Here is a 230,686-nt window from a genome sequence, read left to right as displayed (position 1 = left end):
TAAAACTCCGTTAGCAGGGATGTTTGTCCCAATACTTGTCCCCGAAATTTTTCCGTTCGCGCCAATTTTAACTTTAGCAGGCGAAGCTGTAGAAAAAAGAACTCCTCAAACTTAAGTCGATACCTGGCTCTACGCAGCACCTGAATATCGGATGGGAAGTGGATATGCCGGATGGCTTCCCTCTTTGCCATGAGTCTATGGGCATGCATCAGCGTGGGGGGAAACGTCTCTGATACGTGGTTCAGCCCCTGCTTTAATAGTTCCTCGATCAGCTTTGAAATACCTTTGCTATCTAAAAATTTATTCTTTAGCTTTTCAGTGGAGGAATAGACCGGTTGCAAAAAGGATTTGTCTGCCTGCCGTTCGGTGAGTAGTTCCAGTTCGGGATGGGCCATGGAATACTTGCGGCCGTACTGATTGGGTTTGCCAAAGGCCACATAGGATGCGCCTGTTACCAAGCGTTTGCTGACCCACTGAATTCCTTTAAACCAAGTGAGCTCCATGGTAGCGGTTTCATCACTAAATTGGGCGATCAGGCGTTTCTTTCTCCCCTCGCCTACCAATTCCACGTTTCCCAATTTCCCCACTACCTGTACGTGTTCTAGTTCTGGAGTCAGCTCGTTAATCTTAACAAAGGAGGTTCTGTCTTCGTATCGAAACGGAAAATGCTCCAACAAATCTCCAAAGGTAAAGATCTGAAGCTCTTTTTTGAGTAGTTCAGCCTTCAGTGGCCCTACGCCCCTGAGAAACTCAATATTCGTATCGAAGAATCCCGACAATGCCTTAGCTTTAGGTGTTCATTCGCTTGGGTGTAGGCATGATGTCTCCCACGAGCTGCTGTATCTGCGGCCGGTGATCCCTGAGCGATTGCAACAAAATACGTTGATTTTTGGAACGGTGGAGGTTTTGGTTTTCGTACGAGATGTGATAATAGACGTTGCCGTTCAGGTAATCGGTCAAAAACCGTAACCCCATGATGCAGGTCATCATCTCGCCGCCATAGGTCAAGGAGCCCATTTCATCCCTATCCAGCACATCCTTTAAGGGTTGGAAAAAGCCCGCTATCAAGGCACCGTATTTACCTAAATCCACTTGTATCGAATCCCAATTTAGGGAAGACTCATCCTCCGAACAAGCCACCGTACGGACCAAGTCTCCAAAATCGTAAAAAACATATCCTGCCATGATGGTATCCAAGTCAATCAGCGCATTGACCCTCGAAAGGTCTTCCTGATAGATGAGGTTGTTGATTTTGGTGTCATTGTGGGTGACGCGCAAAGGCAGGGACGACTTGTATTGCCTGTAGGTATCTACTAGGTCACGCTGGCTTTGGTAAAACCCTATTAAATCTTCCACCTCCTGCGTAATACGAACCTGAGGGTTGCGAATGCTGTTTTCGAACTGCTCGTAGCGAAGGGCGAGGTTGTGAAAGTCAGGAATGGTATCTCGCATGGAGTCCGAGTCTACCGCTAGAAAAGCCACCACGAAATCCGCGAAGGCCGCTGCCGCAGCCCGACATGCCGAAAGGTCATCCACTTTATCTTTGGTAACCCCTTCCACAAACGGGAAGATGCGAAATAAGCGCTCACCTATCGCAGTGAACATTTTTCCATCCTTGTTTTGCAGGGGCAAGGGTAGCTCAAAGTCCAGCATACCCGGTTTTAGGTGACTGTATAAAACGGTCAAATTGGCAGATATCCGTTCCGGATACTTGAATACCCTGTCGTTAAATTCCTGAAGGATGTATGCGGAGGAACCCGCCTGCAACCGGTAGGTGCTGTGAATATGACCTGACCCGAACCTGGAAAAAGAAACGCCCGATTTGATGACGGGATAGGCTGTCAGTACCTGATCGATTAGCTGTTTATCCATTGTTTCATATTTTCCCCACCGCTAGGTGAAAGTGCCAAATGGTACATTTTGGAATACCTGAAGTATTTAACACGTAAAATTACAAGAGTTTTGCTTAATCTTGTTCGAAACCGTTTATATTTACCCGCTTGGTTTCCCCATCCGCTTGGCAAGCAGGAAGCTAACTAGCCCGATTAAATTAATTAATAAAAATATCGATAAAGGAACCCTTATTTGGTAAAAATATTAATAATTTAGAGGCTGTTTTGAATTCAAAAAAAGAAAAGCTGTAGTCACATATCTTCCAATTTTAATTTTAGCATACACCATGAACATCTCGGTACTAGACTGGGCAATCATCATCGCCTTTTTTGTGATTTCCATGCTCATAGGCATCTTGACCTCTAAGACCGCCGGGAAGAGCGCAAAGGAATTTTTTCTCTCCGGTAGAAATATGCCCTGGTGGCTTTTGGGAATATCGATGGTAGCAACCACTTTCTCTGCCGATACGCCCAACTTGGTCACGGACATTGTCCGAAAGGACGGGGTGTCAGGTAACTGGGTTTGGTGGGCATTTTTGCTAACGGGTATGTTGACCGTATTTGTCTATGCAAAGCTTTGGCGCCGTTCTGAGGTAACCACTGACTTGGAGTTTTACGAGATTCGTTATGGAGGTAAGCCTGCTGCCTTTTTAAGGGCTTTTCGGGCGTTGTACCTGGGAGTATTTTTTAACGTAGTGATCATGGCCACCGTATTGTTGGCGGCCATCAAGATTTTTGGTACCATGATGGGGCTCACGCCGCTTACTACCCTGCTTTTGGTTTCCGTGGTTACCGTGATTTACAGTTCGCTTGGTGGCCTAAAAGGGGTGTTGCTTACAGATTTTTTTCAGTTTTTTATCGCAATGGCCGGATCGTTTGGGGCTGCCATTTACATCGTTGGGTTGCCTGAAATAGGCAGTTTGGGGAGTCTGTTGGCACACCCTAACGTATCCGATAAACTGGACCTGATCCCCGACTTTACAGATTGGAACCTACTTATCCCACTGTTTATCATGCCGATAGCCATTCAGTGGTGGGCTACCTGGTATCCCGGTGCAGAACCAGGAGGTGGAGGGTACATAGCCCAGCGGATGCTTTCTGCCAAGGACGAGAAAAATGCCATCGGCGCTACGCTTCTCTTCAATGTGGCCCATTATGCATTAAGACCATGGCCGTGGATCATCATTGCCCTGTCGTCATTGATCATTTTTCCCCAGGTTAGCGACCTACAGGAAGCCTTCCCTCACATCCCGGCAGACAAACTGGGCAATGATTTAGCCTACTCGGCGATGCTGACCTTCCTTCCTGCGGGGCTTATTGGAGTGGTGATGGCATCGTTGATTGCCGCGGTGATGTCTACCATTTCTACGCACTTGAACTGGGGTTCTTCTTACGTGGTAAACGACTTCTACCTGCGCTTTATGAAAAAGGATGCCAGCGATAAGGAGTTGGTGATGGTGGGTCGACTGTCTACCGTTGGGTTAATGATTCTTGCTGCATTTTTGGCCCTGGCACTGTCCAATGCCTTGGAAGCTTTCAATATCCTGCTTCAAATCGGCGCCGGAACTGGGTTGATCTTCATTTTGAGGTGGTTTTGGTGGAGGATCAATTCCTATACTGAGATTTCGGCTATGATCATTTCATTCGTTGTTGCGGTTTACTTTGAATCCATACACGATAAGCTTGGCTTCCTTCCCATTCCAGCAGATATGAGCTACCTAAAGCTGCTTCTAGGAGTTTCCATTACCACAATCACGTGGATTTTAGTAACTTTGTTGACCAAACCAGAGAAGGACGAGGTCTTATTGGCTTTTTATCAGAAAGTAAGGCCGGCGGCATATGGTTGGAAAAAATTGCTCGATCGGTACCCCGATCAGCAAGCAGAACCCGGTCAGCTTCCGATGGAAATCGGACTGATGCTGGTAGGATCTATTATGGTTTATGCGGCGTTATTTTCTGCCGGGTTCTGGATATATGGCAACACCGTAGGTGGCGTTATAGCCGGAGTTATCGCACTGATAGGAGCGGTTACGGTCATTAAAGGATGGAAAAAAATGAAATAAGCCCATGGCAGACACAACGTCCGATATTCTGAAGGATAACAACCTTCGGGTGACGAGTTGCAGACGAGATGTATTGGCTACCTTTATGGGAAAAAAGGTAGCCCTATCCCATGCTGATTTGGAGGAAGCGCTTAAGGAAAACTTTGACCGGGTAACCATCTATCGGACCCTAAAAACGTTTTTGGAAAGCGATTTGATTCATAAGGTGCTGGATGACAGTGGGATCACCAAGTACGCCCTTTGCGTTCATGACAGCAGCGAGCACCACCACGACCACGAGCATGTCCATTTCAAATGTGAGGAATGTGGTAATACAAGCTGTATTCAAGAAATCAACTTACCAAAAATATCGCTTCCTGAAGGGTACATTGCAAAGGAGAAAAGTCTCTTGGTGATGGGTATCTGCAAAAATTGCAGTCAATAGTCTACGACAGTTGGCTTAACAGGCTCCTGCGTATCGTCTGTAGGCCAAACAATACCCGGTGGAAGGTCTATTTTTGGTGGTGTCAGGTCTTCTATTCCACCATCACCATCATCGTCGTTATTGTTCCTGTTTCTGTTTATCCGTGCTTTGGTCATTGTAGCTACAAAGTATATCAACACCACGTAGGCTACACCGACTAAGAAAAGGTCTATCACTAAGCTACTCATATCCAAGCTCTTTAAAGCATTAAATTACATCAATAAAACCATTAAGTCAATAAATTAACCCAAGTACTTTTCTCAGTGTTCTAAAAAAAGATAAAATATCTGACAGTAAAGCGGTATCGGCTTGCGATATAGGCTGTATCCTTCGATATTTGCGGACTGAAAATTTGCACCCCATGATCGTAAAAACAAAGAAATACCAACTCCCCACCGGAACATATATCAAATTAGGATTAATGAATATATTGAAAGAACAGTGGTGGGTTGTACTCATCGCTATTCTTATCGGCTGTGGATATTTTTGGATTGCTTCTTGGTGGTGGATAAGTATGGCCATTCTCGCCTATGCGCTTTACTGGCTTTTTTGGGTGATTCAGTTTGCTGGGGTCACGCAACTAGAACAGAACAAGGTGATGTTTGAAAAGATGGCGTACGAGATTGATAGCCGGCAAATCCTGATGAAACTCAATGCCAAACAAGGCATGCCCATCAAGTGGGATATGATCAAACGAACCGAGATGAAAAAGGATGCGTTCGTCTTCACGATGGGCAAGGCGCAGTTTATTTACCTGCCCTTCAAGATTTTCAATTCGGAAAACGACGTAAAATTTATTGAGACTATCTTAAAACGAAAAGGATATGACCTAAAAAAAGGTTGAGATCTTCGGATCTCAACCTTTTTACTTTTTGGCCAACTTGTCTACTAGATAAAACTGTCTGCCTTTCGGTAGGCTTCTATCAGTGCGGTCTCGCCCTCCTTTCCGGGATAGGCATTGCCGTGTTCCATGCCCACGATACCTTTGAATCCTTTTTCATGGAGGTGTTTGAATACATTCAGGTAGTTGATCTCCCCAGTACCTGGCTCCTTTCGTCCGGGATTATCGCCAACTTGGATGTAAGCGATTTCATCCCAACAGTGGTTCATCATGGTGATCAAATGCCCCTCGTTTTTCTGCATGTGGTAAGCATCGTATAGGATCTTGCACGATGGACTATTTACCGCCCTACATATCAGGTAGGTCTGTGCTGAGTTCCGCAAATACAAATTTGGCGTGTCACTCAGGGGTTCCAGTACCATGACCAATCCGTGTGGCTCGAGAATCTCCGCCCCTTTACGAAGTGTGTCAATTACATTGGCCGTTTGGATGTCCATGGGTAAGCGGCGATCAAAGTCGCCGGGTACCACGGTTATCCATTTGGCATTTACCCTTTTGGCTACCTCCACCGCTCTTCTACAGCCGTTTAGGAAGATGTCTGTGTGTTCTTTGGATCCGGATGCAAAGGTGTTTGCGCCGTTGCCTCCCTTATCGAGGACAAAAACGCCCATATCCATTCCCAGCTTGGCCAGGTGGTTACCGATCTTTTCCTGTACATCCACGGGCCTGCCCATCATGCCGTTGTCTTCCAAGCTTCGGAAGCCACGCTCGTACATGAAGTCCAGCTGGGCAATCAGGTCTTCACCGGCATGGTTTCGGAACATCCCAAAGTGGGGTGCATAATTTAGGTTAAAGGTTTTATCGGCGTGCGTGTTTGCAGTCATCTCCTTCGCATTTATGGCACCGGTACCGGTCAGCCCCACAGCCGCTCCTAGGGAAACGTTCTTAATGAAATTTCTTCTCTTCATCTATTTATCATATAAATTTTAGCAGTCAGAACATGTCCCGATTTATCGGGATGCCAATCCCGATCAGTATTGGGAGAATTGCTGCCTGTCTGTTAGGTTGGCACGATGTCGCGCGACTTGCTGGATTTAAGTTAGACTACCTTGCTTTGACCTGGCACCGCATATGCGTAATAGCCATCGGTATCCGGTACATTCTTAGGCATCGCATCCCACGCCAGCACATCCGGCTTTAGATTAATTTCTGAATTGATGGCTTCGTCCCAAGAAACCACTTTACCGGAATAGGTGGCAAAGCGTCCCAAGATAGATGTCATGGTACTCTTTGCCGCATTTTCGGCATCGGCAAACTTATATTCGCCTTTTACGATGGCCGCAAACAGCTCATTGTGTTCCTTTTGGTACGGATTGATGTTGTTTTCCCCGTTATGCTCGTACAGGCTGCCGCCCTTGTAGTCGGAAATCCTTCCTACGTGACCGGCATTCATATATACCTTTCCTTTTGTGCCCTGAAACGATTCATCTACGCGGTTTGCCGCTCCTGGGAAATGGCGGCATTCACTGTGTATTACCGTTCCGTCTTCATAAGTAAACAATACCACGTGGTGATCAAAAATCTCACCGTGATCCTTGCCTCTCCGTACGGTTCTTCCACCGGTACCCTCCGCTTTCACGGGGTAGCCGTTCTTAACCCAGTTGGCAACATCCAGGTTGTGTACGTGCTGCTCTACGATGTGGTCCCCACATAGCCAGTTGAAGTAATACCAGTTCCTCATTTGATATTCCATCTCCGTTTGACCGGGTTGTCGCTCACGCACCCATACGCCGCCATCGTTCCAGAATACCTGACCACCGATGATGTCTCCAATCTGACCGTCTTGCACCCGCTTGATGGTCTCTACATAGCTGTCCTGATAGTGCCGCTGAAGACCAACGACCACATTCAGCTTCTTAGCCTTGGCCTCCTCCGCAGCTGCCAACACCCGGCGAATGCCCACCGCGTCCGTTGCAACCGGCTTCTCCATAAAAATCTGTTTGTTCAAACGTACCGCCTCTTCGAAGTGGTCAGGACGGAAGCCTGGAGGTGCCGCTAAGATTACCACATCGGCATCCTTCATCACTTCCTTGTAGCCGTCAAAGCCCGCTATGCGTTTTTCCTTAGGCACGACCACTTTCTCCTCGCCGAATCGCTTGAGGATGCGCTCATAGGATTGCTCCATTCGATCTTCAAAAGCATCGGCCATTCCTACTAACTTAATATTGTATCCGGTTTCAAAAGCCTGAAACACCGCACCGGTGCCGCGTCCTCCGCAGCCTACTACGGCGATTTTGATCTCATCGGTTCCGGCTGCATACGCACCCGGTAAGCTAAAGGGACTCAGTAAAGCACCTCCGGTAATCAGTGCGGAGGTTTTAAGGAAATCCCTTCGGTGGTTATTCTTATTTGGTTCCATAGTTATGTTAGTTTATGTTAATAGTCTTCTTCTGGCAGGGTGCCATAATATTTCTCGATTTCTTCCAAACTGGGGGGATTTACCGGTCTCACTACCCGCATTCCCACAAAGGGGGCTTCGGGGAACCACCATTGACTCTTGGGTATTTGCGGATCGATTCGCTTCCACTGCGCGGTGCTGGCGACACGGTGGGCCGAACGAAGCTCCGCTGCGGTGCTTTTGTAACTTCCTCCCCGCAACACTTTTGGATAAAGGTCTTCGCTCATCCATAACGGATTTTTGGCCACAGAACCAGTTCGCTTTTGGTACATGTCGGAAACATAATGATCAATAGTCCACTCATTTACGTTGCCGTAGATATCGTACAAGCCCCAGGGATTAGGCATTTTTTTACCGATTTCTTGGGTGCTTTCTCCCGCATTGATGCCAAACCAAGCGTATTTGTCCAGTTCCTTGGGATCATCTCCAAAAAAATACTCCGTGGTAGCGCCGGCCCGGCTGGCATACTCCCATTCCGCCTCGGTAGGTAGGCGGTAAAAGATGCCGGTTTTTAAGTACAGCCACCTGCAAAACTGAATCGCACCGTATTGGGTCATGCCGATGGCAGGCTTGCCATGCTTACCCATACCAAAGGTCATATCCAAATACGGAATGGAAGGACGGGTAAGCCCATCCACTTCAGAGGTTAGTGGCTGATCACTGACGGATGACTCAAAATTTTTGTCCAGAAACATTTCGTACAAATCCCACGTCACCTCATGGGTTCCCATCCAGAAAGGGTCAAGCTCCACCTCGTGAACGGGTGCCTCGTCAGACTTTCCTTTTGTACTGCCCATTTTAAAGGTACCGCCGGGTATCGGAACCATTCCAAAACTCAGGGACGTATGGGGGATGGTTTGCTCGTAGGGTTCAAAGTCATTTGCCCATTTCGGAGCGATTATCCAAGCGGATAAAACTAAAAGCACGACAGAAGCCGTCAAGATGCGGTATTTATGCATGATTGTTTGTTGAATGAAGACACCCTTGGCCTCTTCAGGGAGAAGACACTCCCCGCTGAATAGGTGTAGGCGTGTAAATTACGCTTATTTTTGAATAATTGAAAGCAAGATTCCAGCAGAGATCCGAATGGAAGGTAAAAAAAGTAAATATGACGCTGCCTCCGGGAACCTTTTATGTATGCGGTTGACCTTAAGGTGCGAATGACATGGGGTTATCATTAACTGCCGAAGGGCTTACAAGCGATCGGTATCCAAATAGTAGCCGGTGTAGCTCGACGAGGTGTTTCGCAGGCCTTCGGGAACCCCTTCATAAAGTATATTACCGCCCTTTTCTCCCCCTTCGGGACCCAAATCAATCACCCAATCGGCTGCAAGAATAACCTCGGTATTGTGTTCGATGACCAGCACGGAATGTCCTTGGTCTATCAACGCATTGATGGAGTGGAGCAGCTTTTTGATATCGTGGAAATGCAGACCGGTGGTGGGTTCGTCAAAGATGAAAAGAATATGTTCCTGGGTGCGGCTTTCTCCCTTTCCCAAAAACGACGCCAACTTTACCCTTTGGGCTTCCCCTCCACTCAAGGTGTTGGATGACTGGCCCATCCCAATATATCCCAAACCGACTTCCTGAAGTGGTTGAAGGCGGTTTATGATGGGGTTTTTATCGGCAAAAAACTGCATTGCTTCGTCGATCGTCATGTCGAGTACATCGGAAATGGTTTTGTCCTTGTACGTGATTTCCAGAATCTCGTTTTTAAACCGCTTCCCTTTGCATGACTCACAGGTAAGGAATATATCGGCCATAAACTGCATCTCGATCTTCTGAGTGCCCTCGCCCTGACAGGCTTCGCAGCGGCCTCCGTCTACGTTGAAACTGAAGAATGCTGGCTTGTAGTTTCGTTGCTTGGCAAGGGGCTGTTCTGAATACAACGCCCGGATGGCATCATAGGCTTTTACATAGGTCACTGGGTTGGAACGGGAAGACTTGCCAATGGGATTTTGATCCACAAATTCCAACCGGTTTACCAGCCTGTAGTCTCCATCTAATCGGTCAAACTTCCCGGTTTCATCGGATACCGTTCCCAGCACCTTTCCAAGCGCCGGATACAGTACTTTTTTAACCAAGGTGGATTTACCCGATCCGCTTACACCGGTTACTACCGTCAGCACCCCCAAAGGGATACGGACGGTGAGGTTTTTAAGGTTGTTTTCGCGAGCGCCGTGAATCACCAGGCTGTTTCTCCATTTGCGCGGGGAGATGGCCTCTGCGATGGTTTCCTCCCGCCGTAAGTACCTGCCGGTATGGGTGGACCTGTCCGCCAATAGGTCCGCCAAATTTCCTTGAAACATCAGTTCGCCACCATGCACTCCGGCATCTGGGCCAATGTCTATGATCTGATCGGCTGCACGAATGATCTTTTCCTCGTGTTCCACCACGATGACCGTATTGCCTAAGTCCCTGAGGGACTTGAGCACCTCGATCAATCGCTCGGTATCCCGGGGATGCAGGCCTATGCTCGGCTCATCTAAAATGTACATAGATCCCACCAAGGCGCTTCCCAGAGAGGTTGCCAAGCGGATTCGTTGAAACTCGCCTCCTGAAAGGGAGGATGTCAGCCTGTTCAGCGTTAGGTAGCCAAGACCTACCTTATCCAAGTATTCCAGTCGGTTTATGATCTCCTTGAGTAGGCGTCCGGCTATCTTTTGTTCTGCCGCAGTAAGCATCAGATCTTTAAAAAAGGCCAAAGACTTACCCACCGGCATGAGCACCACATCGGTAATCGACATACTCCCTACCTTCACATAAGATGCATCCTTTCGGATGCGCGTACCCTTGCAATCCGGACAGGTGGTTCTTCCCCGAAACCGGGACAGCATCACCCGATACTGTATCTTATGGAGCTTGGATTCCAAAAAATCAAAAAATGCCTGGATCCCTTTGAAATAGCTGTTCCCTGTCCACAAGAGCGCTTTCTCCTGTTCACTAAGGTCTTCGTAGGCACGGTGTACGGGAAAATCAAATCGGATTCCATTTTTGAGTAGAGGGGTCAGCCATTTACGGGTGGTCTCACCACGCCAAGGGGCGATGGCTCCATCGTAGACCGAGAGGCTCTTGTCAGGTATGACCAAATCAGGGTCTATGCCCAGCACGGTGCCAAACCCTTCGCAGGTCCTGCAGGCTCCGTAGGGATTGTTAAAGCTGAAAAGATTTACCGTAGGGAGCTCAAAGCTCATGCCGTCTAGCTCGAACTTATCGCTGAAATCTGTCCTCGAGCTGCCGGGCACGGTCACCGTACAGTACCCATGGCCTTCGAAGAAGGCAGTTTGGACACTATCCGCAATGCGGTATTGGTTGTCCTCGTCTTCGCGCTTTACCACGACACGGTCTATCAGGATTTCGAGCTCTCCGGCGGGATGCTTCGAGTCTTTTACCAAGTCTTCGACGTAATAGGCTTCGCCTTGGACAAGAATCCGTGTGAATCCTTTTTGCAGCAGCACTTCCAACTCCTTTTCCCAGGTACGGTCGGCGGCCCGCTGAAGGGGACAGCTGATCATTACTTTGGTGCCCTCTTCCAGTCCATGGATATGGTCCACCACGTCTGTCACGGTGTGGTGCTTCACTTCTTCTCCGCTGATGGGCGAGAGGGTCCTGCCAATACGGCTGTATAATAATTTAAGGTAGTCGTAGATTTCAGTGGTAGTCCCTACGGTGGAGCGGGGATTTTTGGTGGTTACCTGCTGCTGTATGGCGATGGCAGGAGAAATTCCGCGGATGTATTCCACATCCGGCTTTTCCATTCTTCCCAAAAACTGCCTGGCGTAGGAACTGAGGCTTTCTACGTACATGCGCTGTCCCTCGGCAAAAAGCGTATCAAATGCGAGTGAGGACTTGCCCGATCCGGAAAGGCCGGTTACGACCACCAAGGAGTTTCGAGGTATCGCCAGACTGACCCCCTTCAGGTTATTTACCCGGGCATTCTTAATGACGATAAACTTTTTGGCATCCAGCTGATCCAGCTCTTCCAAATCCGCTTGCTTCCTATTTCCCATAACGCGCAAAGATACCAACTCAACCTAGGAAAAGTAAAATTGTTGAAAAAAAAGAAAGACACGCCAATGATCGGCGTGTCTTTCGGTGCCTGAAAAACACTCTCCTGATCAGACAGGAGAGTGGGTAATCAAGCAACAACTGAAAGTTAAAAGTTTATCGTTTTATCACTTTGTGATGATGGCTGTTCTGTTCACCGACTACGGTTACGACGTATTGATTGTTTTGAAGCATGGAAATATCCACCTCGTAGATGTTTTGGCCAAGGGACTCAAAGAAAAGCGGCAGCTGTACCTTGGCATCATGGCTGGAGATGCGGACCATTTTGACCGGTTCGGGGGAGTAGAACCGCAGGCGATCGGTGGTCGGGTTCGGGTAAGGAGCCATTTTTCGGGCAAAGTTCGCATTATCAATCCGTACGATCTCCGAGTAGTCTACCGAACCGTCCAGGTCTACCTGACGGATGCGGTAAAAGGTACGTTCGGCGAGGAAGGAACCGTCTGTAAAGGTGTAGAAGGTCCGCTGCGTGGTATTTCCTTGCCCGGCGATGGACTCACCAGTGGCGTTCCATTCCCGGCCATCGTAGGAGCGCTCCACGACAAAGTGGCTGCTGTTTTTTTCCTGAATGGTTTCCCAAGTCAGGCAGTTTTGAGCCCCACAGGCCTCTCCGGATACCTGTCCCCATTCTACGGGGAGGATGATGCTGGCGAAGGAAAAGTCTAGAACTTGATTGTTTGTATTTTCAAAATACTCGATCACGATTTCCAAAACCTTTTCCTCTTCTACCTCTAAGGGAGGGGCTGTAATCGTTCTAGCCCCATCTACAAACGAATTTATTACCCAAGTATTCCCTCCATCAAAGCTTAGCCTAAAGCCATCATCTCCTCTAATCTGAGCAGTGTAAACACCGGGCTGGGCGGTATACCTCATTTTGTACCTTACAGAAAACCTGGTTGTGTAAAATGAGCAGCCATAATCAGGGAAAAATTCCGCGTTGAGAGAGGGGCTACCACCAAAATCTTGTTCAAAATTAACCTCGGGTTCATAGATTCTTCCGAGGTAATGATCAGAATCAAAGTTTCCAATTTCTCTGTAAATATGGCCTATCCACATATTGTTTCCATATTCCTCCTGGTCTAAGTCTGCGATGGGTTCTACTTCCGTTATTTCCAAAACGTTGCTGGGGAATCGGTCTCCATTGGCATCAATCGCAACTCTTCTGAAATAGAGTGTACCTATCATGTCATCTTTGTACTCCTCGGTAGTCAAATCGTTATAGGCCGGGACTTGGTAAGTTGCGTCAGTTGCGCCTGTGATCACCGTCCAATTTTCGGGATCTGGATCATTTACCAAAGAGTATTCCCATTCGTAGTTCGGAATAGTGCCATCTGCAAATACAGCAGGGCTAAATTGCTCGAAAGCTTGGGGCTGTGGATTGATTCCGCAATATCGTTCAGATTTCAACGATGTAGGTTCTCCGATATTTATTTCTCCAGGACCAACGTAAAGTCTAAAATCAAATCCCAGTCGACTTCTTCCTGTTTTTTCATAATAGTTAAGGTTCATCCAAACTTCTTGGCCTTCGCTTAGGTAAACATAATAGTTGCGAATATTATCTTCATAAACATAATTAAATACACCATCGCTACCGTCCTTAAACCAATTATCATGCTGAATCGGACGCCCATTTATATCAGTCAAAACACTGTTATAAGAGCCGGGAACAAACATTCTAAAAAACGAGCCATCGTCACTACCCACAGAAACGAGATAAATTCCCTCGCCACCTGGCGGAACAATGAATCGACTTCTAGCCAATACTCCAAAGTGCTGTTTTTCGACATTGCATCCCCCGCTTGAGTTAACTCCTGCGGTGGTTCCCGTGGGAAAGAAAAGACCAGCATCTTCTCCAAGGGGACTGGTGTCTTCAAATTGTGAGTTAAATGGTAACCCTGATATAGGTAGATATAGCCCAGAATTATTCCTTAACATCCAACCTTTAAAATCACGTCGTGAGTCGTTCCAACCAGACCCATCCCAATAAACGAAATTTCTGTTATTTGGGTGGTCATTAGCGGGGTTGTATTCTGGAGCTAATTGAAATACAACAGCTTGCCAAAGGTTGTTACCGCGGTATCTATCACTTCTGGTGAAATAATCCGTTGGGAATGGAGCCGTCGGCTCGCAATCTAACTGCCCCATCACCTCATTGATACCGCTGAAAAACAGCAGCAGCCCCACTATCCCGCCGATACTCCACCTTTTTTGTTTCATCATTGCCATCCTCAAACGTCAAAAAATAATTTGAAATACATTTTAGCTGTTATGAAAAACAAATTTATGGCACAGAAATGCAAATTCCAAAAAATCAGGGAATTATTTCGAGGCAGCTACGCAATTTAATGTGTTTCGTATAATATTTTTTGAACTTCACGGCGATTTCCGCCGATGCCGTTCCAGCAGCCAGTCCTTTACATCCAAAAATTGACGCCACTTTGGGTACACCGTAAAATCCTCCACTTGCTGCGCTTCCCGAAAAATGCGCTCCGCCTGCTGATAGTACCCTTCCATAAAGAGGCGAAAGGCATGACGCAACGCTACCCGGGCGCGGGTCCACTCGAGTTCCTGCTCCAGCTCTTCGGCGTGGGTACGCGCTGCACTAAAACCAAGGCTATCGGCGCTGACCTTGATACTGTGGATCCCAATCGGTGCCTTTAACACCAGGCCCTCCAGGGAGGTACACCGACTCAAGGCCACGTACACCTGACCTGCCTCAAAAGACTTTCCGATATCCAAGATGCACTTTTCAAATGTCAGCCCCTGACTCTTGTGTACCGTGATGGCCCAGGCCAGCTTTAGCGGAAACTGCACAAAACTTCCCACCACCTCGGCTTCTATCCGCTCAGAGGCCTCGTTGTAGGTATACTCCACATTTTCCCACACCTCCCGGGAAACTTCAAAGAGCTTGCCCCGCTCATTTTCCACCTGAATGGTGTCCGCCTCCAGCCGGATTACCTTGCCAATCATTCCATTGAAAAAGCCCTTTTCGGGATTGTTTCGCAGAAAAATAACCTGTGCTCCTACCTTTAGCGTGAGGTCAATCGGCTCAAACGGTGCCATATTCACCGGAAAATCATCCTTGAACTCCGCCTTGTAGATCCTTTCTTTCTCGTTTAACTCGGCTAGTTTGCGCGCATTGATGTCCTGAATGACGTGGTTATGGGTGCCCAACAAAATATAGCCTTGATCCAACAGCCCAAAATCGTAGCGGGATGCCGTCTGATTTAGCAATTGGATATCGGCGGTGGTGTGGTTACTCTCCCTGACGCGGTTCAGGACTTCCTTAAAAACAACGTCTTTTTGCCGGTAAATTTTGTCCAGTTCAATGTATAGTGGCCTCAACTGCCTAAATACGAGGGAGCTGAAAAAGAATCGGCTCTGATAGTAGGGCTCCAACAGTTCCCAATCCTGGCTTCGAACCACCGGCGGCAGCTGAAAAGGATCCCCTATCATAATCAGCTGAACCCCTCCAAATGGTAGGTGCTGCTTCCGTCTATACACCCGCAAAATTTGGTCAATAACATCCAATAGCTCCACCCGAACCATGGATATCTCGTCTATCACCAAGGTGTCCAATTTACGGATAACCGAAAGCCGGGATTCGGTTAATCGGAAGGTGGTGAAGATAGACTCCTTTTTTCCCTTGGCGTGCGGCTGCAGTCGAGGATCACCCGGAAGAAATAGCTGCTTTGGATCAATGCGGAAAAAAGAATGCAAGGTACGCCCTTTTGCATTGATGGCGGCCACGCCGGTGGGTGCCACTACCGCAAAATTCTTGTTCAGGTTCAGGCGGCGGAAGGTATGTAAAAAGGTGGTCTTGCCGGTTCCCGCCCTACCGGTCAGAAACAGCGACTTGTCTGAATACAGGGCCAATTCCAACGCCTGTATAAAGGCACTGTTTTCCGTGTCGAGTCCCTGTTGTTTGAATTCGTTGAAAAAAAAATCTTTTAAAAACGACATGTCTTTCTAGGCGCCAATCAATCGCATGTTTTCGAATTTGCTGAGACAATATGCAGGATTATTCCTGTAGATGACACAAAATAACAATAAATTTACGGTTATTCGGTATGAAATTCCCCATCAATCACACTGCCATTGACTCTCATGCTGGTTTTTAGACTAATTTGCTTCAGTTTGTATGGGCTTTCTGTACTACCTACCCTCGCATCGATGGTGAAATGGGACCATTGGTCGGTGAGGATGTTTGATTTTCCACGGATACAAATCGTGGTAATCCATGTGATATCCCTTGTGTTAGTAAGCTTAATCGAAGATCCTGAGGGGCCTTGGTACATGTTCTTCTTTGTTTCACTCCTAGTCAGTCTGGCTTACCAGTTTTCAAAGATCTATCCCTACACCCCTTTTTCCAGAAAGGAAGTACGGCGTTGCCGGGAAACTGCCGATCAAAACGAGATCGCCCTGATGGTTAGTAATGTGCTCACACCGAATCGTCAAGTCGAAAGGCTCCTCCAACTCGTGCAACGCTATCAACCGGATATTTTGCTCACCCTGGAGTCTGACCAATGGTGGCAAGAGCAGCTTTCCGTGTTGGAAATTGACTATCCCTACACCGTGAAGGTACCCTTGGATAACCTATATGGAATGCACTTGTATTCGAAGTTACCTCTTTTAGAACCAAAGGTACGTTACTTGGTAGAGGAAGGGATCCCTTCCATCCATACCAGTGTGCGGTTGCGATCAGGTGAAAGAATAGCTATCCACTGCCTTCATCCCGAACCTCCCAGTCCTACCGAGTCAGAGACCAGCACCAGCCGCGACGCAGAACTGCTGATCGTAGGCAAAAACGTACAGAAGTCCTCCATTCCGGTCATAGTCTTAGGGGACCTTAATGACGTAGCCTGGTCCCGAACCACCAAGCTCTTTCAAAAAATCAGCGGGTTACTGGATCCCCGGATAGGAAGGGGCTTTTTCAACACGTTTCACGCAGACTATTGGTTTTTGCGATGGCCGCTGGACCATGTTTTTATTTCAAAAGAGTTTCAGTTGCGTACCATCAAGGTGTTGCCGGCTATCGGTTCCGATCACTTCCCGGTATTTATGCACCTGCACCTGAATCCGCCCAAGGCGCACCTAAATAACCCCCAACAGGATCCTCCTGACCGTGACGAAAGGGACTGGGCAGACGAAAAGATCGAAAGGGCTGATCCGAAGATTCGGATACTTTGAAGTTGGTGGCTTGGAGATGCGGGACGTTATGTATGAGATGTAAGACATAAGATATAAGACGTAAGACTCGCGAATCTTTCGATCCTACATCGTCGCCAAAACCAAAAAACCGAAGCGATCGCCCCTGCCGCCGTCATTGCGAGGCTTGAGGAGATGCGGTAATCGAGATACAAAGTAGGATAAAATCGGATTCATCCAATAGGTCGATAAGCAGTCGCAAGCCGAAGCAATCTCCTTGAGGAGACGGTTAGACCTGAGATTTTTAGAAGACTTAAGACGAAAGACATAAGATGTAAGAAAGGTGTCGATTTAACGATCCGGCAAATAGAGGAGATTGCCGCTCCTTCGTCACTCGCAATGACAGGCCCAACCCTGAAGGGGTTGCATGTCTATAGGGCGATTGGTCACAAAATCTCTCCGGTTTTGGCCGCCAACCCTATTCATGATGCGATCCCCCTTCCGCCAAAACCCGGGCAAGGTTGAGGTGGTGGTAGACGGTTAGATGTGAGATTTTTAGAAGACTTAAGACGAAAGACATAAGATGTAAGAAAAGGTTTCGATTTAACGATCCGGCAAATAGAGGAGATTGCCACGCTCCTTCGTCTCTTGCAATGACAGTCCCAACCCTGAAGGGGTTGCATGTTTATAGCAGAAGCTACCGTATCTTAGTGGATAGTTGACTCCCAATCCGTGTATTGGGGGCATTCAATTGCGTAGGCCTCTTCTTTGTGGTTGTTGGGTAAAAGGTGGCAGTTACCGGTGTTTTTTTACCTTTTTTAGGTCGCAATTTTGAAATGTCTAAAATGTTGTGAAATATGTATAATAGTAAAAAATAGGGTCTAATGGAAACTATAAAATCAGTAAAATAAATAAAAAAATGGAAAGTACGTGTAAAAATGAATGTAAAAAAAAACAGTATATCATTTATCAAAAAAGATTATTAAGTGCGTAAAAATTAGAAAACAAGCTTAATGGTTAGAAAAAATATATTTAATATGCCAAAAAGTTAAAAATTTGGCAAAAAGGTAAATAGGTAAAATATGATGCTAATTTAATTGCGCTCGAAATTTGGGTAATTTTAGGGGTGTTTTCGCAAAATTGGTGCAATTTCGAAGAACAAGATGCAAAAATGTTACATCTTGTTTATTTTTTAATAAACAGAAAATCAAGTAGTTAAGATTGATATTTTTTTGAATTTTCATTTTTTTTTGGATGGCTGGTAAAATTTTTATCGACCAGGTTAACTTCCAGAGTCACCAACCCCCTTTTATATGAAAAAATATTTATTAGTTATTTGGTTAATTGCTTTATGTGCAGAATATGCTTTCTCTCAGGCAGTGAGTGTCTCGGGAACGGTCGTTTCTTCTGACGGAGACGAACCTATTCCTGGGGTAAGTATTCTGGTAAAAGGTACCAGTGTCGGTACGGTTTCAGATTTGGATGGGGCCTATTCCATAGATGTTCCGACTGGGAGCAATGTCTTGGTGTTCTCATTTATAGGGATGGCCAAGCGCGAGGAGGAAGTAAACGGCCGCTCGGTGGTAAATGTAACCATGCAGTCGGATATCAGCAGCTTGAATGAGGTAGTGGTAACGGCCATCGGCATTGAACGCGAGAAGAAGGGCCTGGGATACGCTGTTTCTGAACTTGGAGACCGGGACATCGCTCAGCGGTCAGAGCCAGATTTGATCCGCTCTTTAAATGGTAAGGTAGCGGGCGTTTTGATTCAGGGAAGCGGTGGGGTAACGGGAGGGAATACAAATATCACCATCCGGGGAAGCTCTTCTCTTACTGGTAATAATCAGCCGTTGTTTGTGGTAGATGGGATTCCTTTTGACAATTCCATTCAAGGTCATTCGGACAGTCGGGGCAATACCTCTACTAACCGGGCTTTTGACATAGACCCCAATATTGTAGAATCGGTAACGGTGCTAAAAGGTGCCGCAGCCGCCGCCTTGTACGGTTCCCGAGCCCAAAATGGGGTGATCATTATCACCACTAAAAATGGCAACAAGCCTTCAAACAAAGGAATGGAGGTAAATTACCGTGCCAGTTATGGGACCGAAGAGATTGCGAAGCTTCCGGACTATCAGACCGAATACGGTCAGGGAGGAAACGGAAATGTGTATATCGAAAACTATTTTGGTTCCTTCGGAGCGCCATATACGGCATATGAGACTGTTCCACATCCATACACTAACCCTGCATTGGGGCCTTTCCTTAATTCGCCATCGTTTCAAGCGGTAGCTACGCGTGGGGACAATGTACCTTATGAACCACATATCGGTAAGTACCGTAATTTTTACGAAACCGGCAGGCTGCAGGAGCATGCGGTTTCGGTACAGGCCGGTTCGGAAGCGGCATCGCTCTCAGCGGGATTATCTTGGATGGATAATACGGGCATTATTCCAAATTCCTCTGTCAATCGAATTAGCGGGAATATCGGTGGAAATGCGAAGTTGAAAAAGGGGTTGAAAATCAGTGCGGGTCTAAATTACGTAAACACGGTACAAAAGAACCCTTCTTTGGGCAGTGGTAACTTCGGGGGTCAGTCAGCCTCTCAGTTGGTTCAATGGATGCCTACCAGCTTCAATGCAGATGCTTATCCCTTCCAAAGGGAGGAGGACGGTGGGGCCATGTACTATCGAACGGTCAACCATCCGCGCTGGGTGGCCAATAACACCTATAACGACAGCCACGTGGATCGCTATTTTGGTAACCTGAAGCTGGCCTATGACATTACCGACTGGCTCAACGTTTCCTATCAATTTGGATTTAATTCCTATACCGACAGGCGATTTTCCATGCTCGAACCCAATGGATTTGGAGCAGCTATACAGCAATCCGGAACCATGGAAACGTCTACCTTTGCAAACAGCGAATTGGATGGAAACTTGCTGATCGGTGTCAATAAGGAACTTTCCAGTAAGTGGTACCTCAGCTCACTCGCCGGATGGAATATCAACCAAAGAAGCAACTCTGTATCGCAGTTTGGTGGAAATGGCATTATCGAGCGAGGTATTAGAAGCCTTTCAAACACCTCTGCGCAATTTGTGCTCCAGGATAGGTTTGCCAGGAGACGATTTGCAGGTGTCTTTGCCGATGTGTCGCTGGCCTACGATGAGTGGGCGTTTATCAATTTCACCGCGCGAAACGACTGGTCCTCTACATTGCCGGCAGAAAACCGCTCTTATTTTTATCCCGGTGTTTCCACGTCATTTATCCTGACCGATGCCCTAAGCATAGGGGGAGGATTCCTGGACTACGCCAAAGTAAGGGCGGGTGTCGGACAGGTAGGAAACGATGCGGATCCTTACCTTACGGCCAATAATTTCTTACTTAATCAGCGGGTAAATCAAAGCGGTGGTTCTACGCAGTTTCCATTCGCAAATCAGTTTGGAACGGTTAATGGTTCGGCAGTCAATACCAACCGTGGAAACCCTCAACTACGGCCGGAGCTTACTACGGAGGTGGAATTCGGTACAGAGTTGATGATGTTGAATCAGCGGATTGGGTTGGACATTACCTATTATAACCGGGAGACCCGAAACGGGATTACAGCGATTAATGTGCCACCCTCAAGTGGCTCGGCGACTCAGGTGGTAAATATTGGAAGGGTACGAAACCGCGGTATCGAGCTCGGGTTGGATCTCAAACTGCTCAACTCGCCAAATGGATTCAATTGGAATGTGTACACGGTTTTTACCCGGAACAGAAACGAAGTACTTGAACTTCAGGAGGGGGTAGACCAAATAGTTCTCACCAGTTTGGCAGGATCCAGTGAGATCGTGCAAATTGTACACCGTACAGGTCAGCCTTTTGGTGTACTCGTAGGCCGAAAGGCCATTCGGGATGCGGAGGGCAATCTGCTCATAGACGGGCTTCCTGGCACCACCTTTGGCAAGTACATCGACAATCCCGAACCCCAAGTCATCGGTGATCCAAACCCGGATTTTGTGATGGGATTCACCAACAACTTTAGCTACAGGGGAATTCAACTTTCTATGGTTCTTGATTGGGTTCAGGGTGGAGACCTGTATTCTAAATCCAACAGAGAGATTGTGGGTAGAGGGCTTACCAATGACCCCGGAGATAGAATGGTATCTCGTGTCATGCCGGGATACATTGCTGCGAGAAACGCTGACGGAAGTTTAGTCCGGGATGAAAGCGGCAATTACCTAGCCGCGACCGATGCCAATGGAAATAAAATCCCCAACACGATTAATATTACGAATTTCAACTGGTGGTATGACCGCGGTAGTTTTGGCTGGAATGGTGCAGAGGAATTTCACACCTTTGATGCCACGGTATTCCGATTGCGTGAACTGGCGGTGACCTACAGCTTGCCGTCCAAGCTATTGCAGAAAACGCCATTTGGCAGCGTAAATTTTGGTATTTCCGGGAGAAATTTGTGGTTTATAACCCCCAATTTCCATCCAGGCTTAAATCTGGATCCTGAAACCAGCACCTTCCCAGGTCTCAGAGGGATCGATTTTATTGGGGTTCCGTCTACCCGTAGGTTTAGTGCAAATCTTTCAGTTACCTTTTAACGAGACTTAAACCAGCAATATTTATGAACACGCAGCTAAGAAGAATAAAAATATATGCGCTCGGATGCATGGTGGGTTTGATGGGCTTGTTTGCTTGTGGAGATGATCTACTTAATATTAATGATGATCCAAATGTCTCCACGCAGTTGGTATTGCCCAGCACGCTTTCCTATGCGCAGGTTTCCTTGGTGTCCAACTTACTGGATGATCCAAATACCAACGCCGGGTCTTTTACAAGGATGTGGTACATAACGGCACTCCGAAATTACGAGCAGAACCAAGGTACCTATAGCAACTCATGGGTGAATATGTATTCCATTCCATTGTCTAATTTACAGACAATTATCGATGGGGCCTCTGAACAGGCGATTGGCTACCGCGGAATCGCTCGGCTACTTAAGGCCTATACCTTCAGTGTCATGGTGGATTTGTATGGAGATATTCCCTATTTCGATGCGTTGAATCCGGAAGTAACCTTTCCGGAGTTGGATCAAGGGGCCGAAATCTATGCGGATATCCTCAACGAGATTGACCTCGCTTTGCAGGAAATATCCACTCATACTGGTGCAATTCAAGGCGATGTCATCTACAACGGTAATTTGGCAAACTGGCGAAAAATGGGAAATACATTGAAATTGAAAATGTATGCTCAGACACGCAAAGAAACAAGCATCAATTCGGTGCAGGGTTTTTCGCAGTTGATTCAAGGAGATCTCATAGCGTCTATCAGCGAAGACTTCCAACTCAAATACGGCTCCCAGCAAAGCCCTAATCAGAATCGGCACCCACTGCATGTAAACCACTACAACCAAGCTACCTCCTACTGGATGGATAACTGGACCATGGCAAATTTACTAAACGATGGTCGTATCAGTGCGACCACCGGCAGAAGGGTATCTTATCGAAGTACCGAAGATCCCAGGTTGAGATATTATATTTTCCGCCAAGTGCCGGGTGATGGCAGTGGAGCGGTGGTCACCTGTGCGGGAGGTGGCTGCCCTATTGGCCTGATTGGCAGTGGCTATCTCGGAAGAGATGCTGGTGATCCCTCTGCTTTTTCCAATGAGGGGGCGTTGATCGCCACCTTCGGGGTGTATCCGGTTGGTGGATTGGTAGATACCGATGCGCCTAAGACTGTAACCGCAGCGGATGGCACCGGAAGGGGCATATTTCCCATGCTGACCTCTTACATGGTGAAGTTCCTACACGCAGAGATGGCGCTGACTACGGATGTAAGTGGTGAACCGTTAGCGCTTTTGCAAGAGGGCATACGCCTTTCTATGCAAAAGGTAAAATCCTTTGGAGCGGATGAGATGCCTTCTGTCGTTGGTAGTCCATTTGAAATGAGTGATGCGGCAGTTGAAAGCTACATCGCAGACATTACCAATGCCTACGCCAACGCACAGACGGACAACGAGCGACTGAACATTATCATGACCGAGTATCAGTTGGCATTATGGGGCAATGGCATAGAGGCATATAATAATTTCCGACGAACGGGCTTTCCGGATTTTGCAGAGACGGCGCCAGTTATGGGGAGTCCAGCCTTTCCCCAACGGTTTATCATACCCGTCTCTGAACTTGAAACCAACCCTTCACTATCCGGATATCAGCCAGATCCGTTTGAACCGGTGTTTTGGGCCCGACCTTGATGCGGTTATTCAAAGCGGATCTGCGGCAACGGAACGCATTTCACACGTTGGGAATTGCATTCTCAACCTACACGAAGGAGGAATTTATGACCATGCAAAAAACTAAGAAAATGAAACCTACCGTATATCTCTATACAATGATGATACTCAGTGCCCTGCTTTCAACCGCTTGTGTGGTGGATGATAGTATCAAAATGCCCGATTACGAAGTTGGCATCATAGCCAAAGCCGACATTGAGCCCGGAAAGTATTGGTTTAATATCAATCAATTGGAAGCTTCCGAGGTTGCTTTTAACTTGGACTACGAGGGGTTTGATGTGCATACAGCGGAGCGGATTGATATCTTTATCAGCAGGGGTACGTCTACCGTTTCCCTAGGCAGCTTTACGGAATTTCCCAGCAGGATCGCCATGACAGGTGCGGAGGCCTATGCGCTGTTTGGGTTGACGCCTCAGGCCGTCGCCCAAGCGGGGATCGTTCGGGATGAGTTTCGAATCACCTATGCCATCACGACTTCCGAAGGGGTTGTATTCTCTCAGTACGGGCAATATTACAACTATAACCCCTCGTTGGACGGGCGTTTTACGGGCAGGTATGCGCAATTTTACACGAATCTGCCCGGATTTGGGACTTTAGTGCTGGAAGCTCGGGTACCAAATCCTCAAAATCCCAACGAGCTATAGGCACTCAGCACTAATCTACAGCCGAACAGCTGGAAAAAGCTTTGATCATTTGAACCTTTACAAGCCAGTGGATGATGTTTGATACGTCATCTGCTGGCTTTTTGATGTATTGCTAGTTGAGCTGATTTTTCTTTTGGTTTGAGCGTGAGGCAGCCACCGGCCCAAACCCTTCGTTATTCCAGCCTTACCTGGTATTGAAGAACAAACGTGTTTTTTCGAATGACTTGCCTAAAATTCTCCGGTTGTATCTCGTCAAAGACCGGTCGATTTTGCCATGCCAAGGTAAGTTTTGACCGTTGTCCATCGAGCAATAGATTAATCCCACCCTCAAAAAATAAGACGGCTTCGCTTAACCGATCGTAGTCGGCATACTGACCCGAAATAAAGGGCTGCCATTTCTCTTTCTTTTTTTGGGAACCGAATAGATAGCCAAATTGAAAATAGCCGATATGTCCGGTGCCTATAGCAGGCCATGCATTTCCTGTTCCGCTAAAGGTTCCTGCGGCACTATTTCCTCCACCTACGTTGTTTAATCCGATTATACGGATATAATCGGGCCCAAAATCATAGTAAAAATACCCTGCATAAAAGGTAACGGCTCTTTTATGACTTAGTGGGATTTCTCCAAATACGTCTACCGCCCGCATATTCATCGGTGTCAACACCGTGTCTGCGGCGTCATTCAAATGCCACATGGCCTTTGGTTGGGTTTCGAAGCCGGCGCCGATAGCCAATACTTTTCGATTCCCATCGTAGGTTCCTACGTGAAAGGGGGAGACGAGGCTTTCGTGTTCAAAGAATTGGTATTTCACGTAGGCAGCGGACTGCACACCACTTTTGACATAAGAAAAACTGGATACTTGCCCAATGCGGGTGTTGGCTATGGGGGCATAGGGTCTGCTGAAAATAAATCGGTAATCCCATTTTGCCCATTGGCCATTCAGGTAGGCACTGAGTTTGCGGAGTATGTTGTCCGTTTGGTTTACGGTGGGCATTGCTACCGCAGGAACATCTAAGGTAAGCATGCGGCCGGTGTGCGGAGCGGCAAAGCGGGACACGCCATTCCAGCCAGATTGCCCACCGCCTACTGTAAGGTGTTTGTGGATTTGATGGTCTATGTAAAAGTCCAGTAGACGGATTTCGCCAGAGCGTGCGGTTAGGTAATTGATATTATTTTGGCCCAGCGTTAGCGTGACGTTTGTGCGGTTGTTGATTCTGGCATAGGTCTGAAAGCGGATTCGTCGCACCGAAATATCGAAAAAGCGGGATGCCTCTTCTCCGTTTATAAGTGTGCCAGGGTTATTGTAATTGTAACGCGCCCAAAGTTGGCCATTGATCCGAACGCCTGCATAGGAGGTACTATCGTCATTCAGAAAAACCCGCAAAGGACGGTTTTGTGCCGCCAATTCGAGGGTAAGGCAACAAATAAGTAGGGCAGTATAGAAGAATGCGTTAACTTGTCCCATTGAGAGGCGAAATTACGAAATTTGAGATTTCCAGCGTGGTTTTTGTGATATTAGCGTTAAATTAGTAACTAGTACTCCACGCCAAAAGAATACATGATGAATCTTTCCGAAATAGTCGAAACAGTCAAGAAGCTCGTCGAGGTACGCATAAAAATTGCGGTCAACAAGCTGGCAGACGATTTTGCTTCCATTGTCACGCGCGTAGTTGTCTTGATCCTTATGGTAATGACCGGAGTGATGGTACTGTTATTCGGAAGCATTGCGTTGGCCTTTTTTCTCGCTGAAAAGATGGCCAGTGTTTACATGGGCTTTTTGACCGTAGCAGCAAGCTACCTTGTATTGCTTCTGTTATTATACTTGGTTCGAAACTCGGCGTCGCTTCAGACCTCGTTGAAAAGCGGCCTCACGAAGTTTATATTCTTATTTAAGCAAAAAAGTACCGGTAGATGAGTCTATTTGACCTTGAAAGAGAATCAGAGGAGCTGGAACAAACGCTTCAAAAGCAATTGGAGCTGGTAAAGAAGGATTCCGGTGTATACCTACAGGTAGCAGGGATTGCGCTGATTTCAGGATTAGTAACCGCCGCAGCCTATCGCCTTATACGCACCGAACCTACCTCAAAATCCAAGAAGCCAAAAAAGGCGAAGAAGAATCGAAACACTTTCTGGAGCAATCTACGGAATAGGGTATTTTGGCTGGCTTTAGATATAGGTAAGCAAGCACTTATCCGCAGGGTGCAGGAAAAAATGGAGGCCGAACAAGCCCATGAGCAGTAGACAAATAGGAGATACGCTGCGTGCGTTGCATCGAACAGGGAAAAAGGGTGTGGCGTTTTTGATAGACCCAGATGATTCTTGGCAAGAAGATCACTTAGCGAAGATACTGTTGGATGCCGGGCCTTACGCTCCTTTGTACATTCTTGTGGGAGGAAGTTTGGTTCAAAAGGACAATGTTTTAGACGTGATAGCCCGTATCCGCACTATTACCGCCTCTTTGCCTGTGTTGCTTTTTCCGGGGAGTGTAGTGCAGCTTGCCGATAGTGCCGACGCAATACTTTTTATTTCCTTGATTTCCGGTAGGAATCCGGAATTGCTTATCGGGCAGCACGTGGCGGCTGCACCTTTGCTGGCGGATTCCGGTTTGGAAATATTGCCAACCGGTTATATGTTAATAGATGGAGGTCGGATCAGTAGTGTGCATTACATGAGTCAGAGTGTACCGATTCCTAACGATAAACCTGAGCTAGCCGTAGCAACGGCGCTGGCGGGGTACTTTTTGGGTCTTCAGTTTTTATACCTAGAGGCCGGTAGTGGGGCGGTATATCCTGTATCCTATGAGCTGATAAGGGCTGTTCGCGGCCGGGTACCCTGTCCCCTCATTGTAGGAGGGGGAATCAATACCGCTGAAAAGGCAAAGGAAGCCTGGCAAGCTGGTGCGGATTTGGTAGTGATCGGAAATGCGGCACAAAAAAACCCCGACTTTTTGGCCGAGGTTTTGCGTGTCGCAGAAATCCATAACTTATCCCTGAACGTTAATTAGGGATTCTCTTCGCCTCATTTTGCCTGCTGGAAGACCATACATCATTTTAAATCTTCTACAGAAATAAGCGGTGTCCTTGTATCCAACTTCTTTGCCAATGTCCCGGATACTCTTTTTGGTGGTACGCAGCAGGTCTACCGCCGCTTCCATACGCTGATATTCAATGTAGTCTTGTGGGTTTATTCCTGTGAGCATTTTAAAATACTGCCCCACATAATCCTCTGATACGTTGGCTACCTTCGCCAATACTTTGTTTGATAGGTCTCCACCGATGTTCTTCTTGATGTAGTTGAACATGTCGATCAACCTCGGATCTTTGAAATACGTACTGTTGGTCGATAGTTCTTCTACAAACAGTCTATTTTTCAGGATATGGCGTACAATTTCTACTACAAGTAATTCCGTGTAAAGCTTCGTAACCCGTTCTTTTCCGGGAGTGGTTTGTTCAGACTCTTTTACGATGTCCTCTGCGATAGAAGCAATTCGATCGTTGAATCGGATTACAAAAGGGGGTATACCCAACGAGTTGAAAAAATTTACGACATCAAATACCTTCGCTTCAAAGTTTACCGTAGTCACACAGTCGTCTTCCAGATTTTTGATTTCCTTGAAGCTGATGGTTTGCAGGTATTTTTTTTTACTCTCAATGAAACTCTCATTGGAGGTTTCATTTCGTTTAGTCACTGTTCCAAAAGAAACCTTAGTGGATCTTCCGGCAGGGATAAACAACAGTTCGCCCTCGTTAACAGTCTCTTGATCATCGCCAAAGTGCAGGTTTCCCCTGTGAAGAAGGATGATTGTGTTTTCGTTGTCTAGGTAGTCTACGACAGTCACAGGGCGCTCAATTTTGTAGTTATTGCCCCTCAAATATCGCACTCCGACAGATTCTATTACCTTATTGTAATATTCCATGACAGGTGTCTTTAGGTTGTGTTTGTTAAAAGTATCGGTTTTTTCTGTGTTACGATGACAATATTAAATAAAAAATTAAAATAAACTAAACAATGATATAAAAATTTATATTTATTTTTTCGTGGCCTATCAAAAGATAATTATCTTAATAGGTTTCGAGATATCACTATTTTTTGAATTTCAGAAGTACCTTCGTAAATCTGTGTGATTTTCGCATCTCTCAGCAGCCTCTCGACATGATATTCTTTGACGTATCCATATCCTCCATGGATTTGTACCGCTTCTATCGTGACTTCCATTGCAATTTCAGAGGCGTATAATTTTGCCATTGCGCTGGCATGGGCATAGTCGCCTCCCTGATCTTTTTGACAGGCGGCTTTGTATACCAAAAGCCTAGCTGCTTCAATTTTGGTAGCCATATCAGCCAATTTGAACTGTATGGCCTGGTGTTCACAGATAGGTTTCCCGAAGGCCCGGCGTTCTTTGGAATACGCTAGCGCAAGTTCGTAGGCCCCGCATGCAATGCCCAATGCTTGGGCGGCTATCCCGATTCGTCCTCCATTCAGCGTTTCCATGGCAAACTTAAACCCAAAACCTTCTTCCCCGATGCGGTTTTCTACCGGCACGCTTACTTCGGAAAACATCAGTGAATGGGTGTCAGATGAGCGTATACCCAGCTTATCCTCTTTCTTGCCCACCGTAAAGCCTTCCATTCCCTTTTCTAGGATGAAAGCGGATATGCCATGGTGGCCTTTTTCGGGATCTGTCTGCGCAATGACCAGGTAGGTATTTGCTGTACCTCCATTGGTTATCCAATTTTTGGTGCCGTTGACCACATAGTGGTCTCCGTTGCGTACTGCCGTGGTTTTTTGTGAAGTAGCATCCGAACCCGCTTCCGGTTCAGAGAGGCAAAAGGCACCAAGCGTTGCACCGGAAGCTAAAGGCTTCAGGAATTTTTCTTTCTGATCTGCATTTCCGTACTTTTCCAATCCCCAGCACACCAGCGAATTGTTTACGGACATGATAACCCCTGCCGAAGCATCAATTTTGGAAATTTCCTCCATTGCAATCACGTAAGAAAGGGTATCCATACCGCCGCCTAGGTACTCAGGAGAAGTCATCATTCCCATGAATCCAAGCTCACCCATCTGTTTTACTTGCTTTTCGGGAAATCGACTCTCAGTATCCCTTGCTATTGCATCGTGCAGTAAATGGTTCCGTGCAAATTCTCTGGCCGCCTCTCTTACAGTTAACTGTTCCTCTGTGAAGTCGAATGTCATAAAAGTGGTTATTTTTCACGGAATCTAAACAAAAAAAAATAAAGGGACAATTTCTTGTCCCTTTATATACAGATAGTTGGTTTAATTATTGGTTTCTACTATTCTCTATTACCAAAGAATATAAAGGCATAATACGCCAAGGTGGCTAAGGAAGCCATAGCCGCTACCACATAGGTCATCGCAGCCCATTTGAGTGCGTCTTTCGACATTCCGTATTCTTGCGGGGTTACAATGTTTCTCGTTTGCACCCAAGCCAGGGCCCTTCTACTGGCATCAAACTCCACGGGCAGTGTGACCAATGAGAAGAGCGTAAGCACTCCATAGGATCCGACTACTATAGCCCCGACTACCTCATAGGGAAGACCGAACAATGCAATGCCTCCAAACAAAGCACCGATTAGCACAATGTTTAAGATTTTTCCACTTACATTCTGAATGGGTACCAAGGTGGAACGTAACTGCAGCCAGCTGTAGCTTGTCGCATGCTGTACGGCGTGGCCGCATTCGTGGGCAGCAACCGCGGTAGCTGCGGCGTTTCGTCCATAGTACACATCGGGGCTAAGGTTTACAGACCTGTCCATCGGGTTGTAATGGTCGGTAAGTTGTCCTTCTACACAGTTTACCGCCACATTGTGAATATTGTGATCAGCGAGCATCAGTTCGGCTATTTCCTTTCCGGAAAGATTTGCCCGTAACGCAATCTGCGAATACTCCCTAAATTTATTTTTTAACTTGCTGCTGACGGCATAACCCAAGATGCCAAACACAACTACAATTACTATTAGAATCATCTTTCTTTTAAATTTAAACTACACATCCTTACGTAATGACCCCATTTGGGGTTTGATTTTCCAGGTTAATTTTCCTAACATGGCCAAACTAAGCAGCCCTACAATCAGAACGGTCGCAACCTGAGACCCGTGGACGATTAACGCAAATATCTTGCCTTGCGACTCCGGAACTCCATAGAAGAACAGAATAAAGGCAACCAATGCATGAAAGGTGCCTATACCGCCTTGTACCGGTGCCACCATGCCTATACTCCCCATCACCAAGACCATCAATACGGAAGAAGCTGATAATGAAGAAGTACTGTACATCGACCAAGAGATAAAATACATCATGGCATAGTAAATTATCCAAATACCTATCGATGATACCCAAAATCCTTTGGGATTGCGTAAGTTGGAGATGCTTTTAACGCCTCTGACAAATTGACGGAAGAAGCCCTGCAACTTTGACAAAATAGCACTTCCCTGCAAGCGTTGATACATCTTCCATAGTAAAACTCCCATAATAGCCACTACACCGAGCAGTAAAACCAGCTGCATTCCGGATATATTAACGAGTTGTTCGCTGGAGAAGAGCTGTTGGGATATTTCGAGAAAGATACCTGCCTCAAAAATGAACGCCAAAAGCACCAGTGCCAGCATAAATCCAACGTCTACCGTGCGTTCGAGTACCACCGTGCCCAGCAAGGATCCCATCTTAAGTTGGTTTGTTTTTTTCAGTGCTGCGCAGCGAGCCAATTCTCCTGCCCGTGGCAGGATCAGATTTACCAAATAACCGAACATCAAGGCCCAAAAGGACGTGGAGGTTTTCAGGCTACCATCTTCTGTGGCATCGATCAGCAACTTCCACCGCCATGCCCTCAGCCAGTAGCCAATTAGGGAAAGAAAAATGGAGACAGCAACCCAAAAAAAGGAAGTTTCCTCCAGGGAGCTTCTCAGTTGTGCAGCGTCTAAGTCGCGGTATACAAATGCAAAGATACCCAACGCTGCCGCTAAGGATAAAAAAAGTTGAATAAGTTGCTTTGCTGTTAATCGCACCTAATTATAATCGGTTGTACTCATCTGGAAAGATCACCACCGGTTGGTAAGTCTTTGCTTCGGCGACGTCCATCGAACAGTAAGTGATAATGATGACGATGTCCCCCACTTGGGCTTTTCTCGCTGCAGGGCCGTTCAGGCAAACTTCCCCACTTCCGCGTTTGCCTTTGATCACGTAGGTTTCCAGGCGTTCCCCATTGTTGATGTTCACCACTTGGACTTTTTCATGTTCAATAATATGGGCTGCATCCATCAGGTCTTCATCTATGGTAATACTCCCCACGTAATGGAGTTCAGCCTGCGTGATTTTAACCCGGTGGATTTTTGATTTTAAGAGTTGTATGTGCATTTTTTTAGTCCAGTATGATATTATCGATAAGTCGGACCTCTCCTACGTAAGCAGCGATACATATGCCTTGCTTGAGTTCCGGTTTACGTTTTTCCGCGGGCCGAAAATCATCCAAGTCTACGAGTTCCAAGTACTCTAGCCGGAGCTCCTTCGAATGGTCAAACCCACCTTCCAGCTGCTTTTTGGTATCAAACCACGCATTGCCCTTCAAAAGTTCAGATTTCGCAGATTCCAGGCACTTGTACAGTGACAGTGCTTGTAAACGCTGTTCCGGCGATAAGCGTAAATTTCTAGACGATAGTGCCAGGCCATCTGTTTCTCTGACGGTAGGCACTACCCGAACCTGTAAATCAAATTGGAGATCTTTCACCAATCTACGGATCACACTTACCTGCTGTAGGTCTTTTTGTCCAAAATAGGCTAGGTCAGGCTGTATGATGTGAAATAATTTGGAAACCACGATGGCGACTCCATTAAAGTGTCCCGGGCGGAAGGCACCTTCTAAGACCTCCTCCAAAGCTCCAAACCGAAACGCTACCTGAACTTCGGAAGGGTACATTTCGCTGTTTTCGGGCACAAAAACCAAATCGACTCCAGCATCTTCCAAAAGTTTCAGGTCGGCCGAAAGCGTCCGGGGATATTGTGCGAGATCGGAGGGATTATTGAACTGAATGGGATTGACAAATATGCTGACTACGACGAGGTCGCTTTCGTGTCGTGCCTGCTTTACCAGATGAATGTGACCTTGGTGGAGTGCCCCCATTGTGGGAACCAGTGAAACTGACTTAGAATGCCCTCGGAGGGGTTTTAGCACCTTTTTCAGCTCCGAAATCTGCTTTACAACTTCCAACGTTTGGTGGGTTCAGTTTAGGAAAATAGCTGCAAAAGTATGCGATTAAAAATAAAAACCATGGATTTCAGTAATTTTTTTTGTAAATTTGTAGTCCCGTTATATCCCTAAACAAAACACACAAGATATGTCTAAACTTCGTATCCTCTACGTAGCCAGTGAAATCAACCCTTTTCTTCAAACCTCGGAAGTAGCCAACTTCGTTAGGGCATTACCACAGGCGATGCAGGAAAAAGGTATGGAAATCCGTATTCTTGTTCCAAGATTTGGTCTGATCAATGAGCGAAAGAACCGTTTGCACGAAGTCGTGCGACTTTCAGGTATCAATATTTCCGTTGGTGAAGAAGAAAAGCCGCTGATTATCAAGGTAGCCTCTATACCCAATGCCAAATTGCAGGTTTATTTTATCGACAACGAAGACTATTTTCAACGCAAAAGCGTTTTCTTTGACAAGCACGATAAGTTCTACGAGGATAACGACGAAAGAGCCATTTTCTTTTGTAAGGGCGTGATAGAGACCGTCAAGAAACTGGGATGGGCTCCGGATGTGGTGCATTGCAATGACTGGATGACCAGTTTGATTCCGCTTTATCTGAAGACTACCTATCGAAATGAGCCCTTGTTCAAAGAGACAAAATCGGTGTTCGCCATGTATAATAACGGATTTAGTCATAAATTTGGCGACGACTTGTTTGAAAAGATCAAAATGGTCGATATCGATGATCAGTTGCTCGCCCCGCTAAAATCCAAAGACTACGAAGGATTCTTGAAGCTGGGAATGGCCTATGCAGATGTGGTCATACGAGGCGAGGATGCGTCAGGCACCTTTACTCACTTAATCGAAGAAAATGCCAATAATGATAAGAAGTTTGAAATCAATAGTGAGGAAGAAGAACAGCTTTTTGAAAGCTATTACAATATTTACACAGAACTTGCCGGCTAAGCTGGCCGGCAGTCTATTTATCCTATTGCATCTAGCAGGTTCCTGTACCGATCCATCAGAGATAGGGTTGGTGTTGGATCCAGGTACCAATCAGATAGGGGTTTTCTATGCGGAAATACCCCTTTCTGCTTCTATGGTGCTATACGATTCATTCAACACAACCAGTCAGGGCAGACTCGTTATCGGTGGGGATGTGGATGAATTCTTTGGCAGAACCGAAGCCGTCGGATACAGCCGATTGTCCTATAATCCCAACGCAGCGAAGCCCAACGAGGAAGCTATTTTCGACTCAGCGGTGTTTATGATCAACGTTCAGTCTGTTTTTGGAGAGGACTTCGATCAACCTAAGGGCTTTCAGGTACATCGACTTGAAGAGCCTATTCTGGATACTTCGTATTATAATTTCAATAGTTTAAGGTTTTCGGACGAAACGATTGCAGGTGGATCGTTTTTGTTACGTCCGGATACCCTAAATACACTTCGTATGCCGTTAAATCCGCAAGTCGCTGGAGAGCTTTTTGAGAAATTGACCAGTAACGACCCGGCTTTTTCCAATATATTTAATTTTCGGGAATATTTTCCCGGTATAGCGATTACAGGAAATCCAGAAGAAAATACCAGCATATCCGTTGCGGTGGGTAATGGGACCGGGATGATGTTGTATTACCATTACGATGAAGATACGGTATCGCGTACCTTTCCCATTTCGACGTTACAGTCTAGGCATTTTGTGGGTGTCAGTAGTGACCGGACTGGTACGCCCACGGAGGTGATAACCGAGCGGGGTGTAGCCTATGATGTCCCGGGAGATAGGGTAGGAGGTAAATCCACGCTGGGATTATTCGTGAAATTGAATACACAAGCGCTCGACAATTTCCTTGATACGTTGGAAAGCACCACATTCAACCAAATTCTGCTTGAGGTAGGTCCCATAGAGGAGTATCCTGAGTATAAGTGGCCTAGCAGAAATATGGTGATGTTTTACTTGGGGGAAGATAACCGGCTTTACAGGAGGTTTGACGGTGCCGTGATAGCTGTTCAGGCTGAGGGGGCCAGCCAAGTAAGTCGCGATCAACAAGGAAACGTGGTTCCTTCAGCAGGAAGTGAAAACTCGTTAAATTTAGATGAAGAAACCAGATTATTCAGAAATCAGGTAACTTCCTATGTGAATGCACTGTATAGAGACGGGCTTATCCGGACGGATTTGTTGCTGTATCCAAATTTTCCAAGCACCCAAAACAATCCGATTAATTCGGACGAGTCAAAGCGTTCCCTGCGTCAGTACAAGGTCAACAAAGACCGAATCATGTTAAAGGTCTATTACACAAGAGTCCGGTAAGTCTGGACTCTTGTGTTTTCCGTTTTATTTAAATCTGTAGTTAGAGATTAGTAGGATAATACCAGTGCAGCCCAATCGTTTCGGGTATGCTGCTTTTGAAGTTTTAGATTGAATTGTTCCGCGAGCATTACCAGATCGGTGATATCGGCTTCATAGAAGCCACTGAGCAACAATTTCCCGCCTGGACGCAGCAATCGTGCGTATTCTTCCATCTCGTCCATCAGGACGTTTTTGTTAATATTGGCCAAGATGACGTCAAACAGGCCCCTTGGGGCTACTTGTCGGATTGTTCCCAATCCCATTTGAACGTTTTCGATCTTATTTATCTGAAAATTTTCGTTTCCATTTTCCATACACCAATCGTCGATGTCAAATGCCTCCACTTGGGAGGCGCCTAAGCGGTGGGCCATGATCGCTAAAATACCCGTGCCAGATCCCGCATCCAATACCCGTTTGCCCCCTACAGGAGTTTCCAAGAGAAGCTTTAGCATCAGGTAGGTAGTCGCATGGTGTCCCGTACCAAAGGACATTTTTGGATTGATTATGATTTCGTGCTCAACATCTTCCCGTTTGGGATGAAAGGATGCCCTGACGTAAATAATTTCATCTACCAGTATGGGGTCGTAGTTTTTTTCCCATTCCTCGTTCCAGTTTACTCTTGGCATTTTCTCGGTAGTGTACGTAAGCGGTTCCTGTTTCTGGTACTTTGTCAGTACCTCCTCAAATGCGGCGGCATCAAAAAGCGACTCATTGACATAGGCTTCTATGCCTGCATCGCTTTCAATGAAAGATTCAAAACCGATTTCTGCCAACTCGGCCATTAGGATTTCCCCAAAGGCGGCGGTACATGAGATGGTGTATTTTAAGTAATCCATTGTGTCGGAAATTAAAAAAGCTTGGATAACTCAAAGCACCGCAGGGTGCTTTCCTATCCAAGCTCAAAGAAACGGATAAAGTGGGATCAAAATGAGGTAACGATGTCCGTAAAGTCTCTTGACTTGAGAGAAGCACCACCTATAAGGCCTCCGTCCACATCGGGTTTGGAGAAGATATCTTTTGCATTGTCCGGTTTGCAACTGCCGCCGTATAGAATGGACATGTTTTCGGCGATTTCCTTCCCGTATTTTGATGCCAAGTGTTCCCGTATTGTTGCGTGCATCTCTTGCGCTTGGTCGGAGGAAGCGGTTTTTCCTGTGCCAATTGCCCAAATAGGTTCGTAGGCGATGACGAGCCTTTTAATATCCTGTTCCTCAAGTCCGAAAAGGCTCTCACTTAGCTGATTGGTGACGTAAGCTGCATGGGTTCCATTCTCGCGTATGTCAAGCGGTTCACCGCAGCAGAAGATCGGTGTTAATCCATTTTCCAATGCTAGCTTCACTTTGTCCGTGAGCATGGAGTTGGTTTCGCCGAAATACTCACGCCTTTCGCTGTGTCCGATTATCACATAGGATACGCCGAAAGATGCCAGCATGGAAGCGGAGATCTCGCCGGTATAGGCACCGGAAGCCTTGTCCGAGCAATTTTGAGCACCAAGGTAAATATTGTTTACCCCTTCAATCAATTTTTTGACTGCTTGTAAATGTACAAATGGAGGATTCAAAACCACGGTTACATCTTGTGTTGATTCATCTTTTATCATATTTACAATTTCAGATGTAAGTTTTTGACCCTCTGTTTGGGTTAAATTCATCTTCCAGTTACCGGCTACTATTTTTTTTCGCATGATAATTTCTCTTACGTTTTATATATTTGAGTTTCGGTATCCTTGGTTACCGTTCTCAAAAGTACGTAAAATGTCCCTTCCAGAAAAAGAAAACCTTGGCCAAATGGCCAGTTTGGAGTCGCTGCCTTCCGAGGTGTGGAATCGAGCGGCTTCTTTTTGTGCATATCAGGAACGTTGTGAACTAGAGGTGCGGGCCAAATTGCAGGAATTAGAGGTTCCAGATGCGCTAATCGGCTCCGTGCTGGAGCGGCTTGCTGAAGAAGGATTCTTGGACGAAAGGCGCTTTGTAGAATCCTTTGTACGAGGTCGTTTTTCTATTAAGAAGTGGGGAAGGGTGCGAATAAGGCAGGAACTCAAACTTCGGGGCATTTCCGACGAGTTGATACTTTTTGGCATGGAGTTGATAGAGGATGAAGTGTACCAAGAGGTACTGAACGGCTTGGCAGATCGAAAATGGGCGGCAACCCGAGAAGCCAACCCTTTTATTAAAAAGGCAAAATTGCAGCGATTTTTGCTTTTTAGAGGGTTTGAAACTGACCTAATCAGAGAGACAATGGAAAGGCTCAGCCGGCAGCCTTCATGACAAATAAGTCTTCGTTTTCCATGGGGATTACCTGAAGCACATTAGCCAAAACTAGCTTTATGAGTGTTTTGGAGGCGATAAAGATAGGTATTTTCGCAATTCGCATAAATTCCCTTACCGTAATGCTGGAGTTTTCTTCCAACGCCTGCATGAGGATCCGTTCTTTTTTGCCGTAGTGGAAGATGATGTTCTCGTCTCGCTTTTGACGTTTCAGGATTTCCCACATTTCCTTACTGGCTTGTATGCTTCTGTCTGCTACTCTGACATAGGCTTTTTTTCGGTTATTTTCGAAAAGGAAATGGGGGCGATGTGGGCTTTTTTCGATCCGATAGACAGCGATGCCTTTTTTATGGTTGAGGTGCAGAATTTCTTTTTGGACCTGCAGGGGTGGATGTACGAGTTCCGCTATCGCCTTATCCATTACATAGATCTCTTCCTCGATAAATCGCTGACCGCTGACCGTCCCATCATCGTCTACTCCAATGAGTAGGTAACCTCCTTCGGTATTGGCAAAGGCTATAAGTTCCCGGACGATTTTCTCTGGGTGGGCTGCTTTTTTCTTAAACTCCAGCTTTAGCCCCTCGCCTTCTGAAGCCAGCTTGATAATTTCCGGGAGGCCCATGGGATCAATTAATCAAAATGCCTATACCTGTTCTGAGACCTACTACATTTGTGGCAAAATAATAGTCCACCATTCCTTCAAGTCTGACCCGATAGCTGATGTTATACGTGTAGCCTGCACCTGCTGCAAAATCGGATTGGGATCCCAACAAGCCCCTGCCACGGATAAAGAGGGGCTCTAATGGATAAAACCTAGCGCCAAGCGCCACCTGGTTAGCAGCTGAATGATTAAACTCATAACCGCCTGAAAAGGAGAGGTTATGTCGGTAGAAATAATTTCCCTCAAATCCGATTTGGTATCGGCGTATTACTCCGGGAGCGTCTGTTTTTGCCAGGTCCAAGGCTCCAGATAGGAGAATGCTTCCCTCCGCTTGCTGCGCCTTGGTGTCGAATGCAGTACATCCGATGAGGCTGAGTGTCAAAAGTGCGATCCAATAATTCATGTTAAATTCCCCGGTTTAGTTCTTCCAATCGGTTTTTCAATCCCTGCCATTCATCCCGAAGCCTGGCAGCCTCCATAAAGTTCAGCTCCTTCGCTGCGGTCTCCATGCGCTTTTGGGTCTGCTGAACCAGCTTTTCCAGTTTTTCTTTGCTAAGGTATTGAACGACTGGATCTGCAGCTACGCCATTTTCTGAATGCAAATCCTCTGCATATACCTTTGCATTTCGTTTGCTGTCCGCCACTTTCGTTTGGCCCATGATCTTTTCTCTCGACTTGATGACGGTTTTGGGTGTGATGCCGTGTTCTTCGTTGTAGGCCTGTTGCTTGGCGCGCCTTCGGTTCGTTTCTTCGATGGCTACCTCCATGGAATCGGTTACCTTGTCTGCGTACATGATCACCCTCCCTTTTTCGTTTCGCGCCGCTCGTCCTATGGTTTGTACGAGGCTTCGCTCATTTCGTAGAAAGCCTTCCTTGTCCGCATCTAGGATGGCTACTAACGCCACCTCCGGTAAGTCCAGCCCCTCCCGCAATAGGTTCACCCCGACTAAGACGTCAAATATCCCAAGACGTAGCTCCCGGAGGATTTCTACCCGGTCGAGTGGTTTCACTTCCGAATGGATATAACGGGACTTAACCCCTGCACGCTCCAAGAACTTCTGCAATTCCTCGGCCATGCGCTTGGTAAGCGTGGTCACCAGTACCCGGGCCTCTTCGGATATGGTCTGGTCTATTTCTTCCAACAGGTCATCAATTTGGTTGGCGCTGGGCCTTACCTCAATGATGGGGTCCAAGAGACCCGTAGGGCGTATGATTTGCTCCACTACTACCCCACCTGATCTAGTCAGTTCGTAGTCTGCAGGGGTGGCACTTACGTAGATGACCTGGTTGGATAGCGCTTCAAACTCTTCAAACTTCAAGGGGCGGTTGTCCATTGCAGATGGTAAACGGAACCCATATTCGACCAGATTGGCTTTTCTGGATCGATCTCCTCCCCACATTGCACGAACCTGTGGCACCGTGACATGGCTTTCGTCGATCACCAATAGGTAATCTTCGGGGAAATAATCCAACAGGCAAAAAGGCCTGCTTCCCGGGAGTCTTCGGTCAAAGTATCTGGAGTAATTTTCCACTCCGGAGCAGTACCCAAGTTCCCGGATCATCTCCAGATCAAACTCTGTTCGCTCTTTCAGGCGCTTGGCTTCCATCAGCTTCATATCCCGCTCGAAAAAGGACACTTGCGCCACCAAGTCATCCTGAATCTCGTGAATTGCCTGGTCAAGTACATCCCTCCCGGTGACAAATAGGTTTGCGGGATAGATGGTGATGATTTTTTCATCTGCCAGTTTTTTACCGGATTCAGGGTCTATCCGCTGAATGGCCTCAATTTCATCTCCCCAAAAGTAGATGCGGTAAGCAAAATCGGCATAGGCAACAAAAATATCCACAGTGTCGCCCTTCACTCGAAAAGTACCCCGGGTAAATTCCGCATTGGAGCGACTGTACAAAACCTCTACAAGCTTATATAGCAATTGGTTTCTGGGTACCCTGTCTCCCTCCTGTAGGTGAATGACATTTTTGCCAAACTCCTCCGGGTTTCCGATGCCATAGATGCAGGATACCGAAGCTACCACTAGTACGTCTCGTCTACCGGAAAGTAAGGCGGATGTGGCCGAAAGCCTAAGTTTTTCAATTTCATCATTGATCGAAAGATCTTTTTCGATGTAGGTGCCGCTCGTAGGAATGTAGGCCTCCGGTTGGTAGTAGTCGTAGTAGGAAATGAAATACTCAACGGCGTTTTCCGGGAAAAACTGCTTGAATTCTCCGTATAGCTGCGCGGCAAGGGTCTTATTGTGACTGAGTACCAAGGTGGGTTTCTGAACCTGCTGTATCACGTTGGCCACCGTGAAGGTCTTGCCAGATCCGGTAACCCCCAGAAGTACCTGTGCAGGCTCGTTGTTTTGAATACCTTCCACAAGGGACTGAATGGCAGTAGGTTGGTCTCCTGTAGGCTGGTAGTCTGAGATAATCTTAAATCCCATGGTGAGGCAATGTTAAGTAACTATAACGCTTCTTGCCGGCATAATAGTTTGATTCGATGGTCAGTTCTTTGTCAACATCCACTTATCCACGTGGTAATAGAGAAAATTACTCCTCAGAATGGTTGCCAGTAGAAGTGGCAAGATGGCCGGATGGAAAGACTGAATGCCTGTTAACCAAAAGATCAATCCCAGGTCAGCGGCTATCAGGGCGAAAAGCAGGTATCTTTTCATCCAAATGGGGTTAAGTCTTCTTGCCGACATAAATGCAACAGACAGGTGCAGCGGAAATGCCCACAGTAGGTTCCAATTCATTTTTGTTTGGGAATGTTCGGTAAAGAACCAAAGGTATACGATCACGATACCCAGAATGCCCAAGGCCCCGAACAATACGATGTCCACGGATGTGTAAAGCTTTTTTCTTTTGAAACCCAAGAAGGTAACTATTCCTACAACAATAGAAACCAACCAAAGAATGAGGTAGGGATTCAAAATGCTAAAGGCAACTTCTCGGTCGGGGAAATCATAGATCACATGGGTTTCTTTCACCAATGGCCTTCGGGGACCGTCACCAACCACCTCGGCCCGAGCGAACGCGGCTTCAAGATAATCCGGCAAGAAAAGTTTTTCGTGTTCCCTCGCTTCCCGATCGATCACCGCGCCCAGTGCCAGGTCTATGCCCAAGTCTGACCAAGGTAGCGGATAGACGTATTCGTCAATGAGCTGACGAAATGATTTTTGATCCGCGTCCGCCGGTTCTTTCCATTCTAAGGAATTGTCCAGCACAGACTGCATCATGTCCCGGATCCGGGTGGCGCAGTTGTCAAAGAAGAAATCGTACCGGTACTTTCGATTTTCGGGTTGATAGTTGATCCGCAGGAACTGTAGAATTTCCCTGGTCTGCTTCGGTGATAGGTCTAGCACCTGTTCCCGAACGCTGCGCTTAAAATAGTTGTACTCGTATAAAAACTGCTCGAAGGTTGTTAGAGCCAATTGGTAGTCGAGTGTTCGACGGCTGAACTTCACGTAGAAAAAAGGTGTGTTAAAATCAAAGGTTCCGTAATTATACACCAAGTCCGTTCCCGATGTTTTATCCAGCACGCGGATGGCACTATGTCCAAAGGTCGAGTAGAGTTCATCACCCGGATCGCAGGTAATCAGGCTGATTTGGTAATCCTGTGCGGTGGCTTCAAAACCTGACGGTGACAGGAGGAGAAAAATTAACGTAAGGAATAAAAGAGCTCGAGAAATCATGGGGCCAACGAAAATTTACGGATCATAGGTCCACTTAGTATGTTTTGCCAAAGAAGGATCTATGGAGACAAATTTAACGAAATAAATGGTTTTTTAGGCTCCAAGTTTTGCCATCAGATGATTCACGGAGCTGGTCTTGGATACCCGAGTCGAAATACCCTGCCAATTCATTTTCTAAGGTGAAAATTTTTCATAAAAAAAGGCACTTAGGTATTGACAAGAAATATTTAAAGGTGTAAATTTATTGCCTTTCCAATCTTAATATGGATGTATTAATGTGTATATCGTTATTAAGGTGTTTTTTGAGTTCTAGGCTATTTTATTTAGTCTTTGCATCTCTATTGTTATGGCTTTACCCTTCTTATTCTCAGCAAATTTTTCCTGTTTCCGGGACATATAGAAGTGCCTTGGCAGTAGGAGCAGTTGGAGACTGGGGAGACCCGCTGACGTGGGAAGTTTTTCAGGAGGGCACGTGGAGTCCCGCCCTTGTTCCTCCTTCCCGGGTAAACGACGTATTTATACTAAGGGGTCAGGAGGTAAGGCTTAGTGAATCGGCAGAGGTAAATAGCCTTCACCTATTCGGACAGGGAGAATCCCCCGGGCGGAAACTCAATCTGCAGCAGTTTGATTTGAATATTTATGGGGCGCTGCGTAGTATTGGTGAAGATTTAGACGGAAATTGGGTAATTCATCCCAACGCCCATCCTTCCACAGATTGGATCTATCCCGAGCAAGGCTCGTTGGTGTTTCGTGGCGAATCCCGCGTCGTGGTAGATAGGAGTTCGTGGAGTGGCCTGACCAACTATAGTAGGTTCATGGTTCGTTTTAATCCCGAACCAGGAGCAGTACTTACTGTGAATGCCGCGTTTAAGGCAAACGCATTTATCATCGAAAGCGGCACCGTGTATCAGACGGTGAATACAGAGGGTACAGCGGCTACTTCCACGTTTTCTTTTAATATACACGATAGTTTTGGTGTGGGGGCCTATGGCAGCCTGATTGTCCGTTCAGGGGCTCGGCTCATTTCCGAGGCATCCGCGCCTGATGGACAGATACTGCGGAGGACAGGAGCCCGCCCTGCTGCTGAGTTTATCGTGGAGGAAGACGCAGAGTTGGTGCTCTTGGGGCTGAGGCCACAGCTAGAAGCTGCATCGGTTCAGTTGGATGGACGTGTGACCTATCTAAATGAGGGTGTTCAGAATCAGCAATTTTTAGCCAAAACCTTTGCCGAAAGTCAGCAAATCACTACCTACCATACCTTGACCTTCGCGGGAGTTGGCCCAAAAATCCTTCCTTCGGAGTTAATTTTACACGGGGATTTTTTGGTAGAAGGAGGGTCTGTTCTCGACGGGGGGACCGCATTAACCCTCCTAGGTGTCGAGGATCAGCTTATCGATTGGGATGGCTTTCGGCTAACGGATTTATCTGTATCCAAATCTGGAGGATTGGTGCGCATGGCGCATGATGCGGAGGTAATGAGGGATCTCTCCATGGAAGCCGGGTACGTTGATTTTGAGGGAAATCGGTTATTGCTGAATACCTTGGCTGTCGGTACTTACCGATACCAGCAGGGCTATTGGAGAAATTTATCCGGGCTGGATTTGCACCATCTTGCCAATACGCTAGATGATCTAAATGCTGTTTTTCCGTTTTTTGATGATATCCTGGGTAGTCCGAGGAAACTGAGGCTATTGGCCCATTCCATCACAAGCAATCAAGGCCTTTCCATCGAATATTTGCAGCAGCCCGGGGTTGGTTACGGGGCTGGGCTGATAGATCACGACGGGAAGGAAATCGTTTACTATCTCCATAGTCATTTTGTGATGAATCGCACAGGCGATCACGAGGGGGAACTGGAAGTCTGGATTCAGGGCGATGATATGGTATTAAATGATCTTTCGGATCTACGTATTTCAGGTGATGGGGAGGTAGCTCATGGCCTGCACCGAGAGTCTGTGGTTCAACATACTACCTTGTGGGCAGGAAGACTATTGGAGTTCGAGGATTTGTCAGCGGCTACCTTTACGTTGGCGAGTACCGAGCCTTTGAGTATTCTGCCGTTGGAATGGGCACACCTTTCTGCTACGGAGGTGGATGGTGGTGTTCAGATCACCTGGCAATCGGAGGCAAAGGAGGGTACCCGATTCAAGCTCGTTCGTGCCCTTGGTGCAGGTGTACCATTTGATCCTGTCATGGACGCAGCTAGCGACTCGCTCGGGAGGGAGGGAGCGTCGTTTTATTTTCTAGACTCTTTGCAAGGCTTTTCCGAAATTCGGGTCTTTTATCAGCTCATCGCCTTGTATGAAGGCGGAACGGTCAGTGAAAGTCCGGTTTTTGCAGTAACCGTTAAGGATAGCGGCGGTGAAACCACAGCGGCAATTTTTCCAAACCCGTATTTTTCCGGACCGGTGAATCTGATTATTCCACCTCGGTTTTTGCGAGGTGACACCCGCTTGATAATTCACGATAGCCGGGGGAAATTGTGGCAGGATAGGGTATTGGAAAGTCAGAAGCAGGTCATGGATTTGGCCGCACATTTGGCTGAGTTAGGGCAGGGTGTTTATTTTTTTCATCTTCTAAACAAGCAAAATTCACAGACGATAAAGTGGCTTAAGAAATATTGATCATATTTTGTATTTCACATATAAAAAACTACTTTATAAAATAATATACTGAAATTGTCGGCATAAATATATTTAAATTCTTTAAAATTCCGTATTTTTACATAGTAATCAATAGGTCGTACTCGACGAGCTGACCTGTAAATTTGGGGTTGTCACCCTTCTTGCCATGAAAACGGGATGGATAATCATATGGATATTCGTCATCATATGCACCCTAACAGGTATGCCGTTGGATGCTCATGGGCAGGTGGTGGTTAACCAAACCGAAAACCAAATACCCATCCAAGAATTAAGGCTGTTGGTAGCGGGGGAGTTGATCACACAGACAACAGACCTCGCTTCCCGTAGTAATCCTCTCCCGGATCGGTCACCTGTAGTGATTGAGACCATTTTGCTAGCCGACGGGACCGAGATTTTTGCCACCACGAGGACTCCCATAGTCACGAATTTGCATCCCCGTATTGGTACTACAGTAATTCCTGCCAGCGGCGTGGGCGTGGCGAAGTATGACGGGACATATATCAGCCACATGAATAGTGAGTTTGCCCATGCCATCGAAGAGGTGGTCTCTACACCCGATTTTCGATCTTATTGGGATATTGGAGGTAGTAATATCCCTGCCAATGAGGTGTTTATGGATGTCATTTACCCCGTTGAAGTACCCAAGTCCGGTTATTTGGTGGTTTCTGAGCGGGATGGAAACAGCAGTATGGACTTTCAGGCGCTGGATGTGAACGGACAGCCAATAGCTTCCGCTCAGACGATTCAGCTGCGAGGCTATCCTTGGAACACCCAAATAGTAAATCAGGGCAACTATCCAACCCAGCCACAACACTTGGTAGTATTTTCTCCGCAGCTATTTGGAACCAATGAAGCGATCCATGGATTTCGGGTCATCAATGTAAACGGCGCAGATGGAAAGATCGTATTTTTCCGGAACTCCATTTATGTGCGAGATGATTTTGCTATGGAGACACCTCCTGGAGTAAAGAACGTGGTCAATGTGTTGCTCAATGATGAACTCAAAGAGCAACCTGCCACACCCGAAACGGTAATCCTTTTAGTGGAGAACCAAGAGCCGAACGGATGGGTGCGACTCAATGAAGATGGTACGGTGGATGTGTCTCCTGATGCTGAAGCGGGCACCTATGTGATTTTCTATCAGATAACCGAACGAGGCAACCTCTCCAATTCGGCTTATGGGTCAGTCACCATTGAGGTGATCACGAGCCTGCCGGTAAAATGGCTGGGTATGGACGCCGAAGAAACCTATCAGGGGGCGAATGTCAGTTGGTCTGTGGCCCAAGAAAAAAACAACGATAAATTTCAGGTATTTCGGTCTGTTGATGGAGGGAATTCGTTTGACCTTGCGGGAGAGATTCCAGGTTCGCAGGCTTTCACCGGCCCTGCCACGTATACGTTTTTTGATTCCAATCTTCCCGACCATGTCCAAGTTTACTACTTCATCAATCAGATTGATTTTGATGGGCAGGCGTCTATGAGTGAGGTGTTTAAGATGAGCAGATCGGAGGTGAGTCCGAAGGGAATAAAAGTGTTCCCCAATCCCTATCTTGGGGGAAACATCGGTATGAGCCTTTCTAGGGTGCAGGAAAAACAGGTGGGTGCCATCTGGGTTAAGGCCGGCAATGGAAATTTATTGTTTCAAGCTGAGGGAATCCTTGGGGAGCTAAAGCCCTTATTTTTGGAAAAGGCCAAAGAGTTTGATGCGGGTCTTTATCTTATTCAGGTGTTGGTTGTAGAGAAGATGGAAACCATCAAATGGGTAAAGAAATAGGGATTTTATGATGACTGGATAGGGTTTTCGTTTAGAATAGCGTATTTTTTCCGAAAATTCATTTTCGAAAACAGGTCTTTCCATGGGTTTTCTCGCTATTGCCATCAGTATTATTTTATTGGTTTTGTTCATTGTTTGGTTCAAAGTTGAGCCCTTTATCTCTTTTCTAATAGTCTCGGTGTTTGCGGGTGTATTGTTGGGGATCCCCTTGGATGGTATTATGGGGGCCGTTCAAAAGGGAATCGGAGATTTGTTGGGTGGCCTGGTAATTATCATCACACTGGGTGCAATGCTTGGAAAAATAGTTGCAGATAGCGGCGCTGCCCAACGCATTGCAGCGTTTTTGATGCAGCTTTTTGGCCAGCACCGTATTCATTGGGCGATTACTTTGACCGCATTTGTGGTTGGAATCCCGCTCTTTTTTAATGTTGGGTTTGTGTTGTTGATACCGTTGGTTTTTGCCGTTTCTTATCAATATAAAATCCCTACCATGTTTGTGGGGGTTCCCATGCTTGCCGCGCTGTCGGTTACCCATGGACTGCTTCCTCCTCACCCCGCTCCGGTTGCGTTGGTCTCACAGTTTGGCGCCAATATGGGACTCACGTTAATTTATGGGCTACTGATCGCGGTTCCTGTGATCTTGGTGGCCGGGCCTGGATTGGCTCGGCTGCCTTGGATTCGCAGTATGGAGGTGGTTCTGTTGGAGGCCTTCAAAGCGGAAGACAAGCCATCGGAGGCGCTTCCTTCCTTAGCCAATAGTATGGTTTCCGCATTGTTGCCGGTTTTTCTGTTGATTGCCACTTCGTTGATTTTATTGAGAGTAGACACAGATTCTGATAGCTACGCTTTGTTGTCCTTCATCGGTGATCCCGGTATTGTCATGTTATTCTCCTTGTTATGGGCTACCGTAAGTTTGGGGTTACGGAAGGGACGAACGGTTGTTTCTGTGATGGATGGCTACGGCAAGGCAGTGAAGGATATTGCCCTGGTTATATTGATCATAGCTGGGGCGGGGGCATTCAAGGAGGTATTGGTGTCAAGTGGCATCAGCGCCGACATTGCCACAGCTATGGAAGATTGGGATATTCCACCGTTGTTTTTGGGATGGCTGATAGCAGCGATAATCCGCCTATCAGTGGGGTCAGCCACGGTGGCCGCACTTACGGCGGCTGGGATTATCGGACCCCTTGTAGGTACCGGTGACATTAACCCCAACCTGATGGTATTGGCTATAGGATCCGGCAGCCTGATCTTTTCCCATTTCAACGATGGAGGCTTTTGGTTGGTGAAAGAATACTTCAACCTCACTGTCAAGCAGACCTTGCTTTCCTGGTCCTTGGTTGAAACCGTTGCAGCAATAGGGGGCCTTGTGGGAGTTTTGGCTCTGGATTTTATTCTTTAACTTCGTGATAAAATAAACAATGAATAGGATATGGAAATCGCATCAGCAGAATCTAGATTTAAAGAACTTGGATTAACCTTGCCACCGGCGCCGGCGCCTATGGGCGTTTACAAGCCCTTTGTAATCGATGGGAAGCACCTCTATTTATCCGGTCATGGCCCCGTAAAGGTAGACGGGACGTTGATTGCCGGAAAGGTAGGTCGGGATATGGATAAGGAAGAAGCTAAACTGGCAGCACAGCAGGTAGGCCTGACTATGCTTGCTACCATTCAGACACACTTAGGAAGCCTCAATAAGGTTAAGCGGGTGATCAAGGTACTGGGGATGGTTAATAGCACAGTAGATTTTGGAGAGCATCCTTTTGTGATCAATGGATGCAGCGAGCTATTCGCAAAGGTGTGGGGCGAGGAAAACGGCATCGGTACCCGTAGCGCTGTAGGGTTTGGGTCTTTGCCCGGCAATATCCCTGTGGAGATCGAAGCACTGTTTGAACTGGAATAGTATGTTTGATCAAAGCAAGTACGGGCTTTCAGAACCGGATCTGATCGATTCTCCCGCATTGTTGATTTTCACGGATATCGTCAAGGAAAATATCCAAAAGGCAGTTCAGGCAATTGGAGATGTTCAAAGGTTGCGTCCGCATGTGAAGACGAATAAATCGATCGAGGCATGCCGCTTAATGATGGATGCGGGCATCTCGAGGTTTAAGTGTGCGACAATCCCAGAGGCGGAAATGTTGGTGAAAGCCGGAGCGAAGGATATCTTACTTTCCTATCAGCCGGTAGGGCCGAAGCAGGTACGGTGGGAAATGTTGATACAGGATTTTCCCGCGATTAGGTTTGCCTGTTTGGTCGATACTGTTCACATAGCGAACCAACTGTCGGAAAAAGGGGTGGCATGTGGAAAACCTTTTGAGGTATACCTGGACATCAATGCACAGACCAACCGCACCGGTATTGTGCCCGATGAATCAGCAGAAGAATTGTACCGCACTTGTCTGGCCTTGCCAGGCTTGAAGGTAGCAGGCATGCATGTCTATGACGGCCATCTTCGGCAGCTTGACTGGAACGAGCGAAAAATAGCCTGTGATGCCGGGTTTTCTCCTGTAGCGGATTTGGCTGCAAAAATGCGGTCAGAGGGAGTGGAGGTAGAGATTGTTGCGGGAGGTTCTACTACTTTTACCATACATGCAAAGCGTTCGGGTGTAGTGTGTTCTCCCGGTACCTTTATTTATTGGGATAAGGGGTATAGCGATGGATTGCCCGAGCAGCCCTATACACCCGCAGCATTGGTATTTACCCGAATTATTTCACTTCCTGCCCCTGATCTGATTTGTTTGGACTTGGGCCACAAGTCTATTGCAGCAGAGAATCCCCTAGCCAATCGGGTGACGCTTCTGGGTGTTAGTGGATGGGAGCCTGTTAGCCAAAGTGAAGAGCATTTGGTCTACCGAGTATCTCCCGATCATACCCATCAGGTCGGGGATGGCTTTTTCGGCATTCCTTATCACATTTGTCCTACGGTAGCGCTGTACGAGCAAGCCTATACGGTAAAGGATGGCAGGCCGACAGGCGTTTGGCGTACCATTTCCCGCGATAAAAAAATCACTTACTGATCAACGTTTTTATCCCAACCATTTTCAACACATGTTTACAATAGATGCGCACCTGGATCTCAGCATGAATGCGCTGGAGTGGAACCGAGATCTGACAAGACCACTCCGCGAAATCAACGAACGTGAAAGCGGGCTCACTGATAAGGCAGACAGGGGGAATGCTACTGTCTCGTTGCCTACGCTTCGAGAGGCAGAGATTGGCTTGGTGGTTGCCACCCAGATAGCACGGTTCGTCGCTCCGAATAATCCCCTTCCCGGATGGCATTCGCCTGCACAAGCTTGGGCCCAAAGTCAGGGACAGCTTGCTTGGTATAAAGCCATGGAAGACCTAGGGGAGATGGTTCAAATCACCGACCTAGCTTCTTTGGAGAAGCATTTGGCACTTTGGGGTGACGGCAAGTCTACCGAAGGGAAACCCGTAGGCTACATTCTCTCTTTAGAAGGAGCAGATTCAATAATCGATATCCGCTATTTGGAAAAATCCTACGCCTCTGGTCTACGGGCACTCGGCCCGGCTCATTATGGCCCGGGTAGATATGCCCAGGGGACAGATGCCTCGGGGTTTATGGGACCTAAGGGGCATGAGTTGCTTAAGCGAATGGAAGAGTTGAACATTATACTTGATGCTACACACTTGTGTGATGAGAGTTTCTGGGAAGCGCTAGCTCATTACAACGGTCCTGTGTGGGCCAGTCACAACAATTGCAGAGCATTGGTGAACCACAACAGGCAGTTTAGCGATGAACAGATCAAAGCACTGATAGAAAGGGGCGCTGTAATCGGTGGAGCGCTCGATGCCTGGATGATGGTTCCTGGCTGGATTAAAGGAAAGTCTCTTCCCAAGGAAATGGATTGCAACTTAGAAAAAATCATAGATCACCTGGATCATATTTGTCAGCTTGCCGGTAACGCGGATCATATAGGAATCGGAAGCGACCTGGACGGGGCTTACGGTCGTGAACAGAGTCCTTATGATCTGGAATCCATTGCAGATCTGCGGCGTATACCTGGTATGCTCTCCAGCAGAGGCTACTCCGAATCCGATATCGAAAAAGTGATGCACGGAAATTGGCTTCGTTTTTTACGTAAGGCCTGGGTCTGACATGTACCCTTTGAGCATATTGGAAAAGACTAACAGTAATGTTAGTCTTTTTTTGTTTTTGTTAAACAATATTATTTTTCTCTAGATGAAATGTGTTCTCATTTACCTTCCAGAGGGCTTCTTTGGCTCTATCGGGGGCTATATTTCCCGCTTTTTCTTGATCACTAAACTTTAACGTTTAAACTTTTTTGAAAAAAGTTACACATTTTTCTTGTTTATATGTTTAATGATCTCTACTTTTGATTAAACAAAAACCGAAAACCATGACAACACTAGAATTTAGCTACTCATTAAACAAGCTTACCAAATCACTTAAGCCATTTGCCTTGAAGTTGACTAGAGATGTTGACGATGCGAACGATCTGTTACAGGACACCATGGTTAAGGCTTTTACGAATAAAGATAAATTTACAGATGGCACCAACTTAAAGGCTTGGCTGTACACCATCATGAAAAATACGTTTATTACGAATTATCAACGAATGGTCCGTCGTGGCACCTTTGTAGATACTTCCGATAACCTCCATTTTATCAACTCCGGCGCGGCGATCATAGAAAATGATGCGTATGGAGACTTTGCGATGAAAGACATTACCACAGCGATTGCTCGGCTGGATGCTGTGTATAAGGATCCTTTCCTGATGCATTTTCGCGGATTCAAGTACCATGAGATCGCAGATAAATTGCAAATTCCGATTGGAACTGTAAAAAATAGAATTCATATTGCACGCAAGCTCCTTAAAGATCAGTTGAGCATCTATCAAACAAGGAATTAATATGACTGGAAAACATGTGGTGGTTATAGGCAGCGGATTTGCGGGAATATCGGCTGCTACCCACCTAGCGGCAAGCGGTTACCAAGTAACTGTAGTCGAAAAAAATAGTACCCCCGGGGGTAGGGCTAGAAAGTTCGAAACCGGGGGTTTTGTTTTTGATATGGGACCAAGCTGGTATTGGATGCCGGATGTGTTCGATCAGTATTTTGAAAGTTTTGGAAAAAAGGTAAGTGATTATTACGACCTGATTCGGTTGGATCCGTCCTATGCCGTTATTTATGGGAAGGACGATACACTAGCTATTCCGGCTGACCTTGGGGCATTCAGGGAGATGATAGAGGGCTTGGAAAGTGGGGCGGGCAAGCGTTTAGATGCGTTTCTTTTTCAGGCTGCCTACAAATACCAAGTCGGCATTCACGATCTGGTCCATAAGCCCAGCCGGTCTCTGATGGAATTTGCACGGATCAGCTTGCTGCGAGATTTGTTCCGAATGGATATTTTTCAATCCATGTCCAAGCATGTACGGAAGTTTTTCAAGGAAGACAAGATTATCCGCTTGATGGAGTTTCCCGTGCTTTTTTTGGGGGAGACGGCTGAAAATATCCCTGCTCTTTACAGCTTGATGAACTATGCCGACATAGCATTGGGTACTTGGTATCCCATGGGCGGCATGCACAAGATTATTGAAGGGATGGTCGCCCTTGCGACGGAAAAGGGAGTTACCTTCCGATTTAGCAGCCCTGTAACGCAGATTAATGTCGTAAACGGCAAGGCGCAGTCCGTGACATTTGGAAATGGCGAAACGCTGCATGCGGACGTGGTAGTAGCGGGTGCGGATTACCATCATGTGGATACACAACTCTTAGCCCCTTCGTATAGGAATTACTCGGATAACTATTGGAATACCCGGGTGATGGCGCCCTCCTCGTTACTCTTCTACCTGGGGGTGGATAAAAAGTTAAAAAACTTATTGCATCATAACCTGTTTTTCGATGAACCCCTAGGGCCTCATGCCGATGCTATTTATACCCGGCCGCGTTGGCCTGAGAAGCCTCTATTCTATGTCTCCGCTCCGTCGGTGACGGATCCAAGTGTGGCTCCCGAAGGAAAGGAAAACCTCTTTATCTTAGTGCCTTTGGCACCGGGTCTGACCGATACAGAAGCGTTGCGGGAGCAATACTACCATATAATAATGGATCGCCTGGAGAAGTTGAGTGGGCAGGAAATTCGCAGTCATGTAGTGTACAAGCGTTCATATGCCCACAAAGACTTTATGTCAGACTACCATGCGTTCAAAGGGAATGCGTATGGATTGGCAAATACCTTGACACAGACTGCGATCTTGAAGCCTTCCCTGAAAAGTAAAAAGGTCTCAAACCTGTACTACACGGGCCAATTGACCGTTCCCGGTCCGGGCGTTCCCCCTTCTCTCATTTCGGGAGGCGTCGTGGCCAAGGAGATTCAAAAGGAGCACCAATAACCAAAAAAAATCAGTAACTTCATCCCATGACTACCCCCAAACAGCTCTTTGAGGACACCACTTTTGAATGCAGCAAACTGATTACACAACGGTACAGTACTTCTTTCACGTTGGGAATTAAAACGTTGGACAAGAAGTTTCACAAGTCCATTTACGCCATTTATGGGTTTGTTCGTTATGCAGACGAAATTGTGGATACCTTTCACGAATACGATAAGAAGACCCTGTTGGACCGCTTCAGGGCGGATACCTATTTGGCTTTGGAGGAGGGTATAAGTCTCAATCCCGTGTTGCATGCTTTCCAGGTCGTTGTAAACCAATTTGAGATCGACAGGGAGTTGATAGACGCCTTCTTGCATAGTATGGAAATGGACCTGGATTTCACCAAATACAACGACGAGAAGTACCACGAATACATCTTTGGATCGGCAGAGGTTGTAGGGCTGATGTGCTTGAAAGTATTTTGCGAGGGAGATAAAGCCACTTATGAAAAATTAAAAGGATATGCCTGCAGCCTAGGTGCGGCATTTCAGAAGGTGAATTTTCTCCGAGATATTAAAAGTGACTTTGAGGAACGGGGCAGGGTTTATTTTCCGGGTGTTGATTTTAAGCGATTCGACAGATCCGTCAAGGCGGAAATAGAAGCAGATATTCAAAAGGACTTTGACGATGCCTTGATAGGTATCAGGCAGTTGCCAAAAGGAGCTATGTTAGGGGTAAAGATTGCGTATTTATATTACCTTAAACTCTTTTACAAGATAAAAGAAACCTCTCCCGAGGTCATCACCCGCCAACGCATACGTATTCCCAACGCAAGGAAGGCATCCCTGTTGCTTGCTACCTATTTTGGATCCAAGTTAGGCTTTAACTAAGGTAGGAATGGAGAATTATTATTATTTGGGGTTGATGCTGTTTTCCCTCTCCTACCCTTTGGCCCAATCCTTTGAACACCGTATACAGTATGCGAAAAAGGCCTATGCGCTGTTTCCGGCGATTTTGGCAATGGCGTTCGTATTTATTCTTTGGGATCATTGGTTTACTGTACAGGGTGTTTGGGGGTTTAATCCACGGTATATTTTAGGGATATATCTATTGGAACTTCCTTTGGAAGAATGGGCGTTTTTTTTAGTCGTACCCTATGCCTGTGTGTTCATTTACGAGGTGCTCATTTATTTTGTCAAAAAGGACCTGTTTCGCCCTGTTTCGCGCTACTTGATGTATGTGCTGATCGCTTCTTTTGTTGTATTGGGCTTGGTGCACTTTGATAAAATGTACACGGGGATAAACTTTCTGTTCACTTCGGCGGTAATAACCGCTCATTTGCTTATATTTAAAGATGTCCATTTTGGCAGGTTTCTCATGGCCTATTTGGTTTCATTGATTCCATTTTTCTTGATAAATGGGGTGTTGACTGGATCTTGGATAGACGAGCCCATCGTCTGGTATAACAACGGGGAAAATTTAGGTATCCGCTTGGGAACAATTCCCATAGAAGATTCCGTATATAATCTGGGAATGCTCCTGATGGTAGTTACGATATACGAAAAAATCAAAGAACGGAAAACATTTCAAAAAGGTCAAAGTTAATACGGTATGTTAAACCTGCAAGTACATATTGATCAGCATTCGGGCTTCTGTTTTGGTGTAGTCTACGCGATAGAAATGGCAGAGGAAATTCTTGACAACGAGGGCTACCTGTACTGTTTGGGGGATATTGTACACAACGACGAAGAAGTCAAGCGATTAGCAGGTAAAGGCCTTGTGATCATCGATCACGAGGAGCTGAAGAAATTGACCAATGAAAAGGTATTGATACGGGCGCACGGGGAACCACCGTCTACTTACCAACTCGCCATACAAAACAACCTTACGCTGATAGACGCAAGTTGTCCTGTGGTACTGAAGCTTCAGAATCGCATCAAGAATTCCTATGATAAGGATGAAGCCATTTACATCTATGGAAAGCACGGCCATGCCGAGGTGATAGGGCTGTTGGGCCAAACGGGTAATAAGGCGGTGGTCTTTCAGGATATCAATGAGTTGGACATTCCCAGCTTGCCAAAAAATATCACCCTATATAGTCAGACTACCAAAAGTACCGACAAATTCTACGAGATTAATCAAATATTAAAAGACAACGGAATCTCCATCAATACAAACGACACCATCTGCCGCCAAGTGTCGAATAGGGACAAGGAACTTAGGGATTTTGCGTCTAAATTTGACCACATCGTCTTTGTAAGTGGCACCAAATCCTCGAACGGAAAAGTGCTTTATAATGTGTGTAAGGAATGTAATCCAAACACTTACTTTGTATCAAACCCGGAGGAGGTAGACCCGGCATGGTTTTCAGAAAATCAAACGGTGGGCGTATGTGGGGCTACTTCTACTCCCATGTGGTTAATGGAGCAGGTAAAAGAAAAGATCGTCAGGTTTTGAATGAATCGACCCCCTAAATTGTTTTTCCTAGATGAATCCATCTACACGTGCCAACGGACTTGATATAGATCCCAAGGGAGTATTCATTGCCATTTCCATCATTTCTTTGTGGTTTGCTTCGTTGATCTTATTGCTTTCCTGGGAGCTTGATTACTTGAATCCGTTTACCTATTTGGCTATTTTGGTTCAGATGCATTTATACACCGGATTATTTATCACCGCGCACGATGCCATGCATGGGGTAGTGTCGCGAAATCGAAAGCTAAACCATGCCATCGGGTGGGTAAGTGCACTGTTATTTTCTTATAATTTTTACCACCGCTTATATCCCAAGCATCATCTGCACCACCGATTCGTAGCCACGGAGGGAGACCCTGATTATCATCCCTCACACCGCTTTCTGCCTTGGTATTTTAGCTTTATCACGGCCTATGTTACGGTCTGGCAGATTCTACTGATGGCCGTCACGTTCAACCTGCTGAAACTATTTATTCCCACAGAAAATCTGATTTTATTTTGGATGTTACCCGCCATTTTGTCTACCCTCCAATTGTTTTATTTCGGTACGTTTCTTCCACACAGAGGGGATCAATCCAATAAACATCATTCCGGTTCACAGGTAAAAAACCACGTTTGGGCTTTTTTGAGTTGTTATTTTTTTGGTTATCACTACGAGCACCACGATTCTCCGGGGACTCCGTGGTGGAGGTTGTGGCAGGTAAAGGAAGCAGGTTTACGCTAAACTCCCCAAAATATGGGAAAAAATTCCATTCATCTACAAACTTTTTGACCTGATATGGATTTATTAGAATGTAATTTCAAAAACCCTTTTTGTAATGTTCAAAAGGCAGTCACATAGTTTTAACCAACCAATAGCGGCTGGAAGTTATTTTCTAGCTTTGTCAGAAAATAGTATTCACGTTAGCTTTTAAAAATAAAACAAACAACCGATGCGATATTATTTAATTTCAGCCTTTATTTTTCTATTCACGTTGACGGGGATGTCCCAACAGGTCAGCCTGCAGGGGCGGGTGTTTAATCCAATAAACAACGAGCCCATTCCTTTCGCTAACGTAGTCGTTCAGGGAGTCGATTTGGGTACCGTTTCGGACGAGAACGGTAATTACCAGCTTTCAGATATTCCACCAGGTCTCTATAATGTGCGTGCATCCTTTGTCGGATTCAAGCCAAATACGGTGTTTGAAGTACAGATCACCCGCGCCCGTGCGGTGCAGCTGGATTTTCCATTGGAAGAGGATGCTTCGGACTTGGCGGAAGTAGTGGTTTCCTCTGAATTTTCCCGGTCTGAGGACACCCCCATTTCTGCTAGAAAATTGAATACCAATGAGATAGAGCGATATCCGGGGGGGAACCGTGATATCAGTCGGGTAATTCAATCCTTGCCCGGTGTGGCAAGTACAGCCAGCTTTAGAAATGACATCATCATTCGCGGCGGAGCACCTAATGAAAATAAGTTTTTTATCGACGAAATTGAGGTTCCGGTGATAAACCACTTTGCCACCCAAGGTTCTTCAGGGGGGCCGTTGGGGATTTTGAATGTGAACCTCATCAAAAATGTTGATGTGATCAGCGGGGCATTTCCGGCAAACAGGATGAACTCCTTGAGTTCCTTTTTTGAGTTTGAGTTGAAAGATGGGCGAAGAGACAAGATGTTTACCCAGTTGACAGTGGGGGCATCTGAACTGACCGTATCCAACGAGGGCCCATTGAGCGAAAAGACTACCTATATTCTCTCGGCAAGGCGCTCGTATCTGCAAGGACTTTTCAGGTTATTGGGTTTGCCATTTCTTCCCACTTTCCATGATTTTACGCTCAAGACCAAGACACGTATCAATGACAAAACGGAACTTACCTTCCTTGGCGTGGGTGCAATCGACCAATTTGCGTTGAATTTTGACCTGCCGGGCGAGGAAGAGGAAGAGGAGCGCGACGATCGACTGTTCTTGTTGAATTCATTGCCCATCCAATCCCAGTGGAACTACGCTACCGGTGTCAAGTTAAAGCGGTTTCGGTCTAATGGGTTTTGGACTTATGTGCTTAGCAGGAATATGCTAAACAACCGAGCCTTTAAATATCAGAATAACGATGAGAGTAGTCCGCAAAACCTGATATTTGATTACCGATCTCAGGAAAGTGAAAATAAGTTCCGTGCGGAGAATAGCATATTCGGAACGGGCTACACGCTAAAATATGGATTCAATTACGAATTTAGCAGGTATTTGATCGAAGATTTCGACAGGAGGGTTGAAATAACGGATGGTGTGCCCTTGGACGTAGGCGCCACCGCGCTGTTCCACTCCTACGGTGCATTTGTACAAGGGAGTAAAAAGTTCGTGAATGATCGCCTTTTGGTATCGGGAGGGCTTCGGATGGACGGGAGTGATTTTGGTCCCACAGCTAGTAATCCGCTAAATCAGCTTAGCCCCAGGGCTTCCATCAGCTACCAACTAGGAGAGCGTTTATTCTGGACCGCAAATGCAGGGATTTATTACCAACGTCCGCCGTATACCGTACTGGGTTTTCGAAATAACGAGGGGATCTTGGTGAATCAGGAAAATGATGTTCAATTCATTCGATCGACTCATTTTATTTCGGGTATAGAAATCCAACGCCCTGAAAAGAACCGCAGATTCACGGTTGAGGGATTCTATAAGCTGTATGGTAATTACCCCACCTCTATCCGAAATGGGGTGGTTTTGGCAAATCTCGGCGCAGATTTTGGAGTAATTGGTAATGAACCGGTATTGTCAGATGGTAGAGGAAGGGCTTATGGACTGGAGTTTCTGGCCCAGCAGCGGCTCTTTAACGATTTTTATGGCATAGCAGCGGTGACGCTGGTTCGCAGCGAATTTACCAATCCAAATACCGAGGGCTTTGTTCCTTCCGCTTGGGACAACCGATTCATTGTGAGTCTGACCGCGGGAAAGCGACTTAAGCGTGACTGGGAAATCGGAGCACGTTGGCGGTTTTTGGGCGGCACCCCCTTTATTCCTTTTGATTTAAATGCGTCTTCACTCCGGGCTAATTGGGATTTGTTTAATCAAGGCTTATTTGATTATAACCGGATTAATGCCGAAAGATTAAAGAGTTTTCACCAGCTGGATCTACGGGTAGACAAGAAGTATTTCTTCGAGAGATGGAATTTAAACTGGTACTTTGATATCCAAAATGCCTACAACTTCCAAGCGGAGCAGCAGGAGCGTTTGGTAGCGATAAGGGACGCAGAAGATAGGCCCGTTGTTGATCCCAATGACCCTAGTCGGTATTTGTTGAGGAGCATACGTAATACAGCAGGTTCTATCCTTCCTACCGTTGGGCTTATTATTGAGTTTTAATTGCAATAATATGGTATATTGGCGCCCAAATGAACAGACTGATACTTTTGACGTTTGCGGCGTGGATGCTGGTGTCGGGTGGTTTTGCGCAAATTCTTCGAGAGGACTCCAATCAAGGTACCTTGATAGAGCAGATGTTCGATACGGCGGATAAGTTGATCAATGCGGTTAGCAGCGACCATTGGACCGTCATTCCAGCGTTGACCTATTCTCCTGAGACAAGTATCGGTATTGGAGCCAGAGCTATCAAGCTGTTTAGACCAATAGGTGAGGGTGCCGCATCCACGAGGCCTTCTACCGTACCGATTACCTTGTTGTACACGCTCAATCAACAACTGTTATTTACCACCGAGTTAAATCTATGGCAAGCTGACAATGTGGGTTATTTAAACTCCCGATTGGAATTGGCCGATTTTCCGTTCAAGTTTTACGGTTTTGGCAATTCCCCAACCAAGGGAGAATTTTATGCCAGCCGCTATGCCCATTTTCATTTGTTGTATGAGCGCAAGGTTGCAAAGGGTGTGTATATAGGCCCGGTTTATGAATTCCGCCAAGAAGATATCTATCGCACTGAGCCTACAGGCATGCTGGAAAGCGGAAATGTGAGGGGAAGTTCCGGGCAAGTCCTTTCCGGAGTGGGCGGCGTGCTGAATTACGATACGCGAGAAAATATTTTTCAACCTACCTCCGGGGCTTATCATCAGGCCCGCCTCATGTTGTTTTCGCCGGTAATTGGCAGCTCATACTCCTTTGCGCAGTTGAAGGTTGATTTCCGAAAATACTTTTCCATCAATCCGAATCAGGTCTTGGCCGTGCAGGCTTGGATGAGCTTAACCGCCGGAGCCGCTCCTTTTCAACAAGTTTCCCTTATTGGTGGAAGTGATCGGATGAGGGGGTATTTTGAGGGCAAATACCGGGATCGCCATGCAATGGTATTTCAGAGTGAATACCGCCTGCGAATTTATCGAAATCTGGGCTTGGTGTTTTTTGGAAGTACCGGTCAGGTGACCTCGGCCCCGGATCAATTTCGATTTTCGAAATTCAAGGTTTCCGGCGGAATGGGTTTCCGGTATAAGATAAATGAGGAAGGCTTAAGTATTCGCCTGGATTTTGGTGTGGGGGATCAATTCGCCTACTACTTTGGATTAAACGAAGTCATCTAAGGGTAAATGGTATGACGATGGATATGCATGCGTTAAATCAGGCTTTGGGAAACATCGACATCTATCTATTGGATCAGCTTCTAAAGGGGCGGTTTTCAAAGGAGATGAAAATGTTGGATGCTGGTTGTGGAGAGGGTAGAAATGCCCATCCCTTTGTGAAGGGAGGATACCAGATTTTCGGGATTGACAGGGACTTGCTATCTATAAAGATGGCTAGAATGCACGCCCAGACCTTGAATCCAGGTTTCGACATCCTACGGTTTCAGGTGTGTGGCTTAGAGGAGATCCTTTTTCATAAAGGAGCCTTTGATGCGGTCATCTGTAGTGCCGTGTTGCACTTTGCGACGAGTAGTCAGCATTTTAAAACTATGTGGGCGGAATTGATGCGGGTTTTGAAGGACGGAGGCATTTTTTGGCTGCGTACCTGCACCGATGCAGGGGATATTCGGTCGATTTCTACAGACTTAGGCGATGGGAGATACCTTCTCCCTGATGGCAGTGAGCGTTTTTTGCTTACTGAATCGATGCTTCAGGGCCTAATGGAGGAGTGGGGGCTTACTTACTTGGAAGCACCAAAGTCGGTGGTCGTTCATGGTCAGCGGGCCATGGGGGTATTTATTTTTCAAAAGAATGGATCTTAGTGACGAAAAGGGAAACCGAAGTTCCGTCGATGAGGAACAATTGGATCATTGACGTATCTTTGCGCAGATATAATTTTCATCTCATGGATCTTCAATATGCACTTGAACTGTTAGGTGTTTTTGTCTTTGCAATTTCGGGTGCTTTGGCGATTCAAGATAAGGGGCATGACTGGTTTGGCGCAGGATTTACCGCATTCATCACCGCTATTGGCGGCGGCAGTTTGCGGGATATTCTATTGGGGGCCTATCCCTTGGTTTGGATTGGGGATGTCGCATTTCTCTACGCCATCTTTGCGGGTATCATCGTGACCTTTATGTTCTTTCGATTTGTGTCCAGGTTACGAAAAACCCTCTTTCTATTCGATACGTTGGGGATCGGTTTCTTTACCATTCTGGGAGTGGAAAAGACGCTCAGCCTTGGATTCTCGTTGGAGGTGGCGGCCATTATGGGGATGTTTTCGGCGGTAATGGGGGGTGTAATCAGAGACACCCTTACCAACGAAATTCCGATTTTGTTCAGAAGGGAGATTTACGCTTCTGCTTGTTTGGCCGGAGCAATAGGCTATTTGATTTGCGATAACTATGGGCTGGACAGGGACATAAACCTATTGGTATCGATATCGGCCATTATATCCATACGTTTGGTTGCAGTCAAATACGAACTCAGTCTGCCAACTTGGGGAAATTAATGATGGCGTATTGAGGTACGCATTCGCTGTATTGGCCTGAATTGGAAGATCGGCGTATTTAATCCAAAGAGTTAATCATAAATGACGAAATGTTTATTATGGACGTAAAAAAGTTTGATACAGTAGAAGCACTGAACCGAGCTGCCGCGGCGGAGATCATCGATGCGGTAAAGGGGAATCCCGAATTGGTGTTGGGATTATCTACCGGCAATTCTCCGATAGGAGTTTACCAAAATCTAATTGCGGATCATCGGAACAATGGGACATCCTATAAGGATGTGAAGACTTTTAACTTGGACGAGTACGAAGGACTTGATGGAAATAGCCCGCAGAGCTACCGGTATTTCATGAATGAGCAGTTGTTCGATCACCTCGATATTGTGCTTGAAAATACGTACGTACCTTCAGGGATAGGAGATTTAGCCAGAAATTGTGCCGATTATGAGCGGCAAATTCAAGAGGCAGGAGGTATTGCCATTCAGCTTATTGGGATAGGCACCAATGGCCATATTGCGTTTAACGAACCAGGCACCTCTTTTGACACCCTGACCCACGTTGCCGAGTTGAGCCAAGCCACAATAGCGGCCAATGCGAAATATTTTCCATCTCCAAGTGATATCCCAAACCGGGCAATCTCCATGGGAATTCAATCCATCATGAATGCACGCAAGGTAATCATGGTGGCGTTTGGTCAAAGTAAGGCTCAAGCAATAAAGGAAATGATCGAAGGGCCCATCACTACGGAGCTGCCAGCTTCGGTATTACAGAATCACCCCCATGCGGTCATTTTTCTGGACAGCGAGGCAGCTTCCTTACTGTCTGAATAACAGGTGAATAGGAGAGGGCTTGGCTATCCAATCAGATTTCGGAGATATAGGGTAAACGCCAAGCCTTCTCCTACCTTACTGGATATTTCTATCTTACCATCGTTGGACCGGATTTGTTCCCTTACCAAGTAGAGGCCCATTCCTTTTCCTTCTACGTGGTTGTGAAACCGCTGGTACAATCCAAAAAGCCTATCTCCATACCGTTCCAAGTCGAGACCGATGCCGTTGTCACGGAATTCTATTACGCAGTACTCCTTACTTTTGTAGGTCTTTATCCATACCTCGGGCGTCCTGTCAGGATGTTTGTATTTGACGGAGTTGGTCAGAAAATTCATAAAGAAATTTTCCAAATGGGCATATACGTAGTTCATTTCGCTTAACGCGGACAGATCCTTATGTATTTTTATCCCGGACTCTTTTAGTTGATTAAAGAGACTCTTTTCGATGTTATTTAATAGGAGGTGGAAGTTGATCAGTTCAACTTTTGGGATTTTTTGCTTTTTGATCGATACCACTTCGATCAGATCCTGTAGGGTGGCATTCAGCAGATTGGTGGAGACCTTTAGGTTTTCGATCACTTCCTGGTTTTCAGCGTCGGCAGGATTCTTTTCATTGTAGAGATCAAGTAAGAGAGAAATATTTACAATGGGTGCCCGCAGGTTATGCGACACAATGTAGGCAAAACGAAGCAGTTCCTCGTTATGAGATTCCAGGTCCTTGATCAATACCTCCCGTTCTGCTTCCAGTTTTTTGGCGTTTGTAATGTTTTGATGCACCAACAGAATGTGATCGATTTCTTTGTTTTCATTCCTCAGTGGCACGGCGTTGCTTTGGTAAGTATTGTTCCAAATCGTCGTCTCGTAGGTGACCATCTCACCTTTGAGTACTTGGGTCAAATGAGCCTGTGCCGCTTCAAGTGAGTCTCCATGTATCAAGTCCAAATGGCAGGTTCCGATTAGCGTGGCGGGATCAATTTTAAGTTTGTTGTATTCGGTGCCTTCTGTATAGATGTAGTGAAAGGTACTATCGAGCACGTCGATGGTACCACGCGGAAAATTCTCTGCGATGCGTTGGTAAAGTTGCCGATCCTCTAATAGATTCCGCTGAAAGCTTCCTTTGGGGGGATTTGGAGTGCTGTCTCTTTTTGAAAAGTGGAAATTCAGGTAACAGGCTTTGTTTGCTCCAGGTAGTACGTTTCCTTCTACCGCCACAAATAGCAGCGAACTTTCCTGACGGTAAGGAACAACCAAGGTATCTCCTGATTTAATTGCCTGAGCAAACCGTTCAAACACGGGTTTTGGAGCCAGTGGAAAAAGCTGTTCAAAGGCTTGTTCTGGAGTGGAAAAATCAATGGATGTACATGCCTCGCGTAACCTTTCTGAAACAAAAAGACACTCAGCGGGACTGTTTGCCGGCTTATAAACGGATATTAACGAATTTATAAAATCAATCGTACCAGATCCTTCCATGGACTATGTCGCCTAAATACCTTGCAAAAAGCTATTTACCTCAAACGTAGAATTTTACAAATATAACTGAAAAGAATTTTAATCTACTGCCGTTCGTAGCTTCAAAAGCGTAGTTTATATTTTTTCGTGATTGAAGAACCAGCAAAAAATATGCCGCGGATTTATATGCCCATTTTTAGAGCTGCTTTTTTAGCACAAAGGAGATTCGAAGCTTTTCAGGGGCCTCTTCTTCTGTGCCGGTTCCCCGGAGGATTTCCAGGGTTATTACCCGCCCTTCTTCGGAGCGGAACAGGTTTGTGATATCCGCAAGTTCCCAAAAGTAGGCGGGAACTTTGTTGATCGCGACAATCTCGTCATAGAGTTGAACGCCTTGCAAGCTTGCCGGTGAGTTTTCCCGTACTTGGCTGACATAAAAGCGCTTGTTTTCCGCCGACAAAACCCGGATCATCAACCCACTCATATCGTAATCGAATTGTTCGCTGAATTTCGCCCCCTTTTTTAACAGCACACGTTCTCTAGGGTAGTCGAATATAATTTTTATTCGGTTTAGCAATTCCGCTCCGATGCTTCCCTGCCTACCGGTTTCGATGATCACGTCCGAAAATTCGGTTTGATCGGGATACGAGGTAATTACCCCTCTGAATTTCAAGCCCTGCATCTCTACCCGTCGTACTCGCCCAACCAGTCCAAACAGATCGCCTCCGAGTGATCGCCCCAGATCGGTTTCCAAGGTCAGGGGAGGCAAAACGATTTCGTCTGTCGTTTCCCGATTGAGCAGGAGGCCATGGTTGGCACCGGTGTCTATAAGTAGTTTTGCAGGTATCTCGGGACCTTCAATCTGCCGTATGGTCGTGTTCACATAGGGCTTGTTCCCGATCAACTCCATGGGCATGGATCGGAAGCCAAAGGGTTTCCATTTCAGCGCACTACTTCGGTATATGGTGACCTCGGCATTGTCATAGTCGATCTTGACGGGGTTGCTTTTGAAAAACTCGTGTCCCACTACTCCGTATATTGGGATTCCGATTACTTTTTCCAGTTCAAGAAAATCCTCATCCAGCACCAATGCCGCCTGATAGATCCCCTCAATTTCCCCTAGGTCAAAATGATTGTTTGGAGATACGGAGGCGCTCAGCACGGTTTGACCGTCGGCCCCCACGAGGTTGAGTTTCCGCGTATACTGCATGCCCAGTTCGTCGGCAATGGTTTTACTAAAAAAGATATTTGATTTGACACCGGTGTCAAACAAAAAATTGATCGGTTCACTTCCGTTTACCGAAACGGGTATAATCACCAAGCTATTGGAGTCAATAAATGGGATTTTCACCCTTCGGGATTCATTTTTCATATAAAAGCCCGGCACCTGTGCGGCCATCATTGAATATATAAAGCAAAAAAATAGGGTGATGGAAATATTCCGGGTGACGAGCATAGAATATTGGACAGTCTTATTTGATAGGTTAAGATAAAAAATAATTCTGAGTTGCAGCAGTTTGTTGTAGAATCTTTAAATAAATGTTGTTTCAATAACTGGAATGCCTCAAAATTGTTGCGGTTTTTGGGTTACTGGCATGCGGCAAACTCAGTAGACCAGTTGATTTGCGCTTCGGATTTAATTTAGAATGAAAGCAAATAAGATTTAATGAGAGGTCAGGAATCACCGCCCGTTTGATAAAATCTAAAAAAAGCCGCATATTTAATTTTCATAACCAACAGCTATGGCAGAAAAGTCACTTATAGAAAAAGCAAAAAAAATATTTGAAAACTATTTACTACGTCAGGGCAGTAGAAAGACCCCTGAGCGTTTTTCGGTTATAGATGAATTATATGCCCTTCCGCAGGACGAGCACATTGATGTGGAAGGACTTTTTTTGCTGATGCGAAATAAGGGGTATTCGATTAGTCGGGCAACGATCTACAATACACTGGATCTTTTGGTGGAATGCGGACTGGCCGTTAAGCATCAATTTAAAGATAAAGTGGCCCTTTACGAACAAGCGCTTACCTACAAGCACCACGACCACTATGTGTGTAATCAGTGTAGAAAAATAAAGGAGTTTTCCGATGAACGTATCAACTTGATCAAAGACGCCATCGGGAAAGAATTCGAATCTTCCATCACTAGCCATTCCCTTGTCTTGTATGGAGATTGTAGAATCACCGATTGTGAAAATCTACACCTGACTATGTAATGTTTTTACGGGTTTTCTTTTGCGAAAACCTTGCGGTAAATGGGCTTTCTATAAAGAAATTGAAAATATAGTACCGGGTACAAGATCGGGGTTAGTAGGCTAAACCTGCCGCTAAAGGAGATTTCGTCGCGGATCACCGTCTGTTCATCCCCTTGGCGGATTATCCGGTGTTTATGTTTCCATTTACGTAAGAAGAAGGGAAGCGATACCCCTTCGTCCACAAAATAATATTCTTCGGCAGTAATGGCGGAATTGGTGATCTTGCTAGTCCAGTTTACTTTGGCAATCAGCATGTTGATTTCCAAAGATACGAGGTCTCCGACTTCTGATCCATCAAAACGTGTGAGCCTTACGGTGGGAAAGGGAGGATTCAGCTTGAGCAAAAGTTCGCTGCTGAATCCTTCCTTTACCTTTAGATAATGTTGGTCCACCTGGGTGGATAGGGTGATATGCATCATATCCTAGTTAAACCAACGGTGATCGGATTAGTTTAACCTTTTGAAATAACGGAACAATTCCGAGTCAGAGGAGATAATCAAGCTGGTGTTTTCGTCTAGGGATTTTTCGAAGGCTTCCATGCTTCTCAAAAAGCGGTACAGATCGACTGCCTGTCTGTTTCGGTTATAAACCGCTGAGTAGATCTCAGATGCCTCAGCATCCGCTCGTCCACGGATTTCTTCGGCTTTTTGGTAAGCTTCTGATTGAATTTGAGCCAAATCACGTTCTTTGTTCCCTTCAATCACACGAGCTTCACCTTGACCCTCAGATCGAAACTGGTCTGCAATACGGTTTCGTTCGGAAATCATTCGGTCGTATACCCGATCCCTGACTTCATCTACGTAGTTCATACGCTTGAACCGAAAGTCCAGAATGCGGACACCCAGGTCTAGGCAGCGTTGGTTGGCTTTTTCCAAGACGATCTTTTCGATGGCAGCCCTGCCCACTTCAATATCCTCAAGCACTTCAATTTCCTCCATAAAATCTTCGGTCACTTCCGGGTCTCTGTTAGAAGACCGAACCAAGTCCAACAGGTCGTTGCTGGCTATCGCATTTCTGGTTTCTCCATCTAGGATATCATCGAGTCGTGACTGTGCAGATCGTTCATCCCGAAGCCGTATAAAGAATTGCAAGGGGTCTGTAATCTGCCACCTGGCATAGGTGTCTACAAAAATAAATTTCTTGTCCTTCGTGGGGACTTGGTTTTTGTCCCCATCCCACTCCAAGTATCTTTTGTCGAAAAATTGGGTTTTTTGAATAAAAGGAATCTTAAAGTTCATTCCCGGGCTGGTCCGCTGTTCGCCTACCGGCTTGCCGAATTGCGTCACGATGGCCTGCTGGGTTTCATCTAGGATAAATACGGAATCGTTCAGTGTAAACAGGAGTATTGCCCCTACTACCAGATAGATGATTAGTTGATTGTTCATGGGTTCAGTTTTTTAGGTTCTCCGTTAAGGTTCAGAAGAGGCAATACGCTGCTTCCTTTTTCGTCGGTGATGATTTTATTCCGTAGTTTGGGCAACACCCGTTCGATGGTTTCCAAATAGATTCGTTGTTTGGTTACTTCGGGCGCTTTGATGTAAGCCTCATACACTGAATTGAATCGGTTGGCTTCCCCCCGTGCGCGATTTACCCGGTTTAAGGCATAGGCTTCAGCTAGTTGGATGGTTTCGGTAGCCTCACCCCTTGCGCGCGGAATCACCCGGTTATACTCTGCTTCGGCCTGATTGATCAGAGTCTCTCTTTCCTGCTGCGCTTCGTTTACCGCGTTAAAAGAAGGCTTGACCGGTTCCGGTGGATTGACGTCTTGAAGTACCACCTGGTCTATGCGAATGCCATTTTCGTACTCGTCGCACATTTCCTGCAGCAGCACCTCCACGCTGGAGGCGATTTCTTGCCGCCCTACGGTGAGCACTTCGTTTACGGTCCGGTCGCCCACAATCTTTCGCATGGCCGCCTCTGACATATCCCTAAGGGTCTTCTCCGCATTCCTTACCCTAAAAAGAAACTTGTAGGAGTCGATGATCCTATACTGAATGACCCACTCTACATCTGTAAGGTTTAAGTCGCCGGTCAGCATCATGCTCTCGTCCAAAAACCCCGTTTTTGAATATTCAGATCGTTCCGCGGCATTGGACGTTCGGAACCCAAATTCCTGTTTTAGTTGGCGCTGTACAGGGATTTTGTAGATCGATTCCATGAAGGGGATGATAAATGCCAAACCCGGCTGAAGTGTCCGGTTGTATTCCCCAAGCTGAATAACAACCCCTTCCTCTTCCGGCCCTACGGTTTTGATGGAAGTTCCCAGTATTATCAATAGGACAATACCCAAAATAATCTTAACCAGGTATTTTTTAATCCAGTCGGGATTGATATTTATCTCGTATTGTTCTTGTGACATAGTTTTTTATTTATTTATCTGAGACGTGACTACAACAGGTAAAGTTACGAAGCACCGGCCCGAATTCAATCAAAAAGGGTCTTATTGCTCAGAAATAACCCTAAAAGTACCAAAACCCTATCTCAGGCGCCTCAAATAACCATGATTAGGGTAAAGAAGAGAACGATCCAGACGATGTCCATAAATTTCCAATAGGTGGAAAAAAGCATGAATTTCATCCTCTCGTAAGGGTTTGAGAAAAGAAACAGGTGTTTTACGGCATCGTTTTCGCATGTGCGCAGATGCATCACTAGGACTACTGCGTAGATCATGGCCCCCACCAAATGAATCAGGTGAATCCCGCTAAGTACGTATAAAAAACTGCCGGAGGGCAAACCTACAAAAGTGATCCCCATGGCATTCAGTTCACGCCAGCCCAGCAACTGTAACCCCGTGAAAAGCAGCCCTAGGAGAAGCGTTTCCACCACAGCGGATTTTAACTTCCTGCTATCTGAGGCATTAAATTGGGGTACGATCTTGGTAACGGTATACCCGCTTAGAATCAGTGCAAAGGTGCTTACCACGAAGGATTTAGGGATATTGGATAGCCCGGAAAAAGAAAAAGTCGCTTGAGAGCCTAAAAATGCGATCAGCAAAAAGAGAAAGATCAGGCCCGATCCAAACATGCCTAAATAAACCAATGTCTGATAGGGATGCATGTTTTCTATTCGGCTAAACCAGTGTACTTTTTCTTTCGTAGCCATGTGTTTTCTTTCTTTTTAAAGGTAAACAAATTGAGGAGATGATGGTTCAGCAGATTATTCTTAAATAGGTACCAAAAAATGAAAGCATGAAAGCGAGGGGGTGAGCATCTTGCACAGGCTTTTACAGGGTATTCGTAAGTTATTTTCTAACTTGCAGCCGATTTACATACCCCTAAAATTCAAGCTAGTTTTGGAAAAAGTTGATTTCTTGAGGCTTTACGAGCAGGATGCGGTTATCCGCAGTATAGCCGATAAGCTCGCAAAAAGTGGTAGTGATTTCGTTCAGCTTAAAGGGCTTTCCGGCAGCTCGGACATGGTGGTCATTCATTCGCTTGCGAAAATACTAGGGGGATTTCACATCGTAGTGGCCCATGACCAGGAAGAGGCTAGCTACCTGCATGGCGATCTGGAAGTGATCAAGGAAGGTCAAAGTCCGCTATATTTCCCCGCTACCACCAAAAAGCCCTACCAATATGAAGAAGTAGACAATGCCAATGTGTTAATGCGCTCAGAAGTAATGAGTACCTTGCTTTCTAATACGTTAACCGGTGGCATGCTCGTAACCTACCCGGAGGCACTCTACGAAAAGGTAGTCAATAAGAAAAGTTTAAAAGAAAGCACCTTTGGTGTCAAGGTTGGGGAAGCGGTAGATGTGCCATTTTTAGAGGAACTGCTGCATACCTATGGATTTGAAAAGGCAGATTTCGTCTACGAACCAGGGCAGTTTGCGATTCGAGGGGGTATTATCGATGTTTTTTCCTATGCGTTTGATTTGCCTTATCGCTTGGAGCTTTTTGGCAAAGAAATCGAGAGCATCAGAACCTTTGATCCGGAGAGTCAGCTTTCGCAAAGTACCTTGGGCGAAATCACGATTGTTCCCAATGTGCAGACACTTTTCAAAGAGGAAATGAGGCAGTCACTGGTATCCTTTTTTCCGGAGGATACTTGGCTTTGGTTCAAGGATAAGGCCCATGCGTTGGATCAGATGGACCGCCTATTTCAGGAGGCAGAAGAGCGTTATCAGCGAGACAAGGGGCAAAGCGACGCGGGGAAATCCGTACTGATGGATCCCGAAAAGCTGTTTGACACGGGAAGTTCGTTTATTAGCAAAGTGCCGACTTTCCGAAAGGTGGAGTTCGGACATGTTTCCTCCCCGCAAGCAGCTGAAGTGTTCCAATTCGAGACCAAACCCCAGCCATCTTTCAACAAAAATTTTGATCTCCTGGTCGCCAATCTGCAAGAAAACGAGCGCAGGGGCTTTGTAAATATCATCAGCTCGGATAGCGAAAAACAGATTGACCGCCTGAAAAATATCTTTGAGGAACTGGATCCTACCTTACGTATTCAACCATTGATGCTTAGTTTACGGGGAGGCTATATCGACGAGTCCCTGCAGCTAGCCTGCTACACGGATCACGAGATTTTTGAGCGGTTTCACCGGCACAAGGGTAAAAGGCGCGTGAGCAAATCAAAGGCGCTGACATTAAAGGAGTTGAGAAGCCTGCAGCCTGGTGATTTCATTGTACATGTGGACTATGGGGTCGGTAGGTTTGCCGGCTTGGAAAAAGTAGACGTAAACGGTAAATTCCAGGAAGCCATCCGGCTGGTGTTTCGGGATGATGATCTATTGTACGTCAATATTCATGCCTTACATAAGATCTCCAAGTATTCGGGACAGGAGGGGACTCAGCCGGTAATGTCCAAGCTGGGCTCGCCTGAATGGGAAAACAAAAAGAAGCGGGTAAAAAGTAAAGTAAAGGACATTGCCAAGGACCTGATTGCGCTCTATGCCAAACGAACGAGTGCTCGTGGACATGCCTTCAGCAGTGACAGCGTGCTGCAGGTGGAGCTGGAGAGCTCTTTTATCTACGAAGACACCCCTGACCAAGCTACGGCAACCGCCGATGTCAAAAGAGACATGGAAAAGCATTATCCGATGGACCGGCTGGTATGTGGGGATGTGGGGTTTGGCAAAACCGAGGTGGCGATACGTGCCGCGTTCAAAGCGGTCAATGACCGTAAGCAGGTGGCAGTGCTGGTACCGACTACGATTTTGGCCATGCAACATTACCACACATTTAAGGAGCGGCTGGGACAATTTCCGGTCGAAATCGATTACATAAACCGGTTTCGTACGGCAAAAGACATCAAAGAAATCATTCGCAAGGTAAATACAGGGGAGATTGACATACTCATAGGTACCCACCGGATTGTGAACAAGGATATCCAATTCAAGGATCTGGGGCTGTTGGTCATCGATGAGGAGCAGAAGTTTGGGGTTAAGGTAAAGGATCAACTCAAGCAGCTAAGAGTAAATGTGGATGTGCTAACCCTTACGGCTACGCCTATTCCCCGTACCTTGCACTTTTCCTTAATGGGGGCTAGAGACCTCTCTGTTATCGCCACCCCGCCTCCCAATCGGCAGCCAGTTACGACAGAGATTTACACCTTTCAGGAAGAGATCATCCGTGATGCGATCGTAAATGAATTGAGACGGGGCGGACAAGTGTTTTTCGTTCATAATCGCGTGGGGGAGATCGATTCTATCGCAAACCTCATTCTTCGTTTGGTGCCTGATGCCAAGGTGATCGGCGCTCATGGACAAATGGATGGAAAGCTGCTGGAGAAAATCATGGTGAGCTTTATCGAGGGTGAATACGACGTGTTGATTTCGACGAATATCATCGAGTCTGGCCTGGACATCCCGAATGCAAACACCATCATTATCAACCGAGCACACATGTTCGGTGTAAGCGATCTACACCAAATGAGAGGAAGGGTTGGCAGAAGCAATAAGAAGGCCTTCTGTTACCTACTCACCCCCCCCACGGCCGTACTTACTCCGGAGTCAAGACGAAGGCTTGCCGCCTTGGAGGAGTTTTCCGATTTGGGCGATGGATTTAAAGTGGCTATGAGGGACTTGGATATTCGGGGTGCCGGTAATCTGTTGGGCGCTGAACAAAGTGGCTTTATAAGTGACCTTGGCTTTGAGATGTACCATAAAATCCTTGATGAAGCCGTGCAGGAATTGAAGGAAAATGAATTTGCCGCCTTGTTCGAGGCAGATTTAAAGGAAAAGGTACAGGTACTGGTGCGTGACTGCGTAATTGAAACAGATCTCGAACTGCTGATACCAGAGACCTATGTGAGCAACATTTCCGAGCGATTAAGTCTGTATGCCAAGTTGGACAATGTGAAAACCGAAGAAGAGCTCGCAAAACTTGCGGCAGAAATGGCAGATCGGTTCGGACCTATCCCAAACAATGTGGTTACCTTGTTGGAAACTGTCCGTTTGCGCTGGCTTGCCGAGCAGCTTGGTTTTGAAAAACTGGTACTGAAAAGCAAACAAATGAAGTGTCACTTTGTTTCATCAGAACGCACGGAGTACTACCAGTCGCCGTTATTTGGCAATATCTTGAAAAAAGTGCAGCATTTGGGAAAAAATGCCAAAATAAAAGAACACAAAAACCGTTTGATTCTTGTAGTCAGTCACGTGCAAACGGTCGAAGATGCCAAGAAAGCGTTGGAAGATCTCAATAACTAGGGGGTTTATATAGTACAATTAGTGCGACTTGCCGATAAAAATATGGAACATATGGGCAAAAAGCGCTCCTATGAGCTTGTAGCAGAAAGTTCCGACATAAAAGTTTATTGCTAAAGTATATTATTGATCTTATATTAGCGTTTTAATTAGAGGAAAAACCAAGCTATTCTCGCATGGAAACGAGCCCAGATTCTGATCGGGTCAGACATCCTGATACATCGGGACAAGTTGCGGTAACTGAAAAACAATTATAGACACATGAATTCAGGGAACAAATTTTATTCGTTGGCGACTGCCTTCCTCATGGTCGGTTCAATGTTATTTTTTTATGGCTGCGGCAGTCAGAGTGATCGAAGGACTGCAAGCAATCCGGGTCGGGTTAGTGCCTCCACAGGTGCTGTCTATAATTTCAATGACGATGACACGACGAAATTTCAGGTGTTCACGCTGCCTAAGGAGGTGGTTGGACCGAGGCTGAAATTTATCCAAGGTGGAAGAGCCGTTTTAGGATCCCAAGAGCAGGACATTATGGGCTTTCGGGACAACATTGAGAGAACGGTAACTGTCGCCTCGTTTTTTTTGGATGAAACAGAGGTAACCAATGTGGACTACAAGGAGTTCCTCTTTAACATGAAGACCCGGGTAAGTACGGATTCCATCCTCAAATTACAGCCAAATGACCGCGTTTGGGACGGTCTACTGTCCTATAATGACGTTTACGCAACCTATTACTTCAATTATCCTGGTTTTAATTTTTACCCCGTAGCTGGTGTAAGCTGGACCCAAGCAAATGTGTATGCCAAGTGGCGTACCATTTATGTAAACGAACTCAATAGAGAAAGAAATGAATTGGACTCCACCTTATCCCAAAGCCAGCTTATTGAGCGTGGGGCAGTTTTTCCAGACTACAGGTTACCCAATGAGGCCGAGTGGGAATACGCTGCAAAGGCGATGATCGGAACCCAATACATGGACGAAAACCAAGAAAATGGCCGTATCTACCCTTGGGACGGAAGGGGCCCTAGGAATCCCTACAATATAAAGCGAAAGGCTCGGCAGGGAGACTTCTTGGCGAACTTCAAGCGCGGCAGAGGGGACTATGCGGGTATAGCGGGTTCTGTTTCTAACGATGGAGACATTATCCCAACGAACGTATATAACTACCCCGCGAATGATTTTGGGCTTTATAACATGGCCGGGAACATGAATGAGTGGGTGCAAGATGTGTATAGACCACTTTCGTTTCAGGATTTTGACGATCTAAACCCCCTTCGTAAAGACGGTGTTTTTGACGAGGAAAGTACCTACAATACATCCATGATCAGCGACGAATTCCGGGTGTACAAAGGTGGATCTTGGAGAGATGTGGCGTATTGGCTTGCACCCGGTGCAAGGCGATTTTTACACCAAGATTCGGCCACCAACCACATTGGCTTTCGCTGTGCGATGATAGCCGTGGGAGGTAGGGACAGATAAGACCCCTAGTAATTGGCATATCCAAACCGCTTTGATGAGTTCAAAGCGGTTTTTTTATGGCTTTTAAGTTCGGATCGCTTAAAAAAGACCTGCGCTTAATTTTGGATTACATTATAATTTGTGAATAATAGTTTTATTTTTGTGAGGTAAAGAACTTGTTTCAAGGGGTTTGTATGAAGAGGATAGTATTTTTAGGGTTGCTGCTGCTGACCACGCAGGCTTTTTCACAGAGTTGGAGAAGGGTAGGAAGTTGGGGAAATGACTATTCCGATATCAAGTGGATAAATAACGAGGTAGGGTACATCTGCGGGGAGAATATTTTCCTAAAATCAATTGACGCGGGTCTGAGTTGGGCCGAATTTCCGGCTCCGTCTTCTGAAATGGTCACCGCAATGGATTTCTTTGATGAAGAAAGGGGCTTGGTATTAGCTGCCAGGGGAGAGGTGTATATTACGGGAAATGGAGGCCGCTCGTGGCAATCTAAGGCGTTGCCAAGCCAAGAGTTGCTTAAGAAGGTCCTGTATATGAGTGCTACACAAGCGTGGATCATTGGGGAAAACGGAACGTTGATGCAATCCTCTGACGGTGGACAGACCTGGGCGCTCCGGCCTACAAATGCTAGCAGTGATTTCAATGATATTTTTTTCGTTGATTCGCTTACAGGTTACATTGCTACTTCCGGATCGTCGGTGTTGAAGACCACCGACGGAGGAGCTACTTGGCAGGAGCTCGGTACCGAGTTTGAAGTATCCCTGCATGGAATTCACTTTGTGAGTCACGAAGAGGGGTATGCGGTGGGAAGTTTGGGCACCATTATCAAGACAATTGACGGAGCGGTAACCTGGCAGTTCATCAACAGCGGGATTGATACCGATTTTACCGGTGTGACGTTCAATCGAAATAATCCGCTGATAGGTGTGATCATAGGAAAGAGTGGAACCATGCTTCGAACCTTCAATGGGGGCCTTTCTTTTGTGCAAGTGATCAGTAGAACGGTACAAGATCTCAACGCTATTGACTTTCGACAGGAAACCAACAACGTCTTTGCGGTAGCCAATAGTGGCTTCTTGGTTTCTTCTACCAATTCTGGTGCATCATGGTCCATCAGGCTTTCAGGTCGTTCCAGTGACTTTTCGGCAGTGCAATTTACCTCTGACCTCCGGGGGTACATTGTTGGAGCGGAAGGGTTGGTACTGCTCACCGGTAACGGTGGGAATAGTTTTACAGACCGGTCGCGTAACCTGTCGTTGGGATTCAAGGCATTGCACTTTGTTTCTGCCGGTGCGGGATATGTATCGGGGGAAAATGGGAATCTAATCAGTACCACCAACTCCGGTGCCAACTGGACTACGCTCAACCCAGGAACCAACCGAAGCATCAATGGGATTCACTTTTTTAATTTGGATAGGGGGTTCGTGGTAGGTGAACGGGGATACATCGCCAGTACGGAAAACCGCGGCATCAATTGGGTTACGATAAACTCTGGAGAATCTGTATTGAATTTCAATGCCATTACCTTTTTTGAGGAAAGCGAGGGAATCATCATCGGAGATGCCGGGTTTCTGGCGAGATCGGCGAACGGGACTACCTGGACTAGGGTAACTGGTTCTACGAATGCAAACCTTCGGGCCATCTCGGTGCTTGATGAGCAGACGGCTTTGGTAGTCGGGGATCAGGGAGTTATTCTCAAAACTGTAAACAGGGGTAGTACTTGGGCCAGAATTTCAAGTGGCTATAGTGCTGATTTTACCGATGTGGCGTTTTTGGATGAGTCAGTTGGATTTATCACCGGGCGGTCAGGCTTGATGATTCGGACTTTTGACGGAGGTGAAACTTGGGAAAGGCTGGAAACCGGAACTTTTCAGGATTTGACGGGGCTTAGCTTTGGGGATTTGAATGTGGGCTACGCTGTGGGACAAAACGGTCTTTTATTTCAATATACCTGCCAAGTCCCGGTGCAGCCTACGGCCATTTTTGGCGAGAACAACATTTGCGTGAGCAGGCAAATCTACACTATCCAACAGGGAGAGGAGCCAGGTACTACCTACGAATGGCGGGTAGATGGAGGAAGCATCGTGGAAGGGCAAGGAACCAACCGGATTGTGGTGAATTGGGACATCGCTGGCAGGAATGCCGTAATGGTAAGAGGGCAAAATTCCTGCGGCAACGGCCCCACTTCCGCGTTGGAGGTAGTGGTTTCGAGGCAGCCGGATTCAGCCCCTCCCATACAGGGGGATGGAGTGGTTTGTTTGGGAACGATCAGTGAGTTTTTTGTAGATTCTATTCCAGGCACGGAATATGTTTGGCAGGTTACCGGGGGGATTGTTCGGGGAGGTCAAGGGACATCGAATATAGAGGTAGAGTGGACCACACTAGGAAACCATACAGTGAGGGTATCCACTACAAACCCTTGCGGGCAAGGACCCACGTCTCAGAAGCCTTTGCGAGTGATTACCGTTCCCAATCAGCCTGGGCAGATCACCGGATCTACCCAAGTTGGGTTTCAGGAGGTTGACTATGAAGTGCCTTCGGTGCAGGACATTAATTATCAATGGGCGCTTACGGGAGGAGGCACGATTCTTAGCGGCCAAGGAACAAGCCGGGTTCGCGTGAAGTGGGAGCAGGATGGCGATTACAGCCTCACGGTAACCCCGTTCAATGCCTGCGAAGACGGAGCGTCCCGGACCATTGAAGTGAATGTAAATTTTATTACAGCTATAGAGGAAACGCCCCATCCAGCTGGTTTTCAGATTTATCCCAATCCATCTACGGGCGACGTACGGGTACGATTGGGAGGTATCTCCGATGTAAGGGAACTACGGATCTACAATCACCTGGGTCAGGAGATTTTGAACAGACCGCTTGAAGGCATTCGTGGCGAACTGGAAGTCAAAGATCTTCCAAAGGGATTGCTCCAAGTAGTCCTAAGGGGCAGAACCAAGGAATATACCAAGACACTCTGGATACGGTAGGTGTTTTGGGATGTGGAAGCCGCCACGAAGCGCGGATGGATTGGGCCGGCGATCAGACCTTACCAGCCTCCGCCTCCGCCACCTCCGCCACCTCCGCCGGAACGGCCACCTCCGCCACTGCCAGACTTTGAGCCCGGAGGTGCAGAGGAATTGTTTAATGCACTTCCAAAAGATTTTCCGAGTCCCTTGGATAGACCGGTAACCGCCCCGGCAGTAAACGCGCCTCCTGAGTACCAGCCGGGCCGGTATGACGAGCGGGTTTTGGAAGTCTGCTCGTAGGTTTTTAGACTGTTCTCGAAGCTTTTGCCCCAAGCATCCCCTACCCCTAATGCCATGGCATAGGGCAGGTATTTTTCAAAAACCTCGGGTGTGAGACCGGGAGGATTTAGCTGCTGTATCGCAGGCTTTTCTGCCGCGTTAAGGTACATTCGAAAACCTTCTATTTCATCGAGCACTTTACGGCCTTCCGGTGTGGGTGCTTTCATTAGGTAAAAAAAGATGTAGTTTACCAACGATAAAGCCAAAAACAGGATCAATATGCCGTACTCAAACCTAGCCCCAAACTGGTAAATCAATACTCCGGGAAGCACGAGGACGAAGAGGATGGAAAAGACGTTACCGATAATCTTTCCGATAGTCACAGATTCTCCAAAAAAGGCGTTGTATACATTGATGATCAAGTTAGAAACAACCCCGGATAGAAACACCGTCACGAGGGTGCCCATGATGAGAAACACCTTTTCCTCTTCGAAACGCATGGGAAATACCGCCACAAAGGTGAGGAAGACGGTAGCCAGGGACAGTAAAAAGCCGGGAATCAGCCAAGTTTGGTTTAGCTTAAAGTATTTTCCTTTGTAGTTGGTTTTCAGATGCTCTTGTACCGCCTTTAATGCACCGCCTATTTTTTTATGTTCTTTTTGGGTGAGATGGACTACCGTGGTTCCTGCCGGGAAGAGCGCCCGTATTACGGCCTTTTCGAAGGGTTCCAATTCGGCCTCTTCTTCTGTTTTTTGCAGGTGCAGGTAAAACTTACGTTTTTCCTCTACAATTTTGAGGATTCCCTTTGTGGCCAGTTGGACCATGGCGACGGTAAAGGAGGTCTGATCAAATCCCATTTTATGAATGTATCGGATCGCAGGGGCATCCAGCCCTCGGGGAGCCTCGAACAGGGGGTAGATGCCTCCCCTTTTTGGATCGACCCCCACCTTTTTCCATGCAAAGAAGTAATAGCCCACCACGATCAGCAGACCAATCAACGCAATTAGAATACCCGCATTATCTCCCAAAAATGCGAGATTTCGCTCCAGGCTGTCGGGTTCTTCCACGATGCCTTTGGGCCAGGCAACCGCAACGGTTAATGCTTCCCTTGGATTCAGCGGTTCGGAGAGGGAGATGCTCAGTACGTTATCGGCTGCCTTCTCGATGTTACAGTTGCATGAACTGCTGCCCACAGGCCCAGAATACCCCGCATATTGTAAGATAGATGCTTCCGTGGGTAGTGTTATTCGTGCTTCGGCTTGTAGTATCGGAAACGCCCAACTGTCTCCAATCACATTCCAGTAAAGCTCGTCAAACTCCTCAAAATACCCAATCTGACGGTTGGTAGTGTAGGAGATGGTGTATGTGTAGTTTCCATTATTCAGAAAGACGTCCGGATTTCCGATTCGGATGATTTGGAAATCGCCCTCTGTGAGTACTTCATAGGGTTCAGGTTGTCCATCCTTTAGCACATTTGTTACTTCAAAGCCTACTTTTACCCGGTTGCCGTATTTATCTCGGTAGATGGTCGGGAAGCTTCGGAAAATCCCCCGTTGAATTTCCTGTTGCAGGCTTTTGACGGTGATCGTTTCGGTGACCTGCAGGGTGCCGTCCACTTTTATGGCGATATCGCTCTGATAGTCCAGGATCTCCTCCCGTTCTTGCGACAGCAGCGGGTAGGATAGCAGCAGTAATAGACTAATGAGTAGTAGTTGCTTCATGGGCTTGGGTGGTTTTTTTGGTTCGTGGGGTTTTACGGTATTACTGCATATCATGTTAGAAGGAAGAATCCTATTGGCACTTTGCATCGGCGGGTGGTGCTGCCGCCTGTATTCGGTGAAGCAATTCCGATTTCTTCCTGGTCTTCATGTTGAATTATAGGTCTATCTCCGGCGTGGATCGCTCAGTCTCACTACTTAAGCTGAAGAAAGATTCCTTTTGAAAGGAAAACAGCTTGGCGATTAGGTTTTGGGGGAATGTTTCGATTTTGGTATTCAGTTCCCTAACGGTTCCATTGTAGTATCTTCTGGCTTTTTGTAGTGTATTTTCTATAGAGGAGAGTTCGTTTTGCAGCGCCAGGAAATTGCTGTTCGCCTTGAGTTCCGGGTAAGCCTCTGCCACAACGAGCAACTTTTTTAATGATTGTGTCAGGGCCGCCTCTGTTTCTCCTTGTTCTTCGACAGTGTGGGGCCGGAGCGCCTCGCTGCGTATGCGTGTGACTTCTTCGAAGAGGGATTTCTCGTGAGAGGCATAGGCTTTTACGGTCGAAACCAGATTGGGCACGAGGTCTGCCCGTCTTTTTAACTGTACATCGATGCCGCTCCACCCTTCTTTTGCAAGGTTTCGTAGGCGCACGAGTTGATTATAAATCAAAATCACCGCCAAGGCAAGTCCGGCAGCAAGGATCAAAGCTAGGTTCATATAGCGGTCATAACGGAGGTATAAATCTAAAATGCCGATGAATGTACCGAAAATATGGATAAAAAAAAAGAGGCCAAGTGGCCTCTTTTCAAATTTAGCTTTTTCTGACTCTGATTTTCTCCTTAATCTTAGCAGATTTTCCTTGTCTACCTCTCAGGTAGAATAGTCTGGCCCTTCTTACTTTACCTTCTCTCAATAGCTCGATTTTCTCGATTGCCGGAGAAATGATGGGGAAAATACGTTCCACACCCACGCCGTTTGATACTTTTCTCACGGTAAAGGTCTCGCCGTTTGAATTGGGATTTTTACGCTGGATCACCGTACCCTGAAACTGCTGAATACGTTCTTTGTTTCCTTCCGTGATCTTCACGTGAACGTTGATTGTATCTCCTGCCTTAAAAGACGGAAACTTGGACCTTGCGTCTTTGTATTCCTCTTCTACGATTTTAAGTAGTTCGCTCATTGCTTTGCTATTTTTGCGTATCGCGTTTAAATTGCTGATCGGGCAATAAGACATTGCCCTTTTTTTGTTCTATGGTTTATCGCCTTGTTTTTCCCCTTTTTCGAAGCCCAATAAATCGGGTCTTCGCTCACGGGTTCGGCGAACCGACTCTTCGAATCTCCAGTTTTCGATCTTTGCTGCATGGCCTGAGAGCAACACCTCCGGAACCTTCATCCCCTGGTAATCCGCTGGGCGGGTATATACCGGCGGGGCGAGGAGTCCATCCTGAAACGAATCCGTGAGTGCAGAAGTCTCATCGTTTAACACTCCCGGAATCAGGCGTATCACTGCATCGGCCACAATGGCCGCAGCCAGCTCCCCTCCTGATAGCACGTAGTCTCCTACGCTGATTTCCCGGGTGATAAAATGCTGCCGTACCCGTTCATCCACTCCTTTGTAATGTCCACAAAGGATGATCAGGTTTTCCTTCAGGGAAAGCTCGTTTGCCATGGACTGGCAAAAGGTTTTTCCATCCGGACTCATGTAGATCACTTCGTCGTAGGAGCGTTCACGTTGGAGTGCTTGGATGCAGGCTGCAATGGGTTCGATCATCATCACCATCCCGGCACCTCCTCCAAAGGCGTAATCGTCTACGCTTTTTTGTTTTCCGATACCGTAGGGTCTTAGGTCATGTATCCGCACCTCGGCGAGCCCCTTTTCTTCTGCCCTTTTCAGGATAGAATGATCAAAGGGTCCCTTCAGCAGGTTGGGTACCACCGTGATGATGTCTATTCGCATGTCACTCGTTCAGGTATATGTCAAGCAAGCCCTCGGGCAGGCGGCAGAAAACTTTTTTCCCTGCCTTGTCTACTTTTTGGATGATCCCTTCTTGGATGGGTATCAGTACTTCTTTTTCCTGATATTCCATGCCGATCAAATCCTGTGTTTCTAAATCATAGATGACTTTCACCACTCCCAACTCCCCTCGCTCTTCGTCGATTACCTGACAGCCTACCAGTTCGTGAAAATAGTACTGATCGTCTTCCAGTTCGGGTAAGTCCTTTAGGGGCAGGTAAAGCGCTGATCCTACCAGGTCTTTCACCTTGTCTACGTGATCGTATTCCTCAAACTTCGCCAGAAACCGATTGTTCGGTTGGGGCACGAGGTGCTCCACGAAAAAGGGAATCAGGCGGTTGTTTTTTTCGACGAAGAGGTGTTTGATTTCTTCGTAATCTTCAGGATAATCCACGTCCAAGACCAGCATTAGTTCCCCTTGGAGTCCATGAACTTTGGCAATATGGCCCAGTAGAAAGCAATTGTCTTTGTTCATGGTAGAAAATCAATTATGCCTGAGCCTCTCCTTCGTCAGCTGCAGGCGCTTCGTCGGCTGCTGCGGCTTCCTCTGCGGGAGCTTCGGCTGCGCGGGCTTCGGCTTCAGCAGCTGCCACTGCGGCTGCGGCTTCGTCCTCCCTTTTCTTGATGGCGTCCAGTCTAGCTTGGTTTTTGGCTGCTTCTGCGGCCAAGGCTGCCTGCTTGGCACTGCTCTTGGCTTGGGAAATGCTGTCCACTTTAGCGGCTATTGCCTGTTCTTTGGTAGCCAACCAAGCTTGGAATTTTTCATCCGCTTGTTCTTGGGTGATGGCTCCTTTCTGTACACCTATCTGTAAGTGCTTTTTCAACATCACACCTCGGTAAGAAAGCATCGCTTTTACGGTATCGGTGGGCTGTGCCCCGTTCAATAACCATTTCAACGCACGGTCGTTGTTGATTTGGATTGTTGCGGGGTCTGTGTTTGGGTTGTAAGACCCGATTTTTTCGATAAAGCGTCCATCTCGTGGAGCCCTTGCATCAGCTACTACTACGTCATAGATGGCCATTTTTTTCCGACCTCTACGCGCTAATCTGATTTTAACTGCCATATTTTGTTGATATTTAGTGAATTGATGGATCCCGTCCATCTGTTTTTTTGGACTGCAAAGATAGCGCTTTCTAGTCGAATTGCGCAAATCAGTAAGAAATTATTTGCTTGATTTGGTGATAAAGCATTAACTTGCGGCCTGATTTGAGGTATTGTCCGGAATCTCCTGACCACAAGCGGATTCGGAAGCCTGTTAGTAGTTTACTAAGTGATATAAGGATACTAATCTAACATCTAGTTTCTCATGTCTAATATCTCATATCTATCAGGGCCTCGTAGTTCAATGGATAGAATAGAAGTTTCCTAAACTTTAGATACAGGTTCGATTCCTGTCGAGGCTACAAAAAACCCCATTTACAGGCTGTATTTGGGGTTTTTCTTTTTGGGGGACAGTTTGCGGCTGTTCGGCCCCAGCTTTAACCATATCCCGATAGATATGCAGCGCCTTTATTTTTTTGTGCCTTTTTGCATTGCTGGAAGCTTGGATGGGAAGGGTAACGGTATGAAAGGCTGGAGGCACAAGGAAATGGTTTCGGGAGATCTTTTTCAAATTTCAAACTAAACTTGCCCTTCCACCATCTCCTCAGCCTCCCCCACCCTCACCTGCCCATTCATCAGCATCGGCAGTAGCCAGTCCCGAAGCTTGGAGAGTTGTAGATTTTCCTTAGTGTTAACCTTTATTTTTTCATATAGAGGCTGCACAATTTGATTGAATTTTTCCAGAGTGAGATTATCTGGAATTACCAATTTGAATCCTTTTACCATTGATCCATTTAAATTGTTGATGTTGGTTCCAAGGCATTCATTTTTAATCGTTGTAAAGAAGAAATCGGATTGAGTGTAAGAGTATAGATAAAACTTGAAATCTTCGATCGCTTCAATTTTTGCACAGAAAGCTCCAAAGGCAACTTTTCCATCGAAAAAGTAAAATCCATTCTTTCCGATATGATCAATACTCCCGCTCGACATAGTTATCAAAATATCATAGGGTCTTAGGATTTGTTCCTCATCAGCTAGGGATTCAGAAACAAACACCATATTGTTAAGGTCAATTTGATTTCCCGTGATATTGGTGGCTCTTAAAATTGGGACTGTCCGAACTGCTCCTTCTTCTTGAATGTCATCCTTATTGTAAGTGACACCTCTGGTTAAAGTAGCAATATCAGATATCGTCCCACCTCTCCACCCCTCCGGCACATCCCTCTTCAATTCCTCATTCCAGACCATTTTGCCACCGGAAGATTTGTACCCTTCTGAAAGGCCCCTGAGCGGAGCCGAAGGGCCGCTGCCTTCGACTCCGCTCAGGCTGACATCGGGCTTGCCCTGAGCGAAGTCGAAGGGAAAATCAAACTGAACAAACCAATACTCATACACCAGCTTCGCCATCGCTTCCAGTTCGGCATTGATGCGTTTGTTTAGCTCGATCCTCTGGTAGATCGAGAATAAAAGATCTCCAATTTTCTTTTGTTGATCGAATGAAGGGAGTATTAAATCCAGATATGAAAAAATCTGCTCATTTAGACTTGCTCTCAAAGTCATAATGGCATTATTGTTCATGGTTTTTCTAAAAAGATCACTTCTCAAATAGAAAGCGATATACTTTGGATAAACTGTATAGTCATCAATAGGTCGTAATCTTTTCAAAAACCCGCTAAAAGTTGCAGAGGGATAATCCTTATAAGCCACTGAACTCATGCCTAGTTCATCAAGTGTTTCACTAGTTCTTGTCAAAAAAATATCGCCTTCTTTAACCGAATAGACTTTTTGTTCCTCCTCGCCAGTATCCATCATATCATGTAAAATGTCAGGCAAAAAGTAATTATTGAAAACTGTTTTAAACGAGACAAAAGGCGCCCCATGTCCAGCCTGCTCAGGTTTTGATGAAATTCCTGAGCTCATCTCGTACAAATCAGCGAATTTATAGTTCTTCAAATGGGTCATTTTATTCCTTTTCTTTTTTCTTTGAAATCTTCACTTCTTCACCTTAGCAATCAACTTATCAAAATCCGATTGATAGGTTTGGTCTTGGATCACCCGAAACTTATCAAATTCGCCCTCGGCCTTCAGCTTGGCTTCCAGCATGCTTACTTTCCCCTTGTCCCGCAGAATAGGATAGCTGGAGAGTTCCAGGAAGCTGTCCAGAAACTTGGCCCATTGTAGCATGGAAAAGGCCCTGCCGCGCTGTGCATTGTTTTCGGCCAGATCGAGGTAGGCAGATACGATGCGGTTAAGCTCCCCGATATGCTGAAGGGAGAGGAAGTTTTTGGCTACGGATACATCGCTTTTTTGGATTTTGCCATCGGGTGCATCTTTCCAAGTCTTCAATCCCATGTAGAGTTTGGTCGCGTCTGCTTCGTCATAGATGATTTCCGCAGCGGTTTTCCCGGTGATGGCCCAGTGCAGTTTGTTTTGAACCATGGCAAAAAACTCCTTGGTTTGGACACTTTGCGGGTCGTAGTCGGTACTCAGGGCATAGAGGTCGGTAATCTTTTGATAAAACCTACGCTCGCTTGCCCTGATCTCCCGGATGCGCTCCAGCAATTCATCAAAGTAGTCTTGGCCAAAGTGCTTGCCCTGCTTCAGTCGCTCATCATCCATTACAAAGCCTTTGATGATAAACTCATTGAGCGTTTGGGTAGCCCATTTCCGAAAGTCGGTAGCCTGTATGGAATTCACCCGATAGCCGACAGCGAGGATAGCTTCCAAGCGGTAGAATTGGGTAGCGTAGGTTTTTCCATCTGCGGCAGTTGTTTCCAAAATGGAAATAACTGAATCTGGCTCAAGCTCCCCTGTTTCGAAGATGTTTTTTAAGTGCTTGTTTACAGCAGGTACTTTCACACCAAATAATTCGGCCATCGTCTTTTGCGTCAGCCAAAAGGTCCCTTTTTGAAAATAGACCGACACGTTGACGGTTTGCTCAGCATTTTGGAAAAGTAAGATGTCTCTTGGTTTCATTTTTGATCTGTGTTCGATTTATGGTGGCTTCGGATCCGTTTGCTTCGACTCCGCTGGCTTCGACTCCGCTGGCTTCGGCTCCGCTGGCTTCGGCTCCGCTGGCTTCGGCTCCGCTGGCTTCGGCTCCGCTCAGCCACCGGAGCCGGGTCCCTGAGCGGAGTCGAAGGTTGGTCCCTGAGCGGAGTCGAAGGGATCGAATTTCAAGTTCCTCAAATTCCCCAAAATCTCCGCATCCAAGGCTTTCCCTTCGGCAAACATCCCGACCAAGCGCTCCTCAAATCCGTTTAGCTTTTCCTGAAACTCCTCCGCCGTGATATCCACATAGTCGATCTTGACCTCGAAGTATTGTCCGGCGCTGAAGCTGTAGTTTTTCTCGGCAATCTGTGATTTGCTGACTACCACGGAAAGTTCTTCGACTGCCTCCTGATGGTTGAAGGTCTCGATGATGAGGCTTTCTTCCTCTCGGGTCAGGACGGTGCGCTGGTTTTTGCCTTCCTTCACCGTTTGCCCCAGTTTGGAAGCATCCATCAGCACGATATGCTCGGAGTCGGCCATCTTGTCGAGAAAGAGCACGGAGACGTTGGTGCCCGTACTCGCGAAGATATTGCTCGGCATGGAGACCACCCCCCGCAGCCAGCCTTGCTTGATGAGCTTTTCGCGTATGCTTTTTTCGATGCCGCTTTGAGCGGTGATAAAGCCCGTCGGCACCACGATCGCCGCCCGCCCGCTTTCACTCAGGCTGTGCATGATGTGCTGGATAAAAAGCAAGTAGATGGCCATGGATTCCTTTTTGGCCTTGGGTACCTTGGGAATGCCTGCAAAGAAGCGATCCTTAAAGCTGTCCTTTTCCAGGTCGTTGCGGAAGTCCGAGAAGTCCAGCTTGAAAGGGGGATTGGAGACGATAAAGTCAAACTTCTGGTTCAGGTAGTACGGCTGGGCGATCGTATTGGTCTTGATGATATTGGGAATGCTGTGCGTCAGCCCGTTCAGCACCAGGTTCAGTCGCAGCATGGTGCTGGACTTTTGGGAAATGTCCTCGGAATAGATGCTGCAATTTTGCTCTCCGATTTGATGGGCGAGACTCATGAGCAAGGTGCCCGAACCCGCGCTCGGATCGTAGCAGCGCACGCCTTTGACCGGTTCGGGAACCAGGATCGCCGCCATGATGCGGGCCACGGCATGCGGGGTGTAGTACTCGGCATATTTGCCTCCGCTGTCGCTGTTGTAGTCCTTGATCAGGTACTCAAAGATGGTCGCGAAGAAGTCGTATTTCTCCTCAAACATCTCCTCAAAGCTAAACTCGAAGAGCTTATTAATCAGCGCCCGACAAAAGGCATCCCGCTGGGAAGAGTCGGAGATAAACTGGCTCAGTTCGTCAAAAAGAGAGTCTTTGGCTCCGGAAAAGGCCTTCACAGAAAAGACATCGGCGTTTTCGATGCTGATCTGCCTCAGGGTATCGTCAAAGGTCTTGGCAAAGTCGGGCTCGGCCTGCTTGTTGAACAAGTGGGAAATAAGCTGGTAGCCATGCAATCGGGGTAGGTTAGGATCCAGCAAGGCCAAAAGAAACTGGTACTCTTCCTCGTCGAGGGCATTGAGCGCTTCGGTGAAGTTTTCGGCAGCGGCGAGTTCGGGATTTTGCTTTTTGACCTCGTAGCGGAACTTGTCATTGAGAAACTTGTACAGGAAAACCTGGGTAATGATCTTAAACTCATTGCCATCGTTGCCCAGGCCGAAGTTGGCGCAGACACTTTTGAGGTTGTCGATGAGTTGTTTGGTTTTGGTGATAAAGGTTAAATCCTGAGTCATCTGAGGAAAGTATTGTTAAACTGGGTAAGGTATTCGGAAACGATCAATTGGTTGATGTTTTGGGTAGTCTGAAAATCAAGTTTCATTTTTTGCTCCCGCAAAAACTCCTGGGTCACGAGCTGCATCATGTAGCGCTTGAAAAAGGCTTCATGATCGAGCATATTCTTGTTATTTAGGATGGTTTCATCGGCTTTAGCCTTCACATTCATCAGAGCAGCCTGAATCTGCACCTGCCTTTTGGTGAGTCCGTCGTTTTCGGTCAGTCGCTTGTGCACCCGGGCAAACTTCTCGTCCTGCTGGTATTTGGACTTGAGGTTGGCATTTTCCCGGTTGAGCTCTTTGGCCTTTTCGTGGATCTTGCGCAGCAGGGGCAGGTTTTCCATCAAATCCTGCTGACTCACTTCGCTGAGGTTTTTCTTTTTGAAGATCCGCTCCAGTTCCTCCCGCAAACTTACAAAAGCCGGGTCCTGTTGGTCGAAATTATACCGCAAAGATTCCCGGGTTTTTCGTAGCATGTCTTTGAACTGATCCGCGAGCACGAGTTCGCTTTCGGAGACTTTGATAAACTCGAAGACGATATCCTCCAAAGCCGTATTGATGATATTGGTGGTCGCGTCGGTATTACCGATATTTTCCACAAAATGCAGGTTGTCCAATCGGCTTTGGGCCACAGTCAGCAGTCGGTTCCAAGTATCAAAATCCGCCAAACCTTCCATGCCCTCGTAGCCATTGAGCGCGATGATGTTTTTGAGTTCCTTGGCCGTACGGAGGGATTTGACGATTTCCAGCAAATGGCTCTTGTCGGTGATTTCGGCTATTTGTTGGGAAAAGATTTCCTTGTTTTGGGTATCAAACTGGAAGAGTACCTCTCGGATCTGCACGATTTCCTGTTGGATCTCGGCGGGGGATTTAAAAAGGTAGGAATATAGCTGCATCTCGTCTCCCAATTGCTCCTGCAGCTCGTCGAAATACAGCCTATTGGTCCGGTCAAAGGCCCTTGAGATATCGGCGAAATCCACCACATAGCCGTATTTGAACTTCTTGTAGGGTCGGTTGACGCGGGTGAGTGTTTGCAGTAGGTTGTGGTCTTGGATCACACGGGCGAGGTATAGCTTCTTCAGCCGCTTAGCATCAAAGCCCGTCAGGAGCATATTGTAGACAAAAAGCAGGTCGATATTGCCCTTTTTGTACACTTTAACCAGGTCTTTGCGGATATCCTTGTCGTTTTCGTTGTGCAGGATCAGGGCGGCCTTGAGACTGGGATTCTCATGGCTGCCGTAGCTTGGAGGCGGTGGGGCTGCTGCCAAAAGTACTCCCGCGTCGGTTTCCTGTTCCCCAAATTTCACTTCAAAAAGCCTGAAAAGTTCCCGCGCCTGCTCGGAAGAATCGCAGACCACCATCCCTGCCAAGGAGGTATCGCCTTGGTCCCTTCTGAACTGTATCAAGTCCTGCACGATATAGTCCAGCATCGCTTGTACGAACTTCGGATGAGCGTAGATTTTGGATCGGGGAATATCTCCTTTTTGGACCTTGATCTGATCCATCAGTTCCTTCATCTCCATCTTAAACTTACCCTCGATCTCCTCTCGAATCAGCCTCAGGGTATAGCCATCGGCGATGGACATGTTGTAGTAATACTTGTGGATGTAGTTGCCAAAAAGGGTTTTGGAATCGTATTCCTTGGCCACCTCACGAAGTAGGGGAGTGCCGGTCAAGGCGATTTTGATGGCTTTTTTGTCCGAATTGATCAGATTGGCTAGGTAGTTTCCCTTGGGGTTGTAGCTGCGGTGCGCTTCATCGAGGAAAAACACCCGCTGGATATGGATGTCATAGTCCATCACTTCAGCCACCATCGTGTCCATCGTAAACTTCTGAATGTTGACTACGGTAATCTCCGGCAAGCCCGAATCGTTGTGGATGGCGCCGGTGATACGCAGGTCTTTGGCGAAATCCTGCCGGGAGTTTACCTGAATCACCTTCAGTCCCCGGTTGCTGAATTCGGTCGAGGCTTGGATCAGCAGATCGAGCCGATCCACGATAAAGTAGAACTTGGGGATGACGCCTTGTTTTTGAAAATAGTCCGTCAGGTGTTTGACATTGTAGAAAGCCAAGGCGGTTTTCCCGCTTCCCTGCGTATGCCAGATGATTCCTTTGGTTCGTCCTTCACTGAGTTTTTGGGCGATGGCGAGCGTAGCAAAAAGCTGAGGATAGCGCATGATGTGCTTTTCCAGTCCTTTTTCTTCGGCTACATAGGCCAAGGCGTATTTGAGAATAAACGCAAATCGCTCCCTGCTAAAAAGAGAGGTAAGGATGCGATGCGTTGGGGTATATTCCGATTTGTTGGTCAGAAACTCCGGGCTGTGTTTGATCACCATCAGATTGGTGTCTTTCAAAATGGCGTTTTCCTGCTCCTCCGTGATGGTTTTCAGGCCTTGTTTGACTGGATATTCAGGGTCTTCCCGGAAATAGTTGAATTGGAGGTCTTTGTAGGCCGATGTGGCATAAAATGCTCCAAATACCGGATCCACAATGCCGTCCTCGTACTCCATATTGTTTGAAAAGACCATCAGTTGCGTGATGTTGGCAAAGCGGCGAAAATGCTTTTGCTTGAAGCGTTGGTTGATCCGGTTGCGCTCGGCGATTACGCCATCCCTGTTGTGTGGTTTTTTGACTTCGATAAAAGCCAAGGGCATGCCGTTGATGAGCAGCGTGATATCGGGCCGAAACTCCTCATCGCCGTTTTTGCAGGTGAGTTCGGTAGTAACGTGAAAGGCATTATTGGAGAAATTCTGAAAATCGATCAGCTTGATTCCCGACCCACTCGTCAGTCGCTCGTAAAACTTTCTTCCCAAATCTTCATAATCCAGCTCAAGCGAAACCTCATCCAATATCCGCTTGGTATCCGATGCATCAAGATGGGGATTGAGCTTTTGGACGCTTTGGCTAAAGATCTCTTCAAAAATATTGGAATCCTCCCGCCGAATCTGCTCTCCTTGAGGGATATAGACGTAGCCAAGCCGTATAAGGTGGAGAATTGCCGGGATTTTCACCCTTGCGTCTTCGTTAAAAGCCATCTGAAACCAAAAATAAAACCAAGTGGGAAGATAGTAATGGAAGTGGGCATTTGCAAGGTAAGTCGTATTGATAAAGCCCTATGGACACTAACAGATCACACTCATTATACCACCACATGGTATGTTTCCTCACAGACCATTCAACCCCACATGCTCCGTGTCCCCACAGACCATTCAATCTTCAGAACATGTAAGCATTCGACCGACAGAATACCCGAACGGTGAGTCTGTCCTACAAGGCGTTTTCTGATGTAACACCCCATCAAATTATGCTCAGGTGAACTTGAATCAATGATAGATTACCTTGTTTCCCTGCTAAAAATTCGATAACTTATCATTGAAAAAGTCGGATATAAAATCACATCATTCAGCGCATGGGAAATCAGCCAATTTTATAAAAAATCATAAAATGTATACCTACTTGATATTCCGGAGCAATATGCAAAAATAACCGCAAATCTGTTGAATTTCGGTCAAGGCAAATTGCAATAAATTATTGCCAGATTACCTTTGGAGGAAGTAATGATGTATGGATAACCTATTCTTTGATGCTCCTAATTTAATTATCGAAACTGATTCCTCATCGTTGTCCAATTCAAAGAGAAGAGTCAGTTGAGATTTTTCTAGATTACTATATTTCTTCAATTGACTCATTTTTGTTATGTTTTCGTTAAAGCAATCAATTATTTTTCTTCGCGATAAACTTATCAAAATCTGATTGATAGGTTTGTTCTTGAATTGAATCACCCGAAACTTTATCCAATTTGCCCTCAGCCTTAAGCTTGGCTTGTATTTGTCGACTGCCCTTGTGCGGACACCTGTTTTTTCGGCCATTTCCTCGAGAGTAACGTGATTTCTTCTGCTATCATCCGTATGATCACCCATTGACTGTTAGGATCTTAAAATCAGCTCTTTCCTTAATCAAAAGCGTATAACTTTCCCATTGGGGCTGGAGATCTTCCATACTTCTCTCCGAACTTCTCTCCGAACTTTTTGACTACTTTTTTGGGATAACGGTAAAAGTCCCTGACATACAACTTTTTCAAAATCCCAAAGGCTTTTCCAAAAAGTGTTTTTAAATCTAAAAATTTAAATTTGGGCCAGTGTCTATCAGTTCGTTAAATTTAGGGGAAGATTTATCAACTTCCCCAATTTGAGCATGTGGCTGATTGGGTACTCGCAGACCACTTTCAGGGGACACAGACGACGGTCGGGGTTACAGTTTCTTGTTTTCTTTGTGCCGGTTCTTGTCCCGGATCGATTTCTTTTCAAAGTTCTTTTCCAGTGCGGCGGTTAGGTCTACTCCCGTTTGGTTGGCGAGGCAGATCAGTACCCATAGCACATCGGCCATTTCATCGGCGAGGTCTTTGTCGCGATCGCTTTGCTTAAACGACTGTTCTCCGTACTTGCGGGCAATGATGCGGGCGACTTCTCCCACCTCTTCTGTAAGAATGGCCATGTTGGTAAGTTCGTTAAAGTAGCGAACACCGATGGTGGTTATCCATTCATCTACGCGTTTTTGGGCGTCAGCGATGGTCAGCGGACTGGATTTTTCGGGCATGGGTTCGTTTGCCATTTTCTAAGAGAATTTCGTGATCTACCGTATCGGGAATGTCGTTGGCATAGTGGCTTACATAGATCAGCCCGATGGGTGTTTTCTGACAAATGTGGTCTATGATGTGTTTGAATCGGGTCCGCTGTTCATCATCCATGCCCTGTGCCGCTTCATCTAAAATCAGCAAGGCAGGTTGTTTGATGAGGGCCCTTGCCAGCAAGCAAAATCGTTGGTCTTCCAGGCTCGCCTGATGCAGCAACACCCGCTGGATATGGGGTATCTGCAGGGCCTCCATCCAGTCTAGGGCCAGTTTGGTTTGTTCGGGTGTCGGCTGCCTAAATAAGCCCATCGTATCAAACAATCCGGAAAGGACTACTTTCAGGCAGGTTTGGTTTTTTGGAAAGTAACGGCTGAGCTCGGGAGACACAAAACCAATGGGACGTTTGATATCCCATATAGACTCTCCACTGCCGCGTTTTCGGTCAAATAGGTAAAAATCGCTGGCATAGGCCTGGGGATTTTCGCCAATCAAAAGGCTGATAAGTGTGGACTTGCCGGCACCGTTGTGGCCTTTGAGCACCCAGCGTTCACCGGGTTTTACGGTCCATTGGATTCCTTGGAGCAACTGCCTGTCTCCGTAGCGAATGGATACGTCCCGCAGGTCGATCAGGTTATGGTAGGCAACTGCCGGATAATCGGCGATCAACCGCTTGATGCGTGCGGTCTCTTCCGGGGAAACCGTCGTTTTTTCGGTCTTAAGCAGTGATTTATCTTCCATGGGAAGGAGTTGTCCTTGGCTGATTCTGCCCACATGGGTGATCACTGCGGGGATTTCCTCCGGAGAGGTCGTCATCACTACCTGAATGCCCGAGCGGGTGATTTGTTCCAGTATGCCGTCAAATGCTTCGCGCGTCGCCACATCTAAACCGGTGAGCGGCCGATCCATCAAAAATAATAGGGGGTTTTTTAACAGTGCGGCGGCGATCGCCAGTCTGCGGGTTTCCCCGTTGGAGAGTTTGATCAAGGACTTATCGGAAAGAGAAGTCAAGGCTAGCAGGGCCATGGCATTTTCCTTGTTCCAATAGCCGGGGCGTGCTTCCTCCACACGGTCTAGGTAGTCGGATACGGTGTCCGCTTCTTCTGCTTCGCTGCTGTTGAATCGTTGTTGGTAGTAAAACTCCTGTACGTTCGATTTATTTTTAAACGTGTAGGCTTGGGAGACAAAAGACATCAGATCGCGAAAAGAGTTCACTTTGCCCAGTTTGGACTGCGCTTCCTGGTAGGCATGGGAAAAATGGCGCGTAATCCGCCCCTGCGTGACGGAGGTCCGCCCATACAGGGTTTCCAGCAAGGCCGTCTTCTCGGCACCTGAGGAAGCGATTATTGCCCATTGTTCACCGGATTGCATGGAGAAATTCAAGTCTTGAAAAAGGACTTTACCGTTTTTGAGAATGGTGGCGTTTTCGATGGTCAAAAAGGGGAGTTTCTGGTGCATACGCATGGGAAAAGCCGCAGGACAGCCTTGTTTTACACTTTGTTTTTAGAATCGATGATGATCGTAACGGGGCCGTCGTTTACCAAGGCCACCTGCATATTGGCGCCAAATTCACCTGTTTGAATGGGCTTGCCCATTTCGGCGGTCAGCGTGGCGATGGTTTTTTCATAACACGGGATGGCTACCTCCGGCTTGGCTGCCTTGATGTAGGAGGGTCTATTGCCCTTTTTGGTGCTGGCATGTAGGGTAAACTGACTGATGAGGAGCAGGTCGCCGCCCGCTTCCAGAATACTCCGGTTCATCACTCCTGCTGCATCCGGGAAAAGGCGCATCTGTACGATTTTACGGCTGATCCATTGAATGTCGTCCTCACCGTCGGCATCTTCTATGCCCAGCAAAATCAGCAATCCGGCCTTAATTTCCCCCTTAATTTTTCCGGAAATCGCCACAGATGCTTCAGAGACGCGTTGTAATACGGCAATCATTGGCAATTGGTTAAAGTTCGTGCATGTCGCGGTTGGAAACAGTTTCGATCATTTTCACCGAAGAACGCTTTGCATAGGTCAGCATGGCTTTGGCGACTTGGTGATCGTAGATGGGTTTGTATTTTTTAAGCAGGCCAAGGGCGGTGACACCCCGCATGACCAAGGAGCCGACTTCTTCACCCAGCCTGGATTCCCGGCGGTTCCCCAGCAATACCGATGGCTGAAAAATCGCCAGGTAGTGAAAGGCAATGAGTTTTAGGTCGTCCTCGGTTTCACCCTTCACGCGGCTATAAAAAATGCCGGATTGGGGATTGGCACCGATGGAGCTGACATACAAAAATTTACTTGCGCCCTGATGGTAGGCCCATTGGGCAAAGTCTACCACGTAATCGTGGTCAATTTGGTAAAATGTTTCCTTTGACCCCGCTTTTTTGATGGTAGTGCCCAAGGTGCAGAAGCCGTGTATTTCCGCCGATTTTTCTTCCAACCATTCTATCAATGGGTGGTAATTTCCCCCCATGTTTCGATGCCGGATTTTTTCGATCAGGTTGGTAAGGTGCAATTTCTCAAAATCCACCACTACCTGTAGGAGTTTTTCGTGCTTGATGGCAAGTTCCCTTCTGCCAAATGAGATGACAAAGGTGTATTCCGGATCTTTGAATAGCTGGTGCAGCACTTGCATTCCCACCAATCCGGATCCCCCGGCAACAAAGGCGACTCTCTTTATCATACTGGCATATCCGTGTTACGGCCGTTTTGTTCCCATAGTTGAAATCTTTCGATATCGGCCTTTAGGCTATTGTAAATGCCAAGCAGCACGGATAAGTCGTCCACATAACCTACAAAAGGAATAAAATCCGGAACCATGTCCAACGGTAAGGCAAAGTAAAAAAGGGCTAGTACAAGCAATCCTAACGAGCGGCCGGACAGGCTTTTGTATTCGCCCTTTATATGGGCGGTCAGCATTCGGACAAATATCTCTAGCTGTGCCCGGGCTCCGGCTACCAGCGGAGTATCCAGTAGGTCGGAGATTTTTACCCGTACCTGATGCAGCAGGTGCTTCAGCTTTGACTCAGAGGCCGCGATACGCTGCGCCCGGGCCATGTAGATGGCCTTTGCTTTCTCAAAGACCTGATGGTATTCTTCCTTAATGTTCATAATAGGTAAGTTAGAAATATACCTGGATTTCAGATTTAATCTTTTTGCGGGCACTGGCCACCACGTCATTTTCACTTTCCAGCGATAGCTGAAATATGCGCTTTGCAAGCTCAATGCCCAGCGCTTCGGAAGCCAATCCTTGGTTGGCACGATTGATTAAGGTGATGACCTGTTCTACAGCGTTTCGCACATCTTCCCAGGCATCGTCGGAGAAGTACACTTGTTGGGAAAGGTTGTGGTTAAACTCTTCGCGCACCTCATTTATCAGCAACACATATAGCTCTGACGCAGAAAGACCTCCTTGGTTAATACGCCGCACCAGATTGTTTGGTGTGATGCGCTCCAGCAAAAGGCAAAGACGCTCTGCTGCCTGGATCCGAAGAGGCAGAATGGTGTCGGTGTTTTTGGTCTTGAGTTCCAGCACCCGCTTTTCCCATTCCTTTTTCAAAAAGGAAAGGGTAACAATATACATGCCGTAAACCGCCAGCCCGGCGGGTAATAAGATCTTTAAGAGATCCGCAATCCATTCCATGTCGCTTGGTATTAAAGTTCTAATATCTACAATCTATGCTTACCATACTATACACAGTGGCTTTTTCTACCGTATCTTTGAACCTTTGTATCCATAACGGGATTTATTTGTCATGTTAAATCCAATAAGTATTTCGGACAAGGCGCTGGATGAAATCAAAAACATCATGGCCCATAAAAACATTCCCAGTGAATATACGCTGCGGGTCGGGGTGAAGGGCGGCGGATGTGGAGGCGTTTCGTATATGTTGGGTTTTGACAAGCCCAAGTCGGACGATCAGGTGTTTGAATGGGAGGGCTTGAAAATTCTCATAGAAAAGAAGCATGTCATGTTTTTGATGGGAATGCATATTGATTTTTTCGAAAGCAGCGAGGCCCGGGGATTTACCTTTGTCAATTCGGATATGCCAAAGCGGCACGATGCCTGATACATATCCCATCAACTGAGTCCTTCGAATCCGTATTTCATATTGGACCAGAAAGCATCTAGCGCCACGATACGCGGTTTTAAGAAGGAAATGATGTCAGCCCATTGTCTCTGATCCATCACGCTTACCAGGTTTAGCCTTTTTTCAATTCTGGCGATTGGTTGTCCGGATTCTGTTTCCCCATGAAGTTCCCAGTGCCAGGGTTCACCCAGCTCGGCGGTCAGTATTTTTTCGAACTCTTGAAACTGCTCAAAAAGCAGCTGCCGAATATCCGGGTCTGGGTGCGCAATTTCTATGCCTATTGATGCAAAATGCCGCTCGGCTTTCATCCGGAAATAGATGCCTTTGATACCGGTCTTGTAGTTCTGCCATTGTATTCGCCGGCCCTCGGCAGATGGAACGGGTTTCATGTACAAGCCGAATGCTGTCCAAAATTCCTGCTTGATTTTGCTGACTTGGTTTTTTGTGTACATAGTGGAAAAATAGGAGGCGGCTAAAATCCCGGTGTGCGGTTAGCGAGGGGATAAATATCTTGCCGACAGGGCATGGCCTATGATTGGGAGTACCGGTAATCGGACGGGTAGCTTACCTTCACCACGGAATAATTGACCACTCCTCCCAAAGCGGGGTTGTGTTTTTTGATAATGATGTCTATCTCTGTCAAGGTGGGATAGGCCTTAAGAATATCCTGAATCATCCGATGGGCCAGGTGCTCCAGCAGCTTCACCGGTTCCTGCATGTGGGACTTGGCAATCTGATAAATTCGGAAATAGTCCACCGTTGCTTTTAGATCATCCTCCAACATGGCCCGAGTAAAGTCGGTGTGCACGTGGATGTCTACCGTAAACCGGTTCCCCAATTTCTTTTCTTCAGAGAAGACCCCGTGGTAGGCGTGAAATTCGATGCCTTCAAGTGATACCTTTCCCATCAATCAAACTGGTCAAAAAATGAACCCGTTCCTGTGCCGTTTTTACTTTTGGGATTGGCGGTTGACTCCGGTTTTTCCTTCTTCTCAGCTGTTTCGGAAGCTGCTTCTGGCGTGTCTTCTTCGGATTCTGCCTCAAATTCGGCTGGCCCCTCATCTGGCAGAGTGGCTTCGTCTCCCTCGGTATAGATCCGTTCGGCATCCGGAATCTCTGGCTTTAGGATAAGTTCCATCTCTGGTTCGTACGACTCCGCATCGGCATCAGCGGTCAAAAAGTCACCTTCCAGGAGCTGTTTTACCTGTTGCTTGGGGAGGGAGAGGTCTATTTGCTGAAAGTTTTCTTGCGAAATGCGTATATTTTCCAAGGTATCCTGTGCCAGATTTCGCAGGTTACCCAGTAGGATTTCCCGTTGGTCGAGCAACTGTTCGTATGCTTCGGTAAGCATGGATACAGCTTCCTTAAGGTCTTCAATCACTCCCTTTGATTTGGACTCGGCCTGCTCCTGCATGTTTTTAGCCCTATTGGTCGCATCCGATTTTAGCAAATCGGCTTCCATATGGGCTTCTTTTAGGATTTGGTCGGCAGTATTATTTGCATGCTCTATGATGCTTGCACCGGTATCTTCGGCGGTTTTTAGGGTCCGAAAGAGGGACTGTTCGATTTCCCTCAGCTTTTGGGCCTCTTTGTCGGCATGTTCAAACTTGAGCTGCAGTGTCCTTTGCTCGTCGAGAACTTTTTCCCATTCTTGGGATAGGTAGGTCAAAAAGGCTGATACTTCTTCTTTGTCGTAGCCTCTGATTTGTCTTTCAAAGGTTTTTTGACGGATATCCAACGGCGTTATCTTCATAAGAATTAGACTTCAATGTTCCATATTGATACGGTACGGTCATCGCTTACGGCTACCACCTGCCCGTTATGTCGGCTCCAAAAAACCTTGTTTATCGAGGTGCCGTGTCCCGCATGGCGTCCTTTGTCGATTACTTTCAACAGCTGGTACTGATGGGCATCCCAAAGTTTGATGGACTTGTCCATACTACAAGTTACAAAATATCTGCCATCATCCCGAAAAGATAGGTAATTAATCGCAAACATGTGGGCTACGATGCTTTTCTCCAAATTGAAATTGGCAGCATCCCAAATATGTAGATGGGCGTCCCTGCCACCGCTGATGAGGATGTTTCCGTCTGGGGAATACCCTAGTGCAAAGACGGAATTGCTGTGTTTATCCAGCTTAGCCACGGGGCTGTAACTGTTTGTTTCAATGATTTTTACGGAATGGTCCGAGGATCCAATCGCCAACTGCCCGCCACGTGGATGCAGTGCTAGGGATCTAAGGGCCGCGTCACTAAGCTTGATGTGCTTTCGCGGGGATCTTTCTTCCATATCTACCACGATGAGAACCCCGTCTCCTGTGGCCACATGCAATGTATCTCCGGCGATCGCTAGGTCAAATATCGGTTGCGATGTGAGTTTGAGCGACCAAATTTCTTTTCTATCGGTAAGGTCAATGACGTGTATTCCCTCAAAATTGTGCCCAATAACCAAGAGATTGCGTACAGGATCTACGGCGAGGGCGTATACGGAGTGGGGGAGTTTTGCGATCAGCTTACCGTCTTTCGGATGATCCATGTCCCATTCGACCACATAGCCGTCTCCGGCACCTGTGTAAAAAAACCGCGGATTTACCCCTTCGGCTAAGGCAAAGATGGAATGATTGTGGCCTGCAAGCGTATGTAGTTTATTTACTGTAATTTTTGACATATATTGCACGTAATTTATCACCACCCCCGCCTTATTTACGCATGCAAACAAAATTAGAAAAAATTAGCCCGTTATCGGCGTTTGCGGTCAATAATATTCATGATCTTCCCGATACTGACCTGGATTTTTTGAGTTTTAGAGAGAAGCTTTCCTATGCGAATATCAGCCATCCACAAAAGCGCCTGGAATGGAAAGCGGCGCGCCTTGCGGTAAAATCCGCGCTAGACCTGATTTCGCTTCCCTACCCGGGCTTTTACAAAGATCCCCATGGGAAATCTTACCCCATGGACGGCTATGGGCATGTATCCTTGTCTCATTGCACGCACGTAGCTGCGGCGATTTTTCATCGGGAGATGCCGGTCGGCATTGATCTGGAGAATGTCCGTGAAAAGACGGTAAAGGTAGGGCATAAATTCCTACAAGACCGTGAGTTGGAATTCTTACATGCAGATGTCCTGCTTCATACCATCGCTTGGTCTGCGAAGGAATCGATCTTTAAATGTCAAGGAAGGAAGGGCATTAGCCTAAAGGAAAACATATCCCTGCAGCGTTTTGACGCAAGCACTGAGGTAATCAAAGGCAGAATCTCCGGCACGGGAAACTCGGACCATCATTACGAAGTACGGGTTATGTTGGAGGGTGACATGGTACTCACGTACACAATTTGGTAAAAAAGTACGTCGTTTGGGTAAATTCTGCAAAAAATGCCTGATTTTTGTACGGGAATAGTAGCTTATCAGGCACTGCTCGTCAATACAATGAAAAAGGCTTTAAGGATCTTGGTTTTTGGTTTGGTATGCCTGCACCTCGTGGGAGAGGCGGAGGCACAACGACTGTCAGATATCGAGTTGCAGGACGCAGTCTCAGGGGAGGTTTTTTCGCTGAAGGAGTATCGCTCCTCCAAGGCGGTGGTGCTCATATTTTCCAGTTTGGGATGTCCTTTTTCCAAGCTGTACGAAGCACGCATCAATAAATTGTATGAGGAGTATGCGGTGCAGGGTTTCGTGTTTGCGATGGTAAATCCACATGCAGGTCAGGGAAGCGGTGAAAGCCTTGCCGACATGGCCGACCGCGCCGCACAAAAAGGATATTTGATGCCTTACCTGATGGATACCGAACAGAAAATGACCCGGTACCTGGAGGTCACCAAGATTCCGGAGGCCGTGGTTATCAGTAATGGCCCAACGGGTTATTCGGTGGTATACAAAGGGGCCATAGACAACAATCCGCAGTCGGCAGAAAGTGCGCAGATGAAGTACCTCGAATCTGCGTTGGGAAATATCCTGGCCCGCAAAAATCCCAGTCCGGCCTCCACCCGGGCGGTTGGCTGCAATGTCCGTCTACAGTAGCCTCAGTCTTCGTATAGAATATCCAAGAGTTCTTGCACTTCGTGGGCTTTTTCAGGCTCACCGATTTTTTCAAAGGACAGCTTCAAGTTTCGAAGTGTCCTGCGGATAATCTCGATGTTTTCACAGGGTTCGAAGTACTCCTCCTTGGGTTCGTATTTGAGGTGCTCCAGGTAATTCAGAATATCGTGGCGGGTGAAGATCAGGCCTTTGTTGAAGGCGTTGATGTAAAAGGTCGTTTCCGCAGTTTTGAAGGTGAGCACAAAAAGGTTCGGCAGATTCACGCCGTAGATGGGAAGCCCTAGTTTTTTCGCTACCAACAAATACACCGAGCAAAGGCTTATTGGATTGCCCCTTTTTGAATCCAATACGATGCTAAGCATGCTGTTGCTCGGGGAATGAAAGTTTTTGGTATTGGCCGCAAATTTTAATTCATGAAACAGCACGCTGTTGATCGTGCGGACTTGTTCATAGGGGGAGAGGTGATTGTCAAAGGAAGTCCACACGTCAAAATAGATTTGGTGCATGGAGGCATTCAAGGTCTCAAATTCCAACTCGGGGTACTGAAAGGTGTTGATGATCCATAAACCCTGAAGGAGTTCTTGGTCAGAATCCTTTTTCCATGAGCGAAGACGCTCTTTCAGCAGCGAAAACTGAAGTTCGTGCACCAGGTCTTCGATCTCTTTTTGGATAACCGGGTCAAAACTATCCTCCCATTTCTTTTCCAAAAACGGGATAATGTCATTGCCCAGTGAAATGATTTTTCCCCGTACGTGGTCCTTTACCTCCGGGTCTTGATCATCGAGGAGAGAGACCAGCGCAGTTAATTCCTTTTCGTTTAATATGTCCATGCGCAAACCCTGTTAGTGCTGTCAAGTACCCCGTAAATTTACCAATAATTTGAAAAAGTCGGTACCTAGGCAGCAGGGGAAGACGGTTAAAATGACTCAATTTCCTCTTTGTAGGCTTTAATGGCACGAAACAAACCGGACGCAATGTAGGTTTGGCCGTCTTTGCTATTGAGGTATCGCTCTTCATTTGTGTTGGACAGAAACCCCACCTCTACCAATACGCTGGGCATACCGGTCGTCCAAAGCACGTAAAATGGGGCCTGTTTGACTCCCCGGCTGTACCGGTTTACCCTCGTTTTGAAGTCATTTTCGATCTTTTCGGCCAAGGAAAGGCTGTTGGCAAAATAGGCCTTTTGCATGAGGTTAAACATCATGTAGGACTCCGGCGAAGAAGGATCAAATCCCTCGTAGTTTTCCTCGTAATCGTCTTCGAGTAAGATTACCGCATTCTCACGCTTTACGATTTCGAAGTTGGCGTTAAAGTTCTTATTTCCCATCACAAAGGTTTCCGTGCCGTATACCTGCGTGGCAGAGGTGGCATTGCAATGAATGGAAATAAACAGGTCAGCTTTGTTTCGGTTGGCGATATTTGCGCGTTCTTTGAGTTCGATGAAGGTGTCGGACTTGCGGGTGTAGATGACCTCTACTTCGGGCAGGAGGTCGTTGATGTATTTACCCAACTGCAGGGCCAAGCTGAGGGCAATGTCTTTTTCCTTCGAGATTTTGCCCACTGTGCCGGGGTCTTTACCTCCATGCCCGGCATCAATCACAATCCTACGCAGCTTGTATTCCGAGGTCCGTTTATTACCAGTAGGGACAAAACCTGTAAAAATCAAGGAGAAGGTGAGTAGGGAAATAATGAGAATATTTTTTGGCCTCCTTCGTTTCATAAACGTTATTAAAGTTAACTTTACGCAAAATTTATAAATTTTTGAAGCAAACAGAAATAAACGGTGCATAATCTTAGGCTCGTATTTCTTTCCGTAACGCTCCTAACCCTTCTTTGCCAGGACTTATTGGGACAGGAACCCGGCAGACGACCCGTAGAACGAGAATTTATTGTACCCGATACCCTTATCAACCCTTCCGCCAGTCCGGATACCTTGTTGCCTTCGCTCCCTGACAGTATTCTCTCCATAGAACCTGAAATGCTGGAGCCCGATTCTGCAGAGTTGGCCCAAATAGGAGATATTGAAACCGTCATCAATTATTTTGCCGAAGACAGCATCGTATCTGATTTTTCTCAAAATAAGGTGTTTCTGTATAAGCAAGCCTGGTTTGAGTATGGAAACATTCGCTTAGATGCGGATTATATCGTGATTGACTGGGAAAAAAGCGAGCTCTATGCATCCGGACTTGCGGATACCACCGGAGTGATTCAGGGTACCCCCATGTTCAAGGAAGGATCCAGCATCTACGAGATCCGCAAAGACATGCGGTATAATTTCAAGTCAAGCAAAGCCATTATTTCGGATGTGGTTACTCAGCAGGATGAAGGGCTTCTGCGTGGACAGACCGTCAAGAAGGGCCGCGATGGGAGTATCTACCTGAACAAAGGTTTTTATACAACCTGTGACCTCCTGGAGCCGCATTGGCACATATCTTCTTCCAAGATCAAATCCATTCGGGGCAAACAGGTCGTTTCAGGGCCCTTTAATCTGTATTTTAATGGGATTCCCACACCCTTGGGACTGCCGTTCGGAATCATCCCGGACACTCCCGAGGAAAAGGTTTCCGGCATCCTTTTTCCATCCTATGGGCAGGAACAGGTACGGGGTTTCTTCTTGAGGGACTTTGGCTATTATTTTGCCCTAAACGACTACATCCATACCAAGGTGACCGGTGAAGTCTTTTCATTAGGCGGTTGGGGAGTAAAGACCGCCTCTGTTTACAACAAGCGTTATCGCTTTAAGGGAGGCTTTAATGTGGATTTTCAGAAGTTCCAAAGCCCGGAAACAGCCGAAAACCCCATTTCCTACGATGCATTTTGGTTGCGCTGGAACCACACGCCAGAATCTCGCGGAAATTCCCGGTTTTCGGCTTCTGCTAACTTCGGAACCAAGTCCTACAATGACAATGTCTTGCAGCAGGCTAACTTTCAACAAAACACCTCGTCTGACTTCTCCTCTAACATTGCCTACAGCAAAACCTTCGTAGGTACGCCCTTCAGTATGTCTGCCAATCTGCGGCATTCCCAAAATCAGGTGACGGATGAGGTAAACCTGCTGCTGCCCGATGTGGCCATTAATATGAACCGACAAAACCCGTTTCGAAATATCAAATTTGAGCCGCTGAAGACCCTGAATATCGCATGGAACTTCAATGCCCAGAATTCCATCAATAACCGGATCACACCGGAGTTTGGCGTCGATCCTAACCTGCTTCGAAACGATCTGGAGATGTTTAACCAGCCAAATGCTCCTAACATTCTTCCATTTACCTTTGCCAACATGCCGCAGCTCCTGAGGGAAGCGGATAATGGGTTTAGGCACACGGTGCCGGTTTCCTCGAATTTTACCCTGTTTCGATTCTTTACCGGGACGGCGTCTATGAATTTTACCGAACTTTGGTACCTGGAGCGGATAAACTATTACTTCAATCCACAAGAGGGCCGCTTGGACCGTATCTTGGAGCAGGGTTTCAATCGGGTGGGGTATTACAATGCCTCCTTTAATATGGCCACCAACATTTACGGATTTTACACCTTCAAGAAGGGATCGAAGATCGAAGCAATCCGCCACCACATGCAGCCTACATTTGGCTTTTCCTCCACGCCGGATTTTTCGGATCCCCGATTTGGGTATTACCAAGAAGTTCAGGTAGACCCCTCCGGGCGCACCCAGCGGCTGTCCCGTTATCAGGGTTTTCTGTATGGGGGTGCACCTATGGGCGAAGCCAAAGCCCTTAGCATCAATATCCGAAACGTGGTGGAAGCCAAGGTCAGAATGGAAAGTGATACCGCCGAAGTTCAGACCAAAAAAGTTCCCCTACTGCAGACGCTAAACATCGCCACCAATTATAACTTTGCGGCTGACTCGTTTCAGCTGGCGCCAATAAACATGAATACCAGAACCTCGCTGTTTGATAACAAGATTTCAGTTTTCCTGAGCGCCAACCTAGACCCCTATGCCACCGGTGTTTACACTATCAACGGGCAGGAACGAATATCTCGTATCAACGATTTTGCCTTTAGGCGGGGGCAGGGCATCGGAACGATCCGAAGCGCAACAATGAACCTAAACGGAAGCCTAAACCCCAGTAAAACTGAGAAATCTCCCGGAGAGGTAAGGGACGAATTGACCAACGATTTTTTGAATAATGGCGGCCAGATGACGGAGTTTGTGCAAAATGAGATCGACCGCATTGCAAACGATCCCAGCCAATACATTGACTGGTCCATTCCATGGAATATGACCTTTGGGTATAACCTCAGCTACAATAGACCAACTACCGGCGATCCCCGAATCACCCAAGCTATTAACATATCCGGCGACATCAGCCTTTCGGATAAATGGAAGGTAAACTTTAATTCCGGTTTTGATGTCACTGCCGGCAACATCACCCAAACGATGATCGGAATAGCGCGGGATCTGCACTGCTGGCAGATGAACGTAAACTGGGTGCCTTTTGGCCGCTTCACCAGCTACAACATAGACATCCGCGTAAAATCAAACATCCTGCGGGACTTGAAAGTATCGCGCAGACGCTCCTTCTTCGACAGTTTTTAAGTATTAAAAGTCCGCTCGGCTGATCGGCATGGTCATACATCTTGGTCCACCCAGCCCTCGGGACAATTCCGAGGACGGGATTTCCAATACTTCCACCCCCACATCGCGTAGTGCCCGGTTGGTATGCTTGTTACGGCTGTAGGATATCACCCTTCTGGGGGAGATGGTCAGCACGTTGGCCCCGTCAAACCACTGCTCGCGTAGGGCATAATCCGGGTTGCCATTGCCGGTATGTATGATTTGGAGGTGGGGGATTTCCAACTGGAGGATCTCGGCGAGGGATTCCTTGAGAATGGTCTTCTTGATGTGGACCACCTCCTGCTCTCGACTTTTTAGAGTATAAACAGAGGTCTGTACTACCGCTTCCAGCGCATCGGGATACGTTAAGATAAGGTTTTCATCCAAGACTGTAAAAACGGTATCCAAGTGCATGAAATTTCGTTTTTTTGGCAGTTGTACTTTGTACACACGCTCGATGGTTCCTTCTGAAATTAACTGCTTGGCCAAATGATAGATAGACCGTTCGTCTGTTCGCTCGGAATCGCCCACGGCGATAGCCTTTTCTGAGAGGATGATGATATCGCCACCTTCTATGCAAGGCGGATTGTTTTGGTTGTCTTTGGGATATACCCGGTGTATTTGGTTTCTAAAATCCGGGTGGTTTTCAAACACAGCGCGTACCAGATCTGCCTCCCGCTGTCTTTCCTCGTTACGCATACTGGAAAACAGCATACCCCCCGGGCAGATAGCCGCGGTGTCCCGCTGGAAATAGAGGTTTGGAATGGGGGGTATGAGGTAGGCAAAATCCAAGAGCTCTTCCAGTTGAAGCCCTTTCATCTTACGCCTGGCTTCGTGAACCTTTATACCTGCGATAAGTGCGGTTGCGCATTCCGAAGTAGAAAGCTTCTCCATAAATTCGTCGGCCAAGTATCCCAGTCGGTATTTTTTCAGTCCCTCAGTGAGAAGTAAATGCTGTAGTTTTTTATCGAGCAGCACCTCCATCAACAGTTCATGCAGCAGGTACACCTTGGCGCCAGTGGTTTGGGAGAGTAAGGACCGGAAATAGTCATGCTCTCGTTGCATATCTTCCAGGTAAGGGACGTCCTCAAATAGCAATAGATGCTTGTTGTAGGGAGTGAGCCGGTCGATTTCCTTACCGGGGCGATGCATCAATACGGCTTTTAGCGTGCCGTATTCGGATTTTATGCGAAGGTCTGTCATAGAGGCTCTACCTGTTTAGGTTTGGAAAGACGCTCTAATTTCGCAAAATCCCGACAATATTGTACCTTTCTCCTTTAATTTATCCACGATCCCAATATAAATCCGATCTTTCTCGACTTCCCCCAAGTAGTTGGTTTTGTTCAGACAAGCAGCATCAAAAGAGCCTGCTTTACCTTCCTTTATCCAAATCCAAAATATCCCGGATTTTATTCGCCTCGGCCATTTCGTCTGCCAAGCCTTTGTAGTCTTCTGCGGCGATTTTATCCCGAAAATCCTGCATATGGGCAATGTAGGAATCCATGGCTTCCAGGAGATTTTTGCGATTTTCGACAAATATTGGGGCCCACATCGCCGGAGAGCTTTTTGCCAGACGCACTGTAGAAGCAAATCCACTGCCGGCCATGTCAAAGATGTGCTTTTCATCCGCCGTCTTGTCCAGCACCGTCTTGCCCAGCATAAACGAGGTCACGTGCGATAGATGTGATACAAATGCCAAATGCAGGTCATGGTCTTTGGGATCCATGAAACGAAGCTTCATGTTCATCAATTCAAAAAGCTCATAGGCCATACCCTTCAGGTGCACGTCTGTTTTTTCCATTTCGCAGATGATCATCACCTTGCCGTCAAACAAGGTTTCCTCTGCGGCTTTAGGGCCGGAATTTTCCGTACCGGCTATGGGGTGTACGGCCAGATAATTCGCACGTTTTGGATGTTGGGCGATTTTCTCGCAGATCAATTCCTTGGTAGAACCGAAGTCGAATACCAAGGTCTTATCTCCCGTCTCAGCGAGGGTTTGCTCCAAAAGGCTGCTCAGTGTATCCACAGGAGTAGCCAAGACCACTACATCGGTGTCCGGGTCCGGTTTTTCTTTGGCTTCTGTAATCATGCCCAAAGCTTGGGCTTGCTCCAAGTGGATAGGGTTTTGGTCGTAACCGGTGATGACCAGGTCGGGTCGCTTTTTTTTCAGCACCAAGGCAAATGATCCCCCAAGCAGTCCCAGACCAATAATGTGTATCTTTTTCATCTGTTTATAATTGTTTTTCAGTTACCATAACTTTTCCCGGTTTATTGAGATGCCTGCCTGTCCGGTAGGTAGGCTCAATTTTATGGGTAATATTGTTTGTTAATCAGTGTTCAATCCGATTCAAAGCCTCCAAAATATCTTCTTCAGAAACGCATAAGGAAAAACGGATAAAATGTTCTCCGGCACTGCCAAAGATCATTCCAGGGGTGACGAAGAGGTGCTTCTCGTGCAGCAGGCTATCGACCATTGCTAGGGCGTCGGTTCCCGTAGGGACCTTGGTCCAGACAAACATGCCGCCCGGTTGTTTCATGAGTTGCAGCCCCAGCCTTTCTGCCAGCTTCCACACCAGCTCCCTTCTACGCGAATAGATGGCGTTGTTTTCCGCAAACCAGTCTTTGCCCAGGTTGAGTGCCGCAACGGCCCCCTGCTGTAGACCCAAAAACATGCCCGAATCCATGTTGCTTTTCACCCGAAGTACTGCCTGTAGGTAGTCTTTCCGTCCTGCGAGCATCCCCACCCGCCATCCGGGGATATTGAAACTCTTGCTTAGCGAGTTCAATTCCAAGGCATGTTCTTTGGCACCGGGTACGGCCAACAGACTGATGGCTTCCTCATACAGCACAAAGCTGTAGGGATTGTCGTTGATCAATAAGATCTCGTTGGCTTTTGCAAAGTGGATCAAACGTTGAAAGAGCTCTGTGTTTCCGGCTGCACCGGTGGGCATGTTGGGGTAATTTACCCACATCAGCTTCACCCTTTTCAGATCCATTTGGGCCAGTTGCTCCCAGTTGGGCTCCCAGTTGCTGGTTTCATCCAGTTCATAGTAAAGGGGTGTGGCATTCAGCAGCTTGGTAACGGAGGTGTAGGTAGGGTAGCCGGGATTGGGGATCAATACCTCATCTCCCTCATCCAAGAAGGCCATGGAAATATGCATGATACCTTCTTTGGATCCCATTAGTGGTAGGATTTCCTGTTCGGGATCCAGGGGTACCCCATAGTACCGATCATAGAATGCGGCAAAGGAATTTCGCAGTGCCGGAATACCGGTGTAAGACTGATAGCCGTGGGCTTTTGGGTCTTCAGCCGCACTTTTCAAAGCATTGATTACATTCGGGTGCGGTGGCAGATCCGGGCTGCCGATACCCATATTGATGATCGCATGACCTGCCTGCCGAAGCTGCGCTACTTCCTTTAGCTTGGTTGAGAAGTAATATTCCTTCACCTCTCCCAGTCGTTTGGAAAATCCCTTCATATCTTTCGGTTTTGATATTCCCCGAATATTTTCACCTCACCGAAGCTCTCTTGGATCTGACCAATGGCCTGACGGAAGCGGTCGTAATCGCCGATCAGCGTGTCGATAAAAAATGCGTACTCCCAAGGCTTGTTGATTACGGGGATCGATTGGATCTTGGTGAGATCCAAGTCGTGTTCGCTCATCACGGTGAGTAATTTGGCCAGACCTCCTTTTTGATTGTGGATGGTGATTTTCAGCGAGGCTTTGGAAGGGACCTCTTTGATCTCCGGTTTCTCACGCTGAAGCAGGATAAACCGGGTAAAGTTATTTTTAACGGTTTGTATATTGGAGGCGATGATTTCCAGCCCGTAGTATTCGGCTGCTTTGGGGCTGGCGATGGCCCCTACACCCTTGAGTTTCTTTTCGGCGATTACTTGGGCAACGTAGGCGGTATCTACGTCGTCTATCAGCCGAATATGGGGATGCTGCGCAAAAAACACTTTGCACTGCAGGATGGCCATGGGATGGGATCTTACTTCATGGATATCGGCAATGCCCTGACCGGGCCACACCATCAGGTTATGGGAAATGGGAAGGTAATATTCGTCAAAAACGAACAGGTTGTGCCGGTCTATGATATCGTAATTGGGAAGGATAGCGCCTGCAATGGAATTTTCGATGGCCATGACCGCAAAATCAGCGGTACCGGATTCGACACTTTTTGCCACTTCTTCGAAGGTGTGAAAGCCACCTAAGTCGATGTTTTCGCCGAAATACTGCTGGGCTACCTGATGGTGAAAAGAACCCGGTACGCCCTGAATGGCGATGTTAAGCTTTTTGGTTTCCAATACTTCATTCATACCATTGCCTCCCTCGGGAGATTAATCATTTTTTGAATATAAAATAGACAGCCAGTAGCAAGAAGCCGAAGCCTACCAGGTGGTTCCAGCGGAATGATTCATTTTTGAAAAACAGAAAGGTAAAAGCCATGAATACTACCAATGTAATCACCTCCTGTATAACTTTCAGTTCCACCAACGAAAAGGGGCCTCCGTAAGCTTTATATCCCAATCGGTTGGCGGGAACTTGAAAGAAATATTCAAATAGGGCTATCCCCCAGCTTATCAAAATGATGGAGATCAGCCCGAGGTTTTCAAACCACTTGAGTTCTTTGAATTTCAGGTGGCCATACCAGGCCATCGTCATAAACGCATTTGATACGACCAACAGGACGATTGAATAGACCCCCTTCATCTGTTTACAATTGTTTTTCAGCGGTCATAACCTGTCCCGCACTTCCGGCGGGTCGCATGTTTGATAGTCGATCCAGTGTGTGTCGTTTGCATCATGCTCGATTCTTGCTGACACGTATCTATTGTTGAATCAAGGGTTCCACGCCTAGAAGCGACACATGCTTCCAAAAGCTGGGGTAGGACTTGTTGACTACCTCCGGATCGTCAAAAACCACCTCCATCTTAGCCATCAGAGGCATAAAGGCCATGGCCATGCGGTGGTCGTCGTAGGTATGAATCTGTACCCGGTCGGGAAGATGGTGGCTGGGGACGAGGGTGAAAACGCCCTCTTGCCGCTCTTCCAGTCCGGCATGGATTTTTGCAAGCTCCCGTTGCAAAGCATCTATTCGGTCGGTTTCCTTGATCCGTAGGCTTTCAAGCCCGGTGAAGTCACAGCTACGCCCCAACAAGGCGCAGGTAACGGCTACTGTCTGAGCAATGTCCGGACAGTGGGTAAAATCGATGTGGTCTATTCCTTCTATGGGTTTTTTGGTCAATCTGACGCCTTGGGGGTCAAATTCACTCTGTACCCCAAGTTTATCCATGATGCCTACGATCTGGGAATCTCCCTGTAGGCTATTTGCCTTTAAGCCGGTCAGATAGAGCTCTCCCTCCTCGGCGCAAGCCAACAGGCTAAACCAATAACTTGCTCCAGACCAGTCGCTTTCCACCGCAAAGCGTGTAGGCTGGTAGGATTGGGGCTTGATGGAGATGATGTTTCCTTCAAAGGTGTAGTTCACGCCAAATTCCTTCATCAGCTCCAAGGTCATCTCGATGTAGGTACGAGACCCGATCTTGCCGGTCAGTTCGAGCGTCAGCCCCTTTGGCAGCAGGGGAGCATTCATGACCAAAGCGGAAATATACTGGCTGCTCACATCCCCGCGGATTTGGAGTCGGTCGGTAAGCTGGGAGCTAAAGCCCTTTGTCCTCAAAGGTGGATAACCTTCCACTCCCAAATATTCGATGTCAGCACCTAGGCTTCGGAGGGCGTCTACCAGAATTCCAATGGGTCGCTCACACATCCGGGGGGTGCCTGTTAGCGTTTTTGTGCGGTTGGTTAGGGCGGCGTAAGCGGTCAGAAAGCGCATGGTGGTGCCGGCGTCCAAGACATCCAAGGTCTCGGGATCCTCTTGAAGCAGTCGAATCATGGTTTGGGTATCCCTTGCCTCTGCGAGGTTGCTTAGCTGATTGTCCCCTGCTGTCAGCGCATCGATAATCAGCGCCCGATTGCTTTCACTCTTCGAGGAAGGCAGTGGGATCAACACGTGGCCTAGGCGGCTTTTTCGGGGAATGGTGATCGTATTCATGTCCTTACAATGGCTTTTTCCCGTTCACAAGGTTTCCCAAAAGGTAAATGAAGGGTTTTCCGATGTGATCAGAGGAATTGTTACCGGTTAGAAATTCATTCTTTATGCATGGGTTTCCTTGAGTCCGATTTCACGGGGTAAGCTCGTTGTAATAACGCAGCGATTGGAAGATTTCATCTTTACCCACGGCAATGTTGTATTCGCAGTGGCCGATTTTGGTCAGTAGCGAAAAATTGAGTACGGATCCCTCGTTCTTCTTGTCCTGGAAGCAACGGGAGACGATGGCTTCAAAATCATCTTCCGGAATGGTGACCTTGCCAAATACCCCTAGAATTTTGGATTCGATCTTATATAGGTCTTCCGGACTCAGCCGTAGGTATTTTTGGGAGAGAAAGGCTTCTGCCAACATGCCCACTGCGATGGCTTCACCGTGCAGCAGGTGGTTCGGACTATCCAAGTAATGGGATTCTACGGCATGGCCGATGGTATGTCCAAAATTCAGGATTTTCCGCAGCCCCTCTTCCCGGGGATCTCTGCTTACCACAGCCTCCTTGATACCCACAGATACCTCGATGATATCCTTCCAATTTTGGGTCTGCCAATTTTCAGTTTTGAGGCTTTCAAAATAGTTGGCGTTGGAAATAAGGCCGTGCTTGATGATTTCTGCGTACCCGGAGCGGAGTTCTGCCTCCGGAAGGGTTTGTAAAAACACCTCACTGATGATCACGGCTTCGGGTTGGGTAAAGACCCCAATGTGATTTTTGAATCCCATGAAATCAATGCCGAGTTTGCCACCCACGCTGGCATCTACCTGAGATAGTAGTGTGGTGGGGATGTTGATAAAGCGTATGCCCCGCTTATAGGTGCTAGCGCAAAATCCCCCCATATCACCCGTGACACCCCCGCCAATATTGATCACCAATGCTTTTCGGTCAAAGCCCTCTTCGGTCATCCACTGCCAAATCTGAGTACAGGTATCCAGATTTTTGTGGATCTCGCCGGCCTCAAATGCAAAGACGGTATGATCCGGAAGGGATGACTGAAGGATGGGGTAGCAAGTCTGTACAGTATGGCTGTCTGCGATGACCCCTAGTTTCGAAAACTTACGGGTGTCGAGATAGCGCGGTATATCCTTGGCGATTTGTGCCGAAAAGATGACTTTTTCCAAAGTAAGTGTGTTTAAGAGAAGGTCAAAATTAGACGCTTTTCTTTACAGATACATCCTCTCTTAATTTTTTCTCTTGTCTTTTCACCGATTCTTCATGTATGCAATAAAGCAACTCTTTCATGAATTTTTCGCTAAGGTTCTTCTCAATGCCCTTTTGTGTTCTCGAATCCATGACAGCTTTCCAGCGTTCCGCTTGAAAGACGGTTAGGTTATGCTCGCGTTTGTGGTCACCAATCTGATCAATGATCGCAAACCTTTCCGCAAGTAGATCCAACAGTTGATCGTCGATGTGATCTACAGCCCGTCTCAAATCTTGTAGTTTTTCAGAAGGCTGCTCGGCTTCAAGCGGCTTTTTGAAATCGATGGCATCGATGATTTCCCGTAGGCGTCGGGGAGTTACTTGCTGTTTGGCGTCAGACCAAGCATTGTCGGGATCGTGGTGGGTTTCGATCATCAAACCGTCCAAGCCGAAGTTGATGGCTCGTTGGGCAGTTTCGAGCAGGCCTTCCCGGTTACCCACGATGTGGCTGGGGTCGTTGATTACTTGCATGCCCTTCCAGATTCTCTTCAGATGCATCGGCATAGACCAGTTTGGTTTGTTTCGGAACCGCTTGTCGTAGGCGTCACTGAATCCTCGGTGGATTGCTGCCAGTTTGTTGATTCCCACCGCTTGCAAACGCTCCAAGGCACCTCTCCAAAGCTCCAAGTCGGGGTTCATGGGGTTTTTTACCATCACCGGGATATCCACACCCTTCAGGGCGTCGGCAATTTCCTGCACGGCAAAGGGGTTCACCGTGGTTCGGGCACCTATCCAAAGGATATCTACGCCATGCTTTAGGGCAGATTCTACGTGGGCTGTATTGCCTACTTCGGTCGTGATGGGAATATTCAGATGATGCCTTACAATCTCCATCCAAGTGAGGCCTACTTCACCAATACCTTCAAAGCTTCCCGGTCTGGTTCTTGGCTTCCAGATACCTGCACGAAACACGTCGGGAACCATGTTGGCCTCTTTCATGTCCAAACAGATTTTTTCGATTTGCTCGGGAGTCTCCGCACTGCAAGGTCCCGCGATGATCAGGTGCTTGTCCTTCAGGCCCAAACCCCAGTCTTGTGTTTGTAAGTGATTTTCCATTTTCTTGGTTCTGGTTAATAAAAAAGGCCCGATTCCTTCGAACCGGGCCTCTTTAAGTTTATCTTTCGTTTTAGTTATTACTTAGACAATAAGCAGCTCCGATTCGACCTTGGGGACGAAAGTAAAAGTAAAAGAAGCTAAAGTAAGTAGCTGCGAATTTTTTCATGTGCCAAATTTAACCTCCCTGGGATAATAATCAAACGTTTTGCCGAAAAATCTTTACCATTTTGTAAAATAAAATTTGATGGTGTGGATTTTTTCCTATATTGGGAAAAGGATTTTCGGCAGTCCTACCCAGAGTGCTCTCCTAAAAAAGGCTGTTGGGATCCAATGTGCTATTTCTGCCGTTTCTTCTAAAAACCTATCGCTATCTTTGTTTCTTATTCAATAGCAGCACCCTTGTGTTTGCTTTCCTAACCCTCTGACAATTGCTCAATCTGCCTAGCCAACCGGAATCTCCCGGATTTTTTGAACATTTAGCCATGCATTCTATGGACATGGTCAGTGTACACGATCTTGACGGAAATATCAGGTACCTCTCTCCTGCGGCCTTGGAATTGACCGGATATTCGGTTGAAGAACTTCAACGGGGAGGTTTTCGGGCGCATTTGCCGTTTTTAAAGGATCAGGAGGCATACTCAAACGCATTCAAAGGCATGTCGGATGGGGAGAGTCAGGTGTCCCTCACCTTTCGATTTCGTACAAAAGGAGGCATGCTTAGATGGTTTGAAACACGTATGAAGAAAATCGATGCCATCGTGGAAGGTACGGGACAGCTACTATTGGTCACGCGGGAGGTCTCCGAACGGATGGCTACTGAGGAGGAGGTAAAAAAACTATCCCTCATAGCACGCCAAACCAGCAACTCGGTGGTCATTACCGATATTGACGGGAAGATCACCTTTGTAAATCCCGGATTTGAAATCATCACAGGGTACCGTGAATCCGAAGTAATGGGAAGAAAGCCCGGTGATTTTCTTCAGGGCGAGGAAACAGACCCTGCCGTGGTGGCCGTCATGAGGCAGGCGATTGCTGCGTTTCAGCCTTTTTCAGTAGAAGTCATCAATTACAGTAAATCGGGTAAGAAATATTGGCTCCGGATATTCGCAGAGCCCATGTTGGATTTCGAGGGGCAAAGACTCGGTTTTTTTTCCATTCAATACGATATTTCCCAACAGAAAGAATACGAGGCCAAGATTGATCAGCTAAATCAGCAACTAAAGCGGCAAAATGACCGGCTGGAAGAAAGTAACTCGGCACTACAGGATTTTGCCTATGTTGCCTCTCACGACCTGAAAGCTCCCCTACGTCAAGTCATCGGTCTTGCAGAGCTGATCATGCGCAAACGGGAATTGCTGACGCCAGATAAGTTGGAGGAACTGTTGGAGGTGATCTACAAGGCATCCCGGGATATGAACCAAATGATAGAGGGATTATTGGAATATGCCCGCTCAGGTATAGTCAATGAGGAGCTGCAATCGGTAGCGCTGAACCCACTTTTTGCCGCTATTCAGGGCATTTTTGAAGAGGAAATTAGGCAGTCACATGCAGATTTTATCCTTCATGCCGAAGTAGACAGCGTCACGGTTTACCCAGTTCTTTTTAAACGGCTGCTTATCAATTTGGTGGGCAATGCCCTAAAGTACCGTAGTGAAGCCAATCCCATCATTCAAGTTTCCTGTACCCGGGAGCAGGACGGATTTTTGATAGCCGTCACAGACAACGGTATTGGCATTCCCGCCGATAGACAAGAAGCAATTTTTAAGCGGTTTGCCCGCCTTAATATGCGAGAAGACAGCAATGGCATCGGACTTTGGGCCTGTAAAAAAATCGTTGAGCTCCATAATGGATCCATCAGCGTCGATAGTCAGGTAGGGAAGGGGACTACGTTTTCGGTGCGTGTCCCTCTTTTAACAGGTGATTAGACCACATGGGATGTGCGGGTTGCCGTTTTTATGGCTTAATTTTTAGGGAAGCTTCCTATTGTGGTTTTTGGAGGCAAAAGTGATCATTCGTTTTGCCCAGTCAATTTTTAGTCCTAAATTTTGGGTACGCAAACGAAGCCATTCGCCTATGTCCCAGCCTAACTTATTTGTAACCTACCTCTTGGTTTTTGGCCTTTTGCTGTTTTGGATTTGTCCCCTGGCCTTTGCACCGCTCTTGGCCCGGCAGAGCAGCGACAATCAGATGCGGCATCAGTCTTCGGTAGCTTGGGAAGCAATTGCTCCCTACTTCTCTCCCCCCGCCGCTTTAGATAACAGTTTTGGTGATTACCGTAGTCCGCTGCTTTTTGAAAACGGCAAACAGGCCAGGAGCAAAAGGGCATGGAAGCACAGAAGATCCGAGATCTTACGTAAATGGCATGGGCTGATGGGGACTTGGCCCCAGATAAACGAACGCCCTGCCACTGAGGTGCTGCAGGTCGAGGAAAAGGAAGGTTACCTTCAGAAAAAAATTGCCTTTGAATGGGTGCCGGGCCAGCGCACTACGGCATACCTATTGATCCCCTATGGGGCGGTTAAGAGCGCTGCCGTTATAACCGTCTATTACGAACCCGAGACCGCAGTGGGTTTGGGCAGGCCGGATTTAACAGATCGGGACTTTGCCCGGCAATTGACTCGGCGTGGCTTTGTGACGCTGTCGCTTGGTACCACGGAATCAACCCTAAATGAGACCTACTCTATCTACTATCCTTCCATTGAGCAGGCCACCGTGGAGCCGCTGTCTATGTTGGCATATGCCGCTGCCACGTCATGGCATTTGCTGGCACAGCTGCCGGAGGTGGATCCCGAAAGAATCGGTATTATGGGGCATTCCTATGGCGGGAAATGGGCCATGTTTGCGTCCTGTCTGTACGATAAGTTTGCTGCCGCGGCCTGGTCTGATCCCGGCATTGTATTCCAGCAGGACCGGCCGAGTATTAATTACTGGGAGCCTTGGTATTTGGGATATCATCCCCCACCCTGGAGGGCGAGGGGCATTCCTACTGCCGATAACCCGGCAGTAGGGCTGTACCCTAGGTTGTTGGCGAAAGGGATGGATTTACACGAGCTGCATGCACTGATGGCCCCCAGGCCTTTTCTGGTTTCGGGGGGATCGGAAGATCCGCTTGAGCGATGGATTCCGCTAAACCACAGCAGGGCGGTAAACAAACTTCTGGGGCATACCGACCGCCTGGGAATGACTAACCGACCCGAACATGCGCCTAATGAGGCTTCCAATCAGGTTATCATGGATTTCTTCAGCTATTTTCTAAAGCTCCAATCCGATTCCCGTTGATCGAAAAATTTAGTATATTGGCAGACTTTTGCCAGTTAGTGGGCATGCGTTAGCTTTCATCCAAACCAACAGATATTGAAAGAGTCACATTTCGTAAAACCCAACTACCCAGGACCGATCCAACGTTGGTGGAAGTCCCTGGGACCGGGCATCATTACCGCAGCCTTGGTATTCGGGCCAGGGAGTCTAACCATAGCCTCGAAGCTTGGGGCGGTATTCAGCTATGACCTGTTGTGGGTGCTGGTAATTACAACAGTGCTAATGATGACCTTTACAGGTATGGGGGCCCGTATCGGATTGGTCAGCAATCGGTCTCTATTGGATTGTTTTCGAGATCGCTGGGGACGCTGGGCGTCCCTCTTGGCAGGTTTTGGGATTTTTTTGGTGACAGCTTCATTTCAGGCGGGAAATACTATCGGAGCCGGGTTGGCATTTGCGGAGTCATTCGGGACGTCTACGGCACCTTGGATACTGTTTATCTCTTTGGCAGCGATTTCCCTTCTATTTACCCGCTCGTTCTACAGTATATTGGAAAAAGTCATGGTGAGCATGGTGGGGATTATGTTGATTTCCTTTTTGTTCACGGTGATCATCGCAAAGCCCAATTGGAGCCAGATTTTACAGCGCCTCATGCCTTCGGTTCCGGATGGATCGTTGTTGTTGGTTGTCGCATTGGTAGCCTCCACGTTTTCCATAGGGGGGGCTTTTTATCAATCCTACTTGGTGCAGGAGCGAGGTTGGAATGCCTCCTCTGCTAAGCAGGCAAAACGAGAGGCTTTTACCGGGATCTTGGTTTTGGGGTTGATCTCTGGAATGATATTGATAAGTGCCGCCACCATTCTTTTCCCTCAGGGCATTCAGGTCAATTCGGCATCAGACATGGGCAAGGCGCTGGAGCCACTTTATGGGGACTTCGCCACCCATATCTTTATGCTGGGATTATTCGGTGCATCGTTTTCCTCCCTGGTGGGTAATGCCACCATCGGCGGGACGTTATTTGCAGATGCACTGGGTTTGGGAAGGGATCTGAACAGCAGACCGGTGAAGCTATTGATCTCATTGGTCATTGTACTGGGTGCTACGGTTGCGTTGGTGTTTGGAAGACTTCCTCTGGAGCTTATTGTATTTGCGCAGGGTGTTACGATTTTTGTGGTGCCCTTTATAGGTATGGGCATGTTCCTCATAGCGGGTGATACGAAGCTCATGGGATCCTTGGCAAATAGCCGTCTCGCACGGGTGCTGGGCATTCTTGGCATTCTCGTATTGCTTTTCCTTGCGTGGACCAATTTTAAGAATCTCTTTTTATCATAAAAATTTAGTCAAAAGAAATGAATTCATTGCATGAATTGGAGCGGAAGCTGGCCACACCTAGCCGGGCATGTGTGGAAGACATGGCGAAAATAAAGGGGGATATCCTCGTGTTGGGAGTGGGTGGTAAGATGGGGCCTAGCTTGGCAAAGCTGGCTGTGAATGCCCTTCGGCAGGCAGGCTCCTCCAGTAGGGTTATTGGGGTTTCGCGCTTTTCGGAGGCAGGTGTGAAGGATGACCTGATTCGGCATGGCGTGGAGGCTATATCTGCGGATATACTCGATGATGGGGAGCTGTCCAGATTACCCAAGGTGGAGAATGTCATCTACATGGCCGGAAGGAAGTTTGGCACCCATGGCAATGAACACCTTACTTGGGCGATGAATGCCTATTTGCCGGGAAGGGTGGCCGAGCATAACCGGGACGCCCGAATTGTCGTGTTTTCCTCTGGAAATATCTACCCCTTCGTGTCGATAAGCTCCGGTGGGGCTACCGAGGAGACTGCACCGGGGCCTGTGGGAGAGTATGCGCAATCCTGCTTGGGCCGGGAGCGTATCTTTCAGTCCTTTAGCCACCGTTACCAAATTCCCATGCTTATTTACCGGCTGAATTATGCCATTGACATGCGATACGGGAATTTACTTGAAATCGCTAAGATGGTCCAGGAAGATAGAGAAATCGATGTTACCAATGGGTATATGAATGTGATCTGGCAGGGTGATGCGAATGAAATTGCCCTGCGTTCCTTACTTCACTGCGAAGTGCCTGCCAAAATCCTTAACGTCACCGGTCCGGAAATCATTGCTGTTAGATGGGCGGCAGAGGAGTTTGGGCGGTTATTTGGCAAACAACCAAGAATTATCGGTCAGGAGTCCCCCAACGCATTGCTAAACAATGCCGCTCGGTGCCATAGGCTGTTCGGCTATCCCAGCGTCACCCTTGGGGAAATGATGGAAATGACATACGAGTGGGTTATTCAGGGAGGAGAGACCTTCAATAAACCAACGCACTTTCAAGAGCGATCCGGAAAATATTAGGCGAAACATCCCTTCCAATCGATAGCTTGCAAATGCTCTCGGCAAACCTAAACGATAGACCTATGAATTTACTAGATAAAGAAATAAAGTTGGCCCTGCATGATGGGTTGGCTATCCCGGCACATCCTCTGGCATTGGATGCCGGCCGAAAATTGGATGAGCGAAGGCAGCGAGGGCTCACTCGCTACTACATTGCTAGCGGAGCTGGAGGTGTAGCGGTGGGGGTACATTCCACCCAATTTGAAATCAGGGACAAAAAGATCGGGCTGTTGGAGCCGGTTCTGCGCATTGCCATGGAAGAAATTCATGCGGCACAGCTCAGCAGGCCCTTTGTGAAAGTAGCTGGAATCGTAGGCCCCACAGATCAGGCGATAGCAGAAGCCCAATTGGCTGCCAGCCTAGGATACGACTTGGGTCTTTTGAGCGCCGGGGGGCTTGGGCACTGGTCTGAATCGGATCTGATCAAGCGAGCGGAGAGGGTTGCTGAATATATTCCGCTATTTGGATTTTATCTTCAGCCTTCGGCCGGAGGTAGGCTGTTGAGCCATTCATTTTGGAGGGACTTTGCAGATATTCCCAATGTGCATGCCATAAAGATGGCCCCCTTCAACCGGTATCAGTCACTCGATGTCATTAGGGCCGTGCTTAGCGCTGACAGGTTCGAAGACATCGCCTTGTATACCGGCAACGATGACAATATTGTCGCCGACCTGTTAACGACCTACCGCCTATGGGTAAATGGCCGTTACCGGGAAAAGCAAATTGTGGGAGGACTACTTGGCCATTGGGCGGTTTGGACCCAAAAGGCCGTGGAGCTATTGGAAGATATCAAACGGTGTAAACTGGTCGGTTCACCCAGTGTTTCGGAACTGCTTACGCTGGGTGTACAGGTAACCGACGTCAATGCAGCGATCTTCGATCCACACCATCAATTTCACGGTTGCATTCCCGGAATTCACGAAATTCTCCGTCGGCAGGGGCTGTTGGAAGGCCGTTGGTGCCTGAATCCCTCCGAAGAATTGTCGCCGGGCCAAATGGAAGAAATCGATCGGGTTTGCCGAGACTACCCCCATCTGAGCGACGATGACTTTGTGCGGCAGTACTTGGAGAAATTCCTCGCAGAATAAATCCAAGGAAAGGCGCACTGATTGAGGCGTCCTTTGGGCCATAGGATGGGAGCAGTTTGCCAACAAGCTGCGCCTTGTAATGACCGAAAACCCCATTTTCAAAAGATGAGCAAAAAAAGAAATCTTTCCGGCGTCAAGGAAATCGCCCGTAGGGCAAACGTTTCCATTGCTACGGTAGATCGCGTATTGCACAACCGCAGCGGAGTGTCTCCCAAAACAAAAAAAAGGATTGAAGCTATTATCAAAGAGCTGAACTACCGGCCCAATATCTTGGCCAGTAGGCTGGCTTCGGGTAAGGTATTTCAAATAGCGGTGATCATTCCAAAGCGGTCCGAGCGCACGGATTTTTGGGATGCACCATTAAAAGGCATCGAGCGGGCCCAGGGAGAAATCAAGCAGTACGGAGTGACCGTAGATACCTACCTGTTTGATCTTCAAGATAAAAGTACGTTTCAGCATGGGGTGGAAAGGATTCAGGCAGGAAATTACGATGGCGTGTTAATCGCGCCTTCCTTCGTAGAAGAGGCCTTGCCATTTTTGGCATATTGCCGGGAAAATGCGATACCTTTTGTATTTATCGATAGCAATATCGAAAACCAGCCCAGCCTATCCTATATTGGTCCGCCGCTGCGGCAAAGCGGTTTCTTAGGCGCCCGCTTATGTGATTTCGGATTGGGAGAATCCCGTAAGGCCTTATTGGTACACATCACGAAACAACCGGATAGCTACAATTACGTGCAGATCGAAGAGGGTTTTCGGTCTTATTTTGAACAAAGCGAGGCTCCCTATGAACTGATCCGACTGCACGTCGAGCAGTCAGATCATGAGTCGGTGGCGATTTCCCTAAAGCGGGCCATGCTACTCTATCCGGATATAGAGGCTATTTTTGTGACAAATTCAAGGGTTTTTTCCGCCGCAAAGTTTTTGGAGGATGAGGGGATTACCCATATTCACTTGGTGGGATATGATTTTGTTTTTCAGAATCAGGAGTATCTGCGCAAGGGAGTAATTGATTTCCTGATTTGCCATAAGCCTGAGGATCAGGGATACAAGGGGTTGATGAATTTATACCACCATTTGAGCCTTGACTTGCCAGTGGAACCGGTTTATTATATGCCCATCGATATTGTAACCAAAGAAAACCAGGAGTTTTACCGGTAATTCGGGCGATGGAATGGTTTAGGCCAGGGACGTACGTAATCTGGTGCGCAATGTGGTTACATTTTAACGGTATGGTCGCATGGAAAGATGGATGGAGAATTATTGTGATAAATAACTAAGCTATTCTTGTTTTTTTGTACCTTTCTTTTTTATTTTCAACTGGAAAGGTAATTATTTGGAATTTTGACGGATGAAGAATGACGGCGTGCGGTCTAGCAGAAATGGCGGTGTGGGCGTGGGAACGACCGATCTACCTGGTAAAGCGAAAAACCAGCAATATGATTTTTTTACGAAGATGGCTGCACGGATTTGTCAATCAACGTCGTCTATTTTACTTGTGGAAATTGACGGCAACCAAGAGGTGTTTTCGGCTTTTGGTATGGAAGGATTACTGCTGTCTGAGTACCGCAATCTGGTTTTATCCTTATTAGGCAGTTCCAACTCCACGGTGGCAATACCGGATGGTTTCATGCATCTCCGGCAAGTTGGTGGCTTGGAACCTGCAATTCTCCAACAAATAGGGTTTTTTGTAGGAGTTCCGCTTCTATCTGAGGCAGGTGTGACGATAGGTTCGCTTTCCGTGACGGCCCCAAAACCGCAAATACTGCGGGACGCTCAAATTCGGGATTTGGAAGACTTGGCCGGACAGTTGATCGAAAGCTTTGAGCGGCATAGGCAAATATCAGCATACGCCATCCGGGAGAAAAAGCTGCTCGATACACTTCGGATTTTTAGGGAGGGTCAGCAGATCAATAAGCTTGGCGTCTGGGAGTTGGATATTACTACCGGAAAAACTGAATGGACGGAGGAAGTTTATAGAATTCATGAAGTGCCGATCGGATTTGACCATAATCAGGTCAACGGCGTGGATTTTTATCATCCGGATGATAGGCCCCTTATTGAGCGTTGCATCACTTCCTGTATAGAGGCCTATGAACCCTTTGATGTGACCTGTAGGCTTATCGCAGCCAGCGGAAAGGTGAAATGGGTGCGGGCTACCGGTAAGCGTGTAAATGGAACCTTGCTTGGTGCTTTTCAGGATATATCCGAGATCAAGGAACAGGAGTGGAAGTACAAGGGAATATTCAATTCAAGTTTTTCCTTTATCGGTATGCTAAATACAGATGGGATCTTGCTTGACTCCAACGATACGTCATTACATGCGGCGGGAATAGAAAGAGAGGATGTGATTGGTAAGTATTTTTGGGATTGTTACTGGTGGCAGATTTCCGAGACGACCCAGCAGGAGCTTAAGCAGCACTTTAAAAAGGCCCTGACAGGCGTTGAAGTAACTTACGAAGTTTCGGTGTGGGCACGAATGCAGACACCTGTGACTATACTTTTTAGTTTGAAGCCTATCAAAGACGCTTCCGGCAACGTGATTTTCATTATTCCGGAAGGAAGACCTATACAGGATATAGTTGACACGAGAAACCGCTATAAAGCCCTAATAGAAAGTACTTCTGCGGGTACCTTTGAGTGGAATATTGATACAGAAGAGGTATTAATCAACGATCAGTATGCAGAAATGCTTGGTTATACGGTAGATGAATTGCGTCCTTTTTCAGCACGGAAATGGGAGGAAATCATCGATAGGGGTTCATTCAATGAGGCAAAGAAGCACCTGATTTCCTGTTTGAAAAAAGAACGTGCTTTCTTTCAACTGGAGCTTCCGCTTGTGCACAAGCTAGGGCACCTGGTGTGGGTAAATGTACGGGGTAAGGTGATCGAATGGACGGAATCCGGACGTGCGCTAAAGTTTTATGGAACCAATCAAAATATAACCGAGCGGAAGCGGAAGGAGGAGGAAGCGAAATACCAGCAAAACATATTGAATGCTTTGTATGAGTTGTCACCCATTGGCATTTCGTTAATAGACTACTACACGGGTCGTTTTGTGGATGTGAACCGAAAAATGCTGGAACCCACCGGCTACACGAAGGAAGAATTTTTGCAGCTGACCAATTTTGACCTTACTCCAGAGGAGTACCTTCCGATGGAGCGAGAGGTGATACAAAGAATGAAAGTGGATGGCCGCTATGCACCGTTTGAAAAGGCGTATTTCAGAAAGGACGGTTCCCGGTATCCGGTGCTTCTTCAGGGGGTGATGATTAGAGACTTGAAAGGTAGAAAGTTGATTTGGTCATTTACCGAGGATATATCCCTAAAGAAACAGACCGAGTCAAAAGTAAAGGAGTTGCACGAGCTGGCCAAGGAACAAAACGAGCGATTGAGGAATTTTTCGTTTATCGTTTCCCATAACCTTCGTTCCCATAGTGGAGGGCTGACCGGCCTGATTGACTTGTTGAAGTCTATAAATCCCGAGTATTTTGAAAACGAAGTGGTTTCCATGATTGAAGCAGGGGTCAATAATCTTAAGCAAACCATACAGGATCTCACAGAAATCATACAGGTCAACTTAGACGTAAGTGTCAAAGTAGATCAGCCCATCCGACCTTTGGTTCAAAAAACGCTGGATAGCCTTAGCGCGCTGATAGCTAAGGAATGTGTCTCAGTTGAAAACGCGGTCTCAAGTTCCTTAACGGTTCCGGTCATACCTGCGTATATGCAGAGTATTATCCTGAATTTTGTTACCAACGCCATAAAATACAAGGCCGTGGATAGGGATAGTTACCTACGTATTTATTCGGATGTAGACCAGGACCGTGTTCACTTGTATTTTGAAGATAACGGGTTGGGTATAGACCTAAAAAAATATGGAACCGATTTGTTTGGCATGTACAAAACCTTTCACCGGCATCAGGATTCCCGCGGAGTCGGTTTATTTTTAACGAAAAGTCAGATCGAATCGATGGGAGGTAGTGTGGCAGTCTACAGTGAGGTAGGCAAGGGGACTACCTTTCAGGTCAGTTTGCCTTTAAGGGAATAAGTGGCTTGGATTTCCCCGAATTTTTTGGTTGCATGCCAGTTAATGTTCCAACCACTACCAGGCAATTTCTCCTTGACGCTGATTGTTGGCTTTGCGGGCATCTTTGGATTGAATTTTCAGCTTGTATTTCAATGGTTTGGTTTTGTTGCTGTTTGGGATGAATTTCGTCTCTGAGGTATATAGGAGCGACTTGCCTGGCTCTAAGGCCGATGTTTTGGTGTCTAAGCTGATCACGCGCCCATTAACTGAAAGGAATACCTCGTAACTGCCGGCAGGGGCAGTGTCACTGCCCACATTGGTAATGAGATACGAAAAGTAACGCTCGCCGGCATCGGTGGTTTTGACAACGACTTCCGTGGCTTCCATGTCATACAATACGCCTTGTGGTAGTAAGGTTAGTGCGATCCAAAGCAGAAAGGAAATACTCATCGGTTTTTGGGTATGGGTTAAACAGGAATCGGGTTATACGCCCTTAAATATAAAAAAAGCCCACACCGAATAGGGAGTGGGCTTGATATTTTTCGTTATCCAATTAATTTGCAGGATTAGCAGGTGGGGTTACCCCTAATTTCGCCAGTACAAGATCGGTAAAGGGATCATCGTCTTTGGTGTAAAGTAGGATGGGAGCCTGCCCAGCAGAGTCAGCCAAGATATGGGTGTAGTTGTTTTCTGCAGCTACCGCATTGATGGCGTTGTAGACCTTGGTCTGAACTGGCTCAAGCAATTCCTGCAGCTTGCGCTGATAGGAGGTTTGCACGTCCTGCTGAAATTTTTGGATATCCTGCTGCATTTTTGTCAGTTCCTGCTCCTTTTCACCTCTAGCTTGTTCAGTCATGGTATTCATAGACTGCTGGTAAGACTGTACTTGCTGCTGAAAGTCCCGCGTTTTAGTTTGTATTTGCTGATCCAGTTGGGCCCCGTAGTCGGTAATATCCGCATCGATCTGCTGCATCTCTGGCATCAGGCTCATGATGTACTCCACGTTGGTATAACCAATCTTTACCCCTTGTGCAGAGGCTACAAATCCAAAGCAAAGCACTGCAATTGCCGATAGGATGATTTTCGCTTTCATAGTGTTAATTTTTATTAAATTTTAATTGTTTTCATCTAAACCTAACTCTTCCAACACAAAATCGGAATAATCGTGCCGTGGATCCGTGTATATGATGGCGCTGGGTCCGGAGGCCTTATCAAAGAGAATTGCCAGTGCATTTCGCTTCGAAACCCGGTCTATGGCATCGTAGATCTTCGATTGAAGGGGCTGCATCAGTTCGGATTGTTTCTGATAAAACTGCCCATTTACGCCAAAAACACGGTTTTTGAAGGCGACTGCCTCCCGTTCTTTTTCTTTGATCACGGTCATTCGCTCCTCATACATTTCTTCCGTCAGCAGGACTTCTTCTGCCTTTAGTGCGTTATAGAGTTCGCTTATTTCAGTGTCCAATTTTTGTGCCTCTTTTTTCCATTCAGACCCTAGGGCCTCCACCTCTTCCTGCACTTTTTTGTAATCCGGGTGTTTGTTGAGTATGTATTCGGTATCCACATAGCCTATCTTCTGCCCCATACCGATCATCGGCAAAAGAGACAGCAAAAGTACTAATTTTAGGCACTTTTCCATAATTATCTGAACTGTTGTCCGATGGTAAAGTGGAACATGCCACCGCTTCGTCCAGGATTGGGGTTGGAGATCGACGGTACCTCGTCAAACCCATATCCCCAGTCTATACCTAACAGGCCGAAAGCCGGCATAAAGATCCTCGCACCAAATCCTGCGGATTTCTTCAGGTCGTAGGGATTGTACTCGGCGTAGTTGCCCCAGTTGTTGCCGGCCTCAGCAAATCCCAATAGGAAGATGGTAGCGGATGGGTTGGGAGATACCAGGAACCTAACTTCCATCACGTGCTTGTTATATACCACCCCTCCGTAGGGGATAGGGGCATTCGGCTGTCCCCGGAAATCCCGACCAGGGGTGATGGACTGGTTTTCGTAGCCACGCAAACCAATAATCTCTTGACCTAGGGCAAAGTTCATCATATTCATGCCATCTCCTCCCAATACGAAACGTTCGAGTGGGATGATGCCGATTCGGTCTCCGTATGAACCTACAAATCCCAAGTGCGTTCTGGCGCTAAACACCAGCTTATTGGATCCAAATAGGGGCGTATAAAGCGAGGCATCGAACATCCACTTATGGTACTCTAGCCATTGGTATTTCACCTCGTCGGGCGATTCCCGGTTGATACTTCGGTTCATAGAAGTATAAGGAGGTGTAAGTGTTCCGCTCAACGTGATGTTTGACCCAAATCGGGGATAGATTGGGTTGTCAATATTGTTTCGTGCGATGGTGGTATTGAGGGCGACGCTTCGCGCAGTACCGGTGTTATAGCTAAGACCGAAGAAGTTTCCGTATCGGTCAAATTCATACACTTGGAACTGCAGGGAGTTGCTAACCTGGAAGTAGTCATCGGGCCAAGTTACCCGTTTGGCAAGGCCTACATTTACCCCGGTGATTTTGAATGAACCCATATCAGCGCCAAAGTTTTGGCGGTTCCAAAGATCGATCTGCCGCTGCACGGAGTGGTTAAATCCAATACTAAGCGCATTGGGCTTTTTGCCGCCAAACCATGGTTCGGTAAACGACATGCTGTAGTTTTGAAAACTCTGCCCATTGGCCTGCACGCGGAGCGATAGTTTTTGCCCATCACCTACCGGCAGGGGCCGCCACTTGGAGAAGTCCCTGATGTTCTTTATCGAGAAGTTATTGAAGGTCAAACCCACCGTACCTACAAATCCGAACAAGCCTCCCCATCCCCCTGAGAGCTCGATCTGGTCATTGGGACGCTCTTCCAGTTTGAATACGATGTCCACGGTAGCTTCTTCAAAATTAGGGCGCATATCCGGCTCAATATTTTCCGGGTTGAAATAGCCGATCTGAGAGAGCTCGCGTATGGTTCGTACTAACGCACTTCGGTTAAATTTCTGCCCGGGAAGGATACGTATTTCACGCATCACCACGTGGTCACTGGTTCGCTCGTTTCCTTCAATGGTGACCGAATTTACGGTCACCTGCGGACCCTCAAAGATCCGAAGTTCAATATCGATCGAGTCTCCTGCGATGTTTACTTCTACCGGGTCTATGGTAAAAAACAGGTACCCGTCATCTTGGTAAAGCGAACTGACGTCATCGCCCCGCTGTGGATCGTAGTTCAAGCGCTTGTCCAGCTTCTCTTTGTTGTAAATATCCCCTTTGAAGATTCCGAGCTTGGCCTGCAGCTGTTCGCTGTCGTAGATGTAATTGCCGGCAAAGGTGATGTTACGGTAATAATATTGCCTGCCCTCTTCGACGAAGAGGTCTAGGTTGATACGGTCTGCGTCGTATTTGTAAATGGAATCACTCACAATAGAAGCGTCTCGATATCCTCTGCTATTGTAGAAGGCGATTACTTTGTCCTTATCCTCCCGGTAATCGCTGCGGACAAATTTGGAACCGTTGAAAAAGTTAAGTTTGAAGTTCTTGTTAATATACGCTTGAATGTCGTCCTGATCTACCGGGTTACGGTAGACGATCGCTTCTTTGGCTGTTTTAGGGGTCGTGTTTGTAATCCTGGAAATCAGGTCTTTGAAAATGTATAACCTTGCGTGTTCTTTGGTACCCTTGAGTTTTTTCTTGATTTTGTTGTCGGGGAGGTTGTCGTTGCCGTGGATTTTGATTTCGTTTATGCGGACCTTGCTTCCCTTATCCACGTTGAATACGAGTTTGACACTGTTCGGGAGGGTGGTGTCCCGTTCCTGTATCACTTTCACATCGGTATTGAGGTAGCCTTTATCTACGAAATAGTCCTTGATTTTTCGTTGCGAGTTATTCAATACATCGTCACGTACCACTCGGCCCCTGATAGAAACTTTGTCTTTGAGTTCACCTTCTTGTGTTTTGTTGATGCCGGTAAACTCCACCCGGCTAAACCGGGGCCTTTCGGTGAGTTCTAACAACAGATGGATATCGTCTCCTTCTATTTTGGTGACCAATATTTTTACATCTCCGATGATGCCCTGCGCCCAAAGCTTTTTGAGCGCGCTGGATATCGCATCTCCCGGTACACTGATTTCGTCATCTACGCGGAGTCCTGCCAAAGAAATGATGGCGGTTTCATCCAAGGTACTCAATCCAACCGCTTGAATTTCGGCTATCCGGAATTTCTTTGGTTTGGAATAATCCAAGTCTAAAATATTGGTTGGCCGTTGTATGGCAAATCTACTCTGGCCCAGACGAATCTGAGCCTCTGCCATGCCCACGGTCAACAGCAATAAACAAATGATTACACTTAATTTTTTCATCAACTTTGTGATTTAATCTGAGCTCCTGTCTTACCGAAGCGGCGTTCCCGCTGCTGATAGGCTAGGATAGCTTCGTGGAGGTCGTTTTTTCGGAAATCCGGCCACAATACCTCGGTGAAATACAACTCGGTATAGGCTAGCTGCCACAGCATAAAATTACTTATACGCTGTTCTCCACTGGTTCTTATCAATAATTCTGGATCAGGTATGCCTGCGGTATTTAGATGTTCCGCTATCATTTGCTGATCGATTTCGTCCTGTTTTATGTCTCCGGCGACTATTTTTTTGACAATCTCAGATACGGCAGAGGCTATTTCCCATCTTCCGCTGTAACTGAGGGCAAGCACTACCGTGAGTCCGGTATTGTTTTTTGTCTCCTCCTTACCCCATTGTAAGTGCGACTGACACCCTTCCGGCAGGCTACTGATGTCGCCTATCGTGGCTAGGCGTATGTTGTTTTTCATCATGGTAGGAACTTCATCCACGATGGCCTGAACCAATATTTCCATTAGGGCATTTACCTCATCCTGAGGTCGAGACCAGTTTTCGGTAGAAAACGCATAAAGGGTGATGTATTTCACCCCCAATTCGGCAGAACCTTCAATTGCATCCCTCACCGCAGAAATCGCGTTGCGGTGTCCGAAAATCCGCATGGCTCCTTTTTTCTGAGCCCAGCGACCGTTTCCGTCCATGATTACCGCGATGTGTTGGGGGATGTTATTCCTGTCGATTTTTTCCTTCATGCTTTGCACTTCTCCAAAACTTCTATTTTTGAAGGTACAAAAATGACATTTCTTTTTTAAAATTCTACCCTAAGGGCTAATTATAAATCGTTAAAGCTAGTTAAAGCATTTAACTTGATGAAAGGAATAACTGAGGGTGAGACCGAGAAAATAATACCAATCGCGGTCGTTTGGATTGCCAAAATTTAGCGCATAGGGATTGACGACCTGATTGGTCGGAGGAGGACCCGCTTGGAACCTCGGTAGGTACCGCTCTTCGTTGGCGATTTTGTCGATTTGGTCATTAAAGCTGGCCCGCATGCCGGCCTCTACTCCTAAGATAAGACGATCCGTTAATTTGTATTTAAGACCCAGTCCAAAGGGTATCACGGGGGTGGAGGTAGTGTAGCTCCCTGCGGTAAGATCTTCGTCATGGGCCTGCCCGTTGCCGCTGAAGATGCTATATCCGAGTCCGAAAAAACCGTAAGGAGAAAACCGGTTAATTGAATTGTGGGCCATATAGTCCAAAAAATGGAACTCCATCACAGCAGAAACCTCTACTAGGGTTCCGTTGAAATGGGCGTTTCGGTTGAACGCCAACGGGTCAATCGGCCGCACACTGTCGGCTGCATTCAATCGGGCCACGTGCACTCCGGCGCGTAAGCTCCAAGCATTGTCAAAATTTCGTCTGCCAAACAACGTACCTTGAATTCCTATCTGACCGGGGTCTACCCTGCGGATAATGTCTCCACTGTAGGTTGCACCTCCCAAACCAAAACCCACTTCATACTGCTGGGCTTCAGCGGTAGTCAACCCTATGAAGAAAGTTGAGAACCAAGCCACTAGGCGCAGCGCAACAGGGAACGTTTTTCTATTCAAGTCTATGCAATTTATAAACTACCCAACGAATAAAAAACCAATCAGGGTATTTGCTGGGTTAATTTTTGTTAAAACTAATTTCGCATATCAAAGCCCCAATTCAGCTTTTGGCGCAGGGTATCGAAGAAACTGTACCGATGGCATTTTACCAGTTTAGCAACAAACCGTTCTTTTTTGATCTTCAACTCTACAGAGGCGTCAATGGGTGTGGACCTAGAATCTAAAGATACTAAAAACTTTTCGCTTCTTCCTTCAATTTTAAACGAGATTTCGCTGTCGTCTGATACCACCATGGGGCGGACGTTTAGGTTGTGGGGGCTTACGGGGGTGATCACGAAGTTTTTGGCTGTAGGTGATATCAAAGGACCGCCGCAGCTCAAGGAGTAGCCTGTAGACCCGGTAGGAGTAGAGATGATCAGTCCATCGGCCCAATAACTGTTGACATATTCTCCGTCTATGTAGGTATGAACCGTAATCATGGAGGAGGTATCCCGCTTGTGAATGGTAAATTCGTTTAATCCAAAAGGCAAGCCCTCAAAGAGTTCCGGCTTGGAATCCAAGTGCACCAGGGTTCTATCCTCTAGGGAGTACGCATTATTAGCCAGAGTTTGAATGGCGCCCGCAATATCATCTTTTGCAATGGTTGCTAAAAACCCCAGTCGGCCTGTGTTGATGCCCATAATTGGAATCTCGTGAGGGCCTACGAGGCAAACGGCATCCAATAGGGTTCCATCTCCGCCTACCGAGATTACCACATCCATCTCGGCTATTCGGTTTATTTCGGAAAGTAGGGAAATGGAGGTTGACTGTAACCTTAACTTTTGAAGGCTTCGAAAAAATGCAGACGTAACGAACACCTCAAATCCCGCGGCGTCCAGTTCCAGAAGCAGTTTTTGGATATATGGTTTAAATTCGGGCTCAAAGTTAATTCCGTGGAGTGTGGCTTTCATCCAGTTCTTAAATATCTAAAAAGCGCAAAAGGTTTCCAAGCCGATCTTGTTCCGAGCTCAGCCCTATTTCTTCCTGGTAATGATCGATGACCTTGTACCCAAAGCGTTCCATGGTGGCTTTGATATGGCGCAGTTCGGTTTGATCCAGCTTTAGGGTTACCTTGATCTTGCTGTCATCCAGCGGGTCACTCGAGATGAAGCTGCTGAGAATCTTGGCGTTTTCGGATTCCACGATCCGCGCAATGTCGTATAGGCTGTAATCCGTCATGAACATGGAGAGGATCAGCACACCACCCTGAGATTGGATTGAAATAGAATCCGTGAATGCGGTGATCGCATCCTCCACGGTGACTACCCCTTGGTAGACTTGGTCTTTATCCAGTACAGCTATCATGTTGGCATGATGCTCGGAAGAAACCCGGAGCACTTCGTAGATGTGGCGGTCCATCTGAACGAAACCACCCGTGGAGATCAGGTCCATTTCCTGTATGGTCAGGTTGGGATCGTTGATCTCATAAATCATCTCATCTGTGACTAGGCCCATGAAGTGTCCTTCGTGCACAACAGGCAACACATCGGTTCTGATTTCCTCCATCCAAGCCAATGCTTTGCCTACCCTATCGGTAAGTTTAAGGGGTGGAATGAGGTTGTTGATAAATTCGTAGGCCTGCATATACCGATAAAGATATTAATTTGAAATTAAAAATAAAACGCCCTTATCCGGATGAATGTTCAATGAGAGGAAAAATGGCGGAGGAAAATTTGTTAACTACCTATTAGTTAGGTTGGTATATCGCTTTTATTCAATTCGTGCATAAAAATCCAAGAACGGATGATTTGCTCTCCGTATTCGGTTAGGTATGCCTCCGGGTGGAATTGAATGCCCAGGATCGGAAGCGTACGGTGGGCTAGAACCATGATCTCTCCTTGTTCGGTTGTGTAAAGTACCTGCAACTCCTCGGGAAGGTTTTTGAGTTCCAAGGAATGATAGCGGGTCACTTTAAAGGCATCTGGGAGCCCGTCAAAGGCGGGGTGCGGCTGTTTACGAAACACGGTACTTACCTTGCCATGCATGGGTTTTACGCTTCGCACCAGGCCGGCGCCGAAAAATTGTCCGATAGCCTGATGCCCCAAGCAAACTCCAAGAACGGGGATCTTGTCGTGGTAATAGGCCAAAATAGCCATCAGGTTGCCGGCTTTATCCGGTGATCCCGGGCCCGGCGAGATGACCAAGGCAGTGTAGTCTATATGGAGTAGTTGATCTAAGCTGACATCGTTTCGTACGATGGAAAGAGGCGCCCCCGTGCGGAGAAAGTAGTCCGCAAGCATGTGCGAAAAGGAATCGAAATTGTCAATTAACAGAATCACTTGCTCCGGAATTTACCAGGTCTTTCACGGCCGCCATGGTGGTTTCGATGATAGGCGTGTATTCGTCTAGCAGGCTGACAACAGTAGGCGCAATGGGCGTTACCGTTGGGTAGATAACGGTGCCCTCCATGAATCTCTCGGGGATTTTAAAATCAAAGGCATGGGCTACCCATAAGAGCAGGCTGATCATCATTGCCCATTTAAATACGCCCAAGATCATCCCTGCAAAGCTGTCGAAGGATCCTAATATCGTTAAATTCAGCGCCTGCTTCACCAAATAGGCCAAGATCCGGATCACCGCCGTCACTACGAAGAAGATGATCAGAAAAGAGATAAACGGTAGCATGAAGGTGAGGCTTTCCACCCGCTCGGCTAAGATGGCTGCTCCGAAATGCATAAGGCGGAATGCGACAAGCAGTCCGAAAAAGAAGGCGATGATGGACAGGATACCGATAAAAAGTCCCTTCTTGTACCCGCTGTAGGCCCCTACCCCCAGCATGATGAGCAAGATGATATCAACTGTTGCCAATTCCTAAGGGTTGAGTAGTGACTTTACCGTTTGTGATATGGCCTTTCCATCGGCTTTTCCGGCCAGCTTTTTGGTGGCGGCACCCATTACTTTTCCCATGTCCTTAGGACCTTCTGCTCCTACTTCTGCGATAATTGCCTTGAGCTCGGCTTCCAACTCCTCGTCACTGAGCTGCTTAGGGAGAAACTCATTGATGACTTGCAGCTCGCCCAGTTCTAAATCCGCCAGATCTTGACGCTTTTGTTGAAGGAAAATATCCGAAGAGTCCTTGCGCTGTTTCGCCGCTTTGGTCAGGATCTTGAGTTCATCCTCTTCACTGATTCCTTTATCTCCCCCTTCTTTGGTTTCTTCAAGGAGAATCAGCGATTTGATAGCGCGCAGTGCCCGAAGTCGGTCCCGATCCTTGGCGAGCATGGCTTTCTTAATTTCCCCTTCGATTCTCAGTTTAAGGCTCATGGTCCAGATGTTTAGGTTTATTTGGTCGTTGCCAATGTATGTCTAAAAACAAATTCAAAATACCCCAATGATTTACAAACGAACAAAACGAAATTTCGCTGGATGTGGTTTATCTTTGAGGCAGCTTTAGCACAAAAATAACGTTTAATTAGACACATGACGAAATTAAGTGTGAATATTAACAAAATCGCCACCTTACGAAACGCCCGAGGAGCCAATAATCCGGACGTGGTGAAAGTGGCCTTGGATGCGGAGCGTTTTGGAGCGCAGGGAATCACGGTTCACCCACGCCCGGACGAACGGCATATCCGTTACGACGATGTGATCGCTCTCCATCAGGTAGTCACCACCGAATTCAATATCGAGGGGTACCCGGATAAGCGCTACATGGAGTTGGTACGGCTGACCAAGCCTGCACAGGCTACCTTGGTGCCGGATCCGCCCGATGCCATTACCTCCAACACCGGCTGGGATACGATCACCCACCAATCGTTATTGAATGACATCATCGCCGAATTGCATGAATACGGCGTGCGTACTTCCATCTTCATCAACCCCGAGAACAAATACTTTGAACCGGCCAAGAATACCGGTACCGAAAGGGTAGAGCTGTACACCGAACCCTATGCGAGCCACTACCACCAAGATCGGGATGCCGCCGTAAGACCCTATGTGGAAGTGGCCCAGTTGGCCCGTGAACTAGGCCTGGGGTTAAATGCAGGTCACGATTTGGATCTGCATAACCTGGCCTTTCTAAAACAGCAGATCCCCTGGCTGGACGAAGTGTCCATAGGCCATGCGCTGATCTGTGATGCACTGTACTATGGCCTAGAGAATACCATTCAGATGTACCGCAGGCAACTAGAGCTATAGAGCTGGCAGATTTTTGATGGTAGATGCAAAAAAGGAGATAGTATGCAATTAAATTTTCGAAAAGCGGGTGAGGGCAAACCTCTGGTAATTTTGCACGGGCTGTTTGGATCGGCTGACAACTGGATGGGCATTGCCAAAGACCTATCCCGACACTATACCCTTTACCTCGTAGATCAGCGTAATCACGGCGACTCACCGCATTCAGACGAATGGAATTATGCCGTAATGGCGGATGATCTGAAGGAACTGCTGGATGCGGAGGGTCTGGATACCGTGTACCTGATGGGGCATTCCATGGGGGGCAAGACGGCGATGAATTTTGCGCTGAGGTATCCGGATCGGGTAGAAAAACTCGTAGTGGCAGACATCGCGCCGCGCTATTATCCGGTGCATCATGCCACTATACTAGAAGGGTTGAATAGCCTGGATTTTAAAAAGATCACTTCCCGAAAGGAGGCCGACGAGCAACTGGCCAAATACATCCCGGAGCTGGGCATAAGGCAGTTTTTGCTCAAAAGTCTTACCCGGACGGATGGAAAATTTGCCTGGAAAATCAACCTTCCGGTGATCACCGAAAATATCGAGAATGTCGGCGAGGCCCTGAAAGGAGAAGGAAGCTATGATGGCCCCACGCTGTTTATGGGAGGAGAAAACTCCAACTACATCCAAGATAAGGACCGGGTGGACATGGAGCGGTTTTTTCCCGAACATCACCTGATCTATATCAAAAAGGCGGGTCATTGGTTGCATGCCGAGCAGCCCGAGGCGGTTATCGAGACATTGAAAGCGTTTTTGGGGTAGAAATGTGACTATTGCGATACATTCCTTAAAATACCTAATGAAGAGCTAGCCAAACCAAAGGCGGTTTTTAAGCGCTGACAAATGTGCTTATCCGCCAAACTTTCTCCACAGGTACATCAGCAGGGTTAGCAGCACGCTGACCAGTATGGACGTACCCAGCGGAAAATAGAACGTAAAGTTTTCCTTTTTGATCACGATATCGCCCGGAAGGGACTTGAACCCTCCCCACTTGGGAAGCATCCAAAGTACAAACCCCGCTGCGACCAAAACTAGTCCGGCAAATATCAGTATCTTTGCCACTTGTCCGGTTCCATGTTCCATACCCAAAAATAATGCATTCTAACGGAAAACTCTACCTTATCCCCAACGTGCTGGCTGAAGGCACGGCGTCCAAGGTGATAGCGCCTCAGGTTAAGGAAGTAATCTCGCATACTCAGTATTATTTGGTGGAGAATTTCCGTACCGTGAGGCGATACATCAGTAGCCTGCAGCTCGGTGTGGATATTGGAACCCTCCATATGGCGTTGTTGGACAAAAACACCTCCGAAGCCCAGATGGCTGAACTAATGAGGCCGATTTTCGAGGGGCAGGATATGGGTATACTATCGGAGGCGGGCTGTCCGGGAATAGCGGATCCCGGAGCCTTGGCCGTGGCCTATGCTCACCGAAAAGGGATCCAAGTAGTACCCATCCCGGGACCTTCTTCCATTTTTCTGGCACTGATGGGTTCGGGATTTAGTGGCCAAGCATTTGCGTTTCACGGATACCTTCCTATAGAAAAAAAGGATAGGGCAGCGGCGATCCGTCACCTGGAAGCCGCATCGCGAAGGGATCAAAGCACACAGATCTTTATGGAAACTCCCTTTCGCAATCAACAGCTTGCAGAGGATCTGCTTCAGCATTTGCAGCCCACTACCCAGCTGTGCATAGGCAAAAACCTCACCGCAGCGGATGAGGAAATCCGCACTTTGCCGGTCAGCGCATGGAGGAGTAAAGGACTGCCTGCCTTGCACAAAATTCCCACCGTCTTTTTACTATCTGTTTCCTAAATCCACCTCCGCGAATCGGAGTGGCTATGCCTTTTTGGCCAGCGGTTTGAGGGAGGTTAGATCGGCGATTTTCACGATTTTTCCGGTTTCGATGCTTTGCCGCGCCGCGATGCCGATCAATGCTGACATGGCCCCGTCCCGGGAACCGGCAGACTGCTTGTACCGATCCGGGCTATCCGGGAACCGGAAGATCTTATCCTTTAGCCGCGGGTCCGAACCCCCATGACCGCCAGCTCTGGGAATGACCTGAATGGTTTTCACGTTGCCGAAAAGACTGGTAATTACAATTTCCTGGTACGGAGGTACTCCCGTAGGCATGGATGACTGTATCCACGCATCCAATCTGCCCTTGGTACCGTTGATGGCTACCCTAAAGCCTTCGTAAGGCGAAAAGGCCGTCAGCGAGTAGTTTACGGGTACCCCATTGGCATACCGGTACTGAACGGCCATGGTGTCATAAATATCAATTTCCTTTCGGAAAACGCATCCATCCCGCAGGTAACCATCGTGCTTTTCATGATCTACGTACAGGCTCATCGCTCCACGGTCTTTGGTAATGTCCCAATAGAAGTTGCAGGAGGTCTTGTGGGGGCAGGTACGGCAATGGGTATGATGGATGGGGCTGTTTTTTTGGCCGTAAAAGTCCAAGGAGCCGTAGGCGAATACTTCTTCAGGCTCCGAGTCCATCCAGTAATTCAGCGTATCGAAATGATGCGTGGCTTTATGCACCAAGAGGGTACCGCCAAACTGCCTCTCGCCGTGCCATCGCCGGAAGTAACTGGCGCCGTGGCTGGTATCGAGGTACCAGTTTAGGTCCACGGATTTGATGTCTCCAATTTCTCCGCTGCGTAGTAAATCCCAGATCTCCTCTACATAGGGCGTATACCGCATATTGAAAGTGACAATTACTTTATTTCCGGTCCGTTTTTCGGCTTCAAATATCGCCTCGCACTTCTCCGCATCGGTGGTCATGGGTTTTTCAGAGATCACCCGCAGGCCAGCCTCCAGACCTTTGATGATGTATTCGTGATGGGTGGAGTCGGTGGTGGTAACGATCAGCGTGTCGGGCTTGGTCTCTTTGAGCATTTTATCAAAGTCGGTGTATACGGGGCATGCCACTTTCATCTGATTTTTTGCGTAGGCCACCCTGCCCGGGTTGACGTCACACAGTCCGACAAATTCGACAATGTCGCTGTAGGCTTCCACGACGGAAGTACCCCACATGCTAATGCCCCTTCCGCCAGTGCCTACCATCGCAAGCCGTTGTTTTTCCCGTCGGTAGCCGTATCCGGCCAAAGGGGACAGGAGGCTTCCGGCCGCCATTAGACTGGTATGCTGAATAAATTTTCTTCTATTTAAAGGTTCCATAGAGGTCGGGTGTATTTATTAAAGATTTATGCGGTATAGGTGTAAATCGGTTTTACCGAATCTGCGGTTACGCAGTTGGGTAGTTAGGCGGAATCTACCGATTCTTTGTCATAGGATCCGATTCGCCATACTATTTAGTCATTTTCAGCTAAAAAAGAATGGAAAATGACTGTTTTCTACCTTGCGCGTGATGAGCGGTAAAGTTTCTATCTCAAAACGTGCGATATTCCAAGGAATAGCCATGCACAAGCGGGTATGGCCTACAGTATACCTTGATTATGCGGAAATGTACCTTTGTTTCATCTGTCTATAATTGATTCTTAATGGTCAGATGGAATCTCGCATGGTTGATAGTCATCCCAGTGTGTGTCGCTTGCGTCATGCTCGATTTCCTCCATTCATTTTTTCCGGATAAATGAAGGATTTCGGTAACTTGGTAGTCAGAGCTGTCTCCGAACTATTGTAAGCTCATTTTTGCAAAGAGTAAATGCCGTCGAAATTTCCAAATCCGCCTTTTTTGTTCGATTTTCGGCACATGGAATGGATCATGGAAGGGCTTCGGGCCGGTATTGTGGATATGACCTGGCTGGAGGCGGTGGCGGTTTTTTTTGGACTGGCTTCGGTGTATTATTCGATGAAGGAAAACATCTTGGTGTTTCCGACGGGCATCGTCAGCACATTGATCTATGTATGGATATGCCTTCAGGTAAAGCTTTATGCGGATATGGGAATCAATGCCTATTATTTTGCTATGTCCATCTACGGGTGGTACCTATGGTCCCGACCCAAGCCGGGGGTTGACCGAGTCCCAGTTACTTGGCTGAACGGCAGGGGCATTGTTTTTTCCCTGCTGCTCTTCGTAGCATCCTATGGGGTTTTGTACGTTGTGCTCGCAACCTTTACGGATAGCGATGTGCCCCAATGGGATTCTTTTACTACTGCTTCGGCTTTTGTGGGGATGTGGTTAATGGCCAAGAAAAAGGTAGAAAACTGGATCGCTTGGATCGTGACCGACTTGGTGTCGGTGCCCTTGTATCTCTACAAAGGGCTGGTGCTTACCTCATTTCAGTTTTTTGTTTTTACTCTGCTAGCCGTCATGGGCCTGCTTGCCTGGGTCAAATCTGCAAAATCCGTATCTTCCCATGCCTAAGCGGATCGTTATCATAGGGCCAGAGTCTACGGGGAAAAGCACGTTAAGCGCAGACCTAGCGGCGTATTTCGACGAGCCCTGGGTTCCTGAATATGCACGGGAGTACCTCGAAGAAATCGGGCGACCCTATTCTTTTTCGGATTTATCGGAAATCGCAAAAGGTCAACTGGCTGCCGAAGAACGGCTTTCGCAAGCTGCAAGGCGGTTTTTGTTTTGTGATACTGATCTTCGGGTGATCCAGGTATGGAGTGAGCATAAGTATGGGAAGTTGGATTCATGGATTGGGGAGACCATCAGCCGCCGGTATTACGATGGTTATCTGCTGACTTCTATAGATATGCCCTGGGAACCGGATCCGCTGCGTGAACATCCGGATCCGGGTATGAGGCAGTATTTTTACGAAACTTACCATGAATTATTGACCGTCGCTCAGGTACCGTTTCTTCCGGTTGCTGGAAGTAGAGAGGAGCGCTTGATGACCGCGGTGGAGTGGATTCAGCGGTTGTATCAGGATCCCAATAGTGGAAATATGCGGGATATTCCGGAGATTTGACCGAAAAACCTGCTAATTTTAAACACCTCACGCGGGAACATATTGTATCGTCCAAATTGAACCAAACACATGAAGACAACGCATCTACTGGTAATGGCTGCCCTATTGGCTGCCTGCAGTTCAAACTCTAACCAATCCGAAAACATGGGATCAAACGAATCTGAAGAAGCATATTATGTGGCAAAACCCCTCACCACCGGCGGGGAATTTACCGGCGGAATAGAAGGCCCTGCAGTAGATAGAGATGGAAATCTATACGTGGTAAATGTTTACAGGGAGGGCACTATCGGGAAAGTTACACCGGAAGGAGAAGTCTCGCTTTTTGTAGAACTTCCAGAGGGAAGTACCGGAAACGGCATTCGTTTTCACAGTAATGGAAAGATGTTGATTGCTGATTACACCGGTCACAATGTGCTGCAAGTGGACATGCAAACGAAGGAAATCGGCATTTATGCCCACGATCCCACACTGAACCAGCCCAACGACATCGCCATCATGGACAATGACATGGTGTTTGCCAGTGATCCAAGTTGGAAGAATAGCACCGGGCAGATCTGGCGGGTTGGCAAAGAGGGAAAGTTTGAGCTTTTGGAGGCTGAAATGGGCACTACTAATGGAATTGAGGTAAGTCCAGATAACAAAACCCTTTATGTGAATGAATCAGTACAACGCACCGTATGGGCCTATGACCTGTCTCCTGACGGAGAAGTCAGCAACAAGCGTTTGCTCATCCAATTTGAGGATTTTGGAATGGACGGCATGCGTTGTGACATGGAAGGTAATTTGTACATCACCCGCCACGGCAAGGGAACGGTGGTGAAGCTTTCCCCTGCGGGCGAGGTACTGGAGGAGATCACCATGTCGGGCAGCAAACCTTCCAACATCGCCTTTGGTGGACCGGATGGCAAAACAGCCTATGTGACGCTACAGGATAGTGGGAATATAGACAGTTTTCGGGTAGAAAGTCCCGGGAGAGCATTCAAACTAAGGCAGTAGATATCGACTTTTTTTTGCTATTTAAAAAATTTTTTATCGCTAGCGAATTGAATATACCTCCTTTCCGGTCATTCATTTGGAAGGGAGGTATATTTTTAGAGTGTGTAAAAGACTGTAAAACAGGGGGATAGATTGCTTTTTGATTTGGGAGAGATGACTTTTCATTTTTTATATAAAAAATGTTTATGTTTTTCATACTAAATCAAAATGAAAACTTATGGATTTTTTTGCAAAACTTTGCAACACCTAAAAAACGATAAGCTATGTCAGAAAATATGTTGGCGCTTATGGCGCTTGTTTCCCCAGCGGTTTTTGTGGCCATGGCCATAGCCTCCTGGTTTCAGCCTGGATCAAACCCGAAGAAGGTTATTTTGATGGGTAAGATTGCCACCCTTAGCAGTATTTTAATTTGTTTTTTGTGCAGCTATTATGCCATCAGGATAGGATTGGTGGAGTCGGCCTTACTTGGAATCAACGAGATTGGGTTTAGCATTCGTTTGGATTCGCTCAGCCTGTTGATGCTGGGGATGATTGCATTGATAGCTTTTATTGTGATCAAGTTCAGCGGAAATTACTTGGATGGAGACAAGCGTCAAGGGATATTTCTCGGTAGGCTAGGTGCTACCATTGCATCGGTTCAATTGCTGGTCCTTTCGGGAAATATCGGACTGCTGTTTTTTGCGTGGGTATTGACAAGTATGTCTCTTCATAGGCTGTTGCTTTTTTACCGAGAGCGGCCTGGGGCACAGATTGCGGCAAAGAAAAAGTTCATCCTAGCCCGACTGGGGGACGCCTGTTTGTTGATAGCGGTAGGGTTGCTCTATTACGAGGTCGGATCGGGTAATCTAGAAGCGATATTTTCCTACCTGAAAAATCAGGTAGCGCTGGATGGCACGCTTCTACCGGTAGAGTTTGCGGCATGGTTTCTAGCCTTGGCGGCGATTTTGAAATCTGCCCAATTTCCGACCCACGGGTGGTTGATAGAGGTGATGGAAACCCCCACACCGGTATCTGCGCTGTTGCATGCAGGTTTGTTGAATGCCGGACCCTTCTTGATCATCCGAATGGCCTACGTGATGGAGGCAAGTACTTTTGCTCCGATGTTTTTGATGGCCCTAGGAGGCTTCACGGCGCTCTTTGCATCGGTTGCCTACTTGACACAGACGTCAGTGAAGACGGCTCTGGGCTATTCGAGCGTAGGCCATATGGGTTTCAGCTTAATGATTTGTGGATTGGGTGTTTACCCCGCAGCTATGCTGCATTTGGTGGCCCATTCCTTCTACAAAGCTCATGCATTCTTGTCATCAGGTAGTGTGATTGATGTAATCAGAGCTTCTAAGGTCACTTACACTGCTGGGAAGGTCAGTCCAATGGGCCTCATAGCAGGTATTTTGATGGCTTTACTGATGTATGCCGGCTTTGCGATTCTTTGGGGGATAAGCCCTACAAATCAATTATCGCTGCTCTTCATTGGTGCTGTTATTGTACTGGGATTATCCCGCATTTTCACCGCCGCATTGGCTGGAGAGTGGAAGCCCAAGTTGATCGTCCGTGCGGTATTATTGGGGTTAATGGTGACGCTTTCCTTTTTCGTATTGGAATCTGGGACCCATTACTTACTGGGTTCTCAGGCCCCTGATTTGACGCAACCTTCTGCGGGAAAAATAGGATTGATGGGAATACTCCTTGTTGGATTTGCTTTTGTCGTGTTCGTTCAAAATTACGCAGGAAAGCTCGCTGGGAGCACCCGTTTTCATGCCTTGGCCATACATTTTCGAAATGGTTTTTATGCCAATGCCTGGTTTGATAGGTTTGTCAATGCCCTTCACATCCCTTCATCCAAGGGGAGCGATTTGGATAGTGTGAGGCTTTCCCTGGTGAAGCAGGAGCGCAGCAAGAGTCAATAGCTCCATATTTAGTCAGTTTTCATCAATTGTCGAAAAATTTAAAGATCCGCATTTAGAGCATTTTATGATGGAAGATCAGTTAATAAAACAAGCAAAGGAAATCAAAGTTGCCTCTTTGTCAAGTGTCCTACAGGAGGCCTGTAAGAAGATTGCGCCAGTATGGCCTTTGGAGAATTTTGTCGCCGTGAACCCGTACTTGGGATTGACCGAACAAAAGTTTGGTGATGTGGCTGATTATCTGGGAAGGGTAGCCGGGATACAGATGACCCTGCCCGTATCTTTTTACCGGGACAAAATCAATCAAGGCGTTATTACCCCAGCTGATTTGAAAGCAGCATGTAAGAAGCAAGCGGTGGACGATCTGGATGTCAATGCATTCCTTACCCAATTGGATAGCCTTTCGGACACGGCCGATATGGGAGCGTCGTTTTCTACGCTGACTGATGTAGCTTCCATACTTACCGGCAAGGACTGGAATCGGTTTTCCATCTCACGTATATCCACTTGGGCTGCTTCTTACTTTGACAACGGGCAGGCAGTCTGGAATGCTTCGTGCCAACAGGAAGGAATGTATTTATCGTGGAAGATGGAAGCAGAGGTCGATAAAACACCGGAAATATCGGGTTTGAAGGGATTTCGGGCAGCGGTAAAGAAGCTGCCAAACCAACCCCTATTGGCCGCGCAAAGTGCTCTGGAAATATTAGGTGTCTCTGAGGAGGGGCTGCCCATCTACCTCCATCGTCTGTTGTTGCGGGTAGGAGGTTGGTCGGCGCATGCCGCACGTTTGGACTGGGACCAATCATTGCAGGGCAAGAACGACGGAGTACTCCAAGAATTTTTGACCATATTGATCTGTTGGGAGGCGTGTTTGCTGCAATGTCTGAATGAGGCCGAGTTAAATTTTGTGTGGCTTGAGGCGAAGAAGAAGCTTTCTGACGCAGGCCAGGACAGAGAGATCAGTCAGTTACTGTCGGATAAGCTTTTGTTGCAGGATGCATTTGATATCGCAATTCAACGGCAGTTTATCGCAAAATTCAACACGGAAAAGACCATTGCTCCCAAGCAAATTGAACGTCCACTGGCCCAGTCAATTTTTTGTATAGACGTACGGTCTGAAGTGTTTCGACGAAATCTAGAGCGGGTCGATTCGCGGATTGAAACCATTGGTTTTGCCGGTTTTTTTGCCTTTCCGATCAAGTTTGTGCCCATCGCCCACGAAGAGGGGGAGGCCCAGTGTCCGGTGCTTATTCCAACTGGCCCTACCATTATGGAGGAACTTTCAGATAAGGCATCTCAGCAGTCCGCCTACCAAAATCGGGTATTTGAGTATCAGCTCAAGAAGATCTGGAAATCGTTTAAAACCGGGGCGGTGACCTGCTTCAGCTTTGTAAGTCCCATGGGCTTGTCCTTTTTACCCAAGCTGTTTACAGACTCCTTTGGATTGACCCGGCCTGTTCCGCATCCCGATCACGCAGGGCTTAAAGGGATTGCATCCCGGCAAAAAGGCGTGTCCCTTCAGGTGTCCACGCATCCACATGGAGAAGTAGGGATTCCATTGGAAAAGCAAATCGAGATGGCTAACAACGCATTAAAAGCGATGTCATTGACGGAGAATTTTGGACAGTTTGTGATGGTTGTAGGACACGGAAGCAGCTCCGTAAACAATCCCCATGCCACCGGATTGGATTGTGGGGCATGTGGTGGCCATACCGGTGAAGCGAATGCAAAAGTCGCCGCTGCGGTACTCAACAATGTCCAAGTAAGGGCGTCCCTCTGCGAGGCAGGGATTGTCATACCTGAAGACACGGTGTTTTTGGCCTGCTTGCATGACACTACCACCGATGAAATTACCGTCTACAACGAAGAAGTGGTGCCGGCGGATCTTCAGCAAGTTTACGGCCTCTTAATCGATTCGCTATCAAAGGCAACCAAAGCAACTCGTGCAGAGCGGGCGTTGCGAATGGCTATCGATGAAAATCAGGATAAAGCGATAGTGGCAAGAAGCAAAGACTGGTCCCAAGTGCGTCCGGAATGGGGCTTGGCAGGTTGCCACGCCTTTGTGGTCGCACCACGTAGCCGCACCATTCAGATGGATCTGGGCGGAAAATCCTTCCTTCATTCCTATGACTGGCAGAAGGATAGCGGCTTTTCAATCCTTGAGTTGATCATGACCGCCCCCATGGTGGTAACCAGCTGGATTAATTTGCAATATTATGGATCTACGGTCGACAATACGCATTTTGGTTCCGGAAACAAGACGTTGCATAACGTTACCTCCGGCATAGGGGTGCTGGAAGGGTACTCTGGCGATCTGCGGGTAGGTCTGCCAATGCAGTCGGTGCACGATGGTACCAAATACCAGCACGAGCCAGTGAGATTGAATGTGTTTATTGAAGCGCCATTGGACGCCATGAACGGGATTCTGGAAAAACACAGCATGGTAAAAGACCTTTGCGATAATGGCTGGATAAACCTTTTGGCGTTGGATGAACAAGGTAAGGTAGCCTATCGTTACGATGGGGATCTAAGCTGGGAATGCGTCTGACAAACGTCAGGATAAGGAGTGCAAAAGGGCCAGGGGAATTTTCTCTTGGCCCCCTTTTTTGGGGCTTTAGGTTCGTCAAACCTAAAGTAATTCTGACAACAGCGGTAGCTTCGGCCTTAACAAAGAAAACGATGGCAATTTGTTTGGCCAAAGGGCATAAAAAAAGCCACCCGGAAACGGGTAGCTCTTTAAGCTCCTCCTCTTGGGCTCGAACCAAGGACCCTCCTGACTGCCGTCAGGATGCACTAACCCACTGGGCCAGATTACAATTATTGATTCATTTTTAGTAGAGGGTCAAAAAGGTGCTTTGGAGAATTTCAACGTTATTTCCCAAATTTTCTTGTCCCAAGGTTCTTGACCTGTCTTTCCCTTACCAGTGCCGAAGCCCTGTCCGGGGAATGTTCTGAGTGGACCAAAGTCCAAGGTACACCGGCCTTGGTGGACTTGTTCCTGCCCGAATTGTGACGGGCCAGTCTGTCGGCCAAATCTTCCGTCTGGCCAACGTAAAACCTGCCCAAGGACGGTGAGTATAATATGTAGACAACGTATGACATAAAAATAGCCAGACTGGATTACAGTCTGGCCTAACCTCGTCGGGGTGCCCTGACTCCCGTCAGGGTCCGCTCTAGTTGAACCCACGACCCTCCTGACCGCAGTCAGGATACGCTACCGGACTGCGCTGCAACCAGACTATGATCAATCGGTGCTCTAGGCTTCAGTAGGCGATTCAATACCGGAACTGTCTGTCCCAAAGTCTCTGCCCAGTTTTTCGAGATACCTCCGTGCTCCGAGATTCTTTATCTTTCTTTCCCTTGCGAGTGCCTCAGCCCGGTTAGGAGCCTGTTCCGAGTGGACCAAAGTCCAAGGTACACCGGCCTTGGTGGACTTGTTCCTGCCCGAATTGTGACGGGCCAGTCTGTCGGCCAAATCTTCCGTCTGGCCAACGTAAAACCTGCCCAAGGACGGTGAGTATAATATGTAGACAACGTATGACATAAAAATAGCCAGACTGGATTACAGTCTGGCCTAACCTCGTCGGGGTGGCGGGATTTGAACCCACGACCCCTTGCACCCCATGCAAGTACGCTACCGGACTGCGCTACACCCCGAGATTTATTAATTTTTTTTCTTTATCCTAAACTCAGGATTTGCTCCCACGACCCTCCTGAATCCAGTCAGGATACGCTACCGGACTGCGCTACACCCCGAGATCTTCCTAAACGGTCGTATCACCCGTTTGTGGACTGCAAAATTAGCATAAATTTATAAAATCAAAAATTTACCATGCAGTTTTAAGGGCTTGGGTTGGGGTTCATGAGAGTCGCAACCAGACCTATACAGGCAGTAGAAAAAATAACCGCTTGACTATTAGCTTCTATTTGTTGAATTCAACTCGCTCCCTCTTTTTTTCTTCGGGTAATTTGGAAAAAAATAAGGAACCTGTTATGTTTGCATCACGAAAAACGAATAGGCGGTTTTCGTACAATTTCCTCCTTAGCTCAGTCGGTTAGAGCATTTGACTGTTAATCAAAGGGTCCTTGGTTCGAGCCCAAGAGGAGGAGCAAAAAAAAGCCAGACGATTTTCTCGTTTGGCTTTTTTGTTTTTTTCCGAGTGTATTAAAATTCCTTCTCCCCAAATTCACTTTTCACAAATTTTGCGCGGTTGTTTCCACCGGTAAGGGAGTAGCTAAGGTTTAACACGAGCACATCCACTTCATAGATGTAGTTGGTCGTGGTATAGAAATCGTTTGGACGAAAGGTCGTGATGCGTTGCTCATTCGACCTCAATAATCCCATGTCGATATGTTGCCAGTTCATCGTTGCGGTTAGCCTTCCATCCATCCAAGATTTACGGATCGATAAACTTGGCGAATAGAAGCGTCCATCCTCACCTTGGGCTGTGACGCGAGCCGACAGGTAGTTTACATTGGTCTGTATATACCAATCTTGGCATACGGTAAACGTAGAGGTAAAGGTAGTCGAAGAAACCCATGTGGCATTTTGAATCGGACGGTTGTCAAAGCGCCCATCGATCGCATACCTGTACAGGTTTAGTCCTGCAAATAGCTTCCACCATTTGGCAGGATATACTTCCATACCCGTATCGAAGCCGAATGTAGTGGCCTTTCCTACATTGGAGTATATACGGTTCAATATAGTGTCGTTATAGACCGTGTTTACCCGATTTACCAGGTTTTTTATGCGGCTGTGGTAAGCATTGAGGTACCAGGAGTTATCCTTCCAATTTTTGACTAGGCCCATTTCCACTTGGTTGATAAATTCCGGCAAGAGATTCGGATCGCCTTGTTCGAGGGTTTCGCTGTGTTCCCGCTCGGGAAAGGGATTCATCTTGAAGGTAGTGGTCCGCTCTACTCGTTGGGTAAAGCTGCCCTTGAGCTGTAAATCGTCCCTGAGTTGATAGCCCACATTTCCACTAAAAAAGGGACGTATGAAATCGTATTGGTATAGCGTATCGATGGTGCCTGCTACGTCTTTTAGGCGTAGGTCCCGGGTCATTTGTTCGCCCCGCATGCCCAATCCATAACTCCAGCGCTTCAGTTTGCCGTCTAGCTGCACGTAAGCGGAGTGAATGGCCCGGGTGAGGTTCACCTCGCTGGAAAATTCCGGAATGAGCTCAAATATCCCGGTTTCGTTGTTCTTGCGCTCGTATACAAAATTACCCTGGTGGTCCAGCGTCCTGAACTGATATCCGGTAATCAACTGACCGATTTTCCAGGGCTTCAACTGGTAGTCCATATTGAAGCGAAAGCCATGAAGGGGGTTTTCGTTTGTGTTAAATTCATCTTGATACACCAGTTCAGAATTGGGATAGCCCAAGTTCCGGTTTATTGTAGGGCCTCCTAATAAGGTATATTCGTATAAAACAGAGGTGCTCAGCGAGCTTCCGTCGTTAAATTGCCGAACGTAGTCGAAACTCCCCAGCGCAAAGTCACCGCGTCGGTTTTGGTCGTTGGCATTGAAATATTGGAGGGTGTACAGCCTATTGCCACCTACCGTGGCATGGTTGTCGTAATACAAAATGTCGGCTGTGCGTAGCCGGTCGCGTACGCCTCCGTAGAATCCCAGGCTAAAGGAGTTTTGATCATTCGGTTTATAGCCGACGGTAAACCTGCCCGCGTAATTTTTTTCATCGAAACTTCGCTCACCCCGCGATGGAAAGTAGGTGGTGGTATCTCCGGACACCGTGTATACCTCCCCGACACGCCGACCCGATTGGTCATTTCGTTGGTAGCTTGCTCCAACAGAAAAGTCCCATTTTCCGGTCATATAGTTCAGGTTAAAATCTGCCCCGTAGCGCCGGGACGGATCCGCATTGTTGTAGTCTTCGATAGAAGGAGCCCCCAATCGAAGGTTTACTTGTGCAAATAGGCCGTCAGCGGCACCCGTTTTGGTGGTGATGTTGATCATCCCTCCCTTGCCTTCTGAGTCATTTCGCGCTGAAGGGGAAGAAATCCATTCAACTTTTTCGATGGCATTGGCGGGTAGCTGACTGAGAATCATCATCGGATCGGACTGAACCGGTTTGCCATTGACCATCACGACAAAACCCGCACTGCCACGAATGGTGAGCCCATTTTCGGGACTGATACTGATCCCAGGTAGGTTTTGAAGTACGTCTGTTGCTGTCCCACCGCGTGCCGATTCGAAGCTTGCAGCTTCGTAGCTTTGGCGATCCAATTGGAAATCGGCAGTCATGCGCTGACTCTGCACTTCCACACCCTCCAGTTCCTGCGGGTCGATTTCCAGTGGTATGATGCCCAGGTCCAGAGATGCACCGCTTTGAAGTTGTAGGTCAGAGAGCGTTTTGGTAGTATATCCAATAAATGTCAGTTTCAAAAAGTAAGACCCCGAACGTAGGCTTTTTAGCTTAAAAGATCCCTGATCATCGGTAATGGTACCGTCTATTAGGGTGCTATCCGATTGCGCATATAGCGCCACAGAAGCAAATGCCAGCGGCATTTGAGTTGCCTCGCCTACGATTTTTCCCGTCATTTCTTGACCGAGAACAGGCGTTGAGTAGAGGAGCACTACGATAAGTGCTGCAAGGATTTTTTCATTCATGCCCCAAAGTTGGGCAAAAATTCACCTAGTTACATTCCGCTAATCAAAAAACTCAGTCCTCCGCCGGCTTATTTGCTGAGTTTTACATTGACTCCGACACCCACTTCAATCCCGTGCATGCGGTCACCAATCAGTCCCGTGCGGGACAGAGGCAGCCAATAATGACTCCGCAAGAAAAAGCCATACCGATTTTTCAGCAAATAGTTGGTACCTACACCGATCTTTGCATGACTAAGCCGAAATGCCCTCACAGCTTGATTGGCGTATTGGTACTCCTCCGGATTGGTATTTTCAAACTCGTATACGAAATCCTGTCGGGAAAGGAAATTTCCCATCAGCCCAAAGGCACCTTCGAAGCTAAATCTATCAAAATAGGGGCTACGCCATCTTGCCTCCAAGGGGAAAAACCACTGTCTATTGGTAAAATAGATTTCATCCAAGGATTCGATGTCCTCGGGTGCTTCGGGAAAGCTACCAATAACAGCATTGCCGAGTGACATAATTTCTTCGTCGTCCAATTCGCCCTCTACCTCGTTGCGAATGGCACCTGCATAGATGCCCCAGCCGTTTTTCCATTCCAAACCCAGTCCGATCGCCTGCTGAAAGGGTGTATAATATTCCACCAATCGGCTAATGGGAAACAAGAGGGAGGTGCCTAATTCTACATGAACTGCGGGCCTGCTGCGGACAGGGACAGGGGTTTGGTTGAGGTTACTGGTGTCTCCCACTGCGGTTTCCCGCTGGGCGCGCCTAAAATAAGACTCGTCGACTGCTTCATCGGCAGGGGTACCCTTAGGGATGGGAGTGGATCCCATCGGCTTAGTGCCGGTGCTTTCACTCTTTTTTGGGGTACCGGAAAAATCCGCTCCTTGGCCAAGTGTATCAGCGCCTATCGAATCACCTGCCGTGGACGGTGATTCCCGGCCAGGCATACCCCCGGCATCATTACGCAGGTCGCTCGTCCGATCTGCTTCTCCGATCTGCTGCTTTTCCTTGCCATTTTCTACAGGGTTTTGATCGATTTTTGTGGTACTCGATGACGGAACCGGTCGAAAGGAGGTGGTTTCATTTATATAAAGCTGTTTATACACGTAGATGGTGTCCACGATGTATACTGTATCGGTTCGGTACAGGGTGTCTATCCTGTGCTGAGTGGCCAATGGGGAGGCTTGATCCGATTGCTTGCTGGGGCTGCTGAGCATCATCCAGCTAAGGGTACCTATGAATAGTAAACTCGCATACACATAGGGCATCGCCCAATGCCTCCAGAAAGGCAGTTGGGTGTCGTGTAGCTGATTGGAGAAGTTGTTCCAAGCGTCGTCAGCATCAGGTGCCTCGAGCTGCTCGAGCTTGGCTTTAATTTTTTGCTCAAATTGATCTCGCTTATCCATGTTGCTGCTTTTTGACGGTGTAATGTTGCTCCAAAGCCTTCTGCATTTTTATTCTGGCTTTGGCGTAGTTGGACTTGGAGGTTCCTTCCGAGATGCCCAGCTCTTCGGCTATCTCCCGGTGATTGTAGCCTTCTACCGCATAGAGTAAGAAGACGGACCGGTAGGCAGGGCTAAGTTTTTGCACTAGGGCCAATATTTCTTCTGCACTTATTCTGTCCAGAATACCCTCGTCAAAGGTAGAGGTGGGTTCTATCTCGCTGTAGTCCTCGTGACGGTCTTCAAAGCGCTTTGTCCGCCGGATATGGTCTATGGCACTATGGACGAGAATGCGCCTTACCCATCCCCCAAAACTCAATTCAGGAGAATAGTTTGCCAGCTGCGTGAAAACCTTGAGCATGCCTTCATTTACCACCGATTGAGCTTCGCTCAGCGATTGGGTATACCTGCGTCCTATACTTATGGCAAGTGGGTATACCATTTTAAACAATCGCTCTTCGGCCTTCCGGCTGCCTTTTAAGCAAAGGTGGATTACTTCCTGCAGCTCTTTCGAATCGGGTAAATTCATCTTATAAGCATCACGTTTCAAGTCGGCCAACGGTTGCCTGCAAAAACAAAAATATTATTTTTGTTTTTGCAGGCAACCCTCTCCCACAATTAGAGCGTGATCTCATAAAAAATCAGGTACGGCGGATGTTCTGCCAATTTTCAAAAACAAAATAAGAACGAATCATGTATGCCGAGGAACAGTTTTTGTACTGGAAATTTGGAGTGAAATTTTCCAATTGGGCGAAGGAGGTTCCGGCGTTTATCCCCAAAATGAGCGGGTTGAACCGGGCAGAATTATCATTCAGTTGGAAGAAGGTTCTGAAGAAGGAAAAAAAATGGTTTCTTGGCCCTGTTTTTAGTCATTTTTTTATTTGATTTAGTGGGAAATGCATCCCGAGTTTCTTTTCAAGTAGGGGGGATAAAATAAATCCACATGGGATAGGCCAACCACCATGTTTTTTTGCCTATATTGACACTGGAGAGATTCTATTCGTGTCGAGGACAAAGCAGATTGGCTGCTAGCTACAGCTTTACCGACGGCGTAATAGGAGGAGGCCACCGAAAATCAATGACCATAGCATGCAAAGACACCTTACTGCCATTATCTTCGCCGTTGCGGTGATCGCATCATCGGCTATTTTGGGCAATGCCTTTATGAATCGCAACAAAAAAACCGGTACCGTGGATGTGACGGGGCTGGGTCAGAAGGATTTTATGTCTGACTTGGTGGTTTGGGAGGGGAATTTTAGCAGGGAGAGTGTGGATATCAAGATCGCCTATGCCGAATTGGAAAAGGACCGAAAAAGTGTCTTGGAATACCTGATGGGTAAGGGCATTGCGAGAGAGCAGATCATTTTCAATGCTGTAAACACCAATCCGCTATATCAGCAGAATTACAGCGCCTCCGGAAATTATATGGGGCAGACTTTTTTGGGCTATGAACTTAGCCAAAGCCTACAGATTGAGTCCAAGGAAGTGGATAAGGTGGAGCAGATTTCCAGGGAAATCACCGAGCTCCTCCTGCAGGGAGTGAAGTTCTATTCCCAGCCCCCACGGTATTACTATACCGATTTGGAGAGTCTTAAGATCGAGATGATCTCCCGTGCCACCGAAGATGCCAGATTGCGGGCAGAGACCATCGCCGAAAATTCAGGTTCCAAGTTAGGTCGGTTGATTTCCGCCAACATGGGGATTTTTCAGATAACAGGTCAAAATTCTACCGAAGACTACTCCTGGGGCGGAACTTTCAATACCACTTCCAAGGCTAAAACTACGTCAATTACCATGCGGCTGAGTTATGGGGTGCAATAACTCGGAAAGTAGGCCGGTCCCATAGCAAAAACGCTCACCGTTCCTAAGCAGTGGCCTTTTTCGGTTTTTTCAGCGTATTAGGATCGTAAATACATTTCCCTTCGTTATGATGCGTTTTGCAGGATTCTTTTCTTTGATGGTGTGGTTTCAGGTAGCCGGTTTAGGTGATCTCTGTGCACAGGTCACTGACCCTATTCACGAAAGCTTCACCTTTGCCTTTCTTACCGATATCCACCTACAGCCCGAACGCCGTGCGCCGGTGGGGTTTCAGATGGCCATAGAGAAGGTGAATGAGCTAAATCCCGACTTTGTGATCAGTGGTGGTGATCAAGTGTACGATGTCATGCGAGGCAATCAGGAAAGGGCGGATTCGCTTTTTCGGCTTTATGCCGAAATGAGCAAGGGATTCAATATGCCGGTGTACAATACCGTTGGCAACCACGATCTTTTTGCCATTTACCCAGAAAGTCCTGAAGACGAATTACATCCCGACTACAAATACGGCATGTATCAGCGCTACCTAGGGGATACCTATTATAGTTTTGATCACAAAGGCTGGCATTTTATCGTGTTGAATTCCCTGGGAACCACTGGGGATGGACGCTACACAGCCGTGGTGGATTCTGTACAGCTAGCTTGGTTAAAGGAAAATTTGGAACGTGTATCCCGCCAAACCCCTGTGGTCGTAGTCACCCATATCCCGCTAGTCACTGCCCGGGGGATTGTAACCGGTAATCCGGCAGGTCATCATGTGACAAATAGCTCGGAAGTTTTGGCGGCATTGGAGGGACACAATCTCAAATTGGTTTTACAGGGCCATATTCACTGGAAAGAATACGGAGAGGTAAACGACCGTTTTCGGTACCTGACTGGGGGTTCTATTGCCGGGAATGGCTGGAAAGGCCGGCGGCACGACACCAAAGAAGGATTTGTCCTGTTGCGGGTAGAGGGGGAGGAATTTACCTGGGAGTACATTGACCACGGCTGGGAGGCCGAACGGCTTCGGTTCAACGCAGTGGAATAGGTAGTGGGAAGTGTTTTACCTAACTTCCAGGCAACTATCGTCACGGTATTGGATGAGGCTAGGTTACAAAAAAAGCCCAAGCTGATGGTGCAGGGCTTTTTAGTAAGAATGGATGGGTCGTTAGGTCTATTGCTTGCTCAATCCCTCGATTGCTTCAATCACCAAAAAGTCATCGGTATTGGATCTTCCTTCCGTTTTTTCTTCATCCGTTTGCGATGGAAAAGAACCGTTTTTCAGGTGTTCTTGATAGACCGACGAGTCGGCGTGGAACATTCCCCTGCCCGGAAAATAGAAGATATGGTCACCCTTTTTGATCTTCTGTTTGGTCTGTACGCAAACGCCGTCATGCTTTGCATCGATAAACTTTCCCATATCTGCTCATTAAAATGTAGACGAAGCACCGGGCTTATCCCGGGTATTCCTAATAATACCCCAAGCCGAGTAGTAGGCTTTTTAAGCTTGGGGGTGATTGTGGCTTTCCGACCGGAGCGTGTCAGAAAAAAACGCTGAAGATTATTCAGCGTTTTTAATGTCCTGAACTTCTTTTCGAATATCTTGGGCCAGGTTTTTAAGATCCATCATGGCTTTTCGGATACGAGTTCCTGCGGCTTTGTTTTTGGCCCCATAGAATTTCTCAAAGTCAGCTTCAATGCCGTCTACCAATTCTTTTACTTCTTTAAATCTGCTCATTGTATTAATGGTTTTTAGGTTAATTTGTTTGCTCTATTTTCTAAAGTTAGTTAAAATTCTCAATTAGCCCATTAATTTGGATTGAAAAGCATTTTATTTTTTGTGCGCTTTGTGCCTTTACAATAGCCCGGAGCCAAGTTATTGGTGGCAATTCCTTTTTATCCTCCCGGTGGAAAACGTAAAAACGTATCTTGCCTAATTTTATTTGCATTTCGAATTGCCCAGGCCATTTCCACTCCGTATTAAGCAGAAAGGCAAAAACGGTGCCTTTTTTTTCGATATTGGTGGCTTTTTGTTAAAAAGTAGTCAATTTTTCCATGAAAAAAATCCCCCAACCGCCTCCGGCTGGGGGATTTCGAATGAGTCCTTTAAGTAAGTTTAGGACACCGTATCATCCTGCTTTCTTCTTTGCTTCCTGCTTGGCTTTCTTATCAGCCCGCTTTTCTGTCAGGCTTTTAGCCGCTTTCTTTTTGGGGTCTTTTTTCTCCCCTTTGTCCTTGCTCATAATGTATAGGAATTAGACAGAAAGGTACTTATTTTTTCGCATAGAACTGACAATAATTTAAAGATCCGGAAAATTTCTAGCTTTTTTCAAGGCCTTCTGCATGAACCCGAGGCCAATTAGACTATTCACGATATCAACATGAAGAATTCTCTCTTGTTCTAATCGATAATCGTTTATTCTTAAATAATCGTAAGTGTAACGTTCTTCTTCAGAGAGGTTTTTACTTACATCTATTTTGGTTGGTGTCCCTTTCACAACTAAATCCTTGTACTTGGAAATAATTGAAAAATCCATTAGAAATGATTGCGCCTTAGGGTAATAAGACCTTAATTGAGATAACATTTGGAACCCTTGTACATCCAAGTCACTCCAATAGAATATTTCTTTTTCTTTTAGCCAGTCTATTGCTTTTAGTGATTCGATTGCATAACCTTGACCCCAAATTGCAATCGAATGGAATACCTTCGGAAAGGCCAAAAAATTCATCTTGTTTTCAATAATGAAGATCCTAGAACAATTGAGGGGATTTCGTGAGAACTGCTCAATCGGAACAGTTAGGTCATCATAGAATCCAATATGCCAACAAGCTTGATCTAGCGAGCGAAATCTAACCAGAGGTTGATCGTATTTTAGATGAAACCTCTTTTCAAGTAGGCTTTCAGTGTAATTCACCACGTCTGGCACCAGTTCATCCAAAAGAGACCTCAAGATAGTCCTATTCTCTTCAATGAACTTGGTGTGAACAGAGATGGGCAATTCTCTAATATAATATTTGTCGGGCTCGAAGTTTTGAAGAAACCATTCGCACACTTTAATTAGTCCCGGCCATACATCGGAGTTGTCTATAATGGCCTTAGGGTTTTCTTTCAGCCATGATTCAAGCTGAGGAAGTTCTGACTTGATGAAACTAAAACTTTCCATCATCACACCATACTCTTTTTCCTTATTGAGAAATTTCAGAAAATCTAGCAGACTCTCAAATGTGATAGACTTGGGGATGTCCTGGATGCCATGTTGACGGGTTTTAACAGGTTCTGAAATGACGGAATAACCAAACCCTTTTCTGTCCTTGGAGGAGCTAAAGACCCCCGCTATTTCCTGACTCATCTGAATAAAGTCTTTGGAAAGAGTTTTGTTGGAGCGAATCGCAAGAGGAAAGCAGTCTTCTCCATTTAATGAAGACTGAAGCACTTCATAGTATTTCCTTTCTGCTTTCTCCTTAATTTCCTTTGCTGTTATCATAGGCTAAACTACCGATTGCAAATACTCATCCCTCTGAGCTTGAAGTTGTTTAATAGGCATATCATAAACCACAGAGTGCCGGTTGTCCTTTCTCTGTACGAAATGCACCCGGGCTATGTAAGGTTCTACAATGGCCACTTCTTCCGCTTTGGCCGGAGATACGACCATCACCTGGAGGTGAAGTTGTTTACAGAGCTCCATCAGGAATTGTGCTTTTTCATCGTCTTGTTTGCTGAATGCTTCATCCACACAAATAAATCGGAATGAGTTGGTATTAAGTCCTTCACTATGAATGCCAAATTGGTAGGCTATTGCAGAGCCAAGAATTGTATAAGTCAGCTGAGCCCCTTCGCCTCCCGAGAGCTTGGCAGTTCCTGTATAACTTCTAAAAACCTTTGTTGGGTCTTCTCTATGATGTGCAACAGCTTTGAACTTTAACCAATTTCGAACATCCAATACTTCTTTTCTGAGATTTTCATCCTCTGTCAAGTTGTCAAGAAGGGATCTGATTTTCTTGAAACTTTCTTCTAATATTCGGTCATCCTTTGAGCGCTCAAACTCTGCCAGATTTGGTTTCCATTCATTGAGACGAAACGTAAAATCTTTCACTTTCGGAGAGTAGTCTTTTTCTACATGCAGTTTGATGAAGGTTGGAGGATTGCTATTGAAATTGATCTTTTCTAACGACTTGTTCAAAGTCTCGATGTTTTCCTCAATATCCTCTTCCTGCCTCTCGAGCCAAGTTTGGAAGTCAGACATTTTGGTAATCATTTCTTCATTCAGGTACTTCTTGAATTGTTGTTTGTATTGGGCCAATTCCTCCTTTTCAATCTTCTCCAATAAAGCAACGTACTCTTCAATAAACTCAGCACTATCACTAAGCCGATGGGTGTCTGAATTCCAATCACTGAACTTTTCTGCGATCTCCTTATCAGGATTCTTAAAGAGCCTCATCAGGCCTTCAGCGGCACTTTCTATTTTTCGAATGTCATCTCTTAGTCGTTCGATATCCTGATTGATTTCACCAATGATTTTACTTCTGATTTTTTCAATGGACTCAATTTCAGACTCAATTTTTGTCGTAAAGTGTTCTTCGAAAGCAGCTATTTTTTCACTTGTTTCAAAATCAGCATAACGGTCAATTACCTCCCTAGCCTCTCTCAATTTTTGCTGTTGAATATCTAATTTTGAATCAATTTGGTTGATCTCCTTCTCAAGGTGCCTTATTACTTCCTGTTTGGTTTTGATTGTCCTAACGATCTCTTCTCGTTGTTTTTTGAGGGCATTAACCCTGTCATTGGTCTTTTCAAGCTCTTCTATTTTCAGCTTGTTCTTCTGAATTTCAGCTGATAAAGACCACCAATCTATTTTTTTGAATACCTTAAAATCAATGAAACGAGTTAGGTCTTCTGCTTCCCTACGCACCCTTGTTTGATGTGCTTTAATCACTTTCAACCTGTTGTCAATTTTATTGATCTTGTCGTTCAGATGGGCTGCTTCCTCCTTTAAGACGGTTACTTTCTCTTTATTGTCCCATCCGAGAACATACTGCTGGCGGCTCCTAACTTCCGGTCGATCATCCTTTTCATGTCGGGTTGCATTTTTGGTAAGCCCCTCTTGCGTTATTGCCTTTTCTGCCAACCGGAATGAATCAAGATCATCGACACATAAATAATTGAACTTTGAACTAACCTCATTCTTTATCCACTCAGTGTATTCGCATGTTTTAAAATCCAACTTGTTAATCAACTCCTTTTCATCCTGCTGTTGGAAGATGCGAGAGGCTACTTCTTTTTTATTAAATTTATGATAGATGATCCTGCCCCTTAAATCATGCTCTTTCACATATTGATTGACTTTTTGGTAATATTCTTCAGGGACTATCAGCCTTAGTGCGAAATTGTGAAGCAGCCGTTCGATGGCCTGCTCCCACTCCCGGGCTTCTTCCCGAACTTTCAGGAGTTCACCGACAAACGGAATTTCCTTTTCTGTTGCCCCGATTGATTCAAGGATTTCGCTTCTAATTCGAGCAGGATGCCCGGTTATATTATTTTTTTGAGATCTAAGTATCACTAGTTCGTTGGAAACATTGTCAAATTTTGTTTTTGCTTCCTCAGATTCTTTTCGGGTTTGAAAAAGCTCCTCCTCATTCTGCTCCAATATTCCAGCGGTCTTATTCTTTTTATCCAAAGCGAGCTTTCTTTGATCGTCAAACAGCTCTCTTGATTGGGGACTTGGCTGGAATCCCAAGTTTTCAGCCAGTTGATTATAAAAACTCAGTTCTTTTTCCCTATCAGACTTTTCTTGTTCGAACCTCTTATTGTCTTTTTCTAAATCACGGATATGCCTACCGACTTCATCAGATTCAATTTGTACATCAAGCTTTACCCGGTTATGATCCAATTCTTCAACCTCATTAGTCAATATTTCAAGTTTTCCCTCCTTTTCCTGCCTTTGCTCATTTATGGAAGCCATGAATTCCAGAATTAAAGTCTCTTGCTTTTTGGCAAACCAAAGTGGGGCAGTCTGTTTGAAGCTTTCTTTTTGGATCAGGTCTACTTTCAGTTTTGTTAACCTGATGGATTTATCTCTGATTGGAGCTAGCAATTCGATTTGCTTATGGGCTTTTTCAATAGCTCGATGTGCATCATTTAGTGTTTTGAAATAACTTTTTATCTTCTGAAACTCCTCTTCTGACTCCCGTTCTTCCAGCATTTGCAGCCGGACAAATTCGTCCAGATTACCCAATACTTTGAGCCCTATGGTTTTATTGAAAAGCGTTTGAGCTTTCTCCGATCTCATTCCAAAGGCCTTACGCATCCAGCGGCCATATTCACCAATGCTCTCGGTAAATAAGAGAAACTCTTTGTTTCTTTGTTTGGGGTATTTTTGCTTCAATCTCTTTTTCCACTCCCCATTACTATCAAAAGGCATAAAGTCATCTTTTATGGAAAGTTTCTTAAAAGCGATAACAAAGTTTCGCTTCAACTCACTTCCTGAGAACCACCGTACCTGAGCCAGCGTGACAAATTGGGATTCATTTTGAAAGACTGCTACTAATACCGATTGTGCCTTTGATTTGTCACCTCTTAGCTTTTTTACTTCTCGTGTATTGGTGTCTGCGTTTTCGGTTTCCCCAAATTCTCCAAGTAAATAGGTCTCCTCGGTCCGCTCACCTTTTTCTCCTGCGGTCTGATTGTAAGCCCGTGCCCTACGATCAGGTAGTAACAGAGTTAGAAGACCATCCACCAAAGTTGTTTTTCCAGAACCATTTCCTCCTGTAAGAAGGGAGGTTTCACCTCCTGGCTCAATGGAGAATATGTCCTTATCAAAGGTCCCCCAGTTCCATACTTCAAAAGCATGGAGGCGAAAGCCGGATTGGCTCGGTTTAGTACTAAACAGACTTAAATTCATCTTCTAGTTGTTTTTTAAACTTTGAAAGCTCATCTGTTGTAATCCTGGCTTTCAGGATACGCTTTACTTCGTATCTGTAGTCTTCAGGGGATACTCCGTCTTTATGAACCAACTTCAAAAAGCCCATTTTCGCGCAATCTTCCATATGCCGATTGAGCTCCTTAATGAACTTTAGCTCATTGGTTTTCTCTTGGAAAAACATCTCCATCCGGTCCCTAAATTCCTTTGGAGTAATGTATAAATTGGCGGTTTCTAGGTCCCTCGATTCAAATTCGAGAAGCCATTCTCTTAGCAACACACAAACCAGAGTCAGGTCGTATGTCAGTGGCATTCTTCGAATTAATCCAATTGTGCTTCCTGATTCATCAAGTTCTATTTGTCTCAGGTAGGAATAACCATCTCTTTTGTCAATGACTACCTCAAGAGCAATTTTTTCAAAGTATTGAGTGAGTTCGACTTGGTACTGTAGCACCTCATTCCAAACATCTTGCTGATCTTCAAAAACGGGGCCTTGTAAAAGCTTCACAGCTGACTTCGCATAGGGAGCAATATTTCGGTTTTGGTGTTCCATAGACTATCTGGTGAAAATGATTTGTGGCAAATCAAGGCATTTTCCTTCTTTTAAATTGAACAGAATAGTTTCCCGAATATTCCCATTGATGAAAAATTTCTTGTTTACGTTTATGAGCGTGACATAAGCCAACAGTTCCGCCAGGCCTTTATTAAGCCCTTTTTCTTTAACTACTTCCTGAAGAGAAACTTGGGATCTTGTCTGTAGTAGTTCGTAAATATTGGCCAGTAATTGCTGCTTGTCTATCAAGTCGGCACTGTAAATTTTTGATAGCTCTTCCAGGTCTTCCAATGCAAGTTGAGCCTTCTCTGCCTTCATAACAAATGAATTGTTTTCCGGCCTTTCCCCAAGCTTACGCTCTAAGGGGAGGTAGATTTCAGGATTACCCTTTATTTCGAGATAATACTCTTTAAATGAGGGGCGGTTGACTAACTGAAGGGCAAGCTGGCGGATTCCTGACATGAGTTCTTTTGCCTTTCGTGATTCTAATTGCTCTTTGGCTACAATCTCCCTACTGAGTTTATCAGCAAGTACCCCGTTTTTATCCAGCACTTTACGAGCTGCCATATGCAGAAGTGATTTTAGTTTTCTGAGTGAGCGTGAAGAGATTTCGATGCCACGATCTTCGAGCACATTATATACTTCTTTGGTCAACTTTTGAAAATCCGATTGACTTGCATCATCTAGCATGAATTGCCAAAAGGCATAAAAACTTTTGCCCTGATCAGTACTGCGAAGTTCATACAACGAATCAAAGGTTTCTGATATAAGTTTTCCTTTGGAGAGTTCGGCTTGATGCTGCCGCTCGTAAATCTTCCGGGTGATTTCTTTAAAGTTATCCTCCACCTCCTTGAAATCCCCGATTAACTCATTAGCCAAACGGTTTGCCTCTTCATACCTAGACTTGACTTGGTAATCTTCATAAGTGTTTACATAGCCATCAATCTTTATTTTTCGGATTTCTTCCTCTATTGCTAGCTTTCTTCGTTCCAGTTCGGCTAACCTCTTTTCCCTATCCGGATTGGCATTTTCTATGATGTCCCTGAGTTTGTTGAAAATGTCCTTGAACTTGGATTCCGTCCCTACAAATTCCTTTTCCTTTAACAACTCAAATACCTGAAAAACCTTTTCCACATGCTTGGAAAGAAAGACCAAGGGTTCTTTCCTAGCATCATCCATAATGTTACGTAGGTAATTCGCGTCAATCCATTGATCGATATACAGTTTGGCCTTTTCATCAAAAGCAATAATAAGCCTTTCGGATTTGACCTCGTCATCCTCCTCCAAGTATTCGATTTCCTCGAGAAAGTCAGCTAATCTTTGCACCAAAAGCTGGTAAGGAATAGAAATCTGAGAATTCTCTTTATACTCCCTATGAAAAAATGAAACAATTAAAGCCAAATTCCTAGACCTAATCAGCTTAATTAATACACTTGAATTAATAGTTGAAACTAATCCCGAATAATTAAAAGTAAAGTGCTGCATTTTTTGATTTAGTTATTAGAAGTAATTCTTCCTCTCCGGAACCACCCCTCTCACTCCACCCCGTGGATCTTCCACATCTCCTTCATACCTCGGAATCAAATGGATATGAACATGCGACACCGTTTGTCCGGCCTTTTCGCCGATATTGATCCCAACATTAAATCCCTCAGGATTAAAACGTTTCTGAACCTCCTTTTTCACCTGATTAAGCATAAGCAGGCAGGAGGCTTGCTCCTTAAAATTTAATTCGAAATAACCCGAAACATGTTTTTTTGGAATGATCAAGCTATGGCCCGGGTTTACCGGGTATTTATCAAAAATGGAAAAAGTTCGACCTGATTCCACAATCAACTCTACATCTTCGCCTGGGTTGCAAAAGGGGCACGTAGACGCAACTTTTTGTAGTTGATTGTAATGCCTGTATTCATAAATTTCACAACTCGCGTTTCTAAAAATCGACTGAAACGGTAAAACCACATTAGTCTGGTAGGTGGGTTTTTGATGAACTCTGTGCGTTCTAAACCCCTCATAAACCAAGTCTCTTCGCACCGCAAAGTAGGCTTTGCCAGATGGTTTAAGCAACGAGGAAATTTCCATCAATACCGATGCCTGTTCTTCCGGAAGAAGCACATTGAGTACATAAAAGCAAAGGATGGTGTCAAATTTTTTCTCAGGAAATTCGGGGAAATAATGCTTATCATAGCCTTCGATTGGGATCCCCTGCTTGGCTAAGATCTCCACATCTTTCCCAAAGCCGCATCCGAAATCCAATACATCCCCCATCAAAAGACCTCTTTCCTTCACTACTCTTGCAGGAAAGGAAAGAGAATCACGCTCTTTGGCGGTGAGGTGAGAATACTGGTTAGCGTTTAGGTTCATAGAATTCAAAGCCATTATTATGGGCAATGGTTATCAATGGTTCCAATGTTTCCCGTAACCTGACCTTTCCCGTTTCTTCAATTAGAAGCCCATCAATAGAAGGAAAAACAGTGAGGTATTGCTCAATGTACTTGGACTTAGGAGCTTTTTTAAGAACTATTTCAAGACTCTTTTTTTGAATCTCAAAAAAGCGCTCAAAAAATTGGCTGAGGCGGGGGAGCTTGTCGCTTTTTGATGAATTGATCGATTGATGGGCGGGAACCAAATTCCAATTCAGATCATGTGATACGAAATTGTAGGGCACAAAATGGTCAAGCGAATAATCTCTTTTAGTCAATAGGTTGCCTGAATAAATACATCGCTGCTCTTTTACTTCATCAAAATACAGGTTCCAAAACCCCTTTTTGTTGTTTTCCAGGCTTCCTCTTCTTATCGGTTTTATCAACTTGTTTGGAATATCCGGTACATTGGGGTTATGCTTCTGAAGGAAAAGGCTTAAATTCCAAAAACAAAAATCTTTTAGAATAGAGGAATTTCTGGTCAGGTATTCCTGCCATGCAGGATTTATCTCCACATAATCCCTGTACAAAAAATAAGGGCTGTTGATCGCTGGATTTGCAGAGTGGATATATATCTGTTTTTTCTTGTATTTGGAGGGAAACCAGGGAGAAATAAACCAATGCGGAACCTGATTATCGAAATGGAGGAGGCAAGAAATGGATGCAGAGTCATTACAGGTCATAATGCTTTTCCAGACTTCATGTCGGGTTAAATCTATGGGGATTCCCCTTTGACTGTGAAAAAAACAAATTGCTTCCTGTATCTTATCCTGCTTTCCAAAGGATAACTTGAAATAGTTTATGGGGTACCATGCGTTAGCCAACATACGCGCAAAAATCCTTCGTTTTTCAATTATTACGCCCCCCTCCTCAATTAGCTGAATCAGCGAGAGAAACCAGAAAAACTTGTACGTCGCCGATGTCTTACTAAAAGTGGTTGCCAGTAACCGAACCGGCAAATCTTGGCTTGGAGGTATATGGAAATTCATGGCCTTAAAAAACAAAGATCAATGTACTCATAAGGCCGGTAAAATCAAAATAATCTGTTTATTCTAACTCATACAGATACACCACCCTACTCGTCAGCTCCATCCTGTCCAGGCCGCTGACCTCGATTAAGACTTCGTAGTACTGGGGGACGGCACCCAATGCGGTCTTCATCTCCTTTTCCAAGTCCAAGGCCAGCTGGGTATCGGTAAAGATCTTCAGGCTTTGCGTGGCACCCGTATCCCAGATCCCGCCAAACACATAGACGGCGTTGCCGTTGGGCCCGGGCATCTTCATCAGCACGGCATAGTCGGTGTGGTAGGCGTTCGGATCGCCGAAGGGTTTATACACCTTTTCCTCCCCCTCATGCAGCACCCGTATGCCATCCACCGCAGCGTCGTACATGAGTCGGGACCCTTGAAAGTAATTTTGAAAAAGTCCCAGGGTCTTTAACATACCTACCACTAGCAGGTCCTGATCCTGAATTTCCTTCGGGTTAAAACGGGACATGGTGCGGATGGAATAGTCTTTGTCCAAGATCCTAAACATCTCCGTGAGGTTTTTGATCCAATGCGCACTGCCCTGTATCAAGAACCCATAGGTCGCTGCGGTCCATTCCCGTTGTGGCGGCTGGTGCTGCTCCTTAAAACGCTCAAACTCTGCTTGTGAATTGATTTCAGATTGCCGGATGGTGCGTGTGATGCTTCCCTCCGGCCCGTTTTCGCTGAAGATAAATAAATCACCCAGCACCAATGTGGAGGGAAAGCGGCTTTCCCGTAGGTCTTCCCAAAGAACCGGTAGCGGAGTCAAGTTTTCCCGTGGGCCTACTTGGGGCCAGAGGAAATAGCCGATCACTGCGGAGACTACCACACCAGCCAAAAAGTAGGCAACCGGTCGGCCAATGGGTGGGTTCGTTTGGTCGGAGTCTTCTCGTGGGATGATTTTGAGTGCATAGCTACCCTTCGGTATGGTCAGCCGCTCGGGTTCTTCCTTGCCCTCATTTTCGTAGTAGGCCGTCAACTTCTCCCTTAATTTGTACATGTATACCCGGATCAGGGTACTTTGCGAGGGATCGTAATCTTCCTTTCCGAAAATCTCCGCTGCTATGGTCGCCTCCTTGGGGACATTGGCCTCAGCCGTACACGTTGCCAAGTACCGGAGCAGATTGGCATAGGTCAGGGATCTCCCAAAGGACTTGCTTTGAATGATCCGTGCTACAATTTCCTCATAATCTTGCTTCTGCATGGACGATTTTCTTTCTCCGTTCAAAGATAATCATTAATTTTAACTGTTAACAAAACGGTTTTTTAACGGAAATTGCGAAGATTTAAAGGCGTATATTTGGATTTCGTGAAAAAACGTGAAACAAACCTAAGGAATAAAACATGATGTTATCTATTGACAGGCGATGGACTTATTTACTAAGCGTGGCCGGCCTATTTCTGCTGCTATCCTGCGGAAAATGGGAGGCTCCTGAAGAAGTGGCCGTCCATTTCAAAGACCTGCCGGAACAGATTGATTTCAACTACCACGTGAAACCGATTTTGTCTGATAAATGCTTTGCCTGCCACGGGCCGGATGCCACCAATCAATCGTCCAGCTTTCGGATAGACTTGGAGGAACACGCCTTTGCGTCCCTGGAAGTGAGCCCAGGAAAGCGGGCGATTGTGACCGGCAAACCTGGAAAAAGCGATGCATTGCTTCGCATGCTTTCGGCAGATGCTTCCTATCAAATGCCTCCACCGGAATCCCACCTCACACTGGAACCCCGTGAAATCGCCCTCATTGCCAAATGGATCGAACAAGGCGCCGAGTACAAACCCCATTGGTCTTTTATTCAGCCCGAAAAGGTATCTCCTCCTTCAACCCGCTTCGGGGACTGGGCAAACAACGACATAGATCGGTTTGTAGGGAAAAAACTGGAAGCGTATAACCTGTCGCCTTCGCCGGAAGCTTCCAAAGAAACCTTGATCCGGAGGCTTAGCTTTGACCTGACCGGCCTGCCGCCTAGTTTGGAGGAAATCGAAGCCTTTGTGCAGGATGATTCTCCCCAAGCTTACGAACGGCTGGTGGATAAGTACCTGGCTTCTCCCGCTTATGGGGAGCGCATGGCAGCCGATTGGATGGATGTGGCCCGGTACGCCGATTCGGACGGGTACCTGGACGACAAGCACCGGGATTTCAGTCCTTATCGAGACTGGGTTATTCAGGCCTTTAACGACAACATGACCTACGAGCAGTTCATCACCTGGCAATTGGCAGGGGACCTGATCGATCAGCCTTCCAAAGAAAGTATCTTGGCTACGGCTTTTAACCGACTGCATAAGCGGAACTCCGAGGCGGGTATCGTCTTTGAAGAATACAGGGTGGAGTATGTGGCAGACCGTGCCCAGACGGTGGGGAAAGCCATCATGGGCCTTTCCATGGAATGCGCACGCTGCCATGACCACAAGTACGACCCCATCACCCAACGGGAGTATTTTGAGCTGTTTGCCTTCTTTAACAGCACCAATGAGATCGGTACCGCGGTGTACGGGCCTGGACAGGTCCCGGGCCCCTCGCTGCTATTGACAGACGAGGAACAGGAAAAATTGCTGACCTACCTGGATGAAGAGATACAAGAAGATGGGGATCAGCTGCATGCTCTGCTGAACGCAGAGACGGCGGATTTGCATGCCTGGTCTGAACAACCCGATAGGGTCTTGGCTTCGGTGGAAAAAGGTTTACGGGATGGTTTGGTCGCCTATTACCCCCTTGATCGGCTCGATGCCCAAGAGGAAGCGGGCCAGTTTATCAGTCCTAATGCAGTTTCCGGCGGTAAGCCCATCCGGGTCAAGGAACCCGATACAGGCAAGGGGTTTCGGGGGGAGGGCGTTTTCCTTAACGATTACACCACGCTCACATTGCCGGAAAAAGTGGGATGGTTTGACCATACCGACCCCTTTAGTGTGTCGGTGGCGGTTTTTCCAGATAGGGAATTTGAAGAGGCAGGCCTCTTTTACCACTGCGAAGACATCCGTCTGGGATTAAAGGGATACTCCCTCTTTTTGGAGGATAACCGATTGAAATTTATCATTTCCTACTCCTGGCCCACCAATGCCATACAGGTGGAGACAGTGGATCCTATCCCTGTAAAGGAGTGGACGCAGGTTACCCTGACATACGATGGACAGGGAAAGGCTGCCGGAATTGGGGTTTATCTCAATGGCAAGCCCATGCCGGTACTGGTAAAAGCGGACAACCTGTATAAGTCCATTCTGTTTAAGCCAGATATCCACACGTACGGGTTTCGGGGATTGACATTGGGAATGCGGGATAAGATGAAAACCTTTTTGCACAGCGGCTTAGATGAGCTTGCCGTGTTTTCCACGGAATTGACCCCGCTGGAGGTTATGCAGCTCTATGACCGGGAATCGGTCAAGAAAGCGGTTTCGGAGCCCACTAACCCCGAGCAGTTTGAGAGGATTCGTTCCCAGTACCTGAAGCGGGAATTGGCCGAGATCAAACGCCTGCAGGAGCGCCTCCGGAGCAAAAGGAAGGAGAAGATGGAGTTGGTAGAGGATATTCCGGAGATTATGGTGTTGGGAGATACCGAGGAGCCCCGACCTACCTTTATACTGGACCGGGGGCTATACAGTGAACCCACCGAAGAAGTACACCCCGCCTTACCGGAACGGGTGCTGCCATTTGACGAAGGCCTGCCCAGAAACCGGCTTGGTTTGGCAAATTGGCTGTTTGATCCCGAAAACCCGCTCACCGCAAGGGTGTTTGTGAACCGGCTGTGGCAGATGCACTTCGGTAAAGGACTGGTGGCGACTTCCGATGATTTTGGCAATCAGGGTAGCCTACCTACCCATCCGGAATTACTCGATTGGCTTTCGGTTACCTTTCAAGAGTCCGGTTGGGACATCAAGCACATGCACAAGCTGATGGTCATGTCAGCTACCTACCGGCAGTCGTCCTATGGCAATCCGGACTTGCTGGAAATTGATCCGGCAAATGACCTCTTGGCCAGGGGGCCAAGCTACCGCATGACGGCTGAGATGGTACGGGACAATGCGCTCGCAGTAAGCGGCCTTTTGTCTAAGCGTGTGGGTGGTCCCAGTGCCTATCCCTATCAGCCGGAGGGATTGTGGGACGAATTGTCCTCCAAATCCTGGCGCTATAAGTACCTACAGGAACCCGGAGAGGGGCTGTACCGACGAAGTTTGTATACTATCTGGAAAAGGACCTCCGGACCGCCTTCCATGATGATTTTTGACGTGGGCGACCGAAACGAATGCTCCGTGCGACGAAGGCAAACCAGTACCCCCCTTCAGGCCTTGGTTTTGCTGAATGATCCGCAATACGTAGAGGCTGCGCGGATTTTGGCAGAGAACCTGCTGAAAGCCTCTCCAGAACGGGAAGTTAGGCTCAAAAAAGCCTTTCAGATAAGCACCGGTCGAACGCCGGGTGAGCGGGAATTTGAACTGGTGCGTACTTATCACCAGGAAGAATTGGAAAAGTTTCGCGAAAATAATCAAGATGCCCTTGCCTATGTGGGCATTGGCAGTACACCAATAAGGCCAGGGTCTGATCCCGTAGAAGTGGCCGCCTTGGCCACCGTCATCAATGGCCTTATGAATACCTCTGACGGATATACCATTAGATAACGAAGCTATGGACGAATACTTAAAGCATTTACAGTTTACCGAAAGTAGAAGGGGATTTCTCAAGAAAACCTCTTTGGGCTTTGGCGCCATTGCCTTGGCGTCGCTGATGGGCAAATCGGGCTCCTTTGCGGGGGATTTGGTAGCGCCTAGGGGAGCGACCGGCATGAGCGGATTGCTACAGGGAACCCATTTTCCTCCTAAGGCCAAGCGAGTAATCTACTTATTCCAAAGTGGAGGCCCCTCCCAGATTGAAACCTTTGACTACAAACCCGAGCTGGTCAAGTGGCACGGTCAGGAGATTCCGCCCTCTGTTCAGGGAACACAGCGGAATTCCGGGATGGTGTCCGACCAGTCTACCTTTCCCTTGGTGAAATCCATCTATGACTTCAAGCAATACGGGCAGTCTGGTGCTTGGGTTAGTGAGCTTTTTCCCCATACCGCCAAGGTGGTGGACGACCTGTGCATTATCAAGTCGATGAAAACCGAAGCCATCAACCACGAGCCGGCGGTGATGTTTGTACAGACCGGCAGTCAATTGAGTGGGCGGCCCTCGATCGGGTCCTGGGTGAGTTATGGCTTAGGCAGTGACAATGAAAACATGCCTTCGTTTGTGGTGTTGATCTCCCAAAGCCAAGGAGACCAGCCGCTTAATTCCAATGCTTGGGGCAACGGCTTCTTGCCTTCCCACCATCAGGGGGTGCAGTTTCGCTCGGGAAAGGATCCCGTGCTGTACCTGAATAATCCCCATGGCATACACGATCACGATCGGAAAAAGGCATTGAACTTTATTGAGGAACTAAATCATGAGCAATTTGCGCTGTGGAATGATCCCGAAATCCACTCCAAAATAAGTCAATATGAAATGGCTTACCGCATGCAAAATTCCGTACCGGATGCAGTAAATCTTTCGGAGGAGCCGGATCACATCTATAAATTGTATGGGGAGGATGCCCGGATTCCTGGGACTTACGCAGCCAATTGCCTTCAAGCGAGGCGTCTTGCGGAGCGGGATGTAAAGTTTATTCAGCTATACCACATGGGATGGGATCAGCACGGTAATCTCCCCCGGGGTATCAAGACACAGGCGCAGGCTACCGACCAAGCCACCGCAGGCCTCATCATGGATCTCAAGCAGCGTGGGTTGTTGGACGATACGCTGGTAGTGTGGGGCGGGGAGTTTGGTAGAACGAGTTTTTCTCAGGGAAGGCTCACCAAAGACAATTACGGCAGAGACCATCATCCGGGCTGCTTCACCATGTGGATGGCAGGGGCAGGTGTGAAGCCCGGCATCGTTTACGGTGAGACAGACGAGTTTAGCTATAACGTGACCGAAAAGGGGGTACATGTGCATGATTTTCAAGCTACCCTGCTTCACCTGATGGGCGTAGATCACGAGCGGCTCACATTTAAGCATCAAGGCAGAAGGTTTCGCCTCACCGATGTACATGGTCACGTGGTTAAGGATATTTTAACCTAAAAGGGATGACAGGAAGAAGGAAGTTTTTGAAAGCATCGGCTCTTGGGGCCGTGTCATTGGGAACAGGTGTCAAGACCTTTCACATAGGCAACACAAAACGGCATCTCTCAGACGAGCTGTTGGGCCATGGAAATTTCCAATACCGGGTAGACCGCGCCTGGGGCGATTTGGATCCAGCCAAGACCCCGGTAAACAACTGCCACGAAATGGTGATGGACCGTAAAGACCGGCTTTTTATGCTGACGGACCATCCCAAAAACAATATGATCGTCTATGACACCGCAGGCAAGCTGCTGTTTACTTGGACTTTGGGCTTTTCGGGTGCCCATGGGCTTACCTTGGTGGATGAAGGAGATACCGAATACCTGTATGTGACGGATTCCGGTTTGGGAAAGGTCGTGAAATGTACGTTGGATGGCACCGTGGTCATGGAACTGCCCACGCCACTGCAGGTGGGTACCTATACCGAAACCATTCCCTATCGCCCTACAGAGACGGCGGTAGCGCCAAACGGAGACATCTATGTGGCCGACGGCTACGGAGCCCAGTTTATCCTTCAGTTTGACGCCAAGGGGCAGTTTATCCGGAAATTTGGCGGGGATAGTTTTTTGCAACCCGATAAGTTCAAGCAGGTGCACGGGGTGGCAATCGATCGGCGGGATCCCCAAAATCCTACCCTTCTATGCTCGGCACGGATAAAAAATACTTTCAAACGCTTTACCTTGGATGGAAAGCACCTGGAAGATATCTATTTGCCAGGTGCATTTATCAGCAGGCCTGTGTTGGACGGAGACAACCTGTATTCGGGTGTCTGCTTTGGCATGTCCGAGGGTAATTATAACATGCAGTTGAATAAGGGCTTTATTACCATTTTGGATAAAAACAACCGGGTGATCTCCAATCCAGGAGGCACGGAACCCCGCTACGAAAACGGTAAGCTGACCCTCATGCTTCAAGAGATACCTGTTTTTAAACACTGCCACGATGTATGCGTGGACCGGGACAAAAATCTGTACGTTTGCCAATGGAATGCAGGAGGTAGTTACCCCTTCAAGCTACACCGGATCTGAACAGGTTTTAATTAGCTGCCTTTAAACTGAAAAAAGCTATGAAACAATGTCTCATAGCTTTAGTCAATTAACAATAAACCCAAAATAACCTGCTGTAGGAGAAGGAGTCGAACCTCCACGGGGCAGTTAGGCAAAACACGAGCTCCATGTTTGCTTTGTCCTTAGCTCCCCACCCCCGAGACCGGAGGGCATGTCTGCCAGTTTCATCACCCTACATTGTCAACAAACGTTTTCGACACGTTTTGTCGTTGTTTGATAATTCAAAGGTAGGATAGCGAGTATTAATTTGCAAATAATATAACAAAAATATTTAAAAAATACATATTTAGCAAAAATATACTTACATTGTTATGAATATGAAAAAATACTATGCTTGATAGGCGGGGCATATTGAAAAATGCGTAATCGGTTTTTGGCTGGAAATGAAGAAAATCCCCTTCGGGTTGACTTTAGCATTTCCCATAGCGGTTTTCCAAGTATTGTATGGTTTGGTTCATGAGGTTTTTTAACACCTGTTCGTCGATATCGGAAAGCTTTTTTACGTAGATGCAAGCCTTGCCCATGGTGTATTTGCCAAGGCCCTCCAACAACGGTTTATGATCTTCCAAGCCTGTAAAAACGTACAGGGAAATGGCCGCCTTTCGTGGTGAGAAACCCAGCAGTGGCGCATACCCCTCGTGTCCACTGGCATATTTGTAGTGGTATTTTCCAAACCCAATGATGCTGGGTCCCCACATCTTCGCCGGGTGCCCGGTGATCTCTTCCATCCACTGTATGAGTCGCAGGCTATCGGCCTGTTTTTGGGTGGAGGGCACATCAGCGATGTATTGAAGCACATTCTGTCCGGTTTCTTGGGTTTTCTGTTTACTCATTGCATGCGGATTGGTGATGGGTTCATCTCATCGCTGGCATAAGGCGGTGCAGCTAGGGCTTCCATTCTGCGATACCGCCTTTGGCAGAATCCACCTGAATGCGGTAGGGTCGGTTTCCTTTTACGATCCAGCGTACTTTGACGGTGCCCATTCCGGGAATATTTTCCACGCGGATTTTTTCAGGCTCGTAGGTTTGTTCCTGTACCTTGTTAAAGTCTTCGTTTTCGACGATCATCCCCGATAGGACCTCCACGCCGCTGATCGATACAAAATCGGGCCGTTCGATACGGTATTTCAAATCTTGGCTGGAATGGGTAGGCATCAACCGTTCGTTTTGAATGGTGGCGGTGATGGCTTTTAGCCCCCGGCCCAGATCTTCCTCTTTGACATCGCTCACGGATAGCTTGGGGGTATGATAGCCATGGTAGATCGTAAAGGCCATATTTCGATGTGCATCTTGCTCCAATAGAAATCCGGGGTGTAAACGGCCAAAATTTTTCTTGAAACCACCAATTTCGACCCTGCCAAATTGCGGGTGTTCGAATGCCTCCCAAGGCACAAATGCATCCCCAAAGGTCAGGTACCGGTCTACCTTCATCTCTTCCTCTTGGTTACCCCTTCCGGCATTTTCGTGAAAGTAAAGGTAAGAGACCATCAGTTCATTGGTATAGGTGTAGATGCCCCGGCCACCGTAAAACCAATCCAGTTCGCCCCCAAATACAGAGTATAAATCTTTGTAAACGACCAAGTACCTGTAGCCTGGGATCATTTCCTCGCCTTTTTTGGCGATGGCGTCGTAAATACGGATATCCTGTTGATTATAGGTGTCCAGGTCTTCTTCGGCACCTGGTCCACGCAGGATCATTCCGCCGTAGTTATGGTAGCTTTGTGCTCCGGCAATATTGGGATGCTTCATCACAAATTCCATTACGGCTCGGTTTTCGGGCAGGCTGAAGGGATACTTATAGGCTCCTCGTTGCACGTAATCCGGTTGCCATTTCCATCCCCAATCCCGGTTGGGATCGTAGTATCCGATGCCATCTTCGTTTACCCGGCCGTCTCCGTCTGCGTCAATGCCCTCATAGCCCAATATTTCATAGTCACCAAACGCTTCCGCAGAAACAGGGATTAATTTTCGTGGATCGAGAGGGTCTTTGATGTATCGTCCATTGGGTGACTTTCGAATCATTTGGGTGATATGGCCGTCTACATTGAGATCATTGAAGCCGTCTTCTCCGATCGCTCCATCCTGATCGTCATCCAGCTTGATCATGCCTGACCGGGGCGAGTGCGGCGTATTAGCTTCTTTGATGAAGTTATCCCTAGCATCGGGGTTGATGGTGGGAGCAATGTAAAACGTTTTATCTCGCAGCAATTCACGGATGAAATCCAGTTCTCCATACATCTCGGTGAGGTACCAAGCGGTGTACAAGGCAAATTCGGATCCCTGCAGTTCGTTGGAATGGATGTTTCCATCGATGTACATGCCCGGCTTGCGATCCGGATTTCCGTGGCCAAAATCAGAGATGGTCAGCAGCCATATATCCCTGCCCTCAAAGGACTTACCGATGCTTTCAAGTTTTGCCAGAGAAGGGTGTGCTTTGACCATGCGTTGCATGATATCCAGCAGGCCATCGTTTGTGTGATAGCGGTTCCATGCTACTTCCACTTTGGGCGTATGGGGTGTTCCGATGGCTCGGAAGAACTTTTCTTGGGCGTCAACCTCTATGGAAACAAGCAGAAATAGCGTTCCGAAAAATAGAATCGTTTTATTGAATTTAATCATAGTGAAACGGATCATAGGTTAACTGTGATTTCGGTAAATCCGGTATGCGGTGCTCCTGCCTGAATGCGGACAGCACCTTTTCCTTTAACCACCCAACTTAAGGTAGTCTTCCCGTAGGCATCCAAACTGTCGATCAATTTGATCTTATCCCCTAACAGGATGTCGGATGCCTCCCTGCCCATATCCACCCGGATTTTCTTGAACCACCTCGACCGATTCCCCATTTCCGTATGCGTTGGAATGGGTGCGTCGTTAAACAGCTCCACTGTAATCCGGGTCAAGTCTTTGTCCAGTTTTTCCGTTTTTAGATCTAGCAACATCAATTTGGGATGTTGGCGGGCAACCTGTAGGATAAAATCCGTGTGCATCTGTGCTAAGCTGTCTGTCATGCCAAAAGGAGGATTGTGCATCACAAAGGGTTTGATGCCACCCACTTCTACCTTTTTGCCCGGATAATCCGGGTGCTCTATTTTTGTCCAGGGAACAAAAACATCCTCCATGCCCATGGAGTCCGCCCAAGCCAGAAAATTGGCTTCGGAAGATCTGAAGTTTTTGGTATCACCTGTTTTCATTTCAGGTACCCACCAGCCTGGCGTGGACAAGCTAAGCCGGGCAAAATGAAAATAGGCCCATTGGAAAAAATCCCCAGGAGTTCCCTGATTGGTTTGTCCATAGGATTTTAAGGAAACCGTTTCTGCATAAAGCGTTGACAGACGCTGATTTAGCTGGGCATCTTTCTCCAGGATGGAGGTGACAACTCTTTTTTGGGCATTGGCTGCCTGATAGGGCAAGGCTACGGATAGGTTGTTGGCTGGCCCAAAGGTAAATACCGTGTAGATATTCGGTCGCTCATACAGGTAGTCCAGCAACAACCGACTTTCTATCTGGGATACGGGAAAATCACCGGCCAACGCTTCAAACGCCGGGAATTGGTACGATAAACTTTTGTTGAAAGCAATACCTTCTTCCAAGTCTTCATTGTGTTGTCCGTCTTTATCATTGTCAATACCCTCAATGAGGTACATGTGGGTTCCTTTTTCACCTTTTTTAGAATCAATGGGCCGTAGTAAAAGCGGGTTTTCTTCCGAGGTGACATATCCTCCCAAAGGAGACTCCACCCGCATCATCGTAATGTACCCGTCATCGTTTAGATCGTCGAATCCGTCTTCGCTGACAGTCCCATCCCTATCATGGTCCACCGCCGTTGCATTTCCCCTGCGTTCGTATTTTATGGGGGCAAAATATTGCTGGTAGGCATCAGGCGACATATTTGGAAAGATGTAGAAAGTTTGGGAATCGAGGATCTCTTTGTTAGAGGAGAGAAGGTTTTCGGCAAATTTAAGGGCAAGTGTAACCCCCAAGAGATGGTAGCCTTCCACTCCTCCGAATACAGCCATGGCAGGCTTACTGTCCATCCTGCCGGTCCCAACTTCAAGCACCCAGATATCTTTTCCACCTGCGGTCTTTCCCAGGCTCTTGCGTGTTGCTTCCGGATGTGCGTTTGCCAGTTGCGCCAACTGCGCTGCCAGTTGGTCTAAGGTAGGATAATCTCCCTGACCATTAGCCGAACCTGAAATCGTGAGGGAGATCGTCATTAGCATCCCGAAAAGCAGGTATTGCATGTTTTTAATAGACATATTGGACAAAAAGAAAATCAAAATTAGGGATAAATACTTATTGAAGATTAAAGATAATTGAAAAATTAACTCGGAGGGTGATTGGTTGATTTTTTAAAATCAAAATCTGTGTCAAAAAGCAAAAATAAACCTCAGCGCAAGCCGGGATTAGCTAAGGGACTGATTCGGATGAAAGATGATTTTGATGAACCGTTAGATGATTTTAAAGAGTACATGTGATGAATCTTCTGATAGACACACATGCAGTCATATGGTTTATTACAGAGGACAAGCGATTGTGCAAAAAGGCTTGGGACTTAATATTTGATTCGTTCACTGGTAGATGAACACCGCATTTCGGGAAGGTTTGTAATACTAGGATCTGCCTCCCCTGAATTGTTGAAACAGTCCTCCGAAAGCCTTGCGGGGAGAATCAATTACCTAGAAATGTACCCTTTGAATTTATTGGAAGTCAATGATCAGATTCCGTTGACTTCTTTATGGCTTTATGGTGGATTTCCTGAGCCTGCGCTTAATGAAAGCATTAAATACAAACAATCTTGGTATGCGAGTTTTATCCATAGTTATATCCAAAGAGATCTTCCATCTCTAGGTTTAACCGCCAATCCGAATATCACAAGGCAACTTATGATGATGTTAGCTTCACTAAACGGTGCAATAGTAAACTACAGCACGTTGGCGAAGTCACTTGGCCTAAGTATGCCAACCGTCAAAACCTATACGGGGTATTTTGTCAACGCCTTTTTGGTTACCGAACTGCCTTTATGGCATATCAATGTCAAAAAGCGACTGGTAAAATCTCCAAAAATCTATTTTAGGGATACGGGCATGCTTCATTACCTGCTAGGTATTAAAGGTATGGAGGGCCTTTATGGAAATATAGCCGTTGGGAGCTCGTGGGAATCCTTTGTCGTTCATCAGGTAAAGGCTGTACTACATATTGATGATGAGCTATATTTTTACCGCACGCAGGACGGGGCCGAGATTGACCTACTGATAAGGAGGGAAAACCGCTGGATTGCCGCTGCGGAAATTAAATTAAGCCGATCTCCCAAGCTGACCAAAGGCACCTATATCGCCATGGAGGATCTGGGTATCGATAAATTGTATATCATCACTCCCGGAGAGGATAGCTATGTTTATGATTCTAAGGTGCAAGTGGTTGGATTACGCGGTTTTTTGGAAAAGCTGGTAGAATAAGGCTGTTTGTTAGATGAAAGAATTGATCGAGCCGGCATTGCAAATGCCAAAAGTCCGTGAACAGAAAGATAAATGAGATGTAGATGCAATCTACACCCAGTAAAAGGAAAAAATGCTTCAGTCGCTGAGTTTACTTTTTATTCCCGGAAGGGACCAGATTTCCCAATATTTTTACCTACTTTGATTTTTGATAGAGATCCCGAAGAAAATATGTACCGGAAGATAGCCCTTGCCATAGCGTTTTCGCCCAGGATAGAGGCGTTGATTGCCGAAACCAAGAGATTGAAAGATTTGCACCGATCCGAATTGGTATTAGTCCATATCGGAAAGAAGACTCCGGAGCTGGAAAACCGCCTTTTTGGTATGCTGGAAAAATACGGGGTGAACTTAGGTCAGACCAAGATTGTGTGGGAGGAAGGCAAGCCGGCCAAGAAAATCATCCAAGTATGCAACAGGGAGGGGGTGGATCTATTGGTGGCAGGGGCTTTGAAAAAGGAAGAATTGTTTACTTATTACATTGGCAGCATTGCTAGAAAGATCATCCGGAAGGCAAAATGCTCGGTGTTGGTACTTATAGAACCCAGTACCCATCCACGTCCTTTTCATAAGATCGTGATTAATGGAACCCAGCAGGCGCTCACTCCTTATGTAGTAGCTCAAGGTATAGCGCTGTGCAAGCTGGAACAGGTTAAACAGGTTTTTATCTTAAACGAGATAAAGATGTACGGGTTGAAGATGGCCACCATCTCTGATAGCAGCGAAGCAGAGATTTCTAAAAACCGAAAAAAGCTTGTGAGCGAGGAAGTCAGTTACGTGGAGGATATCCTAAAGACCATAGATAAGGGCGATTTAAAGATAAACATCAAGGTGACCTCGGGCCGATGGGCACCGGAGTTAGCGAAGTTTTCAGAAAGTATCTCCGCAGATTTGCTCGTACTTGGCGGGCATGAAAACCTCACTTTTTTTGATCGGCTGTTTCCTCACGACATTGAGGACATTTTAGGAAATCTTCCTTGCAATCTTTTGATAATCAAAAAATAATTTCCCTACATGAACGGACTATCTCATACCGAGGTCATCAACTTGTTGATTCAGCTTGCATCCATGCTGTTAATGGCGCGGATGTTTGCCGAGCTGGCCCGAAAGTTCAATCAACCTGCGGTAGTGGGCGAATTGCTGGCCGGGATCTTGTTGGGGCCTACCATCCTGGGAACCTTTGCCCCGGGCTTGTTTGAGTCCTTGTTTATGAGTAACCCCTCGGCCAATTTGGCGTTGGATGGATTTATACAGATTGCGGTAATTTTGCTTTTATTTATAGCGGGCTTGGAAGTAGAGCTACACCTGGTGTGGTCCCAAGGGAAGGCCGCCCTTAGTATTAGCTTGTTGGGATTGGTTGTTCCTTTTGCGCTAGGATTTGTATTTCCCTATTTCTTTCCGGACTTTTTTGGGTTGGCGGAGGGAAATCGCATGCTTTTTTCCCTTTTTATGGGTACGGCCATGTCCATCACGGCCCTGCCGGTCGTCGTCCGTATCCTGATGGATCTAGACCTGTTTAAGACTAAGATGGGCATGCTGATCGTGGCATCTGCCATGGTTAATGACATTATTGGATGGCTCATTTTTTCCGTCATTCTTTCCTTTATGGGGAAATCAGGCAGCCTCTCTCTGTTGCAGACGATCGGTATCACGCTGCTGTTTACCTTCTTTATGCTCACCGTTGGCAAGGCGTTGATCAACAAAGGGCTTCCATGGGTGAATAAAAAGCTGGCTTGGCCGGGAGGCGTGCTTTCCCTTTCCATGGCCGTGTGTTTTATTTCGGCGGCCTTTACAGAGTGGTTGGGCATACACGCCATTTTTGGGGCCTTCCTATTAGGCGTAGCCTTGGGTGATAGCGAACACATGTCGGAGCGCGCCAAGGAAATCGTCCATCAGTTTATCAATAATATATTCGCGCCATTGTTTTTTGTATCCATCGGATTGAAGATAAACTTTGTCGCCAATTTCGACCTTTTCCTCACCTTGGCTGTACTAGTGATTTCATTTGTAGGAAAGATCGTGGGCAGCGGCTTTGGCGCCTATCAGGGGAAATTTAATGTCAAAGAATCGCTTGCCGTGGGATTCGGTATGAACGCCCGGGGTGCCATGGAGATCATCTTAGGCCTTATAGCGCTGGAAAATGGCCTTATCGACGAAAAGTTGTTCGTCGCACTGGTGGTGATGGCCATAGTGACGAGTATGACCTCGGGGCCGCTGATGAAGTGGAGCCTGAAAGCCAGCCAAGCACCTCACTGACCCGAAGCAAGCCGCATCTCGGTTTATCCCTTCAAGTGATTTCTACTAAGCAAATCCCACCGTCTTATAAAAGGTCGGAGGACCCGTCCGCAAATGGCCGGATGCTTTTCCTTTTTATAACTTTTGGCAGTACCTTTGGTTTATAGAGAATGTCAACGGAAAACCGATCATGATGAGTAAAAATACCGCGAAAACCGGCGTGTTACTGGTTAACTTGGGAACTCCCGACAGTACGGCTACAGGGGATGTACGAAAGTATCTAAGGGAGTTTTTGATGGATGGCAGGGTGATCGACTTTCCGTTTATCCCACGTTGGATGCTGGTCAATCTGATCATCGCGCCTTTTCGGGCGCCTAAGTCGGCCAAGGAATACCGCAAGCTGTGGACGGAACGGGGATCCCCGCTATTGTTCCATACCCAAGACCTAACGGACAAGCTGAGAAAAAAGCTAGACCCAAAGAAATACCATGTTGAAATGGCGATGCGCTACCAAAGTCCCAGTATCGCCGACGGATTGAAGGCCCTGAATAAGGCCAATGTGAAAAAAATTATCGTTTTGCCCCTGTTTCCACAATATGCCTCAGCTACAAACGGGTCAGTGATAGACAAGGTCATGGAGGAAGCCCGCAAATGGCAGATCATTCCCAGTATCTCCTACGTCACCAATTTTGTGGAGCATCCATTGTTTTTGCAGGCCTGGGAGGAACTTGGCAGGGAGTATGTGGCAAAGGAGGAATACGACATGTTTGTGTTTTCCTACCACGGTTTGCCCGAACGGCAGATCAAAAAGGGGTCTGTAGACGGCTATTGCCAGTTAAGCGACAAGTGCTGCGCGCAATACACCAAGAAAAACCAGTTTTGCTACCGATCCCAATGTTTTCTGACGACCCGCCTCATAGCAGAACGATTGAATTTGCCGGAGGAGAAAGTCAAGACCTGCTTCCAATCCAGGTTGGGTAATGATCCTTGGATCAAACCCTACACCGAAGATCTGATCAAGGAAATGGCTGCCAAAGGTGTCAAAAAGGTTTTGGTGTTTTCGCCGGCCTTTGTAGCGGATTGCCTGGAGACCACCGTGGAGGTGGGAGAGGAATACAAGGAAGAATTTATCGAGCTTGGCGGTACCGCTTGGGATTTGGTACCCAGCCTGAACTCCAAAGACACGTGGGTAGATTGCGTGCAATCGATCGTAGAGAAGGAAGCCTGATTTTAACGGACTCTTTAAAAAATTGAAAAAGCCTGCTGTAGATATTTACAGCAGGCTTTTGTGTTTTTACTTTTTGCCGTAGGTGATGCCTGGCCAATCGTCCGTTCGGAATGGATTCAAGGGGAGGCCCTCGCGGTTGTATATATTCAGGTCATCGGGATTATCTGCCCAGCCATAGCGTAAAGCCAAGGGGTTGGCGATGCCCGAAACGTCCAAGAGGATATCGTTACCCTCTTGCCGTCCTTTTACCCAGTGAAATTTGCGGTCCGAACCGGCTACTGCAAATCCTTTTACGTAGCCATACTTATCGCTTACCATCAAGCCGGAACCTACGTGGTCGAAACTGACCCGCAGGGTATTGCCTTCCCGCTGCATGCCCTTATATACCGGGCCGCTGTAGACGACGTCCTTGCCATAGGCCACCTTTTCGGCAGCCCGGTACAGGCGGTTTGCTACGGTCCACTTATCTCTCGGGTGAATATCATTTGCTTCGCCCCGGTCAATAATCACCGCCTGCCCCGTATTGGGCAGGGAAAGTGTCAAGGTCTGTGCTTCCCGAAGCTCGGCCCAATCGCTGTCTTCAGGTTGCGCTTTCGGAGCTTTAAAATTGGCCAATTGTACCCATAGGAAAGGAAAATCCCCTTGTCCCCAATGCTGCCGCCAATCTTGGATCATCAGGGGAAATAGCTCCCGGTATTGGTAGGCCCTCGTTGCATTGGATTCACCTTGATACCATAGGGCGCCTTTGATGCCAAAAGGAATGACCGGTTCCAGCATACCGTAAAAAAGGCTGGTAGGCCAAGGGTTAGGTCTTTTGTCGGAGGGATCAAAGCCCTCGACGGGCCCTGACTGGTACTTGCCTGTTCGCTCGGCAAAATCCGGGTGGGTACTGAGGGCGTCATGGCTTGTCCATACTTCCACTAAGGTGCCTCCCCAGTTGATGTCCAACAGTCCCACGGCTACGCCTTTTTCCAAATGGAGCTGCTTGCCGAAGTAATACCCTATCGCGGAGAAATTGGCAACCGACTCAGGGGTGCACACCGACCAAGTGGCCACAGGCACATCATTAATAGGAGTCAGGCTCAGGTTTCTTCCCACCTCAAATAGACGTATTTGGGGAAAATCGGCCGTCGCAATGCTATCCTCTCCCTGATTGGTGTTTTTTAGAGCCCATTCCATATTGGATTGGCCACCAAGTAACCAAACGTCTCCCAACCATACATCTTGGAATGTTTTGTGGTCCTTTTTACCTTTTATCTCTAACGTAAACGGCCCACCTGCGGGACTTGGATCCATCTTTAGCATCCACTTGCCTTCTTTGTCTGCCCGGACGTTATAGGTTTTTCCGTTAAAACTAACCTGAATGCGTTCACGGGGCTCTGCCCAGCCCCATACGGGTACTTCCAAGTCCCGTTGTAGCACCATATGGTCGGAAAAAACTTTAGGTAGTAACCACTCGGCTTGCACCATGGTGGTATAAAACAGCAGGCTAAGCAGCCAAATCATCTTTTTCATACGTTTTTGGGTTTTAAAATAAGCCGCATAAGGTAATGATTTTTCCGGGACAATGGGCTGCGAACAGGGCAAAATGGTCGCGTTTTGTCGTAAGTGGCTTTGTCTTGCCACGAATGGATTAGGATAATGGAAAGAAACCCTGCTACCGGCGGGGAAATCTAGTCTTTCACGCACCTACAAGATCCCCCTAGGTTTAAGGATTTTTGCAGGGTGGTCTCTACCTGTGTGCTGTTAAAGTGCAGCCGTACAAAAGCGGCCGAATTGGTGGTCAGCGGTGTAGCGGTCCAATATTCCCCTTCCTGGCCCAGCCTTTCAAACAGGTTCTGTACCAAAGAGCCACCCGGTAGTGCCGAAAACCTGGAGAGGTCGTTTGCGCCGGTGTTTGGTGCGTCCCATCCGGTAGTGGCTTTCAGCGACGCACCGGCCTGCTCCACTCCACCAAAGCGGTCAATGAGTACCTGATATTCTTCCAATGTGGGCAGGTGCCACCCTTCGGGGCAGGCATCGATGGCATCCCACCAATCGTATAAACGGCCGTAGGTGGTGCAGTTTGCAGGATCGTTGTCGTAGCAAGAGCTCAAGGGCGTTTCGTAATTGAGGTTTTCAGCCATCCATGTCTGACTGCCAATGATCACGTATTGGTATTCCTGACCGTCACGATCATCGGTGAAGTTTCCTACCTGATAGGCCGGGGTAGGCCCATCCGATTCACCCGAACAGGATGCAACTAATCCTAGCACTGCTAAAAAAAAATATAATGGGAAGCTCCTGCGAAAGGAGGAATAGGAGTTTGCGATGTTCATGTGAAAGAGCATTTGATTTATACTAGATTTATTTTTGCTTCACAACAACTCTCCCGAGCGGTTCAGGGATCCGTTAGTTCATTTGCCAGTTCTTTTGCACGGGGATGATTGCTTTTTTCCAATGTAGCCTTAGCCGATCGCCGATCGCCTTCCAGTACGAAAGCCAAGCCCAGATTCCAAAGAGCCTTTGGCTGTAAGGAGGATTTGCTGTCTTTTACTACACCTTGAAGGTAGTAAATGGCCGGTTTCGCTTGCTTTAGCGCCAGATGGGAGGTGCCCAGTAAGTACTTCAAGGTGTCGCTGTCCGGATGTTCATCAAGCACCGATCGGGTGAGGGTGATGGCGTCTTCGTATTTTCCGGATTGATAGGCCTCGATGGCCCGTTCAAAAAAGCTACCATACGCTTCGGCGTGATAGCCGGATAGCTCCTGTTCCGGCTCAAAGTACTGTGAAAATAGGTCAGGGACTTGGTACCAAGAGCTCATCAGCCACATCGTATTGATAAATACTACGACGCCCAAAAATAAAATGATCCCTGTTAGAACCCCTTTTGAGGCCCGTCCAAGTAAGGTGATGCGTTTTATGAAGGCTACAACCTTCTCCTTTTTAACTTTTTTTGTCACCGGGCCCCTGATTAATGCCGTGGTTAATGAAATGAGGCGTTGCTTGGTACATGGAGGATATGCGAAAGCTTATGCTTGAAAATTCCTTAAACACATGAAAGATAAACGAAAATTTGCGCGATCCAAAACAAGATACCTCAATTCGCACGATTGGTTTTCAATTGCGCAAAATTCAAACCGCATTTTTGCTCAGATAGTTCCGGTGCGCCACCTACTTCGTCTCCCGGAATGCGTAGTCGGATCAATAAATCCGGCGTGTTCCTTCGGAGATAGTGACCCGATAGGGTTTTAATTGAATCCCAAAGGCCTCCTGATAGGCTTGGGAGATCTCGGCAAGCACGGTATCTACCCGATCGGAGGCGATCAAATTAATGGTGCATCCGCCAAATCCACCCCCCATCATCCTTGCCCCCAGTACTTCGGTGCGATCGATCGTATAGGCCACCAGGAAGTCCAATTCATCGCAGCTTACTTCGTATTGCTGGGACAAACCGCGATGAGATGCATACATCGCTTCGCCAAACGAAGCGAGGTCGCCGGCTTCCAGCGCTTTGCAGCTATTTAGCAACCGCTGATTTTCGGAAATGACATAGTGACAGCGATCGAAGACGACATCGGATAGTTCCTGCCTGACCGATTGCAACATATCCATGGTCACGTCCCGTAGACTACTCACTTCAGGGAAATGGGCACGGACCGTGTCGACACCGGTTTGGCATTCTTCTCTTCGGGTGTTATAGGCGGAGTCTCCAAGGGAATGCGCTACCCTCGTGTCCAAAAGTACCAGTTCATATGCGCCGAGGGATAAGGGGAAATAGGCAAATTCGAGGCTTCGGCAGTCTAGGCGCAGCGCATGGCCACTTCTGCCCATCATGGAGGCAAACATGTCCATGATCCCACATTTTACGCCGGCAAACTCATGCTCTGCTTTTTGAGAGAGGTGGACCAGCTCCAGTTTTGGAATATTTAAGGAAAAGAGTTCTGAAAGGCCCATTCCTACGCCGTTTTCAAGTGCGGCAGAGGAAGATAATCCCGCACCAATGGGTATATCCCCGCCAAATACACAGTCAAATCCTTCGATGGGATAACCTGCCCGCAGCAATTGGGCAGTCACACCCATGATAAAATTGATCCATCCGCTCTCACGGGGTACGAGTTCATTGAGTGAAAAGGAGTCCATGGCCTGGTAATCCAGGCTATACACCCTACAAGAACGCGTGCCGTTTTTGGCAAATCCTAAAAAGATGGCCTTGTCAATGGCCGCCGGCAGGACAAACCCTTCGTTGTAGTCGGTATGTTCTCCGATCAAATTGATTCGGCCCGGCGAGGCTATTACCAGCGGGTCGCCTCCAAAAAGTCGCTTAAATTCATTTTGAACTTGGTTGATGATCATGGTCATTGGGTTTGGAAGGCAGCGGGTTACTCCTGATAAAGTGTAAAGAGCACCGTTTCTCCCACCACTTGCAAGGTTTTTCGATCGATCAGTTCCATGTTATCTGCATGGGTATGGTGATAGTGTCCAAATCCATAGTCGGGACTGTACTCGATGATGTTAATCATGGGGATGTTGGCGTCCTTATTGACAAACAGATGGTCATCAGTGATGGCCTCTGTCTGACGCATGATGAAAAAGTCTCCGTGTCCTAGGTGATGCGCGTAGCTCCACACCTTATCCACGACATTTTTGGCATAGTGGATTGAATACCCTTCTTTATGAAAGCGGGCACCTTTTCCACCTACCATATCCAAGAGAATTCCAAAATAGGCGCTGTAACCGGCTTTATGCGGAGTCTTGGACCAATGCTGGGAGCCCAGGCACCACCAGATTTCATTGGTGTTTCTTCGGCGGGAAAACTCCGGCTCGCCGTCGTCTTCTCCGTCAAAGAGGATGAAGTCAACACCTACACTCGGGGGCAGTTGGGTGAGACTTAGCGTCCGGGCAAGCTCTAAGATGACGCCCACGCCGCTGCCGCCGTCGTTTGCCCCGTCTATGGGTTCGTTTATCCGGTCTGAATCTTTGTCTGCCATACGTCGGGTATCCCAGTGGGCGGCAATCAGGATGCGCTTAGATGCCTGCGGCTGAAAGGAGGCAATGATATTCGTGAGGTTCCAGTCCAGGCCATCGTAGGTTTTGACGGTGAATTCCTGCCTTTCCACAGTTAAGCCAAAGGATTCGAATTTGCCCACCAGCCAGTCGGCGGTTTGTGCATGGCCCGGCGTATTGGGTACCCGGGGCCCAAATTCCACTTGCTTTTGAATATACGCATAGGCGGAATCCGCAAAGAAATCCGGAATGGATTCGTTATAGGTAGCCGCAGCTGTTTCGATCGACTCCCGGTTGGCAGATTTTTCGCAGGCTACTAATAAGAGCAGCAGGACTATAAGAGTCCATCCTCTATTCTTCATAAGCCCAGTCAATTTTGTTTTTCATGTCTTTTACGATGATGCCCAGGCTCTTCAGATTTGCCCTGATTTCATCCACCCTGCGATAGTCTCTTTGTACTTTTGCTTCCTGATAAAGGTCCAGCAGTAATTTGAGGAGCTGTTCCTGTGCGTCCATCTTTTCTTCCACCAGACCCAGGATTTCCGTCACAAAGGAACGGAAAGTGGAGATCATTTGATCGAACACCTCCTTGCCAAAAACGGACGGAGAGAGCTGTCCGGTATACATGCTGTTGATTTTTTTCAGGAGGTTAAAAAGGTGGCCTATCGCCTGTGCGGTATTGAAATCGTCATCCATGGCGGCATAAGCCGCTTGGATACTTTTCTTCGCCTGCTCGATTTGATTTTCATCGATGGATACACCTGATTCCTCTGTGTAGGTCAACATGCCCGAAATACGGAATCCATTGATGAGCTTCTTGTAACCTTTCTGCGCCGCTTGCAGGGCTTGGTTGGAAAAATCCAGCGTAGACCGGTAATGGGCGGTCAGAATAAAATACCGGATGGTCATGGGGCTGTAGGCCTGCTCCAGCACCGGATGATCCCCTTGGAAGAGCTGCTGCAGGGTAATGAAGTTACCAAGGGACTTGCCCATTTTTTGTCCATTGATGGTAATCATGTTGTTGTGCAGCCAATACTTGGCAGGATCCTGATGGTTGCAGGCATTGCCCTGTGCAATCTCGCACTCGTGATGGGGAAACATCAAGTCCATGCCCCCTCCGTGTATGTCAAAATGCTGGCCCAGGTATTTGCTGGACATGGCCGTACATTCCAAATGCCAACCGGGAAAGCCCAAGCTCCAGGGAGAAGGCCATTTCATGAGGTGTTCAGGTGCTGCTTTTTTCCAAAGGGCAAAGTCTAAGGCGTTTCGTTTCTCTGACTGACCGTCCAAGTCCCTGCTGCCGCTGACAAGCTCTTCGATTACGCGCCCGGAAAGGCGTCCGTATTTTGTGCCTTCGTTGTACTTTAACACGTCGAAGTAGACGCTGCCGTTTTCTTCGTAAGCCAGCCCTTGGCTTAAGATGTCTTCCACGAGTTGGATTTGCTCGGGAATATGGCCCGTGGCGCGGGGTTCTATGCTCGGTTTCCGCGTATTTAGTAACTCCATGTCCCGGTGGTAGGACTCCGCATAATGCTGTACTACCTCCATGGGTTCCAGTTGTTCCAGTTTGGCTTTTTTGGCGATTTTATCCTCTCCATCATCCGAATCCGCTTCCAGATGGCCTACGTCGGTGATGTTTCGAACGTAGCGTACTTTGTAACCCAAAAATGTAAGGTATCGGTATACCACATCAAAGGACACGGCGGCACGGGCATGGCCCAGGTGTGCATCGCCATATACGGTGGGTCCACAGACATACATTCCCACACGGGGCGGGCTGAGCGGTTCAAATTTTTCTTTTTGGCGGGTGAGTGTGTTGAATAGTTTGAGGTCGTGTAATCGCATTCCGCAAATTTATCAAACTTTCAATACTTTTTTTAGGAAAATAATTTTATTACCTTTGTATCGTATATGACATTAAGCCAAGAGGGGACGCAGCGTCCCCTCTTTCGTTTAGGACTTGAAAACAGATAAGGGGCACTCTCTGAGGGATTAAAAATGGAATTGGAACAGACTATTGCTGAGATTGTAGAAAAGCATTTGCCGGATGATTCCCATTTTGTGGTAGAAGTAAAAGTGAACCAAGTGGGATACAAGAAGGTGCTGAACATTCTGATTGATGCAGATCAGGGGTTAAACATCGACAGTTGTGCCAAGGTAAGCCGGCAGGTTTCGGACGAAATCGAAGCAAAGGAGCTGATTGCAGACGCCTACACGATTGAAGTTTCCTCTCCGGGCGTGGATTACCCACTTAGCTCCAGAAGGCAGTACAGTAAAAACCAGGGAAGAAACCTGAAGGTGCATCGAGATTCTGGCGAGGTTTTGGAGGGAGTACTGAAGGAAGTGGGTCAGATCGGTATTGTATTGGTCGTCAAGCGGAAGGAAAAAGGTAAAAAGGCAACGGAAGAGGAGGTTTCCATCTCCTTTGATCAGATAAAAAAGTCAACAGTATTGGTTTCTTTTAAATAAAAACAATGGATGCTAAAGTTTTAATTGAGTCGTTTGCGGAGTTTGCAAGGTCCAAAAACGTGGACCGACCCACCATGATCCGGATTTTAGAGGACGTATTCAGGGCCATGATTCGGAAGAAGTACGAGACAGACGAAAACTTTGACGTCATCATCAACGCAGACAAAGGTGATTTGGAGATTGTTCGGATCCGTGAAATTGTCGATGACGATTCGGAAGATATCTGGGATTACGATAAAATCAGCCTTTCGGAAGCCAGAAAAATAGAGCCCGATTTTGAGATCGGAGAAGAAACCTACGAGCGGATTGAACTGGAAGACTTTGGACGCAGGGCGGTAATGATGGCTCGGCAAACGCTGATTCAGCGCATAAAGGATTTGGAAAAAGACATCCTTTTCCAGCATTATGAGGAGTTGGCGGGAGAGATTATCAATGCGGAAGTATATCAGATACTCGGCAGGGAGACCTTGCTGATGGATGGAGAGGGCAACGAGCTGATCCTGCCCAAGGGCGAGCAGATTCCCAAAGACCGGTTCCGAAAAGGAGACATGGTTCGCGCGATTGTGCACAAAGTGGAAATGATCAACGGCAACCCGCGCATCATCCTTTCTAGGACCTCACCGATCTTTTTGGAGCGTCTCTTTGAAAATGAGGTGCCGGAAGTGTACGATGGGCTGATCACCATCAAAAAGATCGTTCGCGAACCCGGAGAGCGTGCCAAGGTAGCCGTGGAGTCCTATGACGACCGCATCGACCCGGTAGGTGCCTGTGTGGGGATGAAGGGAAGCAGGATTCATGCCGTAGTGAGGGAGTTGCAAAATGAGAACATCGATGTAATCAACTATACCGAGAACTTGGACTTGTATGTGACACGGGCATTGAGTCCAGCCAAGGTATCGTCCATTCAGGTAGATGAAGAGCGAAAGCGTATCTCCGTATTTCTGAAGCCTGACCAAGTATCATTGGCCATCGGAAAGGGGGGATTCAACATCCGGCTTGCCAGCAGACTGGTTGGTTACGAGATTGATGTGTTTAGAGAGCTGTCGGACTTTGAGGAGGAGGAAGACGTGGACTTGTCCGAGTTTTCTGATGAAATCGAAGAGTGGGTTATTTTGGAATTCAAGAAGACAGGCTTAGACACTGCTAAGAGTGTGTTGGCGCTGACCAAAGAAGACTTGATCCGAAGAACCGAGCTGGAAGAAGAGACGATCGACGAGGTCTTCCGGATATTAAAACAAGAATTTGAGCAATAAAATCCCATAGAATATTCGCTTTCGGGGTTATATTTGCAGAACATTAAAATTATTAGGAATAGGTTTAGCGTATGTCAGAAGAAAAAATGATGCGATTGGGCCAAGTTGCCAGAAAACTCAACGTGGGTATTTCGACCATCGTGGAGTCTATGGCAAAAAAAGGCTTTGAGGTAGAAGGGAATCCAAACTCCAAAATTAGCTTGGAGCATTTCAATATGCTCGCCAAGGAGTTCAAGTCCTCTGCCCAAGATAAAGAGGAGGCCGCTCATCTATCTATTGGTAAACGCCACGGAGAGAATATCGTGATCAAGGCCGAATCTGAGCTTGAGCCCGAAACCCCCAAGAAGCAGGAGTTGCCTGACAAGCCGGTTGAAAAGGTGGAAAAACAGCCTGAACCGGCCCAGCCTATTGCCAGTAAGGAAGATGCAGCGAAAGTTCCTACCGATGCCCCCAAATTGCCGGGCATCAAAGTGGTTGGGAAGATTGATTTAGATGCGAAGAAGCCGACTGAAAAGCCGAAGGTCGAAAGCGCCCCAGCTCCTTCTGCCCCAGTGGCACCGAAGGTTGAAGCGCCAGAACCTAAAGTGGAAGCACCAAGTGCACCTAAGGTAGCATCAGCACCGGCCAAGCCCGAACCGCCCAAACAGCCCGAACCCCCAAAAGCCGCTCCGGTAGCGCCGCCTGCTGCGGAAAAACCCGCAGCTCCAACACCCGCGGAAAAATCAGCGCCGGAACCCAAGGAAACGCCAGCCACTCCAAAAGAATCTCCAGTCCAACAGGCGGAGCAGCCCTCTGATGGAGAATCGAATACCCCTGTGAATCCATCAGAGAAAGCAAACAAAACAGAAGAGGTGATCTCGGCAAAGGCCGATTCCCTGAAGGGACTGACCGTATTGGGCAAGATTGAATTGCCCGTCGATAAGCCGAAGAAAAAGTCCAAGCCCGTGGCGTCCTCTGACGAACGGGGATCAAAGGACAAGAAGAAGCGCCCCAGAAAACGCATCGATCAGCGGCAAAAGCCCGGCGAGGCCGCGGCTCCAGGTGATGCTTCGCAAGCAAGAGGTGCCGCAGGTGCCAGGAAGCCCTCCCAAGGCGGCAATCGAGGGCCTGCGAATCGTCCCGCGCCACGAGGTGCGGCCGGTGCCAGCAGATTCCAAAAGGCAGAACCTACCCAAAAGGAAATCCAAGAGCAGATCAAGCAAACGCTTGCCCGCCTACAAGGAGGATCCAAAGGTGGCGGCAAAGGTAAAAACCGGCGGGATAAGCGCATGGAGCGCAATAAGGAGGTAGAGGAATATATAGAGGATTCACGTATACTAAAAGTCACGGAGTTTATCTCTGCAAACGACCTTGCATCCCTTATGGACGTGTCGGTCAACGAAGTGATCTCCGTCTGCATGTCCCTAGGTATGTTCGTATCCATCAATCAGCGTTTGGATGCGGAAGCTATCACTATCATTGCAGATGAATTTAACTACGACGTGGAGTTCACCAAAGCAGACGAGGAAGAAAATGTCATCGTGGCTCAGGATTCTCCCGAGGAACTCGAAGAGCGAGCACCCATTGTAACCATCATGGGGCACGTAGACCACGGAAAAACATCCCTTCTTGATTACATCCGAAGGGCCAAGGTAACCCATGGGGAGGCCGGAGGTATCACGCAGCACATCGGGGCATACGATGTGATGACCAACACAGGACATAAAATTGCGTTTTTGGATACACCGGGTCACGAAGCCTTTACGGCCATGCGGGCCAGGGGTGCCAAGATCACCGACGTAGCCATCATCGTCATTGCCGCGGACGACAACGTGATGCCGCAGACCAAGGAGGCGATCAACCACGCACAGGTTGCCGGCGTACCGATGATCTTTGCCATCAACAAAGTGGATAAGCCAAACGCTAACCCCAACAAAATAAAAGAGGAGTTGGCCAATATGAACCTGTTGGTGGAAGATTGGGGTGGTAAGTACCAATCCCAGGAAATCTCGGCCAAGACCGGTTTGGGCATTGATGAGCTGCTGGAAAAAGTGCTACTGGAAGCAGAAATCTTGGAGCTTAAAGCCAATCCAGATAAAAATGCCGTGGGTACAGTCGTGGAGGCTTCCCTCGATAAGGGACGAGGCTATGTATCCACCATCATGGTACAAGCAGGTACCCTCAAGGTGGGGGATGTGATCCTTGCAGGCCAGCATTACGGCCGTGTGAAGGCCATGTTTGACCATTTGGGCAAAAAGGTGGAGGCCGCAGGTCCATCTACCCCGGTGCAGGTACTTGGCCTGAGCGGAGCACCACAGGCAGGTGACATCTTTAAGGTGTATGATACCGAGCGTGAAGCCAGGGAAATCGCCAACTCTAGGGAACAGATACAGCGGGAGCAAAGCCTTCGCACTAAAAAGCACATCACGCTGGATGAAATCGGTAGACGACTGGCCATCGGAAGCTTTAAGGAGCTTAACATCATCATCAAGGGTGACGTGGACGGATCGGTGGAAGCCCTTTCGGACTCTTTGCTCAAGCTTTCCAAAGACGAGGTAAGTGTGAACATCATCCATCAAGGGGTTGGTCAAATTTCCGAGTCGGATGTACTCCTCGCTTCTGCTTCGGACGCCATCATCCTCGGCTTCCAAGTGCGGCCATCAGCGAATGCAAAGAAACTTGCCGAGCAGGAAGAGATCGAGATCCGACACTATTCGGTTATTTACGACGCCATCAATCAGATCAAGGATGCCATTGAAGGTATGTTGGAGCCTGAGTTTGAAGAAGTGATCACCGGAAATATTGAGGTTCGTGAGGTATTCAAAATCTCCAAAATCGGTACAGTGGCAGGTTGTTATGTCACCAACGGGGTGATGAACCGAAAAAATAAGATCCGCGTGATTCGGGATGGAATCGTAATCCACGATGGAGATATCGATCAGTTGAAGCGATTTAAGGACGATGTTTCCGAAGTAAGGTCCGGCTATGAATGCGGGGTTTCCATCAAAGGGTTTAACGACATACAGGTCGGTGATACCTTTGAAGGCTACAAAATGGAAGAAATCAAGCGCAAGAAATAAATCACCTAGCAAAAGGCAGCCGCAAGCTGCCTTTTGTCTTTTCAGGCACCATGGTAACGGCGTATTATTTTATACTGACCCTGGCGATAATCTCGTTGTTGTCCCTGATAGCCGGGATGATTCGACCGGTGACAGTGCTTTGGTTTCGCTCGGTAGTTAACCGATTCGGTGTATGGCGTTATTACGGTACAGCCACGCTGTTTTTGTTTTGCCTTGCGGCGTTGCTAAAGGTCCTGTTTCTGGAAAATTAGAGCTGAATGCCTACTTTTTTACCCTCCGCCCGAATATGCGTTGCTGCAAGGTCGTACTCCATTTCCGAACTCAAGTGTTCCATCATTAGGGGGATTTCAGGGATTTTGGCGAGTTCTGTCAAAAATACTTGGTAGTCTAATACGCCCATCCCGGGCCGGACCTCTGTGAACTGGGGCATGTAGTAATCTTCCTTAATAACGATATCTTTGCCATGGCAACTTCGGATATGGGGCCCCAGCCGTCGGAAACAATCCCGTATCAGATCGGCATTCCGGTAGAAGAGGGTGGGCGTGGTGATTAGGTTCATCGGATCCATGTGCACGCCAAAATGTGGATGGGCAATGGCTTTGATCAGTTGCAGGTAGGAATCCACGCTGTCCGGATAGGTCCAGGGCATGGGTTCCAGCACAAAGTAGGTGCGCTTGGGGTTGACGTCCGAGAGGATTTTGCGGGTTACTTCCACGATCTGCTCAAACGTCTCTGAAGTTAGGTTATCGGCGTGGGGTCCTGCCCAGTGTACCGGGTTTTTGGAACCACTGATGTTTACGCAGCAGTTGGCACCGATCTCATCGGCCAAAGCCAGGGAATCCACGCATTTCTGGTAGGCTGCCTTTGCCATTTCGGCATCAGGACTAATGGGGTTGCTCCAGGCGCCCACTTCCGCGATGACGATGTCTGCCTGCTTTGCCGCAGCTTCATAGGCCCTTATTTCCTCTGTTTTGGCACCCAGCCCCACCGGGCAATAGGCAGCCCGGTATCCCTTGGCTTTGACCGCCTGTACCCACGCCTCGGGGTCGGTGTATTTGTGGTATATGGGTCCGCCTAATCGCAGGTGGGTATAGCTACCTTGGGCGAATGCAGGGAGATGCGGTGCGAAAGCCAATGACAGCGAGGCCATTACCGCCTTTTTCTGAAAGTTCCTTCGGTTCATAATCGCAGGTTTTTTCCTAAATATAGCGTTAATCAGTGAAACTTTGTGCCGGGAAGCTGAACGGTATACCTTTGCTTAAAGCAAATCCCCACGGAGGGCAACTTGCGTATTGGAAACAACCCTATGGTGCACTTAGAATGAACGAGGACAAAAAACAACAGCTGCTGGATGATTTGCAACGATGCGACAACCCCTACCTATTGAGTCAGGTGGCGCATCTGATAGATCGGGTCAAGGCGTTGCAGCCGTTGACTGATCTGATGGAAAAGTACCCCTTTCTGTTGGAAAAAGGGGATGAGGCTGACTTGACATTGCATTTGCACCTGCAGCCTTCGGTAAATTCAGCTTTAGCGGCGTACGAGCACTTCGCAAAGCCGATACGTACCATACTGGCATTTGCCCTATTGGTCGTGGCCGCTTCTATTGTCAACGTATTGTCCCATGAAGGTGAAAACGTCTCCCGCATACTCTTCCAATCCACCATGGCCAAGCTGTATGGTTGGGGTTGGGGGATCTTTGCGGCGGAGTTCTTGGCGGTCCTCTGGTTAAGAAAAGGAGAAAAAATAGCTAATTCTGTCTACTGGGGCTTGGTTGTTCCGCCATTGCATTTCGCTAGCCCCCATATGTTGGATCCTGAATTGATGTGGCTTCCCGGCTTCGGATGGTGCCGGAGAAACGAGGGCTTGTTTCGTCTATTGCGGAGCAAATTTTCAATACCCATGATCGTGATCGCCATGTTGATTATTCCCGTACTGCTGATCGAGTGGAAATACTACGAAGAGGTGCAGCGGCTGCTACAAGCTGACCTCACGTTACTTCTCGATCTCACGCAAGCCTTAATATGGCTTGCTTTTGCTTTCGAATTTATATTGATGGCGGGCATCAGCAAGGATCGGATCAGCTATGCCAAGGAACATTGGGTAGACCTGCTGATCGTACTGCTTCCCTTTATCGCCTTTGTGCGCACCATGCGGATCATCAAGGTGGCCCGGCTGTCGCAGGTGGCCCGGGGCTATAAGCTGCGGGGCCTCCTGCTGAAAGCAAGGCAGGGGGCATTGTTCGCAGGGTTGCTGTTCAAGGCCCTGTCCCTAAGACCGGAGTTTGGGTTGAGAGGTATTCAAAAGAAACTTCACAAAAACCGGCAGCAACGCGAACGCCTGGAGGAGGAACTCTTGCAGTACGCGAGGATCCTCGATAAAGTGGAGGGAAAATCCCGCCGACCTACCAAAACCTGATCTTTTGGAGCGCGGCACCCAGCCGTTCGAAATCCTCCGGAAACACATGCCCGATATGGCCGATCCGGAACGTAGCCGCATGGGAGACCTTGCCCGGATAAATGACAAATCCCTCTGCTTTCAGCCTATTGTAGAGTTTTCCAAAACCAAAAGACGAGCTTTCTGGCTCCACAAAAGCCGTGATGATCGGGGATCGGTCTTCTTCCTGCAAAAACGGCCGTACATCCACCGCGGCCATACCCTTGATCAGGCTGTGGTGATTTGCCCAGTAGCGCTCGTGTCGTGCAGCAATGCCCCCTTCTTCGTACAGCTCTGTGATGGCCTGTAAGAAAGCCCTTACCGTGTGGGTAGGGGAGGTAAAGCGCCATTTACCCTTGTCCTGCTCCATGGCATCCCACTGATCGTACAGGTCCAAGGAGTGGCTTCTGGAATTGCCTTTGCAGCTTTCCAACACCTCTTTTCGGGCGATCACAAAGCCAAATCCCGGTACACCCTGAATGCACTTATTGGCACTGCTGATCAGCAAATCCACCTTGGGAGCAGTAATGTCCAAGGGAATACCGCCAAAGCTACTCATGGCATCCAGTATAAAAATCTTGCCATACTTCTCTGCCAACCGCGCATGGGGTTCGTAGCGGTTGAGCATTCCGGTGGTGGTTTCGCTGTGCACCATGCCTATGTGGGTGATTGTGGGGTCTGTTTGCAGGATTTCCTCTACCTGATCGGGATCCGGCTGTTGGCCTTCCTCCCAAGAAAGTACTCGGTGCGATATGCCGATCATTTGCACGATTTTCCCCATGCGCTTGCCGTAGGCGCCGTTGGAGAGCACGAGGATCTTGCTGTCCGGCTTGAGGCAGGTCCACATCACCGACTCCACCGCAAAGGTGCCGCTCCCCTGCATCAGCACGGTGGTGTATTGATCGCCACCACCGCTAAGGGCCAGCAGCTCCTCGCGGATTTTCTGGACAATCTGTTTGTAATCGTCGTCCCAAGTGCACCAGTCGCGCGTCATGGCACCGCGCACGGTCTTGCTGGTACTTAGGGGACCTGGTGTGAGAAGGAGGTAGGGATTTTCGGGTATCTGAGGGATCATGGTGGGGTGTAGTAGGGGTTGATGTAAAAACTCCGGCCCGGGTTCCGGAAATGCACACGCAGGATTATCGTCTTGCCAATCGCATTTTCGGAATTTCCGGCAGGCCGACCAAAGATACATGGAATGATAAAAATTCCTTATCTGGTCGGTGAAATTATCTTTACCGGTCTATTCGGGGTAAGTCCGTCAGTGTTTCAATCGGTCAAAAAATAGCAGCATATCTTTTTTTTACCGCCAAAAGAATTTATCTTACTCGACCGTTTTAAGCGGAAACACTTGGCAAATTTTTCTTTAAACAGTAACAGAAAAAAAAATGAAAAAGCAGTGGATTGAACCGAAACTCGTCGGAATAGTAGTTCAAGGGGGTGGTAGCCCAAGTACAAATGAAACTGGTGGGTACTTCCCAGTGAGTTAGTTTGATCATCGATACCCTCCGATTGATCGTATTGTCTCCCTCCAAAACAGGTTCTTCTTCCTTGAGAAGTCTGTTTTTAGGAGAAAAATGGCTTCCAAGGCCGGGGTTTCGAAATCTTCCCTATCCGCACTACCACCTCACGTTATCAGAGTTGATGTATGTGCATGGACTTTCAGCGGAAAATCTCACTTCCTACCGGACCATTCAGGTGGTCAGGGATCCGTTTGCCCGGTTTGTTTCGGCTTGGAGGCATCAGGAGCGGATACTGGGAGAGAAAATTGACCTGCAAGTGCTTTTGGAAAAACTTAAACGCTATAAAAGTTTGCTTCCGCACAGCTGGGAGGAGTTTTACCTAAAGTTCTACGACGATCCTGATCACCGAAAAAGATCCTTTGCCCGCGGAAACTGGGGAGGATTGCGGTTTTACATGGATCAGGTGGATTGGAATGATGTGGATCAGCCCGTTCAATATTTTAAGCTGGAGGAATTGAGCGCCGACATGTCCAAGCTGTCGGAATTATTGGGACTATCCTTGCCGCCATTGCCAGTCAAGAATAAGGGGGATTATTCAGGAACAACAAACGATTTGTTAACGCTTGAAGAGCGAGCGCAAATACACAAGCTATTCGAAAGGGATTTCAGCACATTTGGGTATGGATTTTAACTTTAGATTTCTGGGAAATATTGCAGTGGATGGTTTTCGGTCTAAACTGGACACCTTGGATTGGCATTATTTTACGCACAGACAGCAAGCCCACAAAGTTCACCGGGAAACTCTCACCGTGCCGCTGTTATTTGATCAGGGATTTTCAAAAATTGGTTTTTTCAAGGATTTTGGTCCGTTTATGAAGGAGTTGGAACCTCTAAAGAAGGTATTATCGGATACCCTCGGAAACGGGGTTTTTCAATCCGCTCTTTTGGTCAATTTGCCTGCCGGCAAGGAGGTACTGCGGCATGTGGATCAGGGGGAAGGCTTTAAGGCATTTAGCAGGATACACGTACCCCTGCGAACGAACGAGAACTGTTTTTTTGAGGTGGATGGGGAGGTGATACAGATGAAGGCAGGCGAAGTGTGGGAAATCAATAATTCCGAAAAGGCCCATGCGGTTCAAAATCTAGGCGACACCGACCGCATTCATTTGTTGATTGATTGGAAGGTGAATAAGGGCTAGGGCGTAGATTTCCGGCGGTTCGCCCTGGTACGTAAACGTTGATTTCGGATAGCTCGGCATTGGACCCCTCGGTATCCAGGCTAAAAAAATCCGGAATGGCTTGCTTTTTTCAGATAGTATTTTTTCTTTCGCAGAAATAAGATAAATGCGATTCTTTCACCAAAAAAACAGCTAATCATGGAAAACGAAAAAAAACAATGGATTGAACCGGAAATAAAGCAAATGGTCGTTAATGGTGGACCCTTCACCTTTACTGCTGAGAACTATGCTGGTGTACATCCTGATTCTTGACATTTGATCCCCTCCGATTAATTGTATTATTGCCCTCCAAAACAGGCTCCTCCTAGGTGAGAAGCCTGTATTTGTTTGTATACCCATACCTGGCTTGGATGTCGGCAACTCGCTAACGATTGCCCCAGAATCCGACGTGGAGGTTTTTTAGGCAGCGTCGTGCCGTAAACTTGGTACAGTATCCGTAGGCTAGGGGTGGTTTCATCTGTTTATTCTTGTGAATATCCCAAAAGGGTCCCCTTCTGCATTGCCACATTTAGGGCATGAGGTAGCCTAGGCGGCCTTTTCCAACATGCTCTTGATTTCCAGCCCAGCCGCGCGGTTTTGGGATCCCGACGGGATCGAATGTGTATAGCAGGAGGCAGACATGGAAAGTGTACGACCCCATTCGGGGTCGAATAGGATGAGGTGATACCTTATTCTTTTTACCCCTACTTGCTGCGCGATGTTACCGATTGGAGGCACACCCTGCCGGTGGTTCTCATCTGCCACGGGAGACAAATAGGTATGCGAAGGAAGGGACAAGGACCCGGTAGCGGAATCCCACGCGTGTTTGTTGTTTCCAATCCGGAATTTTTCCTATATTTCTTTTCTGAAAACCCTCTACGGATATGGAACTGTATGCCAAAGTGCTCAACTATACCATGCCGGTCTTTCTCCTCCTGATTTTGGGGGAGCAGCTCGCCGCCCGGCGTATGGGCAAGCAGGTAAACCGCAGCCTCGACAGTGTGTCCAGCATCAGCTCGGGCATGACCAATGTGATCAAAAACGTGCTAGGCCTGACCATTTCCCTGCTGACCTACGATTGGATGTTGTCCCATCTGGCGATTTTTCAGATCGAATCCACTTGGGTCACCTACCTGGTCACGTTTTTGGTCATCGATTTCAAAGGCTACTGGGTGCATCGCTGGGAGCACCGGATCAACCTACTGTGGAACCGGCACGTGATCCACCACAGCAGCGAGGAGTTTAACCTAAGCTGCGCCCTGCGGCAGACCGTTTCCACCGTGTTTGATTACTTTGCTTTTTTGTTGTTGCCCGCAGCCCTACTCGGTATCCCGGTGGAAGTGATCGCTATAGTGGCACCACTTCACCTGTTTCTTCAATTTTGGTACCATACCCGGCTGATCGGTCGGATGGGTTTTTTGGAACACATCATTGTAACGCCCTCCCACCACCGCGTTCACCATGCCATCAACCCCATCTACATGGACCGGAATTTTGGCCAGATATTCATCGTGTGGGACAAGTGGTTTGGTACATTTCAGGAGGAACTACAGGAGGTTCCCTGTGTCTACGGAATTACCCGGCCCGCCCGAACATGGAATCCGATCAAGATCAATTTTCAGCATTTCTGGCTCCTGCTTCGGGATGCTTACCACACCCGGAGCTGGCGGGACAAGGCGCGCATCTGGTTTATGCCCACCGGCTGGAGACCTGCGGACGTAAAAGCGCACTACCCGGTGTATGCGATAGAGAGCCCCGAGACCTACCAAAAGTTCGATACGCCCAGCTCTCCGGCCTTCAGCCTTTGGGCCTGGACGCAGCTTATGGTAAGTTACGGCTTGCTGATTTACCTCTTTGCCTATATTGGCAGTATCGGGTTTGCGATGGCCGCGCTCTATGGCGGATTTCTTGTCCTTTCCATCTATGCCTATACCGAACTGATGGACCGCAATCCCCTCGCTTGGACTTTTGAGCTGACAAAGTCGGTCCTCGGTTTAGCCATTATTTTTTGGTTGGACGATTGGTTCGGAGCCTCCCAACACGTTGGTACCTGGGTAACGCCGCTAGTTGCCGGCTACCAGGTGCTGTCGGTACTGGTGGTGGTCTATTTTTCGGCTAGCTTCCGTAAGGATCAGGCACCCCAACAGGCACCCGCCAAAAGCGCCGCCGTAGGGTAGGTGCCTAGCGCAGTGTGTTGACGTCTTCTAGGATATAGCAGTTTTCGTGGCGTTGCATGCCGATTTTGGGGTAATAGCCTACCGCCTTGGGGGCAGCAATCAGGATCAGCTTTGCCAAGGGTGCAGCCTCTTTGGTGTGGCGGATGAGTTCCTTTCCAATGCCCTGCTTCTGGTAGCGCTCGTCCACAGCGAGGTCAGATAGATAAGTGCAAAACGAAAAGTCGCTCAGCGCCCGGGATATGCCCACGAGCAGGTCACCGTCCCGTGCGGTAACGATCAGGTTGGCGTGCTGTAGCATGGATTGGAGCCGCGGAGTGTCTTCGACGGGGCGCCGTTCGCCTAGTGTGGATCGCTGAAGCAAGGAGGCGAATTCTCCCACGCTGAGGTTGTGTTCTGTTTGGTACCGGATAGGGTTTGTCATGTGCTGGTCTAAGGTGTAGACGAAGGTACTAATTTGAATAGCAACGTGTTTTGAAGAACTAAGAAAAATTATACAAAAATCGAGCTCTCCGAACTTAGTTCAGTACACGGTTTCAGTCAAAGCAAACAGAAAAACGGTCGCACTAATGGATATTCCCCAAGAGGATATCGCCATCTCCGACAAAACTTTCAAAGCAGCAGAAATAATTACGCCTATCGATGAAAGTAACAATATATAAAGTGTTCTCTTCATAACCGTTTGACCAATTAAATTGCCCTTGCTACACAGGTTCTTTAATATCGACGCTCGCTTTCACCTAGTCGATGTTGGGGCGCGAACGTTAATATAGCCTTTTTAAAGCGTAAATTATCATATAACTATTCGTTAGTTTAAACATAATATGTAATTTACAAAGAATAAAAATCCTAACAACCTAACTTCCTAGGTATGCGACTGTTCTTTAGTCGCTACCGCGGATAATAGTTGATAAGTTGATTTTAAGCGTAAGGTAAGTTCATCAATTGGTGAAAAAACAGTATCTTTCCGGTACATCTGCCTGCGGTAAAAAACAATATTATTCAATCACCGTAATACTTCACAAACCAAAAAACCGAATAAACCTATGAAATCCAGAAGAGACTTTTTACAAAAGCTTACCCTCTCGGCAGTTTCCCTGCCATTTGTTTCCTCCCTTCAGGCGAAGGATTTTGCCTCCGTATCTACTACCGTGCCTTATCAGGGGCCCGTACTTCGGGTAGCTATTATGGGCTTGGGCAGCTACGGCACCCGGGTGGCGGAAGCCATGAAGGACTGCAAAAAAGCCAAACTGGTAGGTGTCATCAGCGGTACTCCATCCAAGGTGACCGAATGGCAAGCCAAGTATACTATCCCGGCCAAAAACTGCTACAACTACGAAAACTTCGACGCCATCAAGGACAACCCGGATATCGATGCCGTCTACATCATCACGCCCAATTCCCTGCACAAGGATCAGACGATCCGCGTAGCCCGGGCCGGAAAGCACGTGATCTGTGAGAAGCCCATGGGGCTAAATGAAAAGGAAGGCAGGGAGATGGTAGCCGAATGCAAGAAGGCAAACGTACACCTGCTGGTGGGGTACCGCATGCACTTTGAAGGAAATACCCTGGAGGTGATCCGGATGCGGCAGGAAGGCGAACTGGGCAAGATCATGTTCTTTCAGGGTCTAAGTGGCTTTCGCATAGGAGATCCCACCCAGTGGCGGTTAAACCGCGCATTGGCCGGAGGTGGTGCCATGATGGATATCGGAATCTATTCGGTGAACGGTGCCCGCTACATGGTAGGCGAGGAGCCCATCTGGGTGACGGCCCAAGAGACCAAAACCGATCCCGTAAAGTTCAAGCCCGGGGTGGATGAAACCATCCAGTTTCAGTTTGGATTTCCCAGCGGGGCCGTGGCTTCCTGCCTATCTACCTACAATATGAACGGACTGGATAAATTTTACCTCAATGGAGAAAAAGGTTTTGCCGAGATGCAGCCTTCCACCGGCTATGGGCCTATCAAAGGGAGAACCCATAAGGGACCATTGGACAAGCCGCACATTACCCATCAGACGGTGCAGATGGATGAGATGTCCGATATCATCTTGTCCGGTAAAAAACCGGTGGTTCCCGTGGATGGAGAGGAAGGTCTGAAGGACCTGATCATCATCGATGCCATCTACAAGGCCGTGAAGACGGGGAAGAAAGTGGCGCTCAACTTGACCTAAGCAGAAGGGTCTCCAAAAAAATGTCAGGCCGGCCAAGGGATCTTCTCAGCCGGCCTTGTTCTTACGCCTGCGCTCTGTAGATTTTCCAAAGCAGGGGTGTTGGGGTGATGCCACTGACTGATGATTCCGCGCCTTTGGCGCTTGGTCCGTGTATTCCCATTTCTCCTTGGGCGTTGCCCAAGGATAATGATTTTGCACCGTTGGTGCTTGCAATTAAGTAAGCACCAACGGTGCGACAATCGCTTGGCGTATTCCCATTTTAGGTTTGGCGTTTCCGAAGGCTTATGATTGTGGACCGGTGCTACCGTTGATTAAATAAGCACCAAAGGTGCGGTAATCAATAGCATAGTCTGCCAGGGCTATGCAGATATGTCATCCGAACCACCGCAAGCACCAACGGTGCGACAATCAATCCCACAAATAGCGCTCATCATAGTCAATCTTATACTTTTTTAAAAACGCCAGATATTCCTCCTGAAATGTTTTCGTTTTATGGTGCTCGGATTGATTTTCAATATACCTCACCACCACGTCAATTTCAGAAGGGTTCACCGAAAAACTTCCATATCCACGCTGCCAATAAAAGTTTTGATATTTTTCTCCTTTGGTCTTCATCCACTTGGAGGAATGCGATTTCACTTCTTCAATGAATTTCATCAAAGTGATTTTTTTGGACAAAACGCAAAATATAGGTACATGGTCTTTATAGCCCCCAATTTTCACAGGTTTGAAATCCAAATTTTTACAGATCCTTCCAATGTATTTAAACAATTCATGTTCAAAAAGGTCTTTTCAGGATATACCGCATCCACAATGCCCTCACAATAAACAGTATCGAAGTCATCACCATGGCCCATTTGGCGCAGGTGACAAAGCCCACTCCAGTGGCCAGCCAGCGATATTCCGTGGGGTACGCTATCAGCAGGTAGATCAAGGTGGCATTTTCCAGGTAATCTACCGGCAATATCCAGAGGGGGAACAGGGCCCAGCCCATGTGCCGGCTTACCCGGAAGATCGCAAATGACAGCATCAGGCAGTAAAAAACCGGATACAGAAAGTCCAGCAGGAGCGTGCCCCGGATGTACATGGCCCGGTAATAGGTGCCGTATTGTTCAAAGATGGCGTATGCTTCGTCTGCGGTGTAAAAGAGGTAGGTGTCCAGAATGGGCTCCGGAAAATTCCGGAAAAACCACAAAAGCGCCAAATTGTTGGCTACCACTAAGACCAGCGACAGGATTAGCAAGGTGGGGGTGGCGTACCGAGAAACAAACTTCTTCATGATAAGCAAACAACAAAGTCGCGTCCAAAATTGCCATCTGATAGAAAAGGGCTATTTACCCTTCTTCAAATCTGACAGCCTCCGTAGCGTTGATAAATAAATATAGGTTTAAAAACAAGCGATAATTCCGGATCGTTTCCGTACCCAAACCAAGTCCCAACCACGCGGTCCAATACCCACAACTCCTTGATATCACGGTTTTTCACAACAAAGAAAGGAGGTTTAGGAGTGCTCTCCAAGTTTTTCTTTCCGGAATTTTTAAGCTAGCCGCAATTTTTTGAGCCGATAGTTTATCCTATCAGGTTTGGGTGCCGCCAATACCTATCGGCAGGGGCCAAGAGTGAGGCGTCTTCGAAACCGGGAGTGCGTTTCACTCGGAAGACCTTATTTCGGGATCAGCATCACCCTTTTTCCCTCCCGATCACTTTGAATGGCAGCCTCCAGTATCTCCACCACGATCAGGTTGTTTTCCAAGGAGGAAAGGTCATAAGGCTGCATGCTTAGTTTTCCGCGGATCAGTCCGGCGAAGAAGGAAAAGGGATCGTCGTAGGGATAGGACCGAGGGGCCAGCTTGGTGTCGCTTTCCTGACGTTCTCCTGGCAACCGGCTGCTTAGGCGGGTACCGTCTCGGGCGATCAGGTAGCCCGTTTCTCCATATACCTCCATGTCTTTTCGGCTAAAGGGCCAGTTCCACGAGGCCTGAATGACTCCCTTGGTGTGGGGGTATTGGAGCAGGATGGTGGCGTCGTCGTCCACCTTGGGGTAAATGTCCGTTTTGATCTGTTTTAGCTCCGCCGTGACGGAAATGGGCCGCTCGCCCTGCATCAGCCAGGTAAGCAAGTTGGCTCCGTAGCAACCGAAGTCGATCACCGCCCCGCCCCCATTCTGCACCGGGTCGGCCAGCCAGTCCAAAAACTCCGGATTCACACCGATCTCTTTGGGGCCCTCGTGGCCATCGTTGATGATCATGCGGCGGAGTTCGCCGATGGCTTTTTCCTCGTGGACTTGCCGGTACACTTCCAGGTTAGAGGCATACCAGGTGGTCTCGTAGTTGGTGATCAGGTGGATGCCGTGCTGTTTGGCCAAGCGCGCCATTTCGGCGGCATGTGCGGTGCTTACGGCAAGGGGCTTCTCCACCATCACATGTACACCGCGTGGGGCACAGGCCTGCACCACTTCCAAGTGTTCGTAGATGGATCCAAAGGCCGTGACTCCGTCGGGCGTGACAACCTTAAACATCTCCTCCATGCTGCTGAAGTGCAGGGACTGGGGGAGTTTGTACCGGTTCATCAAGCGGGTAGCCAGGTCCCGGTTGGGTTCTACGATGCCGACAATCTCCACGTCGCCCTTATCCTGCCGTCCCAGTATCCAATGCACGTGCGAGTGGGTGAGCCCCACCACGGCCAGTTTTACCTTTTGCCGCTGTTGGGCAAAGGTGGTGGTAAGGGTAAGAATTCCTATTAGCAGGATGGCAAGGCAGCGGTTCATGGGTTTCTAGAAACTGGTTGTAGGGTAAAGGTAGGGAAAATGGGTGGAAGGAATAGGTGGGATATCCTTAAAAAATTGGATTTACCGTTCCATTTTAGAACGTAGGTAAATTCAAATCCGCTTGATTGGCAGGGGTTGCAATGATCCGCCACCTGATATTTTCCCTGATCCGTTTGATGCAAAAGGAAATAGGAGTCGCCTCTAAAGCGTTGGTCTTGTCTATAAGGTTTATGTCGGTAAATTCATGCAAGCCATTTGAAAGGAGTGTAGAACCCCTTTTGACTTTGCCCTCGATAGGATCAAGGACGAAGTCGACGTAGCAGGTCCCGAATAGGTAAAAGCTCCAAAACCCTCAACCGGATAGACGGCAAAGAATTTTCTTTTGCCTATATTGGAGCTACTTTGGGCCGAGTTGCCAAGGTGGGCGATTTGATCGGCCACTTATGGGCGTGACGAAGCCTAATGATGGTTTTTGGGCTATTTTAGCTCGGTTAACCAGTAACTTGTTGGGATTTTTCCATTAATCAATCGCAATGGAATAAGTGGAAGATAATGGTATACTTTGTGTTAGGTATGGTGAAATTCATTCGAAATCTGGAAGGATTGTGGATCCTGAAAAGCACTTATTGAAATATGCTGAAGAAAGTTTTCTTGGAGAGAAATCCAAATTCATTATTGACTAGAGGTGATTTTTTGTTTGCGGATACCTCTGAAGATTTAGAGGGCTCAGGTAATTTCACCTGTTTGGATAGTGATACTGCTACTTTTGCCGGATATCATACCGTTATAGGAAGGTTATCAAATCGTCAAAATTCAGATTACAAGTATATTTTGACCCTTTGGCCAAGCTCAACAACGCCAAGCAGCAGAAATTCCTGTATAGTTTTACCGACCCGGCAGTTGATCGTTTAGCGGGTTATCGTTCGCTGTCAATCCGCACGGAGCGGTTTTTCCAAAAAAAAAGGAGAACGATTGATTCGTTCTCCCAAGGGTTGTATCGAATTTAGGGCGGACTAGGGGTTCAGTCTGTAGAAGGCATCGCTCCATTTGATCTCCTTCTGCAGGTGCCTGAGCGAGGTGTTCCGATCGATGGTGATGTTTTCGATGCCGGCCATTTTGGCAAAATCGTCCAAATGCTCCGTGCTTAGGTTTTGACTGAAACAGGTATGGTGCGCGCCACCTGCATAAATCCAGCCCGCGCAGCCGGTTTGCATATCGGGTAGCGGTTTCCAAAGTACCCGGGCCACCGGCAAGTTGGGCAAAGTCTCCGTTACTTCCACGGCTTCCACTTCATTGACCACCAGTCTAAATCGGTTGCCCATGTCAATCAGCGATGCGTTGAGGGCTTTGCCCGCTTTGCCGTTGAATACCAATCGTACCGGGTCTTCTTTGCCACCAATGCCCAACGGGTGTACCTCACACCTAGGCCGGTCTGCCGCCAACACCGGGTCTACCTCCAGCATATGCGCTCCGAGCACCAGTTGGTTTTCGGGGTCAAAATGGTAGGTGTAGTCTTCCATGAATGCATTGCCACCCGGAAGGCCCGTTCCCATCACCTTCATCGCACGGACCAAGGCGGCGGTTTTCCAATCTCCTTCGCCGGCATAGCCGTAGCCCTCAGCCATCAGGCGTTGGGTAGCGATTCCCGGCAGTTGCTTCATTCCGTGCAGGTCTTCGAAGGTGTTTGTGAAGCCCTTGAATCCACCTTCTTGTAAGAACCGGCGCATCCCTACCTCAATTTGAGCGGCATCGATCAGCGATGATCGCCGGTCGCCATTAGCCTTTAGGTTTGCCGCCAAGGTGTAGTTGGCTTCGTAGTCTTCGACCAATGCCTGTACTTCATCGGCAGGGGCTGCTTGGATATACGCTACCAAATCGCCCACGGCAAACGTGTTTACGGAAAAGCCGAAGCGTAACTCGGCCTCTACCTTGTCCCCCTCTGTGACGGCTACTTGGCGCATGTTGTCGCCAAACCGTGCAAATTTGGCCCCCTGCCAATCGGACCAGGCAGCAGCGGCCCTTGCCCAGGTGTCTACTTGGGAATGAACCCCGGGTGATTCCCAGTGGCCCACCACGACCTTACGTTCCAGCTTCATCCGGGATGTGATAAACCCAAATTCGCGATCCCCGTGGGCACTTTGGTTGAGGTTCATAAAATCCATGTCTATACCTTTCCATGGAATATCCCGGTTAAATTGCGTGTGAAGATGAAGTAGCGGCTTTTGCAGGATCTTTAGTCCGTTGATCCACATTTTTGCGGGAGAGAATGTATGCATCCAGGCGATTATGCCAATGCAGGCAGGGGATTGATTGGCCTGTTGGCACATGCGATAGATCTCTTCGGTGGTTTTGACTGTTGGCTGAAACAATACCCGTACGGAGATGGCCTCGGATCGATCTAGCTTTTCAGCGATGATTTGCGCGTGTTTGGCAACCTGAAGTAGGGTTTCTTCTCCGTATAGATGCTGACTGCCGGTCAGCAACCACACTTCCTTGGTTTTTAAATTTGTCATCAATTAGGTGTTATTGGATATGATAGGTACAAAATGGCATGTCCTGTGAAGGAGGCAAAGGAATTAATATGAGGGTTTTGTTCGATTTGGGTAATTTTCGGGAAAAATAATCGAATTCAATATTAATTGCAATTTTTACACTTATTAAGCGTGCAAGGGACTTCGCCTGTCCGTCGCTACAGGGCCTTCTCTTTTTGGATATCATTTTTTATTGGGAAAGAAATATTTTTTCTTTTTTTGTAAGGTACTGATAATCAACATTTTCATTTAAGCGTAATTTCTAATTTTCCGCAAAAAAGGCCGATTGCGGCCGTTTTTCAGCGTTTTGGGCTAAAAAGGGCTGTTATTTTTATTTTTTTAAACGCAACATTTATTTTAAATAACTGAAAATCAGTGGTATACTAAACTATTTGTTTTTTTTATTTCAAAAAGTAACGATTAGTTTTGAGCGTTCAGTAAACCTAAATCATAACTATCATGACTACAAACCATTGCATTTTGCCGCAGGTGTCGAGGGTAAATTTGGCAGGTTGCCTTCGAATACCGTTGAAACCGTTCATGGGTTATTTTTTCACAAAAGCGCCGGCATCCATCGCTTCTTTCTTTTGCAATTTCCTTGACGTTGGCATTTGCCGGTATTCATGCTAAATCAAACCTAACTTAACCCCATAATTATATGAAACAAAAATTACGAAGGGAATGTCTCCGCCTCCTGGGAAGGGTTTTTGCCTATCCGATCATCTCAGCAGCGCTGTTGATGTGGACACAGGTAAATGCTTTTCCGGACGAAGGGTATCTTTACCATTCGGAGGCACTAGTGGAAGGAGTCGGGATTCCGTCTCCTAGGGAGGTCAATCCAATTTACAAAGGCAGTGCGGAAGCTTGGAGTGGATCCCGGGCAGCGGGATCGATGGAAGAGCGGAAGCCTAAGAAAGGGAAAGCCAATCAGGGAAACTCTGTGGGAGAGGAGGCCTTGTTTCAGGAGATCAGGGGGGTGGTTACGGACGTGAAGGACGATATGCCGCTTCCGGGCGTCACCATTCTGATCAAGGGCTCTACTCGGGGGGTAGCGACGGGTATCGATGGAGATTTTGTGCTCGACGCCCAGCCCGGGGATGTGTTGGTAGTGAGCTTTATTGGCTACACTTCTGCAGAGGTAGTCGTAGAAGCCGGTAAATCGGTCTATAACATTGCCCTGGCGGAGTCTGAAACCTCCCTGCAAGAGTTTGTAGTGGTCGGGTATGGCGAGCAGCGAAAGGAAACGCTGATCGGTGCAGTGTCACAGACGAACGCAACGGTATTGCAGCGTACAGGTGGGGTTTCTAACCTGGGGGCGGCGCTTGCAGGTAACCTCCCTGGGTTGATCGCTGTGCAAAGCTCGGGTGCGCCCGGTGACGAGCAGCCGCAGATCGTGATCCGGGGCAATAACACTTGGAATAGCAACGGCCCCTTGATTCTGGTAGACGGGGTTGAAAGGCCCGAGTTTTTCAACAACATGGACATTGGGTCCGTGGAGTCGATTTCTGTGTTGAAGGATGCTTCTGCCACGGCGGTATTTGGATCCAGAGGGGCAAACGGGGTGATCATCGTGACTACCAAACGGGGTAAGGAGGGAAAGGCAGAGATCGTTGCCCGGGTCAATAGTACCGTCAAGTCTCCTTCCAAATTGCCTGGAAAAATGGATGCCTACGATGCCATAGGAATTCGAAATAGGGCCATTGAGCGGGAATTGACATCCAGTCCGCAGGCTTGGTCGCAGATGATTCCTCAAGGAATACGCGAAAAATACCGAGATCCCGCAAACCTCGCAGAGGCGGAGCGGTATCCCAACATTGATTGGCAGAATTACCTGTTTAATGATTATGCGATGGCGTATAACGCCAATCTCTCCATCAACGGAGGCACCAAGCTCACCAAGTATTTTGCCGCATTTGACTTCCAACACGAGGGCGACCTATTTCGGGAATTTGAAAACGGAAGGGGCTATCAGCCGGGTTACAATTACAACCGACTGAATTTCCGTAACAACCTGGATTTTCAGTTGACTTCCTCTACGCTCTTAAAAGTCAATCTAGGCGGGATATATGGGGTGCGCAAGACGCCTTGGAATGGCAGCGAAGATGCCAACTTCTGGCGTGCGGCCTATAGAAACCCACCGGATGTATTTATGCCGAGGTATTCGAACGGTTTGTGGGGCTATTACCCATTGGATGATTTTGGGGCGATCAACTCGGCGCGGGTCTTGGCCATTGGAGGGATCGAAAACATCACGACCACCAGTCTATCCACCAATATCGTGGTAGAGCAGGACTTGGGTAAAATCATAAAAGGGTTGAATTTCCGCGGCACGGTAGCGTTGGATAACACCTTTACCGAAAACAGCCGGGGCGTCAACGACTTGTTCAACAATACCGAGGAAATGTGGATTGACCCGGTCACCGGCCGGGTAAACCTGAAAAACAACTTTGACAACAGCAACTTCGACTTTTTTCAGCCTATAGCTTGGACTACCCAAGGAGGTACGGTGCAAGGGGCGCAGCGAAGGATGTTCTATCAGGGACAGCTAAATTACAACACCACCATTGCAAACCACCATAACGTGAATGCCATGGCTTTGGTGATGCGGCAAGAAGATGCCATCGGGAACATGATTCCGAGTTATCGGGAAGACTGGGTTTTCCGGGCGGTGTACAATTATAAAAACAAGTACCTGGCTGAATACAACGGGGCATACAATGGTTCCGAAAAATTTGGCGTCGATTACCGCTTTGCGTTTTTCTCATCCGGCGGTATTGGATGGGTGGTGTCTGAGGAAAACTTCATGAGAGACATCAAACCCATCGACTTTCTGAAAGTGACCGCCTCCTATGGAGAGGTAGGCGACGACAATATCGGAGGAAGGTTTCTCTTTATGAATCAGTGGGCATTTGGGGGGAATTCCCGCATGACGAGCGTTGGATGGAGAGGTGATCTCAGCCCCTTTACCTGGTATAGAGAAGATGTATTGGGTAATCCGAATGTGCGTTGGGAGACCGTGTACAAATACAACCTAAAAACTGAGTTCAGCCTTTTCAACGGGTTTTTGGATGGAAGTTTTGATATCTTCAGGGATAACCGGGTAGATATTTTGATGGCGGGCGACCGCTCTATTCCCAGTTATTTTGGGGTAAACGCACCTGCTGCCAACTTAGGAAGGGTGGAGACCACCGGATACGAGGTGGAACTTCGCTTCAATAAAGTGTATGCCAGCGGGGTAAGAATGTGGGCTGACGTGGCGCTGACACGGGCGATCGATGTGGTCATCAATCGGGACGATCCGGAATTTCTTCCCGCCTATCAAAAGCAAGCGGGATTTCAATTGGGGCAAGCCAGGTCTCACATCAATAGTGGTTTCTACAATACCTGGGATGAGGTGTATGCCAGTACGCCGCACAATACAAACAACGGAGGGAAGCTTCCAGGTGGGTACCATATCCTTGACTTCAACGGAGACGGCGTTATCGACGCCTTCGATTCCGCTCCCTATGGCTTTTCCAATATCCCCCAAAACACCTACAATACCAACGTGGGGATAGAATACAAGGGGCTGTCCTTTTTTATGCAGTTTTACGGTGTAACCAATGTCACCCGAAGTATTCCATTCACCAATTTGGATGGGCAGCGGAACTTGGTTTATGATGAGGGCACCTACTGGTCAAAAGATACACCGGATGCAGGGACTCCCCTTCCGGTGTGGTTGACGCCGGTTTCCTACTACTACGGTGCCAGGTACCTTTACGACGGTTCATTTCTTCGGTTAAAAAATGCCGAGATCGCCTACAGTTTCAATCCCCTACGTGCCAAGCGACTCGGAATGGGCGGATTGAGGGTCTTCCTAAATGGCAACAACCTGTTGGTGTGGAGTAAAATGCCTGATGATAGAGAATCGAATTTTGGAACCGGCGCGGCATGGGAAGGAGCCTATCCCATGATGAGAAGAATAAATCTGGGTTTAACGATGTCATTCTAAAAGCTGATTAGTGATGCAATTGATCAAACAAAACATATACGTGTTCGGGGCCTGCTTATGCTTGTTGCTCGGGACTACCTCTTGCTTGGATTATTTGGAGAGAACACCGGAGTCGGTGATTTCTGAAGAAACGGCGTTTTTGAATTTCCAAAACTTCCAAGGATATACCGAGGAGTTGTATCAGTGTGTTCCAAACTTTACCACCAGCTATTGGACATCCTCTTGGAACTGGGGTGAAGATGAGATGGTTTCTGCCGCGGGAAATTTCCACGTGACATTTGCATTTGACCGGGGCAATTTCTGGGCCTGGCAGGTAGAACATTCCGGTCACGGTGGTCAGGCAAGCTGGATGGACAAGTGGTCCGCCAATACCGGAGACAACCCACACCAAAAAGGGCTGTGGCCACTCGCCTGGTATGGCATTCGAAAGGCCAATCTGGGTTTGGAAAACCTAGACCGGATGACGGATGCCACCGATGAAGAGCGCGCATTGATCGAAGGCCAATTGTTGTTCTTTAGGGGATGGTTCCACTTTATGTTGATTCAGCACGTGGGCGGCTTGCCCTATATAGACAGGGTTCTCCCTGGTGATCAGCAATTGCGCGAACCGCGGTTGAGTTACCACGAAAGTGCCGAAAAAGCGGCAGCGGACTTGAGACGAGCGGCGGATCTGTTGCCCATCAACTGGGACAACACAGTCGCAGGAAGAAGGACGCTGGGAAGGAACGAACTCCGGATCAATAAAATTATGGCCTTGGCCTACCTAGGCAAGAACCTGTTGTATGCCGGAAGCCCGTTGATGAACTTTGAGTCAACCGGTAGTCGGTCTTACAATGCCGATTTCTGCCGTCGATCGGCGGAAGCATTTGGAGAGTTGCTGGACTTGGTAGAAAGTGGTCAGACCCAATATGCGCTTATGCCGTTTGATCGTTGGCATAGCCTTTTTTATACAATGGGTCAGAACTGGGCCCTTTCAGGTGGTACCGAGTCTATTTTCAGGTCGCTCTATTGGTCTGGCGATCAGTCCAACTGGGGAATCACCAAGCAGTTTTTTCCGTCCATCGTGGTGGATGGAGACGCCACCAAGTTTGTCCCTACGGCAAATTACGTTAACCGGAACTTTGGTATGGCAAACGGGTATCCCCTGCCTGCGGATGTCAGCAATGCCGATCCCGAATCGGGTTACGACCCCGAATACCCGTTTAGAGGTAGGGATCCGAGATTCTATAAAAGCGTCGTATTTGATGGGGTACAGGTGGTGCAGGGCTCTATGCCGCCAAACCAAGAGGACAACCGATATGCAAACCTCTTTTCTGGGGGTAGTTATCGTGGAGCGGTTTCCGGAAGCCCCACAGGTTATTTGAATCGGAAGTTTGTGCCACTTACTGCGAATGCGTATGACAATGCGTTTGCCTTTGGTGCGGCCCTTCATCTGAACGTACCCTACCTAAGGCTGGCGGATGTGTATTTGATGTACGCCGAAGCGGCGCTTATGGGGCATAACGCCGTGGGAGCAAGGTCATCCAATTTTACTAAAACCGCCTTGGATGCAGTAAACGTCATCCGCGAAAGAGCCGGTATGCCGGGTGTATTGCCTGAATTCCAGACTTCGGTAGATGTTTTCCTCGAAGAAATCAAAAGAGAAAGAGCCGTGGAGTTGGCCTTTGAAAGGCACCGATTCAACGATCTAAGACGATGGATGCAATTGATTGAAAGGCCCTATACGCTAAAAACGTCCATGGAATTCAACCGCGCACCTGAGTCCGAAGTGGGAGAGGATCCTGCAGATATGAGGGTATTGAATTTTAGAGAGCAGGTTCTATTGGAAAGGCCGCTTGCCGATAGGCATTACTGGCTGCCTCTGAAAGTTTCCGACGTGACGCTATACCCTGAGTTTAGACAAAACCCGGGCTGGTAAAATAATTCAAATTCAACGATATAAGTAGCACTGATGAAATCGAGCGTGACATACCTGTCACACACCGGGTTGCCACGATAGCTATCGGGGCAACCATGCGAGATTCCATCTGACCATTAAGAATCAATTATAGAAAGATGAAATTTAAACATATAAGTTGGGTTTTGGCTTTGATGCTGACGCTTAGTTACACACTGGCGTTGGCACAGGCAGGTCAAACGATCCGCATACGGGCTGCGATCAAGGATACGGAGGGTGTTCCCCTGGTCGATGCAGTCGTAATGAACGATGATGAACAGGTCATCGGCGAGGTAGATCAGCAGGGCAATTTTGAGGTAGAGGTGATGCTCAACTCCATGCTGATTTTCAAGGCACCCGGTTTTGAGAGCAGGGTTCTCAGGGTTTCAGGCCAAACAGAAGACATCATCTTGTTTCCAGAGTGGGAATCACGGCAGGTAAACACGGCTTTTCAGGTAAAAGACAAGTCAAACCTGATTGGGGGCATATCCTATGTCAATGTACCCGAGCTGCTGGAGAAGAATTACTTCACATGGACCTTGGATAACATGGAGGGGTTTGCTCCCGGATTTCATGGAAACATTTGGGGGAACAATGAATACCTGGTGTTGGTAGATGGAGTCCCAAGAGATCCTGGGAGTGTGATGCCGATCGAAATCGAGCAAATCACTTTTCTAAAAGGCGTATCGGCGGTTGCACTTTACGGAAGCCGAGCGGCCAAGGGTGCGGTGATGATTACCACCAAGCGAGGCAGTGTCAGTAAGCAGACGGTCAACGTCAGGGCCAATACAGGTGTTCATGCTGCGAGGGCGATACCAAAATACCTTGGTTCTGCTGAGTACATGAGTCTGTTTAATGAGGCCCGTGCCAACGATGGCTTGCAGCCCTTGTTTTCCCAAGAGGAAATATTCAACCATGCGTCGGGTTCCAACCCGTTTCGCTACCCTAACCTGGATTTCTACTCCACGGATTTTCTTCAAAAAGCTTACAGCAGACACGATGCTACGGTAGAGATCGGAGGAGGAAACGATCGGGCCAGGTATTACACCAACTTGGGCATGATGACCGAAGGTTCTCTGCTCAACTTTGGACAAGCAGCGCAAAACAGGAATGAACGATTTAACGTGCGGGGTAATGTGGACATGAACCTGACCGAATACATATCCGGTTTCGCCGATGCAGCGGTGATTTTCTACAATGGGAGAGGGGTGAACACCGACTATTGGCAAGGAGCCGCCAATATCCGACCCAACCGTTTTTCCGCATTGGTGCCGGTAGCCATGGTAGAAGAGGACGATGTGGCCTCGCAAAATTTCATTCAGAACAGCAGCCACCTGATCGACGGACAGTACCTTTTGGGCGGAAGTCAGCTGGAACAGTCCAACCCCATAGCAGATATCTATGCGGGAGGCTCCAATCAGTTTACAAGTCGGCAATATCAGTTCAACACCGGGGTGAATGCAGACCTGAGAAATGTTGCAAAAGGACTGACCTTTGGTTATCGATTTGGATTGGACTATCAGACGTCCTATGTATTGGCATTTAACAACCAATATGCAGTGTACGAGCCTCAGTGGAACAACTATGCAGGGGAAGACCTGATTACAGGCCTTACCCGATTTGGTCAAGACGCCAGTACGCGAACACAGAATATCAGTGGGAGCACTTTTCAGCAGACCTTGTCCATGTCCGCCCAATTGAACTACAATACCGTGATCGACGACAAGCACGAGATTTCCGCGATGTTGGTCGCCGGGGGATTCCAAACGGGTATTTCCCAATTATACCATCGGGTGAGTAATGCCAACCTGGGTCTCCACATTGGCTACAGTTATCAAAATCGCTTGTTGGCAGAGTTTAACGGTGCTGTAGTGCATTCTGCAAGGCTTCCAGAAAACAACCGGCAGGCATTTTCGCCAACCGGATCACTGGGATGGCGAATCAGTAACGAGGGTTTTTTGAAAAACTCCTCCGTAGTCAACAATCTCTTGCTTTCGGTTTCCGGCGGTGTGATCCACACGGACTTGGATATCGTCGATTATTACATGTACGAACAGGTATTTACCCAACAGGGCGATGGTACCGTCTTCTACACGTGGAAGGACGGGTTGAACAACATCACCACCATTTCCCGAAGGGGATCGAATCCAGAGATGAGATTCCCACGCCGGGAGGAGATCAATTTTGGAATCGAAAGCTCCTTTTTCAACAACAAGCTGAATTTTAACGGATCCGCATTCATCAGCCGGATGACCGGCCTATTGGTGCAGCGGGCCGATATCTATCCAGCCTACTTCACCACAGGTTTTCCAGTTTCCTCTTTTATCCCATTTGAAAACTTCAATAGCGACCAACGAACGGGCTTTGATTTCAATTTGAACCTGAATGAAAGGATTCGGAGTGTAAACTTGAATATAGGCTTGGTGGGGACCTATTATAACACCAAGGCGCTGCAGCGGGGCGAAAACTGGCTAGATGAGTATCAGGTAAGAAGTGGAAGACCCCTTGATGCCATTTGGGGCCTCCGGAATGCCGGATTCTTTGGCAGCACCGCGGAGGTAGAGTCGTCACCAACCCAAATTTTTGGTGAGGTAGCGCCGGGTGATTTGAAATATGTAGACCAAAACGGCGATGGTAGGATCACGCCACAGGACGAAGTATTCCTGGGTAGAGGAGGGTGGTTTGGAGCGCCATTGACCATGGGGTTGAATGTTACTGCCAAGTGGAAAAACCTCACCTTCTTTGCTTTGGGGATGTGGAGAAGCGGTGCTCATGCGCTTCGAAACAATTCCTATTTCTGGATTTCAGGCGAGGGTAAATACTCTGAGGTAGTTAGAGACCGATGGACTCCCGAGACGGCTGAAACAGCTAGCTATCCCCGGCTTACTACACTAAACGGAGCGAATAACTTCCGCAACACGGATTTCTGGATGTACAGCACCGACCGGTTCGATTTGGCTAGGTTGCAGGTGACCTATCGGCTTCCCGCGGAACGCATGTTTGGAGGATCCTTCGTGAAGGGAATGGATGTCTACATGAATGGGGCCAACCTGCTGACCTTAGGCCCTAACCGAAAGATCTTGACGACGAACGTCGGATCTGCGCCTCAGACACACTTCTTTAACCTAGGTTTGGCTGCGCAATTTTAACAAGGAAGAGATATGAAGAACAAGATAACGATACTCGGAGTTATGGCCCTGTTCATGACCCTACATACGGCCTGCACGGACTTGTTTGAGCCTGCCATTCAGAATAACCGCGATCTGGAGAGCAGTTACAATGAGCCACGGTTTGCCCAAGGGTTGATCATCAATGGATATGCACGAATTCCCCGAAACGGCTGGTCTTTTAACGACATGGCCACCGATGATGCTGTAAGCAACAACGAGGACAATGCCTTTTTTACCATGGCTAGTGGTCAATGGGCAGCCGATAACAATCCCGTAAACCAATGGGGAAACGCCAAGGCGGCAATTCAGTACCTCAATCTTATGATTGAAACGGCAGACAGCGTCACCTTTACGGTAAACAACAGTATGCTGGATCGCATGTTTGCCGACCGGATTAAGGGGGAGGCCCTTGGGCTGCGGGCGCTGTTTATGTACCACCTCTTGCAGGCCCACGGAGGCATGGCGGATGGACAGATGCTGGGCGTGCAGCTATTTACTGAACCTCAGGATTTGAATTCTGAATTCAATCTTCCCAGAAACACCTTCGAGGAATGCATGCAGCAGCTATATGCCGATGTGGATGCCGCCATCGATCTATTGCCTTTGGATTACGAAGACATCCTAAGCGAAGAGGATGTGCCCGAGCGCTATCGTCTCTTGGGTGCTAACCGAAATGATTATAACAGGATATTTGGAGAGGACGCCAGGCAATTGATGAGTGGGCGAATTGCTAGGGCGGTTCGGGCACAGGCTGCATTAATGGCCGCCAGTCCTGCCTTTACTCAAGGTAATACCACTACTTGGCAGGATGCCGCAAGGTATGCGGGGGAAGTATTAAGACTCAATGGAGGGGTAGCCGGATTGTCTCCCAACGGCCTGACTTGGTATACCAATGTAACCGAAATCAATAATTTGGGCGGGGGTGTCAATCCCGGGGAAATTCTATGGCGAACCTCATTGGGAGGGCCTTCGAGTAATTTGGAAGCCGCTCATTTTCCGCCGACGCAGTTTGGAAATGGATTACTGAACCCCACCCAAAACCTGGTAGATGCATTTCCTACCGTAGATGGTTATCCTATCAACCATCCCAATAGTGCGTATGATCCCGCCAATCCATTTGCCAACAGAGATCCTAGGTTTGGTCACTTTATCATTCGGAATGGGAGTACGGCAGGGCCGAATAGCCAGGTGATCAATACGGCCGCGGACGGTGGAACCAATGATGGGATCAATAGGGTGGAGGTTTCTACGCGTACGGGGTATTATATGCGGAAATTGCTCCGACAAGACGTAAACCTCAATCCAGTATCTGTCAATGGGCAATTGCACGTGATGCCTCGAATCCGATATACCGAGCTCTACCTGATATATGCCGAAGCGGCCAACGAAGCTTGGGGGCCAATGGGTTCTGGCGAGTTTGGTTTTTCCGCCTACGATGTGATCAAAGCCATCCGTCAACGGGCCGGGATTGGCCTGAACAATGGGGATGCCTATCTGGAGTCGATTCGAGATGACCAAGATGCGATGCGTGCGTTGATCCGAAATGAGCGCCGGTTGGAGCTTTGTTTCGAGGGTTTCCGCTTCTGGGATTTGAGAAGATGGAATGAGAATCTTACCGAACCCGCCCGGGGTATGCGAATTGAAAACAATAACTTTCAGATCGTCAATGTCCAAAATCGGGTTTTCGCAGAACATATGATCTATGGTCCAGTACCGCTGAGTGAGATCTTGAAGTACAGCGCTGTTCGTCAGAACACCGGCTGGTAAAATAGATAGGATAGAGAATACCTTGATAGCTAAAATTCAAAAAGATGAAGAATATATTCATACTACTACTCACGGTGATAGGCATCAGTTCTTGTGTGAACGATGACTGGCAATTTCCGGACTTTGACTTTCAGAGTGTGTATTTTGCCCACCAATATCCCGTCAGAACGATTACCCTAGGCGAAGACATTTTCGACACCACCTTGGACAACGAATGGAAGTTTAAAGTCATGGCCACAACAGGAGGCGTGTATTCCAATCGCGAAGATATCCGGCTGGATGTCGCCTATGATCCATCCTTAGCTGAAAACCTCCTTTTTTCGGAGGGCGGTAGAGAGGTCAAAGTGCTTCCTTCGGAGTACTTCCAAATGCCGGAACCGGTAATTACGATTCCTAGAGGAGAGATTATCGGGGGAATGGAGATGACGCTCACCGGGGCCTTTTTCAACGACCCCGAAGCCATTCAAAACACGTATGTGGTTCCGTTAAGGATCGTTTCGGTAGCAGGAGCGGATAGTGTATTGACGGGTAGATCGCCCATTCCGAACCCGAATCGACACCTGATTGGGGACTGGGAAGTAGCTCCAAAGGACTTTGTATTGTATGCTGTAAAATACGTAAACGAGTGGCATGGAATCTATCTCCGGAGGGGAAGGGATGTGGTGACCGGGAAGTCTGGCAACGAGCAATTAAGCGGAGAGATCATCCGTCGTGCTGAATTTGTAGAACAGGATCAGCTACAAGAGTTGCATACGCAGTCGCTTACTACTGTTGATTTTCCACTTACTGTACAGGGTGCCGATGGTGCTGACCAACAGGTTAACCTCAGACTAGTCTTTAACAATCAAGGTGCCTGCACCATTACATCGGCTACCGATGGTGTGACTGCGACAGGTACGGGTCAATTCGTAAAAAGAGGGGAAGAGCGAAGTTGGGGAAATCAGGACAGGGATGCCATGTATCTGCAGTATGAAATAGACTTTCCTACCATGACCGTGGCTACCACCGATACCCTGGTGATGAGAAATCGGGGAGTGGGAGCGGAGTTTTTCACTCCGGTTGTTCGGTAAGCAGCAGTGGGTGGAAAGTGTAGGAAGTATACGCTACTTAACCGAGAGACAAAGAGATGATCATAAAAATGGCGGCCCGCACGAGTGGAATAGATACCCAGTATGGCCACGGCCTTGGATCTTAGTCACCGGAGCTAGTTGAGACCGCTGAAAAACGATTATAAACATGAAATCGAGCACGACGCAAGCGACACACGGAGGGACGATTGAAATTCGTGCGAGATTCCATCTGACCGCTAAAGAACAAATTATAAACAGATGAAAAAGATATTTTATTCTGCATATATATGGGTATTTCTGGGATTGGCATCTTGTGCTGATTTCGGAGCCTTGGAAGACTTTGTAGTCGAAAAGCCGCTGAATGTTGAAATTCAGGAGGAAATTAATGCGTTTCCGGACTTGTTAAGCTACCTGGAGGGGATGAATAATCCCAAATTCAAGCTGGGTATAAGTTTGCCGATGAGTGATTTTACGTCACAGGGTGTTCGGTTTAGGCTGGCTAATCGGAATTTCAATGAGTTTACGCCAAGTTCTGGATTGGATCATCGTTCAATCGTACAAAGCAACGGGAATCTCAACTTTGCACCGGCGGAATCACTTATTGAGTTGGTAGGATCGAGGGAAATGAGTGTCTTTGGCAGTCCCCTGGTCTGGCATAGAAACCAAAATTCATCCTACCTAAACACCCTGCTCTCTCCCCTGATCGTAAATTCCCCGGCATTTAGGAATGAGTTGAACGTCGGAGAGATCGCTGCGGGTGTCCTCGATCAGTGGTCCTTCTCGTCGGGGGTTTCCGTGGAGGCCAACTCGGGAATGGGGGCCGATGCTCCGGGAGTTAAACTCGTGGCAGGTGCGTCGGTGGGCAGTCCGTCCGACGTTAAACTGACTTCCCCTTCGCTTCCCGTTATTCCGGGCAAAACCTACGAGGTGATCGCTTACATTAAATCGGATGTACCCGGGGAAGGCAGGTTTACCTTTGAGGGACTAAGCAACAATGAACCGCCTCTTGCTTGGTCAGGCACCGGTGCTCCTACCGAAACATTCACCACGGGAATTTCCTGGCAGGAGATACGCTTTCGCGTAAGTGACTTTGCCGGAGACAGTTTTCGGTTTAGCTTAGAATTGGGCTACCAGCCTGGCGTGACCTATTACTTGGATGTGAATAATTTGTATGTCTATGACCTCGATGGAGATCCGATAATCAATAACTTGGTCGATTCCGGTGATTTTGAGTCTGGTATTGCTTGGGGAGGCTGGGGAAATAACTCCACCCGCGGAGTAACAGAAGATGGGATGGGTGCCGGGAATGCAGGTAGGGCATTTTTTGTAACCAACCCCTCGGTCACCGGCGGATTTTGGGAAGTGCAAACATTGTATCAACTGGCTGCTCCCGTTGAAAATGGAGAGACATACCGATTGAGTTTCTGGGTTAGGGGAGACGCCGAGGGAGTCATACGTCCGGAGCTGCAAAGTCCTAACTTCTCCTCAAACGGTTTTGGGCAGGTATTCGTGACCACCGACTGGAGGTATGTATCGCTTACCACAACGGTCTCCGCCAGCGATCGAAATCGATTGATTTTCAGCTATGGGGAGTTTGCAGGCACGGTTTACATTGACCAAGTGGTGTTGTCCAGTGAGCGTATGACAGGTGGGTCAACCACCATCGTGGAAAAGACCGAGATGGAAAAGTCCTCTATCATCCACACGCAAATGGAACATTGGATCAGTAGTTTTGTGTCTCAAACGAAAGAAACCATCAAGGAAAGGGAAGTGGTGGCTGATCCAATCAATGATTCCGATCCGGAACTTATCCGCACCGGTTTGGGCCTTACTCCCGGAGAGGGGGAATTTTATTGGCAGGATTACATAGGGAGAGCGTACGCGGCGGAGGCGTTTAAGCTAGCCAGGCAGTATGGAAACGCAGATGATATTTTATACATCAGTGAGAGCGGAATGGAAGCGAACCTTGCAAAATGCCGTGCGTTGATTGACTATGTGGCGTACATTGAACAGCAAGGCGGTAGCGTAGATGGAATCGCGGCCAAAATAGTGTTGAATCTGGACTCCAATCTGGAGCAGGTTGGTGCCATGTTTAGGTTGCTTGCAGAAACAGGCAAATTAATCAAAATCAGTGCATTAGAGGTTAGGCTAAACGATCCGGCTCCTTCTTCCGTAGCCTTGATCCGGCAAGGGGAAATATACCAAGAAGTGGTAAGTCAATACCTTTCGTTGATTCCGGCTAATCAGCAAACCGGGATCACGTTGGCAGCGCCGGTTGATGGTACTGATTCGGCTCGGTCTGGTTTGTGGTCTTCCAATTTAAACCGAAAGCATGCGTATGCAGGTTTTGCCGAGGCCTTGGCGCAGTAAGCAGGATAGTCGGCGCCCTCTACCGTAGGGGATTGCCCTTCGGATGTGTTTATTATTTGGGGAGGCTTCCGCTGAAGGACAAAGATTAACTTATTAAAGCCCGCCTGACCGTTCTAGATTGGCAGGCGGGCACACCAAAAAAGCAATTGCATACCTATGAATAAAAACCTATTGCTCAAATTCACCTTTACGGTATCCCTCGTATGGTTATCGTCCTTTTCCGTGGATCATAAAGCCCCAAGCCACGATGAGCTTTTCCTTCAGTCTGCCTTTGAAGGCAAGTTTCTTTTTGGGGCTGCACTCGGCCGCCGTCATATCAATGGAACGGATCTGAAAGGATTGGAGCTACTGCGGCAGCACTTCAATTCAATTGTAGCGGAAAATGTGATGAAAAGCGGGCCTATCCAACCCACCGAGGGCAACTTTAACTTTACGATGGCCGACCGCTTTGTCGAGATTGGACTGCAAGGTGGGTACCACATGGTAGGCCATACATTGATATGGCATTCACAGGCGCCGAAGTGGTTTTTTACGGATAAGGATGGAAACGATGTCAGTCCAGAGGTATTGACGCAGCGGATGAAAGACCATATTTATACCGTAGTAGGGAGATACAAGGGCAAGGTCCATGGGTGGGATGTAGTGAATGAGGCGATCTTGGACGATGGTTCATGGAGAAACAGCAAGTTTTATCAAATTCTGGGTGAAGACTTTGTAAAGTTGGCCTTTCAGTTTGCCCACGAAGCCGACCCGGATGCAGAACTCTATTACAACGACTATTCGATGGCCAATCCCGGAAAAAGAGAAGGGGTGGTGCGTATGGTGAAGCGTTTGCAGGAGCAGGGCATTCCCATACATGGGATAGGGATGCAAGGGCACATAGGTCTGGAATACCCTAGCATGAATCAATTTGAAAAGAGCATTTTGGCATTTTCAGAATTGAACGTGAATGTAATGATTACCGAACTGGATTTGACGGTATTGCCGGCGCCACGTAGAGATATGGGAGCGGATGTGGCCACAAACGCAGCATATCAGGAAAGCCTGAATCCTTACACCGAAGGATTGCCTGAAGAGGTGCAGCGAAAGTTTGATGAGCGGTACTTGGATCTGTTTGGCCTTCTTTTAAAGCACCATGACAAAATATCAAGGGTGACTCTTTGGGGAATTCAAGATGGGGATTCCTGGAAAAATGGATGGCCCGTAAGAGGCCGTACAGACTACCCCTTGTTGTTCAACAGAGATTATTCCCCCAAGCGGGTGGTCGGTGAAATCATTCATATGGCCACCGCATACCAATAATTATTTTTATCAAACCTGTTAAATGCCCCAAATGATCGTGATTCGAGCGTTTACCTTGTTCTGTAGCCTGCTAATAGTTAGCTATTCAGGGGAGCTAATGGCGCAAGGTGCGACGAATCCGATCATTTATGCTGACGTTCCCGACCCTTCTTTGATAAGGGTCGGGGATGTCTATTACATGAGCAGTACCACCATGCACATGAGTCCGGGACTCCCTTTGATGAAATCCACTGATTTAGTGAACTGGGAGATGCTGAACTATGCGTACGATGTCTTGGATACGGGGGATGACCTGGCGCTAACGGATGGTAAGTCCATGTATGGCAAAGGGTCTTGGGCCAGCAGCCTGCGCTATCATGAAGGGACTTACTATGTTTCCACTTTTTCAGGTAACACCAATAAAACCTACATTTACACGACCAATGATATAGAAAAGGGCGCATGGAAGGCAACCTCCTTTAGTCCTTCGCTTCATGACCACACGTTGTTTTTCGAAGGGGGCAAAGTTTATATGGTATGGGGAGCAGGAACCATAAAAATCGTGGAATTGGAGTCCGACCTTTCCGGGATAAAAATGGATACCGAGCGGGTGCTGATCGAAACTGCCCATGCACCCGTTGCACGCGAGATTATGCTCCCGGCAGAGGGCTCTCAGTTGTTTCAAATTAACGGGTATTATTACCTTCTTCATATCACATGGCCCCGTGGAGGGATGCGTACAGTGCTTGTTCATCGTTCAAAGGAACTAATGGGCCCCTACGAGGGCAGGGTCGCTTTAGAGGATAAAGGAGTGGCGCAGGGAGGCTTGGTGGAAGCTGTAGACGGAAATTGGTATGGCTATTTATTTCGCGACTTTGGCGCGGTTGGCCGTATCCCCTATCTGGTGCCCGTGAAATGGGAAGATAATTGGCCGGTTTTTGGAGTAGAAGGTCAAGTTCCCATGGAATTGCCCCAATTGCCAAAACAGCTTTCTGGTATTCCACCGATTGTGGCCTCAGATGATTTTAAACGGACCGCTAAACAGCCGAGACTGCCCTTGGTATGGCAGTGGAACCATCATCCGGTAAGTGAACTTTGGGATATAGACGGTGAAAAGGGACGCCTGATTCTGAAGTCGGATCGCACAGATGAATCCTGGCTTGCGGCAAGAAATACCCTGACTCAACGCACCTTTGGGCCAGTCAGCAGTGCTGCGGTAACCATTCATCTCAATGAGCTTAAAGAGGGAGATGTCGCAGGATTGGGTTTGCTTCAAAAACAGTATGGATGGCTGGGCGTACAGGTCAAAGAGGGAAAAAAAGTTCTTAGCCTGGAACTGGTTGACAAAGGCCAAGTCACGCGAACGTATGGAAAAATATTGGATAAAGACCGTATCCAGTTGAAGGTGTCTTGTGATTTTACGGACCGAAAAGACCAAGCTAATTTCTACTACAGTGAGAATGGAGGAAAGTCTTGGATTCCGTTTGGGCCGACCCTTCAGATGAACTATACCCTGCCTCATTTCATGGGCTACCGCTTTGCGCTGTTTTACTATGCCACCGTTGATCCGGGAGGAAGAGCTGGCTTCAGTGACTTTGTGCTTTCGCCAAGTCTCTAATGAAGCCGTTATCTTTGACTCAACGCATAGAAATAGCTAGTCAAAATCAGGTTGATAGGATGTTGAAATAACTTTGAGATACAAACCCACTATTATCGATGAAAGTCTACCGAAAGTATGTATTGCTCGTTGCATGGATGGTCTTGACGACTGTAGAGGCATTTTCCCAAAGTGGAAAAGCGAATCAGGCGGTGTTTCACCATGCCACCTATGTAGGAGAGGATCAAGTGTACCTGGACAATCCATTGGGAGCGGACGAATTCTATAATCCAATTCTTCAAGGGTGCTATCCGGATCCTTCTATCACGCGAAAAGGAGATGATTATTTCATGGTTGCTTCCTCTTTTGCAATGTTCCCGGGGGTGCCTATTTTCCATTCCAAGGATTTGGTAAACTGGACTCAGATAGGCCACGTGCTAGACCGTAAGTCTCAACTGAAAGTATCCGATGCAGGGATTGCTTTTGGGATTTTTGCGCCTGACATCAAATACAACCCTTTCAACGACACCTTCTACATGATCACCACGCAGTTTGCGGGCGGCATTGGAAATATGGTAGTCAAGACCAAGGATCCCTTTCAAGGCTGGAGCGACCCGATTCAACTCAAGTTTGATGGAATAGACCCCGGAATTTTCTTCGATGAAGATGGAAAGGCGTACGTGGTGCACAATGATGCCCCTGATCGGGGAAAGGAAAGGTATAGTGGTCATCGGGTCATTAAGATTTGGGAATATGATCTGGATAAGGATCAGGTGGTAGAAGGAACTGACAAGATTATCGTAGACGGTGGGGTGGACCCATCCAAAAATCCCATTTGGATAGAAGCCCCACACATCTATAAGAAAAATGGGGCATATTATTTAATGTGCGCTGAAGGAGGCACCGGCGACAATCATAGTGAGGTGATCTTTAAGAGCGACCACCCCATGGGGACGTATATTCCTGCTCCTTCAAACCCTATTTTGACGCAGCGGTATTTTGGTCGCAGAAGCAACCGGGTAGATTGGGCAGGCCATGCAGACTTGGTGTTAGGCCCGGATGGTAAATATTACGGTGTCTTTTTAGGAATTAGGCCCAACGAAAAGAATCGTGTAAATACGGGAAGAGAGACCTTTATCCTGCCGGTAGACTGGTCAGGAGAGTGGCCGGTTTTTGAAAATGGGCTTGTTCCTCTGGAGCCTAAACTGAAAATGCCGGCCGGCATAAGCGAAAATAAAACCGGGCAAGAAGGATTTTTTCCTAATGGGAATTTCACGTACACAGAAGATTTTAAGAGCGAAAGGCTGGACTTTAGGTGGATTGGACTGCGTGGGCCAAGGGAAGATTTTATGAAAACCACAAAAAATGGGGTGCAGATCACGCCATTTCCAGTGAACATAAAGGAAGTGAAACCCACGTCTACCTTGTTCTACAGGCAACAACACAAGCATTTCTCGTTTACTGCCACGCTCGATTACCAACCCCGATCCGAAAGAGATCTTGCAGGTATGGTTTGTTTGCAGAGTGAGGCATTTCATTATGTCTTTGGTGTAACCAAAGTAGGAGACGATTACCTACTAGTGCTCGAACGCACAGAGGCTGAAGGGAATGGAAGGAATCGAAAGGTTAATTCTACCATCATTGCCAGTACCCAGGTAGATCTTTTCAAGCCGATCACATTGCAGGTAAAGGCTACCTCCGACGATTACCAATTCGGCTATGCTACAGCGGGTGGAGAGCTTAAAAATCTAGGGGGTGTAGTATCCGGAGATATTTTATCTACGAACGTAGCAGGGGGCTTTACCGGAACCTTGATAGGTCTGTATGCGACTTCTGCAAATGATATCCTGCCGGGCAATCCCTGACCTCGCAGAGATGTGCACAACGGGAAATAAGAAACCGGTACCTATGCGCGCAATCTAAGGGGTAGAAGGTATCCTGCGGATCGCCTAGGGGGCAAGCAAAATAGTCATTTTGTCCGTCGATTGGCGGGCTGATAACCGATAAAACCAATTATTAATACCATGGAAAGAAACGTAAATGTGATTGTATGGAGGGTGGTTTCCATTTGTTGCATCAGTTTAGGCTGGCTTTTGGCGACCCATGCGTGGGGACAACAGACCCATTTGGCGCCTTTGGTGCGGGACGGGAAATATGTGCACACCCATCCCGGGAATCCCTATTTGCCCTTGTGGGAGCACCTACCAGATGGTGAACCCCGCGTATTTGAGGATCCGGACAATCCGGGAAAATACCGGGCATATATTATCGGTTCACATGATTTGCGTTTCGCCAGTTATTGCGGACCTGATATCCGCATGTGGTCGGCCCCAGTGGAGGATCTGACCCAATGGAGAGACGAGGGGGCTATTTTTACCTATGAAATAGACGGTCAGTGGGACGTCATGTACGCGCCTGACTTGGTAGAGGTGAAGCGAAAGGATGGGACGAAGGAATATTACTTATATCCCCACAGCCGCGGACCGGGTAGGGAGGCGATGGTGGCGAAGGGCCATAGACCTGATGGGCCGTTCACCCCGATCAATTTGACCGAGGACGGCCGCAATACATTGCCAGGTAGTATTTTGGGGTTTGATCCCGCTGTTTTTATAGAGTACGTCACGGACCCTGCTGACCCAGATTACGAAATTGGCTTTAGAGCCTATGCATATTGGGGATTTCAGAGATCGCTTGCGGCAGAGCTGGATCAAAATACCATGTATAGCCTGCGTCCCGGGACCGAAATCATACCTTATTTTTTGCCGGCAAGCAGCAGATACGGCGCGTTGAGAGACCCCGAGGGCACCACCTATCCTGCGATATATTCGGGCGAAGATTTAGGGTCTTTCAATTTCTTTGAAGCCTCTTCTATCCGAAAGGTTGGGAACAAATACATTACGGTATTTAGTGGGTATTCCGGGCCAGAGTACGGTGTAAGCAGTACCAACTCAACGCTGCGATATGCAGTGGGTGATTCACCGCTTGGGCCATGGAAGAGTGGAGGTGTGTTGGTGGATTCCAGAGGTCCGGTGCTAAACCAAGACGGAAGCGGGATTGTCCTGACTAACGGAGGGCATAACACGCATGGAAGTATTGAAGAGATCAACGGCCAATGGTATGCTTTTTACCACAAGCCTCCGAGGGGCTTCGGATTTGCGCGTCAGGCGGTAGTTGCACCGGTTGTTATTGAAGTAGATGAAAAGCCGGTAGCTGAGGGCGGAGGTGCTCGTATTCGGGCTTTTGACCCTTATGCTGAAAATAAGATTTGGACCGCCAAAGATAAACAAGGCCGGGAATATACCGGAGCTGAGGTGACCTCCGAAGGGTTTCATGTATATGGACTGGATCCCTACCGGTATTATTCTGCAGGATATGCCTCCTATCTTTCCGATATCAGCATTCAACAGGACTCCTGGGATATTTGGGATAATCACATGCCGATCACCCAAGTTAAAAATGGCCATATTATAGGGTATAAGTACTTTGGGTTTGGCGGATTAGCCGAGGATAAGTTGGGTTTGAAAGCGTTTGAAGGAACCAAGGTAGGAAATCAAACCGCGTTTAACTTGTTTTTGACACCGAAGACGAAACAGGCTTTCAAGGTGCATGTTTGGTTGGACGGCCCTTGGGATAACCAAACATGGAAAGGCACCAAGATTGGAACGATAGAAGTAGCTGCCAACACTCCTCAAGAGGCTACCAAATTCAAAATTGACGTGTCGTCCTTTGTGGATGACTTGGATAGAAAGCATGCAATCTTCCTGGTGGCTGAAGCGGACAACGGGGAGCCATTATTTGATTTATTGGGATTGGGATTTAGCGCCAGAAGAAAGGAGTTGGAGCGCCCGATATCTCCCAGTGTCCGTATTTCCGTAAATGGGCAAGCGTTGCAACTCCCCGAAGTGCCGGTGAGATCGACGAACGAAAACGGAATCTTGGACTACGAACGCTATGAGGTTCATGCCAACGTGCCTCTGGGAAAGACACCCCAGATTGAAGCGAGTTCAAATAATCCGAATGTGAAAATTTCAGTGGAGCGTAACAGTTCCAGTGCAATCGTAACCGGTGATTACCGAGGGGTGATCAAGAAGTATGTAGTCAACTATTGATCGAGGATTCCCGTCTGCCTGACATTTGGCACGATGGTTTTATACTGAGTATATCGCTTTCTGCCAGGCATTCAGTCTTGGCTAATCCAAGACTGAATGCTTCTTTTAGGAAAGTATGTGACCCTTTCCCAACGATAAATAATAAACAAATGCACAATTACCGCAACTATTTTTGGATCTGCGTAGTCTTATCGGCATCGCTTGTCAGCTGTGTTACTACCGATGATTCGGATCCGGAACTCGCCGAAGGAGTTGAGAGGCAACACGTTCCTTTGAAGGAGCTTTTCAAAGATCATTTTTTTATTGGAGCTGCGATAACTCCTGAACATACCGACGCCCGAACCCCTCATGGGAGTACCCTATTGGAGCACTTCAACAGTGTGACGGCCGAAAATGTAATGAAGCCGGATGCCATACAGCGTGTAAAAGGAGCCTATACGTGGACCAATGCGGACCGAATCGTTGATTTTGCCCTGGAAAATAATCTGAAGGTAAGGGGGCATACGCTGACTTGGCACTCGCAGACGCCAGATTGGTTTTTCTATGATGAACATGGTGATTTATTGTCCAAAGAAGTAGCGCTAGACCAACTGGAAGAACATATTACTACCGTGATGACCCGGTATAAGGGGCGTATTGACTCTTGGGATGTGGTAAATGAAGCCTTATATGATTGGGATCCGAATGGTCAGATAATCTACAGGGAAGATTCACCCTGGTACCAAATCATGGGGGAATCGTACATTGATTCTGCGTTCGTTTATGCACGTAGGGCAGACCCGGACGCAAAGCTTTTTTACAATGACTACAATGCCATTTTCAGTTGGAAGAGGGATAAGATTTACAACTTGGTCAAAAGGCTAAAGGACAATAATATCCCTATAGACGGCGTGGGTCTCCAAGGGCATTGGTCCGTAGGGACTTCCATACAGGATCTTCGGACTACCCTGGAGCTATTCAAAGGGCTAGGCGTGGAGGTACAGATCACCGAGTTGGACTTGTCTGTCTATTTATCAAACAATGAGCCCGGGTCTGAAATCTATACCGATGCGTTCAACTTAAGGCAACGGGTAGCTTATCGGGAGATATTCAGTGTGCTGCTAGACTACAGCGATATGATTACGGGAGTGACGTTTTGGGGAATAGGAGATGATGCGTCTTGGTTGGATAGGCCGGGAAGAAAGCATTTTCCTTTCCTATTGAATGAGCAGTTGGAGCCTAAGGATGCCTATCGCGACGTACAGCAATTATTGGAGTAGGGAGCAATAGGATCATGGCGTCAGGCAAGGCATCGATGCGGATAATACCATAAGGTTAAACCCGAGTTATTCCAACTCCACGAGTGCCAACGATTCCCAGCCGCTCAGTTCTTTGTTGTGCCCGACTTTTTCCATCGCCTGGGAGATCTTATTTTTGAATGCCCAGCACGTTTCCCTACGGAGTTCCAGAATTTCCGAGAGCTCATTTAAGGTCAGGTCTACATCTTTTCTATTGGAGAGATAGAGGATATAGAAGGCCTTTTCTATGGGGAATTTGAGTTTGTTGAAAAGCGTATATACCGTGGGAGATTCGAGGTAGTTGCAATTTTTGCACCGCCGGCTGAAGTTGGTTGTCTCTTGGAATTTTTTGTATTCACATTTCTTGCAGCGGTACCCATCTTTCCATTTCAGCTCTGCCAGAAACTTCAAGCAGGTCTCTTTATCGGGGAACACTTTTTTGAATTCTTCAAAGCCAAGGCCTTTCATCAGGGCAAGGCTTTTGGTGATTTCCTCCACCGAGGATTTCAATTCGGCATTCCTCTCCAGCAGCAATTGATTCATCTCGGTGACTCTTTTGTTGAGGTCTGCTAGCTTGGCGTTGCTGTCCTGAAGTTCATCGTTTTTAGTTGCCAAATCGGCCGCCATCCGCTCTATTTTTTCGGTTCGGGCTTTTACTTTTTCTTTCAGCTTGCTATTTAGCTCTTGGGTGAGTTGGTTGTTTTTCTCGAGTATCAGCGTTTTTTCCGCATTTGCCTGCAGTGCTTCATCCTGCAAAAACTTGATCTGATTAAAAATGGAAAAGGAGAAAAGAAGCATCTCCAGGAAAATTACCGGATACACCAGGTACCAGTTTAGGATCGCATTTTGGAAGAGTTCGATGCTACGGGAATAGGTGTAAATAATCACCAAAAACAGGCATGCGTAGGCGAAGACATAAGACCAAGAGTGGATTTTTTCTTTTAGGAGTTCCCGCATGCCAAACGCAAAGGGGATCAGCAAAATCAAGATGGTAATGACCAAGTAGGTGATGTAGTGTAACTCAATCCCAAAAAGTTGGTTGAGGAAAAAGAGAAGCTTCAGTGAAATGGCCCAATAGGTGAATTTTAGTACCCGGTCACTCTTGGTGTATTTCTGAACAAACCGGTTGGAAAACAGGAGAGTGGTCACGATAATGAAAAATTCGATGAGGTATTGATTGTTCAGTTTATTCAACGAAGGCATATTGGGCCAGAAGTACTGAAAACCCAAGCCGTCTCTGCCGAGAGAAAACAAGATGTAAACCAGTATAAGCGATGGGAAATAGAGGTAGAGCAAATCTTTAAGTTTGAAAAATAAATACAGGTTGAACGTCAGAATAAGAATCAACACCCCATAGTAGGTACCCAGCAAAAAGTATTCATTTAACGAGTGGTTTAGCGACCGGTCGTTAGCCCTGACATAAAAGCTGAATTGCAGGTTGTAGTCTCTCTTGATTTTGAGGTAATACGTTTTTTGCTCTCCCGGCCTTAAATCTAGCAGGTAGATAAAGTTTTTGTGTTGGATATTTCTACTGCCAAACGGCAGTTCATAGCCGGCTTCGTAGGCTTCAAATGTGCCGTCGGGATTGGGGAAATAGAAATTGATTTGGCTGATATCAAAGCCCCAGGATTCAAAATACCATGCCTTGTCGTAGGCGCTGTGGGAGTTTTTGATCGTAAGCCGGACCCAGATTGCGGATTCGTAAAAATCATACAGGATATGGGGATCCGTAACCTTTTGAAACAGGCGTTGAACCTTAGGTGCTTGTACATCTTCTACCGAATACTCGTTGGCGGTATCCAGCAGAAAATCCATTGTAGTACTGATCCGAAACTGGGACTCACCATCTTGAATCTCGAATACGGAAGGAGGCGACAATTCCTTTGCTTGAATTGCTGTCGGCGACAGCAACGCCAAGCCCCAAAAAAAGAATAGTGATGAAATGATGTGGTTCCTCACCTGAAGTCGTTCAATTTAAGTAGGAGTACCGAGGATTTACTTATTGTTAACCAAGGAAGGAAGGTAAGAGTTTTTCAGCGATTCCCTTTCAAACCTCCCGGCGAAATTGCAAAAAATTGCTTGTACGGCGGAACATCTGAACGGCATGCATTTTCGATGTTTACTTTCCTATTCTTTTTCGGATCTACCATATTTTTTGTCTCTCCCCTTGTGGACGTTTCGAGGATTTGCAGCATTATAAAGATTTGGCCCGTCCAAGCCATGCGTTTTTGATTTTCAAATGAAATCAATCCAAAGATACGAGAGTGGATTCAATACTATGGGAAAATAAGCCGTAGAAGTTTAAAATCGGTGTTTTATTACCTACACCATCGATTGATCAGGTGGATTTTGAACAAGTACAAGAGCTTCAAAGGAAGCAAGGTCAAGGCAGTTAAATGGCTTAGACAAGTTACCGTTTCTTATCCAAACCTGTTCTACCATTGGGAACTGGGCTACAAATTGGTCTAGTATAATTGACTATAACCGACTGCATAATAAGAGCCGTATGAAATGCCCAAGCATTCGTGAATACAACTAAAAACAAATCTATCATGAACAATCGAGAGATTCACTGCCTGTCTGTGAGAGGTTTAGGGGTGGGATTCCCCTTTACCTACTCGACTATCGCCTCGGTGTTCTTTTCTGCTCATTTGATTCTTCCATTTGTTTTATCCTTGAGCCAACCTTGAGCCCATTGTGAGCCAACTGAGCCAACTATGAGCCAACTCCTAGTTTGTAAATTGCACTCGATCCCTTTGTCCCAATATTTTTTAATAACCCCTTGTTTTCTAAATCCTTAATGTCTCTAGTAGCCGTTGCTTTTGAAACATCAGCTATCTCCTGATACTTCGAATTAGTAATTTCTCCATATTTTTTAGTGTACAGGATCACTTCAATCTGTCTTACATTTAGTCCGGCCTTCTTCAACTGCTCTTCGGTAAATCGGTCTTTGAATACCATGCTAAGGAATCCTCCTTGTTCTTCTTTTAAAACTGGTTCAGGCAACCCTGCATTTTTACAAGCTTCAATGATTTTGATTGTTCCCCTTCCCCAAGAGTCAATATAGCCTGCTTTGAAACAAACATCTGCAAGCAATGGGTTTCTGGGTTTCGATCGATGTACTTTCTTTAAATCTTCTTCGGAAATTCCTTCTGGCAAACCGCCATCATTCCAAACACTGAAATTATCCTCATACAATCGAATTTGTATGGGTGCTCCCATATAGTTCCGGTGAACTAAAGCATTGAGGAGCATCTCTCGGACAGCAGCAACTGGATATTCATCCAGTTCCACTCTTTGCATTCCCATAAAGTCAATCGGGTTAATGAAGAACTTGGCGTTAAGCATTTCTCCTATCCTGTCTTTGAGTTGTATCAGATTACCTTCTATTACCTCATGAAATTTCAGGTCGGCATCCGTTTCCCCGAATTTACCGATCTTAACCGCCATGTTCGGGTAGAATTTCCCAGGCTCTTTTCCAAATAAGACAATGGCTGCTCTTTTCAAATGTCCATTTTCAAGCAAACGCAATTTATCAAGCAAGTTAGATATGCTGATATCGTCTTCAACATTTATTCGTTTAACGATCCTTGAATCTTACAAAAATTGCTTAATGCTCGATTCATCAATGTCACTGAGGGAAGCCCTTTGTTCAGGAATATCATCCCATGTCTTTCCTGTTCTTCTTAAAATAAATTCGTTCAAAGCCAATCCAGTTATTTCCTGAAGAGTGCTTCCGGTACGCACATAATATTTACCTCTTACAGAAATCGGTACATCATACCGTGGAACAATAATTTCAAGATAGTAATTGTCCATTTCTTCTTGAAGGTTCACTTCCGCATACACGCCCAGAATATCCCGAAACTTATTGGGCAAATCTTCCAATAGTTTTTTATGGTTGTCAACACCAGTAACCTTGCCTTTATCGTCAATACCAATACACAGTTTACCTCCATTGCCATTGGCAAAACCACAAATCCATTTTAGGTATTCGTCTCTCCAGGATACTTTGAACTCAATATTTTGCGATTCTGATGTCACTACAGATAGTTAATAATTTATTAGTTATAAATTTACTTTTTTTTAATATCATTTTGATGCTCGGGTTTTTTACACTGAGCGATAACGGTTCTCAGCTATACGCAGGCAGGGAATTTTATCATTGAACTTCCTACGAAGAACTGAACTTCAAATTTACCAATTACCTGTCCTACGAAGCACGAAACCCCTGCTTGCGTATAGGTGATGTGTGTGCCCGGCATGGGCGTCTGGTATCGAAGATACCATAATATTCCAGAGGGTGTGCTGATTTCTCAGCATCCCTTACGTGCGGGGGTAACCCTGACCGTGTCAGGGCAGGCTGCTCCGAAGCGTTAGTCCCGCTATGGCGGGATTTCCACTTCGTTCCAACAAGTCCCCTGTTTTTCACAGGGGTGGTTTGCCGTGAGAGGACCGAGCGTAAAGAAATCTTCCAGTGGAAGATTTTAGTGAGGGGCCAGGGGGCGGGGTGGCAAGGCAGCGAGACTGCAAACCCCGGTTCCAACGAACATGCCCGAGCACGGGAGTGCGAAGGGGACGCACGCAGTGCTGGATACTGAGGCCTGGCAGCCCTCGATAGCTATCGGGGGGATGAGGTAGCACAGCATACTGACGTCCAAAGGGTGGGGAACCACCAAGTACCT

The 230,686-nt window shown here is 47.3% G+C and carries 191 protein-coding genes, 3 tRNA genes and 1 pseudogene (1 of these 195 cut by a window edge); 87 read left to right on the top strand and 108 right to left on the bottom strand.

The genetic code is table 11. The annotated features are described in order from the left end of the window. On the bottom strand, positions 1–779 hold the 5' end (the start) of the coding sequence (recG, locus tag IAQ59_RS11945; RefSeq protein WP_209331040.1) for an ATP-dependent DNA helicase RecG. The gene continues 1,315 nt to the left of window position 1, outside the view; only the first 779 of its 2,094 coding nucleotides appear in the window; its start codon is at positions 777–779; the stop codon falls past the left edge of the window. A gap of 10 nt (positions 780–789) precedes the next feature. Beyond that, positions 790–1,872 (bottom strand): phosphotransferase enzyme family protein, encoded by a 1,083-nt coding sequence (locus IAQ59_RS11940; RefSeq protein WP_209331039.1) that lies wholly within the window; start codon positions 1,870–1,872, stop codon positions 790–792. Between the two features lie 307 nt (positions 1,873–2,179). On the opposite strand from IAQ59_RS11940, the gene IAQ59_RS11935 reads away from it, so the two are divergent. Continuing rightward, the gene (locus tag IAQ59_RS11935) at positions 2,180–3,955 is read left to right on the top strand and encodes a sodium:solute symporter family protein (protein WP_209331038.1); all 1,776 of its coding nucleotides are present in this window, start codon (positions 2,180–2,182) and stop codon (positions 3,953–3,955) included. 4 nt (positions 3,956–3,959) lie between these two features. Beyond that, positions 3,960–4,379, top strand: a complete 420-nt coding sequence (locus IAQ59_RS11930) for a Fur family transcriptional regulator (RefSeq protein WP_209331037.1) — start codon at positions 3,960–3,962, stop codon at positions 4,377–4,379. On the opposite strand, the gene IAQ59_RS11925 is transcribed toward IAQ59_RS11930, so the two are convergent. After that, entirely contained in the window at positions 4,373–4,606 is a 234-nt protein-coding gene (locus IAQ59_RS11925) for a hypothetical protein (RefSeq protein WP_209331036.1), read from the bottom strand. The genes IAQ59_RS11930 and IAQ59_RS11925 overlap by 7 nt on opposite strands. 173 nt (positions 4,607–4,779) lie before the next feature. Here IAQ59_RS11925 and IAQ59_RS11920 point away from each other — a divergent pair, with 173 nt between their 5' ends. Then, entirely contained in the window at positions 4,780–5,262 is a 483-nt protein-coding gene (locus IAQ59_RS11920; RefSeq protein WP_209331035.1) for a YcxB family protein, read from the top strand. A 44-nt stretch (positions 5,263–5,306) separates the two neighbouring features. On the opposite strand, the gene IAQ59_RS11915 is transcribed toward IAQ59_RS11920, so the two are convergent. The 6 genes from IAQ59_RS11915 to IAQ59_RS11890 form a co-directional block, all read right to left on the bottom strand. Further along, positions 5,307–6,227 (bottom strand): hydroxypyruvate isomerase family protein, encoded by a 921-nt coding sequence (locus tag IAQ59_RS11915; protein ID WP_209331034.1) that lies wholly within the window; start codon positions 6,225–6,227, stop codon positions 5,307–5,309. 131 nt (positions 6,228–6,358) lie between these two features. Further along, the gene (locus IAQ59_RS11910; protein WP_209331033.1) at positions 6,359–7,678 is read right to left on the bottom strand and encodes a Gfo/Idh/MocA family protein; all 1,320 of its coding nucleotides are present in this window, start codon (positions 7,676–7,678) and stop codon (positions 6,359–6,361) included. A gap of 17 nt (positions 7,679–7,695) precedes the next feature. Beyond that, positions 7,696–8,676, bottom strand: coding sequence for a formylglycine-generating enzyme family protein (locus IAQ59_RS11905; RefSeq protein ID WP_209331032.1), 981 nt, complete (start codon positions 8,674–8,676; stop codon positions 7,696–7,698). 234 nt (positions 8,677–8,910) lie between these two features. Continuing rightward, the gene (uvrA, locus tag IAQ59_RS11900) at positions 8,911–11,727 is read right to left on the bottom strand and encodes an excinuclease ABC subunit UvrA (protein ID WP_209331031.1); all 2,817 of its coding nucleotides are present in this window, start codon (positions 11,725–11,727) and stop codon (positions 8,911–8,913) included. A 154-nt stretch (positions 11,728–11,881) separates the two neighbouring features. After that, the gene (locus IAQ59_RS11895; protein WP_209331030.1) at positions 11,882–14,002 is read right to left on the bottom strand and encodes a T9SS type A sorting domain-containing protein; all 2,121 of its coding nucleotides are present in this window, start codon (positions 14,000–14,002) and stop codon (positions 11,882–11,884) included. A gap of 153 nt (positions 14,003–14,155) precedes the next feature. Continuing rightward, positions 14,156–15,745, bottom strand: coding sequence for an ATP-dependent DNA helicase (locus IAQ59_RS11890; RefSeq protein ID WP_209331029.1), 1,590 nt, complete (start codon positions 15,743–15,745; stop codon positions 14,156–14,158). 210 nt (positions 15,746–15,955) lie between these two features. Here IAQ59_RS11890 and IAQ59_RS11885 point away from each other — a divergent pair, with 210 nt between their 5' ends. The 4 genes from IAQ59_RS11885 (at position 15,956) to IAQ59_RS11870 (ending at position 23,857) form a co-directional block, all read left to right on the top strand. Further along, positions 15,956–16,972: an endonuclease/exonuclease/phosphatase family protein gene (locus tag IAQ59_RS11885; protein WP_245189563.1), complete on the top strand. Its 1,017-nt coding sequence runs from the start codon at positions 15,956–15,958 to the stop codon at positions 16,970–16,972. Positions 16,973–18,243: 1,271 nt separating this feature from the next. After that, positions 18,244–21,522, top strand: a complete 3,279-nt coding sequence (locus tag IAQ59_RS11880; protein WP_209331027.1) for a SusC/RagA family TonB-linked outer membrane protein — start codon at positions 18,244–18,246, stop codon at positions 21,520–21,522. A gap of 23 nt (positions 21,523–21,545) precedes the next feature. Further along, positions 21,546–23,174, top strand: coding sequence for a SusD/RagB family nutrient-binding outer membrane lipoprotein (locus tag IAQ59_RS11875; RefSeq protein ID WP_209331026.1), 1,629 nt, complete (start codon positions 21,546–21,548; stop codon positions 23,172–23,174). Positions 23,175–23,284: 110 nt separating this feature from the next. Continuing rightward, positions 23,285–23,857, top strand: a complete 573-nt coding sequence (locus IAQ59_RS11870; RefSeq protein ID WP_209331025.1) for a hypothetical protein — start codon at positions 23,285–23,287, stop codon at positions 23,855–23,857. Positions 23,858–24,030: 173 nt separating this feature from the next. Here the strand turns inward: IAQ59_RS11870 and IAQ59_RS11865 are convergent, their stop codons facing one another. Then, entirely contained in the window at positions 24,031–25,323 is a 1,293-nt protein-coding gene (locus IAQ59_RS11865) for a hypothetical protein (RefSeq protein WP_209331024.1), read from the bottom strand. 93 nt (positions 25,324–25,416) lie between these two features. Between IAQ59_RS11865 and IAQ59_RS11860 the strand changes: the two genes are divergently transcribed. The 3 genes from IAQ59_RS11860 to IAQ59_RS11850 are packed head-to-tail and all read left to right on the top strand — an operon-like array spanning position 25,417 to position 26,862. Next, the gene (locus IAQ59_RS11860) at positions 25,417–25,773 is read left to right on the top strand and encodes a phage holin family protein (protein WP_209331023.1); all 357 of its coding nucleotides are present in this window, start codon (positions 25,417–25,419) and stop codon (positions 25,771–25,773) included. Next, positions 25,770–26,099, top strand: a complete 330-nt coding sequence (locus IAQ59_RS11855; RefSeq protein ID WP_209331022.1) for a hypothetical protein — start codon at positions 25,770–25,772, stop codon at positions 26,097–26,099. The genes IAQ59_RS11860 and IAQ59_RS11855 overlap by 4 nt, the downstream gene beginning before the upstream one ends. Next, positions 26,089–26,862 carry a phosphoglycerol geranylgeranyltransferase gene (locus tag IAQ59_RS11850; RefSeq protein WP_209331021.1) on the top strand — a complete coding sequence of 258 codons (774 nt, stop codon included), beginning with the start codon at positions 26,089–26,091 and terminating at the stop codon, positions 26,860–26,862. The genes IAQ59_RS11855 and IAQ59_RS11850 overlap by 11 nt, the downstream gene beginning before the upstream one ends. Here IAQ59_RS11850 and IAQ59_RS11845 read toward each other — a convergent pair. From IAQ59_RS11845 to panC, 6 genes are all read right to left on the bottom strand, one after another. After that, a complete protein-coding gene (locus tag IAQ59_RS11845) occupies positions 26,842–27,774 on the bottom strand; it encodes an AraC family transcriptional regulator (RefSeq protein WP_209331020.1) in 933 nt (310 codons plus the stop codon). The genes IAQ59_RS11850 and IAQ59_RS11845 overlap by 21 nt on opposite strands. Before the next feature lie 140 nt (positions 27,775–27,914). Beyond that, positions 27,915–29,054, bottom strand: a complete 1,140-nt coding sequence (locus IAQ59_RS11840) for an acyl-CoA dehydrogenase (protein WP_209331019.1) — start codon at positions 29,052–29,054, stop codon at positions 27,915–27,917. Between the two features lie 98 nt (positions 29,055–29,152). After that, positions 29,153–29,845, bottom strand: coding sequence for a zinc metallopeptidase (locus IAQ59_RS11835; protein WP_209331018.1), 693 nt, complete (start codon positions 29,843–29,845; stop codon positions 29,153–29,155). An 18-nt stretch (positions 29,846–29,863) separates the two neighbouring features. Then, a complete protein-coding gene (locus IAQ59_RS11830) occupies positions 29,864–30,883 on the bottom strand; it encodes a lysylphosphatidylglycerol synthase transmembrane domain-containing protein (RefSeq protein WP_209331017.1) in 1,020 nt (339 codons plus the stop codon). Positions 30,884–30,887: 4 nt separating this feature from the next. Next, entirely contained in the window at positions 30,888–31,232 is a 345-nt protein-coding gene (panD, locus tag IAQ59_RS11825; protein WP_209331016.1) for an aspartate 1-decarboxylase, read from the bottom strand. Positions 31,233–31,236: 4 nt separating this feature from the next. Then, entirely contained in the window at positions 31,237–32,082 is an 846-nt protein-coding gene (panC, locus tag IAQ59_RS11820; RefSeq protein WP_209331015.1) for a pantoate--beta-alanine ligase, read from the bottom strand. A gap of 127 nt (positions 32,083–32,209) precedes the next feature. On the opposite strand from panC, the gene IAQ59_RS11815 reads away from it, so the two are divergent. Together IAQ59_RS11815 and IAQ59_RS11810 are read left to right on the top strand one after the other, a co-directional pair. After that, positions 32,210–33,025, top strand: coding sequence for a glycogen/starch synthase (locus IAQ59_RS11815; protein ID WP_209331014.1), 816 nt, complete (start codon positions 32,210–32,212; stop codon positions 33,023–33,025). Further along, positions 33,015–34,364, top strand: a complete 1,350-nt coding sequence (locus tag IAQ59_RS11810; protein WP_209331013.1) for a DUF4270 family protein — start codon at positions 33,015–33,017, stop codon at positions 34,362–34,364. Before IAQ59_RS11815 ends, IAQ59_RS11810 begins: the two co-directional genes overlap by 11 nt. 47 nt (positions 34,365–34,411) lie before the next feature. Here IAQ59_RS11810 and prmA read toward each other — a convergent pair whose 3' ends face one another. Further along, a complete protein-coding gene (gene prmA, locus IAQ59_RS11805; protein WP_209331012.1) occupies positions 34,412–35,239 on the bottom strand; it encodes a 50S ribosomal protein L11 methyltransferase in 828 nt (275 codons plus the stop codon). Positions 35,240–35,325: 86 nt separating this feature from the next. Next, positions 35,326–36,087 carry a triose-phosphate isomerase gene (tpiA, locus tag IAQ59_RS11800; protein ID WP_209331011.1) on the bottom strand — a complete coding sequence of 254 codons (762 nt, stop codon included), beginning with the start codon at positions 36,085–36,087 and terminating at the stop codon, positions 35,326–35,328. Positions 36,088–36,157: 70 nt separating this feature from the next. Here tpiA and IAQ59_RS11795 point away from each other — a divergent pair, with 70 nt between their 5' ends. Continuing rightward, positions 36,158–36,670, top strand: a complete 513-nt coding sequence (locus tag IAQ59_RS11795; RefSeq protein WP_209331010.1) for a regulatory protein RecX — start codon at positions 36,158–36,160, stop codon at positions 36,668–36,670. Here IAQ59_RS11795 and IAQ59_RS11790 read toward each other — a convergent pair. From IAQ59_RS11790 to IAQ59_RS11775, 4 genes are read right to left on the bottom strand one after another with little or no spacing between them, the layout of a single operon-like run. After that, positions 36,651–37,292 carry an AlbA family DNA-binding domain-containing protein gene (locus tag IAQ59_RS11790; protein WP_209331009.1) on the bottom strand — a complete coding sequence of 214 codons (642 nt, stop codon included), beginning with the start codon at positions 37,290–37,292 and terminating at the stop codon, positions 36,651–36,653. The genes IAQ59_RS11795 and IAQ59_RS11790 overlap by 20 nt on opposite strands. A 4-nt stretch (positions 37,293–37,296) precedes the next feature. Then, positions 37,297–37,734: a hypothetical protein gene (locus tag IAQ59_RS11785; RefSeq protein ID WP_209331008.1), complete on the bottom strand. Its 438-nt coding sequence runs from the start codon at positions 37,732–37,734 to the stop codon at positions 37,297–37,299. Position 37,735: 1 nt separating this feature from the next. After that, complete coding sequence (uvrB, locus tag IAQ59_RS11780) at positions 37,736–39,772, bottom strand: excinuclease ABC subunit UvrB (protein ID WP_209331007.1); 2,037 nt, start codon at positions 39,770–39,772, stop codon at positions 37,736–37,738. A gap of 60 nt (positions 39,773–39,832) precedes the next feature. Further along, positions 39,833–41,023, bottom strand: coding sequence for an Lnb N-terminal periplasmic domain-containing protein (locus IAQ59_RS11775; RefSeq protein WP_209331006.1), 1,191 nt, complete (start codon positions 41,021–41,023; stop codon positions 39,833–39,835). 407 nt (positions 41,024–41,430) lie between these two features. On the opposite strand from IAQ59_RS11775, the gene IAQ59_RS11770 reads away from it, so the two are divergent. The 17 genes from IAQ59_RS11770 (at position 41,431) to nagB (ending at position 60,932) form a co-directional block, all read left to right on the top strand. Next, complete coding sequence (locus IAQ59_RS11770) at positions 41,431–43,647, top strand: T9SS type A sorting domain-containing protein (protein ID WP_209331005.1); 2,217 nt, start codon at positions 41,431–41,433, stop codon at positions 43,645–43,647. A gap of 166 nt (positions 43,648–43,813) precedes the next feature. Continuing rightward, a complete protein-coding gene (locus IAQ59_RS11765) occupies positions 43,814–45,442 on the top strand; it encodes a fibronectin type III domain-containing protein (RefSeq protein WP_209331004.1) in 1,629 nt (542 codons plus the stop codon). An 82-nt stretch (positions 45,443–45,524) separates the two neighbouring features. Then, entirely contained in the window at positions 45,525–46,844 is a 1,320-nt protein-coding gene (locus tag IAQ59_RS11760; RefSeq protein ID WP_209331003.1) for a gluconate:H+ symporter, read from the top strand. 30 nt (positions 46,845–46,874) lie between these two features. Beyond that, entirely contained in the window at positions 46,875–47,345 is a 471-nt protein-coding gene (locus IAQ59_RS11755) for a RidA family protein (protein WP_209331002.1), read from the top strand. 1 nt (position 47,346) lies between these two features. After that, on the top strand, positions 47,347–48,459 hold the full coding sequence (locus IAQ59_RS11750; protein WP_209331001.1) for a D-TA family PLP-dependent enzyme: 1,113 nt from the start codon (positions 47,347–47,349) through the stop codon (positions 48,457–48,459). Positions 48,460–48,490: 31 nt separating this feature from the next. After that, complete coding sequence (locus IAQ59_RS11745; protein ID WP_209331000.1) at positions 48,491–49,561, top strand: dipeptidase; 1,071 nt, start codon at positions 48,491–48,493, stop codon at positions 49,559–49,561. Between the two features lie 263 nt (positions 49,562–49,824). Then, entirely contained in the window at positions 49,825–50,337 is a 513-nt protein-coding gene (locus IAQ59_RS11740; protein WP_209330999.1) for an RNA polymerase sigma factor, read from the top strand. A 1-nt stretch (position 50,338) separates the two neighbouring features. Next, the gene (locus IAQ59_RS11735; protein WP_209330998.1) at positions 50,339–51,817 is read left to right on the top strand and encodes a phytoene desaturase family protein; all 1,479 of its coding nucleotides are present in this window, start codon (positions 50,339–50,341) and stop codon (positions 51,815–51,817) included. Positions 51,818–51,843: 26 nt separating this feature from the next. Next, on the top strand, positions 51,844–52,689 hold the full coding sequence (locus IAQ59_RS11730; RefSeq protein WP_209330997.1) for a phytoene/squalene synthase family protein: 846 nt from the start codon (positions 51,844–51,846) through the stop codon (positions 52,687–52,689). Positions 52,690–52,696: 7 nt separating this feature from the next. Beyond that, on the top strand, positions 52,697–53,404 hold the full coding sequence (locus IAQ59_RS11725; RefSeq protein ID WP_209330996.1) for a lycopene cyclase domain-containing protein: 708 nt from the start codon (positions 52,697–52,699) through the stop codon (positions 53,402–53,404). A gap of 6 nt (positions 53,405–53,410) precedes the next feature. Further along, positions 53,411–54,256 (top strand): 4-hydroxy-3-methylbut-2-enyl diphosphate reductase, encoded by an 846-nt coding sequence (locus IAQ59_RS11720; RefSeq protein WP_209330995.1) that lies wholly within the window; start codon positions 53,411–53,413, stop codon positions 54,254–54,256. 31 nt (positions 54,257–54,287) lie between these two features. Continuing rightward, positions 54,288–54,998 (top strand): fatty acid desaturase, encoded by a 711-nt coding sequence (locus IAQ59_RS11715; RefSeq protein WP_209330994.1) that lies wholly within the window; start codon positions 54,288–54,290, stop codon positions 54,996–54,998. A gap of 208 nt (positions 54,999–55,206) precedes the next feature. Next, entirely contained in the window at positions 55,207–57,612 is a 2,406-nt protein-coding gene (locus IAQ59_RS11710; protein WP_209330993.1) for a TonB-dependent receptor, read from the top strand. Between the two features lie 29 nt (positions 57,613–57,641). After that, positions 57,642–58,775 carry a BamA/TamA family outer membrane protein gene (locus IAQ59_RS11705; RefSeq protein WP_209330992.1) on the top strand — a complete coding sequence of 378 codons (1,134 nt, stop codon included), beginning with the start codon at positions 57,642–57,644 and terminating at the stop codon, positions 58,773–58,775. A gap of 17 nt (positions 58,776–58,792) precedes the next feature. Then, positions 58,793–59,416: a class I SAM-dependent methyltransferase gene (locus IAQ59_RS11700; RefSeq protein ID WP_209331096.1), complete on the top strand. Its 624-nt coding sequence runs from the start codon at positions 58,793–58,795 to the stop codon at positions 59,414–59,416. A gap of 83 nt (positions 59,417–59,499) precedes the next feature. Next, the gene (locus tag IAQ59_RS11695) at positions 59,500–60,105 is read left to right on the top strand and encodes a trimeric intracellular cation channel family protein (RefSeq protein ID WP_209330991.1); all 606 of its coding nucleotides are present in this window, start codon (positions 59,500–59,502) and stop codon (positions 60,103–60,105) included. A 98-nt stretch (positions 60,106–60,203) separates the two neighbouring features. Continuing rightward, positions 60,204–60,932, top strand: coding sequence for a glucosamine-6-phosphate deaminase (nagB, locus tag IAQ59_RS11690; protein WP_209330990.1), 729 nt, complete (start codon positions 60,204–60,206; stop codon positions 60,930–60,932). A 23-nt stretch (positions 60,933–60,955) separates the two neighbouring features. Here nagB and IAQ59_RS22625 read toward each other — a convergent pair whose 3' ends face one another. Both IAQ59_RS22625 and IAQ59_RS11680 read right to left on the bottom strand, forming a co-directional pair. Next, entirely contained in the window at positions 60,956–62,224 is a 1,269-nt protein-coding gene (locus IAQ59_RS22625) for a sensor histidine kinase (protein WP_209330989.1), read from the bottom strand. A 352-nt stretch (positions 62,225–62,576) separates the two neighbouring features. Further along, a complete protein-coding gene (locus tag IAQ59_RS11680) occupies positions 62,577–63,779 on the bottom strand; it encodes an aspartyl protease family protein (protein WP_245189562.1) in 1,203 nt (400 codons plus the stop codon). Between the two features lie 340 nt (positions 63,780–64,119). On the opposite strand from IAQ59_RS11680, the gene IAQ59_RS11675 reads away from it, so the two are divergent. Further along, positions 64,120–64,593 carry a Fur family transcriptional regulator gene (locus IAQ59_RS11675; RefSeq protein WP_209330987.1) on the top strand — a complete coding sequence of 158 codons (474 nt, stop codon included), beginning with the start codon at positions 64,120–64,122 and terminating at the stop codon, positions 64,591–64,593. A gap of 5 nt (positions 64,594–64,598) precedes the next feature. Here the strand turns inward: IAQ59_RS11675 and IAQ59_RS11670 are convergent, their stop codons facing one another. The 4 genes from IAQ59_RS11670 to IAQ59_RS11655 form a co-directional block, all read right to left on the bottom strand. After that, positions 64,599–65,051 carry an SRPBCC family protein gene (locus tag IAQ59_RS11670; protein WP_342450700.1) on the bottom strand — a complete coding sequence of 151 codons (453 nt, stop codon included), beginning with the start codon at positions 65,049–65,051 and terminating at the stop codon, positions 64,599–64,601. A gap of 27 nt (positions 65,052–65,078) precedes the next feature. Beyond that, positions 65,079–66,017 (bottom strand): protease modulator HflC, encoded by a 939-nt coding sequence (hflC, locus tag IAQ59_RS11665; protein ID WP_209330986.1) that lies wholly within the window; start codon positions 66,015–66,017, stop codon positions 65,079–65,081. Continuing rightward, complete coding sequence (hflK, locus tag IAQ59_RS11660; RefSeq protein WP_209330985.1) at positions 66,014–66,991, bottom strand: FtsH protease activity modulator HflK; 978 nt, start codon at positions 66,989–66,991, stop codon at positions 66,014–66,016. Before hflK ends, hflC begins: the two co-directional genes overlap by 4 nt. 131 nt (positions 66,992–67,122) lie before the next feature. Continuing rightward, positions 67,123–67,734, bottom strand: coding sequence for a cytochrome c oxidase subunit 3 (locus IAQ59_RS11655; protein WP_209330984.1), 612 nt, complete (start codon positions 67,732–67,734; stop codon positions 67,123–67,125). A gap of 190 nt (positions 67,735–67,924) precedes the next feature. Between IAQ59_RS11655 and mfd the strand changes: the two genes are divergently transcribed. The 3 genes from mfd (at position 67,925) to IAQ59_RS11640 (ending at position 75,726) form a co-directional block, all read left to right on the top strand. Beyond that, positions 67,925–71,278, top strand: a complete 3,354-nt coding sequence (gene mfd, locus IAQ59_RS11650; protein WP_209330983.1) for a transcription-repair coupling factor — start codon at positions 67,925–67,927, stop codon at positions 71,276–71,278. Positions 71,279–71,536: 258 nt separating this feature from the next. Beyond that, the gene (gene gldJ / locus IAQ59_RS11645; protein WP_209330982.1) at positions 71,537–72,754 is read left to right on the top strand and encodes a gliding motility lipoprotein GldJ; all 1,218 of its coding nucleotides are present in this window, start codon (positions 71,537–71,539) and stop codon (positions 72,752–72,754) included. Between the two features lie 173 nt (positions 72,755–72,927). Further along, entirely contained in the window at positions 72,928–75,726 is a 2,799-nt protein-coding gene (locus IAQ59_RS11640; protein WP_209330981.1) for a YCF48-related protein, read from the top strand. Between the two features lie 59 nt (positions 75,727–75,785). On the opposite strand, the gene IAQ59_RS11635 is transcribed toward IAQ59_RS11640, so the two are convergent. The 6 genes from IAQ59_RS11635 to IAQ59_RS11610 form a co-directional block, all read right to left on the bottom strand. Further along, entirely contained in the window at positions 75,786–77,705 is a 1,920-nt protein-coding gene (locus IAQ59_RS11635; RefSeq protein ID WP_209330980.1) for a DUF2207 domain-containing protein, read from the bottom strand. A gap of 154 nt (positions 77,706–77,859) precedes the next feature. Next, the gene (locus IAQ59_RS11630; RefSeq protein ID WP_209330979.1) at positions 77,860–78,405 is read right to left on the bottom strand and encodes a LemA family protein; all 546 of its coding nucleotides are present in this window, start codon (positions 78,403–78,405) and stop codon (positions 77,860–77,862) included. A 94-nt stretch (positions 78,406–78,499) separates the two neighbouring features. Then, positions 78,500–78,868 (bottom strand): 50S ribosomal protein L19, encoded by a 369-nt coding sequence (rplS, locus tag IAQ59_RS11625; protein ID WP_209330978.1) that lies wholly within the window; start codon positions 78,866–78,868, stop codon positions 78,500–78,502. Positions 78,869–78,937: 69 nt separating this feature from the next. Beyond that, positions 78,938–79,645, bottom strand: coding sequence for a tRNA (guanosine(37)-N1)-methyltransferase TrmD (gene trmD, locus IAQ59_RS11620; RefSeq protein ID WP_209330977.1), 708 nt, complete (start codon positions 79,643–79,645; stop codon positions 78,938–78,940). A gap of 1 nt (position 79,646) precedes the next feature. Beyond that, on the bottom strand, positions 79,647–80,177 hold the full coding sequence (gene rimM, locus IAQ59_RS11615; protein ID WP_209330976.1) for a ribosome maturation factor RimM: 531 nt from the start codon (positions 80,175–80,177) through the stop codon (positions 79,647–79,649). Positions 80,178–80,190: 13 nt separating this feature from the next. After that, positions 80,191–80,766 (bottom strand): 30S ribosomal protein S16, encoded by a 576-nt coding sequence (locus IAQ59_RS11610; RefSeq protein ID WP_209330975.1) that lies wholly within the window; start codon positions 80,764–80,766, stop codon positions 80,191–80,193. A 268-nt stretch (positions 80,767–81,034) separates the two neighbouring features. On the opposite strand from IAQ59_RS11610, the gene IAQ59_RS11605 reads away from it, so the two are divergent. Next, positions 81,035–81,106: transfer RNA gene (locus IAQ59_RS11605), tRNA-Arg, on the top strand. Positions 81,107–81,323: 217 nt separating this feature from the next. Here IAQ59_RS11605 and IAQ59_RS11600 read toward each other — a convergent pair. The 10 genes from IAQ59_RS11600 to IAQ59_RS11555 form a co-directional block, all read right to left on the bottom strand. After that, the gene (locus IAQ59_RS11600; protein ID WP_209330974.1) at positions 81,324–82,706 is read right to left on the bottom strand and encodes a restriction endonuclease subunit S; all 1,383 of its coding nucleotides are present in this window, start codon (positions 82,704–82,706) and stop codon (positions 81,324–81,326) included. Positions 82,707–82,736: 30 nt separating this feature from the next. Beyond that, complete coding sequence (locus IAQ59_RS11595; RefSeq protein WP_209330973.1) at positions 82,737–83,720, bottom strand: virulence RhuM family protein; 984 nt, start codon at positions 83,718–83,720, stop codon at positions 82,737–82,739. 129 nt (positions 83,721–83,849) lie between these two features. Continuing rightward, positions 83,850–85,526, bottom strand: a complete 1,677-nt coding sequence (locus IAQ59_RS11590) for an HsdM family class I SAM-dependent methyltransferase (protein ID WP_209330972.1) — start codon at positions 85,524–85,526, stop codon at positions 83,850–83,852. Continuing rightward, the gene (locus IAQ59_RS11585; protein ID WP_209330971.1) at positions 85,523–88,600 is read right to left on the bottom strand and encodes a type I restriction endonuclease subunit R; all 3,078 of its coding nucleotides are present in this window, start codon (positions 88,598–88,600) and stop codon (positions 85,523–85,525) included. The genes IAQ59_RS11590 and IAQ59_RS11585 overlap by 4 nt, the downstream gene beginning before the upstream one ends. 1,216 nt (positions 88,601–89,816) lie before the next feature. Then, complete coding sequence (locus IAQ59_RS11580) at positions 89,817–90,176, bottom strand: nucleotide pyrophosphohydrolase (RefSeq protein ID WP_245189561.1); 360 nt, start codon at positions 90,174–90,176, stop codon at positions 89,817–89,819. Next, a complete protein-coding gene (locus tag IAQ59_RS11575) occupies positions 90,127–91,650 on the bottom strand; it encodes an ATP-binding cassette domain-containing protein (protein WP_209330970.1) in 1,524 nt (507 codons plus the stop codon). Before IAQ59_RS11575 ends, IAQ59_RS11580 begins: the two co-directional genes overlap by 50 nt. A gap of 32 nt (positions 91,651–91,682) precedes the next feature. Continuing rightward, a complete protein-coding gene (gene dtd / locus IAQ59_RS11570; protein ID WP_209330969.1) occupies positions 91,683–92,135 on the bottom strand; it encodes a D-aminoacyl-tRNA deacylase in 453 nt (150 codons plus the stop codon). A 10-nt stretch (positions 92,136–92,145) separates the two neighbouring features. Then, a complete protein-coding gene (locus tag IAQ59_RS11565; protein WP_209330968.1) occupies positions 92,146–92,865 on the bottom strand; it encodes an oxidoreductase in 720 nt (239 codons plus the stop codon). Next, on the bottom strand, positions 92,862–93,293 hold the full coding sequence (locus IAQ59_RS11560; protein WP_209330967.1) for a YkvA family protein: 432 nt from the start codon (positions 93,291–93,293) through the stop codon (positions 92,862–92,864). The genes IAQ59_RS11565 and IAQ59_RS11560 overlap by 4 nt, the downstream gene beginning before the upstream one ends. Before the next feature lie 10 nt (positions 93,294–93,303). Further along, on the bottom strand, positions 93,304–93,825 hold the full coding sequence (locus IAQ59_RS11555; RefSeq protein ID WP_209330966.1) for a DUF7935 family protein: 522 nt from the start codon (positions 93,823–93,825) through the stop codon (positions 93,304–93,306). A 112-nt stretch (positions 93,826–93,937) separates the two neighbouring features. Between IAQ59_RS11555 and IAQ59_RS11550 the strand changes: the two genes are divergently transcribed. Next, positions 93,938–94,252 carry a HesB/IscA family protein gene (locus IAQ59_RS11550; RefSeq protein WP_209330965.1) on the top strand — a complete coding sequence of 105 codons (315 nt, stop codon included), beginning with the start codon at positions 93,938–93,940 and terminating at the stop codon, positions 94,250–94,252. Between the two features lie 11 nt (positions 94,253–94,263). On the opposite strand, the gene IAQ59_RS11545 is transcribed toward IAQ59_RS11550, so the two are convergent. The 4 genes from IAQ59_RS11545 to IAQ59_RS11530 form a co-directional block, all read right to left on the bottom strand. Further along, on the bottom strand, positions 94,264–94,725 hold the full coding sequence (locus IAQ59_RS11545; RefSeq protein WP_209330964.1) for a DUF4268 domain-containing protein: 462 nt from the start codon (positions 94,723–94,725) through the stop codon (positions 94,264–94,266). A 77-nt stretch (positions 94,726–94,802) separates the two neighbouring features. After that, positions 94,803–95,180 carry a dihydroneopterin aldolase gene (gene folB, locus IAQ59_RS11540; protein ID WP_209330963.1) on the bottom strand — a complete coding sequence of 126 codons (378 nt, stop codon included), beginning with the start codon at positions 95,178–95,180 and terminating at the stop codon, positions 94,803–94,805. Beyond that, positions 95,180–96,025: a DivIVA domain-containing protein gene (locus IAQ59_RS11535; protein ID WP_209330962.1), complete on the bottom strand. Its 846-nt coding sequence runs from the start codon at positions 96,023–96,025 to the stop codon at positions 95,180–95,182. The genes folB and IAQ59_RS11535 overlap by 1 nt, the downstream gene beginning before the upstream one ends. A gap of 5 nt (positions 96,026–96,030) precedes the next feature. Further along, the gene (locus tag IAQ59_RS11530) at positions 96,031–96,939 is read right to left on the bottom strand and encodes a WD40 repeat domain-containing protein (RefSeq protein WP_209330961.1); all 909 of its coding nucleotides are present in this window, start codon (positions 96,937–96,939) and stop codon (positions 96,031–96,033) included. Positions 96,940–96,980: 41 nt separating this feature from the next. Here IAQ59_RS11530 and IAQ59_RS11525 point away from each other — a divergent pair, with 41 nt between their 5' ends. Together IAQ59_RS11525 and IAQ59_RS11520 are read left to right on the top strand one after the other, a co-directional pair. Next, complete coding sequence (locus IAQ59_RS11525; protein ID WP_209330960.1) at positions 96,981–97,610, top strand: 4'-phosphopantetheinyl transferase family protein; 630 nt, start codon at positions 96,981–96,983, stop codon at positions 97,608–97,610. A 33-nt stretch (positions 97,611–97,643) separates the two neighbouring features. Further along, positions 97,644–98,288 (top strand): redoxin domain-containing protein, encoded by a 645-nt coding sequence (locus tag IAQ59_RS11520; protein WP_245189560.1) that lies wholly within the window; start codon positions 97,644–97,646, stop codon positions 98,286–98,288. A 2-nt stretch (positions 98,289–98,290) separates the two neighbouring features. Here the strand turns inward: IAQ59_RS11520 and IAQ59_RS11515 are convergent, their stop codons facing one another. Both IAQ59_RS11515 and IAQ59_RS11510 read right to left on the bottom strand, forming a co-directional pair. After that, entirely contained in the window at positions 98,291–99,136 is an 846-nt protein-coding gene (locus IAQ59_RS11515; RefSeq protein WP_209330959.1) for a transglutaminase-like domain-containing protein, read from the bottom strand. An 86-nt stretch (positions 99,137–99,222) separates the two neighbouring features. Beyond that, positions 99,223–100,026, bottom strand: coding sequence for an N-acetylmuramoyl-L-alanine amidase family protein (locus IAQ59_RS11510; protein ID WP_209330958.1), 804 nt, complete (start codon positions 100,024–100,026; stop codon positions 99,223–99,225). Positions 100,027–100,089: 63 nt separating this feature from the next. Here IAQ59_RS11510 and IAQ59_RS11505 point away from each other — a divergent pair, with 63 nt between their 5' ends. Next, positions 100,090–102,864: a putative LPS assembly protein LptD gene (locus tag IAQ59_RS11505; protein ID WP_209330957.1), complete on the top strand. Its 2,775-nt coding sequence runs from the start codon at positions 100,090–100,092 to the stop codon at positions 102,862–102,864. 3 nt (positions 102,865–102,867) lie between these two features. Here the strand turns inward: IAQ59_RS11505 and IAQ59_RS11500 are convergent, their stop codons facing one another. The 8 genes from IAQ59_RS11500 to IAQ59_RS11465 all read right to left on the bottom strand — a co-directional run bounded on the left by IAQ59_RS11500 (position 102,868) and on the right by IAQ59_RS11465 (position 111,245). Next, complete coding sequence (locus tag IAQ59_RS11500; protein WP_209330956.1) at positions 102,868–104,085, bottom strand: arginine deiminase; 1,218 nt, start codon at positions 104,083–104,085, stop codon at positions 102,868–102,870. A 169-nt stretch (positions 104,086–104,254) separates the two neighbouring features. Beyond that, entirely contained in the window at positions 104,255–105,109 is an 855-nt protein-coding gene (locus tag IAQ59_RS11495) for a prephenate dehydrogenase (RefSeq protein ID WP_209330955.1), read from the bottom strand. Positions 105,110–105,212: 103 nt separating this feature from the next. Continuing rightward, positions 105,213–106,361, bottom strand: coding sequence for a pyridoxal phosphate-dependent aminotransferase (locus tag IAQ59_RS11490; RefSeq protein ID WP_209330954.1), 1,149 nt, complete (start codon positions 106,359–106,361; stop codon positions 105,213–105,215). Continuing rightward, positions 106,358–107,203 (bottom strand): prephenate dehydratase, encoded by an 846-nt coding sequence (locus tag IAQ59_RS11485; RefSeq protein WP_209330953.1) that lies wholly within the window; start codon positions 107,201–107,203, stop codon positions 106,358–106,360. The genes IAQ59_RS11490 and IAQ59_RS11485 overlap by 4 nt, the downstream gene beginning before the upstream one ends. 25 nt (positions 107,204–107,228) lie before the next feature. Then, positions 107,229–107,597 (bottom strand): DMT family protein, encoded by a 369-nt coding sequence (locus IAQ59_RS11480; protein WP_209330952.1) that lies wholly within the window; start codon positions 107,595–107,597, stop codon positions 107,229–107,231. 118 nt (positions 107,598–107,715) lie between these two features. Further along, positions 107,716–108,942, bottom strand: a complete 1,227-nt coding sequence (locus IAQ59_RS11475) for a 3-phosphoshikimate 1-carboxyvinyltransferase (RefSeq protein ID WP_209330951.1) — start codon at positions 108,940–108,942, stop codon at positions 107,716–107,718. Between the two features lie 130 nt (positions 108,943–109,072). Further along, positions 109,073–110,110: a 3-dehydroquinate synthase gene (gene aroB, locus IAQ59_RS11470; RefSeq protein WP_209330950.1), complete on the bottom strand. Its 1,038-nt coding sequence runs from the start codon at positions 110,108–110,110 to the stop codon at positions 109,073–109,075. Positions 110,111–110,138: 28 nt separating this feature from the next. Further along, entirely contained in the window at positions 110,139–111,245 is a 1,107-nt protein-coding gene (locus IAQ59_RS11465; protein ID WP_209330949.1) for a chorismate mutase, read from the bottom strand. Between the two features lie 428 nt (positions 111,246–111,673). On the opposite strand from IAQ59_RS11465, the gene IAQ59_RS11460 reads away from it, so the two are divergent. From IAQ59_RS11460 to IAQ59_RS11430, 7 genes are all read left to right on the top strand, one after another. After that, a complete protein-coding gene (locus IAQ59_RS11460) occupies positions 111,674–113,170 on the top strand; it encodes a PAS domain-containing sensor histidine kinase (RefSeq protein ID WP_209330948.1) in 1,497 nt (498 codons plus the stop codon). Positions 113,171–113,318: 148 nt separating this feature from the next. Continuing rightward, complete coding sequence (locus IAQ59_RS11455) at positions 113,319–114,524, top strand: alpha/beta hydrolase family protein (RefSeq protein ID WP_209330947.1); 1,206 nt, start codon at positions 113,319–113,321, stop codon at positions 114,522–114,524. A gap of 75 nt (positions 114,525–114,599) precedes the next feature. Next, positions 114,600–115,835 (top strand): Nramp family divalent metal transporter, encoded by a 1,236-nt coding sequence (locus IAQ59_RS11450; RefSeq protein ID WP_245189559.1) that lies wholly within the window; start codon positions 114,600–114,602, stop codon positions 115,833–115,835. Between the two features lie 17 nt (positions 115,836–115,852). After that, positions 115,853–116,869, top strand: coding sequence for an NAD-dependent epimerase/dehydratase family protein (locus IAQ59_RS11445; RefSeq protein WP_209330946.1), 1,017 nt, complete (start codon positions 115,853–115,855; stop codon positions 116,867–116,869). Between the two features lie 62 nt (positions 116,870–116,931). After that, complete coding sequence (locus tag IAQ59_RS11440; RefSeq protein ID WP_209330945.1) at positions 116,932–117,996, top strand: dihydrodipicolinate synthase family protein; 1,065 nt, start codon at positions 116,932–116,934, stop codon at positions 117,994–117,996. A gap of 105 nt (positions 117,997–118,101) precedes the next feature. Further along, on the top strand, positions 118,102–119,157 hold the full coding sequence (locus tag IAQ59_RS11435; RefSeq protein ID WP_209330944.1) for a LacI family DNA-binding transcriptional regulator: 1,056 nt from the start codon (positions 118,102–118,104) through the stop codon (positions 119,155–119,157). 190 nt (positions 119,158–119,347) lie between these two features. Then, positions 119,348–122,047: a PAS domain S-box protein gene (locus IAQ59_RS11430; RefSeq protein WP_209330943.1), complete on the top strand. Its 2,700-nt coding sequence runs from the start codon at positions 119,348–119,350 to the stop codon at positions 122,045–122,047. Between the two features lie 54 nt (positions 122,048–122,101). Here the strand turns inward: IAQ59_RS11430 and IAQ59_RS11425 are convergent, their stop codons facing one another. The 11 genes from IAQ59_RS11425 to IAQ59_RS11375 all read right to left on the bottom strand — a co-directional run bounded on the left by IAQ59_RS11425 (position 122,102) and on the right by IAQ59_RS11375 (position 131,286). Continuing rightward, a complete protein-coding gene (locus IAQ59_RS11425) occupies positions 122,102–122,476 on the bottom strand; it encodes a hypothetical protein (protein WP_209330942.1) in 375 nt (124 codons plus the stop codon). A gap of 103 nt (positions 122,477–122,579) precedes the next feature. Further along, the gene (locus IAQ59_RS11420; protein ID WP_209330941.1) at positions 122,580–123,119 is read right to left on the bottom strand and encodes an OmpH/Skp family outer membrane protein; all 540 of its coding nucleotides are present in this window, start codon (positions 123,117–123,119) and stop codon (positions 122,580–122,582) included. A gap of 21 nt (positions 123,120–123,140) precedes the next feature. Then, positions 123,141–123,665, bottom strand: a complete 525-nt coding sequence (locus IAQ59_RS11415) for an OmpH/Skp family outer membrane protein (RefSeq protein WP_209330940.1) — start codon at positions 123,663–123,665, stop codon at positions 123,141–123,143. 2 nt (positions 123,666–123,667) lie between these two features. Next, positions 123,668–126,382: a BamA/OMP85 family outer membrane protein gene (locus IAQ59_RS11410; protein WP_209330939.1), complete on the bottom strand. Its 2,715-nt coding sequence runs from the start codon at positions 126,380–126,382 to the stop codon at positions 123,668–123,670. Then, positions 126,382–127,125, bottom strand: a complete 744-nt coding sequence (locus IAQ59_RS11405; protein WP_209330938.1) for an undecaprenyl pyrophosphate synthase — start codon at positions 127,123–127,125, stop codon at positions 126,382–126,384. The genes IAQ59_RS11410 and IAQ59_RS11405 overlap by 1 nt, the downstream gene beginning before the upstream one ends. A gap of 96 nt (positions 127,126–127,221) precedes the next feature. Then, positions 127,222–127,983, bottom strand: a complete 762-nt coding sequence (gene porG / locus IAQ59_RS11400; protein ID WP_342450699.1) for a type IX secretion system protein PorG — start codon at positions 127,981–127,983, stop codon at positions 127,222–127,224. A 74-nt stretch (positions 127,984–128,057) separates the two neighbouring features. After that, the gene (locus tag IAQ59_RS11395; protein WP_209330937.1) at positions 128,058–128,933 is read right to left on the bottom strand and encodes an NAD kinase; all 876 of its coding nucleotides are present in this window, start codon (positions 128,931–128,933) and stop codon (positions 128,058–128,060) included. Positions 128,934–128,940: 7 nt separating this feature from the next. Then, on the bottom strand, positions 128,941–129,606 hold the full coding sequence (locus IAQ59_RS11390; RefSeq protein ID WP_209330936.1) for a CBS domain-containing protein: 666 nt from the start codon (positions 129,604–129,606) through the stop codon (positions 128,941–128,943). A 107-nt stretch (positions 129,607–129,713) separates the two neighbouring features. After that, complete coding sequence (locus IAQ59_RS11385) at positions 129,714–130,301, bottom strand: anthranilate synthase component II (RefSeq protein ID WP_209330935.1); 588 nt, start codon at positions 130,299–130,301, stop codon at positions 129,714–129,716. Further along, on the bottom strand, positions 130,285–130,830 hold the full coding sequence (locus IAQ59_RS11380; protein ID WP_209330934.1) for a CvpA family protein: 546 nt from the start codon (positions 130,828–130,830) through the stop codon (positions 130,285–130,287). Before IAQ59_RS11380 ends, IAQ59_RS11385 begins: the two co-directional genes overlap by 17 nt. 3 nt (positions 130,831–130,833) lie before the next feature. Next, on the bottom strand, positions 130,834–131,286 hold the full coding sequence (locus IAQ59_RS11375; RefSeq protein WP_209330933.1) for a GatB/YqeY domain-containing protein: 453 nt from the start codon (positions 131,284–131,286) through the stop codon (positions 130,834–130,836). 156 nt (positions 131,287–131,442) lie between these two features. Here IAQ59_RS11375 and IAQ59_RS11370 point away from each other — a divergent pair, with 156 nt between their 5' ends. Next, the gene (locus IAQ59_RS11370; protein WP_209330932.1) at positions 131,443–132,159 is read left to right on the top strand and encodes a pyridoxine 5'-phosphate synthase; all 717 of its coding nucleotides are present in this window, start codon (positions 131,443–131,445) and stop codon (positions 132,157–132,159) included. Between the two features lie 42 nt (positions 132,160–132,201). Next, the gene (locus tag IAQ59_RS11365; RefSeq protein WP_209330931.1) at positions 132,202–132,960 is read left to right on the top strand and encodes an alpha/beta fold hydrolase; all 759 of its coding nucleotides are present in this window, start codon (positions 132,202–132,204) and stop codon (positions 132,958–132,960) included. 87 nt (positions 132,961–133,047) lie between these two features. Here the strand turns inward: IAQ59_RS11365 and IAQ59_RS11360 are convergent, their stop codons facing one another. Then, positions 133,048–133,281: a DUF2905 domain-containing protein gene (locus IAQ59_RS11360; RefSeq protein WP_209330930.1), complete on the bottom strand. Its 234-nt coding sequence runs from the start codon at positions 133,279–133,281 to the stop codon at positions 133,048–133,050. 11 nt (positions 133,282–133,292) lie between these two features. Between IAQ59_RS11360 and IAQ59_RS11355 the strand changes: the two genes are divergently transcribed. Continuing rightward, the gene (locus IAQ59_RS11355) at positions 133,293–134,009 is read left to right on the top strand and encodes an SAM-dependent methyltransferase (protein WP_209330929.1); all 717 of its coding nucleotides are present in this window, start codon (positions 133,293–133,295) and stop codon (positions 134,007–134,009) included. Positions 134,010–134,033: 24 nt separating this feature from the next. Here IAQ59_RS11355 and IAQ59_RS11350 read toward each other — a convergent pair whose 3' ends face one another. After that, on the bottom strand, positions 134,034–135,377 hold the full coding sequence (locus IAQ59_RS11350) for a Gfo/Idh/MocA family protein (RefSeq protein WP_209330928.1): 1,344 nt from the start codon (positions 135,375–135,377) through the stop codon (positions 134,034–134,036). A 535-nt stretch (positions 135,378–135,912) separates the two neighbouring features. On the opposite strand from IAQ59_RS11350, the gene pnuC reads away from it, so the two are divergent. The 5 genes from pnuC (at position 135,913) to IAQ59_RS11325 (ending at position 142,528) form a co-directional block, all read left to right on the top strand. Beyond that, entirely contained in the window at positions 135,913–136,527 is a 615-nt protein-coding gene (pnuC, locus tag IAQ59_RS11345; RefSeq protein ID WP_209330927.1) for a nicotinamide riboside transporter PnuC, read from the top strand. Then, positions 136,520–137,080: an AAA family ATPase gene (locus IAQ59_RS11340; protein WP_209330926.1), complete on the top strand. Its 561-nt coding sequence runs from the start codon at positions 136,520–136,522 to the stop codon at positions 137,078–137,080. Before pnuC ends, IAQ59_RS11340 begins: the two co-directional genes overlap by 8 nt. 69 nt (positions 137,081–137,149) lie before the next feature. Then, complete coding sequence (locus IAQ59_RS11335) at positions 137,150–138,076, top strand: SMP-30/gluconolactonase/LRE family protein (protein ID WP_209330925.1); 927 nt, start codon at positions 137,150–137,152, stop codon at positions 138,074–138,076. A gap of 263 nt (positions 138,077–138,339) precedes the next feature. Further along, on the top strand, positions 138,340–139,983 hold the full coding sequence (locus IAQ59_RS11330; RefSeq protein ID WP_209330924.1) for a proton-conducting transporter transmembrane domain-containing protein: 1,644 nt from the start codon (positions 138,340–138,342) through the stop codon (positions 139,981–139,983). A gap of 64 nt (positions 139,984–140,047) precedes the next feature. Further along, positions 140,048–142,528 (top strand): YbcC family protein, encoded by a 2,481-nt coding sequence (locus IAQ59_RS11325; protein ID WP_245189558.1) that lies wholly within the window; start codon positions 140,048–140,050, stop codon positions 142,526–142,528. A gap of 323 nt (positions 142,529–142,851) precedes the next feature. On the opposite strand, the gene IAQ59_RS11320 is transcribed toward IAQ59_RS11325, so the two are convergent. The 3 genes from IAQ59_RS11320 to IAQ59_RS11310 all read right to left on the bottom strand — a co-directional run bounded on the left by IAQ59_RS11320 (position 142,852) and on the right by IAQ59_RS11310 (position 143,637). Further along, entirely contained in the window at positions 142,852–143,082 is a 231-nt protein-coding gene (locus tag IAQ59_RS11320) for a GIY-YIG nuclease family protein (protein WP_209330923.1), read from the bottom strand. A 154-nt stretch (positions 143,083–143,236) separates the two neighbouring features. Beyond that, complete coding sequence (locus tag IAQ59_RS11315) at positions 143,237–143,524, bottom strand: GIY-YIG nuclease family protein (protein WP_209330922.1); 288 nt, start codon at positions 143,522–143,524, stop codon at positions 143,237–143,239. 39 nt (positions 143,525–143,563) lie between these two features. Continuing rightward, positions 143,564–143,637, bottom strand: a tRNA-Pro gene (locus IAQ59_RS11310). A 379-nt stretch (positions 143,638–144,016) separates the two neighbouring features. Between IAQ59_RS11310 and IAQ59_RS11305 the strand changes: the two genes are divergently transcribed. Next, a tRNA-Asn gene (locus IAQ59_RS11305) sits at positions 144,017–144,090 on the top strand. A gap of 55 nt (positions 144,091–144,145) precedes the next feature. Here IAQ59_RS11305 and IAQ59_RS11300 read toward each other — a convergent pair. The 3 genes from IAQ59_RS11300 to IAQ59_RS11290 all read right to left on the bottom strand — a co-directional run bounded on the left by IAQ59_RS11300 (position 144,146) and on the right by IAQ59_RS11290 (position 148,567). Next, positions 144,146–146,611, bottom strand: a complete 2,466-nt coding sequence (locus tag IAQ59_RS11300; RefSeq protein WP_209330921.1) for a TonB-dependent receptor — start codon at positions 146,609–146,611, stop codon at positions 144,146–144,148. A gap of 68 nt (positions 146,612–146,679) precedes the next feature. Further along, on the bottom strand, positions 146,680–148,002 hold the full coding sequence (locus IAQ59_RS11295) for a hypothetical protein (protein ID WP_209330920.1): 1,323 nt from the start codon (positions 148,000–148,002) through the stop codon (positions 146,680–146,682). Continuing rightward, positions 147,995–148,567, bottom strand: coding sequence for an RNA polymerase sigma factor (locus IAQ59_RS11290; RefSeq protein ID WP_209330919.1), 573 nt, complete (start codon positions 148,565–148,567; stop codon positions 147,995–147,997). The genes IAQ59_RS11295 and IAQ59_RS11290 overlap by 8 nt, the downstream gene beginning before the upstream one ends. 560 nt (positions 148,568–149,127) lie before the next feature. Between IAQ59_RS11290 and IAQ59_RS11285 the strand changes: the two genes are divergently transcribed. Both IAQ59_RS11285 and IAQ59_RS11280 read left to right on the top strand, forming a co-directional pair. Next, positions 149,128–149,859, top strand: a complete 732-nt coding sequence (locus IAQ59_RS11285) for an SIMPL domain-containing protein (protein WP_209330918.1) — start codon at positions 149,128–149,130, stop codon at positions 149,857–149,859. 106 nt (positions 149,860–149,965) lie between these two features. Further along, positions 149,966–150,883, top strand: coding sequence for a metallophosphoesterase family protein (locus IAQ59_RS11280; RefSeq protein WP_209330917.1), 918 nt, complete (start codon positions 149,966–149,968; stop codon positions 150,881–150,883). Between the two features lie 126 nt (positions 150,884–151,009). On the opposite strand, the gene IAQ59_RS11275 is transcribed toward IAQ59_RS11280, so the two are convergent. The 10 genes and pseudogenes from IAQ59_RS11275 to IAQ59_RS11235 form a co-directional block, all read right to left on the bottom strand. Further along, positions 151,010–151,255 carry a hypothetical protein gene (locus IAQ59_RS11275; RefSeq protein ID WP_209330916.1) on the bottom strand — a complete coding sequence of 82 codons (246 nt, stop codon included), beginning with the start codon at positions 151,253–151,255 and terminating at the stop codon, positions 151,010–151,012. Positions 151,256–151,396: 141 nt separating this feature from the next. Next, positions 151,397–151,573 carry a histone H1 gene (locus IAQ59_RS11270; protein WP_209330915.1) on the bottom strand — a complete coding sequence of 59 codons (177 nt, stop codon included), beginning with the start codon at positions 151,571–151,573 and terminating at the stop codon, positions 151,397–151,399. A 562-nt stretch (positions 151,574–152,135) separates the two neighbouring features. Further along, a complete protein-coding gene (locus tag IAQ59_RS11265) occupies positions 152,136–153,320 on the bottom strand; it encodes a Wadjet anti-phage system protein JetD domain-containing protein (RefSeq protein WP_209330914.1) in 1,185 nt (394 codons plus the stop codon). Between the two features lie 3 nt (positions 153,321–153,323). Continuing rightward, the gene (locus IAQ59_RS11260; RefSeq protein WP_245189567.1) at positions 153,324–156,035 is read right to left on the bottom strand and encodes an ATP-binding protein; all 2,712 of its coding nucleotides are present in this window, start codon (positions 156,033–156,035) and stop codon (positions 153,324–153,326) included. 477 nt (positions 156,036–156,512) lie between these two features. Then, a pseudogene (locus tag IAQ59_RS22360) lies at positions 156,513–156,734 on the bottom strand (ATP-binding protein); the annotation flags it as partial. Further along, entirely contained in the window at positions 156,715–157,305 is a 591-nt protein-coding gene (locus IAQ59_RS11255) for a DUF4194 domain-containing protein (protein ID WP_209330912.1), read from the bottom strand. The gene IAQ59_RS11255 and the pseudogene IAQ59_RS22360, both read right to left, overlap by 20 nt. Positions 157,306–157,308: 3 nt before the next feature. After that, entirely contained in the window at positions 157,309–158,790 is a 1,482-nt protein-coding gene (locus IAQ59_RS11250; protein WP_209330911.1) for a DUF3375 domain-containing protein, read from the bottom strand. Between the two features lie 15 nt (positions 158,791–158,805). Further along, the gene (locus IAQ59_RS11245; RefSeq protein WP_209330910.1) at positions 158,806–159,669 is read right to left on the bottom strand and encodes an HIT domain-containing protein; all 864 of its coding nucleotides are present in this window, start codon (positions 159,667–159,669) and stop codon (positions 158,806–158,808) included. Beyond that, positions 159,653–160,717, bottom strand: coding sequence for an HNH endonuclease domain-containing protein (locus tag IAQ59_RS11240; protein WP_209330909.1), 1,065 nt, complete (start codon positions 160,715–160,717; stop codon positions 159,653–159,655). Before IAQ59_RS11240 ends, IAQ59_RS11245 begins: the two co-directional genes overlap by 17 nt. A 58-nt stretch (positions 160,718–160,775) precedes the next feature. After that, positions 160,776–161,960: a hypothetical protein gene (locus tag IAQ59_RS11235; RefSeq protein ID WP_209330908.1), complete on the bottom strand. Its 1,185-nt coding sequence runs from the start codon at positions 161,958–161,960 to the stop codon at positions 160,776–160,778. A 140-nt stretch (positions 161,961–162,100) separates the two neighbouring features. On the opposite strand from IAQ59_RS11235, the gene IAQ59_RS11230 reads away from it, so the two are divergent. Genes IAQ59_RS11230 through IAQ59_RS11220 form a run of 3 tightly spaced genes read left to right on the top strand, consistent with a single transcriptional unit; the run spans position 162,101 to position 167,914 of the window. Beyond that, entirely contained in the window at positions 162,101–165,367 is a 3,267-nt protein-coding gene (locus IAQ59_RS11230) for a DUF1553 domain-containing protein (protein WP_245189555.1), read from the top strand. A 7-nt stretch (positions 165,368–165,374) separates the two neighbouring features. After that, positions 165,375–166,844, top strand: a complete 1,470-nt coding sequence (locus IAQ59_RS11225) for a DUF1501 domain-containing protein (protein ID WP_209330907.1) — start codon at positions 165,375–165,377, stop codon at positions 166,842–166,844. 5 nt (positions 166,845–166,849) lie between these two features. After that, complete coding sequence (locus IAQ59_RS11220) at positions 166,850–167,914, top strand: twin-arginine translocation signal domain-containing protein (protein WP_209330906.1); 1,065 nt, start codon at positions 166,850–166,852, stop codon at positions 167,912–167,914. A gap of 449 nt (positions 167,915–168,363) precedes the next feature. Here IAQ59_RS11220 and IAQ59_RS11215 read toward each other — a convergent pair whose 3' ends face one another. From IAQ59_RS11215 to IAQ59_RS11205, 3 genes are read right to left on the bottom strand one after another with little or no spacing between them, the layout of a single operon-like run. After that, positions 168,364–168,786: a DUF1801 domain-containing protein gene (locus tag IAQ59_RS11215; protein ID WP_209330905.1), complete on the bottom strand. Its 423-nt coding sequence runs from the start codon at positions 168,784–168,786 to the stop codon at positions 168,364–168,366. 52 nt (positions 168,787–168,838) lie between these two features. After that, the gene (locus IAQ59_RS11210; protein WP_209330904.1) at positions 168,839–170,572 is read right to left on the bottom strand and encodes a M14 family metallopeptidase; all 1,734 of its coding nucleotides are present in this window, start codon (positions 170,570–170,572) and stop codon (positions 168,839–168,841) included. An 11-nt stretch (positions 170,573–170,583) separates the two neighbouring features. Beyond that, a complete protein-coding gene (locus tag IAQ59_RS11205) occupies positions 170,584–172,194 on the bottom strand; it encodes a M14 family metallopeptidase (RefSeq protein ID WP_209330903.1) in 1,611 nt (536 codons plus the stop codon). A gap of 96 nt (positions 172,195–172,290) precedes the next feature. Between IAQ59_RS11205 and vapB the strand changes: the two genes are divergently transcribed. The 5 genes from vapB (at position 172,291) to hemH (ending at position 176,908) form a co-directional block, all read left to right on the top strand. Continuing rightward, positions 172,291–172,428, top strand: a complete 138-nt coding sequence (gene vapB / locus IAQ59_RS22760; RefSeq protein WP_425342609.1) for a type II toxin-antitoxin system VapB family antitoxin — start codon at positions 172,291–172,293, stop codon at positions 172,426–172,428. A gap of 84 nt (positions 172,429–172,512) precedes the next feature. Beyond that, a complete protein-coding gene (locus IAQ59_RS11195) occupies positions 172,513–173,409 on the top strand; it encodes an ATP-binding protein (protein ID WP_209330901.1) in 897 nt (298 codons plus the stop codon). A gap of 210 nt (positions 173,410–173,619) precedes the next feature. After that, positions 173,620–174,450, top strand: a complete 831-nt coding sequence (locus tag IAQ59_RS11190; RefSeq protein WP_209330900.1) for a universal stress protein — start codon at positions 173,620–173,622, stop codon at positions 174,448–174,450. Between the two features lie 9 nt (positions 174,451–174,459). Then, positions 174,460–175,701 carry a cation:proton antiporter gene (locus IAQ59_RS11185; protein ID WP_209330899.1) on the top strand — a complete coding sequence of 414 codons (1,242 nt, stop codon included), beginning with the start codon at positions 174,460–174,462 and terminating at the stop codon, positions 175,699–175,701. A gap of 172 nt (positions 175,702–175,873) precedes the next feature. Continuing rightward, positions 175,874–176,908 (top strand): ferrochelatase, encoded by a 1,035-nt coding sequence (gene hemH, locus IAQ59_RS11180; RefSeq protein ID WP_209331088.1) that lies wholly within the window; start codon positions 175,874–175,876, stop codon positions 176,906–176,908. Between the two features lie 66 nt (positions 176,909–176,974). Here hemH and IAQ59_RS11175 read toward each other — a convergent pair whose 3' ends face one another. From IAQ59_RS11175 to cysS, 6 genes are all read right to left on the bottom strand, one after another. After that, positions 176,975–178,423 carry a sialate O-acetylesterase gene (locus tag IAQ59_RS11175; protein WP_209330898.1) on the bottom strand — a complete coding sequence of 483 codons (1,449 nt, stop codon included), beginning with the start codon at positions 178,421–178,423 and terminating at the stop codon, positions 176,975–176,977. Positions 178,424–178,581: 158 nt separating this feature from the next. Beyond that, positions 178,582–179,226 carry a fibrobacter succinogenes major paralogous domain-containing protein gene (locus IAQ59_RS11170; protein WP_209330897.1) on the bottom strand — a complete coding sequence of 215 codons (645 nt, stop codon included), beginning with the start codon at positions 179,224–179,226 and terminating at the stop codon, positions 178,582–178,584. A gap of 62 nt (positions 179,227–179,288) precedes the next feature. Further along, on the bottom strand, positions 179,289–179,849 hold the full coding sequence (locus IAQ59_RS11165; protein ID WP_209330896.1) for a tetratricopeptide repeat protein: 561 nt from the start codon (positions 179,847–179,849) through the stop codon (positions 179,289–179,291). 241 nt (positions 179,850–180,090) lie between these two features. Beyond that, positions 180,091–181,242 (bottom strand): galactokinase, encoded by a 1,152-nt coding sequence (gene galK, locus IAQ59_RS11160; protein ID WP_209330895.1) that lies wholly within the window; start codon positions 181,240–181,242, stop codon positions 180,091–180,093. Between the two features lie 26 nt (positions 181,243–181,268). Then, entirely contained in the window at positions 181,269–182,255 is a 987-nt protein-coding gene (locus IAQ59_RS11155) for a M28 family peptidase (protein ID WP_209330894.1), read from the bottom strand. After that, complete coding sequence (gene cysS, locus IAQ59_RS11150) at positions 182,245–183,738, bottom strand: cysteine--tRNA ligase (RefSeq protein WP_209330893.1); 1,494 nt, start codon at positions 183,736–183,738, stop codon at positions 182,245–182,247. Before cysS ends, IAQ59_RS11155 begins: the two co-directional genes overlap by 11 nt. 153 nt (positions 183,739–183,891) lie before the next feature. Between cysS and IAQ59_RS11145 the strand changes: the two genes are divergently transcribed. The 3 genes from IAQ59_RS11145 to infB all read left to right on the top strand — a co-directional run bounded on the left by IAQ59_RS11145 (position 183,892) and on the right by infB (position 188,674). After that, entirely contained in the window at positions 183,892–184,362 is a 471-nt protein-coding gene (locus IAQ59_RS11145) for a ribosome maturation factor RimP (RefSeq protein WP_209330892.1), read from the top strand. Between the two features lie 5 nt (positions 184,363–184,367). Beyond that, on the top strand, positions 184,368–185,615 hold the full coding sequence (gene nusA / locus IAQ59_RS11140; RefSeq protein ID WP_209330891.1) for a transcription termination factor NusA: 1,248 nt from the start codon (positions 184,368–184,370) through the stop codon (positions 185,613–185,615). A gap of 71 nt (positions 185,616–185,686) precedes the next feature. Continuing rightward, positions 185,687–188,674, top strand: coding sequence for a translation initiation factor IF-2 (gene infB / locus IAQ59_RS11135; protein ID WP_209330890.1), 2,988 nt, complete (start codon positions 185,687–185,689; stop codon positions 188,672–188,674). Positions 188,675–188,921: 247 nt separating this feature from the next. Here infB and IAQ59_RS11130 read toward each other — a convergent pair whose 3' ends face one another. Further along, a complete protein-coding gene (locus IAQ59_RS11130; protein ID WP_209330889.1) occupies positions 188,922–189,857 on the bottom strand; it encodes a sugar phosphate isomerase/epimerase family protein in 936 nt (311 codons plus the stop codon). Positions 189,858–189,892: 35 nt separating this feature from the next. Between IAQ59_RS11130 and IAQ59_RS11125 the strand changes: the two genes are divergently transcribed. Next, entirely contained in the window at positions 189,893–191,092 is a 1,200-nt protein-coding gene (locus IAQ59_RS11125; RefSeq protein WP_209330888.1) for a hypothetical protein, read from the top strand. Here the strand turns inward: IAQ59_RS11125 and phnW are convergent. Then, entirely contained in the window at positions 191,079–192,185 is a 1,107-nt protein-coding gene (phnW, locus tag IAQ59_RS11120; RefSeq protein ID WP_209330887.1) for a 2-aminoethylphosphonate--pyruvate transaminase, read from the bottom strand. The genes IAQ59_RS11125 and phnW overlap by 14 nt on opposite strands. A gap of 416 nt (positions 192,186–192,601) precedes the next feature. Between phnW and IAQ59_RS11115 the strand changes: the two genes are divergently transcribed. Beyond that, positions 192,602–193,264 carry a sulfotransferase family 2 domain-containing protein gene (locus IAQ59_RS11115; protein ID WP_209330886.1) on the top strand — a complete coding sequence of 221 codons (663 nt, stop codon included), beginning with the start codon at positions 192,602–192,604 and terminating at the stop codon, positions 193,262–193,264. After that, positions 193,254–193,772 carry an aspartyl/asparaginyl beta-hydroxylase domain-containing protein gene (locus IAQ59_RS11110; RefSeq protein WP_209330885.1) on the top strand — a complete coding sequence of 173 codons (519 nt, stop codon included), beginning with the start codon at positions 193,254–193,256 and terminating at the stop codon, positions 193,770–193,772. The genes IAQ59_RS11115 and IAQ59_RS11110 overlap by 11 nt, the downstream gene beginning before the upstream one ends. A gap of 564 nt (positions 193,773–194,336) precedes the next feature. On the opposite strand, the gene IAQ59_RS11105 is transcribed toward IAQ59_RS11110, so the two are convergent. Then, positions 194,337–194,555 (bottom strand): hypothetical protein, encoded by a 219-nt coding sequence (locus IAQ59_RS11105; protein WP_209330884.1) that lies wholly within the window; start codon positions 194,553–194,555, stop codon positions 194,337–194,339. 119 nt (positions 194,556–194,674) lie between these two features. Here IAQ59_RS11105 and IAQ59_RS11100 point away from each other — a divergent pair, with 119 nt between their 5' ends. After that, a complete protein-coding gene (locus IAQ59_RS11100) occupies positions 194,675–195,967 on the top strand; it encodes a sterol desaturase family protein (RefSeq protein WP_209330883.1) in 1,293 nt (430 codons plus the stop codon). 4 nt (positions 195,968–195,971) lie between these two features. Here IAQ59_RS11100 and IAQ59_RS11095 read toward each other — a convergent pair whose 3' ends face one another. Further along, entirely contained in the window at positions 195,972–196,388 is a 417-nt protein-coding gene (locus IAQ59_RS11095; protein ID WP_209330882.1) for a GNAT family N-acetyltransferase, read from the bottom strand. A 622-nt stretch (positions 196,389–197,010) separates the two neighbouring features. Between IAQ59_RS11095 and IAQ59_RS11090 the strand changes: the two genes are divergently transcribed. Further along, positions 197,011–198,135: a Gfo/Idh/MocA family protein gene (locus IAQ59_RS11090; RefSeq protein WP_209330881.1), complete on the top strand. Its 1,125-nt coding sequence runs from the start codon at positions 197,011–197,013 to the stop codon at positions 198,133–198,135. Between the two features lie 408 nt (positions 198,136–198,543). Here the strand turns inward: IAQ59_RS11090 and IAQ59_RS11085 are convergent, their stop codons facing one another. The 4 genes from IAQ59_RS11085 to IAQ59_RS11070 all read right to left on the bottom strand — a co-directional run bounded on the left by IAQ59_RS11085 (position 198,544) and on the right by IAQ59_RS11070 (position 200,902). After that, positions 198,544–198,906 carry a transposase gene (locus tag IAQ59_RS11085; protein WP_209330880.1) on the bottom strand — a complete coding sequence of 121 codons (363 nt, stop codon included), beginning with the start codon at positions 198,904–198,906 and terminating at the stop codon, positions 198,544–198,546. Positions 198,907–198,913: 7 nt separating this feature from the next. After that, entirely contained in the window at positions 198,914–199,414 is a 501-nt protein-coding gene (locus IAQ59_RS11080; RefSeq protein WP_209330879.1) for a hypothetical protein, read from the bottom strand. A 65-nt stretch (positions 199,415–199,479) separates the two neighbouring features. Then, entirely contained in the window at positions 199,480–199,620 is a 141-nt protein-coding gene (locus tag IAQ59_RS11075; protein ID WP_209330878.1) for a hypothetical protein, read from the bottom strand. Between the two features lie 178 nt (positions 199,621–199,798). Continuing rightward, positions 199,799–200,902 carry a Gfo/Idh/MocA family protein gene (locus tag IAQ59_RS11070; protein ID WP_209330877.1) on the bottom strand — a complete coding sequence of 368 codons (1,104 nt, stop codon included), beginning with the start codon at positions 200,900–200,902 and terminating at the stop codon, positions 199,799–199,801. 633 nt (positions 200,903–201,535) lie between these two features. Between IAQ59_RS11070 and IAQ59_RS11065 the strand changes: the two genes are divergently transcribed. Beyond that, the gene (locus tag IAQ59_RS11065) at positions 201,536–201,814 is read left to right on the top strand and encodes a hypothetical protein (protein WP_209330876.1); all 279 of its coding nucleotides are present in this window, start codon (positions 201,536–201,538) and stop codon (positions 201,812–201,814) included. A 101-nt stretch (positions 201,815–201,915) separates the two neighbouring features. Here IAQ59_RS11065 and araA read toward each other — a convergent pair whose 3' ends face one another. Then, positions 201,916–203,415, bottom strand: coding sequence for an L-arabinose isomerase (gene araA, locus IAQ59_RS11060; protein ID WP_209330875.1), 1,500 nt, complete (start codon positions 203,413–203,415; stop codon positions 201,916–201,918). A 676-nt stretch (positions 203,416–204,091) separates the two neighbouring features. Between araA and IAQ59_RS11055 the strand changes: the two genes are divergently transcribed. From IAQ59_RS11055 to IAQ59_RS11005, 11 genes are all read left to right on the top strand, one after another. After that, positions 204,092–207,424, top strand: coding sequence for a SusC/RagA family TonB-linked outer membrane protein (locus tag IAQ59_RS11055; RefSeq protein ID WP_209330874.1), 3,333 nt, complete (start codon positions 204,092–204,094; stop codon positions 207,422–207,424). A gap of 13 nt (positions 207,425–207,437) precedes the next feature. Then, on the top strand, positions 207,438–209,342 hold the full coding sequence (locus IAQ59_RS11050; RefSeq protein ID WP_209330873.1) for a RagB/SusD family nutrient uptake outer membrane protein: 1,905 nt from the start codon (positions 207,438–207,440) through the stop codon (positions 209,340–209,342). A 137-nt stretch (positions 209,343–209,479) separates the two neighbouring features. Then, on the top strand, positions 209,480–212,509 hold the full coding sequence (locus IAQ59_RS11045) for a SusC/RagA family TonB-linked outer membrane protein (RefSeq protein WP_209330872.1): 3,030 nt from the start codon (positions 209,480–209,482) through the stop codon (positions 212,507–212,509). 12 nt (positions 212,510–212,521) lie between these two features. After that, the gene (locus IAQ59_RS11040; protein ID WP_209330871.1) at positions 212,522–214,297 is read left to right on the top strand and encodes a RagB/SusD family nutrient uptake outer membrane protein; all 1,776 of its coding nucleotides are present in this window, start codon (positions 212,522–212,524) and stop codon (positions 214,295–214,297) included. A 44-nt stretch (positions 214,298–214,341) separates the two neighbouring features. Next, the gene (locus IAQ59_RS11035; RefSeq protein ID WP_209330870.1) at positions 214,342–215,367 is read left to right on the top strand and encodes a DUF5627 domain-containing protein; all 1,026 of its coding nucleotides are present in this window, start codon (positions 214,342–214,344) and stop codon (positions 215,365–215,367) included. Positions 215,368–215,625: 258 nt separating this feature from the next. Further along, a complete protein-coding gene (locus tag IAQ59_RS11030) occupies positions 215,626–217,737 on the top strand; it encodes an endo-1,4-beta-xylanase (protein ID WP_209330869.1) in 2,112 nt (703 codons plus the stop codon). Between the two features lie 156 nt (positions 217,738–217,893). Beyond that, positions 217,894–219,039: an endo-1,4-beta-xylanase gene (locus tag IAQ59_RS11025; RefSeq protein ID WP_209330868.1), complete on the top strand. Its 1,146-nt coding sequence runs from the start codon at positions 217,894–217,896 to the stop codon at positions 219,037–219,039. Positions 219,040–219,061: 22 nt separating this feature from the next. Further along, positions 219,062–220,636 carry a glycoside hydrolase family 43 protein gene (locus IAQ59_RS11020; protein WP_245189553.1) on the top strand — a complete coding sequence of 525 codons (1,575 nt, stop codon included), beginning with the start codon at positions 219,062–219,064 and terminating at the stop codon, positions 220,634–220,636. 98 nt (positions 220,637–220,734) lie between these two features. Continuing rightward, on the top strand, positions 220,735–222,480 hold the full coding sequence (locus IAQ59_RS11015; RefSeq protein WP_209330867.1) for a glycoside hydrolase family 43 protein: 1,746 nt from the start codon (positions 220,735–220,737) through the stop codon (positions 222,478–222,480). Between the two features lie 159 nt (positions 222,481–222,639). Continuing rightward, positions 222,640–224,724 (top strand): glycoside hydrolase family protein, encoded by a 2,085-nt coding sequence (locus tag IAQ59_RS11010; protein ID WP_209330866.1) that lies wholly within the window; start codon positions 222,640–222,642, stop codon positions 224,722–224,724. 149 nt (positions 224,725–224,873) lie between these two features. Then, the gene (locus IAQ59_RS11005) at positions 224,874–225,983 is read left to right on the top strand and encodes an endo-1,4-beta-xylanase (RefSeq protein ID WP_209330865.1); all 1,110 of its coding nucleotides are present in this window, start codon (positions 224,874–224,876) and stop codon (positions 225,981–225,983) included. Positions 225,984–226,049: 66 nt separating this feature from the next. Here IAQ59_RS11005 and IAQ59_RS11000 read toward each other — a convergent pair whose 3' ends face one another. Beyond that, a complete protein-coding gene (locus IAQ59_RS11000; RefSeq protein WP_342450698.1) occupies positions 226,050–227,960 on the bottom strand; it encodes a 7TM-DISM domain-containing protein in 1,911 nt (636 codons plus the stop codon). Between the two features lie 285 nt (positions 227,961–228,245). Between IAQ59_RS11000 and IAQ59_RS10995 the strand changes: the two genes are divergently transcribed. Next, positions 228,246–228,470 (top strand): group II intron maturase-specific domain-containing protein, encoded by a 225-nt coding sequence (locus tag IAQ59_RS10995; protein ID WP_342450702.1) that lies wholly within the window; start codon positions 228,246–228,248, stop codon positions 228,468–228,470. 83 nt (positions 228,471–228,553) lie between these two features. Further along, the gene (locus IAQ59_RS10990; protein WP_209330864.1) at positions 228,554–228,691 is read left to right on the top strand and encodes a hypothetical protein; all 138 of its coding nucleotides are present in this window, start codon (positions 228,554–228,556) and stop codon (positions 228,689–228,691) included. Between the two features lie 25 nt (positions 228,692–228,716). Here the strand turns inward: IAQ59_RS10990 and IAQ59_RS22355 are convergent, their stop codons facing one another. Next, positions 228,717–229,544: an ATP-binding protein gene (locus tag IAQ59_RS22355; protein WP_245189552.1), complete on the bottom strand. Its 828-nt coding sequence runs from the start codon at positions 229,542–229,544 to the stop codon at positions 228,717–228,719. 54 nt (positions 229,545–229,598) lie between these two features. Beyond that, the gene (locus tag IAQ59_RS22350; RefSeq protein ID WP_342450697.1) at positions 229,599–230,045 is read right to left on the bottom strand and encodes an AlbA family DNA-binding domain-containing protein; all 447 of its coding nucleotides are present in this window, start codon (positions 230,043–230,045) and stop codon (positions 229,599–229,601) included. Positions 230,046–230,686: the final 641 nt, after the last annotated feature.

Origin of the sequence: Lunatimonas salinarum (assembly GCF_017811155.1) — a bacterium.
Taxonomy (GTDB): domain Bacteria; phylum Bacteroidota; class Bacteroidia; order Cytophagales; family Cyclobacteriaceae; genus Lunatimonas; species Lunatimonas salinarum.
This window is presented reverse-complemented; position numbering and strand designations above follow the sequence as displayed.

What these genes read in the sequence shown, in the direction of transcription:
- IAQ59_RS11890 (WP_209331029.1), bottom strand. Translation starts at nt 15,745, where the DNA reads ATGTCGTTTTTAAAAGATTTTTTTTTCAACGAATTCAAACAACAGGGA.
- IAQ59_RS11315 (WP_209330922.1), bottom strand. Translation starts at nt 143,524, where the DNA reads ATGTCATACGTTGTCTACATATTATACTCACCGTCCTTGGGCAGGTTT.
- IAQ59_RS11600 (WP_209330974.1), bottom strand. Translation starts at nt 82,706, where the DNA reads ATGACCCATTTGAAGAACTATAAATTCGCTGATTTGTACGAGATGAGC.
- IAQ59_RS11260 (WP_245189567.1), bottom strand. Translation starts at nt 156,035, where the DNA reads ATGCTGGAAGAACGGGAGTCAGAAGAGGAGTTTCAGAAGATAAAAAGT.
- IAQ59_RS11560 (WP_209330967.1), bottom strand. Translation starts at nt 93,293, where the DNA reads ATGAACATTAAGGAAGAATACCATCAGGTCTTTGAGAAAGCAAAGGCC.
- IAQ59_RS11715 (WP_209330994.1), top strand. Translation starts at nt 54,288, where the DNA reads ATGAATCCATCTACACGTGCCAACGGACTTGATATAGATCCCAAGGGA.
- IAQ59_RS11250 (WP_209330911.1), bottom strand. Translation starts at nt 158,790, where the DNA reads ATGCAGCACTTTACTTTTAATTATTCGGGATTAGTTTCAACTATTAAT.
- IAQ59_RS11015 (WP_209330867.1), top strand. Translation starts at nt 220,735, where the DNA reads ATGAAAGTCTACCGAAAGTATGTATTGCTCGTTGCATGGATGGTCTTG.
- IAQ59_RS11410 (WP_209330939.1), bottom strand. Translation starts at nt 126,382, where the DNA reads ATGAAAAAATTAAGTGTAATCATTTGTTTATTGCTGTTGACCGTGGGC.
- IAQ59_RS11465 (WP_209330949.1), bottom strand. Translation starts at nt 111,245, where the DNA reads ATGGAAAATCACTTACAAACACAAGACTGGGGTTTGGGCCTGAAGGAC.
- IAQ59_RS11035 (WP_209330870.1), top strand. Translation starts at nt 214,342, where the DNA reads ATGAAGAATATATTCATACTACTACTCACGGTGATAGGCATCAGTTCT.
- uvrA (WP_209331031.1), bottom strand. Translation starts at nt 11,727, where the DNA reads ATGGGAAATAGGAAGCAAGCGGATTTGGAAGAGCTGGATCAGCTGGAT.
- gldJ (WP_209330982.1), top strand. Translation starts at nt 71,537, where the DNA reads ATGAATTCAGGGAACAAATTTTATTCGTTGGCGACTGCCTTCCTCATG.
- IAQ59_RS11285 (WP_209330918.1), top strand. Translation starts at nt 149,128, where the DNA reads ATGCAAAGACACCTTACTGCCATTATCTTCGCCGTTGCGGTGATCGCA.
- IAQ59_RS11930 (WP_209331037.1), top strand. Translation starts at nt 3,960, where the DNA reads ATGGCAGACACAACGTCCGATATTCTGAAGGATAACAACCTTCGGGTG.
- IAQ59_RS11045 (WP_209330872.1), top strand. Translation starts at nt 209,480, where the DNA reads ATGAAATTTAAACATATAAGTTGGGTTTTGGCTTTGATGCTGACGCTT.
- IAQ59_RS11190 (WP_209330900.1), top strand. Translation starts at nt 173,620, where the DNA reads ATGTACCGGAAGATAGCCCTTGCCATAGCGTTTTCGCCCAGGATAGAG.
- IAQ59_RS11110 (WP_209330885.1), top strand. Translation starts at nt 193,254, where the DNA reads ATGGATTTTAACTTTAGATTTCTGGGAAATATTGCAGTGGATGGTTTT.
- pnuC (WP_209330927.1), top strand. Translation starts at nt 135,913, where the DNA reads ATGGAATGGATCATGGAAGGGCTTCGGGCCGGTATTGTGGATATGACC.
- IAQ59_RS11480 (WP_209330952.1), bottom strand. Translation starts at nt 107,597, where the DNA reads ATGAAGGGGGTCTATTCAATCGTCCTGTTGGTCGTATCAAATGCGTTT.
- IAQ59_RS11290 (WP_209330919.1), bottom strand. Translation starts at nt 148,567, where the DNA reads ATGAATTTACCCGATTCGAAAGAGCTGCAGGAAGTAATCCACCTTTGC.
- IAQ59_RS11335 (WP_209330925.1), top strand. Translation starts at nt 137,150, where the DNA reads ATGAAGACAACGCATCTACTGGTAATGGCTGCCCTATTGGCTGCCTGC.
- hflK (WP_209330985.1), bottom strand. Translation starts at nt 66,991, where the DNA reads ATGTCACAAGAACAATACGAGATAAATATCAATCCCGACTGGATTAAA.
- cysS (WP_209330893.1), bottom strand. Translation starts at nt 183,738, where the DNA reads ATGCGATTACACGACCTCAAACTATTCAACACACTCACCCGCCAAAAA.
- IAQ59_RS11885 (WP_245189563.1), top strand. Translation starts at nt 15,956, where the DNA reads ATGGTGAAATGGGACCATTGGTCGGTGAGGATGTTTGATTTTCCACGG.
- IAQ59_RS11795 (WP_209331010.1), top strand. Translation starts at nt 36,158, where the DNA reads ATGTCCCTTCCAGAAAAAGAAAACCTTGGCCAAATGGCCAGTTTGGAG.
- IAQ59_RS11700 (WP_209331096.1), top strand. Translation starts at nt 58,793, where the DNA reads ATGGATATGCATGCGTTAAATCAGGCTTTGGGAAACATCGACATCTAT.
- IAQ59_RS11175 (WP_209330898.1), bottom strand. Translation starts at nt 178,423, where the DNA reads ATGAAAAAGATGATTTGGCTGCTTAGCCTGCTGTTTTATACCACCATG.
- IAQ59_RS11475 (WP_209330951.1), bottom strand. Translation starts at nt 108,942, where the DNA reads ATGAATACGATCACCATTCCCCGAAAAAGCCGCCTAGGCCACGTGTTG.
- panD (WP_209331016.1), bottom strand. Translation starts at nt 31,232, where the DNA reads ATGCACATACAACTCTTAAAATCAAAAATCCACCGGGTTAAAATCACG.
- IAQ59_RS11835 (WP_209331018.1), bottom strand. Translation starts at nt 29,845, where the DNA reads ATGATTCTAATAGTAATTGTAGTTGTGTTTGGCATCTTGGGTTATGCC.
- IAQ59_RS11405 (WP_209330938.1), bottom strand. Translation starts at nt 127,125, where the DNA reads ATGAAGGAAAAAATCGACAGGAATAACATCCCCCAACACATCGCGGTA.
- folB (WP_209330963.1), bottom strand. Translation starts at nt 95,180, where the DNA reads ATGGGAAAGGTATCACTTGAAGGCATCGAATTTCACGCCTACCACGGG.
- IAQ59_RS11535 (WP_209330962.1), bottom strand. Translation starts at nt 96,025, where the DNA reads ATGAAGATAACGCCGTTGGATATCCGTCAAAAAACCTTTGAAAGACAA.
- IAQ59_RS11870 (WP_209331025.1), top strand. Translation starts at nt 23,285, where the DNA reads ATGAAACCTACCGTATATCTCTATACAATGATGATACTCAGTGCCCTG.
- IAQ59_RS11355 (WP_209330929.1), top strand. Translation starts at nt 133,293, where the DNA reads ATGCATTCTAACGGAAAACTCTACCTTATCCCCAACGTGCTGGCTGAA.
- IAQ59_RS11680 (WP_245189562.1), bottom strand. Translation starts at nt 63,779, where the DNA reads ATGATGGCCGCACAGGTGCCGGGCTTTTATATGAAAAATGAATCCCGA.
- IAQ59_RS11255 (WP_209330912.1), bottom strand. Translation starts at nt 157,305, where the DNA reads ATGGAACACCAAAACCGAAATATTGCTCCCTATGCGAAGTCAGCTGTG.
- IAQ59_RS11425 (WP_209330942.1), bottom strand. Translation starts at nt 122,476, where the DNA reads ATGAGTATTTCCTTTCTGCTTTGGATCGCACTAACCTTACTACCACAA.
- IAQ59_RS11145 (WP_209330892.1), top strand. Translation starts at nt 183,892, where the DNA reads ATGGAATTGGAACAGACTATTGCTGAGATTGTAGAAAAGCATTTGCCG.
- IAQ59_RS11575 (WP_209330970.1), bottom strand. Translation starts at nt 91,650, where the DNA reads ATGCACCAGAAACTCCCCTTTTTGACCATCGAAAACGCCACCATTCTC.
- IAQ59_RS11050 (WP_209330873.1), top strand. Translation starts at nt 207,438, where the DNA reads ATGCAATTGATCAAACAAAACATATACGTGTTCGGGGCCTGCTTATGC.
- IAQ59_RS11640 (WP_209330981.1), top strand. Translation starts at nt 72,928, where the DNA reads ATGAAGAGGATAGTATTTTTAGGGTTGCTGCTGCTGACCACGCAGGCT.
- IAQ59_RS11670 (WP_342450700.1), bottom strand. Translation starts at nt 65,051, where the DNA reads ATGATGCATATCACCCTATCCACCCAGGTGGACCAACATTATCTAAAG.
- IAQ59_RS11915 (WP_209331034.1), bottom strand. Translation starts at nt 6,227, where the DNA reads ATGAAGAGAAGAAATTTCATTAAGAACGTTTCCCTAGGAGCGGCTGTG.
- rplS (WP_209330978.1), bottom strand. Translation starts at nt 78,868, where the DNA reads ATGAGCGAACTACTTAAAATCGTAGAAGAGGAATACAAAGACGCAAGG.
- IAQ59_RS11730 (WP_209330997.1), top strand. Translation starts at nt 51,844, where the DNA reads ATGACTACCCCCAAACAGCTCTTTGAGGACACCACTTTTGAATGCAGC.
- IAQ59_RS11850 (WP_209331021.1), top strand. Translation starts at nt 26,089, where the DNA reads ATGAGCAGTAGACAAATAGGAGATACGCTGCGTGCGTTGCATCGAACA.
- IAQ59_RS11510 (WP_209330958.1), bottom strand. Translation starts at nt 100,026, where the DNA reads ATGAAACGAAGGAGGCCAAAAAATATTCTCATTATTTCCCTACTCACC.
- dtd (WP_209330969.1), bottom strand. Translation starts at nt 92,135, where the DNA reads ATGATTGCCGTATTACAACGCGTCTCTGAAGCATCTGTGGCGATTTCC.
- galK (WP_209330895.1), bottom strand. Translation starts at nt 181,242, where the DNA reads ATGATCATCAACCAAGTTCAAAATGAATTTAAGCGACTTTTTGGAGGC.
- IAQ59_RS11545 (WP_209330964.1), bottom strand. Translation starts at nt 94,725, where the DNA reads ATGTACACAAAAAACCAAGTCAGCAAAATCAAGCAGGAATTTTGGACA.
- IAQ59_RS11070 (WP_209330877.1), bottom strand. Translation starts at nt 200,902, where the DNA reads ATGAACCGCTGCCTTGCCATCCTGCTAATAGGAATTCTTACCCTTACC.
- IAQ59_RS11875 (WP_209331026.1), top strand. Translation starts at nt 21,546, where the DNA reads ATGAACACGCAGCTAAGAAGAATAAAAATATATGCGCTCGGATGCATG.
- IAQ59_RS11815 (WP_209331014.1), top strand. Translation starts at nt 32,210, where the DNA reads ATGTCTAAACTTCGTATCCTCTACGTAGCCAGTGAAATCAACCCTTTT.
- IAQ59_RS11515 (WP_209330959.1), bottom strand. Translation starts at nt 99,136, where the DNA reads ATGGACATATTAAACGAAAAGGAATTAACTGCGCTGGTCTCTCTCCTC.
- IAQ59_RS11585 (WP_209330971.1), bottom strand. Translation starts at nt 88,600, where the DNA reads ATGGCTTTTAACGAAGACGCAAGGGTGAAAATCCCGGCAATTCTCCAC.
- IAQ59_RS11020 (WP_245189553.1), top strand. Translation starts at nt 219,062, where the DNA reads ATGCCCCAAATGATCGTGATTCGAGCGTTTACCTTGTTCTGTAGCCTG.
- IAQ59_RS11370 (WP_209330932.1), top strand. Translation starts at nt 131,443, where the DNA reads ATGACGAAATTAAGTGTGAATATTAACAAAATCGCCACCTTACGAAAC.
- prmA (WP_209331012.1), bottom strand. Translation starts at nt 35,239, where the DNA reads ATGGATTACTTAAAATACACCATCTCATGTACCGCCGCCTTTGGGGAA.
- hemH (WP_209331088.1), top strand. Translation starts at nt 175,874, where the DNA reads ATGAGTAAAAATACCGCGAAAACCGGCGTGTTACTGGTTAACTTGGGA.
- IAQ59_RS11080 (WP_209330879.1), bottom strand. Translation starts at nt 199,414, where the DNA reads ATGAAGAAGTTTGTTTCTCGGTACGCCACCCCCACCTTGCTAATCCTG.
- hflC (WP_209330986.1), bottom strand. Translation starts at nt 66,017, where the DNA reads ATGAACAATCAACTAATCATCTATCTGGTAGTAGGGGCAATACTCCTG.
- IAQ59_RS11025 (WP_209330868.1), top strand. Translation starts at nt 217,894, where the DNA reads ATGAATAAAAACCTATTGCTCAAATTCACCTTTACGGTATCCCTCGTA.
- IAQ59_RS11745 (WP_209331000.1), top strand. Translation starts at nt 48,491, where the DNA reads ATGTTTACAATAGATGCGCACCTGGATCTCAGCATGAATGCGCTGGAG.
- IAQ59_RS11185 (WP_209330899.1), top strand. Translation starts at nt 174,460, where the DNA reads ATGAACGGACTATCTCATACCGAGGTCATCAACTTGTTGATTCAGCTT.
- IAQ59_RS11740 (WP_209330999.1), top strand. Translation starts at nt 49,825, where the DNA reads ATGACAACACTAGAATTTAGCTACTCATTAAACAAGCTTACCAAATCA.
- IAQ59_RS11245 (WP_209330910.1), bottom strand. Translation starts at nt 159,669, where the DNA reads ATGAACCTAAACGCTAACCAGTATTCTCACCTCACCGCCAAAGAGCGT.
- IAQ59_RS11905 (WP_209331032.1), bottom strand. Translation starts at nt 8,676, where the DNA reads ATGCATAAATACCGCATCTTGACGGCTTCTGTCGTGCTTTTAGTTTTA.
- IAQ59_RS11880 (WP_209331027.1), top strand. Translation starts at nt 18,244, where the DNA reads ATGAAAAAATATTTATTAGTTATTTGGTTAATTGCTTTATGTGCAGAA.
- IAQ59_RS11415 (WP_209330940.1), bottom strand. Translation starts at nt 123,665, where the DNA reads ATGGAAAAGTGCCTAAAATTAGTACTTTTGCTGTCTCTTTTGCCGATG.
- IAQ59_RS11635 (WP_209330980.1), bottom strand. Translation starts at nt 77,705, where the DNA reads ATGAAGCAACTACTACTCATTAGTCTATTACTGCTGCTATCCTACCCG.
- araA (WP_209330875.1), bottom strand. Translation starts at nt 203,415, where the DNA reads ATGACAAATTTAAAAACCAAGGAAGTGTGGTTGCTGACCGGCAGTCAG.
- IAQ59_RS11445 (WP_209330946.1), top strand. Translation starts at nt 115,853, where the DNA reads ATGAATTCATTGCATGAATTGGAGCGGAAGCTGGCCACACCTAGCCGG.
- IAQ59_RS11455 (WP_209330947.1), top strand. Translation starts at nt 113,319, where the DNA reads ATGTCCCAGCCTAACTTATTTGTAACCTACCTCTTGGTTTTTGGCCTT.
- IAQ59_RS11210 (WP_209330904.1), bottom strand. Translation starts at nt 170,572, where the DNA reads ATGATTAAATTCAATAAAACGATTCTATTTTTCGGAACGCTATTTCTG.
- phnW (WP_209330887.1), bottom strand. Translation starts at nt 192,185, where the DNA reads ATGATCCCTCAGATACCCGAAAATCCCTACCTCCTTCTCACACCAGGT.
- IAQ59_RS11935 (WP_209331038.1), top strand. Translation starts at nt 2,180, where the DNA reads ATGAACATCTCGGTACTAGACTGGGCAATCATCATCGCCTTTTTTGTG.
- IAQ59_RS11525 (WP_209330960.1), top strand. Translation starts at nt 96,981, where the DNA reads ATGCAAACAAAATTAGAAAAAATTAGCCCGTTATCGGCGTTTGCGGTC.
- IAQ59_RS11240 (WP_209330909.1), bottom strand. Translation starts at nt 160,717, where the DNA reads ATGAATTTCCATATACCTCCAAGCCAAGATTTGCCGGTTCGGTTACTG.
- IAQ59_RS11430 (WP_209330943.1), top strand. Translation starts at nt 119,348, where the DNA reads ATGAAGAATGACGGCGTGCGGTCTAGCAGAAATGGCGGTGTGGGCGTG.
- IAQ59_RS11360 (WP_209330930.1), bottom strand. Translation starts at nt 133,281, where the DNA reads ATGGAACATGGAACCGGACAAGTGGCAAAGATACTGATATTTGCCGGA.
- IAQ59_RS11940 (WP_209331039.1), bottom strand. Translation starts at nt 1,872, where the DNA reads ATGGATAAACAGCTAATCGATCAGGTACTGACAGCCTATCCCGTCATC.
- IAQ59_RS11675 (WP_209330987.1), top strand. Translation starts at nt 64,120, where the DNA reads ATGGCAGAAAAGTCACTTATAGAAAAAGCAAAAAAAATATTTGAAAAC.
- IAQ59_RS11785 (WP_209331008.1), bottom strand. Translation starts at nt 37,734, where the DNA reads ATGAATTATTGGATCGCACTTTTGACACTCAGCCTCATCGGATGTACT.
- IAQ59_RS11750 (WP_209331001.1), top strand. Translation starts at nt 47,347, where the DNA reads ATGTTTGATCAAAGCAAGTACGGGCTTTCAGAACCGGATCTGATCGAT.
- IAQ59_RS11295 (WP_209330920.1), bottom strand. Translation starts at nt 148,002, where the DNA reads ATGGATAAGCGAGATCAATTTGAGCAAAAAATTAAAGCCAAGCTCGAG.
- IAQ59_RS11845 (WP_209331020.1), bottom strand. Translation starts at nt 27,774, where the DNA reads ATGGAATATTACAATAAGGTAATAGAATCTGTCGGAGTGCGATATTTG.
- IAQ59_RS11280 (WP_209330917.1), top strand. Translation starts at nt 149,966, where the DNA reads ATGATGCGTTTTGCAGGATTCTTTTCTTTGATGGTGTGGTTTCAGGTA.
- IAQ59_RS11010 (WP_209330866.1), top strand. Translation starts at nt 222,640, where the DNA reads ATGGAAAGAAACGTAAATGTGATTGTATGGAGGGTGGTTTCCATTTGT.
- IAQ59_RS11490 (WP_209330954.1), bottom strand. Translation starts at nt 106,361, where the DNA reads ATGAAGGGATTTTCCAAACGACTGGGAGAGGTGAAGGAATATTACTTC.
- tpiA (WP_209331011.1), bottom strand. Translation starts at nt 36,087, where the DNA reads ATGCGAAAAAAAATAGTAGCCGGTAACTGGAAGATGAATTTAACCCAA.
- IAQ59_RS11760 (WP_209331003.1), top strand. Translation starts at nt 45,525, where the DNA reads ATGGGTTTTCTCGCTATTGCCATCAGTATTATTTTATTGGTTTTGTTC.
- IAQ59_RS11325 (WP_245189558.1), top strand. Translation starts at nt 140,048, where the DNA reads ATGATGGAAGATCAGTTAATAAAACAAGCAAAGGAAATCAAAGTTGCC.
- IAQ59_RS11350 (WP_209330928.1), bottom strand. Translation starts at nt 135,377, where the DNA reads ATGGAACCTTTAAATAGAAGAAAATTTATTCAGCATACCAGTCTAATG.
- IAQ59_RS11205 (WP_209330903.1), bottom strand. Translation starts at nt 172,194, where the DNA reads ATGCAATACCTGCTTTTCGGGATGCTAATGACGATCTCCCTCACGATT.
- IAQ59_RS11170 (WP_209330897.1), bottom strand. Translation starts at nt 179,226, where the DNA reads ATGAACATCGCAAACTCCTATTCCTCCTTTCGCAGGAGCTTCCCATTA.
- IAQ59_RS11340 (WP_209330926.1), top strand. Translation starts at nt 136,520, where the DNA reads ATGCCTAAGCGGATCGTTATCATAGGGCCAGAGTCTACGGGGAAAAGC.
- IAQ59_RS11155 (WP_209330894.1), bottom strand. Translation starts at nt 182,255, where the DNA reads ATGAAGAATAGAGGATGGACTCTTATAGTCCTGCTGCTCTTATTAGTA.
- IAQ59_RS11365 (WP_209330931.1), top strand. Translation starts at nt 132,202, where the DNA reads ATGCAATTAAATTTTCGAAAAGCGGGTGAGGGCAAACCTCTGGTAATT.
- IAQ59_RS11300 (WP_209330921.1), bottom strand. Translation starts at nt 146,611, where the DNA reads ATGAATGAAAAAATCCTTGCAGCACTTATCGTAGTGCTCCTCTACTCA.
- IAQ59_RS11840 (WP_209331019.1), bottom strand. Translation starts at nt 29,054, where the DNA reads ATGACATTCGACTTCACAGAGGAACAGTTAACTGTAAGAGAGGCGGCC.
- IAQ59_RS11705 (WP_209330992.1), top strand. Translation starts at nt 57,642, where the DNA reads ATGAACAGACTGATACTTTTGACGTTTGCGGCGTGGATGCTGGTGTCG.
- IAQ59_RS11100 (WP_209330883.1), top strand. Translation starts at nt 194,675, where the DNA reads ATGGAACTGTATGCCAAAGTGCTCAACTATACCATGCCGGTCTTTCTC.
- IAQ59_RS11755 (WP_209331002.1), top strand. Translation starts at nt 46,875, where the DNA reads ATGGAAATCGCATCAGCAGAATCTAGATTTAAAGAACTTGGATTAACC.
- trmD (WP_209330977.1), bottom strand. Translation starts at nt 79,645, where the DNA reads ATGCGAATAGACATCATCACGGTGGTACCCAACCTGCTGAAGGGACCC.
- IAQ59_RS11555 (WP_209330966.1), bottom strand. Translation starts at nt 93,825, where the DNA reads ATGGAATGGATTGCGGATCTCTTAAAGATCTTATTACCCGCCGGGCTG.
- uvrB (WP_209331007.1), bottom strand. Translation starts at nt 39,772, where the DNA reads ATGGGATTTAAGATTATCTCAGACTACCAGCCTACAGGAGACCAACCT.
- IAQ59_RS11270 (WP_209330915.1), bottom strand. Translation starts at nt 151,573, where the DNA reads ATGAGCAGATTTAAAGAAGTAAAAGAATTGGTAGACGGCATTGAAGCT.
- IAQ59_RS11330 (WP_209330924.1), top strand. Translation starts at nt 138,340, where the DNA reads ATGTCAGAAAATATGTTGGCGCTTATGGCGCTTGTTTCCCCAGCGGTT.
- IAQ59_RS11655 (WP_209330984.1), bottom strand. Translation starts at nt 67,734, where the DNA reads ATGGCTACGAAAGAAAAAGTACACTGGTTTAGCCGAATAGAAAACATG.
- IAQ59_RS11735 (WP_209330998.1), top strand. Translation starts at nt 50,339, where the DNA reads ATGACTGGAAAACATGTGGTGGTTATAGGCAGCGGATTTGCGGGAATA.
- IAQ59_RS11565 (WP_209330968.1), bottom strand. Translation starts at nt 92,865, where the DNA reads ATGATAAAGAGAGTCGCCTTTGTTGCCGGGGGATCCGGATTGGTGGGA.
- nusA (WP_209330891.1), top strand. Translation starts at nt 184,368, where the DNA reads ATGGATGCTAAAGTTTTAATTGAGTCGTTTGCGGAGTTTGCAAGGTCC.
- IAQ59_RS11005 (WP_209330865.1), top strand. Translation starts at nt 224,874, where the DNA reads ATGCACAATTACCGCAACTATTTTTGGATCTGCGTAGTCTTATCGGCA.
- IAQ59_RS11550 (WP_209330965.1), top strand. Translation starts at nt 93,938, where the DNA reads ATGTTAAATCCAATAAGTATTTCGGACAAGGCGCTGGATGAAATCAAA.
- nagB (WP_209330990.1), top strand. Translation starts at nt 60,204, where the DNA reads ATGGACGTAAAAAAGTTTGATACAGTAGAAGCACTGAACCGAGCTGCC.
- IAQ59_RS11530 (WP_209330961.1), bottom strand. Translation starts at nt 96,939, where the DNA reads ATGTCAAAAATTACAGTAAATAAACTACATACGCTTGCAGGCCACAAT.
- IAQ59_RS11590 (WP_209330972.1), bottom strand. Translation starts at nt 85,526, where the DNA reads ATGACTCAGGATTTAACCTTTATCACCAAAACCAAACAACTCATCGAC.
- IAQ59_RS11895 (WP_209331030.1), bottom strand. Translation starts at nt 14,002, where the DNA reads ATGATGAAACAAAAAAGGTGGAGTATCGGCGGGATAGTGGGGCTGCTG.
- IAQ59_RS11395 (WP_209330937.1), bottom strand. Translation starts at nt 128,933, where the DNA reads ATGAAAGCCACACTCCACGGAATTAACTTTGAGCCCGAATTTAAACCA.
- IAQ59_RS11440 (WP_209330945.1), top strand. Translation starts at nt 116,932, where the DNA reads ATGAATTTACTAGATAAAGAAATAAAGTTGGCCCTGCATGATGGGTTG.
- IAQ59_RS11230 (WP_245189555.1), top strand. Translation starts at nt 162,101, where the DNA reads ATGATGTTATCTATTGACAGGCGATGGACTTATTTACTAAGCGTGGCC.
- IAQ59_RS11500 (WP_209330956.1), bottom strand. Translation starts at nt 104,085, where the DNA reads ATGACAGACCTTCGCATAAAATCCGAATACGGCACGCTAAAAGCCGTA.
- IAQ59_RS11595 (WP_209330973.1), bottom strand. Translation starts at nt 83,720, where the DNA reads ATGAAACCAAGAGACATCTTACTTTTCCAAAATGCTGAGCAAACCGTC.
- IAQ59_RS11095 (WP_209330882.1), bottom strand. Translation starts at nt 196,388, where the DNA reads ATGACAAACCCTATCCGGTACCAAACAGAACACAACCTCAGCGTGGGA.
- IAQ59_RS11215 (WP_209330905.1), bottom strand. Translation starts at nt 168,786, where the DNA reads ATGAGTAAACAGAAAACCCAAGAAACCGGACAGAATGTGCTTCAATAC.
- IAQ59_RS11710 (WP_209330993.1), top strand. Translation starts at nt 55,207, where the DNA reads ATGCGATATTATTTAATTTCAGCCTTTATTTTTCTATTCACGTTGACG.
- IAQ59_RS11920 (WP_209331035.1), top strand. Translation starts at nt 4,780, where the DNA reads ATGATCGTAAAAACAAAGAAATACCAACTCCCCACCGGAACATATATC.
- IAQ59_RS11865 (WP_209331024.1), bottom strand. Translation starts at nt 25,323, where the DNA reads ATGGGACAAGTTAACGCATTCTTCTATACTGCCCTACTTATTTGTTGC.
- IAQ59_RS11855 (WP_209331022.1), top strand. Translation starts at nt 25,770, where the DNA reads ATGAGTCTATTTGACCTTGAAAGAGAATCAGAGGAGCTGGAACAAACG.
- IAQ59_RS11320 (WP_209330923.1), bottom strand. Translation starts at nt 143,082, where the DNA reads ATGTCATACGTTGTCTACATATTATACTCACCGTCCTTGGGCAGGTTT.
- IAQ59_RS11055 (WP_209330874.1), top strand. Translation starts at nt 204,092, where the DNA reads ATGAAACAAAAATTACGAAGGGAATGTCTCCGCCTCCTGGGAAGGGTT.
- IAQ59_RS11090 (WP_209330881.1), top strand. Translation starts at nt 197,011, where the DNA reads ATGAAATCCAGAAGAGACTTTTTACAAAAGCTTACCCTCTCGGCAGTT.
- IAQ59_RS11790 (WP_209331009.1), bottom strand. Translation starts at nt 37,292, where the DNA reads ATGGGCCTCCCGGAAATTATCAAGCTGGCTTCAGAAGGCGAGGGGCTA.
- IAQ59_RS11765 (WP_209331004.1), top strand. Translation starts at nt 43,814, where the DNA reads ATGAAAACGGGATGGATAATCATATGGATATTCGTCATCATATGCACC.
- IAQ59_RS11220 (WP_209330906.1), top strand. Translation starts at nt 166,850, where the DNA reads ATGACAGGAAGAAGGAAGTTTTTGAAAGCATCGGCTCTTGGGGCCGTG.
- IAQ59_RS11485 (WP_209330953.1), bottom strand. Translation starts at nt 107,203, where the DNA reads ATGAATGAAGTATTGGAAACCAAAAAGCTTAACATCGCCATTCAGGGC.
- IAQ59_RS11725 (WP_209330996.1), top strand. Translation starts at nt 52,697, where the DNA reads ATGGAGAATTATTATTATTTGGGGTTGATGCTGTTTTCCCTCTCCTAC.
- IAQ59_RS11390 (WP_209330936.1), bottom strand. Translation starts at nt 129,606, where the DNA reads ATGCAGGCCTACGAATTTATCAACAACCTCATTCCACCCCTTAAACTT.
- IAQ59_RS11775 (WP_209331006.1), bottom strand. Translation starts at nt 41,023, where the DNA reads ATGATTTCTCGAGCTCTTTTATTCCTTACGTTAATTTTTCTCCTCCTG.
- IAQ59_RS11860 (WP_209331023.1), top strand. Translation starts at nt 25,417, where the DNA reads ATGATGAATCTTTCCGAAATAGTCGAAACAGTCAAGAAGCTCGTCGAG.
- IAQ59_RS11040 (WP_209330871.1), top strand. Translation starts at nt 212,522, where the DNA reads ATGAAGAACAAGATAACGATACTCGGAGTTATGGCCCTGTTCATGACC.
- IAQ59_RS11065 (WP_209330876.1), top strand. Translation starts at nt 201,536, where the DNA reads ATGCTGAAGAAAGTTTTCTTGGAGAGAAATCCAAATTCATTATTGACT.
- IAQ59_RS11720 (WP_209330995.1), top strand. Translation starts at nt 53,411, where the DNA reads ATGTTAAACCTGCAAGTACATATTGATCAGCATTCGGGCTTCTGTTTT.
- IAQ59_RS11265 (WP_209330914.1), bottom strand. Translation starts at nt 153,320, where the DNA reads ATGATAACAGCAAAGGAAATTAAGGAGAAAGCAGAAAGGAAATACTAT.
- IAQ59_RS11375 (WP_209330933.1), bottom strand. Translation starts at nt 131,286, where the DNA reads ATGAGCCTTAAACTGAGAATCGAAGGGGAAATTAAGAAAGCCATGCTC.
- IAQ59_RS11925 (WP_209331036.1), bottom strand. Translation starts at nt 4,606, where the DNA reads ATGAGTAGCTTAGTGATAGACCTTTTCTTAGTCGGTGTAGCCTACGTG.
- IAQ59_RS11130 (WP_209330889.1), bottom strand. Translation starts at nt 189,857, where the DNA reads ATGAACCGAAGGAACTTTCAGAAAAAGGCGGTAATGGCCTCGCTGTCA.
- rimM (WP_209330976.1), bottom strand. Translation starts at nt 80,177, where the DNA reads ATGAACAAAGACAATTGCTTTCTACTGGGCCATATTGCCAAAGTTCAT.
- IAQ59_RS11910 (WP_209331033.1), bottom strand. Translation starts at nt 7,678, where the DNA reads ATGGAACCAAATAAGAATAACCACCGAAGGGATTTCCTTAAAACCTCC.
- IAQ59_RS11420 (WP_209330941.1), bottom strand. Translation starts at nt 123,119, where the DNA reads ATGAAAGCGAAAATCATCCTATCGGCAATTGCAGTGCTTTGCTTTGGA.
- IAQ59_RS11580 (WP_245189561.1), bottom strand. Translation starts at nt 90,176, where the DNA reads ATGGCAAACGAACCCATGCCCGAAAAATCCAGTCCGCTGACCATCGCT.
- IAQ59_RS11030 (WP_209330869.1), top strand. Translation starts at nt 215,626, where the DNA reads ATGAAAAAGATATTTTATTCTGCATATATATGGGTATTTCTGGGATTG.
- infB (WP_209330890.1), top strand. Translation starts at nt 185,687, where the DNA reads ATGTCAGAAGAAAAAATGATGCGATTGGGCCAAGTTGCCAGAAAACTC.
- IAQ59_RS11435 (WP_209330944.1), top strand. Translation starts at nt 118,102, where the DNA reads ATGAGCAAAAAAAGAAATCTTTCCGGCGTCAAGGAAATCGCCCGTAGG.
- IAQ59_RS11520 (WP_245189560.1), top strand. Translation starts at nt 97,644, where the DNA reads ATGCCTGATTTTTGTACGGGAATAGTAGCTTATCAGGCACTGCTCGTC.
- IAQ59_RS11275 (WP_209330916.1), bottom strand. Translation starts at nt 151,255, where the DNA reads ATGGGAAAGTTTATCGATGCAAAGCATGACGGCGTTTGCGTACAGACC.
- IAQ59_RS11225 (WP_209330907.1), top strand. Translation starts at nt 165,375, where the DNA reads ATGGACGAATACTTAAAGCATTTACAGTTTACCGAAAGTAGAAGGGGA.
- IAQ59_RS11495 (WP_209330955.1), bottom strand. Translation starts at nt 105,109, where the DNA reads ATGAAAAAGATACACATTATTGGTCTGGGACTGCTTGGGGGATCATTT.
- IAQ59_RS11630 (WP_209330979.1), bottom strand. Translation starts at nt 78,405, where the DNA reads ATGAACCTAGCTTTGATCCTTGCTGCCGGACTTGCCTTGGCGGTGATT.
- IAQ59_RS11695 (WP_209330991.1), top strand. Translation starts at nt 59,500, where the DNA reads ATGGATCTTCAATATGCACTTGAACTGTTAGGTGTTTTTGTCTTTGCA.
- IAQ59_RS11610 (WP_209330975.1), bottom strand. Translation starts at nt 80,766, where the DNA reads ATGGCAGTTAAAATCAGATTAGCGCGTAGAGGTCGGAAAAAAATGGCC.
- IAQ59_RS10990 (WP_209330864.1), top strand. Translation starts at nt 228,554, where the DNA reads ATGAACAATCGAGAGATTCACTGCCTGTCTGTGAGAGGTTTAGGGGTG.
- IAQ59_RS11235 (WP_209330908.1), bottom strand. Translation starts at nt 161,960, where the DNA reads ATGCAGAAGCAAGATTATGAGGAAATTGTAGCACGGATCATTCAAAGC.